Below are 195,159 nucleotides of genomic sequence, written 5' to 3' on the forward strand. Positions count from 1 at the left end.
TTGTGCGGAAGATTATCGTGGTCAGAGGACTTCCCCTGCGGGAAGTCCGGCTTGGGACTCGAAGCGATTCGCTTACAAGCGAATCGGCAGCCTACAGCATGTAGGCGAGTCCCGTCCGCTCCGCCAGCATCAAAGAAAAAGCCCCGCTTGTCGGGGCTTTTTCTTTGTGCGGAAGATTATCGTGGTCAGAGGACTTCCCCTGCGGGAAGTCCGGCTTGGGACTCGAAGCGATTCGCTTACAAGCGAATCGGCAGCCTACAGCATGTAGGCGAGTCCCGTCCGCTGCGCCAGCAGCTCAAAAAAGAAACAGCCCCGTTCGGGGCTTTTTCTTTTTTGCCAATCCAACCTTCCGGCACGGACCAATCAACGCTTGAAAAGTGCTTAAAACGCACCCCTAAACCTCACCCCCTCCTGCGCCCCATCCCCGCCAGCACCAGCAAGCCCCCCGCCAACAAGGCCAGCGAGCCCGGCTCCGGCACATTCACCGCGACCGCGTGCGCGCTATTGTTGGCGCTGGCACCGAGTTGCGTGAACAGCAAGCCGCCCGTCGCATCGTAGAACCGCACATCATAAATATCGCGGCCGCTGCAGCAGTCGGAGCGCCCGAAGATGGTGAGGCCACTCAGATCGAACGACGACGCAAAAGTAATCGTCAACATGTCGTTCACCCCGCCAGCCGAGTGAAAAATATTTGGAAACACGCCCGAAATGCTGCCATCGATGGCCGACGCGGCCGAACTGTTGGGGTGATTCGACGAACCCACGGCGGTCGCGCCCAGGCTGGCCAGCGCCACATCCAAACCGGTCCCCGCCTGTACCGCAATCACTTCAGCCACTTGCAGGTAGGGCTGGGAATATGCCGCTGCATTTTGTTTGATGATGATGGTTTTAACGCCAATGACATTGGCGCTGGCGGTGCCTGACAAGGCGGCTGACACTGCCAACACCGCGGCCAGCATGGAAACTTTAAACAGGTTCATGAATTGCTCCTAAGACGATACATTCGTAGAAGCAATTTACATGCCAATAATAAATATTCATTTCATTCAATAACTTAACAATAACCCTGACCAACATCGATACTGACTGTAAAGTATCCCGACAAATACTCAGCCACATACCACCTTCAATTGCCCCACCCCCACACTGACCCGATTCCGCCCGCCCGTCTTGGCGGCATACAAGGCATGATCGGCCCGTGCCAGCGCCGCATTGATATGTTCATGCGCATCAATCACCACCACGCCCACGCTGATGGTCATCGCGTACGCGCCCGCACTGGTGGGCAAGGGCGCCGCCGCCACCGTCATCCGCAAGCGTTCCGCCGCCAGGATCGCGCCCTCCAGGTCGGTCGCCGGCAGCACCAGGGCAAATTCCTCGCCGCCCAGCCGTCCCATGATGTCGTGGTCGCGCAACGCCGTCCCGGCCGTCGCAGCGAACAGCACCAGCGCCTCATCCCCCGTGGCATGGCCAAAACAATCGTTGATCCTTTTAAAATGATCGATATCGATCATCATCAAGGCAATCGGGCTGCACTGGCGCCGTGCCAGCATGCGGGCGCTGTCGGTGCGGTCAAAAAAGGCATGCCGGTTGATCAGGCCCGTGAGGCTGTCGATGGTGGCCAGTTGCACCATGCGGGCGTCATCTTTCTCCTTGCACAGCAATAGAAAGCCGAAGCCGTTGACGATCATCAAGATGTAGCCGGCGATGAAGGTGGCGTGGTGGGCGCCCGCGGCCGACAACAGCGAGGCGTGCGTGTGGCCCAGGCCATGCCAGGCGCGCACCGCCATCGCCACGGCAAACACCAGGTTGTTGACCCCGATCAGGCGCTGCAATACAGAGCCGTGCGCGCCCGGGCGCAGCAGCAGCCACGCCATCGCCAGACTGAACAGTCCCAGCGCCATCGACATCAGCACCATCCCTTGCACGGCATCGAGCCGCAGCGCCTGGGCGCCGTACAGCGCCAGCAAGGCCAGCGCCGTGAATGGCAGCAGCGCCACGGCCCAGCGCGGCAGAGCGAGAAACACGCAATACGCCGCCAGCTCGAGCGCCGTGCCGATCATCAACAAGGCATTGCCCGTCGCCACCAGGGCCGACCACGCCAGCTCCGGCTGCAGCCATCCCACCAGGTGCGCAGCGCCCTGCACCAGCCGCGCGCCCGCCCAGATGCGCATGGCCGGATGCGAGGCGGCACCGCGGGCATAGCCGGCCATCAATAGCGCGAAGCCAATGTTGCCGATACCAAGCACCAGCATGAAAGTACGAATATCGATCACGGATTTTCCTCGGCAATGCTGCCGGCGCCCTGCCCCTTGGGTGGCGCCGGCGGCGTGTCAGGGAGGCGCTGGCGGCCACCTGGACGCCCATACCAAAACAATCACAAACATTGCCCTGAGGAACTATAATAGCCTAAAATAGCTAGCCTGTCGTAAAAACAATCAGGCGCGTGCATGACGCCCGGACGAAAAAAAAGCAGGTTCAGCGAACCTGCTTTTACAACGTGATCAACACTGATGGTCAACGCTTATTTGCGCCCTGCCCGCGGCTTGGCGGCGACACTGGCTGGCTTCGGCCTCGATTTGATGGTCGACAGGATGGACGGGCGCACCTTGGACTCGGGCGCAATGAACGGCGTGGGCGCGATCGCCCGCGCGCTGGCGCGCTTCGGTGCGGCGGCGAACTTGTCGAGGGTGCCGGCGCCGGAAGTCTGGCGCTTGCGTTCGCCGGCGGCCAGGCCGCCGTCTTCCGAAGCTTGCCAGCTTGGCACCAGGTGGCGGTCGCTGTTGCCGATCAAGTCGCCACGGCCCATGGTGACCAGGGTTTCGCGCAGGATCGGCCAGTTGGCCGGGTCCTGGTAGCGCAGGAAGGCTTTGTGGGCGCGCCGCACCTTGCCGCTGCGCGCCGTTTCCACCACTTCCGAGTCGGCCGTGACCTTTTTGAGGGGATTTCTGCGCGAGTGGTACATCGTCGTGGCCATCGCCATCGGCGTGGGCATGAAGGTCTGCACCTGGTCGAGCTTGAAATTGTTCTTCTTGAGCCACAGGGCGAGGTTCAGCATGTCCTCGTCCGTGGTGCCGGGATGGGCAGCAATGAAATACGGGATCAGGTACTGCTTCTTGCCCGCTTCCAGCGAGAACTTGTCGAACATGGCCTTGAACTCGTCGTAGGCGCCGATGCCCGGCTTCATCATTTTCGACAGGGTGCCCTCTTCCGTGTGCTCGGGCGCGATTTTCAGCAGGCCGCCCACGTGGTGGGTCACCAGTTCCTTGACATATTCGGGCGAGCGCACGGCCAGGTCATAGCGCAGCCCCGAGCTGATCAATACCTTCTTGATGCCGGGAATGGCGCGCGCCTTGCGGTACAGGGAGATCAGCTTGCTGTGGTCGGTGCCCAGGTTGACGCAAATGGTCGGGAACACGCAGGACAGGCGGCGGCACGATTCCTCGATGGACTTTTCCTTGCAGGCCAGCCGGTACATATTCGCGGTGGGGCCGCCCAGGTCGGAAATGGTGCCCGTGAAACCCTTGGTTTTATCGCGGATGTGTTCGATTTCGCGCAGGATCGACGGCTCGCTGCGGCTCTGGATGATGCGCCCTTCGTGCTCGGTAATCGAACAGAAGGTACAACCGCCGAAGCAGCCGCGCATGATGTTCACGGAAAAGCGGATCATGTCCCAGGCGGGGATCTTTGCCTTGCCATAGCTGGGGTGCGGGGCGCGCGCGTAATTCATGTCGTAGACGCCATCCATCTCGTCCATCGCCAGCGGCAAAGGCGGCGGATTGAGCCAGACATCGCGCTCGCCGTGCGCCTGCACCATGGCGCGGGCATTGCCCGGGTTCGATTCGAGGTGGAACACGCGCGAGGCGTGGGCGTACATGACGGGATCGTCCTTGACGACATCGTAGGCGGGCAGGCGCACCACGGTTTTATCGTGCTGCTCCTTGGCCAGCGCCAGCCGCTCTTCGCGGCTCATGATGCGGATCGGCTTGATGACGTCGGGCGCGACGGCGTTGTTGTCGGTGGCGCAGGCGGTCTTGTCTTCCTGGGCCATGGCGTACGGGTTCGGGTGCACATCGACCTTGCCGGGCACGTCAACGCGGCTGGAATTGGCCACCGACCAGTCCTCGGCCGGCAACCAGCCGGACGGCACCATGAAGGCGGTGCCGCGCAAATCCTTGATGTCGCGGATCGCTTCGCCCGCCGCCAGGCGGTGGGTCAGGTCAACCAGGGCGCGCTCGGCATTGCCAAACAACAGCAGATCGGCCTTCGAATCGGGCAGCACGGAACGGCGCACCTTGTCGGACCAGTAATCGTAGTGGGCGATGCGGCGCAGCGACGCTTCGATCGAGCCGATGATGACGGGCACGTCCGGAAACGCTTCGCGGGCGCGCTGGGCGTACACGGTGACGGTGCGGTCGGGCCGTTTATTCGGCTCGCCGTTGGCGGTGTAGGCGTCGTCCGAGCGGATCTTGCGGTCGGCCGTGTAGCGGTTGACCATCGAATCCATATTGCCGGCGGTGACGCCGAAATACAGGGTCGGCTTGCCCAGGATGCGGAAGGCCTCGGCCGAGTGCCAGTCCGGCTGGCTGATGATGCCGACGCGAAAACCCTGCGCCTCCAGCAGGCGGCCGACCAGCGCCATGCCGAAGCTGGGGTGGTCGATATAGGCGTCGCCGGTGACGAGGATGACGTCGCACGCACCCCAGCCCAGCGCGTCCATTTCGGCACGCGACATTGGCAGGAAAGGCGCAACAGCAGCGCGGCTAGACCGCTTGGGGACGGTCGCAAACAGATTGATTGGGGAGCTCATTGGGCAGCATTGTACCGGAAAATGCGCCGCACAGCCGCCGACGGGCCCGACAAGGCGGGCCGGCGTGGCTGAAAAACCGCTTACATTTCAATAACTTGTGCTACTGCCGCCATCAAATGCCCATGCTCGAAAGCATATTGCCCAGTTCGCGCAGGGCCGGCTCCAGGTGCGGGTGCTTGACGGCGAACTTGGCCGACAATTCCTGGCTGCGCTCGGCCAGGCCGTAGGTGCTGCTTTCCGGGGTCTGGTCGACGGTCCCGGCGGCCAGGCGGCGCTCGAGCAGGGTCTTGATGTCGCCGTCGAGGCGGTGCAACAAGTCTTTCAGTTCGGGATCGACTTCGCCCGTGCTGGCGATATCGTTGTGCAGGGTTTGCAGGCGTTGTTGCAGCTGGGCTGCGTGGTCGTTCGACATGATGGTCTCGCTTGCGGTGTTTAGTCGGTGAATCGGGTGTCGAGATACAACTCTTCGACCTTGGTGCGTGCCCACGGCGTCTTGCGCAAAAACTTCAGGCTCGATTTCACGCTGGGCTCACTGATAAAACAGTTGATGTCGATGCGCTGGCCCAGTTGCTCCCAGCCGTAATGCTCGACCAGGCGCAGCAGGATCGCCTCCAGGGTGATGCCGTGTAAATCCTGGGTGCTCATGGGGCGGGTCCTCGGGTGTGTTCATAAAAAGTATATACCGCTTTGGGCGCGCCACGCGACACGTGCGGCGCGCCCGTGCTGATGCTTACTGCGCCGTCAGGCCACGCCGTTCCAGCAGCGGCGCGATGGTGGCATCGCGGCCGCGGAAACCGTGGAACATTTGCATCGCATCCATGGTGCCGCCCCGCGAGAGCAGCATCTTGCGGAAGGTGTCGCCATTCTTGCGCTGCAAGCCGCCGTTTTCCTTGAACCATTCGACGGTGTCGGCATCGAGTTTTTCGGCCCACAGGTAGCCGTAGTAGCCGGCCGAGTAGCCGTTCGAAAACACGTGCGAGAAATAGGTGCTGCGATAACGGGGCGGCACGGGGGCGAAATCGAGCCCCGCCTCTTTCAGCGCGGCCGACTCGAACGCGAGCACGTCGGTGGGGATTTGCGCCGGACTGAGCTGGTGCCAGCGCTGGTCGATCAGCGATGCCGCGATGTATTCCATGGTCACGAAGCCCTGATTAAATTTCTTGGCAGCGATGACCTTGTCCAACAAGGCCTTGGGAATCGGCGCGCCGGTCTTGTAGTGCTTGGCGTAATTGCCCAGCACCTCGGGCCAGACCGCCCACATTTCGTTGACCTGCGACGGAAATTCGACGAAGTCGCGCGGCACGCTGGTGCCGGAAAAACGGGGGTACTTGACGTTCGAGAACATGCCGTGCAGGGCGTGACCGAATTCGTGGAAGGCCGTCTTGACCTCATCGTAGGTCAGCAGGGTCGGCTCGCCGGCGGGTGGCTTGGGAATATTGAGGTGGTTGGCGACGACCGACCGGGTGCCCAGCAAGCCCGATTGCGAAACGTATTCGTTCATCCAGGCGCCGCCCCGTTTATTGCTGCGGGCGTACATATCGGCCAGGAAGATGGCCAGCGGCTTGCCGTTGGCGTCGTAGACATCGAACACGCGCACGTCCGGGTTGTACACGGGCAGATCCTTGCGCTCCTTGAAGGTGATGCCGTAGAGCTTGGTGGCGGCAAAAAACACGCCATTGGTGAGCACATTGTTCAGCTCGAAATACGGCTTGAGCTGGCTCTCGTCGAAATTGAACTGGGCCGCGCGTACCTGGCTGGCGTACAGGTCCCAATCGGCGGCGCCCACCTGGAAGCCGCCCTTGCCGGCGTCGATGATTTTCTGGATATCGGCCGCTTCCTTGCGCGCATTGGCGACGGCCGGCTTGCCCAGTTCGGCCAGCAGGCCGTTGACGGCGGCGGTGGTCTTGGCGGTCTGGTCGTCGAGCGAGTAGGCGGCGAAGTTCGGATAGCCCAGCAGCACGGCCTTGTCGGCGCGCAGCTTGGCCAGGCGCAGCACATTGTTGCGGTTGTCGAACTCGCCGCCGCGGCTGCCGCGCGCCAGCGACAGCGCCATCAGGCGTTCACGCACGGCGCGGTTGCTCAGTTCGGCCAGCGGGGCCTGGCCCGTGGTGTTGCCGACAGCGACGACGAATTTGCCGTCGAGACCGCGCTTTTTGCCTTCGGCGGCGGCGGCGTCGATGGCCGCTTCGCTCATGCCGGCCAGTTCGGCGCGGCTGTCGACCACCAGTGCCGAGGCGTTCTGCTCTTTCATGACGTTCTGGGTGAATGCCGACTGCAGGGCCGCGATTTCGCCATTCAAGGCTTTCAGGGTGTCCTTGTCGGCCGTCGACAGCCTGGCGCCGGCGCGCTCGAAGTCCTTGTTGTAGCGCTCGAGCAGGTACAGCGATTCGGCGTCCAGGCCCAGGCTGGCGCGCTTGTCGTACAGCGCTTTGATGCGCGCATACAGGGCGGGGTTCAAATAGATGGCGTCATTGTGCGCGGCCAGCTTGGGCGACATGGCCGTGTCGATGGCGTCGAGCTGGTCGTTGGTATTGGCCCCCTGCAAATTCGAGAAGACGGCCGACACGCGTGCCAGCAACTGCCCCGAGCGCTCCATGGCCACGACGGTGTTGTCGAAGGTGGCTGCCTTGCGCTGCCTGGCGATGCCGTCGATCTCGCGCAACTGCTCGCGCATGCCGGCCTCGAAAGCGGGCGCAAAGTCGGCGTCACGGATCTTGTCGAAGGCGGGGTACTGGAACGGCAAGGTGCTGACCTTGGCGAAGGGATTCGACGCCGGCAGGGGTGCCGCGACGGGGGCGGACACGGCGACGTGGGACATGGCAAGACTTGCGGCAGCGACGATCAGCAGGTGGGGACGGTTCATGGCATCTTTCACAGGCGGAGGAACGTTGCCGCCAGGTCAGCAGCAACGATTGAGCCGTCGATCATAGCAGCGCCCGTCCATTCCCGCTATTGGACGATGCGCCGTTCGATGCGGCGATCGGGCGCCAGCCAGATCAGCGCCACGATCACATACATGGCAAAGCCGGCCAGCGGCCAGGGCGTCGACAGGGCGATGCCGGCAATATAGAAGCCGATCGATAGCCAGCCCTTGCGGTCGATGCCGATGGCCTCGGCCAGCGCGCGGTTTTCCGGGTGATGGCGGGTGAGCACGCGCGCCAGGATGGAGTAGGCCACTGCGCACATCAGCAAGATGACGCCATACGCGGCCACGGGCGCCGCCTGAAAATGGTTTTCGCCCATCCAGGCGGTGACGAAGGGAATCAGGGACAGCCAGAACAGCAGGTGCAGGTTCGCCCACAAGGCGCCGCCGCTGATTTGTTGCACGATGTGCAGCATGTGGTGGTGGTTGTTCCAATAAATCCCCACGTAAATAAAGCTGAGGACGTAGCTGCCGAGGACGGGCAGCAGCGGCAGCAGGTCATTGAACGCGGCGCCGTGCGGGACCTTCAGTTCGAGGACCATGATGGTGATGATGATGGCGATGACGCCGTCGCTGAATGCCTCAAGCCTGCCTTTGCCCATCTCTGTGCTCCATGTTCTTTGGGGATTGCTTGTCACTACAATCGATTGTCAGAGATTAGCCGGTGCAGGCGTCGCATCGTCCTCGACGTTGGCGCTGTATATATCGAGGCCAAGTTCAATTCCCCGCTCCGCCAACAGCGCCATGACATCCGGCGCCAAGGACAGGCCATCGTTCAAGCCTTGCATGAACAGACCGCAATAAACATCGACTTCAAATTGATGCACGAGTGACTTCCAGACGGCGAGGTCAGATTCAACTTGCGATAACAGCCAACGAAGCTGTCCATTGACATCCTCTGGCGCTGTTTGCTCGGCGATCAATCGCCAATTGCCGCACTTTACGACGCGCTCACGCCCGGACTGGTAAGGAATCACCTCACCCGTTCTCTCTGCCACTGTCGGAGCACATCGCAGGATTCGGCTTACTTCTTCCGGGTCCAGATCCTCGCCGAAAAGACGCAGGCATGCTGCCGAATGATGTATTTGCGCCATCGCTCTTCCTGTCGAATTTTAAGTAAAAATCAAAGATTCCGCACCGTGAAGGCGATCAACCCGAGGCAAATTCTCAGCGAACGATTTCCCGCAATCGCCGATGAGCGTATTGCGCCAGATAATTCAAAAAAGATGCCGGTAGATTTTGCCCTATTTACAACGCGCATACATCAAGGAGGCGCGCGGCGTGGCAGCAAGGTTGGGCAGTACCATGTGCCGTTCGAGCCGGCCTTCTCTGGCGAAACCGGATTTTTCCAACACCCGCGCAGATGCGTGATTTTCCGTGTCGCACGTCGCCTGCACGCGAAAGCACGCGGGCAGCGCCAACGCCACGTCGGCAAAGGCGACCAGTGCCTCCGTCATCAGGCCCGTCCCCCAAGATGCGCGCTGCAGCACATACCCGATGTCGATCGTGCCTGCGAGGAGGCGCGCTTCCAGCATACCGATCGGGACAGCATCATCGTCGCGCCGCGTGAGGATATAAGGCCGCCGCTGCCCGCTGTCCCATTGCTGCTTGCAATACGCAATGAACGCTTCGGTTTCACCAATCGACTGATGGGGGCGCCACACCATGTATCGCGCGACCTCCGGGTCTTGCGTGTAAGCGTCAAAGAGGTGGCTGGCATCGGCATCACAGGGCGCACGTAAAGTGAGCCGGTCTGTCTGAATCAGGTTTGGAAGCAACATTGAGATTGGTGAAGTTCTGGTGGTTGAGGACGTGTCGTCAGTGTGCGCCCCCCTCTGGTCGGATCGCCACGCCGGAGCTCATTGTCGTACCACTGGCCGCCATGCCCGCGATAACATAAAAACCGCAAATACCAGCTCCAGCAATGCACCGACGCCGGCGGCAATGGCGGGTGCGAGGGCGGCGAAGCCGGCGCCGATGCCGGCGACGATCAGGCTTGCCCCCATCAGCCAGTACACCGGGCTGCCATACATGCTTGCGAAGACCAGGTAGCGGCTGCCGATGACGGCCATCATCGCGGGGAAAAATACGCCAGGGCTCGACAGGTACAGCCCATACGCCATGGCGCAGCACAGGATCAGCCAGATGGTCGAGGCCGCGCCGAGCTGGTTCAGGGCGTTGTCCTTGCCCGTCCTGGCGGGGCGTCCCAGCGCCTTCGTCAACAGGGCGCTCGCGGGATAAATGAGGGCGCCGCCAATGAGCAGCGTCCCTACCGCCGGCTTCAGGCCCAGCCGGTGGCACACCAGCGCGGCGGCCATCCACACCAGGGCCGATACCAACACGCCCGGCGCGCCGTCGTAGTGCGCATGGCGCATCTCGCGTTGCTGCTCTTCGGATATAGCTAGTTTCATCGTGCGCTTTCTGCGTGGAAGATGCCCGCTGGTGAAGTGTGGGACGGGCAGGACGCCCGTGTTCGCCCATGCCTTGAAAAAAATTATGCCTGGACAGTGTCAGCGCGCCCGGCCCGGCCAGGGCGCGCATCAATTCTCCATCATTCACGATCGCGCGCCGGCCCTTGCCTTGCCAAGCCCCTGGCAATACTTAACAGCGCTTCGCGCCCTGTGTCATCGACACGGGGGGCACGCAGTGTGTAACTGATGCCATGGGCGAACCACGCCACCGTGCTGACGGCCCGCGTGCCACTGCCCTGCTTGCTGACGAGCACGGCCGGCGCCCCATTGACGTCCGCGTTGATCATTTCTTTGGTAGAAATGACGCCGCCGCCAGATTTCGTCAGATCCATTTCTTCCAGCACCACATAGCCCAGCGTCGGGTGCGCGAACATCCGCTCCAGTCCCGTCCAGCCACGGCCGACATAGGTGCCGCAGGGCGCCGCCCCCACCGGGGACAGTCCCCGCAGCGAGGTCGCGTCGACATTGGCGGGCGCCATGTTCAGCCCGCCATTCGCCAGCAATTGCGCAAAATCTGGCGCGCGTGCACGGTATTGGGCTGCCAATGCGGCGAAGTCCGGTATCTGGTCGTCGCGCACGGGAATCACCTTGTGCTCCCTCATCAGGCGCACCTGTTCCAGCAAGGACTGCCTGATCGACGCTGGCAGATGCTGTTCGTCGATCGACTTCACTGAAAACTCACCCGCCGCCGGCCCCGACTTGGCCTCTTGCGCGCTGGCATATCCGGCAAGCGAAAGGGCAGCGACAAGGCCGAACATGCTTGCGACAGGCAGTGTTTGCATGGTCAATAAAAATTGGTTTTTAGTTAATTGAGTGTAGCGCAGATTGGCGAGGCCCGGAACATTTCTACCCGGGAAAAGGCAGCGCGCTCTTTCTCTCAATAATGTGGCGGCACCTCGTGCGGGCCAGCGCCCGGGGTGGTGTGCGAGGCATTGCGGATGTGCTCGGCCAGGGCATTGACCATCGCTTCGAGCTGGTCGATGCGGCGGGTTTGCTGGTAGACCACGTCGTTGAGCGAGTCGACCAGGTCTTCCTGGTGCGCCAGCTTGATTTCGATGGCGACAAAGCGCTCTTGCTCACTCATGTACTGCTCCCCCTGAAAAAACCGTCATTATGCGCGATGGCGCCGAATTGGCAGATCGACACGTCTTATGCGCGCTAGCGCACGGACTGGTTAATGTTTCCATTGCAAAATATACGCATGGAAACTATTTTGCCTTCTTCCGACGCCACGCCGCCGGATCCACAGGGACGGCCCGCGCCTGCCCCGCCGACGCCGGCTGGGCGGCCCGATCATTTAACGGCGCAAAAAGTCGAGGTCGGGATCATCCTGCAAGCGATGCTGGGCACCCAGGCCGCCATCGAATACATGCACAGCAATGCGATCAACCACCGGGTGGTGGCGCGCGTGCTCCATCAGCCCGAATTGCGGCGCGGGCGCCATGATGCGCACGGCATTCGCGTGTCAATGTGATTCAATTATGCGCGTTCGCGCATAATTGGCTTACTGGGGCGGCAGCGGCCGCGGCGTTGCCAGCAAGGCCTTCAGGCTGGCCAGCCTGTCCTTCGGCGAAATAATTTCCGTTTCCATGGGCGCGGCGTCGCCCACGTCGAGCGCCATTTCCTTGATGAAGCGCGACACGTCGCAGTGCACCTGCTCGCCGGCCCGCTTTCGCTGCTTGCACCAGGTAATGTGCAAGGTGCGCTGCGCCCGCGTGATGCCCACGTACATCAGGCGGCGCTCTTCCTGCACGCGCGCGCCGATGGTCTCGACGGAGGCGTCGGGGTCGCCCTTGTGCGGCAAGATGCCCTCTTCGACGCCGACCAGGAATACGTGGGGAAACTCGAGTCCCTTCGAGGCGTGCAAGGTCGACATGCGCACGGCGTCCGGCTCTTCGTCCTTGCCTTCCAACATCGTCATCAGGGCCACCATCTGGGTCAGTTCCAGCAGGTTTTTTTCTTCTCCCGACTTGTCCTTGCCGCCGCAACCGCGTTCCTTGAGCCAGTTGGTAAATTCGAGCACGTTCTGCCACTTGCTCTGGGCCGCGCGGTCGTCGAACATATCGTAGAGATAGGACTCGTAGCTGATTTCCTTCATCATGTCGTCGAGCACGGCCGCGGCATTTTCGCCGCTGCCGGACGGCCCCGGGCGGCTCGCGCGCGACTCCAGGTTGTTGATGAAATTGCAGAACTGGCGCAGCGGCAGCAGCTGGCGGTCGGCCAGTTTCGCCTCGATGCCGCCTTTTAAGGCCGCCTCGAACAGCGAACAGTTCCACTGCTTGGAAAACGCCCCCAGCACCTCCAGCGTCGCCATGCCCACGCCCCGCTTGGGGGTGGTGACGGCGCGAATGAAGGCCGGATCGTCGTTCTCGTTGGCGACCAGGCGCAAATAACTGATGATGTCCTTGATTTCGGCCTTGTCGAAAAAACTCTGGCCGCCCGAAATCGTGTACGGAATGCGCTCCTTGCGCAGCGACTGCTCGATCACGCGCGCCTGGTGGTTACCACGGTACAAAATGGCGTAATCGGACCACTTGTTCTTGCGCTGAAACCGGTCGGCCGAAATCATGATGGCGATCTGCTCGGCTTCCTGGTCGTCGTTCTGCATGCCCAGCACGCGGATCGGCTCGCCCAGGCCGTGCTCGGACCACAGCGATTTTTCAAAGATCTTCGGGTTATTCGAGATCACCGCATTGGCCGCCTGCAGGATCCGCGTCGTCGAGCGGTAATTTTGCTCGAGCTTGATCACTTTCAGATCGGGGAAATCGACGCTCAGCGTTTTCAGGTTTTCCACCGAGGCCCCGCGCCAGGCATAAATGGCCTGGTCGTCGTCGCCGACGGCGGTGAACATGGGCTTTTTATTGATGCCCGTGACGAGCAGCTTGACCAGTTCGTACTGGCAGGTATTGGTGTCCTGGTATTCGTCCATCAGCAGGTAGCGCAGGCGGCGCTGCCATTTGTCGCGGATCGGATCGTTATTACGGAACAGTTCGACGGGCAGGCGGATCAGGTCGTCGAAATCGACCGCCTGGTAGGCCGACAGGGTGGCGACATAGCTGCGAAACACCCGCGCCGCCTGCGCCTCGTCCTCGTCCTGCGCATCGCGGATGGCGTCTTCCGGATCGATCAGGCCGTTTTTCCACAGCGAGATGGTGTTCTGGATGCGCCGGATCAGCTGCTTGTCGGTGGTGATGGCCAGATCCTGCACCAGGCCGTAGCAGTCGTCGCTGTCCATGATGGAGAAGCGGTCCTTCAGGCCCACCCCGGCCGCCTCCTGGCGCAGGATTTTCACGCCCAGCGAGTGAAACGTCGACACCGTCAACTGCTTGGCCTGGCGCGGCTGCTTGAGCAGCTTGGCGATCCGCTCCTGCATCTCCAGCGCCGCCTTGTTGGTAAACGTCAGGGCGGCGATGGTGCGCGGGTCGTAGCCGCGGTCCTCGATCAGGTGGGCGATCTTTTGCGTGATCACGCGCGTCTTGCCCGAGCCGGCGCCGGCCAGCACCAGGCAGGGGCCGTCGAGATAGATCACGGCTTCGCTCTGGGGAGCGTTCAGGCCGAACTTGGGGGCGGAGGACATCGGGGGGCACTTTGCAGGAGATCAGCCAATCATTGTACAGCCAGCCCGGCGGTGCACCGGGCGACGGGCGGCGCAGGGGACGACAACGGCGCCCCACTTGCGCTACCATTTGCCCTTGGCGCAAAAGGCGCAGCAGAGGCTACCCATGAAATTTGAACACCTGATTGAAATTAACGACCCGCTCAACCCCCTGATCGATAGCCTCACCCGCGAGCAGCTGTGGCGCGGCCTGGTGCTGCACGCCGAGTCGCCCAAGCTGTTCGTGCCGCACCTGGACGAGTGCGCCATCAGCGCGCGCGATGCGGACGGTTTTACGCGCCTGCGCCGCTTCGGCCAGTTGCAGATCGAGGACCGGGTGTTCTTGACGCCCCTCGACGAGGTGCGCTACGAAGTGCACGCGCAGGGCGACATCAGCGCCTCGAGCCTGCGCGTGACGATCGAAGCGCCCGGTGACGCCGTGCTGTTCGTGCGCTTCAAGTACGACGACGGCCATGACGCCGCCACCGACCAGGCCAACGCCATGTACGACGAGTTCAAGAAATCGGCGTACCAGGAAGCCGACATCGACGCCATCCGCATCGTGCGCGAACTGGCGGCGGCGGGACGGCTCGACGCCAGCTACCTGAACTGAGCGCGCCGCCCCGCGGCAGGCTCAGACGCCGGGGGCGTCACCCGCCACGGCGATATCGGACGCATCCCTGACCAGTTCCTCGTGCAGGTGGCGCAGCGCCGTGCGCAGCCCCTCCTCCACCACCGGGTGATAGAAGGGCATCTCGAGCATCTGCTCGACCGTCATGCGCGCCTGGCAGGCCCAGGCCAGCAGGTGGCCGATGTGCTCGGCGCGGGGGCCCACCATTTCGGCACCTAAAAAACGCCCGGTGCCGTATTCGCCGTAGACGCGCAGCAGGCCGTGGTTTTGCAGCATGACGCGGCTGCGCCCCTGGTTCTCGAACGACACCATGCCCAGCGCGAACTTCGGCTTGCCGGCCGCGCACAGGGCGCGGTAGCTCTCGCCCACGGTGGCGATCTGCGGCTCCGTGAAGGCCACCGCCAGCGCCGTGCGGCGCAGGCCCGGGCGCACGTCGGGAAAGCGGCCCGCGTTGTCGCCGGCGATGCGGCCCTGGTCGGCCGCCTCGGCCAGCAGGGGGCGCTCGTCGTCGGCGTCGCCGGCGATAAAAATGTGGCTGCCACCGCACTGCATGGTGCAGCGGTCGAACAGGGGGATGCCGTTCCGGTCGAGGTCCAGGCCCGTGTGTTCGATGCCGATGTCGCCCACGTTGGGCGTGCGCCCCGCGGCCGCCAGCACGATCTCGAACTGGTCGGCGTGCGCGGCGCCGCTGGCGTCCTCGGTGTGCAGCACCACCCCGCCGCCCGCGGCCGGCTCGACCTTGACGATGCGCTGCTGAAAACGGATGTCGAGCTGAGCGCCGAACACGCGGGTGGCATTGTGCAGCACCTGGGGATCGCTGATCTGGGCGATGCTGCCGCCGCGCGCGAAAAAGCTCACGCGCACGCCCAGCCGCGCCATCGCCTGGCCCAGCTCGAGGCCGATCACGCCGGTGCCGATCACCGCCATCGATGCAGGCAGGTCGGGCAATTCAAAAATGTCGTCGCTGCTGATGATGGCGCCGCCGCCCGCCTCGAGCACGGGCAGCCGGGTGGGCGTCGAACCGGTGGCGATGACGAAGCGGCTGGCGTTGACGAGCGTGTGATCGTCCACCTGCAGCGTGCGCGGACCGGTAAAGCGGGCGTGGCCTTGCAGCTTGTCGCTGTCGGCGATGGCGTCGACGCTGTCGATGACGAAGCCGACGAAGCGGTCGCGCTCGGCCTGCACGCGCGCCATCACGGCCTTGCCGTCGATGCGCTTGTCGCCCGCGTGCACGCCGAAGGCCGCTGCGCGTTCGAGCATGTGGGCCGCTTCGGCTGCGGCGATGAGCAGCTTGCTGGGCATGCAGCCGACCCGCGCGCAGGTGGTGCCGTAGTGTCCCCGTTCGATCAGCAGGGCGCGCTTGCCCTGCGCCACGGCGGCGCGGTAGGCCGACAGGCCGGCGGTGCCGGTGCCGAGAATGGCGACATCGACGTCGAGAGTACGCATGGTCGTTCCTGGAATGAAGGCGGTGGTGCGCCATTCTAGCGCGTGCCCGTCAACGCGATCAGATATCGAGCGGATCGACTTCCAGCGACCACTTCACGCGGCTCTTCATCTCGCGCAGCAGGGCCAGCCACTGCTTGAGGAAGCCCTGCAGGGCGGGCCGCGAGGGCGATTCGATCAGCAGCTGGGCGCGGTCGACGTTGTGCACGCGCGTCATCGTCATCGGGATCGGGTCGTTGATGGTGATGGCCGGGTCGAGCAGGCAATCGCGCGCCTGCTGCAGGAAATCGATGGCGGTGGCCAGCTCGGGCGCCTCGGCGCGCAACAGCGCCTGGTACATATACGGCGGCAGCGCGGCCTGGCGGCGCTCGGCGAGCAGGCTGTCGGCGAAGCGGTCGTAGTCGTGGCCGACCACGGCCGCATACAGGGGATGGCTGGCGTAGCGGGTCTGGATCAGCACTTCGCTGGGGCTGCCGCCTTCCTGGCGCGCGGCGCGGCCGGCGCGCCCGGCCACCTGCATGAGCTGGGCGAACAGGCGCTCGCTGGCCCGGTAGTCCTGCGAGAACAGCGCGGTATCGGGATTGAGGATGCCCACCAGCGTGAGCTTTTTGAAGTCATGCCCCTTCGCCACCATCTGGGTGCCGATCAGGATATCGACGTCGCCCCGGTGGACGCTGTCGAATGCTTCCTGCGCGCTGCCCTTCTTGCGCGTCGAGTCGGCGTCGATGCGCAGGATGCGCGCCTGCGGGAACAGCTGCTGCAGCCCCTCTTCCACGCGCTGGGTGCCGCGCCCCAGCGGGGCGATGTCGACGTTGCCGCAGGTGGGGCAGTGGCGGGGAATGCGCAACTCCAGGCTGCAGTGGTGACAGCGCAGCCGGTGTTCGGGCTTGTGCAGCACCATGAAGGACGTGCAGCGCGTGCATTCGCTGATCCAGCCGCAGGCTTCGCAGCTGATCACGGGAGAATAGCCGCGCCGGTTCAGGAACAGCAGCGATTGTTCGCCCCGCTCGAGGCGCTGGCGCAGGGCCGCCACCAGGTGCGAGGTGAGGCCGTCTTTCGGCTTGTCGCGCTCCATGTCGAGCACTTTTACGCGCGGCAGCACGGCGTCGCGCACGGCCCGTTCGCGCAGTTCGAGCTTGCGGTAACGGCCCGAGCCGGCGTGATGCCAGCTCTCGAGCGAAGGCGTGGCCGAGCCCAGCACGATGGGAATGGCCAGCTGGCGCGCCCGCCACACGGCCAGGTCGCGCGCCGAGTAGCGCAAGCCTTCCTGCTGCTTGTAGGAGGGGTCGTGCTCTTCGTCGATGACGATCAGGCGCAGGCGCGGCAGCGACGCCAGGATCGCCAGCCGGGTGCCCAGGATGATGCGCGCGCGGCCCTCGTGCGCCGCCAGCCAGTGCAGCATGCGCTCGCCCTCGGCCAGGCTGCTGTGCAGGGTCGCCAGCAGCAGGCCGGGAAAGCGCGCGCGGATATTGCCTTCGAGCTGGGGGGTCAGGTTGATTTCCGGGACCAGGATCAAAATTTGCGCATCGGGCTCGCGCGCGAGCACTTGGGCGCAGGCCTGCAGGTACACCTCGGTCTTGCCGCTGCCCGTCACGCCGTACAGCAGCAGCGGGGTAAAACCCAGCGCGCCGCCGATGGCGTCGGCCGCCGCCTGCTGCTGCGGATTGAGGGGCGGCGCCGCAAACGGCGTCGTGTCGGCCACGTCGATGTTCCTGGCCAGCTTCTTGATGGCGCGGTCGAGCGCCACCGTGGTCGACAGGCGCAGGTTTTTCGGCAGGCCCGGCAAGGCCACCTCGCCCAGCGGGCGCTGGTAGTAATCGGCGGCGAAGGCGGCCAGCGCCAGCCAGGCCGGCGACAGGGGCGCCAATTGCGCGCGCACCGCCAGCGCATCCTTGAGTTTTTCCGCGGGCACCTCGGTGTGGTGGCCGACGCCGACGATCAGGCCGACCACCTCGCGGCGGCCGAAGCTCACCAGCACCAGCTGGCCCGCCTGCGGCTCGGCGCCCCGCGCGCACGGCCAGCGGTAGTCGAAACAGCTGGTGAGCGGCGTGTCGAGGGCGACGGTGAGGATGCAGGCGTCGTTCAGCATGGCCGCTGCGCCGCCCGTGCGCCGTCGCCAGCACCGGGCCCGGGTGTGGACAACTTTGTGGACAAGGCCGTTATGGTGCTGCGGGAAAGTTTGTTGTTAATCAAGACGGACCACCGGCAACCAAAAGTCAAATTAAATTTCATCAATAAAATCAAGGACTTGGAAAAACGCCCCCAGCGAAGACGTTCAGCGGCGCGCAGGTGCCGGTTTGTGCATAACTCGGCGGTACGGGGCGCCCGCCCGCGATTTCACACACTCTCAATATCATGCGGCGCAGCACGAAGTTAATGTATTACCTGAGCATCTGCGCTAAGTCCCAGTAAACCAAGGACTTTCGCCAATTATCCACATCGCCTGTGGATAACTTTGTGGACAATGCCGGCAAAACCCCGTTTTCCCTATGAGAGCGGACTGTCGAGCGATCAACGTTCTCGACAGCAAATTTTTATAAGACGTTTAAAATCAAGTACTTATAAAGCTCTGAAATTTTTCGATCTATCCACATGCGGAAAAACTGCTAGTCGGACAATTTGTGAATAAGTGTGATTGTCCGACCTGCCCACGCCGCTTAAACGGCGCCGCGCTGGGCCCGGCTGAAGCGGTGCACCGCCTCGACCATGGCGCTGACCGACTCGGTGGGCGTGAACTGGGAAATGCCGTGGCCCAGGTTAAATACATGGCCGTCGCCGGCCGCGGGCGTGCCGTACGAGGTGAGCGAGCGCTCGACCTCGGCGCGGATCTGTTCAGGCGACGCGAACAGGATGGCGGGGTCGAGGTTGCCCTGCAAGGCCACCTTGTGGCCCACCAGCGCGCGCGCCTGGCCCAGGTTGACGGTCCAGTCCAGCCCTACCGCATCTGCGCCGATATCGGCGATCTGGTCGAGCCACAGGCCGCCACCCTTGGTAAACACCACGGCGGGAATGCGCACGCCGTCCTTGTCGCGCTTGAGCTGGCCAATCACCTGGCGCATGTAATCGAGCGAAAAGGCCTGGTAGGCGCCGTCGGCCAGTGCCCCGCCCCACGAGTCGAAGATCATCACGGCCTGGGCGCCCGCGTCGATCTGCGCGTTCAGGTACTGCGCCACGGCGCTGGCGTTGATCGACAGGATGTGGTGCATCAGGTCGGGCCGGCTGTACGCCATTTTCTTGATGGTGTGCCACTCTTTCGAGCCGCTGCCTTCGACCATGTAACACGCCAGCGTCCACGGGCTGCCGGAAAAGCCGATCAGCGGCACCCGGCCGCCCAGCGCGTGGCGGATCTGGGTGACGGCCTTGAAGACGTAGTCGAGCGAGTCCATGTCGGGCGCGCGCAGTTTGAGCACGTCGTCCTCGGTGCGCAGGGGACGCTCGAACTTGGGGCCTTCGCCATCGGCAAAATACAGGCCCAGACCCATCGCGTCGGGCACGGTGAGGATGTCGGAGAACAGGATCGACGCGTCCAGCGGGTAGCGGTCGATCGGCTGCAGCGTCACTTCGGTGGCGTAGTCGGGGTTTTTCGCCAGGCCCAGGAAGGAGCCGGCGCGCGCGCGCGTGGCACGGTATTCGGGCAGGTAGCGGCCCGCCTGGCGCATCAGCCACACCGGCGTGTAGTCGGTCGGCTGGCGCAGCAGCGCGCGCAGGAAGGTGTCGTTCTGGAGCGGGGCAAATTGGGTCATGGCGGGCGGCGGGCGGCTGGGCGAAAGGCGCTATTATCGCATCCTCGCGGCGCCGCCCGCCGAAGCGTGCGCACCCGTGCGGCGCTGGCGAGGACGCCGTCAAACGTGGCATACTCGCCGTTTTCCCGCGCGCCGCCACCATGACCATTTCGCCCCTCAAGCACGATGCCCCCGCCGGCGCCTGGCCGTCCCCCATCAGCGCCGCCATCGTCGCCGCCGGCGCGGCCCCGCTGTCGCAAACGGCCATCGACGGCGCCGATGTGTACTGGCTGGCCGGCCGCGCCAGCGAAGGCGGTCGCAACACCCTGCTGCGCCAGCGCGGCGCCGACGTCACCGAGCTGACCCCGGCCGGCGCGGCGCCGTTCAATGTGCGCACCCGCGTCCATGAATACGGCGGCGGCGCCTTGCTGGTCGACGCCGGCACCGTCTATTTTTCCCATTTTGCCGACAACCGCCTGTATATGCTGCGCGACGGCCAGGCGGCAGTTCCGCTGAGCGAGGCCGGCAGCCGGCGCTACGCCGACCTGGTGGCCGACCGTGCCCGCGCGCGCCTGATCGCCGTCTGCGAAGACCACGCCAGCACGGGCTATCCGTACAACTGTATCGTCGCCATCGGCCTCGATGGCAGCCAGACCACGCTGGTGGCCGGCAGCGATTTTTATGCGGCGCCACGGCTCTCGCCCGATGGCAGCAAGCTCGCGTGGCTGAGCTGGATGCACCCGCGCATGCCGTGGCAGGGCACCGAGCTGTGGCTCGCCGAGGTGGACGCCGACGGCCTGCACAACGCGCGCCGGGTGGCGGGCGGCGCCGACGAGGCGATCTGCCAGCCGGAATGGTCGCCCGGCGGCGTGCTGCACTTTGTGTCGGACCGCAGCGGCTGGTGGAACCTGTACCGCTGCGCTGCCGAAGGCGATGGCGAAGCGACCGCCCTGTGTCCCCGCGCGGCCGAATTCGGCAGTCCCCACTGGACCTTCGGCAATGCCATGTACGGCTTTCGCAGCGAGCATGACATCGTCTGCACGTATATCGAAGAGGGCGTGAGCCACCTGGCGCGCCTGTCCGGCGTCGACGGCAGCCTCACGCCCATCGCCACCCCCTACCAGGAGATGCGCGAACTGCGCGTGGCCGGCGACGTCCTCGTGCTGCTCGGTGGCGCGCCCACGATTGCCACCGAACTGGCGCGCATCGACCTGGCGACCGGCGCACTGACCGTGCTGGCCCGCTCGATCGCCGCCCTGCCCGCGGCGATCGACAGCGCCGACCTGTCGGTCCCCGAGCGCATCGCTTACCCCAGCGCCAACGGTCGCACCGCCCACGCCTTTTATTATCCGCCGCAAAACGCCCGCTACCAGGCGCCGGCCGGCAGCCTGCCGCCGTTGATGGTGATCGGCCACGGCGGCCCCACCAGCATGGCCACCAATACCCTGAAACTGGCGACCCAGTACTGGACCAGCCGCGGCTTCGCCGTCCTCGACGTCAATTACGGCGGCAGCACCGGCTTCGGCCGCGCCTACCGCGACGCCCTCAAGGGCCAGTGGGGCGTCGTCGATGTCGACGACTGCGTCGCCGGCGCCCGTTACCTGGCCACGCGCGGCGTCGTCGACAGCGCCCGCCTGGTCATCCGCGGCGGCAGCGCCGGCGGCCTGACGGTGCTGTGCGCGCTGGCCTTTCACGATGTATTCAAGGCCGGCGCCAGCTATTACGGGGTGTCCGACCTGGCCGGCCTCGACGCCGACTCGCACAAGTTCGAATCGCACTACACCGATTACCTGATCGCGCCGCAGCCGCAGGCGCAGGCGTTGTACCGCCAACGCTCGCCCATCCACCATGCCGACAAGCTGCGTAGCCCCATGATCTTCTTCCAGGGCCTCGACGACAAGGTGGTGCCGCCGCCCCAGTCGGAAGTGATGGTCGAGGCGCTGCGCCGCGCCGGCGTGCCGGTGGCCTACATGACGCTCGAAGGCGAGGGGCACGGCTTCAGAAAACTCGACAGCATCGTCCGCACGCTCGAAGCGGAGCTGTATTTTTACCTGCGCATGTTTGGCGTGACCCCGGCCGAGAAGCTGGCGCCGGTGCACATCGACAATCTGCCACCGACCGCATGACGGCCAGCAGTGTGCAGCAGCAGTTCGCCGCCTTCTCGGACACCCAGAAGCTGATCGCCGCCCTGCTGGCGCTGGCGGGCGAACCGATGGGCAAGAGCCGCATCACCTTGCACCTGGCCGAAATCGGCGTCGTCATCCCCGCCACCACGCTTGAGAGCGACCTGGCCCTGCTCAAGGCCATGACGCTTGCCACCGAAGTGACGGGCCGCGGTTTTAGCCTGAGCGCGCCGGCAGTGTGGCCGGCCCTGCGCGTCGCGCTCGACGCCGGCATGGTCGAGCCGCTGCGCCATTCGTACCAGAAAATCATGCCACTGCGCGTGAACTGGGAGGGCAATGTGGTGCTGCGCAGTTACCGCCAGGGGGTGGCGATGCTGCGCATGGCGCTGCTGCTGGGCGACGACGCCAGCGTTGTCACGCCCCTGCTCGACGCCTGCCTGGCCTGCCATGAGGCGGGCTATTCGCACCCGCTGATCGACATCGCCGGCAGCCCCTTCGAGGCAGAACTGGTCGACCGGATCCACCCCGCGGTGCGCGACGACGTCGTCGCCGTGCTGCTGAACCATTGCCAGCACGCGCCCGCCGGCGCCCGTGCCATCGGCGCCTATGCCGAGGCGCTGGCGGCGCGGCCCGGCGCACGCATGCCGCTGCGGGTGGCCTTGACGGCCCACCTGATCCTGTGCGGGCGCCTCGACGACGCCGGCGCCCTGCTGGCCGAACTCGATGCCTCGTACGGCCACATGTTCGACGGCGCCATCGCCCTGCTGCGCGGCGACGACGCGCTGGCGCTGGCGCGCTTCGACGAGGGCCTCAAATTGCGCCGCCGCGAGACGGGCAAGCGCAAGGCGATTTTCAGCGGCTTCGCCGGCCACCTGTATGTGCTGGGATTGCTCAAGAGCGGCGAGCCGCGCCACCTCAAGCAGGCCGAGACCTACCTGGAGATCGCCACCAAGGGCGCGCACAGCGCCGACACCGCCGTCTACCAGCAACTGAGCATGCTGCGCCAGATCCGCGCCGGCACGGTCGACCCGGAGGTGCTGCCCACGCGCGCGTGGGAGACGCAGATGCAGCCGGTGCTGTTTCGCGCCCTGCTGCACTGGTGGCTGGGCAGCAGCGCCCTGGCCGGCCGCAAGGCGCTGCTCGAGCAGGCCTGCGAGGACGCGTCCGGCGCCGGCTTCGACCTGATCGCGGCCCAATTGGGCGCCGTGCTGGGGCAACTGGGCGCGCTGGGCCACGAGCAGCAGGCGATCGCCCTGCGCCAGCGCCAGCGCTACGCCGACATGACGATCTGGTTCGAACGCGAGGAAGCCTGGCAGCGCCAGCTCAATGCGCTGATCAACCTGCAGCCGGCCGTCAACGTCGAGACGGTGCGCGAATCGCGCCTGGTGTGGCTGATCGGCTACGCCCCCGACTGGGGCATCAACAGCATCGAGCCGCGCGAGCAGAAGCGCGACGCCCAGGGCGGCTGGAGCCGTGGCCGCGCGATGTCCCTCAAGCGCCTGGCCGACGACGCCGGGCAGATCGATTTCCTGACCAGCCAGGACCTGGCCGTGGTCGCCACCATCGAAGCGTTCAAGTATTACAGCCAGAGCGGCTCGCGCTATGAACTCGACACCGACAAGGCGGTGGCGGCCCTGATCGGCCACCCGCTGCTGTTCTGGATCGACGCGCCGGGCTCGCGCGTGGAGCTGCTGCCGGGCGAGCCGGAGCTGCTGGTCAAGGCCAGCGCCGGCCAGGTGACCATTACCATGCGCCCGTCCACCGTGGGCGCGGACGATGTCTGCATCAGCCGCGAAACTTCGAGCCGCCTGCGCGTGGTGCGCCTGAACGCCGAACACCGGCGTGTCGGCGCCATCATCGGCACCGGCCTGGTGGTGCCGCTGGCCGCCGAAAAACAGGTGCTCAAGGCGATCAGCGCCATTTCATCGATCGTCACGGTGCAGTCCGACATCGGCGGCAGCGACGGCGACATCGACCAGGTGGCGGCCGATCCCCGCCTGCACGTGCACCTGCTGCCCTACCAGCAGGGTTTGCGGATGCAACTGCTGGTGCGCCCGCTGCCGGGCGCCGGCGCCTATTACCCACCCGGCAGCGGCGCCGAAAGCGTGATCGCGGAACTGAACGGCGCGCGGGTGGAAGCGCGGCGCGACCTGAACGCCGAACGGGAGGCCGAGCGCCAGCTGATCGGCGCCTGCCACAGCCTCGAGTACGCCGAAGACGAGCATGGCGAATGGCTGCTGGGCCAACCGGTGCCGTGCCTCGAACTGCTGGCCGAGCTGCAGGAAGTCGACCCCGCCAAGGTGCTGGTGGCGTGGCCCGAGGGCGAGTCGTTCAAGGTGAGCAAGAAAGTCGAATCGAAGTCGATGCGCCTGTCGATCAAGCGCGACACCGACTGGTTCGCCGCCAACGGCGACGTGCAGATCGACGAGGACCGCATTGTCGACCTGCGCGCCCTGCTCGACATGCTGCGCAGCAGCCACGGGCGCTTTGTCGAACTGGGCGACAACCAGTTCGTGGCGCTGTCGACGGAGCTGCACCGGCGCCTGATGGAACTGGCCGCGTACGGCGAGCTCACGGCCGATGGCGTGCGGGTGCACCCGCTGGCCAGCTTCGCGCTGGAAGAACTGGCGCACGATGCGGGCGGCGTCAAGGCCGATAAAATGTGGAAGGAGCACCTGAAGCGGCTGGCGGCGACGACCGTGTTCACGCCGGCGCTGCCGTCGACCTTGCAGGCCGAGTTGCGCGACTACCAGCTCGACGGCTACCAGTGGCTGGCGCGGCTGGCCCACTGGGGCGTGGGCGCCTGCCTGGCCGATGACATGGGACTCGGTAAGACCGTGCAGGCGCTGGCGCTGCTGCTGCAGCGCGCGCCCGGCGGGCCAGCGCTGGTGGTGGCGCCCACTTCCGTGTGCATGAACTGGATGGCCGAGGCGGAAAAATTCGCGCCCACCCTGCGCATCAAACTGTTCGGCGCGGGCGACCGCGCCGCGCTGCTCGACGGCGTGGCGCCGTTCGACCTCGTCGTCGTCAGCTACGGCCTGCTGCAACTGGCGGCGGCGCAGTTCGCCCAGGTGCGCTGGCACACGGTGGTGCTCGACGAAGCGCAGGCGATCAAGAACAACGCCACCAAGCGCTCGCAGGCGGTGATGGCGCTGCAGGCCGACTTCAAGATGGTGGCCACCGGCACGCCGCTGGAGAACCACCTGGGCGAATTGTGGAACCTGTTCCGCTTCATCAATCCCGGCTTGCTGGGCAGCGCCGAGCAGTTCAACCTGCGCTTTGCGGGTCCCATCGAAAAAGCCCAGGACAAGCGCGCCGAACAGGGCGCCCGCACGCGCCTGCGACGCCTGATTCAACCGTTTATCTTGCGCCGCACGAAGGCGCAGGTGCTCACCGAACTGCCGCCGCGCACGGAGATCGTGCTGCCGGTCGATCTGACGGCGCCGGAAACGGCGCTGTACGAATCGCTGCGGCGCGACGCGCTGGCCAGGCTGGCCGCGCTCGAGCAGCCGCAACACCAGAAGTCGATCGAGATCCTGGCCGAGATGATGAAGCTGCGGCGCGCCTGCTGCAACCCGAACCTGGTGGCGCCGGAACTGCAGCTGGAAAGCTCGAAGCTGGGCGTGTTCGCCCGGCTGGTCGACGACCTGCTGGAAAACCGCCACAAGGTGCTGGTGTTCAGCCAGTTCGTCGACCACCTGAGCCTGATCCGCCGCCACCTCGACGCGCGCGGCATCGCCTACCAGTACCTCGACGGCGCCACCCCGATGGCCGAGCGCAAGAAGCGGGTCGACGCCTTCCAGGCCGGCATCGGCGACCTGTTCCTCATCAGCCTGAAAGCGGGCGGCGTCGGCATCAACCTGACGGCGGCCGATTACGTCATCCACATGGACCCGTGGTGGAACCCGGCGGTCGAAGACCAGGCCTCGGACCGCGCCCACCGCATGGGGCAGTTGCGGCCCGTGACGATCTACCGGCTGGTGGCGCGCCACACGATCGAAGAAGGCATCGTCGACCTGCACAAGCACAAGCGCGACCTGGCCGACAGCCTGCTCGAAGGGGCCGACCTGGCCGCCCGCATGTCGCCCACCGACATGCTGCGCATGCTCGAGGAGGGCCTGGCCAAGTGAGCGACCACGATGACAGCGATCACGCCGCCGTTACCGTCGTCGGCGTCAAGTCCTCGCTGGCGTACGGCGCCACCGCGGTGCTGGCGGCGCTGCTGTTTTTCGTCGTCTTGCCGTTCGCCTTTCGCTGGGGCGATCTGGTCGCCGGCACGGTGCTGGCGCTGTCGGCCGTGCTGGTGGCCGCGCGCCTGGCCAGCACCCGCAGCGTGGTGCTGTATTACGACGCCGTCGGGGTCTGGGTGGTCGCCGGCGTGCTGCCCTGGCGGCGCCGCGTGACGGGCCTGAAGTGGCGCGACATGGACGAAGCGGCCTATGACGGCGGCCTGTGGAGCTGGATGACGCGCTCGTGGACGCTGCGGGTGAGCCACCGCCACACGCGCGTGAACGCGATCCTGCTGACCCATATCGCCGGTGGCAAACAGGCGGTGGCATCGCTCAACGCCCGCCACCAGCAATGGCTGCAGGCGCACGGTGAAACCTGGCAAGGATAGCTGCGCAAGCTGCATCGAAATGTTACCGCGTCGCGCAAGCGGGGCAAATGATGTTAACCTGACGCCCGTCGCCCGGGTGGGCGGGGCGGCCGCGGCGCAGCGTGAGCACTGCGCGGCGTATTGACACATTCACGAGGCCACACATGATCAAAAAAAAAATTGCGCTCGCTGTCCTGATGACGGCGTTCGCCATGGCGCCCGTGGCGGCGGCCAAGCCCAAGAAGGCCACCACCCCATCCGGCGCCAGCGCCCACCACGGCGGCAAGGCGAACAAGGCGAGCAAGACGGGCAAGACGGGCAAGGCCGCCAGGGCGGGCAAGGCTGCGCCCGCGGCGGCGCCCGCGGCGGCGCCCGCGGCGGCGGCGGCAGCGGCGCCCGTGGTGATCACCACCACCCCGTCGGAAAAGCGCGCCGACCGCACACTCGACTACAACGCCCAGCAGTTCCTCAACGCCCAGTGGAAGCTCGATCCCGAGGCGGCCATCAGCGTGGGCAAATTCGACGGCGCCGCCGCCATGTCGATTCCGAACGCGGCCACCCGCGCGCAACAGCTCAGCTTCGCCGGCGAGTGGCTGGAAAAATTCGGCAAGATCGATCCGCGCCAGCTCTCGCCCAAGCAGCGCACCGACCTGGCGGTGCTGGTCAACAAGGTCAAGGCCGACCAGTTCGCGCTGACCACCCTCAAGCAATGGGAGTGGAATCCGGCCCTGTACAACATCGCCGAGCCGCTCGACCTGATCTTGTCGACCGACTACGCGGCCAAGCCGCAGCGCCTGCGCACGCTGTCAAAACGGCTCGCCAGCGCGCCCGCCTACTACCAGGCGGCGCAGGCGAGCATCGTCAACCCCACCCGCGAGCACACGGCGCTGGCCATTGCGCAGGCGCCCGGTACGCTGGTGGTGCTGGCCGACCTGGGCAAGGCGGCCCAGGAATCGATCCTGACGGCGCAGGAAAAGGCGATCTTCGCCCAGCGCGTGGCCAACGCAGGCAGCGCGCTGCTGGGCTACGTGGACTTCCTGGCCGCCCTCGACCGGCGCCAGCGCGCCAGCGGCGGCGCGCGCTCGTTCCGCCTCGGCAAAGCACTCTATGAAGCCAAGTTCGGCTACGACATCGGCTCGGCCAGCAGCGCCGAGCAGACGTATCAAAAAGCGCTGACGGCGAAGGAAGAACTGCTCACGCGGATGAGCGCCCTGGCCGACGAGCTGTGGCCGAAAGTGATGGGCAACGCGGTCAAGCCGGCCGACCGCTACGCCAGGATCGGCCAGGTGATCGACAAGCTGTCGAACAACCACGTCGCGCGCGAAAATTTCCTGCCCGAGATCCGCCGCCAGATCCCCCTGCTGCAGGACTGGGTGACGTCCCACAACCTGCTCACGCTCGATCCCCGCCGGCCGCTGGAAGTGCGCGAGACGCCGCTGTACAAGCGCGGCATCGCCGGCGCCAGCATCGATGCGCCGGGCCCGTACCGGCCGCAGGACCGCACCTGGTACAACGTCACGCCGATGACGGCGCTGACGGCGGCCGAGGCCGAGAGCAGCCTGCGCGAGTACAACACCTGGATGCTGCAGATCCTCAATATCCATGAAGCGGTGCCGGGCCACTACGCGCAACTCGTGTATGCGAACAAGTCGCCGTCGCTGGTCAAGTCCCTGTTCGGCAATGGCGCCATGGTCGAGGGCTGGGCCGTGTATGCCGAGCGCATGATGCTCGAATCGGGCTACGGCGACAACGCGCCCGAGATGTGGCTGATGTACTGCAAGTGGAACCTGCGCAGCGTCACCAACACCATCCTCGACTACAGCGTGCACGTGAACGGCATGAGCGAGGCGCAGGCGCTCGACCTGCTGGCGCGCCAGGCCTTCCAGACGCCGGCCGAGGCGCAGGAAAAATGGCGCCGCGTGCAGCTCTCGTCGGTGCAGCTGACGAGCTACTTCAGCGGCTACAGCGAGATCATGGAACTGCGCGAACAACGCAAGCAGGCGCTGGGCGCGGCGTTCAACCTCAAGCAGTTTCACGAGCAGTTTCTCGGCTACGGCAATGCGCCCGTGAAGACCATTCGCGAGCTGATGCAGTAAGCTGACGCCGCCAACGCGGGGGCCGGCCGGCCCTCGCCTGCGTAGTTTCCCTCACTGCAAAGCGCGGCCCCGGCTGCTAGAATCGTCCAGCCACAGGGGCGCAGTTCGCGCCCCGCAATTACCAGAAAGACCCGATGACCCAAGCCGTTCCCGTCAAGCCCAATTCACCGGGCACCGTCCTTTTCGCCAGCCTGATCGGCACCACCATCGAATTTTTCGATTTCTATATTTACGCCACCGCCGCCGTGCTGGTGTTCCCCAAGCTGTTCTTCCCCGCCTCGGACGCCGCCGCCGCCACCTTGCAGTCGCTGGCGACGTTTGCGCTGGCCTTCCTGGCGCGCCCCATCGGTTCGGCCGTGTTCGGCCACTTCGGCGACCGCGTGGGCCGCAAGGCGACGCTGGTGGCGGCCCTGCTGACGATGGGCGTGTCGACGGTGGTGATTGGCATGCTGCCCACCTACGCCACCATCGGCGCGCTGGCGCCACTGCTGCTGGCGCTGTGCCGCTTCGGCCAGGGCCTGGGCCTGGGCGGTGAATGGGGCGGCGCCGTGCTGCTGGCGACGGAAAACGCGCCGCCGGGCAAGCGCGCCTGGTATGGCATGTTCCCCCAACTGGGCGCGCCGATCGGCTTTTTTCTCTCGGGCGGCACCTTCCTGCTGCTCACCCAGGTATTGACGGAGGCCGAGTTTTTTGCCTACGGCTGGCGCATTCCCTTCCTGGCCAGCGCGCTGCTCGTCATCGTCGGCATGTACGTGCGCCTGAAGCTGACGGAAACGCCGGACTTCGCCCGCGTGCTGGCCAAGAACGAGCGCGTCAAGATCCCCGTCGTGGCGGTGCTGCGCGACCACACGCGCGCGCTGGTGCTGGGCACCCTGATCGCACTGGCCACCTTCGTGCTGTTCTACCTGATGACGGTGTTCACCCTCAGCTGGGGCACCAGCAAGCTGGGGTTTTCGCGCAAGGAGTTCCTCGAGCTGCAGCTGTTCGCCGTGCTGTTCTTCGGCCTCACGATTCCCTTCTCGGCCGTGCTGGCCGACAGGAAGGGGCGCCGCGAAACCATGATCTGGGTGTCGGGCGCGATTGCCGTCTTCGGCCTGGTGCTGGCGCCCCTGTTCGGCTCCGGCAGCACCGTGCAGGTGGCGCTGTTCCTGGCGCTGGGCCTGGGCCTGATGGGCATGACGTACGGCCCGCTGGGCACCCTGCTCTCCGAGCTGTTCCCGGCCGAGGTACGCTACACGGGCGCCTCGCTCACGTTCAACCTGGCCGGCATCCTGGGCGCGTCGCTGGCGCCGTATGCCGCCACCTGGCTGGCCACCAATTACGGCTTGCCGTATGTGGGCTACTACCTGTCGGTGGCCGCCGTCATCAGCCTGGTGGCCCTGCTGCTGACCAAGCGCACGGCGTAGGCGGCGTCGCCGCCCGCTACAACAAAGGCCAGGTGATGCACCTGGCCTTTTTTTTTGCCGCCGCTGGCGGATTACTTCGGCATCAGGACGCTGTCGACGACGTTGATCACGCCGTTCGACTGGTAGACGTCGTAGGTGCTGATGCTGGCGCGGCCGCCCATTTCATCGATGATGGCGATGTTGTGCATGCCATTCATCATGAAGCTGAGCTTGCCACCGGCGACGGTCGCCAGTTCGGCCTTGCCGCCCCCTTTCTTGATGGCGTTCGACAGGGCCATGAAGTCATAGCGGCCGGCCACCACGTGGTAGGTCAGGATCTTGCTCAGGGCCGCCTTGCTCTCGGGCTTGACCAGGGTGTCGACGGTGCCGGCCGGCAGCTTGCCGAAGGCGGCATTGGTGGGGGCGAACACGGTGAACGGGCCCTTGCCCTTGAGCGTGTCGACCAGGCCGGCGGCCTTGACGGCGGCCACCAGGGTGGTGTGATCGGCCGAGTTGACGGCATTGTCGACGATGTCGCGCGAGGCCATCATGGCCTGGCCGCCCACCATCACGTCAGCGGCAAAAGTGAATGGGGATGCAGCCAGCAGGGCGCCGGCGACAAGTGCTGCGGAGACGATACGTTTCATGATAATCCTTGGTCGTGTTGTTCGGTGGAGGTCGGTGTCACAGGAAGATATACGGCGGGCCCGGCCACGCGGATTCAACTATTTGTGAATGCAGCGGGGGCTCGGTGCAACACTGTGCATTCGCGCACAGCAAGGGTGCTTGCACGCACCTCGAATTGGCCGGGATCGTGAACTAGAATCAACTTGTTACTTTTCGTGATTTTCCTTGTTCCCCACCGCGCCCCCAGAGCGAAAAGCCAGCGGCGCTGATTCCCCCCCATTTCGGAGACACCGTCATGCCCTTTTCCAGCAAGCACTCTGGCCGGCACTGCGCCGGCGCATTCCTCCTCCTGTCCGCCCTCGCGCCCGCCCACGCCCAGGTACAAGCGGGCAGCGGCGCCTGGAGCGCCCAGCAGACCTGGGACGCCGACAGCGTCAACGGCGGCAGCCTGACGGGCTTTTTTTACTGGCCCAGCACGCAGCCGGTGCTGGGCGGCAAGCGCGCGCTGGTGCTGGCCTTGCATGGCTGCACGCAGACGGCCAGTGCCGACGTCATCGACACCGGCGGCGGCTTCAACTGGAAAGCCGCCGCCGACCAGTACGGCGCCGTGGTGCTGGCGCCCAATGCCACCGGCAATGTGTATTCGAACCACTGCTGGGACTACGCCAGCACCAGCCACAACCGCAGTAGCGGCCATGACGCCGTGTTGATCAAGCTCATCAACCGCTTCCTGGCCGACCCCAAATATGCGATCGACCCCAACCAGGTCTACGTGGCCGGCCTGTCCTCGGGCGGCGGCGAGACGATGGCGCTGGGCTGCCTGGCACCCGATATTTTCGCCGGCGTGGGCATCAACGCGGGCCCGCCGCCGGGCACCACCACGGCGCAAATCGGCTTCGTGCCGTCCGGCTTCACGGCCACCAGCGCCGCCAACAAGTGCAAGAGCCTGGCCGGCAGCCACCTGGCCAGCTTCGCCACCCAGATCGCCGGCGTGGTGTGGGGCAGCACCGACTACACGGTGGCCCAAGCCTACGGTCCGATGGACGCGGCCGCCATGCGCCTGGCCTACGGCGGCAGCTTTACCCAGCAGGCGGCGGTGCCGGTGGCCACCGGCGGCAGCGACATCCGCTACAAGGACGCCAACGGCAAGGTGCGCACCTCGGAGATGAGCATCAGCGGCATGGCCCACGCCTGGCCGGCCGGCGCGGGCGGGCAGAACACCAATTATGTCGATGCCAGCCACGTCAACTATCCGGCGTTCATCATGGATTTCTGGTTCAAGAACAATCTGCGGGTGGCCACGCTGGCGGCGCCCACCGTGACCGCCTGCAACGCCAGCGTGGCCGGCACCACGGCGACCATCAGCGCCAGTGGCACCGACAGCGCCGGCACCATCACCGGCTATGCCGTGGTGCTGAGCGGGCCCAGCGCCGTCAACGACCCCGCCGCCGGCGCCGGCGCCAGCTTCAGCAAGGGCTATGCGCTGGCCAACGGCTACTACACGGGCACGGTGACGGCCACCGACAGCGGCACCGCGCAGACCTCGGCGCCCTGCGCCATCGCCCAGTTCCTGGTCGGCACGGCGCCGGCGCTGCAGCCACCGGCGGGCCTGGCGGTGGGCGTGGTGAGCGCCAGCAGCATCGCCTTGAACTGGTCGGCCGCCGCCAATGCCAGCGGCTACAACGTCTACCGCAACGGCAGCAAGGTGACGGCGACACCGGTGGCCGCCACCGCGTACACGGCGGGCGCCCTGGCGGCGGCCACCAGCTACAATTTCCAGGTGTCGTCGGTGGGCGCCACGGGCGAGAGCGCCCTGTCGGCGGTGGTGACGGGCACCACCTCGAGCGGCTTCGTGTGCAGCGCCACCAGCGCCAGCAACTACGCCCACGTGCAGGCGGGGCGCGCCCACGACAGCGGCGGCTACGCGCTGGCCAATGGCTCGAACCAGAACATGGGGCTCGACAACACGTTTTATACGGCGACCCTGGCGCAGACGGCGGCCGGCTACTACATCGTCGGCAATTGCCCTTGATGTGAATCGGTCGATCAGGACGAAGGGCGCTGCGGCGCCCTTTTTTTGTCCCTGCCGCAAACTTTACTTGAGGCGAGACAAGTCGGTGCCAGGGGGTGTCGCTACGATCGATGGTTGGCAAAATTATTCAGTCTCCCCACCCACCAGGACGGTTTCCATGAAAATCCACGCCTTGCCCGTAGTGCTGCTCCCCCTGCTGTTAAGCGCCTGCGCCAATATGACGCCCACGCTGGGCGACCCCGGCGCCAAGACGGTCGCCACCGGTGCGGCCGGCGGCGCCAGCGCGCAGAATGTCAACACGCAACTGCAACGATGCGACAAGACGCTGGGCACCCTCTCCATCGTCGAGGAAGCCAATCAACCGTGGCTGTACCAGTTCACCCAGGAATACCGCCTGCAAAGCACGGTGCCCTTGCTGCGCATGATCGTGCAGCAATCGAACTGCTTTGTGGTGGTCGAGCGGGGCCGCGCCTTCAACAACATGCAGGGCGAGCGCGAACTGATGCAATCGGGCCAGTTGCGCAAGACCAGCAACATCGGCAAGGGCCAGATGGTGGCGGCCGACTACACCGTCACGCCATCGGTCAGCTTCAGCGCGCGCGGCACGGGCGGCGTGGGCGCGCTGGTGGGCGGCATGCTGGGCTCGGTCGGCTCGATCGTGGGCGGCTCGCTCAAGTCGAACGAGGCCTCGACCATGCTACTGCTGACCGACAACCGTTCCGGCATCCAGCTGGCCGCCGCCGAGGGCAGCGCCAAGAACTGGGATTACGGGGCGATGGGTGCGCTGTTCGGCGGCGCCGGCGGCGGCGCCAGCGGGTTCAGCAACACCCCGCAAGGCAAGGTGCTGACCGCTTCGTTCATGGATTCGTACAACCAGCTCGTCAAGGCGGTGCGCAACTACCAGGCGCAATCGGTCGAAGGGGGCCTGGGCAACGGCGGCACGCTCAAGACCAACTGAGCGAGCCCGGTGCGGGCAAGGGCCTAAGCGACCTCTTCTGGTGCCTTGGTGGCGCGCGCGAAAATCGGCGCCGCCAGCAAACCCAGTTCGTACAGGAGGCACATGGGAATGGCCAGCGACAGCTGGCTGACCACGTCCGGCGGCGTCACCACGGCGGCGATGACGAAAGCGCCCACCACGGCGTAGGGGCGGATCTCCTTGAGCTTTTCCACGCTGACGATGCCCATGCGCACCAGGATCACCACCACCACGGGCACCTCGAAGGTGGCGCCGAAGGCCAGGCACATCGACATGACGAAATCGAGGTAATTTTCGATGTCGGGCATGACGGCGATCGAACTGGGCGCGAAATCGCTGATGAAACTGAACACCCGGCCGAACACAAAGAAATAGCAGAACGCCACGCCGGCAATGAACAGCAACGACGAGGACACCACCAGCGGCAGCACCAGCCGTTTTTCGTGGGCATACAAGCCGGGCGCGACGAACGCCCACAACTGGTAAAACACCCACGGCAGCGCAATGATGAACGCCACCATCAAGGTCACCTTCATCGGCACCAGGAAGGGCGCGATGACACCGGTGGCGATCATTTTCGAGCCCACCGGCAGCGAGGCGATCATCGGGTGGGCGATGAAATCGTAGATGGCGGCGGGCCCCGGCCAGAAAAACAGGCCGGCACAGACGATCGCGATGCCGATGGTGGCCTTGATGAGCCGGTCGCGCAGTTCGAACAGGTGGGAGATGAAGGTTTCTTCGCCCTGGGCGTGGTCGGTCATTTAGAAGAAGCTGGAAGAGGTGGAGGCGCGGGGACGGTATTTTTTGACGCGCGCGGCGCCCGACATCAGGTGCAGCTTGCCGCCGTTGCGTTGCTTGTACCAGCCGGGAATGGCTGAATTGCGGGTCAGTTTCTTGCGGCGGAAGTCGCGCGCCTTGCGCTCGAGGTCGGCCACGCTGGCGGTCGGATTGCCGAACGTGGCCGGATGGCCGCGCCAGGCCGCTTCGACGTCGTCGACCGAACTGTGGATGGTGTTGTTGACCTCGGAGCGAATCGACTCGGCCGTGTCGACGACTTCCTTGCGCAGGTTGCGCAATTCGTCCAGTTCGATTTCACGGCTCACTTCCGACTTGATGTCGTGCAAATACCGTTGCGCGCGCCCATATAGCGTCCCGGCCATGCGCGCCACCTTGGGCAGCTTTTCGGGACCGATGACGATCAGCGCAACAACGCCGATGATGGCAATTTTGGAAAGACCGAGATCGATCATGGCGGGGCCGGTTCAGCCGAGCAGCCTGCGCGGGGCAGGCGGCGTCGCTCAGAACTTCGACTTTTCCTTCGCTTCGACGTCGATGGTGGACTTGTCAGCGACCACCTGGGTGGGCGGCACGGCGCTGGCCGACTTGTCTTCCTCGCCCTTGACGCCATCCTTGAAGCCCTTGACGGCCTTGCCCACGTCGGCGCCCATATTGCCCAGCTTTTTGGTACCGAACAGCAACACCACCACCAGCAGCACGATCACCCAGTGCCAGATACTCATTGAACCCATGTTGTTCTCCTTGCCGGCGCGAACGCCTTGAATTCGTGGAAATGTACACGCGCAGTATATGCGATACGCGCCGTTTGTGCCCTGTCAGCGTTGCCCGGCCCACGGTTTCGGACCGCCGATCACGTGCAGGTGCAGATGGTACACCTCCTGCCCGCCGTCCGGCCCACTGTTGATCAGCGTCTTGTAGCCCCCTTGCGGGCCGTCCTCGCCCTGCACCACCGCGCAGCCATGCGCGCGCGCCAGCTTCGGCGCCAGCGCCAGCAGGCGACCCAGCATGGCCGCGTGGGCGTCCGTGCAATCGGACAAACTCGCCACGTGCAACTTCGGAATGAGCAGCAGGTGCACGGGCGCGGCCGGGTTGATATCCTTGAACGCGAGCAACTCGTCGTCTTCGTAGACGATGGCGGCGGGGATTTTTTTGGCGGCGATCTTACAAAACAGGCAATTGTCCACGGGAAGTCCTGGGAAAGTGATCAGTCGAGACGCGATTGTTTTTCGGCGATGCCGGACACACCCTCGCGGCGCGCCAGTTCATCGAGTACCTGCTGCGGCGTCAAATCAAATTGCGCCAGCAGCACCATCGAGTGAAACCACAGGTCGGCCACTTCGTAGAGCAGCTTGGACGGGTCGGCGCCGGCGCGCACGTCCTTGGCCGCCATCACCGTCTCGGTGGCCTCTTCGCCGATTTTTTTCAGGATGGCGTCGTCGCCACGGGAAAACAGCTTGGCCACGTAGGAGGTGGCCGGATCGCCGCCATTGGCGCTCTTGCGCGACTCGATCACGGCCGCCACGCGTTGCAGGATGACGCTCATGGTTTCTTCTTTTTCGGATTGGTATAAATGGTATCGGGGTCGACCAGCACGGGCTCGGCGTTGTGCCAGTCGCCGACGGCGGCGTCGCCCTCGAATTTCTGGTAGAAGCACGAGTGGCGCCCCGTGTGGCAGGCGATGCCGCCGGTCTGCTCGATTTTCAGCAGGATCACGTCTTCATCGCAGTCGAGGCGGATCTCCAGCACTTTCTGGGTGTGGCCGGACTCTTCGCCCTTGTGCCACAGCTTCTTGCGCGAGCGCGACCAGTAGACCGCCTCGCCCAGCTCGACCGTACGGGACAGCGCCTCGCGGTTCATCCAGGCGAACATCAACACGTCGCCAGTGGCCGCTTCCTGGGCGATGACGGGCACCAGCCCGTGCTCGTCCCAGGCGACTTTCTTGAGCCACTTGGCGTTGGTGGTGGCGGCGAGGGGGGGAATAAGCGGTGTCGTCATGGTCAATCCAGGCGCATGGGAATGCCTTGCGCGGCCATGAAGCGCTTGGCTTCCTCGACCGTGTGCTGGCCGTAATGAAAAATGCTGGCGGCGAGGACGGCGTCGGCGCGGCCCAGCTTGATGCCATCGGCCAGGTCCTGCAGGCTGCCCACGCCGCCCGAGGCGATCACGGGAATGCCGACGGCGTCGGAGACGCCGCGCGTGAGGCCCAGGTCGAAGCCGGACTTGGTGCCGTCGCGGTCCATGCTGGTGAGCAGGATTTCGCCGGCGCCCAGCCGCTCCATGTTCTGCGCCCACTCGATGGCGTCCAGGCCCGTGGCCTTGCGCCCGCCGTGGGTAAACACTTCCCACTTGCCGGGCGCGACCCGCTTGGCGTCGATCGCCACCACGATGCACTGCGAGCCGTGCTTTTGCGAGGCCTCGAACACCAGTTGCGGGTTCGTCACGGCCGAGGTGTTCATGCTGACCTTGTCGGCGCCCGCATTGAGCAGGCGGCGCACGTCCTCGACGCGGCGCACGCCGCCGCCCACGGTGAGGGGAATGAACACGGTCGAGGCGACCGCTTCGATGATGTGCAGGATCAGGTCGCGGTCGTCGGACGAGGCGGTGATGTCGAGAAAAGTGATTTCGTCGGCGCCCTGGCCGTCGTAGCGGCGGGCGATTTCCACCGGGTCGCCGGCGTCGCGCAGCTCGGTGAAGTTGACGCCCTTGACGACGCGGCCATCGGTGACGTCGAGGCAGGGGATGATGCGTTTTGCGAGCATGATGGGGCCCGGCTTACGCCGCGCTGCCTTTGAAAGAGGCGACCGACAGTTCATCGGCGCGCAGCTGGGCCGAGCTCAGGTCGATGGTGCCTTCGTAAATCGAACGGCCGCAGATGACCCCTTCGATGCCCTCGTCCTGCACCGCGCACAGCGCTTCGACGTCGGCCAGGTTGTGCAGGCCGCCCGAGGCGATCACGGGGATTTTCACGGCTTGCGCCAGCTTGACGGTGGCATCGATGTTCACGCCGCCCATCATGCCGTCGCGGCCGATGTCGGTGTAGATGATCGATTCGACGCCGTAGGCTTCGAATTTCTTGGCCAGGTCGATCACTTCGTGGCCGCTCATCTTGCTCCAGCCATCGGTGGCCACCTTGCCGTCCTTGGCGTCGAGGCCGACGATGATGTGGCCGGGGAAGGCGCCGCAGGCGTCATGCAGGAAACCGGGGTTTTTCACCGCCGCGGTGCCGACGATGATGTAGCTGATGCCATCGTCGAGATAGCGCTCGATGGTGTCGAGGTCGCGGATGCCGCCGCCCAGTTGCACGGGGATGGCGTCAATGCCGTTGTCGTCGGCGTAGTTCTGCACCGCCTGCAGGATCGACTTGATGGCCGCGGCGTTTTTCGGCTTGCCGGCGAAGGCGCCGTTCAGGTCGACCAGGTGCAGGCGGCGCGCGCCGTTCTTGAGCCAGTGCAGCGCCATGGCGCCGGGGTCGTCGGAAAAGACGGTGGCAAGGTTCATGTCGCCTTGTTGGAGACGCACGCAGTGACCGTCTTTGAGGTCGATGGCAGGAATGAGCAGCATGATAGTGGGCTTTATTGAGAACGAAGTAAGAGGGTTGATCGATTAACCAGGAGCTTACGGATTCCAGTGAACGAAATTCTGATACAGGCGCAGGCCGGCGGTGGCGCTTTTCTCGGGGTGAAACTGGGTGGCGACGATGTTTTCACGCGCCACGGCGCAGCAGAAGGCCGAGCCGTAATCGGTCTCGCCGATGATTTCCTGCGGATCGATGGGCTGGGCGAAATAGCTGTGCACGAAATAAAAGTAGGCGTCTTCGCCGATGCCGTCCCAGATCGGGTGCGAGCGCACCTGGTGGACCCGGTTCCAGCCCATCTGCGGCACCTTGAAGCGCGAGCCGTCCTGCTGCAGCATGCCGTCGAGGCGGAACTTGACGACCCGGCCCGGCAGCAGGCCCAGGCCGGCCGTGTCGGCTTCCTCGCTGCGGTCGAACAGCATCTGCTCGCCCACGCACACGCCCAGCAAGGGCTTGTTCCTCGACGCCCGCAGCAGGGCCTCCTCGACGCCCGACTCGCGCAGGCTGCGCATGCAGTCGCGCATGGCGCCCTGCCCTGGCAGCACGATGCGGTCGGCGCTGTCGATATCGGCCGGATCACCGGAAATGAGGACATTGGCCTGCGGCGCGACGGCGCGCAGCGCTTGCGCCACCGAGCGCAGATTGCCCATCCCGTAGTCGACTACAACAATTTTATTCATGGTCGCCGTGGTCGCTTACAGACTGCCCTTGGTCGAGGGGATCACCCCGGCCGAGCGGGGATCGAGTTCGGTGGCCATGCGCAGTGCGCGGCCGAAGGCCTTGAACACGGTTTCGCACTGGTGGTGGGCGTTTTCGCCGCGCAGATTATCGATGTGCATCGACACCAGCGCGTGGTTGACGAAACCCTGGAAAAATTCGTGGGCCAGGTCGACGTCGAAGCTGCCGATCATCGCGCGCTTCCACGGCACGTGCATTTCCAGGCCGGGGCGGCCGGAGAAATCGATCACCACGCGCGAGAGCGCCTCGTCGAGCGGCACGTAGGCATGGCCGTAGCGGCGGATGCCCTTCTTGTCGCCGATCGCCTTGGCAAACGCCATGCCCAGCGTGATGCCGGTGTCTTCCACCGAGTGGTGGGCGTCGATATGCAGGTCGCCGATGCACTCGACGTCGAGGTCGATCAAGCCGTGGCGGGCGATCTGGTCGAGCATGTGGTCGAGAAACGGCACGCCGGTGTTGAGCTTTTGCTGGCCCGTGCCATCGAGATTGATGGCAACGCGGATCTTGGTCTCGTTGGTGTTGCGGATGATTTCGGCGGTGCGGTTCATGATGTCGTTGATTCTGTGAGGGCGGCGGCCAGGGCGGCCATGAAAGCGGCATTCTCGTCCGGGGTACTGACGGTCACGCGGATGCAGTTTGCCAGCAGTGGGTGCATTTTACCGAGATTTTTGACCAACACCTTCGCCGCCGCCAGTTTGTCCGTCACGGCGGCCGAATCGGCCACCCGGAACAACAGGAAATTGGCGCTCGATTCAAACACCGTGACGCCGGCCAGGGCGGCCAAATCGGCCGCCAGCACGGTGCGCGCGGCATTGATGCTGTCGGCCTGGGCGTCGAGGATATCGATGTGTTCGAGGGCGAATTCGGCCGCCACCTGGGTGAGCACATTGACGTTGTAGGGCGGGCGCACCTTGTCGAACTGGGCCAGTAGGGCGGGCGCGGCCGACATGTAGCCCAGGCGGATGCCGGCCAGGCCCAGTTTCGACAGCGTGCGCATGACGACCAGGTTGGGGAACTCGGGCAGGTGCTCCATGAAGCTGGTCTGGGCGAACGGCTCGTAGGCCTCGTCGATGACGGCGATGCCCTTCTCGCCCAGCAGGTCGATCAGCTCGGCCATGTCGGCGGCGTCGAACAGATTGCCGGTCGGGTTGTTGGGGTAAGCGAGGTACAGCACCGCCGGCTGGTGCTGGGCGATGGCCGCGCGCATGGCCGGCATGTCGAGGGCGAAGTCGGCCGTCAAAGGCACGCCCACGAAATCCATGCCGGCGAACTGCGCCGAGCGCTGGTACATGACGAAGGCGGGCACGGGCGCGAGCACGGTGGCGCGCTGGTCCTGGCGGGCGGTGGCGGTGTCGATGATGGCAATGAGCTCGTCGGAGCCGTTGCCGAGAATGACGTTGTAACCGTCCGGCACGCCCAGCTCCTCGCAGATGGCTTCTTTCAGGCTGGCGTAGCTGGCCACGGGATAGCGGTTGAGCGCCGCCGCGGCCAGGCGCCGGCCCAGTTCCTCGTGCAGCTCGGCGGGCAGCTGGTACGGGTTTTCCATGGCGTCGAGCTTGATGAAGCCGCTGGCGTCGGCGACGACGTAGCTGGCCACGGCGCGCACGTCGGCGCGGATGGTGTTGGCGATGAGGCGGTCGATGGAGGTCATGGGGTTTTCAGGAGAAGGTCGTCGGGAGTTTTTTTGGCGGCCCGCTTGACCGCCTTTTTTTGCGCGATGGTGTCGGCGATGGGGGTGACCAGGCGCTGCGCGATGATGGCGCAGTAATCCTCGTTCAGTTCGAAGCCGGCGAAGTGGCGGCCCGTGCGGCGCGCCGCCAGCGCCGTGGTGCCGCTGCCCATGAACGGGTCGAGCACCACGCCGCCGGGCGGACAGGAGGCCTTGATCATGCGCTCGATGATTTCCAGCGGCTTCTGGGTGGGGTGCTCGGCGCGCTCGGGATGCTCGCGGTGCAGGCGCGAGACGCTCCACAGGTCTTTCGGGTTGTAGCCCAGTTCGAGCCACTTCGAGCCGACGAAAATCGCCCGCGAGCGGGCCTTCTTGGTGACGGCGTCGTAGGGAATGCGCACCGCGTCGAGGTCAAAATAATAGTCCTTGCGGCGGACAAAAAAGCCGATGGTGTCGTGCACCGAGCTGTAACTGCGCACGCTGCCGCCCATCGACGGCACCCGGCGGTCCCAGATGATCTCGTTCATCATCGTCATGCGCTGCTTGAGCATGACGAAGATCTCCGGCGAATAGCGCCAGGTGGCGAAGATGTACAGGCTGCCGTTGTCCTTGAGCTTGGGGATGGCCAGGTCGATCCAGCGCGCCGTCCAGGCCAGGAAATCGGCCTCGCTCTGCTGGTCGGACGCGTTGCCGTAGTCCTTGCCCAGGTTGTACGGGGGATCGGTGAGGATCAGGTCGACCGCGCCGTCCGGAATGCGGGCCAGGCCGCTCAGGGCGTCCTCGCAAAACACCCGGTCGCGCCAGTCGGTCATTGGCGGCTCTTCATCCGCAGCTCGGCGCTGCGGGCGTGCGCCTGCAAACCTTCGCCATAGGCCAGTTCGGCGGCGACCGCGCCCAGCGTTTGCGCGCCCGCTTCCGACACGTACAGGACCGACGAGCGCTTTTGAAAGTCGTACACGCCCAGCGGCGAGGAAAAGCGCGCCGTGCGCGAGGTGGGCAGCACGTGGTTGGGGCCGCAGCAGTAGTCGCCCAGCGACTCCGACGAGAAGCGGCCCAGGAACATCGCGCCCGCATGGCGGATTTTATCGGCCCACTGCTGCGGCTCGAGGGCCGAGATTTCCAGGTGCTCGGCGGCGATGGCGTTGGCGATGGCGCACGCTTCGTCCATGTCGCGCACGCGGATCAGGGCGCCGCGGTCGCGCAGCGAGGTGCGGATGGTGGCATGGCGCGCCATGGTCGGCAGCAGGCGGTCGATGCTGGCCTGGACGCGGGCGATGTAGTCGGCGTCCGGGCACAGCAGGATGGCCTGGGCCAGTTCGTCGTGCTCGGCCTGCGAGAACAGGTCCATGGCGACCCAGTCGGGGTCGGTGCTGCCGTCGCACAGCACCAGGATTTCCGAGGGACCGGCGATCATGTCGATGCCGACGGTGCCGAACACGCGGCGCTTGGCGGCGGCGACATAGGCGTTGCCGGGGCCGACGATCTTGTCGACGGCGCCGATGGTCTCGGTGCCGTAGGCCAGCGCGGCGACGGCCTGGGCGCCGCCGATGGTGATCACGCGGGTGACGCCGGCGATGGCGGCGGCGGCCAGCACCATCTGGTTTTTGACGCCATCCGGGGTCGGCACCACCATGATGATCTCGGCCACCCCCGCCACCTTGGCGGGAATGGCGTTCATCAGCACCGACGAGGGATACGCGGCCTTGCCGCCGGGGACGTAGATGCCGACCCGGTCGAGCGGGGTGATGCGCTGGCCCAGCACGGTGCCGTCGGGCTCGGTGTAGCTGAACCCTTTGAGTTCATCGCGCTGGCGCTCGTGGAAGGCGCCGATGCGGGCGGCGGCCGTGTGCAGGGCGGCGCGCTGGGCCGCCGGCAGCGCTGCCAGGGCGGCGTCGAGTTCGGCCTGGCCGATGTCGAAGGCGGCCATGCTGGCGGCGCCGCCGGGGATGCGGTCGAAGCGGTTGGTGTAGTCGAGCACAGCGGCGTCGCCGCGCGCCTTGACGTCGGCCAGGATGGTGGCGACGGCCTGTTCGACGGCGTCGTCGGTCGATGCCTCGAACGCCAGCAGGGTCGTCAGGGTCGCTTGAAAATCGTCGGCGCGCGAATCGAGGGTACGGATCTGGACAGGCTGGGAAGTAGGCATAGTGAGAATAAAAGGGCAGCGTCAGGCTTGCAGGAGGGAGGCGCGTTCGAACGCGGCCAGGATCGGTTGCAGGCGCGCCCGCTTCAGTTTCAGGGCGGCCTGGTTGACCACCAGGCGCGACGAGATTTCCATGATCTGTTCGACTTCGACCAGGTTGTTGGCGCGCAGGGTGCTGCCGGTGGAGACGACGTCGACGATGGCGTCGGACAGGCCCACCAGCGGCGCCAGCTCCATCGAGCCGTACAGCTTGATCAGGTCGACGTGCACGCCCTTGCTGGCGAAGTGCTCGCGGGCCGTCTGCACGAACTTGGTGGCCACGCGAAGGCGCGCGCCCTGGCGCACTGCCTTCTCGTAGTCGAAGCCGGCGTGCACGGCCACCGACATGCGGCAGCGGGCGATGTTCAGGTCGATCGGCTGGTACAGCCCTTCGCCGCCATGCTCGAGCAGCACGTCCTTGCCGGCCACGCCGAAGTCGGCGGCGCCGTACTGCACGTAGGTGGGCACGTCGGAGGCGCGCACGATGATCACGCGCACGTCGGGGTCGTTGGTGGCCAGGATCAGCTTGCGCGAGGTTTCCGGGTTTTCCGTCACCTCGATGCCGGCCGCCCGCAGCAGCGGCAGGGTGTCGTCGAAAATGCGCCCCTTCGACAGCGCCAGGATCAGCTGGCCCGAGGCCGGGCTCGAGAAGGCGCTGGAGTTGAGCATGTCGTTCATGCCTTGATCCGCACGATGTCGGCGCCCACGCGCGAGAGCTTGTCTTCCATGCGGTCGTAACCGCGGTCGAGGTGGTAGATGCGGTCGATGATGGTGGTGCCTTCGGCCGCCATGGCGGCGATCACCAGCGAGGCCGAGGCGCGCAGGTCGGTCGCCATCACGGGGGCGCCGAGCAGGCGCGCCACGCCGGTGATGGTGGCGACGTTGCCGTCGGTACGGATGGCCGCGCCCAGGCGGTTCATCTCCTGCACGTGCATGAAGCGGTTTTCAAAGATGTTCTCGGCGACCCGGCTGGCGCCGTCGGCGATGGTGTTGACGGCCATGAACTGGGCCTGCATGTCGGTGGGGAAGCCCGGATACTCGGTGGTGGAAAAGCTCACCGGACGGGGGCGCGCGTTCATGACGGCGCGGATGCTGTCGCGGCCGATCGTCATTTGCAGGCCCAGCTCGCGCAGTTTCACCAGCGCCGCGTCGAGGATGTCGGTGCGGGTGTTGGTGAGCGTGATGTCGCCGCCCGTGGCCGCCACCGCGCACAGGAAGGTGGCCGCTTCGATGCGGTCCGAGATGACGGCGTGGCGGGCGCCGTGCAGCTGCGCCACGCCCTGGATCACCAGCCGGCCGGTGCCGATGCCGTCGATCTTCGCGCCCATCGCCACCAGCAGATTGGCCAGGTCCGTCACTTCCGGTTCCTGGGCGGCGTTTTCCAGCACCGTCTCGCCCTCGGCCAGCGTGGCCGCCATCAGCAGGTTCTCGGTGCCGGTGACGGTGATCATGTCGGTGCGGATGCTGGCGCCCTTGAGTTTCGGGCAGGTGGCGTAGATGTAGCCGCCTTCGATGTGGATGGTGGCGCCGAGCGCTTCGAGGCCCTTGATGTGCTGATCGACGGGACGCGAGCCGATCGCGCAGCCGCCCGGCAGCGACACCTTGGCCTGGCCGAAGCGGGCCAGCAGGGGGCCCAGCACGAGGATCGAGGCGCGCATGGTTTTGACCAGCTCGTAGGGCGCTTCGAGGCTGTCGATGGCACCGCCGTTGAGGGTGACGTTTTCGCCGTCCTGCTGCACCGCCAGGCCCGTCTTGGCCAGCAGTTTGAGCATGGTCTTGACGTCGTGCAGGCGCGGCACATTGCTCAGTTCGAGCGTGCCGCTGGTGAGCAGGCCCGCGCACAGGATGGGCAGGGCGGCGTTCTTGGCGCCGGAGATGACGATCTGGCCGGCCAGGCGCTTGCCGCCAACAATTTTGAGCTGGTCCATGGTCTTATCCTTGGTATTCGTCGGGGGTGAGCGTCTTCATCGACAGTGCGTGGATTTCTTCGCGCATGCGGTCGCCCAGCGCCGCATAGACGAGCTGGTGGCGCTGGATCAGGCGCTTGCCGACGAACGCGTCGGAGACGATCACGGCGGTGAAATGCTGGCCGTCGCCATCGACTTCCAGGTGGGTGCAGGCCAGGCCGGCGGTGATGTAGCTGTGAATGCGTTCAGGGGTGGTTGCCATGGTATGCGTCCTTATGGGTTTTTTATTTTTATATGAAAACAGGGGAAAAGCCAGCGCTCAATGGCGCAGATTGTAGCCGCGCCGCAGCAGGTTGACGGCGATGACCGAGAGCACGACAAAGAAGGCGCTGACCACGGCCAGGCTGGTCCACGGGGAAATGTCGGACTGGCCGAAGAAGCCGTGGCGAAAGCCATCGATCATGTAAAAGAAAGGATTGAAATGCGACACCGCCAGCCAGAACGGGGGCAAGGAGTGGATCGAATAAAACACCCCCGCCAGGAAGGTGGCCGGCATGATCAGGAAATTCTGGAACATCGCCAGCTGGTCGAATTTTTCCGCCCAGATACCGGCAATGACGCCCATGGTGCCCAGGATGGCGGCGCCCAGCACGGCGAACACGATGATCCACAGGGGCGCGACAAAACTGAGGTGGGCGAACCAGGCCGTGATGACGAACACGCCGGCGCCCACCACCAGGCCGCGCACGACGGAGGCGAGCACGTAGGCGGAGATGATTTCCCAGTGCGACAGGGGCGGCAACAGGATAAACACCAGGTTGCCCGTGATTTTCGACTGGATCAGCGAGGACGAGGCATTGGCGAAGGCGTTTTGCAGCACGCTCATCATCACCAGCCCGGGAATCAGGAAGGCGGTGTAGCTGACGCCCGGATAGACTTCCAGCTTGCCTTCGAGCACGTGGCCGAAGATGAGCAGGTACAGCATGGCCGTGAGGATGGGCGCGGCGACGGTTTGCGTGGCCACTTTCCAAAAGCGCAGGGTTTCTTTGTAAAACAGGGTCTGGAAGCCCACCGAAAACATGTTCACACCGAACCTCCGTCCATGATCTGCAGGAAGATATCTTCCAGATCGGCTTGTTGCAATTGCATTTCATCGATCACCACGCCCGCTTCACGCAGGCGGGCCAGGATCGGCTCGACCTCGGTGTAGTCGTTCACGCGCAGGCTGACCTTGTTGCCGGCACTGGCGCTGTCGGACACGAGGGGGCGCAGCTCGGCCGGCAGGCTGCCGCTGCCGATGTGGATGATCAACTGGGAGCCGGAAATGCGGCGGATCAGCGACTTCATGGTGTCGAGCGCCACCACCTTGCCGCCGCGCAGCATGGCGACCCGGTTGCACATCGCTTGCGCCTCTTCCAGGTAATGGGTGGTGAGCACCACCGTGTGACCCTCGCGGTTCAGGCGCGAGATGAATTTCCACAGGCCATGGCGCAGTTCGACGTCGACGCCGGCGGTCGGTTCATCGAGCACGATCACGGGCGGCTTGTGCACGAGGGCCTGGGCCACCAGCACGCGCCGCTTCATGCCACCCGACAGGGCGCGCATATTGGCGTCGGCCTTGCCCGTCAGGTCGAGGTTTTCCATCACCTCGTCGATCCACTTGTCATTGTTCTTCAGGCCAAAATAGCCCGATTGCAAACGCAGCGTTTCGCGCACCGTGAAAAACGGGTCGAACACCAGTTCCTGCGGCACCACGCCGAGCTTCCTGCGGGCGTTGCGAAAGTCGGTGACGACGTCGTGGCCGTGCACGGTGATGGTGCCCGCGTCCGGCCGGATCAGCCCGGCGATGGTGGAAATCAGGGTGGTCTTGCCGGCGCCGTTGGGGCCCAGCAAGCCGAAAAACTCGCCCTGTTCGATGGTCAGGGACACGCCACCCAAGGCTTGTAAGGCCTGGTAGCTTTTCTCGACCTGGGTGATCTGGATCGCTGCTGTCATGCGGTTTTTTCTGCTTGTGTTTGTGCGGGGGGAACTGGCAATTATAGGGGAAATTGGCAGTCGAGCTCGCAGCGGCCAGGCGCTGCTTCAGGATCGGGCCGTTTCATTTGCGAAACGGCCCCGTGTGGCGGGAATCAATGGTGATGCAGGTCGGCCGGGGAGGCCATTGGAGCGGAGGCGGCGCAGTCGGCCAGCAGGTGGTCGACGCCGTACAGGGTCAACAGGCTTTTCAGGCTGACCGGCAGATTCTGGAACGACAGCGGGGTACCGCGGGCGCGTCCTTCGCGCAGCATGGCCATCAACACCGCCACGCCGGACGAGTCGGACGACTTCAGGAAAGCCAGGTCGAACACCGTCTGGCCGCCGCGAATGGCCGCCAGGCCGCGCACCAGCGCCGCCGCCGCGGTGGCGAAGGTCAGGTACTCGAGTGCGGGTTGGGCAGTGTTGTCAGTCATGGGCTTACTTGCTTGGTGCTTTGAGGGGCTTGTTGGCCAGTTCCTTGTTGCGATCGGCCAGCTTCTTGATCAGGCCATCGATGCCGCCCTTGCTGATTTCGCTCGAGAAGGTGCCACGGTAGGTTTCCACCAGCCAGGCGCCCAGCACATTGATGTCGAAAATCTTCCAGCCCGACGGGCTCTTCGACAAGCGGTAGTTCAGCTGGATCGGCTCGCCGCGCTGGACGTTGACGACGGATTTGACTTCCACTTCGGTGTCGGCAGGATCGGCGCGCAGGGGCTTGAATTCCACCGTTTCGTTCTTGATCTGCGACAGGGCGCCCGAATAGGTGTGAATCAGCAACTGGCGAAATTCGTTCGACAGGGCGGTTTTCTGCTCGGGGGTGGCGTCGCGCCAGTAGCGCCCCGCGGCCAGGGCCGTCATGCGCTGGAAGTCGACGTACGGCAGGATTTTCGCATCGACCAGGGCGGTGACCTTGTTGATGTTACCGGCCTGGATGTCCTTGTCCGTCTTGGCTGTGTTGATGACGTCGTTGCTGATGCGCTTGACGAGGACGTCGGGCGCTTCCGTGCTGGCCGGGGCGGCCACGGCGAAGGCGGTGAAGGCCAGGGTGCTGACGGCGATTAGGTGTTTGATCAATTTCATAAGCCCTCTTTCATGGTTGCGGGGACAGTGTGTTCGGTTAACGATGTGGCCACTGCGGGCGATGACAAGCCCGGCACGTTATTTTTTCGGTTCCGGGGTCGGACCCGGATCATCCGGGTAGGCCGCGCTGATCGGCTTGGCCGCCGGGGTGACGGCCGCGCCGCCGGTCGGACCCGGATCATCGGGATAGGCCGACTTGATGCTGCCGCCAGCGGGCGCGGTGCCCGGGGCCGGTTCTTTGTTGAGCATTTGCATCAGCTTCGGCTTGCCGCCACCGCCTTCGCGGATGCGGCTTTCGCGCCGCTGCAGGAAGCCGTCACGGATGAACTCGTAGCGATCGAGCGCCGCTTCTTCCATCAGGTTCGAGGCGTCGAGCACGGCCGCACGCTGGTCGACCGCGCGCAGGGCGGTGCCGGTGTTGCGAATGTACACGGGCTCTTTGTAGCCCCAGGGATCAGCCTTGATGTCAAGCGGAATGGCCGCCGTGTCGCGCACCGTCGACGGACCGAACACGGGCAGCATCAGGTAGGGACCGGACTGCACGCCCCAGGCGCCCAGGGTCTGGCCGAAGTCCTCGTTGTGCTTTTGCAGGCCGACGTCGGAACCGATGTCCATCACGCCCAGCAGGCCCAGGGTGGAATTGAGGCCGAAGCGGGCGAAGTCGGTCAGGCCGTCCTTGCCTTTGCCTTGGAGCAGATTGTTGGCGCCGGTCCACAGGTCGGACAAGTTGCCAAAGAAATTGTTGACGCCCGTCTGTACCATTGACGGCAACACTTTTTTGTAGGCCGTCGCCGCCGGCTTCAGGGCGACCCGGTCGACCGTGTCATTGAAGGCGAACATCTTGCGGTTGAAGGGCTCGTACGGATCGCGCGGGTTGGGACCCGTGGCGCAACCCGACAGCAGCGCACTGGCGGCAACGGCCAGCACCAGCGCGCTGGCGCGCATGGTGGGAAAGCGGTGGGAAAACGTCATCATTTAGCGGTGTCCTTTCCGTCCGCGGCCTTGCTATAAATAAATTGGTTAATCAAGTCTTCCAGCACTGCGGCCGATTGCGTGCTGTTGATGCGGTCGCCCGGCGCCAGGTTGACGGTATCGCCGCCCGGGACGATGCCGATGTACTGCTCGCCCAGCAGGCCGGCGGTGAGGATTTTCAGCGAGCTGTCTTTCGGAAACTGGTGGCTGGCGTCCATGTCGAGGACGACCATGGCTTGAAAGGTTTTGTTGTCAAAAGTGATATCGCCCACCCGGCCCACCACCACGCCGGCGCTCTTGACGGGCGCCTGCGGTTTCAAGCCGCCGATGTTGTCGAATTTGCCCGTGATGGCGTAGGTTTTGCTCAGCGACAGTGTACTCATATTGCCCGCCTTGAGCGCGAGGAACAGCAAAGCTGCCAAACCGAGCAACACAAACACACCCACCCAGACGTCGATAATTTTACGATGCATAATTTTACTCACTCTAATTGTTTCGCTCAGGCGGTGTCGCCAGATTCATTTTTCGCTGTGCCGGCATGCAAGCCTGCAAGGCCAAGCTTCCACTTACTTGTTAAACATAATCGCCGTCATTACGAAGTCCAGGCCCCACACCATCAGCGAGGCGATCACCACCGTCCGGGTGGTGGCGCGCGAGACGTCTTCAGGCGTGGGGTCCGCGTGGTAGCCCTGGAACAGGGCGGTAAACGTCACGGCGATGCCAAACACCAGGCTCTTGATCACGCCGTTGAGCACGTCCGCGCGCACATCGACGTTGGCTTGCATTTGCGACCAGAACGCCCCTTCGTCGACGCCGATCAACTGCACGCCCACCAGGTAGCCGCCCAGCACGCCGACGGCGCTGAAAATGGTCGCCAGGATGGGCATGGCCACCACGCCGGCCCAGAAGCGGGGCGCCAGCACGCGCTGGATGGGGTTGATCGCCATCATTTCCATGGCCGACAACTGCTCACCGGCCTTCATCAGGCCGATCTGCGCCGTCAGCGAGGTGCCGGCGCGGCCGGCGAACAGCAGCGCCGTGACCACCGGCCCCAGTTCGCGTACCAGCGCCAGCGCGACCACCTGGCCCAGCTTTTGTTCCGCGCCGTAGGGTGTGAGGGTGATGTAGCCCTGCAGGCCCAGCACCATGCCCACGAACAGGCCGGAGACGACGATGATGACGAGCGAGTAGTTGCCAATAAAATGAATCTGTTCGGAAATCAGGGCGGGGCGTTTCATCGCGCCCGGCGACACCGCCAGCAGGCCGAAGAACGAGCGGGTGGCAAAGCCCACGCTGGTGACCGCTTCGCGCACATAGGCGCCGATCGCGCCAAAAAAGTTGCCCACGACGTTGCCGCTCATGCTGGCGCTCCCAGGCCCAGGTCGTCGTCGAGCGACTTGCCAGGGTAGTCGAACGGCACCGGACCATCGGCGGCGGCGTTGACGAACTGCTTGACGTAGGGATCGGTCGAGACGCGCATCTCGGCCGGGGTGCCGCGGGCGACAATTTTGCCGGCAGACATGAAGTACACGTAATCGGCGATGGCGAAGCACTCCTGGACATCGTGGGAGACCAGAATCGAGGTCGAACCGAGCGCATCGTTCAGTTTGCGGATCAGGTTGGCGGTGACGCCCATCGAGATCGGGTCGAGGCCGGCGAACGGCTCGTCGTACATGATCAGTTCGGGGTCGAGAGCGATGGCACGGGCCACGGCGACGCGCCGCGCCATGCCGCCGGAAATTTCAGACGGTTTCAGTTTGTGCGCATTGCGCAAGCCCACCGCGTTCAGTTTGAGCAACACCAGGTCGCGGATCAGTTCTTCCGGCAGGTCCGTGTGTTCGCGCAAGGGAAAGGCGACGTTGTCGAACACGTTCAAATCGGTAAACAAGGCGCCGAACTGGAACAGCATGCCCATCTTGCGGCGCAGGCGGTACAAGCCATCGGTGTCGAGCGTGTGCACCACTTCGCCACCGACGGCGACGCTGCCCTTGCGCGGGCGGATCTGGCCGCCGATCAGGCGCAGCACGGTCGTCTTGCCGCAACCGGAACCGCCCATGACGGCGACAACCTTCCCACGGGGAAAGTCCATGTGCAGGTCAGACAGGATGACACGCTCTCCGTAGGCAAATTGGAGATCGCGGATTTCGACGAGGTTGCTCACAGGCGTAGTCAGTATTTGGCAATGGCGTATTGTAGTGCAGAAAGGTCAATCCTTGCTGACGGGCGCTCATGGCAGCAACGCTCCAGTGGCGCAGAATACAACACTAATGAACCACGAGTCAGATATTTCTCATCGCAAGTAGTTGTTTTTATTCAGAATTTATTCATGCGCCCATCCCACTGCCCGGCCCGCCTAATGATACATGTATGTATGTAAATGCGCGAGCCGCGCCCTTCGGTAGCGCCAGATAAGACTTTACAAAATAGTCGGCGATATCGGCGTGTGCAGGGGCAGGTGTACGGTAAACACCACCTGCGGCGCCTCGTAGTGGTAGGCCAGGCGGCCACTGTGGCCAAGCACGATCTGGCGGGCAATATACAAACCGAGGCCGACGCCGCGCCGGTTGCGGCTGCCGTAGAGCGAGGTGTGCTTGAAGGGGTCGAACAATTTGTCGGCGATGGCCGCGCTGATGGGTGCGCCGTGATTGCGCACCGTCAGCACGGCGTGCCCGTCCGCCGTGTGCAGCCCCACCCGGATCGGTTTGCCCAGTTCGCCGTGATGGCGGGCATTGCTCAGCAGATTGGCCAGCACCTGGACAAAGCGGTCGGCGTCGACCAGCGCCGACACGGGGGCCGGCATATCGAGGGCGAAGCTGGCCCCCGGGTGGGCGGCGCGGACATCGTCGACGAGCTCGGCCACCACCTGGTCGAGCGCCACCGGGACCGGATGGATGCCCAGGCCGATGCCGCCGTTGATGCGGCTCAGGTCGAGCACATGGCCGATCAGGCGCTGCATGCGGTTGCTCGAGGACTGGATGCGGCGCCCCAGCGTGGCCGATTGGGCGCCCCGCTCGAGCAGGACGCCGGCCATGTTGATGGTGTGCAGGGGATCGCGCAAATCGTGCCCCAGCATGGCCATCAGCTCGGTACGGGCGCGGTCGATCTCGGCATTGCGGGCGGCCACCGAGCGGCTCAGCTTGGCCAACAGCTGGCCGGCGATGGTCAGGGCGGTGGCATCCCACGGCTCGGCCCGGCCGCGCACGGTTTCGCGCCACTCGTTGAACGAGCCGCGCGGGGTCAGGCGGGGGCCCAGCGGGCCATGCGCGATCACCTTGTCGGGCCTGCCGGCCCAGCGCACCTGCTCGACCTGCTCGTGGCGCAGCGCCACCATCACGCCCTGGGTGCCGGCGTCGAACGACATTGCCAGCATGCCCACCCACGTGCCCAGCTGGGCGCGCAAGGGCGCCGGCCAGTCGTCGCGCTGGGTGTATTGCAACAGCACCTCGTCCCTGGCCGGCAGCGCGTGCACGATGGCGGTGGCGAGGCCGACGTCGAGATCGCCATGGACGGTCAGCTCGCCCAGCTGCGACACGATCAGGGCGTCGGCGCCCAGCGTCTGGCGCAAGGGCTCGGCGTAGGCGTCGAGGGTGGCGACGACATTGTCTTGCTGGGCCATTGCCGCCAGCATGCGCGAGCTGAGCTCGGCGGCGCGCTCGATGCGCACCGCTTCGGCCTTCGCCTCGAGTGTTTGCACGCTCGAAGCGAGCACTTGCGCCAGCACATCGGTGGCCATGCGGATCGAATACGGCACCTGGCGCGGCGTCATGTGGTGGCAGGCCAGCATGCCCCACAGGCGGCCGTTGACCACGATCGACACGCTCATCGACGCCTGCACGCCCATGTTCTGCAGGTACTCGACGTGGATGGGCGAGACGCTGCGCAGCACGCTGTGGCTCATGTCGACGGGCGCGTCGCCGGCGCGGCCCAGCACGGGCACACTCTGGTAGCCCACGTCGGCGATCAGGCGCAAGGTGTTGATCAGATATAAACGGCGCGCCTGGGCGGGAATGTCGGTGGCAGGATAGCGCCGCCCCAGGTAGGCGTCGATGGCCTCGTCGCGCGCTTCGGCGACGACGTCGCCGCTGTCGTCGTGGCGAAAGTGGTAGGCCATCACCCGGTCGAAGCCGGTCAGCTGGCGCACCTGCCGCACCGCCATGTTGAGCAGGGCATCGATCGAACCCTGTCGCTTCAAGCGGTCGATGGCGCCGTGCGCCTTCAGGGCAAACGAGGCGACGACGTCCGAGCGCACTGCGCGGCGCTCGAACTCGAGCAGCAGGCGCGACTGGTAGCCGTGGACGATGCAATCGAATTGCTGCTCACCGATGCGCACTTCGCCCGCGTTCGGCAGCGCTTCGCCGTTGTCCAGTTCGGCCGCCGCCGCGTCCAGCACGGCCAGCGCCTCAGGGGGCAAGCCCAGCGCAGCGGCGGCGGCGCCCAGCACGGGATCGATACCGAGCACGGCGGCGGCATTCGCGCTCCAGGCCAGCAGCTGGCTATCGCGGTCGAACGCGAGCAGCACGCCATGCGGCTGGATGGAACCGGGGAGGTGAATGGCCTCATCGGCACAATTGGCCAGGTCGGGCGCCGCCACGGCCGTCATGCCCCCTCCCTGCGCCACGGCAGGGAGCACGGCACCATCGACATCCACAGTTTCAGCACTCGCTCCATTGATCCTCACCGCGGCGGCGGCAGGGTTGAAGGGGCTTCAACCGGACGCCGCTTGCCATGGGGAATCGTAGCATACGGGGCGGTTCGGGGTAGCGCGGCAGCCCCCGCCTTGCGCAGCGGAGCCGTGCCCGGGCCCCCTTCCCAGCGCTCAGCGGGGCAGCGTCGAACTGCCCATCAGGAACGCGTCGACCGCATGCGCGCACTGGCGCCCTTCGCGGATGGCCCACACTACCAGCGACTGGCCGCGCCGCACGTCGCCGGCGGCGAACACTTTGGGCACCGAGGTGGCATAGCTGCCTTCGCCGTCGGTGCTGGCGCGCACGTTGCCGCGGTTGTCCTTGTCGACCCCGAAAGCGTCCAGCACCTGTTGCACGGGCGATACAAATCCCATCGCCAGCAGCACCAGGTCGGCCTTCATCTCGAATTCGGAATCGGGCACTTCGCTCATCTTGCCGTCTTTCCACTCGACCTTGCAGGCAATTAGCTTGTCGACCTTGCCGTTCTTGCCCTCGAAGCGCTTGGTGGCCACCGCCCAGTCGCGCTCGCACCCTTCCTCGTGCGAGGACGAGGTGCGCAGCTTGGTGGGCCAGTACGGCCACACCATCGGCTTGTTTTCCTGTTCCGGCGGCTGCGGCAGCAGTTCGAACTGGGCCACCGAGGCGGCGCCATGGCGGTTGCTGGTGCCGACGCAGTCGGAACCCGTGTCGCCGCCGCCGATGACGACGACGTGCTTGCCGGTGGCCTTCAACTGGTCTTTGACCTTGTCGCCCGCGTTGACCTTGTTTTGCAGGGGCAGGAAATCCATGGCGAAGTGCACGCCTTTGAGTTCACGGCCCGGGACCGGCAGGTCGCGCGGCTGCTCGGCGCCGCCGGCGATGATGACGGCATCGAACTCTTTACTGAGGTCTTCCGGGAAAATGGTGTCCTTGGCCCAGTTGTTGACGCTGGCAGGGAAATCCTTGCCGATCAGGGTGCTGGTGCGGAACACCACGCCCTCCGCCTCCATTTGCTGGACGCGCCGGTCGATGTGGAATTTCTCCATCTTGAAGTCGGGAATGCCGTAGCGCAGCAAGCCACCGATGCGGTCGCTCTTCTCGAACACGGTGACGGCGTGGCCCACCCGCGCCAGTTGCTGGGCCGCGGCCAGGCCGGCGGGACCGGAGCCGACGATGGCCACTTTCTTGCCGCTCAGGCTGGCGGGCGGCTGCGGCAGCACCCAGCCGTGTTCCCAGCCCGTATCGATGATTTTATGCTCGATCGACTTGATGCCGACGGGGTCGTTGTTGATGCCCAGCGTGCAGGCGGACTCGCACGGCGCCGGGCAAATGCGGCCCGTAAATTCCGGAAAATTGTTCGTCGAGTGCAAGTTGTCCAGCGCCGCACGGTAATTGCCGTGGTAGACCAGGTCGTTCCAGTCGGGAATGACGTTGTTGACGGGGCAGCCCGTGTTGCAGAACGGGATACCGCAATCCATGCAGCGCGCCGCCTGCACTTTCGCTTCCGGGTCGGACAGGTGCAGCACGAACTCCTGGTAATTTTTGACCCGTTGCTGCGGCGGCAGATAGCCCTCGTCCTGGCGCTTGAATTCCATGAAACCGGTGATTTTTCCCACGATGCTTCCTTGTATTATTGTTGCGTACGCAAGTAATTAAGCGGCCACGGCGGCGGAACCCGCCTGTTCGGCGGCTTCCTCCATGCTGCTGTTGTGCATTTCTTCCAGCGCGCGCTTGTAGTCGGTCGGGAATACCTTGACGAACTTGCCGCGGGCATCGGCCCAGTTGTCGAGCAGGAAGCGGGCCCGGGTGCTGCCCGTGTGCTTGAAATGGCGCTCGATCAGGCGCTTAAGGATGACTTCGTCGGCTTCGCGGCCGCTGCCACGGCTCTGGCTGTGCCAGCCCGCCACATCGCCCTGCTCCTTGGCCGCGTGCACGCGCTCGAGGTTGACCATGGTCTGGTTGCAACGCTTGTCGAACGCGTTGTGCGGATCGTAGACGTAGGCGACGCCACCGGACATGCCGGCGGCAAAGTTGCGTCCCGTCTCGCCCAGCAGCACCACGGTGCCGCCGGTCATGTATTCGCAGCCATGGTCGCCGCAGCCTTCGACGACGGCAGTGGCGCCCGAGTTACGCACGGCAAAACGCTCGCCCGCCACGCCATTGAAAAACGCCTCGCCGGCAATGGCGCCGTACAGGACCGTGTTGCCGACGATGATGTTGTCGACCGCCCAACCGCGGAACTCCGTGTTCGGCCGCACGATGATGCGGCCGCCCGAGAGCCCCTTGCCCACGTAATCGTTGCCTTCACCGACCAGGTCGATGGTGATGCCGGCGGCCAGGAACGCGGCCGCCGACTGCCCCGCCGTACCCTGCAGCTGGATGTGGATGGTGTCGTCCGGCAAACCGGCGTGACCGTAGCGCTTGGCCACTTCCCCGGACAGCATGGTGCCCACGGTGCGGTTGACGTTGCGTACGGGCGAGATGAACGAGACGCGCTCGCCCTTTTCCAGCGCCGCCTTGGCCTGGGCGATCAGTTTATGGTCGAGCGCCTTGTCCAGGCCGTGTTCCTGCTCCTGCGTGTGGTAGATCGACTGGCCTTCCTGGACGGGGGGCTGGTAGAAAATATTCGAGAAATCCAGGCCCAGCGCCTTCCAGTGCGAAATCGCCTTCGACTTGTCGAGCAGGTCGGCGCGGCCGATCAGTTCGTCGTAGCTGCGGATGCCCAGTTGCGCCATCAGTTGGCGCGCTTCCTCGGCCACGAAGAAGAAATAATTGACGACGTGCTCAGGTTTACCGGAGAACTTGGCGCGCAACACGGGGTCTTGCGTGGCCACGCCCACCGGGCAGGTATTCAGGTGGCACTTTCGCATCATGATGCAGCCTTCGACCACCAGCGGCGCCGTGGCAAAACCGATCTCGTCGGCGCCCAGCATGGCGGCGATGACGACGTCGCGGCCGGTTTTCATCTGGCCGTCGGCCTGCACGCGGATGCGGCTGCGCAAACCGTTCAGGACCAGCGTCTGCTGGGTTTCGGCCAGGCCCAGTTCCCACGGCGTGCCTGCGTGCTTGACGGACGACAGGGGAGAGGCGCCCGTGCCGCCGTCATGGCCGGCCACCACCACGTGATCGGCCTTGGCCTTGGTCACGCCCGCGGCGACCGTGCCGATGCCCACTTCGGAGACCAGCTTGACGGAAATCGAGGCGCGCGGATTGGCGTTTTTCAGATCGTGGATCAGCTGCGCCAGGTCTTCGATGGAATAAATATCGTGGTGCGGCGGCGGCGAAATCAGCCCCACGCCCGGCACCGAAAAGCGCAGGCTGGCGATGTATTCCGACACTTTGTGGCCGGGCAACTGGCCGCCCTCGCCCGGTTTTGCGCCCTGCGCCATCTTGATCTGGATCTGGTCGGCGGAATTGAGGTACTCGGCCGTCACCCCGAAGCGGCCCGAGGCCACCTGCTTGATGCGCGAACGCAGCGAGTCGCCGTCCTGCAGGGGAATGTCGACGACGACATTGTGGGCGCCGATCACGGAGGCCATGGTCTGGCCCTGCTTGATGGGAATGCCCTTGAGTTCCTGCGTGTAGCGGGCCGGATCTTCGCCCCCTTCACCCGTGTTCGACTTGCCGCCGATGCGGTTCATGGCGATGGCCAGGGTGGCATGGGCTTCCGTCGAGATCGAGCCGAGCGACATGGCGCCGGTGACGAAGCGCTTGACGATCTCCTTGGCCGGCTCGACTTCCTCGAGGGCGATCGCCTTGGCCGGATCGAGCTTGAACTCGAACAGGCCGCGCAAGGTCAGGTGACGGCGGGTCTGGTCGTTGATCAGCTGGGCGTACTCTTTATAACTATTAAAATTGTTCGAGCGGGTCGAGTGCTGCAATTTGGCAATCGCGTCCGGCGTCCACATGTGGTCTTCGCCGCGCACCCGGAATGCGTATTCGCCGCCCGTGTCGAGCGCTTCGGCCAGCAGCGGGTCCTTGCCGAAGGCCAGATTGTGCAGGCGCAGCGCTTCCTCGGCCACCTCGAACACGCCGATCCCCTCGACGCCCGAGGCGGTGCCGCGGAAGTAGGTGTTTACGAGCGACTTGTTCAGGCCCACCGCTTCGAAAATCTGCGCGCCGCAATACGACATATAGGTCGAGATGCCCATCTTCGACATCACCTTCATCAAGCCCTTGCCGACCGCCTTGGTGTAGTTGTAGATCGCTTTCTCGGCCGACATGTCGGCGCCCAGGCCCTGGGCCAGCTCGGCCAGGGTTTCCATCGCCAGGTATGGATGGACCGCTTCGGCGCCGTAGCCGGCCAGCAGGGCGAAATGGTGGGTTTCACGGGCAGAACCGGTTTCCACCACCAGGCCCGTCGAGGCGCGCAGGCCGCGCCCGACCAGGTGCTGGTGAACGGCCGAGGTGGCCAACAGGGCGGGAATCGGCACCTGCGCGGCCGAGACGGCACGGTCGGAGATGATCAGGATGTTGTGGCCGGACTTGACGGCATCGACCGCCTCCGCGCACAGCGAAGCGAGCGACGCTTCGATGCCGTCCTTGCCCCAGGCGACGGGGTAGCAGATGTTCAATTCATAAGACTTGAACTTGCCGCCCGTGTGGGCGCTGATGTTACGCAGGCGCACCATGTCGTCAAACCCCAGCACGGGCTGCGACACTTCCAGGCGCATGGGCGGATTGACGTTGTTGGTATCCAACAAGTTCGGTTTCGGGCCGATGAAGGACACCAGCGACATCACCATCGCTTCGCGGATCGGGTCGATCGGCGGGTTGGTGACCTGGGCGAACAACTGCTTGAAATAGTTATACAGGGGCTTGAGCTTGTTCGACATCACCGCCAGCGGCGAATCGTTGCCCATCGAACCGGTCGCCTCTTCGCCCAGCAGGGCCATCGGCGCCATCAGGAACTTCAGGTCTTCCTGGGTGTAGCCGAACGCCTGCTGGCGGTCGAGCACCGTGGCGCCGGCCTGCTCGCCCTGGGCGGGCAGCGCACGCGCGCGGTTGTGCGCCAGCTGGCTCTCGGCCAGCTTCAGTTCGCCCAGCTTGATGCGCACCGAATTGATCCAGGCCTTGTACGGCTTGGCGTTGGCGTACATGTCCTTGAGTTCCTTGTCGTCGATGATGCGGCCCGCTTCCAGGTCGATCAGGAACATTTTGCCCGGCTGCAATCGCCACTTCTGGATGATCTTCGATTCGGCGATCGGCAGCACGCCCGACTCGGACGCCATCACCACCAGGTCGTCGTCGGTGACGATGTAGCGGGCCGGGCGCAGGCCGTTGCGGTCGAGCGTGCCGCCGATGTGGCGGCCGTCCGTGAAGGCCATCGCCGCCGGGCCGTCCCACGGCTCCATCATCGAAGCGTAGTACTCGTAAAAGGCCTTGCGGTTGTCGTCCATCAGGGTGTGGTTTTCCCACGCCTCGGGGATCATCATCATCATCGCCTGGGCGATCGGGTAGCCGGCCATGATCAGCAGCTCGAGCGCGTTGTCGAAACAGGCGGTGTCGGACTGGCCTTCATAGATCAAGGGGAACAGTTTCTGCAGATCCTCGCCCAGCACGGCCGACTTCATCACCCCTTCACGGGCGCGCATCCAGTTGAAGTTGCCCTTGACGGTGTTGATTTCGCCGTTGTGGGCGATCAGGCGGTACGGGTGCGCCAGCGGCCACTCGGGGAAGGTATTGGTGGAAAAGCGCTGGTGCACCAGCGCCAGCGCCGAGATGCAGCGGGGATCCTGCAAGTCCTGGTAGTACAGGCCCACCTGGTCGGCCAGCAGCAGGCCCTTGTAGACGATGGTGCGGGCCGACATGGACGGCACGAAAAATTCTTTGCCGTGGAGCAGCTTCAAGGCCTGGATGGCGTGGCCCGACGATTTGCGGATCACATACAGTTTGCGCTCGAGCGCGTCGGTGACCATGATGTCGGGACCGCGGCCAATGAAAATCTGGCGGATCACCGGTTCCTTGGCGCGCACGGTGGGCGACATCGGCATCGCTTCGTCGATGGGCACGTTTCTCCAGCCCAGCACCACCTGGCCTTCGATGCGGGCGGCCCGCTCGATTTCCTGTTCGCAGGCGATGCGCGAGGCGTGCTCTTTCGGCAGGAACACCATGCCCACCCCATATTCGCCGGGCGGGGGCAGCTCGACGCCCTGCTTGGCCATCTCGTCGCGGAAGAACTGGTCGGGAATCTGGATCAGGATGCCGGCGCCGTCGCCCATCAGTTTGTCGGCGCCAACGGCGCCCCGGTGGTCGAGATTTTTCAGGATCAACAGACCCTGCTCGATGATCGAATGCGATTTATTGCCCTTGATATGGGCAATGAAACCGACGCCACAGGCATCGTGCTCGTTGGACGGGTCGTACAAACCTTGGGCAATCATCGATCTCTCCACAGCATTTAACAAAATGAAGACCGACGATATCGCAACGCAGCAAAAAGTTCAAATGGAATAATTAGGGTCGGAGTCGAATTAACTTGGCGTGATTTGCGGAAAAATTTAATCAGGGACAGAGTCAACGACTGCCACCTTGGCGGGCCGTCCCCGCTTCGCCGGCAGCACCTGGCGCTGTGCCTTGCGCGCCAGCGCCGCCTTGAAGGCGGCCCCGCCGAGGGGCCAGCCCTTGAGGACGGCGCTTTCAATGACGGCGATTTGCGCAACAGTAAGCGCTTGCTCACAGACGGCCTTGTAGCGCGCTTCGCGTTGGAAGGGGGTGTTGCCGAGCGCCCAATACAGGGCGTGGTCGGTGATCAGGGGATCGGTGCGCAGGCCGATATGGTGGGCGTAACTGGACCAGGAATGGGCCAGCGGATCGGCGCTGTCGGCGCCGGTTACCCCCTCGATATATTGGCTGCATTGCAAAAAAAAGCCGTCCGCTTCGATCACCGAGGTCTTGAAGCGGCCGCTGAACAGGCTGCCCGAGCGGCCGTACTTGCGGTTGAACCAGGGCACATAGTAGCGGCCCGTGCGCTGCAGGGCGGCGCCCAGGCCGTCCTCGTCGGACGGGGTGGCGAGCAGCTGAAACTGGTCGGGCAGCAACTGGTAGGCATGCACCAGCACCTTGTAGTGGCGGGCACTGTCGCGCAGCCACACTAAAAATTGCTGGTAGTCTTCGGCGTCGCGGAAAATCGCCGCCTGGTCGTGGCCGTGCTGGACGATGTGGTGGGGCGCGTGGGGAATGATCAGTCGGGGCAGGCGGGCCATGGCGTCAGGGGCGCATTAAAAATCCCATTTTACGCCGCCCCGCCTGACTCTGTCCCCGATTAATTGACGGTCACGACAGGCTGAAGCCGGCCGACAGGCTGTAGCCTTCGCCGTAGGCGCTGCGCAGGGGCAGGTCCTGGCCCAGCCCGGTGCGGGCCTTCTTGCGCAGGCGGTACACGAGCATGTCGACCCGGCGGCTGGCATCGGCTTCGTCGCCGCCCATGCCGGCCACGATCACCTGGCGCGGCACGGCGCGGGTGTTGATGGTGAGCAGGTGCAGAAAATTGCATTCTTTTTCCGTCAGGTCGATGACGGCGCCCATCAGCTCGAGCTGGCGCGCGCTCACGCGCAGATTCCATTTGCTGGGCGGCAGCGAGGGCTCTTGCGGGCGCACGCGGCGGTCGAGCGCCTCGATGTGGGCGGCCAGCTCGGGAAACTTGATGGGCTTGCTCAGGTAATGGTCGGCGCCCAGCTGCAGGCCCAGGATGCGGTTGTCGAACGCCACCCGGCCCGTCAGCACCAGCAGGCCGATTTCCGGATACAGCTGGCGCATGCGGGGAATCACCGTGAAGCCGTCTTCATCGGGCAGGCCGAGGTCGAGCACGACCACGGCGGCAGGGCTCTTGGTCAGCGCCAGCCACATGTCGGCTGCGCTGGTGGCAAGGCTCACCTCGTGGCCTTGTTCGCGGAGAAACTCCGCCATGTCGTCTGCGTAGTCGCCGTTGTCTTCAACGATCAAAATCTGGGTCATCGGTGGGCCGGTAGTTCGTTAGGCATTAACCATCAGCATCAATGATGCTTCGTGCCAACTTAAAATTTGTTACCGGAATTATCACTGCTGTGCCCGACTGTGGCAACCTCTTTCCCCGTTACAGATCGAATTGGCAGGCAAATACGGAACTCCGTCGTGCCGGGCCCACCGTCCGCTGCGCGCCGCCGATGCTCGATCGTGCCGCCGTGCACTTCCACCACGGCGCGCGCCATGTACAGACCCAGGCCGGCGCCGGCGTGCTGGCCGACATTGCTGCCGCGCACGTGTTTGCCAAAAATGGCGTCCTGTTCGCCGTCCGGCACGCCCGCGCCGCTGTCGTGCACGGCCAGCACGAGGGCGCTGTCGCTGACGCTGCCGACGAGGGCGATGGGCTGGCCGGGCGGGCCGTATTGCAAGGCGTTGTCGACCAGCACCTTGAGCGCCAGCCGCAAGCCCTGCGGCTCGCCGCGCAGCGTGTCGGGCAGGTCGCCCAGCGCCAGCGTGGCGGGGCGGCCGCTGGCGCGCACCTGCTGCGCGCCCTCTTCCAGCAGCCGGCGCGGATTGACCCGGTCGGCACGCGCCACCGTGCCGCTGGCGGCGACGATGTCGGGCGACAGGTATTGCTCGAGCATGCCGATCATTTGGTCGACCGCCTTGGCAATCTTGCGGTAGCGGTCGCGGGTGGCCTGGTCGGCATCGATCCCCGTAACTTCCAGTCGCTGGATGGCGCCGTCGATGGTCGACAGGGGGGTGCGGAACTCGTGGTTGAGCATGCTGGCGAAGCGGCGCCGGCCCGCTTCGTGCTCGCGCCGCTGGGCGATGTCGCGGATCACCCCCACCAGCGCGTCGGGCACGCCGGCGGCGTCGACGGTAAAAGTGGAAATGATTTCCAGCGGCACCTTGTGGCCCTGGCGGTGCACGATGCCCGTTTCACGCACGAGCCGGGCGCGGCTGGCGTCGCCCGCGTCGAGCCGCGCCAGCCGCGCGGGCAAGCCCGCCATCAGGCCGGCCAGCACGGGCGCGGCGGCCGAGGCGGGGTCGCACCATTCGGCGGCCGTGTAGCCGCTGAACTGGGCAATGCCGGGGCTGACATAGCGCAGCACGGCGGCGGGCAAGTCGATGACCCAGGCGATGTCGCCACCGATTTCCGCGATGGTCAGAAATTGCCTGGCGGCGGGATCGGTGGCGTGGCGGTCCATGGTGCTCCTGGCTTAGTCTTCGAGGGGGGCGAAAATCGCCTGCAGATCTTCCTGGGTCAGCACCAGCTTATTTGCTTCGCCATCGGCCAGGATCGACTGCGCCAGGTCCTGCTTTTTCTGCTGCAGGAGCTGGATTTTTTCTTCCAGGGTGCCCTTGGCGATCAGTTTATAGACGAACACGGGCTTGTCCTGGCCGATCCGCCAGGCGCGGTCGGTGGCCTGGTTTTCGGCGGCCGGATTCCACCACGGGTCGTAGTGAATGACGGTGTCGGCCGCGGTCAGGTTCAGGCCCACCCCGCCCGCCTTCAGGCTGATCAGGAACATCGGCACGGCGCCCTGCTGGAACGCCGCCACCTGGGCCGCGCGGTCCTTGGTCTCGCCCGTGAGCAAGGCGTACGGGATGCGGCGCGCATCGAGCTCTTCCTGGATCAGTTCGAGCATGCTGGTAAATTGCGAGAACACCAGGATCTTGCGGCCTTCCTGCAACAGGTCGTCGACCATCTGCATCAGGTCGATCAGCTTGGCCGAGCCCGATTCCTTCTTCCTGGCCGGCAAAGCCTTGACGAGGCGGGGATCGCAGCACACCTGGCGCAATTTGAGCAGGGCTTCGAGGATCACGATCTGGCTGCGCGCCACGCCCTTCTTGTCGATCTCGTCGCGCACTTTCTTGTCCATCGCCAGCCGCACCGTTTCGTACAGGTCCCGCTGGGCGCCCGACAATTCGACCTTTCTCACCATTTCCGTCTTCGGCGGCAACTCCTTGGCCACATTGTCCTTCGTGCGGCGCAATAAAAACGGCCGGATGCGGCGGTTGAGCAGGGTGCGCCGCAGCGGGTCGTCCTGCCGCTCGATGGGGTGGCGGAACTGGCTGTTGAAGGTTTTTTCGTCGCCCAGCAGGCCCGGCAACAGGAAATGGAACTGCGACCACAGTTCGCCCAGGTGGTTCTCCAGCGGCGTGCCGGTCAGGCACAGGCGGTGGCGTGCATTGAGCAATCCGGCGCTCTGGGCGGCCTTCGAGCGGTTGTTCTTGATGTAGTGCGATTCGTCGAGAATGACCAGGTGATAACTGTGCTGGCGCAGTTTTTCCTCATCGCGCGGCAGCAGCGCGTAGGTGGTGAGGATGATGTCGCAGTCGTCGATACGGTCGAACAGGTCGAGCCGCTCCTTGCCCTGCAGCAGCAGCACGCGCAGGCCGGGCGCGAAGCGCGCCGCTTCCTCCTGCCAGTTGGTCATCAGGCTGGTGGGGGCGATCACCAGCGCCGGACTGGTCAGTCGGCCCGCTTCCTTTTCCACCAGGATGTGGGCCAGGGTCTGCACCGTCTTGCCCAGGCCCATGTCATCGGCGAGGATGCCGGCCAGGTCGTATTCGCGCAAGAACTGCATCCACGCCAGGCCATCGGCCTGGTAGTCGCGCAAGGTCGCCTGCAAGCCGGCCGGCGCCGGCACTTTTTGCACGGCGCCGAACAGGCTCAGCTTGCGGCCCGTCTCGCGCAACTGCTCGCCGCCGGACCAGGCCAGGTCGGTGCCCCGGGCCAGCTCTTCGAGCCGGGCCGCGTCGAGCGTCGACAGGCGCACCTTGTTCTTGATCTTGTCGCTGAAATACAGTTCGCCCAGCGTCGCCAGGATCGGTTTCAGGCGGCCCCACGGCAGCGCCACCCGCACGCCGTCCGGCAAGGGCGCCAGCATGTGATCGTCGTCCGCATGGGCGGCCAGCACGTCGGGATCGAAATCGCTGGGCGCGTTGCGGATCAGCTGCACCAGCACGGGCAGCAAGGGCACGCGCTGCTGATTGACGACGATGCCGAGCTCGAGCTCAAACCAGGCGTTGTGCGCTTCGGCGGGCTGGTCGATGTCGGCGTACCAGTGCTGCACCGGCACCACATCGTAGCGGTAATGCCGGGCCCGCTGCATGTGCCAGCCCGCCTGTTCGAGCGCGCCGATGCCGTCGGCGGCAAAGCGGATCCAGTGCGCCTGCGACTCGAGCTGGAGCGCGCCCGCCAGGCCGTTCAGGGGCGCCGTGGCAGGTTTGCGAAAGCCCAGCGCCTTCAGGGTGGCCAGCGCCGCCCCTTCGGCGGCGCCGTTGCGGGAAATCACCTCGGTGACGTCGCCCTGCTGGCGCACCACCCGTTGATCGGGATCAAAGGAGACGCGCTCGCCGTCGTAATCGAAGGAGAGAACGGCGACGTCGTGCCAGCGGGGGCTGGCGCCGTCGGCCAGTTGCACGCTGTCGAGTTGCAGCCACGGGGTGGGCGTGACGTCATCGCGCAGGCGCTGGATCAGGGGCTGGGGCAAGGGCATCAATTGCTGCAGGCCATGGGCCAGCAGCAGTTGCGACACGCGTTTTTTATCGGGCCCGGCCAGGGTCGGCGCCTGCGCCACCAGCGCTTGCAATTCCGCCAGCGAAATATCGACGCCGCCCCGGTTCAGTTCCAGCGCGCCGCACGACAGATTGTCGATGTACCACGGCGGATCGGTGGGCAGCATGTAGTCGATCTGGTCGGCGGCGCTGTGGGTGGCGCCCTTGACGGGCTCGACCTGCCAGCCCAGGCGCGCGCTGCGGCCCTCGTCGCGCCACACCAGGTTGGCCTTACGCACCTGGCCCGCCTGCAGGGGATAGACCAGGCCGTTCGACATGTCGGACCAGGAATTGGCCCACAATAATTTGTCTTGTTCTAACAACATTTGCAGCAAGATCGCGCCAATCTTGCCCTTCGGCTCGGTGGCCGTGCTCGTTTGCGAGGCGCCGCTGCGCATGGCGATAAAGAAGCGCACCAGGTCTTCGTCGTCGCCTTCGAGGTAGGCAGGCGGCGTCGACAGCAGGGAAAACACTTCGCTCACGGGGCTGGCCGCGGCCACTTCGCCGTTCGGCCGCAGGCGCGCCTTGCACAGGCACAGGGCCACGTGGCGCCCGCCGCTGGTGGGCGCGAGCACATAGACGAATTTGTACTGGACCAGTTTGGGGTCCTTGAGGTCGGCGCCCAAGCGGGGCCGGGGATGGGCGGCGGCATCGACCCGCTGCAACCAGCTGGCCACGGGCGGCGCCAGCGGGGTGCCGCCATGCAGGGCGGTGGGCATGAGCAGCGTGGCGGCGGGAGCCGCAGCAGGCGTGGAAGGCGTGGGAACACCGGCGCCTTCCGCGCGGGCGTCAAGGGCGTCGTCGCGCCGGCCATCCGAGGTGTGCATTGTTCTTTGCATTCTGTATCAAAAAAGACAAGACCCGATATTATGCGCCATCCCGCCCGCCCCTGCCTAGCTGCGGCTGGTACAGGACTGGTCGCCGCTCAAAAGATTGCCATGTGTATATTTAGCTGCGTCCGTCTGACATCATCGCCTGAAAGGGCCGCTAAAACAAGCCGCCGGGGTGGCCAGATTGACGGTGGGCGCCGCGCGCACAAAAGCGGGTGTTCACTTTGGTGTGCAGCCGCTATCATCCTGCCTCGACTTTGAGGATCCGCCCCATGCTCCCTACCATTGAACAACGCCTGGCCGTAGAACTGGCCGCCAAGCCGGTGCAGGTCGCCGCCGCCATTGCCCTGCTCGATGAAGGCGCCACCGTGCCCTTCATCGCCCGTTACCGCAAGGAAGCGACGGGCGGTCTCGACGATATCCAGTTGCGCCTGCTGGAAGAGCGCCTGCGCTACCTGCGCGAGCTGGAACTGCGCCGGGGCGCCATCATTGCCTCGATCACGGAGCAGAACAAGATGACCCCGGCCCTGCTCGAGGCGATCGCGCTGGCCGAGGACAAGACCCGGCTGGAAGACTTGTATTTGCCGTACAAGCAAAAACGCCGCACCAAGGCGCAGATTGCCATCGAGGCGGGCCTGGCGCCGCTGGCCGAGGCCTTGTTGGCCGATCCCATGCTGGCGCCCGAACAGGCCGCCGGCGCCTACCTGTGCGCGCCGTTCACCACCGACGACGGCAACAATGGCGGCGTGGCCGACGTCAAGGCGGCGCTCGACGGCGCGCGCCAGATCCTGATGGAACGCTTTGCCGAGGACGCCACCTTGCTGGCCGCCTTGCGCGAGTACGTGCGCGAGCACGGCGTGGTGCAGTCGAAGGTGGTCGAGGGCAAGCAGGACGAAGGCGAAAAATTCGCCGATTATTTCGATTACGCGGAAAACCTGGCCAGCGTGCCCTCGCACCGCGCGCTGGCGCTGCTGCGCGGGCGCCGCGAGGGCATGCTCGACGTCATCCTGCGGCTCGACACGGAAGTGGAAAAGCCGAAGTGGGATGCGCCCCTGAACCCCTGCGAAGGCCGCATCGCCGCCCGCTTCGGCATCAAGCAGCAGGGCCGCCCGGCCGACAAATGGCTGGCCGACACGGCCCGCTGGACCTGGCGGGTCAAAAGTTTCATGCACCTGGAAACCGAACTGATGGGCGCCCTGCGCGAAAAGGCCGAACTCGACGCCATCAATGTGTTCGCCCTGAACCTGAAAGCGCTGTTGCTGGCCGCGCCGGCCGGCCCGCGCGCCACCATGGGCCTCGATCCGGGCTTGCGCACGGGCGTGAAGGTGGCCGTGGTCGACGCCACCGGCAAGGTGGTCGACACCGCCGTCATCTACCCGCACCAGCCGAAGAACGACTGGGACGGCGCGCTGCACCTGCTGGGGCAACTGGCGGCCAGGCACGATGTGTCACTCATTTCGATCGGCAACGGCACCGCCTCGCGCGAGACCGATAAACTGGCGCAGGACCTGATCAAGCAGCGGCCGGAACTGAAACTGACGAAGATCGTCGTCTCCGAGGCGGGCGCGTCGGTGTATTCGGCGTCCGAGTTCGCCTCGCGCGAATTGCCCGACATGGACGTGTCGCTGCGCGGCGCGGTGTCGATCGCCCGCCGCCTGCAAGATCCGCTGGCCGAGCTGGTAAAAATCGATCCGAAATCGATCGGCGTGGGCCAGTACCAGCACGATGTGTCGCAGTCGCAACTGGCGCGCGCGCTCGACGCCGTCGTCGAAGATTGCGTCAACGCCGTCGGCGTCGACGTCAACACGGCCTCGGCGCCGCTGCTGGCGCGGGTGTCGGGCCTGTCGAGCGCGGTGGCACAAAGCATCGTCAGCTACCGCGACGCGAAAGGGGCGTTCGCCTCGCGCGCGGCCCTCAAAGCGGTGCCGCGGCTGGGCGAAAAAACCTTCGAGCAGGCGGCCGGCTTCCTGCGCGTGATGGGGTCGAGCAACCGGCTCGACGCCTCGGCGGTGCACCCGGAATCGTATCCGCTGGTGGAAAAAATCCTCGCCGACATCAAGAAGGACCTGAAGGCCGTGATCGGCGATGGCGCCCTGCTCAAAACGCTGCAGCCGGCCCGTTACGCCGACGAGCGCTTCGGCGTGCCCACCATTACCGACATTCTCAAGGAACTGGAAAAGCCGGGCCGCGATCCCCGCCCGGAATTTACCACCGCGACGTTCAAGGACGGCGTCGAAGCCATCCGCGACCTGCGCCCCGACATGATCCTCGAAGGCGTCGTCACCAACGTCGCCGCCTTCGGCGCCTTTGTCGACATCGGCGTGCACCAGGACGGCCTGGTGCACATTTCGGCGCTTTCCAACACCTTCGTCAAAGACCCCCATACCGTCGTCAAGGCGGGCCAGGTGGTCAAGGTGAAGGTGCTCGAAGTCGACGAAAAGCGCAAGCGCATTGCGCTGACCATGCGCCTGACGGACAGCGCGCCGCAGCCGGGCGCAAAAGTGGAGCAGCGGGGCGACCGCAACGATGCCAAGCGGCTGGCCCAGCACCCGGGGCAGGCGGCGCGCGCGCCGGAAGCGGCCGGCAGCATGGCGGCGGCGTTCGCCAAACTCAAGCGCTAAGAGACCGCGAACCGGCAAATCGGCGTGGCGCGAGCCCGCCCGGGCATTTTCTTATAAAATGCCCTTCATTCAACCAAAATTACCCGAGGCAGCCATGAGCGATGTACAAACCTGGATCAAAGAGACGGTCGGCAGCACCCCCGTGGTGTTGTTCATGAAGGGCACCGCCCAATTTCCCCAATGCGGCTTTTCCGGTCGCGCCATCCAGATCCTGAAAGCCTGCGGCGTGCAGAACATCGCCACCGTGAACGTGCTGGACGATCCGGAAGTGCGTCAGGGCATCAAGGATTTTTCCAACTGGCCCACCATTCCCCAGCTCTACGTCAAGGGTGAATTCATCGGCGGGTCCGACATCATGGATGAAATGTTCGCCTCCGGTGAACTCAAGACCCTGATCGATGCCTGAGCTGCGCCCGCGCCGGCTGGTCATTGCCATCACCGGCGCCACCGGCGCCGTCTACGGCGTGCGGCTGTTGCAGCATTTGCAGGCCGATGCGACCGTCGAAACCCACCTGGTGATCTCCGACGCCGCCAACCTGACCTTGCATGAAGAGGTCGGCATGCAGCGCCGCGACGTTGAAGCGCTGGCCGACGTGGTGCACCGCAACCGCGACGTCGGCGCCACCATCGCCAGCGGCTCGTTCCAGTCCGACGGCATGATCATCGCGCCCTGCTCCATGAAAACCCTGGCCGCGGTGGCGCTGGGGCTGTCGGACAACCTGATTGCGCGCGCCGCCGACGTGGTGCTCAAGGAACGGCGCCGCCTGGTGTTGATGGTGCGCGAAACACCGTTCAACCTGGCGCACCTGCGCAATATGACGATGGTGACGGAAATGGGCGGCATCGTGTTTCCGCCCCTGCCCAGTTTTTATCAGCACCCCGCCTCGATCGAGGAGATGGTCGATCACAGCATCGCCCGCGTGCTGGACCTGGTGGGCGTGGCCCATGCGCTGGCGCCCCGCTGGGCCGGCATGAAGCCCCCTGCGGCGCCGCTGACCAGCGTGGACGCCGCCGACCCGCTCTAGGGCCTGCCGGCGCGTGCCTGGCTCAGCGCTTCTCGGCGTGCCAGCTGTCGGCCTGTTTCAACTCTTTGGCTTCTTCCACCATCCGGCGGTGCTGGATGCGCTTGCGCATCACTTCGGCGTGCTGGGCGGCCGTCATGGGCGGCACGGTCATCAGATCTTTGAGCTGCGCGGTGTTGCTGTAGTTGCTTTTCATAGGGCGGATGGGTCCTCGGCGACGTGGCGAACAGGATGAGGCTGAAACAGCGTTCAGCTGATTATGGCCCGATTGCGCGCTTTGTGCCGCGCTTTTCATAAATTGCCATATAGAATTTTTGACATGCCCGGCGCAAGAGGCGTTGCCTCCTGCCTCCAATGACGCAGAGTCAAAAGCGGGACGGTCGACGAGTCGTGGTATTTTAACAACGAAATCGCATCGGCGGCGGCATGCCGCACGCGACGGACGTGGTGGAAGAGCGTTACAACGCCATGCAAGCGGCCCCGCTCGCCGCGCGTTCAAATGTGAACGGGGCGCCGGAAATGATGTTGTAAACAGTATTTTTTATTACTTTTGGTAGTTTATTCGCACGAGCATGCGAATAAATTCTCGGGCAATTTGGCGATGATGTTCGTCTAGGCGTTGCAAATCGGCAATTAACTTGACGTCGGCCGACTCGAAGCGCGACGCGCCATTGGTCGATTCGCCGTTCGGCGAGACGCCCTCGGTGCCGCCAAAGCGCAGCCACTCTGCGGGCACGCCGAGCCACTGGGCGATCATGCGCAGCTTTTCCTGTGTGGGAATGGCTTCGCCCACGAGCCACTTGCGTGCCGCGTGGACCGTAATGGGCCTGCCGTCGAAGCGAATGTTAAATTCGCGGGCCAGGCGGGTCGGGCTGTCTGGCGAGTAATGGGCGTTTTTCAGTGCTTGTTGCAGCCGCACACTGAAACTTTCCCGTTCGTTTGATGAATTCATGGTTGACACTATTTCATGCTAATGGATGAAAGTCAGTCTCTTGACTGCTGAGACCGATCGTGACAATCGTTTTCTTCCGATGTAACAATTATGTGAGTATATACCCTGGCGCGCCCCGGCTACGAGGAATGTCATACATATTATGACTTCTGCTGTCTTATTGCTTATGCATCAGACGGGCACGACCGGCCTATCCCTGGGCCGCCACCACAAATCGGATGATGCCATCGTCCCCCCGCTGGCGCAGCACGATACCCTGCGCCCATAATTTGTGCAGGTGGGCGAGCGCTTCACCGAGGGCAAAGCTGAGCTGGTGGGCGTCGAGCGGGCGGTGGAACATCAGCGGCACGATGTCCATCGCCGAGTGCGGCGTGGCACAGGCGGCCACCACCTCATCGAGGCGGGCGGCGTGGTGCGCGCGCAGTTGGGCGATGCGGGTGTGCAAGCCCCGAAACGGCCGCCCGTGCGAGGGCAGCACCAGGGTGTCGTCGGGCAAGTCGGCAAAGTTCCCCAGCGCATCGAGGTACAGCTGCAGGGGATTGCCTTCGGGCTCGACGGCAAACACGGACACATTGGTGGAAATGCGCGGCAGCACCATGTCGCCCGAAATCAAGACCTTCAGGGCCGCGCAATACAGGCTGGCGTGCTCGGGCGAGTGACCGGCACCGCCAATGACCCGCCATTCGTGGGCGCCGATGGTGAGCTGCTGGTCGTGCTGCAGGCGGGTATAGGCCAGCGGCACCGCCGGCACCAGCGACGGATAGTAATGCTTGCGGCTGGCCATCTGCGCCAGCAGGGCCGGGTCGACCAGGCCGTGGCGCTGGAAATGGGGCAGCGCCGCGGTGCCGTCGACCCCGGGCAGGCCGGCCGCCATCATGCGGCCAAAGCCGTATTCGCCCGTGGTGATCCAGAACGGCGCGTCGAAACGCCGGCACAGCCAGTCGGACAGGCCGATGTGGTCGGGATGGCAGTGGGTGGCCAGCACCCGCCGCAGGGGCCGCCCCGCCATGGCGCCGGCGAACACCTGCTCCCAGGCGGCGCGGGTGGCGTCGGTGGCGACGCCACAGTCGACGGCGGCGTAGCCGTCCTGGTCGGCCAGCAGCCACAGATTGATGTGGTCGAGGGCGAACGGCAGCGGCATGCGCAGCCACGACAGGCCGGCCACGATGGGCTCGGCCGTGCCGGCCGCGGGCAGGCGCTCGCCAAACGGATAACTGAGCTGCGCTTCGAGTGGGTTCATGCGGTTCTTTCGAAAAGAGGGGCGCGGCGCGCTACAATGGTCCCCACGTTGACGTTAACGGAAGGTGCGCGCAGGCGCCCCATTCTAAGCCATTGCGCTTTTCACAGAACTCCGCCACCCATGCCCACCTACTCCATCGCCGAACTGGCGCGCGAATTCGACATCACCGCCCGCGCCATCCGGTTCTACGAAGACCACGGCCTGCTCGCGCCCAGCCGCGAAGGCGCCGGCGGGCGCAGCCGTGTCTACACGGCGCGTGACCGCACCCGGCTCAAACTGACCCTGCGCGGCAAGCGGCTGGGCTTGACCCTGTCTGAAATCAAGAGCATCGTCGACATGTACGAGTCGCCCAAGGACACCGTGGCCCAGATGCACCGTTTCCTGGGCGTGCTGGCGCACCAGCGCGAAACGCTCGAGCAGCAGCGCGACGACATCGACATGGCGCTGGCCGAAGTGGCCGCCCACGAGGAACAGTGCCGCCGCATGCTGGCCGAGGCCACCACGCCGGCGGACGGCAGGGCGGCGCCCTGAGGGGCTTTACGTTTACGTTAACGTCACATCCGCGTATGATGGCTTTCTCTTTTAATTGCATTGCGTGAGGACGATATGTTGCATTTGCCAGGCTTGACCTTTGATCACGGCGAAGACATCGCCGCCTTGCGCGAAGCGGTGCAACAGTTCGCCGCCGCCGAAATCGCCCCGCGCGCGGCCGAGATCGACCGCAGCGACCAGTTCCCCATGGACCTGTGGAAAAAAATGGGCGAGCTGGGCGTGCTCGGTATCACCGTCGACGAGCAATACGGCGGCGCCGGCATGGGCTACCTGGCCCACATCGTCGCCATGGAAGAAATCTCGCGCGCCTCCGCCTCCGTCGGCCTGTCCTACGGCGCCCACTCGAACCTGTGCGTCAACCAGATCAACCGCAACGGCAGCGAAGAACAAAAACGCCGCTACCTGCCCAAGCTGATCTCGGGCGAGCACGTCGGCGCGCTCGCCATGTCCGAGCCGAACGCCGGCTCCGACGTCGTCAGCATGAAATTAACGGCGGAACTGAAGGGCGACCGCTGGGTGCTCAACGGCACCAAGATGTGGATCACCAACGGCCCCGACGCCGACGTGCTGGTGGTGTACGCCAAGAACGACCTGGCTGCGGGCTCCCGCGGCATGACCGCATTCATCGTCGAAAAGGGCTATCCCGGCTTTTCGGTCGCGCAAAAACTCGACAAGCTGGGCATGCGCGGTTCGCACACGGGCGAACTGGTGTTCCGCGATTGCGAAGTGCCGCTTGAAAACGTGCTGGGCGGCCTGGGCAAGGGCGTCAACGTGCTCATGTCGGGCCTCGATTTTGAACGCACCGTGCTCTCGGGCGGTCCGCTGGGCATCATGGCCGCCTGCATGGACGCGGTGGTGCCCTACGTGCACGAGCGCAAGCAGTTCGGCCAGGCCATCGGCGAATTTCAGCTCATGCAGGGCAAGCTGGCCGATATGTACTCGACCATGATGGCGTGCAAGGCCTATGTGTACGCGGTGGGCCAGGCCTGCGACCGCGCCAGCGCGCCCGAACAGGTGCGCGCCCTGCGCAAGGACGCCGCCGGCGCCATCTTGTACAGCGCCGAAAAAGCCACCTGGATGGCGGGCGAAGCGATCCAGACCCTGGGCGGCAACGGCTATATCAACGAGTACCCGGTGGGCCGCCTGTGGCGCGACGCCAAGCTCTACGAAATCGGCGCCGGCACCAGCGAAATTCGCCGCATGCTGATCGGCCGCGAGCTGTTTGGCGAAACCTGCTAACGGCCCCTGCCATTCGCGCTACCATCGACGGCGCCATGCACCCCGCTGCGTTTCCGAAGTTGCTGTCGTCCCAGATCGCGTTCGATATCGCGCGCGCGATCCTGGACGGCTTCGACAAGCATTACCGCCTGTTCCGCCAGAGCAGCCAGAGCGCCAAGCGGCATTTTGAAACGGCTGCCTGGCAGGCGCAGCAGCAGACGGCGCGCGCCCGCATCGATTTCTATGACCGCCGCGTGCGCGAATGCGTGCAGGCGCTGGAAGACGAGTACCTGGGCGAGGAACTGAGCGACGCCGTCTGGCGCGAAACCAAGCTGCACTACATCGGCATGCTGTCCGGCCACAAGCAGCCGGAGCTGGCAGAAACGTTCTTCAATTCCGTCTGCTGCAAGATCTTGCACCGCACCTATTTTCACAACGATTTCATTTTCGTGCGCCCCGTGGTGTCGACCGAGTACATCGACACGGACGAGCTGCTGCCCACCTTCCGCGTGTATTACCCGCACCAGGACGGCTTGACGGCCACCTTGCGGCGCATCGTGACCAATTTCCAGCTGGCGGGCGAGTTTGCCGACCTCGACGGCGACATCGCCCTCGTCGAGCAGCGCCTGGCGCTGCTGTTCGCGGCCGGGCCGCCGGAGCCGAACCACCAGTTCCAGGTGCTGTCGAACCTGTTTTACCGCAACAAGGGCGCCTACGTCGTGGGCAAGGCCATCAACGGCCACCGCGAATTCCCCTTCGTGCTGCCGATCCTGCACGACGGCCACGGCAAGCTGACCATCGACACCGTGCTGGTCGACGCGGAACACATCAATCTGCTGTTTTCGTTTACGCGCGCCTATTTCATGGTTGACATGGAAGTGCCGTCGGCCTACGTGCAGTTCTTGCGCAGCCTGATGCCGCGCAAGCCCCGCAGCGAGCTCTACACCATCCTCGGCCTGCAAAAACAGGGCAAGACCCTGTTTTACCGCGATTTTCTGCAACACTTGAAACACACGGCGGACTGCTTCGAGATCGCCCCCGGCATCCGCGGCCTGGTCATGCTGGTGTTCGCCCTGCCCTCGTTTCCCTACGTGTTCAAGGTCATCAAGGATGTCTATCCACCGCCGAAGGAGACCACGCGGGCGCAGATCCAGGAAAAATATTTGCTCGTCAAGCACCACGACCGCGTGGGGCGCATGGCCGACACGCTCGAGTATTCCAACGTGGCCTTTCCGCTGGCCCGCTTTTCCGAGGCGCTGCTGGCCGAACTGCGCCAGCATGCCCCGTCCCAGGTGGAAATCGACGGCAGCCAGATCGTGCTGCGCCACTTGTACATTGAAAGACGGATGGTGCCCCTCAATATGGTGCTGGCAAGCGCAGAAAAGGCGGGCGACGAGGCGCGCATCGAGCACGCGGTGCGCGAATACGGCAATGCCATCAAAGAATTGGTGGCGGCGAATATTTTTCCAGGCGATATGTTGTACAAAAATTTCGGCGTGACGCGCCAGAACCGCGTGGTGTTTTACGATTACGATGAAATCGAAGCGATCACCGATTGCCATTTCCGCGACATCCCGCCGGCCCGCAACGAGGAAGACGAGATGGCCGCCGAACCCTGGTACGCGGTGGGCAAGCACGACGTTTTTCCCGAACAGTTCGGCACTTTTTTGCTGGGCAACGCCAGCATTCGCCGCCATTTTCTGGCCCACCATGCCGATTTGCTCACCAGCGCATTTTGGCAGTCACGCAAGCAACGCATCCTCGATGGCCATGTCGACGATGTCTATCCGTATCCGCAGTCGATTCGCTTCAGCCAGGAGCGCCGCGCCCGGGTCCGGGCCGGCCCCGCAACCGATCACCCCGCTTTTGAAGTCCCCGCTGTCTTAACCACCTATTTGGAGAACCACCATGAATGATCCAGTCGTTATCGTCGGCGCAGCGCGCACCCCGATGGGCGCCTTCCAGGGCGATTTTTCTTCCAAGAGCGCCAATGAACTGGGCGCCGTGGCCATTGCCGCCGCCGTCGAACGCAGCGGCGTCGACAAGGCGCTGATCGAGCACGTTTATTTCGGCAATTGCCTGATGGCAGGCCAGGGCCAGGCGCCGGCGCGCCAGGCGGCGATCAAGGCGGGCTTGCCGCTGTCGACGGGCGCCCTGACCTTGTCGAAAATGTGCGGCTCGGCCATGCAGACGACCATGATGGCGGTCGACTCGCTGCTCGCCGGCAGCGCCGAGGTCATCGTCACGGGCGGCATGGAATCGATGACCAATGCGCCCTACCTGATCCCCAAGGCGCGCGGCGGCTACCGCATCGGCCACGGCATGATGTACGACCACATGATGCTCGACGGCCTGGAAGACGCCTACAGCAAGGATGAAAAAACCGGCGGCGGCCGCTCGATGGGCACCTTCGCCGAAGAGTGCGCCATGCAATACGCGTTCACCCGCGAAGCGCAGGATGCGTTCGCCATCGAATCGGTCAAGCGCGCCCAGGCCGCCAGCGCCGACGGCAGTTTTGCGTGGGAAATCGCCGCCGTCACCGTCAGCGGTCGCGGCGGCGACACCGTCATCGACAAGGACGAGGGACCGGCCAAGGCCCGCCTCGACAAGATCCCCACCTTGCGCGCGGCCTTCAAGAAAGACGGCACCATCACTGCCGCCTCGTCGTCGTCGATCAACGACGGCGCCGCCGCCCTGGTGCTGATGCGCGAATCGACCGCCACCCGGCTGGGACTGACGCCGATCGCCCGCATCGTCGCCCAGTCCTCGCACGCGCAGGAGCCGAACCTGTTTACCACGGCCCCCATCGGCGCCCTGCAAAAGCTGCTCAAGAAAACCGGCTGGAGCGCGCAGAGCGTGGACCTGTTTGAAATCAACGAAGCGTTCGCCGCCGTGCCGATGGCCGCCATGCACGACCTCGACATCCCCCACAGCAAGGTCAACATCCACGGCGGCGCCTGCGCGCTGGGCCACCCGATCGGCGCTTCGGGCGCGCGCATCATCGTCACCCTGCTGGGCGCCCTCAAGAAAACCGGCGGCAAGCGTGGCGTGGCCTCGCTGTGCATCGGTGGCGGCGAAGCGACGGCGATGGCGTTCGAGATGGTGTAAGCCATGCCCACCGTCCTCATCCTCGGTGCCTCGCGCGGCATCGGCCGCGAACTGGCGCGCCAGTACCTGGCCGACGGCTGGCGCGTCATCGCCACCGCCCGCGCCGAAGCGCAGCGCGCGGCGCTGGCGGCGATGGGCGCGGTCGGCTTGCTGGTCGACGTCACCAGCGCCGAGTCGCTTGCCGGCCTGGGCTGGCAGCTCGACGGTGAGCGGCTCGACGCCGCCTGGCTGGTGGCGGGCCTGTACGGCCCGCGCCACGACGGCGCGCCCACCGAGGCCGAGTTCGACGCGGTGATGCACACCAACGTGCTGGCGGCGCTGCGCGTGCTGCCGCTGGTGGCGCCGCGGCTGGCGCCGGCCGGCGGCAAGCTGGCGGTGCTGTCCTCGCGCATGGGATCGATCGGGGAACGCAGCGCCGCCAATGGCAGCCTGTACCGCGCCAGCAAGGCGGCCCTGAACTCGGTCCTCAAGGACATCAGCCTCGTCTACGGCGCGCAGGGCGTCACCTGCGCCGCCTTTCATCCGGGCTGGGTGCAGACCGACATGGGCGGCGACGGCGCCGCCCTGGCCGTCGCCGACAGCGTGGCCGACCTGCGCCGCACCCTGGCCCGCCTGCGCGCGGCCGACAATGGCGGATTTTTCAATCACGACGGCAGCCCCATCGCCTGGTGACCTCAAGGAAGCAATGAACCTCAACGAAGAACATTTGATGATCCGCGACGCCCTGCGCAGTTTTGCGCAGGAGCGCCTGGCCCCGCAAGCGGCGCGCTGGGACCGGGAAGCGCATTTTCCCAAGGAAGAACTGGCCGAACTGGCCGCGCTGGGCGCCTTTGGCGTGGCGGTGCCGGAAGCGCTGGGCGGGGCCGGCCTCGATTATCTCGCGCTGGCGCTGGTGCTGGAAGAAATCGCCGCCGGCGACGGCGGCACCTCGACCATCATTTCCGTCAACAACTGCCCCGTTTGCAGCATCGCCATGATGTACGCCAACGATGCCCAGAAAGAACAATGGCTGCGCCCGCTGGCGCAGGGGACCATGCTGGGCGCGTTCGCCCTGACGGAGCCGCACACGGGCAGCGACGCGGCGGCCCTGCGCACCACCGCCACCCGCGACGGCGACGCCTATGTGCTCAACGGCACGAAGCAATTCATCACCAGCGGCAAGCACGGCGACGTCGCCATCGTCATGGCCGTCACCGACAAGGCAGCTGGCAAGCGGGGCATCAGCGCCTTCTGGGTGCCCACCAATACGCCCGGCTACATCGTCGCCGGCCTCGAACACAAGATGGGGCAGCACTCGTCGGACACGGCGCAGATCCTGCTGGAGAACTGCCGCGTCCCCCTTGAAAACCTGATTGGCCAGGAGGGACAGGGCTACAAGATCGCCCTGTCGGGCCTGGAGGGGGGCCGCATCGGCATCGCCTCGCAGGCGGTCGGCATGGCGCGCGCGGCCTTCGAGGCGGCACTGGCCTATGCCCGCGAACGGGAGAGCTTCGGCAAGCCCATTTATGAGCACCAGGCCGTGCAATTCCGGCTGGCCGACATGGCCACCCGCATCGAAGCGGCGCGCCAGCTGATCTGGCATGCGGCCAGCATGAAAGACGCCGGCCTGCCCTGTCTGAAGGAAGCGGCGATGGCCAAGCTGTTCGCCTCGGAAATGGCCGAGCGGGTGGTGTCGGAGGCGATGCAGATTTTCGGCGGCTATGGCTACGTCAGCGATTTTCCCATTGAGCGGATTTACCGCGATGTGCGGGTCTGCCAGATTTACGAGGGCACCAGCGACATCCAGAAAATCCTGATTGCGCGGGCTCTCTAGGCCACTTTGCGCTCTCAGCGCTTGCTGGCGTGGACATCCTCGAACGCCAGCATCGCCAGCAAGGCCTCCTCTTTGTCCGCGTCGAAGCCGCACTGGTGTTCCCAGTCACGGGGATTGTCGTAGGTGCCAAACAGCATGTCCCACCAGACGATATCGCCATAGTTATTCTTGTGGTGGCCGTGCCGGTGGTGAATGCGGTGCATTTCCGGGCGCTGGAACACCAGCCCCACCCAGCGGGGCGTCTTGACGTTGGTGTGATAAAAAAACTCGCCGATGGCCGTAAAGAACGTATAGATTGCCGCCCCCTCGAGCGACAGGCCGAGAATGCTGAACACCAGCGCGCTGCCGATGACAGAATTGACGATCATTTCCACCGGATGTTTATAGAACGAGGTGATCACTTCGAGCCGTCGCGGGCTATGGTGGATCTGGTGAAACCCCCGCCACAGAAACGCATTTTCGTGGCGCAGCCGGTGCCACCAGTAAAACACGAACGTGGCGATAAAATACGCGAGCGCGCCGCAGGCCCAGGGCGACCATCGCGTGCCAAGGTGCAGCAGCGAATACGGCGCCAGCCAGCGCTCCCAGCTGATCCCCGCAAGCAGCACCACGCCCAGTTGAACGGCATTGATCGCCAGCACCCGCAGCGGCCACGAGCGCACCGCCGGCAAGGGCCAGCCGGGCACGGCGCGTTCGAGCAGGAAGCAGGCGGCAAAGATGCACAGTATGGTGACAAGCATGACATTCTCCTTTTCAATGGATGGAGCCGCCAGCTTGGTCGAGAAGTTATATCAATGCTACCATTGGCGAAATCGTCTTACGCGATTCACAACTTCGTAGCGCTTTCCGATACTCCAGGCCATGACTGAAATTACCCAACTGGTGGCGACCCTCAAGCGCCAGCTCAAATTGCAGGGCAAGACCTACGCCCAGGTGGCCGTCGCGCTGGGCTTGTCCGAGGCCAGCGTCAAGCGCCTGTTCAGCGGTGGTCAGTTCACCATCGAGCGCATCGTCATCCTGTGCAATCTGCTGGGCCTGACCCTGGCCGAGCTGGCGCAGGCGGCCGAAGCCGGTGGCGCGCGCCTGCGCACCCTCAGCGCCGTGCAGGAGAAGGAACTGGTATCGGACACGCGCCTGTTGCTGGTGGCGGTGTGCGCGCTCAATCACTGGAGCATGGCCGACATGCTGGCGACCTACCGCATGAGCGAAGCGCAGTGCCTGCAAGGCCTGTTGCGGCTGGACCGCCTGGGCGTCATCACCCTGCTGCCCGGCAACCGCATTCGCCTGACAGTGGCGCGCGATTTCGACTGGCTGCCGGACGGCCCGATCCGGCATTTTTTCGACACCGAGGGCATGGCCGATTTCCTCGACAGCCGCTTCGCCGCCAGCGGCGACACGCTGGCGTTCTCGCACGCCATGCTCACCGACGCCGCGCTCGACAAGCTGCACGGCGAATTGCGCAAACTGCGCGCCGTCTTCGCCGAGCTGCACGAAGCGAGCCTGGCCTCGCCCCTGCCGAAACGCCGCGGCAGCGCCCTGCTGCTGGCCTTGCGCGAATGGGAACCGGCGCGGTTTACGGCATTGCGGCGCTGACGGGGCCACCGTAAACGCTAGCGCTCGATCAAGGGCAATATCTTCTCCGCCAACATCTTGTACTGCGCATCAATCACATCCTGATTCGGATCGTGCCCCGCCCGCGGCAGCACCACGATGGCCTTGGCGGGCGCCTCGATGCTGTCGAAGTAGCGCTGGGCGACATCGGGCGTGGCCAGCAGGTCTTGCGCGCCTTCGACGAAGAACACGGGGATGGCGAACTGCGTGCCCAGGCTGGGCAAATCCACCGTGGAAAACATGCCGTCGCCGCGCAGGCCGACAAACTGGAGAAAGGCGTAGTCTTCGCCCCCCTCGTAATCGGCCTGGGCCTGCGCGGTGGCGTACAGGGGCGCCGGCGTCCACCAGGCGGCCGGCGCCGCGGTGGTGACCTTCGCTTCGTAGCGGCGGATGATTTTGCGGACCTTGCCAAAGCTGCGCGGGTCGGTCCAGGGCGGCGCGCCGACGCCGTCGAGGATGGCCAGCGCGGGGACGTCGCCCGCCTCATGCACCAGCTGGCGCAGCTTCGGATAGCTGACCGCCTGGTTGGCCCGGTAGCCCACCACCTGCGCCGTGCCAAGGTAGGCGTAAAACAGCGCCGGGCGCTGCAGGGCCATGTGGACGGCCAGGATCGAGCCCCAGGAACTGCCCCATAAAATCACCTTGCGCTGGCCGTAACGCTGGCCCAGCCAGGCCGCCACCTCGAGGCCGTCGTCGCGCAATTGCGCGATGCTCAAGGGCGTCGCTTCAGACGGCTTGTTGCGGCCATAGGTCATGCCGGCGCCCCGCTGGTCCCAGTGGACCAGGGTAAATTGCTTGCTCCAGGCGCCGTACAGCGCATCCGAATACGGGCTCAGGGGATTGCCGGGACCGCCGTGGACGAACAGGATGATGGGGTTGGCGCAATCGTCCCCTTTGACGGTGACCCATTGTTCGATGCCGCCAATCGGCACGAAACCGTGCTGGTCGAGCCGCTGGTGGGGGGTGGCGCAGCCAAAGCCGGCAGCCGGCGCAGGTCCGGGCCCGGCCGGGGCGGCAAGGCAGGCGGACGCCATCGAAGTGAGCAACAGCGCAAGCGCGCCAGCAGGCAAGTTGAACAAGGGATCTCCCGTCGGTAAGGCTGGATCATAGTGAAATGCTGTTTTTTGATCAAGCAATAAAAAGGCCGGCGCGGACGCCGGCCTGCATGCTGGGCAAGAGCGGCGCGGCGGCCGCCCGCTGCGCTTATTGCGTGACGACGCTGACCTTGTCGAGCACGAACGAGGTTTGCAAGGAGGCGTCCTCGGTCATGGCAAACGACACGGTGACGCTCTGGCCCTTGTACGGCAGCAGGCTGAACGTGCGCAGCTGGTAGCCGGTCGCCTTGTTGACGTTGCTGTAGGTGGCCAGCGTGCCCAGCACCGTGCCGCTGCTGTTCTTTACGGTGACGACGAGCCTGTCATACACGGTGCTCCCCGTTTCGGCCGTATCGATATGCAGCGCGAATGACAGGGTGGCGCTGGTCGCCGTCGATGGAATCGCCACCGCCTGGGTCAGGGTTTCCGTCGACGTCACGCCGTTGCCGCCCAGCCAGGCGAAACGGCTGCCATCGTAGGCGCTCTGGCCGCTGAAGGCGCCGATTGCCGCCGTGGTGCCGGCCCAGCCCGTGGTGCCGGACTCGAAGCTGCCGTTGGTGACGCGCTCGACACTGCCGCCGCTGGCAGCCACCGTCAAGGTCGCCGCCGCGCTGGTGGCGGTGGTGGGCGTGGCGGCCGAGTCGGTGACCTTGACGCTGAAGGCGGCGCCGTTATCGGCCGTCTGCGCCGTCAGGCTGTAGGTGGCGGCGGTGGCGCCGCTGATGGTGGCGCCGTTGCGCAGCCACTGGTATTTGTAGGGCGCCGTGCCACCGCTGGCGGTGACGGCGAAACTGGCGGTGGCGCCCGCGGCCACCGTCACGCTGGCCGGGTTCGTGCTGATCGACACGCCGGTGCCGCCGCTTTCGGCGACGTCGGTGCCGACGTTGATCGCCGCGTAGGCGCGCTGCACGGCAATGGCTTCTTTCGAGCCCACCCCATACAGTTCCTGCGCCGCCGCCAGCACCTTGCTGCGCGCGTCGGCGTAGTTGGTCGAGGCGGTGAACTTGGTGGTGGCCGCCTTGAACCAGATCCGGTACGCCTTGTCGTTGCCGATCCCCGTCATCGCCAGCGGCGCCTTGTTCAGGTAAGCGCTGTAGTAATCGCTGCTGGTGGTGGCGCTGGACCCTTGCGACAGAAAATAAAACATGCGGTTGTTCGGACCGGACGAGTAATGCACGTCCAGGTTCTTGACGGTGCTGCTCCAGGCGTTCGGGCTCGAGCCATCCTTGCTGGGCTTGTACATCCAGCGCAACGGCGTGGCCGTCTTGGAAATTTCCTTGCCCATCATCCAGTCGTTGCCGGCCGGGACCACGGTACCCGTGCCGCCGTTGCGGGCGTAGGCTTCCACCATCTCGCCGTTGATGTCGGAGCTCGATTCGTTCAGGCCGCCCGACTCGCCCGAGTAGGTCAGATTGGAGGTGGCGGCGGTGACGCCGTGGCCCATTTCATGGCCGATGACGTCGATCGCGCCCAGGCTGTTGAACGAGGCGCCGTCGCCCACGTACATGCAGCGGCAGGTGTCGTCGTAATAGGCGTTGTCGTAGGCGGTGTTGACGTGGGCGGCGATGTAGGTGGCCGTGTTGTTGCCGTCGAGCGACTGCCAGCCCAGCGTGTTCTTCATCATGTCATAGGTGTTCATCAAGCCCCACAGGGCGTTGACGGCGGCGGTCTGGCCGTTGGCGTTGGTGGTGGAACCGCCGGCGATGTACTGCTGGCCGTCGCCCCAGGTGTTGCTGCTGTTGGTGTAGATGGCGCCGGCGGTGATGCCATGGTTGGCGTTGGTGATGGCCATGCCGCCGTAGGTGCCGCCGGTGCCGCGGGTGGTGTCTTTCATGATGTAGCTGCTGCCCGACAGGGTCGTGCTGATCGGCACGGTGCCGTTGTACTGGCTATAGCCGGTGCCCACCACCGTATGCAGGGCCGACCATTGCTTGAGCACGCGGCCGTCGTTGGCGCTGATGATGGTGTCGTGGAAGACGGGGCGGTGGTTGGCCGCGATCAGGCGCGTCTTGACCAGGTAGGCCAGTTCGTAGCCCGTCACTTCATCGACCAGGTCGAGCGCATTGAGCTGCGCTTCGGGCTTGTTGGCGGCAGCGGCCACGCGCACCTGCGTGACGACGGGATAGACGATCAGTTCGGCGTGGGTCTTGGCCGCTTCGCCGCTGTAGGGACCGATGGCGCTGGTGACGCGGGTGACGGCGTCGGCCGCCGACAGGGCGGCACGGGTACTGAAACTGGAGAAGCGCCCACCCGTCCTGGCGGCGGCGGCGCCGTAGCCCAGGCCGGCGCGGCGCTCGGACACCGATTCGCTGACGATCTTGCCGGCGTCGTTGGTGACCACCACCGATTCCGACTGAAACACCCGCACGCCCTTGTAGGTATGGGCCAGCCGGCTCACGCTCGAGCCCCGCACACCGGGATGGAAGGCTTCCAGGGCGTAACCGTGATCGCTGTCGAGGCCCCGCTTGGCGTGCGCGGCGCTCAGCCTGGCAGCGACGTCGGCGCGGGCGCCGGCGCGGGCGGCCGCCAGCGGATCGGCAGCGGCCGGATCGCCCGACTCGGCGCCGCGCGCGGCGGCGACGGGACCGCCCATTAATTGCGGACCGGCAAAAACAGGAGCGCCCACCAGCATCGGCAGGCAGGCCAGGGCGGTGGCCAACAGGGTTGTGCGTCGTTTCATTGCGTCTCCATCGGGGTGAGGTGGCATGGACCGTGGCGACGCGCCGCAAGCGCGGTCGCGTCGAGGAATGTGACCATAGGCGCGAAAAAAGTCCAAGTCAAAAATCTCGTCAATTTGGACGCCTTGCCGCTAAATGTTCAGTTCTGGACATGCCGCACCGTCGTTGTTGAAGCAAGGACAAGGCCCTGCGGTCGCGCACACCGTGGACGTGCTCGACTGTGGTCAAACTGCGACGACTTGTCAGAATGAATAGGTCGTTCATTACAATTGTTTAATCAAGATTTTGGCTTGATACCGATCAAAAAACCAGTAAAAGCCGTATTTCTCAGAATATTGTTTTGCCATCCCCAGAGAAATAGTTTCTCGATCGAACTATATGCATGCCACATCCGACCGCGCAGGAAATTTACAAATTGCGCAATCGTTTTCACACATAGCGGTGCCCCGATTCGATTGCATTTTTGCGCGGGCGCGGTCTACACTCAGTAAAAGTTTCCGGCAGAAGTGCCAGGAAACATCGATATCAAGCGCGCGCAGTCCGCTTAGCCACAGCGCACATACCGGGAAAAAATCATGTCCTGTCCATTCTGTTTGCCCACCGTCGATGGCGCCCCCTTGATCACCTGAGCGCCGCACGCTGGCGCCCCTGCCGCATCGTCGGCTGCGGCGGTGCCATGCGGGGACTTGTCGTTTTAACGTTCGTTGTACATTGAACCCGGCCGCGCCCGGGAAATGGGATGCGCATGCAATCGATCGCCACCAAAGTGGAGCAGTACGTGTCGGAGTCGCCGTTCTTGACGGAAGGGATCGCCACGGGCTTGCTCAACCTGTCCGAACTGGCGCGCCAGATACGCCCCCATCTCGAATCGGACCTGTGGAAGCCGGTGGGCCAGGCTGCCGTCGTGATGGCGCTGCGCCGCATCTCCGGGCGCCGGCCGCAGCACGATTTGGCGCAGCCGGTCCTGCTGGCGCCCCGCCTGGGCGAACTGACCACGCGCGCCGATTTAACCGTTTCCACCTACCGGCTGGCCGACGCCAGCAGCGCGTGCCAGCGCCACCTGCTGGCGCTGGCCGAGCCGCACGACGGCGCCTTTGTCTGCGTTACCCGGGGCGTCCATGAAATGCTGGTGGTGTGCAGCGGGCCCCTGCTGCACCTGGTCGAACAGGCGTTCGGCCAGCAACGCCTGCTGGCGCGGGTGGAAAATCTGACGGCGCTGACCTTGCGCCTGCATCCGGAAACGCGCAAGACGCCCGGCGTGTATCACGCGGTGCTGAAAAAACTGGCGTGGGACAAGATCGCCGTGGTCCACATGATGTGCACGTTTTCCGAGATGACCATCTTGCTGGAACCGTCGCAGACGGGGGCCGCCTTCGCGGTGCTGTCGCAGATCGTCGGGCAGGCCCTTAACGCACCGCCGCCTCCAGCAAAGTGATGGTCTGGCGCGCGGTGTCGAGGGTGGCGCGCACGCCCACGGGCAAGGTCAGCTGGTTGCGGATGTGGCCGATCGAGTAGCCCGTCACGGCGGGAATGCGCAGCGGCTGCAGGTGCAGGTCGAGCGTTTCGTCGAGCGTGAGCGAGACGTCCTCGTGGCCGGGGCCGCAGTTCTCGCAAATGCCGATGATCACCGCGGCGGCCCGCTGCAAGCCGCCCGCCAGGTCCAGCTGGGTCAGCCAGCGGTCGATGCGATAGGGCGCTTCGTTGACTTCTTCCAGATACAGCAGGCTGTCGGTGAAATCGGCGCCATACGGCGTGCCGGCGAGGGCGGCGACCATGCTCAGATTGCCGCCGATCAGGCGGCCGGTGGCGCTGCCGGCGTGCACGGTGCGGATGCCGAAATGGGGCTCGGCGGCGGCGCGGCGGGCGTTTTCCATCGCCATCGGCATGCAGTAGCGGGGCGCCGGGTCCATCAGCACGGCCAGCATGTGCTCGGTGGAATAGCTCGACAGGGTCGAGCCGGCCACGGGCCCGTGAAAGCTGACCAGGCCGGCGCGCCGCAGCAGGGCCAGCTGCAGCACGGTGATGTCGGAGTAGCCGAGCAGGATTTTCGGGTGGGCGCGGATCAGCGCGTAGTCGAGCCCGGCCAGCAGGGAGATGGCGCCGGAGCCGCCGCGGATGCACCACAGGGCCTTGACGTCCGGGTTGGCGAACATGGCGTGCAGGTCGGCCAGGCGGTGCGCGACGGCGCCGGCGTAGTTGCCGTGGACTTCGCGCAAGTGGCTGCCCAGCGCCACCCGAAACCCCAGCCCTTCGATATTGGCCACCGCCTTGGCGATGGCGTCGTCGCTGGTGTGGCCGGCCGGCGCGATCAGGCCGATCAGGTCGCCTTCGCGCAGGCGCGGTGGTTTGATCAAGGTCATGGGAGAGGGACGGCGCCGCGAGCCGCCGGCCGCATGCGCGGGCAAGGCGGCCGCCAGGCTGGCCGCGGCAAGCGCGCCACCGAAGCGGCGCCGGCTGGAAATCGAATCGGACATGCGTCTGCGCTAAAAAGGAACAGCAAAAAAAATCGGCGGTGCCGAAGCAGCCGCCGATCGCTTGTACGTGGGCGCTTGACCGTTGCCGGTCAAGCGCACCCCATCAGAACGTGTACTTGCCCAGCACCGTCAAGGTGCGGCCACGGGGGTCGGCCACCCGTGGGTCCCAACCGGCGCCGACGACTTCGTCGACGTTGTGGGCGGTGAACGGCGGATCGGTGTTGAGCAGGTTGATCAGGCTGCCAGTGAGCGTGAAGTTCTTGAAGCCCGTGTAGCTGGCCGACAGATTGTACGTGATATAGCTGTCGACTTTCGGCTTGAAGCCGGCCGGCGGGGTCGCCTTGCCGCCGTCAGGCAACTGGTCCTTGTAGCCGGACGAGAAGTTCTGCGACAGCACGCCGCTCCAGTCGCCCTTGGCCACGGTCAGGCTCGAGCGGGTTTTCCAGCGCAGGTACAGGTCGCGCGTGAAGAACTGGCCCACGTACTCCTTGTACGGCTGGCCGGCGATCTCGGCAAACTTGAAGCTCTGGGTGTAGGTGCCGTCGAGGGCGGCGGTCCACTTGTAGCTGTCGAGGCTGCCATTGCCGCGCAGGCCGATGTCGGCGCCCCGCGTCTTGCTGCCGGCCGCGTTGATCCAGCCCGCCGTCACGTAGGCGATGGTGTTGTCCGGATTGCGCACGATGTTATTGCTCAGCAAAGCGGCGTTTTGCAGGATCACTTGCGGGGTGCGGTTGAGGATCTTGTCTTTCGAATTGATCGCCCAGTAATCGATCGAGGCGGAGAAGTTGCGGGTCGGCTCGATGACCACGCCCAGGCTGCCCTGCTTCGAGGTTTCCGGCTTCAGGTTCGGATTGCCGCCGGAGAAATATGGCAGGCGCGGGATCGCGCAGAACAGGGGATTGCCGGGATTGGCGGGGCAGCCGATGGGATCGGTCACGCCATTTGGCAGTTCCTGGGACAGCTGGGCCGAATACAACTGGGTAAAACTAGGCGCCAGGAAACCCTTGTTGGCCGAACCGCGGAACAGCAGGAAGCTCGCCGGCTCGAAGCGGAACGACACTTTCGGGTTGGTGGTGGCGCCGATCACGCTGTACAGGTCGCGGCGCACGGCCAGCTGCACTTCGAGCGACTTGACGACCGGCACGATCAACTCGGCATAGAAGGCCTTGATGTCGCGCGAGGCCGTGTTCAGGGCGGCATTGCCGGGCGAGAGCAGGATGGTGGCGGCATCGACGTCCTGGGCAAAACCGTAGCCTTCGCGGCGCAGGTCCATGCCGATGGCGGCCGAGGCGGCGCCGGCCGGCAGGTTGAACACTTCGCCGGAAATGTTGGCGTCCAACTGGGTCAAGGTGGTGCGGCCGTGCTGGAAGTGACCGCGGAACTTGGTCGCCTCGGTGGCGGCGATGGCCGCCGGGGTCTGTTTGCCGTCGACCGAGAACGGGTTGACGATGCCGGAACCGAGCACTTTATAGAACGGCAGCGTGTAGACGTAGCCGTCGGTGAGGTCGGTGACGGTCTTGCTGTAGGCGCGCGACAGGCCGGCGCGGTAATCCCACTTGCCGACCGTGCCTTCCACGCCCAGCAGCACGCGCGCGTTGTCGGTGGTGTTTTCCTGGGTGCGGTTGCCGGCGATGTTGGCGCGCCACTTGTAGATGATGGGCTTGGTCTTGTCGAAGGTCGAGATGTACGGGCTCAAGTCCTGGTAATACGCGCCGCCCACGGGATAGGCATTGCCATTGGCCAGAGAAGTGGAAATCTGCACGGGCGTCAGCTCGGCCGTCACGCGCGCGCGCGACGCGAGCACTTCCACGTAGCCGCGGGTGTCCTTGTTGAACTGGAAGGTGGTGCGGCTGAGGGCGTTGATGCGCTCGACCGGGGGCGCGATCACGTAGTCGCCGCCGTAGTCGTAGGCACACGAATAGGTGGTGCGCAGGGGCGAAGTGGTGTTGCGCCACAGGTTCGTGTTGTACTGCGACATGCCGGCCACGGTGTCGCACTTGCCCTGGAAGCTCAGGGGATTGGCTTGCAGGTACAGGTTGGCGTCGCCAGGGACCTTGAAATTGGTGCCCAGCGCCGTGCCGGCGCCGCTCAACTGGTTGGCGTACGGGGTGCCGGTGGTGTCGGGCGAGAGGCCGCGCGAGGGCTGGTAGCCGTTGGCGAAATCACGCTGGCTGGACGCCAGTTTTTCATTCTTGTCGACGGTAACGCTCAGCAGCGTGTTGTAGCTGTCGGTGTCGAGGTTGCCGCGGCCCACCAGCAGGGACGCGCGCTTCTGGGCGCCGCCGCCGTCCTGGGTGAACGAACCGGTGCCGGAAATTTCATTGCCCACGTAATTGGTGCGCAAAATGAAGTTGATGACGCCACCGATGGCGTCGGTGCCGTAGATGGCCGAGGCGCCGTCCTTCAAAATTTCGACGCGGGCAATCGCGCCCAGCGGAATCGAATTCAGGTCGACCGCCTTGCCGCTGCCGCCGTGGGTGGCGATGCGGCGGCCATTGAGCAGCACCAGGGTGCTGTTGGGGCCCAGGCCGCGCAGCGACGCGAACGAGGCGCCGCCGCTGACGCGGTCGGCGTCGGCGCCGAACACGTTGTTGCCCGAGGTGGCATTGTCAGCCCCCGTGCCATTGGCCGAAATGGTGCGGATGAGTTGCTCGGCACTGGTGATGCCCTGCTTTTCCATGTCTTCAAACGTGATGACCTGGATCGGCAACGCGCCTTCCTTGGCGATGCGCTTGATGCTCGAACCGGTGATTTCCACGCGCTGCATGGTTTGCGGCGCGGGCGCCTGCTGGGCGACGGCGGGGCCGACGACACCGATCAGGGCGATCAATTGGGCGAGTTTCTTTAACTTCACGGGGGTCTCTCCTAGAGTGCTGGTGCGTTGCCTTCCCAAGTGGGGAAAACATGTAATTTTGAGTAATGTCTTTGCATTACATTAACGTGACATTTTGAGAGTAAGCGCAGCCGCTTTCGCCCTGCCAATGAAATAACCGGGGCGGTCCATAACTTTTTGGAATGCAGCGTGCACCAACTTGGGTAAATCGTTTGCGCGCCCTAGCGGGCGGGGGCAATTGCCTGGTCGCGGGCGGCGCCGTCGACGTCGAGATAACGCCAGTTGGTGAACTCGACGGGGTGTCGCTTGTAGTTTTTAAGCCACGCTTGGGTCAGGTCGGCCGAGATCACGTGGGTCAGCGGCACCCACGGATTGTAGGCGTGAATGAGCTGGTTCATCTCCAGGTAGAGCTGCTGGCGGGCGGGAGAATGGGTGAGCATGCGCGCTTGTTCGTAACGAATATTGTAGGCCGGAAGGTTAAAACGGGCGTAGTTGGCGCGCCCGCTGTTGGGGCCGTACAGCAGTTGGTAAAAATTGTCGCCGTCGGGAAAATCGGCAATCCAATTGCTCTCGAACATCATCACCTTGCCCAAGCGCGAGGCCTTGATGATCTCGGTTTTTTTGTCCGTGATGAATTGCACGCGCAAGCCCACCGCATTGAGGTTCTTGCGCCACAGTTCGTCGCGCAGGCGCCCGCCGGCCGTCGCCTCGCTGTGCATGCGCAAGGTCAGCGGCGTGTTGGCGGGGCTGCGGCGAAAGCTGTCCGGGTCGCGCTGGCGGTAGCCGTAGCGCTCGAGCAGGGCGTTGGCCAGGCCCGGGTCGTAGGGCACGGGGCTGCGGTAGCTGGCATCGTAGCCCAGCACGTTCGGCGGCAAGGGCGACTGCGCCTTGATGGCAAAGCCCTTCTTGAGCAGGGCGATGTCTTCGGCACTGTCGTAGGCCAGAGAAATGGCGCGCCGCAGCGCCAGCTTGTCCTTGCCGTAGCCGCCCAGCACGGGGTCGTCCATGTTCATCCACAAATAATATGTCTGCATCACGGGAAAGCGGTACAGCGTGATGCCGCGCGCGGCCAGCGCCGGCTTGAGGGCGCCGTCGCTGATGACCATCTCCGTCATCGACTCGGGCACCTGCTCGAGATAATCGTACTGGCCGCCCAAAAAGCCCAGCATGCGGCCCTGGAATTCCTCGGCGATTTTCACTTCCACCCGGTCGACCAGGGGCAGCTTGCGGCCCGCCAGCGACCGGGCGATGGCCTGGTCTTCGGGCGTGCCGCTGCTGCTGCCGCTGCTACTGCCGATGCTGCTGCCGAAGCGGGCGGTGGAGGCGGGGTTGGCCAGCAGGGTGATCTTGTCGCTGCGTTTCCACTCGCCCACCATGAACGGGCCCGTGCCCACCGGGTGGTTGCCCACCTGGTTCGGATAGGCCTCGACGACCTCGCGGGCGACCACGCTGGCGGCCGGGGTGGCCAGATAAAACAGGAAATTGTTGTCGGGCGCGGCCAGCCGGATGCGCAGGGTGTAGCGGTCCGGCGCCTGCAGGCCGGCGATCGGGGTGGCGTAGCTAAATTTTTCCAGCAACAGGCGGTCGCCGGCCAGCTTGCCCTCAAACAGACTGAGCCAGGGGGACTTGATGGCGGGGTCGTACAGGCGCGTCAGGCTGTAGACGTAGTCGGCGGCCGTCACTTCGCGCGCCTGCCCCTTGAAGGCGGGATCGGCCGTAAAAAAGATGCCGGGACGGATCGTGAACGAGTAGGTGAGGCCGTCCGCGCTGATGGCCGGCATGGCGCTGGCCGTGTTCTGGCGCAGCTGCACGGGGCGCGCCAGGTAGTCGTAGCGCAACAAGGGATCGAACAGGTTTTCCAGCAGGCTCAGCGAGGCGGCGTCCGAGGCGACGGCGGGGTCGAGCGCCGTTTCGCTGGTCGACAGGAACAGGTGCAAGGTCTTGCGCTCGGCGGCGTGGGCCGAGCCGGCCAGCAGGACGATCGCGGCGAGGTGTTTCAGGTTCATGAGGTTTCCCGGGGTTCGGCGCCATCATAAGCGAAGCCCTGCGGCGTGGCCAGCATGGTCCCCCGTGAATAACTTTTTAGCATGGCCTGCCGGCATACTTTCATCGTGTTCACTTGCACTGCGCATATACTCTCGCTGCACAATCGTGCCCATCCTTCACGCAAGCTCGACTTCGACATGGCTCTCAATTACATCTGGTGCGGCTTTTTTATCGTCGCCTTCATCGCCGCCGTGGCCCAATGGCTGTTCCTGGGCGACACGGATATTTTCAAGCGCATCATCGACGGCACGTTCGAATCGGCCAGGACGGGCGTGATGGACATCGCCCTGCCGCTGGCGGGGGTGATGACCTTGTGGCTGGGGATCATGAATATCGGCGAGAAGGCGGGCGCCGTGGGCTGGCTGGCGAAAGTGATCGCGCCGTTCTTCTCGCGTATTTTCCCCGACGTGCCGCGCGACCACCCGGCCACGGGCCACATGGTGATGAATTTTTCCGCCAACCTGCTCGGGCTCGACAACGCCGCCACCCCGTTCGGCCTGAAGGCGATGGAAAGCCTGCAGACGCTGAACCCGGAAAAAGAGACGGCCAGCAACGCCCAGATCATGTTCCTCGTGCTGCACACCTCGGGCCTGACCTTGATTCCCCTGGCCATCATGGCGCAGCGCTCGATCCTGGGCGCGCGCGATCCGTCCGATATTTTCATTCCCTGCCTGATCGCCACCTACGTCGCCACCGTCACCGGCATCATCGCCGTGTCGATCCGCCAGCGCATCAACCTGCTCAACGGCGTGGTGCTGTCGTGGCTGGGTGGCATGACGGGCGCCATCGCCCTGATGATCTGGTACTTCACCAATTTCCTCAGCAAGCAGGACATCGAGCTGTTCTCGAAAGTGTTCAGCAACCTGGTGCTGTTTTCGATCATCATCGTCTTCATCGTCGGCGCCCTGCGCAAGAACGTCAACGTCTACGACGCCTTCATCGAGGGCGCCAAGGGTGGCATCCAGACCTCGCTGACCATCATTCCCTACCTGGTGGGCATGCTGGTGGCCATCAGCGTGTTTCGCAACGCGGGCGTGCTCGGCTACATCGTCAATGGCCTGACCTGGATTTTCACGCAGATGGGTTTCAATACAGACTTCACCCCCGCCCTGCCCACCGCCCTGATGAAGCCGCTGTCGGGCAGCGGCTCGAAGGCGATGATGATCGACGCCATGAAAACCTACGGCGTCGACTCCTTCGTCGGCCGCCTGGCCTGCGTGTTCCAGGGCTCGGCCGACACCACGTTTTATATCGTCGCCCTGTATTTCGGCTCGGTCGGCATCCGCAAGACGCGCTACGCCATCTCGTGTGGCCTGATCGCCGACCTGGCCGGCATCATCGCCGCCATTTTTGTCGCTTACCTGTTCTTTCACTAAGGAGCCGCCATGGTTCGCTGCCTCGCCACCGCCGTCCTGCTGGCCTGCCTGCCGCTGGCCCAGGCCCAGTTGCCGGAACCCGTCGCCAGCAAGATGGCGGCCAACAACATCGCGCCCGAGGCCATCAGCGTGCTGGTGCTGCGCGGCGAGGCGCCCTTGCTGGCCCACCTGGCCGAGCGCCCCATGCAGCCGGCCTCGACCATGAAACTGCTCACCACCCTGGTGGCGCTCGAGACGCTCGGTCCCGTGTTTCGGGGCCGCACGGAGTTGCGCTCGAGCGCCCCCGTGGTGGGCGGCACCCTGCGCGGCGACCTGGTCCTGCGCGGCGGCGCCGACGCCGATTTCAGCGGCGAGGTGCTGCTCACCATGCTGCAGGCGCTGCGCAACCAGGGCATCGAGACGATTGCCGGCAACCTGGTGCTGGACCGCTCGCTGTTCAGTCCGGCGCGCACGGACCGGGGCCTGCCGCCCTTCGACGAGGCGCCGGACGCGTATTACAACGTCATCCCCGACGCGCTATTGATCAACAAGAACATGGTCCAGCTCGACATGCGCTCGCGCGGCGGCAAGCTGCGCCTGACGATGCAGCCGGCCCTGGCCAAGGTGGTGGTCGACGCCGACATGCGCCTGGTCGACGTCCCCTGCGCCCGCTGGGAAGACGGCTGGCAGACGCCGGACGTGCGCAGCGCGGCGGACGGCACGATCAAGCTGATGCTGCACGGCACGTTTCCGAACGAGTGCGCGAAAACCTACAGCGTCAACGTGCTCGACCGCCAGGATTACCTGGACCGCCTGTTTCGCGCCAGCTGGCGCCAGGTGGGCGGGCGCTTCAAGGGCGCCGTGGTCGACGGCGTGATGGCGCCCGAAGCGATGCTGCTGGCCGAGCACGCCGCCCGCGCCTTGCCGGAAATCGTGCGCGACATCAACAAGCCGTCCGACAACGCCCTCGCCCGCACCATCTTCCTCAGCCTGGGCGCGCTGGAAGCGGACGCGCTGCTGGGCAGCCGCCCGCTGGCCGCCTCGACCGACAGCACCTACACGCGCGCCGACGCCGCCGTGCGCCGCTGGATGCGCGAGCGCGGCATCGACGACACCGGCATGGTGCTGGAGAACGGCTCCGGCCTGTCGCGGCTGGAGCGCATCAGCCCCGTGCAACTGGGCCGCTTGCTGCAAGCGGGCCTGCGCAGCGACTGGGCGCCCGAATTTTTGGCCAGCATGCCCATCGTCGGCGTCGACGGCACCATGCGCCGGCGCCTCAAGGACAGCGCCGCGGCCGGCCACGCGCGCATGAAAACCGGCACCCTGTCGAACGTGGCGGCGATCGCCGGCTACGTGCGCGACGCCAGCGGCCAGCAGTGCGTGGTGGTGGCGATGATCAATAGCGACCAGGTCAAGGACGGCAAGGGCCGCGCCGTGCTCGACGCGCTGGTCGATTGGGTGGCGCGGCAGGGCCTGCCAGTGAGCGGCGACAGCGCCGCCTACAACACCCGCCAGTAGCGCTCGCGCACCACATCGCGGTCGCCGCAATCGTAGTGCCACCACTCGGTGCTGATGCCGTGAAAGCCGGCCTGCGCCATGGCATCGCGCAGCAGCTGGCGGTTGGCCACCTGTTGCACGGTGAGGGCGCCGCGCGCCAGCAGGGCCGGCTCGAGCGCCGGGTGCGAGCGCTCGGTCAGATCGTCGAAGCCGGTTCCCATGTCCAGTTCGGCGCCGTGCGCGTCGACGATGGTCAGGTCCAGCGCCATGCCGAACGAGTGGATCGAACCGCGCTGCGGGTGCGCCAGGTACATCTGCAGGTCGGTGCCGTCGAGGGCGTCCCACAATTGCTGCTGCACGCGCTGGGGCCGCAGCGCGTCGAGCACCAGGATGCCATACGTGGGCTGGCGCGACGCCAGCGAGGCGACGACGCGCTCGAGGGCGGCGGCGGCATCATTGTGCAGCCAGGCGCAGTCGTGCGGCGAGTACAGGTCGCGGCCCACAAAATTGTCCGCGCTGGCGTAACGCAGGTCGACGGCGATGCCGGCGATGGTCGACAGGTGGCGGAACTGGCCGCTGGCGGCGATGTCTTCGCTGGCCATCGTGTGCTTCATGGGCTAACTCGTTTCGATGCAGGCGCGGGCGACCGCGCCGATGCTGTTGGCCAGTTCGCGCGCGCCGTGCGAGAGCGGCGAATGGCTGGCGGTGAGTAAAAATAATTGCACGGGAATTTCCGGCGTCCACACGCGCCGCTCGACCTTGTCGGCGCCCGAGGCGGCCGTGAACGGATCGACCACGGCCATGCCGGCGCCCGCTTCCACCAGCGAGCGGGCGATCTGGTACGTCTGCACCACCGTGTGGAAGACGGGCGTGACGCCCTCTTCTTCGCAGGCATTGACGACCAGTTCGCCCAGCGGGTCGTTGTCGGCATGGCCGATCAGTTCGCCCGTCAGCTGGGCCGGCGTGAACGGCCGGGCGCGCTCGGCGGCGCTCCAGCTGCCGCGCTTGGCGATGACGGTCATCAAGCCCTGGGCGATGGGCTCGGCGACGATGCCGGGATGGCGCGGGTCTTGCAGCGACAGGGCCAGGTCCGCTTCACCGAGGCGCAGGGCGTTGACGATTTCGCTCGTGTGAAACGTGGCCAGCTCGCAGCGGGTGCTGGGAAAGGTGCGCCGCCAGGCCGACATCGCCGCCGGCAGCACGCTGATGGCAATGGTGGGCGTGGCCACCAGGCGGATGGTTTCCACGGCGCGCCCCTTGAGGCTGGCGGCAAGGCGGCGGATGCCCTGCAGGTCGCGGTGCAGTTTTTCCGTTTCAACAAACAGGCGGTGCGCTTCCGGCTTCGGATAGAGCTTGCCCCGCACCCGCTCGAACAGGGGCATACCCAGCTGCAGCTCGGCATGCTGCAACACCTTCGTCACCGCCGGCTGCGAGATGTGCAGGACCTGGGCGGCGCCACTGATGGTGCCGACCTGCATGATGGCGTGAAACACTTCGATGTGACGCAGGCGCATGGCGGGACTCTCGACGTTGATGGACCGCGGCGGGCCTTGATTCACGCAGCATAGCGGAAAAGGGGCCCGCCGCGCACCATCAGGGCGCTTTGGCCAGTGCCGGCGCGGGCGTGGTGAGCACCTCGAGCAAGGCGGCCGTCTCGGCGTCGGGGGTGCCGTCGATGAAGGCGGGCCGGTATTTCATCTGGAACGAGATGAGCACGTCGCGGGTGGCCGGATCGAACTGCCCCGTCTGCGGGGTGGCGTAGCCGAACTGCGCCAGTTTCTTCTGGAACCACACGGCGTCCGGCAACTGCGCCAGGTACACGGGCTTGAGGGCGGTCACGCGCGCGCCATCGGGCCACCCAATCAGGCCCGCCTGGGCCAGCTGAAACCACGGAAACATGGGACCCGGATCCTGCTTGCGGCCGGGGGCGATGTCGCTGTGGCCCAGGATGTTTTCCGGGGCGATGTTGTGGCGGGCGACGATGTCCTTGAGCAGCACGATCAGCGCATCGATCTGCTTTTGCGGGAACGGGTACCAGGTGCGCACGCCGTTGGCGTCGACCGTAAAGCCGGGATTGACGATCTCGATGCCGATCGAGCTGCCATTAAGTAAAGTGAAATTTTTCCAGTTCGACACGCCCGCGTGGTTGGCCTGGCGCGTTTCGTCGACCAGGCGGTACGTCACGGGCTCGGCCTCGTTGGTGAGCAGGTAGTGGCTGCTCACGCCCTGCTGGGTAAGGGCGCGGATGGAGCCGGGCAAGTCGGTCACCGTGTAGTGGACGATGATGAACTTGGCGCGGCTGCTTTGCGCCTTGGCCGACAGCGAGGTGTCGATGCGGGGGCCGGGCGGGGTGGTGGCGCAACCGGCGAGGGCGGCGAGGGTCAGCAAAGTAAGGGCGGGTTTGAGCAGGATTTTCATGGGGTCAAGGGTCGATGGCGGCAAGTCTGGCGGCAGCCTGGTGGGCCTGCCCGTGGGTGTGGGTCAATTGTAGGGTGTCCGGCAAGGCCGCGCGCATGGCCTGTTCGATGGCCGGGTGCAAGTGGGAAGCGCGGCCGCTGAGCACAACGGGGCGCACGCCGAAGCGGGCCGTCAGCGCGCGCGCCAGCCGGGCCAGTTCGACGCCCGCCCCTTGCAGGATGGCCAGGGCGGCGCCGTCGTGCGCGGCGCTGGCGGCAACAGCGAGCGCCAGCCGGCCCACCGCCCCCCGTTCCTGGCCGTAGATGAACTGGCGCGACAGGTCCCAGTCGGACCCGCCGATGTGGGCGAACACGGCGCGCGCCATGGCCGAGTGCTGCCAGGCGCCGGGCGCTTCGTCTTCGTGGCGCCAGATCTGGCGCAGCGCTTCGCGGGCGATCCAGAAGCCGCCGCCGCCGTCGTCGAGCACGACGCCGCGCCCGCCGGCCCGGTGAAAGGCGTGGTCGGCGTCGATGTAGGCGCCGATCGAGCCGGTGCCCGCGTAGACGAGGTAGCCCTGGCCCGGGGCGAAACTGTCGAGGCAGGCGATTTCAATGTCGCTGCACAGGAGAACGGCGTCCGGCGACAGGCCCAGCAGCCGCGCCAGCCAGTCCTGCAAGGTGGCGCCGTCGCCGCCCAGGCCAGTCAGGCCGGCCCGCACGCGCCGGGGCGCACCATGCTGCAGCACCGCCTGCGCCAGCGCGGCGAAACTGGCGTGGACGCTGGCGCGGCCGGCCGCGCTGCCCATCTGCAGGGCCGACAGGCCGGCCACCTCCCCTTCGGCGACAAGGGCGCCGTCGGCGCCGGCCAGCGCCCAGCGCGTGCGGGTGCCGCCGGCGTCGATGCCCAGGCCGGCCATGCCAGCGGCGCGCGCTGCGGGGGGACGGGTGGTCGGCGCCATTATTTGCCCAGCACCGCCACCGGCGCACTCTCCCGGCCCAGCCGGTCGACCGCGTTGACGAACACGGCGCCAGGCGCACCGAGTTGCGGATCGTCCGTCAGCAGCAGGTAGTCGGTGGCCGCCGGGACCACGGCAAAGCGCCACTGCTGGCCGTAGCGGGTCCAGATGGCGTAGGCGGTGGTGCCGCTGGCGGGCGCCAGTTTCAGGCTCACGCCCGCCCCTTCGCGCCTGGCGCGCACCTGCGGCGCGCCCGGCAGCGTAGGTAAACCTGCGCCCAGCCACGGCGAAGCGGGCACCAGCGCGGGGCCGGCGTAGTGGCCCGCCTTGAGCTGCTCGCTGATGCCCTTGCGGTTGTCCATCAGCGGGGCCATGCTGAAATGGACGTGGCCGCCCGCGCCCGGGCGGCTGCGGGTGACGCCGATCTGCTGGACGATTTCGGCCGGCGGATAGTCCTTGGTGGGCGCGCCGATGCGGCTGGTGAACAGGCCCGGCCAGATATGCCGCTGCTGGCGGTTCTGGCCGATCCAGTAGTCGAGCAGCACATCATAGGCCTGGCCCTTTTGCTCGATGGCCCAGTACAGCTGGGGCGAGAGGTAATCGAGCCAGCCGTTTTGCAGCCACAGTTCGGCGTCCGCGTAGAGCTTGTCGTACTGGCTGAAGCCGACGATGCCTTTCGGACGCAGGGCCGGCTTGCCCAGGCCAAACGGGCTGATGCCGAACAGCACCCACGATTTTTCGTGGTGGATGCCCGTGTACAGGCGCTCGATGAGCGCGTTGACGTTCTGGCGGCGCCAGGCGGCGCGCTCGAGCTTGCCGCCGCTGGCAAGGTATTTTTGCCACGACGGCCCGTCGGGAAAGTCGACTTCGTTCTTGCCCGTGGTGCTCTCGAGGGCCAGCGTTTCGCCGGCGGCGCCGGTCGGCTCGATCGGGTAAGGATAAAAATAATCGTCGATGTGCACGCCGTCGATGTCGTAGCGGCGCACCACGTCGAGCACCACGTCGAGCGTCTGCTTCGACGCGGCCGGCTCGCCCGGGTCCATCCACAGGTATTTGCCGTAGCTTTTGACGGCGCCCGGGTTGGTGCGCGATATATGGTTCGCCGCCACCGGCGAGCGCGCCGCCGTCTGGCGCGCCCGGTAGGGATTGAACCAGGCGTGCAGCTGCAAGCCGCGCGCATGCGCCTGCGCCACCCAGAACGCCAGCGGGTCGTACAGGGGCTTGGGCGGCGTGCCCTGCACGCCCGTCAGGTATTCGCTCCACGGCTCGATGGCCGACGGATAGATCGCGTCCGCGCTGGGGCGCACCTGCAGCACGATGGCGTTCAGGTTCATCGCCCGGGCCCGGTCGAGGATGGCGATGGCTTCGCGCTGCTGCTCGGCGGCGTTCAGGTTCGACTTGCTGGGCCAGTCGATATTGGCCACCGTCGAGACCCAGACGGCGCGAAACTCGCGCGGCGCCGACGGCGGCGCCAGCAAGGCGGTGCCGGGCGCCACGGGCGGGCGCAGCACGCCTGGCGGGGACGCTCCCGGCAGGGACGCTCCCGGCACGGGCGCGCTGGACAACGGTGGTTTGACGGTGGTGCTGCAACTGGCGAGCATGGCGCAAGCGGCCCATAAGGCCAGCGCCAGCGCGCGTCGGTGAAGGTTCAACTGCACTGCGACTCCTGACAATTCATACTTTGACAAACCATTTTTTGCGCCACAAGCCGTAGGCGATGCAAAACATGAAGGCATTAAACAGCAGAGCATAAAGCAAGGACGTGTTGACCGGCGCCAGTTCGAGCGCCTTGACGGGCGCGTACAGGGCCTTGCCCAGGCTAAGCTGGCTGCCGTCGGCCGCCGTCAACTTGATGAACCCCAGCATTTTCGCGATCAGGCCGGACAGGGCGAAAATGAACAGGGCGTTCATGCCGTAAATCACCAACGGGGTGCTCCAGCGGGTGGCGATGGCGCGCACGCGGGGATTGGTGGCGCCGTCGAGCAGCCAGTAAAACGCCCCAAAGGCGAGCAGGGCCCAGCCGCTCATCCACAGGCAGAACGAGGGCGTCCACAGGCTCTTGTTGATCGGCATGAGGATGGCGTCGAAGGTCGAGCCCAGCGCCAGCAGCAGCAGACCGGTCAGCAGCATCGCGATGGTTTTTTCGGCGGGCGCGGCGGGGCCCAGCAGGGCGCGCCCGCACAGCACGCCAATAAGGGTGCTGGCCAGCGCCGGCAGCGTGCTCAACAGGCCTTCCGGGTCCCAGGTTTTCGCCTGCACCCACAGGTGCGGCCCCAGCAGCGCGCGATCGAGACAGGCGCCCAGGTCCTTGCCCGGCTCGAGCACGCCGGCGCCAATGCCGGGCACATCGACGCCCAGCATCAGCGCGGCGTAGCCGGCCAGCAGGACAACGATCGCCAGCAACTGCAGGCGCACCCCGCCATAGACGACGAGGGGCGCGGCCAGCACCGTGCACAGGGCGATCCGTTGCAGCACGCCGGGAATGCGCACGGCGGCCCAATTAAAATGGGGGACCAGGTTGAGCAGGAAGCCGATGCCAAAAATGAGCAGGGCGCGCAGCGCCAGCTTGCGCAGCAGCATCGGCTTGTCGACCCCGGCCGCCGCCAGTCGGCCCAGCGACAGGGCCATCGCCACCCCGCCGATGAACAGGAAGAAGGGAAAGATGGTGTCCGTAAACGTCCAGCCGTGCCACTTCGCGTGCGCCAGTTGCGGGTACAGATTGCCCCAGTCGCCGGGATTGTTCACCAGCACCATGGCGGCGATGGTGAAGCCGCGGAAGGCGTCGAGCGAGCGCAGGCGGTGGTTCACTTCTTGCCAAACCCGGGGTCGATCTTCACCAGCGCCGCCATGATGAAGGCGGGAATCGTCATCAGGCAGACGTACATGAAAAAGTGCTGGTAGCCCAGCAGCGCCTGCACCTTGCCGCTGATCATGCCCGGCACCATCATGCCCAGCGCCATCAGGCCCGTGCAGATGGCGTAGTGGGCGGTTTTGTGGATGCCGTCCGAGACCATGATCATGTAGAGCATCATGGCCGTGAAGCCGAAGCCGTAGCCGAACTGTTCCAGCGCCAGCGCGGCGCTGACGAACACCAGGCTGGCCGGCTGCACGCTGGCCAGGTAGACAAACACCAGGTCGGGAATGTGCACGGAAAACACCATCAGCCACAGGCAGCGCTTCAGGCCCAGCCGCGAGATCAGGTAGCCGCCGGCCAGCCCGCCCAGGGTCAGTGCGATCACGCCGACGGTGCTGTAGGCGATGCCCACCTGGGCGGTGGTCATGCCCAGGCCGCCCGCGGCGACGGGGTCTTTCAGAAACGGCACGGCCAGTTTGAGCAACTGCGCTTCGCCCAGGCGGAAGGTGAGAATAAAACCGAGGATGAGGGCGATGTCGGGTTTTTTGAAGAAGCTGGCGAAGGTGGCGAAAAACTCGTGCAGGGGGGCGACGTCGGCGCCCGCCACGGTCGAGACATCCGCAGCCGGGCGCGGCAACATCACGCGGTGGTACAGCGACAGCGCCACGAACATCAGCGCCAGCACGCCGAACACCACCGACCAGGCGAAGCGAATGTCGCCCGTGCGCTCGCTGAGCTTGCCGGCCAAAAACACCAGCCCGCCCTGCCCGGCCAGCATGCCCAGCCGGTAAAACGTGCTGCGCACGCCGACGAAGGCCGCTTGCTGCTGCTGGCGCAGGCCCAGCATGTAAAAGCCGTCGGCGGCGATGTCGTGGGTGGCCGAACTGAAGGCCATCAGCCACAGCACGGCCAGGCTCATCTGGAAGAAGCTGGACAGTTGCATGGTCAGCGCCACCATCGCCAGCGCGGCGCCGATCAGCAGCTGCAGGCTGACGATCCACCAGCGCTTGGTGCGCAGCATGTCGACCAGGGGCGACCACAGGGGCTTGATCACCCACGGCAGGTACAGCCAGCTGGTGTAGAGGGCAATGTCGGTGTTCGACACCCCCATGTCCTTGTACATGACGACCGACAGCAGCATCACCACCACGTAGGGCAGCGCCTGGCCGAAATACAGCGAGGGCACCCATGCCCAGGGATTGCTGATTGGCGTGCTCATTGGCGGGCTCACTGGCTGGTTTTGCATGGGACTTTCGCGGTCAAGGTGGGCAGCGCAACATGATACGGTTTACAGCCGCAATTACCCAGCTTGTATCACGTCTCAGGGCCCGCCAGCGCCTGGCGCACGCTGCCGCCGCAGGCGTCGAGCAGGGCGCGCGACTGGGCCACGCTGGTCTGTTTTTTCAGGGCGACGATGGCCACCTTGACGTGGAACTCGCACTGTTCCAGCATGGCCCGCGCGGTGCCGTCGTCGGCGCCCGTGGCGAGCATGGTCAGCTGCACGGCGCGCTTGACGAGCTTGACGTTGGTGGGTTTGAGGTCGACCATCAGGTTGCCGTAGACCTTGTTCAGGCGCACCATCAGCGCGCTCGAAAACGTGTTCAGGGCCAGTTTTTGCGAGGTGCCCGCCTTCAAGCGGGTGCTGCCGGAAATGACTTCGGCGCCCGTGTCGAGCGTGACGCCGATCTCTGCTTCGAGCGCCACGGGGGCGTCGACATTGTTGGCGAAGCCGACCGTGAGCGCACCGGCGGCGCGCGCGGCGCGCAGGGCGCCCAGCACGTAAGGGGTGGCGCCGGAAGCGGCCAGCAGCAGCACGATGTCATTGGCGGTCGGGGCGAGCGCGAGCAGGTCGGCGGCGCCCTGGTCGAGATCGTCCTCGGCCCCTTCGACGGCGGCAAACATGGCCTGGTGGCCACCGGCGAGCAGGGCGATGGCGCGCTCGGCCGGCCAGGAAAAGGTGGGATACAGCTCCACGCTGTCGAGCACACCCAGGCGGCCCGAGGTGCCCGCCCCCACATAAATGAGGCGGCCGCCCGCTTCGATGCGGGGCAGGGCGCCGGTGACGGCGGCGGCGATGCGGGGCGCGGCCAGGCGCACGGCGCGCACGGCCGTCATCTGGTCGTCGATCAGGGTGGTCACCAGTGCAGAGGTGGAATACTGGTCCAGGTCGGCATGATCGGCGGACGGGGTTTCGGTTTTGAGCATGGCGTTCTGACGGGTCCGGCGGTGCGGCAAGGGAGCCAGTGTAATGCGAACACGCGGGCGTTTCCCATGAAAGGGTGGGGCGTGGGCATTCCGAAAGGTTATGAAAGCGTCCTTACGCGCGCCGCATCTCGGCCACGAAATCGTAATAATCGTTGCGGCAATACGAGTGCGTGAGCTCGACCGCCTGGCCCGATTCGAGGTAGCCGATGCGGGTAATGAACAGCACCGCCTGCCCTTCCGGGATGCCAAGCTGGCCTGCCAGCAGCGCCGGCGCGTTCATCGCGCGGATGTGCTGCAGGGCGCGCACGGGCAGGTGGCCGCTCTGGGCCAGGTGTTCGTACAGCGAGCCGCCCACCGCCTCGGGGCGCGGCAGCATGCTGGCGGGGATCACGCTGACCTCGTAGGCCATGACGACGTCGTCGGCCAGGCGCAGGCGTTCGAGCCGCGCCACCCGCGCATGCGGCGACAGGCCCAGGGTGAGCTGCTCGTCGGTGGCGGCGCTGACGATGGCGCGCTTGAGCCACTGGGAGCGGGGCCGGTAGCCCCGCTGCAGCAGCTGCTCGGAAAAGCTCGACAGGTTCGACAGGGGCTGCTCGATGCGGGGGGCGATGTAATTGCCGGAGCCGCGCCGGCGCACCACCAGGCCCTGCCCCACCAGCTGGTCGATGGCCTTGCGCGCGGTCACCCGCGACACGTCGAGCTGCTCCGACAGCAGGCGCTCGGACGGCAAGGCCTGGTCGACCTGGTAGCGGCCGGCGCGGACGTCGTCGATGAGCAGGCGCGCCACCTGCATGTACAGGGGCGAATTGTCGTTCGAGTCGGCCTTGAACTGGCCTCTGGGGTGGGACATGGGACGCTTTCGGAACGCTGGCGGTGGGGCGCGGCCACCGGCCCGGGAAGCAGGCGGCAGCGCACCTGCCAAGCATAGCAAAAAGTTATGCGGCATTCACGTCAATTCATTGGCTGGCCCTGCAATGTGTCCGTATCCTGCCAAGGACCGTCCCCATTCCGGGCCGACGGCACCCTCACAGGACACCATGCGCGCTTCGAGGCGAACCATGCTGGGACTGGCCCTGCTGGGCGCGGCCCACCCGCTGCTGCGCGCCGCGCCCCGTGCGCCTGACGGCGCCACCGACCGCGCGCTGGCCGCCATCGTCGCCGATCCCGCCTGCCAGCTGGCCAGCCTGTCGGTGCTGGCACTGCGCGCCGGCCGCCCCGTCTACCAGGCGCAGTTCGGCCAGCGCGACATCGGCGCCGCCCTGCCCGCCAACGGCGCCACCCTGTACCGCATCGCCTCCGTGTCCAAGCTGATGACCACGCTGGGCCTGATGCGCCTGGTCGAAGGGGGCCAGCTGGCGCTCGACGCCGACGTCTCGACCTATCTCGGTTTCACGCTGCGCAATCCCCATTTCGCCGATCGCCCCATCAGCCTGCGCGCGCTGCTGTGCCACACGTCCTCGCTGCGCGACGACGCCGGCTATTCGTGGCCCCTGAGCACGGCCCTGTCGAGCATCCTGGTGGCGGGCGCGCCCGGCTTCGGCACGGGCGCCATGTGGTCGGCCGACGCTGCCCCCGGCGCGTTTTTCACCTACTGCAACCTGGGCTGGGGTGTCCTCGGCACCATCATGGAGCGGGTGACGGGCGAACGCTTCGACCGCCTGATGGCGCGCCTGCTGCTCGACCCGCTGGGCATCGACGGCGGCTACAACCCGTCGACCCTGCGCGCGGCCAGCGTGGCGAACATCGCCACCATCTACCGCAAGCGCGCCGTCGACAGCGAACGCTGGGACAGCGCCGGCCCGTGGATCGCCCAGGTCGACGACGTGCGCCGGCAGGCGCCGCGGCCGCCGGCCGCCATCGACGCCTACACGCCGGGCCAGAACGCCACCCCGTTCAGCCCCACCGGCGGGCTGCGCATCTCGGCATCAAGCCTGGGCGTGGTGATGCAAATGCTGATGGCGGGCGGCCGCCACGGCAAGCTGCGCCTGCTGCAGGCGGCCACCCTCGAGACCATGTTCGCCCGCCAGTGGACCTATGACGGCGCGCGCCCCAACGGCGCCACCAATAACGGCCTGTTCCAGGCCTGGGGGCTGGGCAACCAGCAGTTCCCCGACGCACCCGGCCAGCGCCTGATTGAAGGCGGCGGCTTCAACGCCGTCGGCCACCTGGGCGACGCCTACGGCTTGCGCGCCATGTTCGTGTTCGACCGCGCCGCCGGCACGGGTTTTATCGTGCTGTGCGGCGGCACCGCCAGCGACCCGGACACGCGCACGGGGGCGCACTCGGCGCTGGCGCCGTTCGAAGAGCGCATCCTCGCCGCCCTGTGGCAGCACGGTATGCCGGAACGGACGGGCCATGCATGAAGCGCGCCGACCATGAACCGCGGTTATGACAGCGCGCGCAGGATTCATTGGCCGCCCCGCCGGCCAGCGCCTAAGCTGGCCGACTCTCCCCTCACAGTGACAAACGACGCATGCAGGAAGCAATCGTAATCGGCGGTGGTGTCATCGGCCTGACCTCGGCCTGGTGGCTGCTCGAAGCAGGGTTCAAGGTGACCCTGCTCGAACGCGATGCCGTCGGCATGGCCGCCAGCTACCGCAATGGCGGCCAGCTCAGCTACCGCTACGTCGCCCCGCTGGCCGACGCCGGCGTGCCGTTCAAGGCCATGCAGTGGCTGTTCCAGGAAAACGGGCCGTTGCGCTTCCGGCCCGAGGCCGACTTGCGCCAGTGGCGCTGGCTGGCCCGCTTCGTGGCCAACTGCAACAGCGCCGACAACGCCCGCACCACCGCCAAGCTGCTCGAACTGGGAGAACTGTCGCGCCGCGCCATGGCCGAACTGGCGCCGGTGCTGCCGCTCGACGCCTTCGACTGGCGCGACGCCGGCAAGATGGTGGTGTACCGCTCGCAGTCCGCCTTCAAGGCCGCCGTCGCCCGCCCCGATGCGGACGGCACGCGCCAGGTGCTCTCGGGCGCCGAATGCGCAGTGCGGGAGCCGGCCCTGGCCGCCGTCGCGCCGCTGCTGGCCGGCGGCATTTTTAACCAGGGCGAGGCGGTGGCCGACTGCTACGCCTTCTGCGCGGCGCTGGCCGCCCGGCTGGCCGCGCACCCCCGCTTCCAGGGCAGCGTGCGCGCCGACGTGCACCGCATCGTCGAAGACGGCGGCGCCATCACCGGCGTCGACACCAGCGCGGGACGGTTCAAGGCCGACCACTACGTGCTCGCCGCCGGCATCGACAGCCGCGACCTGGCCGCCGCCGTCGGCATCTACCTGCCCCTGTACCCCTTGAAAGGCTACAGCCTGACGGCGCCGATCCGCCCGGGCGACTGCGCCCCCGCCATTTCCATCACCGATTTCGAGAGAAAGGTGCTGTACGCACGCATCGGCGACGCGCTGCGGGTGGCGGCCATGGTCGACATGGTCGGCGCCGACACCACGCTCGACCCGAAACGGGTGGCCAACCTGACCCGGCAGGTGCGCGCGACCATGCCGCACGCGGCCGACTACGAGCGCATTTCCGCCTGGGCCGGCCTGCGCCCCGCCACCCCCGACAGCGCCCCCATCATCGGCGCCACCGGCTACCCGAACCTGTGGCTCAATGTGGGCCAGGGGCCGCTGGGCTTCACCTTCGCCTGCGGCTCGGCCAAGCTGCTGGCCGGCGCCGTCAAGGGCGATGCGCCGCCGTTCAAGCTCGACGGCCTGACCCTGCGCTAAGAACCTATCCCGGTAGGTAGGAGGAAGCGGATTGCGATGCATGGTAGCCGAGGGCAAGGCGCGAGGATGACGCATGGCGAGCCATGCGAAGACGAGCAACGCCGCCATCGGTTGCCAGGCGCGCAAGCAGCGACTCCGACCTACCGGGATAGGTTCTAGCCCCGCGGGCGCATGCGGTCCGTTTTGGCGGATAATGCGGCCTTCACCTGCCGCCAATCGCCATGCCTGCCCCCCTCACTCCTTCCAGCGCCTGTCCCTGCGGCGGCGCCGCTTATGCCAGCTGCTGCGGCCCCTTCATCGACGGCGCCGCCGTGCCGCACACGGCCGAGCAGCTGATGCGCTCGCGCTACAGCGCCTACACGCTGGGCCTGGAGGACTATCTGCGCGCCACCTGGCATGCCGACACCGTCCCGGACGGCCCCATCATTGACCGCATCGCGCCGCCCCAGTGGCTGGGACTTGAGGTAAAATCTGCTTTACGTTTACGTCAACGTAAAGCAAACTTGCCAGAGATGCCAGACCACGATACCGTAGAATTTGTCGCCCGCTACAAGATTGGTGGGCGCGCCCACCGCCTGCACGAAGTGAGCCGCTTCGTGCGCGAGGCGGACGCGGACGCGGTGGCGCGCTGGTTCTATGTCGACGGCAGTTTTCCGTCCAAGCCGCCGCGCTGACGCCGCCGCACCCGATCCGCCCACAGAAGGACAGCAATGCCCCACATCGACAGCAAGCTCAATCCCCGCAGCGACGACTTCAAGGCCAACGCGGCCGCCATGCAGGCGGTGGTGGACGACCTGCACGCCAAGGTGACGCAGATCGCCGCCGGCGGTGGCGCGGTGGCCTCGGCCAGGCACGTCGCCCGCGGCAAACTGCTGCCGCGCGAGCGGGTGCAGATGCTGCTCGATCCGGGCACGCCGTTTCTCGAACTGTCGCAGATGGCCGCCTACGCCATGTATGACGACGCCGCGCCCAGCGCCGGCATCATCACCGGCATCGGCCGCGTGGCCGGCCAGGAGTGCGTCATCGTCTGCAACGACGCCACCGTCAAGGGCGGCACCTACTACCCGATGACGGTCAAGAAGCACCTGCGGGCGCAGGAAATCGCCGATCAGAACCACCTGCCCTGCATTTATCTGGTCGACTCGGGCGGCGCCAACCTGCCCAACCAGGACGACGTGTTCCCCGACCGCGACCACTTCGGCCGCATCTTCTTCAACCAGGCCAACCTGTCGGCCAAGGGCATCGCCCAGATCGCCGTGGTGATGGGGTCCTGCACCGCCGGCGGCGCCTACGTGCCGGCCATGAGCGACGAATCGATCATCGTCAAGGACCAGGGCACGATTTTCCTGGGCGGCCCGCCGCTGGTCAAGGCGGCCACCGGTGAAGTGGTCAGCGCCGAGGACCTCGGCGGCGGCGACGTCCACACGCGCCTGTCCGGCGTGGTCGACCACCTGGCCCAGAACGACCTGCACGCGCTGTCGCTGGCGCGCACCATCGTGGCCAACCTGAACCGCCAGAAGCCGCGCCAGGCGCCCCTGCGCGAGGTCGTCGAGCCGAAGTATCCGGCCAAGGAACTGTATGGCGTCATTCCGGTCGACACGCGCAAGCCCTTCGACGTGCGCGAAGTGATCGCGCGGGTGGTCGACGGCAGCGAATTCGACGAATTCAAGGCCCGCTACGGCACCACCCTGATCTGCGGCTTTGCCCATATTTACGGCATCAAGGTGGGCATCATCGCCAACAACGGCATCCTGTTTTCCGAGTCGGCCCTGAAGGGCACGCACTTTATCGAGCTGTGCTGCCAGCGCAAGATTCCCCTCGTGTTCCTGCAAAATATCACCGGCTTCATGGTGGGGCGCAAGTACGAAAACGAGGGCATCGCCCGCAACGGCGCCAAGATGGTCACGGCGGTCGCCACCGCCGCCGTGCCGAAATTTACCGTCATCATCGGCGGCAGTTTCGGCGCCGGCAACTACGGCATGTGCGGGCGCGCCTTTTCTCCCCGCTTCCTGTGGATGTGGCCGAACGCGCGCATCTCCGTGATGGGTGGCGACCAGGCCGCCAGCGTGCTCGCCACCGTCAAGCGCGACGGCATCGAGGGCAAGGGCGGCGCCTGGACGACCGCCGAAGAAGCGGCCTTCAAGCAGCCCATCAAGGAGCAGTACGAGTTGCAAGGCCACCCGTACTACGCCACCGCGCGCCTGTGGGACGACGGCGTGATCGACCCGGCCGACACCCGCATGGTGCTGGGCCTGGGCCTGTCGGCGGCCATGAGCGCCGAGATCGGCGAAACCAGATTCGGCCTTTTCCGGATGTAAGGAGCAATCATGAACTGGCAATCCGTCGACATCACCATGCACGAGCGCGTCGCCACCGTCACGCTCGACCGTCCCGACGTGCGCAACGCCTTCAACGACGCCACCATCGCCGAACTGGCGCTGGCCTTCGATGAACTGGGCCGCGACGAAGACGTGCGCGCCATCATCCTCGCCGCCAATGGCCCCGCCTTCTGCGCCGGCGGCGACCTGCACTGGATGAAGGCCATGGCCGGCTATTCCGACAGCGAAAACTACGACGACGCCCTGAAGCTGGCCGACATGCTGCGCACGATCTACACCTGCCCGAAACCGGTGCTGGCGAAAATCCAGGGCGACTGCTATGCCGGCGGCATGGGCCTGGTGGCCGCCTGCGACATCGCCATTGCCGTCGACAGCGCCCATTTCTGCCTGTCCGAAGTCAAGCTGGGGCTGATCCCCGCCACCATTTCCCCCTACGTCATCAAGGCGATGGGCGAAAACGCCGCGCGCCGCTACTGCCTGACGGCCGAACGGTTCACGGCGGCCGAAGCGCACCGCATCGGTTTTATCCATGAACTGGTCGCGCCCGCCGAGCTCGACGCGCGCGTGGCCGCCATCATCAAAGCGCTCGTCAGCAACAGCCCCAACGCCGTGCGCCAGGCGAAGGTGCTGGTGCGCGAAGTGGCCGGCAAGGCGCTCGACGACGCCCTCGTCACCGACAGCGCGCGCCGCATCGCCGCCATCCGCGCCTCCGACGAGGGCCGCGAAGGGGTCGCGTCCTTCCTCGAAAAACGCAAGCCGTCGTGGCTGGACTGAGCCGATGAGCGCCGCCCCCACCTCGGCCGACTGGGTCGCGCGCAGCCTGCGCAGCGTCTGGCATCCATGCACCCAGATGCAGCACCACGAGACGGTGCCGCTGGTGGCCGTCAGCCACGGCCGCGGCGCCTGGCTGTACGACCATGACGGCAAGCGCTATCTCGACGCCATCAGTTCGTGGTGGGTCAACCTGTTCGGCCACGCCAATCCCGCCATCAACGCGGCCCTGCGCGCGCAGCTCGACAGCCTCGAACACGCCATGCTGGCCGGCTTTACCCACCAGCCCGTGATCGAACTGTCCGAACGCCTGTCAGGCATGACGGGCGGCGTGCTCGGTCACGCCTTCTACGCCTCGGATGGCGCTTCGGCGGTGGAAATCGCCCTTAAAATGAGTTTTCATGCGTGGCGCAACCGCGGCCTGCCCGACAAGCAGGAATTCGTCTGCCTGGCCGGCAGCTACCACGGCGAGACCATCGGCGCGCTGGCGGTGACGGACGTGGCCCTGTTCAAGGATGCTTACGGCCCCCTGCTGCGCCCGGCCCGGGTGGTGCTGTCGCCCGACGCGCGCGGCGCCGTCGACGGCGAGAGCGCGCAGGACGTGGCGCGCCGCGCCGCCGCCGATGTCGAAGCCCTGTTCGCCGAACGCGCCGCGCACATCGCCGCCATCATCATCGAGCCGCTGGTGCAGTGCGCCACCGGCATGGCGATGCACGACCGGCTGTACCTGCAGCTGATCCGCGCGCTGTGCGAACGCTACCAGGTACACATGATCGTCGATGAAATCGCCGTCGGCTGCGGCCGCACCGGCACCTTTTTCGCCTGCGAGCAGGCCGCCATCTGGCCCGATTTCCTGTGCCTGTCGAAAGGCATCAGCGGCGGCTACCTGCCGCTGTCGCTGGTGCTCTCGCGCGAAGAAATCTACCAGTCGTTCTACAGCAGCGACGTCACCCGCGGTTTCCTGCACTCGCACTCGTACACGGGCAATCCGCTGGCCTGCCGCGCCGCGCTGGCCACCCTCGATATTTTCGCGCAGGACGACGTGCTGGCGACCAACCGCGTGCGCGCATCGCGCATGACGGCGGCGCTGGCGCCCTTGCGGGACGACCCCAGGGTGGCCCACTTCCGCCAGCAGGGCATGATCTGGGCGTTCGACGCGATCGAAGCCGATCCGGCGCGCGCGGCCACGTTTTCGCGCCGCTTTTTCAGCGCGGCGCTCGAGCACGAACTGCTGCTGCGCCCGATCGGCAAGACGGTCTACCTGATGCCGCCGTATATCCTGGCCGACGACGAGATCGACCTGCTGGCAAGCCGTACCCGCGCCGTGTTCGACCAGGTCATGCAGGGCAGCGCGCCATGAAGCTGATCGCCGACCTCGAGCAGCGCCTGCGCGGCCTGGACGCCGCCAGCCTGACGCGCCGGCGCCGCACCGTCGCCACCGCCTGCGCGCCGCGCCTGGAGATCGACGGGCGCCCCCTGCTGGCCTTTTGCAGCAACGATTACCTGGGCCTGGCCGCGCACCCGGCGGTGGTGGCAGCGCTGCGCGAGGGGGCCACGCTGTACGGCGCCGGCAGCGGCGCCTCGCACCTGATCAGCGGCCACGGGCGCGCCCACGCGCTGCTCGAAGAGCGCCTGGCGGCCACCCAGGCAGCGAGCATCCCGGACGCGCGCGCGCTCACCTTCAGCACCGGCTACATGGCCAACCTGGCCATTCTGACGGCGCTGGGTGGCGACGCCGATTGCGCCATGTTCTGCGAATCGCTCAACCACGCCTCGCTGATCGACGGCGCCCGCCTGGCGCGCGCGGCGGTGTCGGTGTATCCGCACGCCGACACCGCCGCGCTGGCCGTGCAGCTGGCCGCCAGCACGGCCGGCACCAAGATCGTCGTCACCGACAGCGTCTTCAGCATGGATGGCGACCTGGCGCCGCTGGCGGCGCTGCTGGCCCTGTGCGAGCGCCACCACGCCTGGCTGGTGGTCGACGATGCCCACGGCTTCGGCACGCTCGGGAAGCACGGCCACGGCGCCCTCGCCCAGGCCGGCCTGCATTCGCCCAACCTGGTCTACATGGGCACCCTGGGCAAGGCGGCCGGCGTGGCCGGCGCCTTCGTCGCCGCCCATGCCAGCGTGATCGAATGGCTGATCCAGCGCGCCCGGCCCTACATCTACACGACGGCGGCGCCGCCGGCGCTGGCGCACGCGCTGCTGGCCAGCCTCGACATCATCGAGGGGCCCGAAGGGGCCAGCCGGCGCGCCCACCTGGACGCGCTGATCGGGCGCTTCCGCCGCGACGTCAAGGTGGCGCCGTGGACGCTGGGGCTGTCTGCCACGGCGATCCAGCCCATCATTATCGGCGACAATGACGCCGCCCTGCGCGCCGGCGCCGGCTTGTACGGTCGCGGCCTGTGGGTGCCGGCGATCCGCCCGCCCACGGTGGCGGCGGGCACGGCGCGCCTGCGCGTGACCTTGTCGGCGGCGCATACTGACGACGACCTGGCGCAGCTGATTGGCGCGCTCAACGATCTGGAAAGGTGTGCACCATGAGTTTGAATGATCCGATCGACGCGATTGCGCCCGTCCTTGCTCCCGTCGGCGCGTCCGACACCGCCCCGGCGCCCGAGACGGCGCCCATGATCCAGGCGGTCGGCTCGCTGCCGTGGCGCTTTTCCTGCTTCGTCACCGGCACCGACACGGAAATCGGCAAGACCATGATCTCGGCGGCGATCCTGCACCAGCTGGTTGTCAAGGGCGTGCGCGCCTGCGGCATGAAGCCGATCGCCGCCGGCGCCACCGTGCGCGACGGCGAACTGCACAACGACGACGCCGACCTGCTGCGCGCGGCCGGCAATGTGCACCTGCCCGTCAACCTGACCACCCCGTTCATGCTGCGCACGCCGGCCGCGCCGCACATCGCCGCCGCCCTCGACGGCGTGACCATCGCGCCGGTGCCGATCATCGCAGCCTACGCGGAAATCGCCGCCGCCTCGGACGCGGTGGTGGTCGAAGGGGTGGGCGGCTTCCGGGTGCCGCTCACGCGCGACTTCGACACCGCCGACCTGGCCGCGCAACTGAATTTACCGGTGGTGCTGGTGGTGGGCATGCGCCTGGGCTGCATCAGCCACGCCTTGCTCACGGTCGAGGCGATCGTCGCCCGCAACCTGGTGCTGGCAGGCTGGGTGGCCAACCACATCGACCCCGACATGCAGTACGCCGACGAGAACGTCGCCGCGCTGAGCGAAGCCATCCCGGCCCCCTTGCTGGGCCGGGTGCCGTTCATGCATACCCCCGACTACCAGCTGGCCGCCGGCTACATCGCGCTGGCCGGCCTGCCCGGCTGGCCGCACGCCAGCGAATAAATTACACCGTCAAGACAACAAGGAACACCCATGAATGCGATCACCGAGAACATCACCGAACTGGCCTTTCACAAGCCTGCCGCCGCCATCACCACCGCGCCCACGGCGACCTGGCCGGTGGCCGACGTGATGGCGCTGTTTGACCTGCCGTTCAACGACCTGATGTTCCAGGCGCAAACCGCGCACCGCGCCAACTTCCCCGACGGCGACGTCGAACTGGCCACGCTGCTGTCGATCAAGACCGGCGGCTGCGAGGAAGACTGCGGCTACTGCCCGCAGGCGGCCCGCTACGACACCGGCGTCGAAGCGAAAAAAATCCTCGACATCGACACCGTGCTCGACGCCGCGCGCCAGGCCAAGGCCAACGGCGCCACCCGCTTTTGCATGGGCGCCGCCTGGCGCGGCCCGAAAGATCGCGACATGGACAAGGTCGAGGAGATGGTGCGCGAAGTGAAGGCGCTGGGCATGGAAACCTGCGCCACCCTGGGCATGCTGGAAGAAGGCCAGGCCGACCGCCTGAAAAACGCCGGCCTCGATTACTACAACCACAACCTCGACACGGCGCCCGAGTTCTACAACAACGTCATCTCCACGCGCGAATACCAGGACCGCCTCGACACGCTGGGAAAAGTGCGCAACGCGGGCCTCAAAGTGTGCTGCGGCGGCATCGTCGGCATGGGCGAATCGCGCCTGCAGCGCGCCGGCCTGATCGCCCAGCTGGCCAACCTGAACCCCTACCCCGAGTCGGTGCCCGTCAATCACCTGGTGCAGGTCGAAGGCACGCCCCTGCACGGCATCGACCGGCTCGATCCGCTCGAATTCGTGCGCACCATCGCGGTGGCCCGCATCACCATGCCGCAGGCGCGCGTGCGCCTGTCGGCGGGGCGCCGCGAGATGGGCGAGGCGGTGCAGGCGATGTGCTTCCTGGCCGGCGCCAATTCGATTTTTTACGGCGACAAGCTGCTCACCACCGACAACCCGGAAGCCAATGACGACCGCGCCATGCTCGACAAGCTGGGCCTGAAAACCCGCGCCGCCACGCTCGACGCCGCGCCCAAGGAGCGCTGCGGCTGCTAAAGCCTGCCCGCCCGCCCTTTTTCAACCCTCGCTTCGGAAGTGCCGCATGTTCAAGAAAATCCTGATCGCCAACCGTGGTGAAATCGCCTGCCGCGTCGCCGCCACCGCCCGTCGCATGGGCATCAAGACGGTCGCCGTCTACTCGGAGGCCGACGCCGGCGCCCGCCACGTGGCGGTGTGCGACGAAGCGGTCTTGATCGGCCCGGCCGCCGCCAGGGAGAGCTACCTGTGCGGCGACAAGATCATCGCCGTGGCGCTGGCCACGGGCGCCCAGGCGATCCACCCCGGCTACGGCTTCCTGTCCGAGAATGCCGACTTCGCCGACGCCTGCGCGCTGGCCGGCCTGGTGTTCATCGGCCCGCCGGCGGCGTCGATGCGGGCGATGGGCTCGAAGTCGGCCGCCAAGACGCTCATGGAGCAGGCCGACGTGCCGCTGGTGCCCGGCTACCACGGCGAGAACCAGGATGCGGACTTCTTGCATGCCGAGGGCGACCGCATCGGCTACCCGGTGCTGCTCAAGGCCTCGGCCGGCGGCGGCGGCAAGGGCATGCGCGTGATCGAGCGCTCGGAAGATTTTAAAGCGGCGCTGGCCTCGTGCAAGCGCGAGGCGATCAGCTCCTTCGGCGACGACAAGGTGCTGGCCGAAAAATACCTGAGCCGGCCCCGCCACATCGAAATCCAGGTGTTCGCCGACACGCTGGGCAACTGCGTCTACCTGCACGAGCGCGACTGCTCGGTGCAGCGGCGCCACCAGAAGGTGCTGGAAGAAGCGCCGGCACCGGGCATGCCGGCCGAACGGCGCGCCGCCATGGGCGAAGCGGCCGTCGCCGCCGCCCGCGCGGTCGGCTACGTGGGCGCCGGCACCGTCGAATTCATCGCCAACCAGGACGGCTCGTTCTATTTCATGGAGATGAACACGCGCCTGCAAGTGGAGCACCCGGTCACGGAAATGATCACCGGCACCGACCTGGTCGAGTGGCAGCTGCGCATCGCCTTTGGCGAAGCGCTGCCGAAGAGCCAGGACCAGCTGACCATCCACGGCCACGCCATCGAGGCGCGCATCTACGCGGAAAATCCGGAGAAGGGTTTCCTGCCCTCGATCGGCACCCTGCGCCACATGGACACGCCGCGCGCGGTCAGCTTCGTGGTGGGCGACGGCGGCCATGGCCAGCCGGCCCCCGTGCGGATCGACTCGGGCGTGCGCGAAGGCGACGCCATCTCGCCGTTCTACGACCCGATGATCGCCAAGCTGATCGTCTGGGGCGTCGACCGCACGCAGGCGCTGGCGCGCATGGCGCAGGCGCTGGCCGAGTTCCGCATCGTCGGCCTGGCCACCAACATCGCCTTTCTCAAACGCCTGGTCGAAGGCGCCGCGTTTTCCAGCGCCGACCTCGACACGGGCCTGATCGAGCGCAACAGCGAGAGCCTGTTCCCGCCCGCGCGCGCGGTGCCGGCGGCGGCGCTGGCGCTGGCCACGGCGGCGCTGCTGGGCGCCGAGCAGACACAGGCGGCGGCGGCATCGACCTTTGCCGCCGACCCGTTCGGCAGCGCGCACGGCTGGCGCCTGAACGGCGCCTGGCAACGCACGATCGCCTTCGCCGACGAGTTCAGCGCCACCACCGAACAAAAAACCTACCGGGTGGGCGTGACGTACCAGCGGCACGGCTGGCTGCTCGAGCTGGGCGGCATGCAGCTGCCGCTGACGGTGTCGCACGCCGACGGCGCCGAGCTGTCGGTGACGCTGGGCGAGGCGGCGCTGCGCGGCGCGGTGCGCCGTGACGGCGACAGCTTTCACGTCTTTAGCGGCGGGCGTCACTTCGTACTGCAGTATGCCGATCCGCTGGCGCACGCCGGCGAAGCGGAAGCGGCCGGCGGCCGCCTGACGGCGCCGATGCCGGGCAAGGTCGTCGCCGTGCTGGTGCAGAACGGTCAGACGGTCAGCAAGGGCGACCCCCTGGTGATCATGGAGGCGATGAAGATGGAACACACGATTGCCGCGCCGGCCGACGGCACAGTCGAAGAGCTGCTCTACCAGGTGGGCGACCAGGTCGCCGACGGCGCCCCCTTGCTGGCCTTCACACCTGCTGCGGCGGCCTGAGTCGATGCAAGCGCAAACCATCCGACTGCTGCTGTACCGCGCCGACGGCAACACGGCGCCGTGGGTACGCGATTTGACGGCGCTGATGCCGGCGCTCGAGGTGCTGGCGTGGGACGGCGGCGCCGTCCCCGCCTGCGACTACGCGCTGGTGTGGGGCGCGCCGGCCGAGCTGCTGGTGCAACTGGCGTCGGTCAAGGCGCTGTTTCTGGCCGGCGCCGGCGTCGATGCCGTGCTCAAGCTCGGCGACGCCCTGCCCGAGGTGCCCATCGTGCGCCTGGGCGACGCCGGCATGGGCGTGCAGATGGCCGAGTACGTGGTGCACGCGGTGCTGCGCTATTTCCGCCGCTTCGACGACTACGAGAGCCAGGCCCGCGACGGCGTGTGGGCGCCCTTGCCGCTGGCCGACAAGAGCGACTTTTCCGTCGGCGTGATGGGCATGGGCGCGCTCGGCACGCCCGTGCTGGACGCCCTCGCCCACTTCGGCTTTCCCCTGCGCGGCTGGAGCCGCGGCGCCAGGCAGCGCGACGGCGTGGCCTGCTTCGCCGGCACCGCCGGGCTGGGCGAGTTCCTGGCCGGCACCCGCGTGCTCGTGTGCATGCTGCCGCTCACGCCGGCCACCCACCACCTGCTCGACCGCGCCATGCTCGAACAGCTGCCGCGCGGCGCCTACCTGATCAACGTCGCCCGCGGCGCGCTGGTGGCCGAACCGGATCTGCTCGCGCTGATCCGCAGCGGCCACCTGGCCGGCGCCACCCTCGACGTGTTTCGCAACGAGCCGCTGCCCTCGCCCCACCCGTTCTGGGGCGAGCCGCGCATTGCGATCACGCCGCACATTTCGGCGCTGACCGTGCGCGCCGACAGCGTGCGCCAGATCGTCCATAAAATCAGCGCGCTCGAACGGGGCGAGCCCATCGCCGACGTCGTCGACCGCACCCGAGGATATTGATATGCCCATCCAGCCGCAATTGCCACAATCCGTCAAGATCGTCGAAGTGGGGCCGCGCGACGGCCTGCAGAACGAACAACAGTTCGTCGGCGCCGACGTCAAGATCGAACTGGTCGAACGCCTCGCGCGCGCCGGCTTCAAGAATGTCGAGGCGGCCTCCTTCGTCTCGCCCAAGTGGGTGCCGCAGATGGCCACCAGCGCCGAGGTGATGGCCAGGATCGAGCGTCGCCCCGGCACGCTCTATTCGGCGCTGACGCCGAACCTGCAGGGTTTCGAGGCGGCGCTGGCCGCGCGCGCGGACGAAGTGGTCATTTTCGGCTCCGCCTCGGAAGCGTTCTCGCAAAAGAACATCAACTGCTCGATCGCCGAATCGATCGCCCGCTTCGAACCGGTGGCAAAAGCGGCCAAGGCCAACGGCCTGCGCCTGCGCGCCAGCGTCAGCTGCGCCTTCGGCTGCCCCTACCAGGGCGAGGTGCCGCTCGACGCCGTGGCCGACGTGGTGGGCCGCATGCGCGACCTGGGCTGCGACGAGATCGACATCGCCGACACCATCGGCGTGGCCACGCCACGCCAGACCCAGGCGGTGATGCAGCGCGCGGCCGCCACGTTCCGCCTGGACGGCATCGCCGGCCACTTCCACGATACCTACGGGCAGGCGCTGGCGAACATCTACGCCAGCCTGGAAGTGGGCGTGCAGATCTTTCATGCGTCCGTCTCCGGCCTGGGCGGCTGCCCGTACGCCAAGGGCGCCACCGGCAATGTCGCCACGGAAGACGTGATCTATATGCTCAATGGACTGGGCATCGAAACGGGCATTGACCTGGACTTGCTGGTCGATGCGGGCGCCTTCATTTCGGCGCAGCTGGGCCGCAAGAGCGCCAGCCGGGCCGGCAACGCGCTGGCGGCGAAGCGGGCATAAGATTTCAAGCGGCGGCGCAAGCAGCCCGCCGCAACACTAACAAGCCGAACAACAAACAAGCCGACAAACAAAAAAGCCGACACATCGCTGTGTCGGCTTTCTTGTTTTTTCTTTTTTTTTACTGCTAATACTGGTCGGAGTACAAGGATTCGAACCTTGGACCCCCTGGTCCCAAACCAGGTGCGCTACCGGACTGCGCCACACTCCGAGGAGCAGAACTATAACGGCTGGCGGCCAAACGGTCAAGGGCGCAGGCAAATTTTATGCGTCGCCCCGGATTGCCAGCGCCCGTTCGTACAGGGCGTTCTTCTTGCGGCCCGTGATTTGCGCTGCCAGGTGGGCCGCCTGCTTGACGGAACACTCGGCCAACAGGATCTGCAGGATGCGCTCGGCCTCGAGGTCGGCGGCATCGCCCGCTTCGGATGCGCCTTCGACCAGCACGACAAATTCGCCCTTCTCGCGGTGGGCGTCGGCGCGCAGCCAGGCGTCGGCGTCGGCCAGCGGGCAGCGGTGGATTTCCTCGAACAGCTTGGTCAGCTCGCGCGCGAACACGATCTGGCGCGTGGGGCCAAACGCGGCCAGCAAGGCCGCGACGCTGTCGACGATGCGGTGGGGCGCCTCGTAGAACACCAGGATGGCCGGCACCGTCAGCAGCGCTTGCAGGGCGCTCTCGCGCTGCCTGGCCTTGGCCGGCAGGAAGCCGACAAAATAAAACTGGTCGTTGACCAGGCCACTGGCCGACAGCGCGGTGATGGCCGCCGAGGCGCCCGGCAGCGGCAGCACGCGGATGCCGGCGGCGCGCACGGCGTCGACGATGCGAGCGCCCGGATCGGACACGCCGGGGGTGCCGGCGTCCGACACCAGGGCGATGCGCTGGCCCTGCTGCAGGCGGGCGATGAGCTTGTCGGCCACTTCCCGCTCGTTGTGCTGGTGGGCGGCGATGAGGGGCTTGTTCAGGCCGAAGCGGGTCAGCAGGTGGCCCGTGTTGCGGGTGTCTTCGCAGGCGACGGCGTCGGCCAGCGCCAGCAGTTGCAGGGCGCGCAGGCTGATGTCGGTGACGTTGCCGATCGGAGTGGCGACAATATACAAGGTTGCGGTAGGATAGGACTGCTGGGCCGCTTCGCCTATGACGGGGAGTTGCGCGATCTGGCTGGACTGGATGTCTGTCATGGGGAATGTGATGCCGAAGAATGGTCTTGGTCTGGGTCGTGCCGTAAAAGGCCTGGTCGCCGCAATGGCCGGCGCGGCGCTGTTGTCGCTGACGGCGTGCAGCACGCCCTGCGACGTGCGATTGTGCGCGCCCGTGGAATCAAACACAAGTGCGGCGCCCCCACGCTACGCGCCGCCGGCGCCGCCGCCAGCGACGCAAGCGGCCGACACCAACGCCATCCGCACCCAGCCCGTCGACGGCCCCGACCTCGGCGAGCGCCAGGCCGCGCCCACGCCTCCGCCAGCGGCGGGCGCGCGCGCCGTGCGCATCGGCCTGATGCTGCCGCTGCGCTCGGCGGCACTGGCGGCGCCGGCCGACGCGCTGCGCGCCGGCTTCATGGCCGCTTTCGAGCGCGACCAGGCCGGCTTCGAAGTCCATCTCATCGAAACGGGCGACAGTCCGCAAGAGACGCTGAGCGCCTATCGGCAGGCGGTCGACGGCAACGACATCATCGTCGGTCCGCTGGCCCGTTCGGCCGTCAGCGCGCTGGCCGCGAGCGACCTGGTGAGCAAACCGACCATCGCCCTGAACCACCCGGAAGTGCGGGGGCGCGCGCTGCCCGCCAACATGCTCATCATCGGCCTGTCGATCGAAGACGAGGCCAGGCAGGTGGCCGACTGGGCCGCCGCCGAACAGACGGGCGGCGCGGCGATGATCATCACCGGCGCCAGCGCCTGGCAGCGCCGCATCGCCAACAGCTTCGCCGCCCGCTGGAAGCAGCTCGGTTACGCCTCGCAGCAACTGGTGCTGGCCGATACCAACGGCTACCTGAGCGAAGCGGCGCTGGCCCAGTTGCGCGGCCAGATCGAGACGGCCGCACCAGTGCTGCTCTTCGCCGCGCTCGACCCCAGCCAGGCCGGCCAGGTGCGCGCCGCCGCCGGCACCACGCTGCCCTTCTACGCCACCTCGTCGGTCAATCCGGGCGCCGATCCGGCCAACATGATTGCCGACCTGGTGGGCGTGCGCCTGCTCGACCTGCCGTGGGAAGTCCAGCCCGGCCACGCCGCGGCGATGGTCTACCCGCGCTGGAGCGGCGCCGCCACCGCGCTCGACCTGGACCGCCTGTACGCGCTGGGCATCGACAGTTTTCGGGTGGCCCGCGAAATGAGCACCAATCCCGGCCGCAGCTTCACCCTCGACGGCGTCACCGGCGCCTTGACGATCGACTTCGGCAAGGGGCCGGCGCGCTTTCAGCGGGTCCAGCGCGCCGCCATCTACCAGGGCGGCGGCTTTTCGCTGATCGGGCCGGCCACCCCTTGAGCCATGTGGGGCAAACGACTCAGTGCGCGCCAGCAGCAGGGCCGTGCCGGCGAGCAGGCGGCGTTGACGTTCCTGCAGCGGCGCGGCCTGGTGCTGGTGGAAGCGAACTTCGCCTGCAAGGGCGGCGAGATCGATTTGATCGTGCGCGATGGCGCCACGCTGGTGTTTGTCGAAGTGCGCGAGCGCGCCGATGAAGGCCATGGCGGCGCCGCGGCCAGCATCGGGCCGGCCAAGATCCGGCGCATCATCCACGCCGCCGAAACGTATTTGCAGCGCTTCGACGACCTGCCCGCATGCCGCATCGACGTCGTCGCCATCGACGCCGGCCACATCGAATGGCTGCAAAACGCCATCGAGGTATAAAAGCGCCTGCATTTTGTAAGCAAGCTTAACAGCACTTGTGCTGTCCCTTCACCGCCTGCACTATAATCCGACCCTATGAATACTCAACGCATCCTCGCCCATTTCCAGGAAAGCGCCGACCTGAAGCTTCGGGCCGCGCCGCTTCTGACCCAGCCCATTTCCGAAGCGATCGACCTGATGTTCGGCGCCTTGTCGAATGGCAATAAGATCCTCGCCTGCGGCAACGGCGGCTCGGCGGCCGACTGCCAGCACTTCGCCGCCGAGCTGGTGGGCCGCTTCGAGCGCGAGCGTTTTCCCCTGCCCGCGCTGGCGCTGACGACCGACACCTCGATCCTGACGGCGGTGGGCAACGACTACAGCTACCGCGAGATTTTTTCCAAGCAGGTGCAGGCCTTCGGCCAGGCTGGCGACATCCTGCTGGCGCTGTCGACCTCGGGCAATTCGGCCAATGTGCTGGCGGCCGTCGAAGCGGCGCTCGAGCGCGAGATGCGCGTCGTCGCCCTGACCGGCAAGGACGGCGGGGAACTGGGCAAGATGCTCACCGACGCCGACGTGCACATCTGCGTGCCGCACAGCCGCACCGCGCGCATCCAGGAAGTGCACCTGGTGGCGATTCACTGTATTTGCGACGGTATCGATGTCGCCCTGTTTGGAGGAGATGAACAATGAAGCAATCCGTTCCAGCCGTCCTGCTGTCCAAGGCCATCGTCTGCGCCGCCCTGCTGGCGAGCCTGTCCGGCTGCGTCGAGATGGTGGTGGGCGGCGCCGTCATGGGCGCCGTCGCCACCGCCGACCGCCGCACCCTGGGCGCGCAGACGGAAGACAAGTCGATCACCGTCAAGGCCGAATTGCGGGTGCCGAAAATCGCCGGCCTGGATGCGCACGTCAACATCGCCGCCTTCAATCGCCGCGTGCTGCTCACCGGTGAAGTGCCCGACAACGCCGCCAAGGCCACCGTCGAGCGCGAAGTGCGCGCCATCGAAGGGGTGCTGAGCGTCGAGAACGAGCTCGAAGTGGCCGGTCCGTCGAGCTACACCTCGCGTTCGAGCGACGCCCTGATCACCACCAAGGTCAAGGCCAGCCTGGTCGACATGAAGACCATTTCGGCCACCTCGTTCAAGGTCGTCACCGAGCGCGGCACGGTCTACCTGATGGGCCGCGTCACCCAGCGCGAAGCGCAGCTGGCCACCGACATCACCCGTGGCGTCTCCGGCGTGCAAAAAGTGGTCAAGATCTTCGAGTACATCAGCGAAGACGAACTGCGCGCCATGCAGCCGGGCAAAACCGCTCTCTAAAAAGGTCGGCGGCGATTAGGATAGAATCGGGAGCAGAAGTCTCCCGATTTTTTTTGCCATTTTTATTCACCGAGCCGCCATGACCGCCACCGTCCCTGCTGTGTCTCCCCGCCCCTGGCTCAAGCCCGCCATCGTCGCCGCCGTGTTGCTGGCGGCGGTCGGTTTTGCGTATTTGACCTTCGCCACCCGGGTCAAGGCGCCCGAAGTCACCTTCATCACCCTCGACGGCCACAAGGTCAGTACCAGCAGCCTGCGCGGCAAGGTCGTCATGGTCAATTTCTGGGCGACGTCCTGCGTCACCTGCGTCAAGGAAATGCCGCAGATGGTCGAGACCTACAATAAATTCAAGGGAAACGGCCTCGAGTTCGTGGCCGTGGCGATGAAGTACGACCCGCCGAATTACGTGCTCAATTACACCCAGACGCGCCAGCTGCCCTTCAAGGTGGCGCTCGACACCAGCGGCGAGATCGCGCGGTCCTTCGGCGACGTCGCCCTCACGCCCACCACCTTTGTCATCGGCAAGGACGGCGCCATTCTCAAGCGCTACGTGGGCGAGCCCGAGTTCGGCGAGCTGCACCTGTTGCTGCAAAAGGCGCTGGCGGCGGGATAAGCCATCTAAAAGCCGGCCTGGACGGACAGGTAGGCGCCCTTCTGGTTCTTCGGGTTGAACACGGTGATGTCGCCCAGCACCGCATAGGCCGCCGTCACCGACACGTGCTTGGTGGGGAACCAGGCGACGAAGGCGTCATAAAAGGCCTTTTCGTGGTCGACGCCCAGGTTCCGCGGTTTCATGCGGTACTCGGCGCCGGCCACCAGCTTGCGGTTGATCATGTAGGCGGCCGACACTTCCAGCCGGGCCTGGTAGCGCTGGTGCTGGTCGCCGCCGAAGCCCAACAAACCCAGTTGATTGGCCCGCGTGGCGCGCACGGTGGCATTGAGCAGCACGCTCTGCTCGAGCAGCAGCTTGGTTGCGGCGAGGTAGTAATCGACCCCGTGCTCCTCCCTGGCGCCCAGTTGCCTGACGCTGGTGACGGCCAGTGCGCCCAGGCCCGCCACGCCCTTGGTGCGCTTGGCCATGGCGCCGACGGCGATCTGCGGCAGCAGGCGGTCCTGGTCGTAGACGGCGTCGCCGGCGAGCTTGATTTTCAGGCCGACGATGTCCTGGTTCAAGCGCAAGGCGTCGAGCGGCGCCAGGCTGCCCCGCAATTGCTGCGTCGCCAGCGACAGCTCGACGCGGTCGGCGATGCCGACGGCGACGCCGTAGCTGTCGAGCGAATAATCCTGCGTTCTGACCATCGTGTAATGGGCGTTGGCGCCCCAGCTGTCGCGGCTGCCATAGCCGCTGATCAGCGCCCACGGCACCAGCCCGCCACCACCGGCGCCCTCGACCGTGCTGACGCCGCCCGTGGCGGTCAGCTTGCCCAGGTCGGGCGTGCCTTGCAACTGGGCATGGGCGCTGGCGCAGCAGAACAGCAGCGCCGCCAGCACGCCCCCCGCGCGCGACGATAATATGTGTCTAAATTGCATGTATTTCTCCGGAGACCAATTGAAATTCTATCCAAAGCCAACGTTGCCCTCCAGCATTCTTTTGGCAATGTATAAAAGAACGGGGAAATTTGCATCGATCCGGTAACTTTTTGGTATCGTGCGTGTTGTATTTGCGTATTTGATGCGCCAGCCCCGCATGCCTCGATGCCATCCCCTTTTTAAAGGCCCGTTTGTGCCCACCGATTTCGCTGCCCTCGATCCCCAGCAATTAAAACTATGGCTGCAAGCGGCCGGCAAGCGCGACAGCGCCGCCTTTCGCGCGCTCTACGACGCCAGTTCGGCGAAACTGTTTGGCTTCGCGCTGCGTATATTGCATAAGCGCGAACTTGCGGAAGAGGTGTTGCAAGAGAGTTTCGTGGCGATCTGGAACAATGCCGCCAACTACCAGAGCCATCTCGCCGCACCGATGACCTGGATGGCCACCATCGTCCGGAACAAGGCCTTCGACCAGTTGCGGCGCAGCAGCGCCGGGGTCGAAATCGATGCGGAACCGTTTGATCCGGAAGTTATCAATGCGCTACAAGACCCCCAACGCACGCCCATCGAGGCCTTGCAGATGAGCGGCGACGCCAAGGCCCTGGCCTGGTGCATGTCGGCGCTCGAAGGCGCGCACCGCCAGGTGGTGGCGCTGGCCTACTATCACGACCTGTCGCACAGCGAAGTGGCAACGCAGATGAAGCTCCCGATCGGCACCGTGAAAACCTGGATACGGCGCAGCCTGGAAAAATTGCGCGTGTGCCTGGCCAAGGGGGCCGCATGAATATCCGCAACAATCCCATCCTGCGCCAGAAACTGGCCGCCGAATACGTGCTGGGCACCCTGCGCGGGGGCGCCCGCCGGCGCTTCGAGGCCTGGTTGTACCAGGACGCCGACCTGCGCAATCTGTGCGCCGCGTGGCAGCAGCGGCTCGCGCCCATGGCCGAATTTGCCGGCGACGTGGCGCCACCCAAGCGGGTGTGGACGGCCATCGACCGCCGCCTGCGCTTGACGACGACGCCAGCCGGGCGCATCGCCCAATTCTGGCGCCAGGACCACCTGGCCTTCTGGCGCAGCCTGGGCATGGTATCGACGGCCTTGACGGCGATGCTGCTGGTGGTCGTGCTGAGCAATCGCGCGCCGAACGCCGTCGCCTACGTTGCCGCGCTGGCCGACGATCAGACCCACACGACCATGCTCGTCACGGCCGACAGCAGCCGGCGCGACATGGAAATTCGCATGGTCTCGAACCTGCACGTCGAGGCCGGCAAGTCGCTGCACCTGTGGGCGGTGCCGAAAAGCGGCCATCCCCGCTCGCTCGGCCTGATCACCGCCGGGCGCACCGTGCTGCCCCTGCCGGCCAGCGCGGTGGGCGACGACGTCGCCGTGCTGGCGGTGTCGCTCGAGCCGCCCGGCGGCTCGCCGGACCCGAACGGGCCGACCGGTCCCGTGATCTACAAGGGCGCGTGGGTGCGGCTGTAAGCGATACGGCAAAAAAAGGGGCCGGTGCGACAGACTGCGACGGGGACGCTTACTTCGTCACAATCTCGCGCTGCATCGGCGCCAGCTTCGCCACCAGCTTGTTCGCCACCGACGGCGCCACGCCGTTGTTCTCCATGGCGATCTGCAGATCCTCCGTCAGCGCATTGAACTGCGCATTGGTGATCTTCAGGCCGGCGTGCACTTCCTTCATCGGTTCTCCCCCATAGGTGCAAGGGCCACCAGCGAGCGCACAGAACTGCTCCGACAGGGCCGCGTGGATCTGCTTCGCGTCCGAATCGGCAAAGCTTTCCTTGATGCGTGGGTCGGACAGCAACAAGGGAACGAAGTCGTCAACGATTTTCTTGATGCCCGCCTTGCCGCCCAGGCCCCGGTAGACGGCATCGTCGGCCGCGCTGGCCGGTGCGAACGCACCGAGCCCGAGGACGGTGATGGCGACCAGCGGCGCAATGGTAGAAGTGAGTTTTTTCATGGTGCTTATTTGGGATACAGGATCATCTGCGTGCAGCGGAAAATGGCGATCGTCTTGCCCGTCTCGGCGTTGCTGACGACGGCATCCCAGACCTGGGTGGTGCGCCCCAGGTGGGCCGGCTTGGCCACGCAGGCGATGACGCCATCGCGCAGCGTGCCCAGGTGGTTCGATTTGAGTTCGATGGTGGTGAAATTGCTCGCCCCTTCCGGCAGGTGCAGCCGGCAGGCATAGCCGCAGCAGGTGTCGGCCAGCGTGACCACGCTGCCCGCATGCAGAAAACCGTTGGGCGCCAGGTGATGGGGCTGCACCGCCATGCGGGCGGCCACTTCGCCGTTGTCGACGCTGGTGATTTCCATGCCCAGGTAGCCGGGAAATTTGCCCTGGCCGATGGCATTGAGGGCTTCGACGGAGAGGGCGGCGTGGCTCATGGGGGTCCTGTATGCGGCGTGGGAATCCGCCATCTTAAGAGAATTTTCGACAGCACGTAACAACTTTGCCTCCCCATCTCGATAGTTCTTGCCAAACATTGAGTTTGAGATAATTATTCTCGGGTAACAATCGCCCTCGATTCCCGCTGCCCCGCACCTTCACCGCGTTTTGTCTGGACCGCCCATGGATGCCTCCCGCTCGCCGTCGCCCCTTGTAAAACTGCGTGCGCTGTGGGAGCGCCTGGTGTGGCGGCCGCTGGCCTGGCTGTGCCTGCAGCTATTTGGCCGCCTCGACTGGCAGGCACCCCGCTGGGGCCAGGCGCTGGCGCGGGGCGGCCTTCGCGTCGGGGCAACAATGCGCGCCCGCCCCGCCGCTGCCGCCGTCACCGTCGTGCTGCTGGCGGCGGCAGCGGCCGGCCTGTGGCACGGCTACCGCTGGTGGCAGGCGCAGCCCAAGCCGGTGGCCGTGACGTTCAAGGTGGTCGCGCCCGCGCGCACCGCCATCGAGCAGGAAGACGCCGAGGCGAGAAAGCCGCAGCCCGTGGTGATCAGTTTCAGCGAGGCCGTCGCGCCCCTGTCGCAGGTCGACAAGGACGTCACCGGCATCGGCCTGTCGCCCGCGCTGGCGGGCAGCTGGCACTGGCTCAGCGACCGGCAGTTGCGCTTCCTGCCGAAGGACGACTGGCCGGCCGGCGCCGCGTTCACGGTGGCCTTGCCGAAGGGCGCGTTCAAGCCCGAGGTGCGCCTGCACGAGCGTGCAGCGCATTTTGCCACCGCCCCCTTCGTCGCCAAAATCGTCAGTGCGCGGTTCTACCAGGACCCGCTCAACCCGGCCGCCAAGAAGGTCATCGTCGACTTCAATTTCAGCTATCCGGTGACGCCGGCCGAACTGGAAAAGCGCCTCGAGATGCGCCAGGACGAGCAATCGGCGGGCCTGCTGGGCATCGGCAAGCAAACCACCCGGTTCACCGTCAGCTACGACAAATTCAAGCTCAACGCGTCGGTGGTGTCGGACAATCTGCCCATGCCGAAAGACGACGGCACCTTGCATGTCACGCTGGCGAAAGGTTTGCGCGCCGCCCGCGGCTCGCCCGACTTGCAGGACGAGATCAGCCGCACCGTCGCCATTCCCGGGCTGTACAGCCTCGCCGTCGGCGCCATCGATGCGCGGGTGGTCAGCAACGACAAGAACGAACCGGAGCAGGTGCTGGTGCTGGGCACCTCGATGGCGGTGCACGAGAAGGTGATGCAGCAGGCGCTGAGCGTGTGGCTGCTGCCGGAAAAAAACCTGAAGGCAGACCTCAATCCCCGCGACGGCACGCCGTTCGACTGGAGCGGCGTCGACATCGACGAGCCGAACCTGCAGCGGGGCGCCCGCCTGGCGCTCGAGGCGATTCCCGCCGAGCGCGAATTCACCGAGCTGCACAGCTACAAGTACAAGGCGCCTGTGGGCCGCTACCTGTACGTGAAGGTGGCGCCGGACATCAAGTCGTTCGGCGGCTACGTGCTGGCCAAGGCGGTGGGCCGCGTGCTGGCGGTGCCGCCGTATCCGTCCGAGCTGAAAATTCTCAGCCAGGGCGCCCTGCTGGCGCTGTCGGGCGAAAAGAAGATCGCCGTGCTGGTGCGCGACCTGCCGGGCGTAAAAATCGAGATCGGGCGGGTGCTGCCGGCGCAGTTGCAGCACCTGGTGTCGCAGGCCAGCGGCAGCTTCGCCAGCCCGGAATTTTATAACGGCTTCGGCCCCGACAACCTGGTCGAACGGTTCGAACGCAAGGTGCCGCTGGCCGGCCTGGCGCCCGGCCAGGCCCACTATGAAGCGGTCGACCTGGCCGACTACCTCAAGGGCGACGGCGCCGAGCGGCGCGGGGTATTCCTGCTGACCATGAGCAGCTACGATCCGAAGGCGGACGAGCGCGCCGCCAGGGCGGCCCAGGCGGCCCGGCGCCAGCCGGGCGAACCGGCGCCGCCCGAAGCGAGCGAAGGCGAAGGCGACGGCGACGGCGAGCAGCGCGAGCGCGCCGACGACGTCAAGACCGACAAGCGGCTGGTGCTGGTGACGGACCTGGGCATCGTCGTCAAGAAGTCGCTCGATGGCTCGCAGGACGTGTTCATCCAGTCGATCTACACGGGCAAGCCGGTCGCCGGCGCCAGCGTCGACATCGTCGGCGTCAACGGCCAGGTGCTGTTCACCCAGAGCACCGATGACGCCGGCCACGCGCGCTTTGCCCGCATCACCAACCTGGCGCGCGAAAAAGCGCCGTTGATGATCCTGGCGAGAAAAGACGGCGACTTGAGCTTCCTGCCGCTCAACCGCGCCGAGCGCGGCCTGGATATGTCGCGCTTCGATATCGGCGGCGCCCGCAATGCCGCCGTGGCCGACCAGCTGAGCGCTTACCTGTTCAGCGACCGCGGCATCTACCGCCCGGGCGACACCTTCCACGTCGCCATGATCGCCAAGTCGGCCAGGTGGGGCAGCGCCACCACCGGCCTGCCGCTGCAGGTCGATATCCTCGACCCGCGCGGACTGGTCGTCAAACGCGAGACCGTCAAGCTGCCCGCCGACGGCCTGCTCGAGACGCGCTACACCACCGAGGACAGCGCGCCCACCGGCAGCTACACGGTCAACCTGCACCTGGTGCGCGACGGCCAGGCCGGCGCGCAGATCGGCAGCACCACCGTCAAGGTGCAGGAATTCCAGCCGGACCGCCTGAAAGTGTCGACGCGCCTGTCGGGCGGCCCCACCGAAGGCTGGCTCAACCCCGCCGAGCTCAAAGCGCAGGTCGAGGCGCGCAACCTGTTCGGTACCCCCGCGCAGGGCCGCCGCGTGACGGCCGAACTGACCCTCAGTCCCGCCTTCCCCGCCTTTGCCCGCTACCCCGACTACAAGTTCTACGACCCGCTGCGCGCCAAGGAAGGCTACACGGCCAAGCTGGCCGACCAAACCACCGACGACGCCGGCCAGGCCACGTTCGAGCTGGGCCTGTCGCGTTACGCCCGCGCCACCTACCGGGTCGGCGTCGTCACCCGCGTGTTCGAGGCGCAGGGCGGCCGGGGTGTGGCGGCAGAAACGGCGGCGCTGGTGTCGGAGCTGCCCTACCTGGTCGGCTTCAAGGCCGACGGCGCGCTCGACTACGTGGGGCGCGCATCGCGCCGCAGCGTGTCGCTGATCGCCATCGACCCCAAGGCGCAGAAAGCGGCCGTGAGCGGGCTCACCTTGCAACTGGTGGAAAACAGGTTCGTCTCGGTGCTGACCCGGCAGGGCAACGACACCTTCAAGTACGAGTCGCGCAAAAAAGAGGTGACGCTGCGCGAAGTGCCGCTGGCGCTGGCGGCGGCCGGCAACACCGTGCAGCTCGACACCGCCACGGCCGGCAATTTCGCCTACGTGATCCGCGATGCGCAAGGCCTCGAGCTCAATCGCATCGACTACGCCGTGGCCGGGCGCGGCAACGTCACCCGCAGCCTGGAACGCAACGCCGAGCTGCAGCTGACCTTGAACAAGAAGGACTACGTGCCGGGCGAAGAGATCGAGGTGAGCATCAAGGCGCCGTACGCGGGCGCCGGCCTGATCACCATCGAACGGGACCAGGTGTTCGTGCACCAGTGGTTCAAGACCGACACGCTGGCCTCGGTGCAGAAAATCCGCCTGCCCAAACAGTTCGAAGGCAACGGCTACGTCAGCGTGCAGTTCATCCGCGATCCCGGCTCCGACGAGATTTTCATGAGCCCCATGAGCTACGGCGCCGTGCCGTTCGCCACCAGCCTGGCCGCGCGCAGCAACGCGCTCAGTCTGACCGTGCCCGAACTGGTCAAGCCGGGCCAGCGCCTGACCATCAAGCTGGTCGCCGCCAAGCCGGCGCGGGTACTGGTGTTCGCCGTCGACGAGGGCATCCTGCAGGTGGCGAACTACAAGGCACCCGATCCGCTGGCGCTGTTCTTCCAGAAGAAAATGCTGGAAGTGCGCACCTCGCAAATCCTCGACCTGATCCTGCCCGAGTTCAAGAAGCTGATGGCCGCCAGCGCCCCCGGCGGCGACGGCGAGGGGGCGCTGGGGCGCCACCTGAACCCCTTCAAACGCAAGCACGACAAGCCGGCCGTGTACTGGTCCGGCATCGTCGAGGTCGACGGCAGCCGCGAATTTGCCTACGACGTGCCGGACACCTTCAACGGCGCCATGAAAGTGTTCGCGGTGGCCGTCAACGAGGGCGCGATCGGCACCGCGCAGGCGCGCACCACCGTGCGCGGCGATTTCGTGCTCTCGCCCAACCTGCCGCTGGCGGTGGCGCCGGGCGACCAGTTCGACGTCAGCGTGGGCGTGGCCAACAATGTGGCCGGCGCCGGCAAGGACGCGCCCGTGACGGTGACACTCAAAGCCCCGCCGCAGCTCGAAGTGGTGGGCGCCTCCAGCGTGGTGGTCAAGATCGGCGAAATGCGCGAATCGGTGGCCGCCTTCCGCCTGCGCGCGCTCGATGGCGCCCGCGCCCAGCTGGGCGCCGGCCCGCTGGTGTTCAGCGCCAGCCTGGGCAGCAAAAGCGCGTCCCTGGCCGCCGACGTCTCGGTGCGCCCGGCCACCCAGCGCACCACCAGCACCAGCATCGGCAGTTTTACGGCATCGACCGAGGTGGCCGTCAAGCGCGACCTGTTCAGCCAGTACCGCGTCACGGAAGCGGCGCTGTCGACCGTGCCGCTGGTGATGGCCAGCGCCCTGTCGAACTACCTGGCCAACTTCGAGCACCTGTGCACCGAGCAGCTCATCAGCCAGGCCATGCCCGGCATCGTGCTGGCCAAACGGCCCGAATTTGCCGCCGGCGCCGGCACCGGCGCGACCAGGCTGGCGCAGGCGCGCAATTTCGAACGCGCCGTGGCGGTGCTGCGCACGCGCCAGAACGCCGAGGGCGGCTTCGGCATGTGGAATGCCGCCGCCGAGGCCGACGAATTCGCCTCCGTCTACGCCGCCCACCTGCTGCTCGAGGCGCGCGAGCACGGCGAGAACGTGCCGACCGATATGCTGCAAGGGGCGATGGGCTACGTGCGCACGCTGGCGGCCAGTCCCGCCTCGACCCTGCCCGCCCTGCGCGTGCGCGCCTACGCCGCCTACCTGCTGACGCGCCAGATGAACGTGACCTCGCCGATGCTCGCGTCGATCCGCGAAAGCCTCGACAAGCGTTACCCGAAGGCCTGGCAAGGCGATCCGGCGGCGGCCTACCTGGCGGCGGCGTATCAGCTGCAAAAGCAGGAGCGCATGGCGCAGGAGCTGATCGACGTCCAGGTGGCGCGCCTGGTGCGCCCGCCCTCCCGCAAGGGGGCCGGCGACGATGCGCTGTACTTCGTCGATCCGCTGGTGGAAGACGCGCAGACCCTGTACATCCTGGCGCGCCATTTCCCCGCGCGCGCCAAGGCGCTGCCGCCGGAGGCGATGGCCGCGATGGTCAAGGCGCTGGCGGAACACCGCTACAACACCCTGTCGGCGGCCTACCTGACGCTGGCGTTCGACGCCTACGCCGTCGCCGTCGGCCCGCAGGCGGCCGGTAAACTGGGCATCGTCGAAATCGACGCCAAGGGCGCCAGGCGGACGTTGACGCTGCCTTCGAACGTGCTGCCGCGCGTGCCATTTTCGGCTGGCACCAGCAAGCTGCGCTTGTCCAACGACAGCGGCTTGACCGCTTATTACGCCATCACCGAGACGGGCTTTGACCGCCAGCCGCCCACCACCGAGATCAAGAGCGGCATGGAAGTGGTGCGCGAATTCGTCGACAGCGCCGGCAAGGCCGTCACCAGCGTCGTCGTCGGCGACGAAGTGACGGTGCGCCTGCGCTTTCGGGCGATCGGGCGCAATGTGTACAACGTCGCGCTGGTCGACCTGATGCCGGGCGGCTTCGAGCCGGTGCTGGACACGACGGCGGCGCCGACGCCGGACGATGCCGCCGCCGCGGGCGCCACGGCCGGCGCCGCGCCCGCGCCGCCCGGCCTGCCGGGGCTGGCCGGCAGCAAGTCGAGCTGGCAGGTGCGCTATGCCGACGTGCGCGAGGACCGCGTGGTGTTATATGGCGCCGTCACCACCGATGCCCACGAAGTGAGCTACCGCATCAAGGCCACCAACAGCGGCCGCTTCAGCGTGCCGCCGGCGTACGCCGAATCGCTGTACGAGCGCGGCGTGCGGGCGCGCTCGGCGGGCGGGCAGTTCATCACCGTGCAAGCGCCCGGCAAGCCTTGATGGGATGGCGCATGCGGCGGACCGCGCTGACACCGACACTGGCACTGGCACTGGCGCTGCTGGTGGTGCTGGCGGCGCTGCGCCTGTGGCCGCACGCGCCACTGCGCGAGGCGGCCGGCCTGTCGAGCGCCGTGTACGCGCGCGACGGCCAGTTGCTGCGCCTGACACTGGCGCCCGACGAGCAGTACCGCCTGTGGGTGCCGCTGGCCGACATCGACCCGCGCCTGGCGCAGGCGGTGCTGCTGTACGAAGACCGCTGGTTTTACTGGCACGCGGGGGTCAACCCGGTCGCCCTGCTGCGCGCGGCGCTGGCCAGCTACAGCGGCGCGGGCCGCAGAGGCGCCTCCACCATCAGCATGCAGCTGGCGCGCCGCCTGTACCGCATCGACAGCCAGAGCCCGGCCGGCAAGCTGCGCCAGGCGGGCGCGGCGCTGTGGCTGGAAGCGCGCTACAGCAAGCGCGCGCTGCTCGAGGCCTACCTGAACCTGGCGCCGTACGGTGGCAACATCGAAGGGGTGGGCGCGGCCAGCCTGATTTATTTTCACAAGCGGGCGGCCCAGCTGACCCTGGCCGAGACGCTCAGCCTTGCCGTGATTCCGCAAAACCCCCGCAAGCGGGGCGGCGCGCGGCCGCGCGACTTGCCGGCGGCGCGCGCGCGGCTGGCGCGGCTGTGGGCGGCCCGCCACGGCGAGGCCAGCGCCGGCGCCAGCGCCGCGCCCGCGCTGGCGACTGCCGCCGCGCTGCCGTTCCTGGCGCCGCACCTGACCGACCGCCTGCTGCGCGAGCAGCACGGCGGCGAAATCTGGTCGGCGCTGGACCTGCGCGCGCAAGCTTCGCTCGAGCGCATCATGGCGCAGTTCATCGACAACCGCCGCGGTGTCGGCATCGCCAACGCCAGCGCCATCCTGCTCGAGCGCGACAGCGGCGAAGTGCGCGCGCTGGTGGGATCGAACGGCTACTTCGACACCGCCATCGCCGGCCAGGTCAACGGCACCGAAGCGAAGCGCTCGCCCGGCTCGACCCTCAAGCCCTTCATCTATGGCCTGGCGCTCGACCAGGGGCTGCTGCACCCGGCCACCATCCTCAAGGACATGCCGACCGCGTTCGGGCCGTTCAGTCCCGAGAATTTCGACGGCCGCTTCGTCGGCCCGATCAGCGCCCAGGATGCCCTCATACGCAGCCGTAACGTGCCGGCCGTGGCGGTGGCGTCGACGCTGCGCCATCAGACCCTGTACGAATTCCTCAAAAGCGCCGGCGTGACGCGGCTGGCCAGCGAGCAGCATTACGGCCTGGCGCTGGCGCTGGGCGGCGGCGAAGTGACGATGGAAGAGCTGGCGCGGATGTACCTGATGCTGGCCCAGCGCGGCGCCCTGATCCCCGTGCGCCACCGGCGCGCCAGCGCTGCCGAACGGGCCGGCCAGGACGCCCCCCGCCTGCTGTCGGAAGAAGCGGCCTTTATTACGCTGCAGATGCTGCGCGCCAATCAGCGGCCCGACACGCGCGAGGTGGCCACGCCGCCGGTGGCGTGGAAGACGGGCACGTCCTGGGGCTTTCGCGACGCCTGGACGGCGGGCGTGTTCGGCCGCTACGTGCTGGTGGTCTGGATCGGCAATTTTGACGGCAGCGGCAACCCTGCCTTTGTCGGCATCGACGCCGCCGCCCCGCTGTTTTTCCGCATCGTCGACAGCCTGCGCGCGCTGGGGCTCGATGCGCCCGCGCCGGAGCCGGCGCCGCCCGCCGGCGTGATCCGCGCCGAGGTGTGCAGCGCCAGCGGCGAGCTGCCCAACGCGCTCTGCCCGCAACGCGCGAGCACCTGGTTCATTCCCGGCAAATCGCCGATCCGCGTGAGCACCCTGCACCGCGCCGTGATCGTCGATGCCATTACCGGCGCGCCCACCTGCGCGCGCGGCGCCGGCACCCGCAGCGAGGTGTACGAATTCTGGCCCACCGACCTGCAGCGGCTGTTTCGCGAGGCGGGCATGCCGCGCCGCCAGCCACCGCCGCTACCGGACTGCGGCGCGCCCGCCGACAGCCTCGCCGATGGTCCCGCCATCGTCGCGCCGAACACATCGACGACCTACACGGTGCGCCTGTCGCGGCCGGCGCCGCTGGCGCTGCGCGCCAATGCGCCCAGCGCCCACGACACCCTGTTCTGGTTCGCCAACGGCGGCCTGATCGGCAAGGGCGCCGCCGGCACGGCGCTGGCGTGGACGCCGGCGGCGCCGGGCCGGGTGCAGCTGCGCGTCGTCGACCAGCAGGGGCGGTCGGACGCGCGCGAGATCGAGGTGGAGTTTGTGCCGTGAAGGCGGCAAAGCTGGGGGAGCGCGGCCGTTTGATGGTATTCTTTTTAGCAACACTCAATTTTTGACAACACCATGAACCTGGACCTTGAGGGCGGTGGCGCCCTCGTCACCGCGACGCTGGTGGCCAAGCAGATCGACCCGCCCGCTGCCGCCGTCGATCATGCGGATCGCGCCCACGACAGCGCCTGCGCCAACTGCGGCGCGCAGTTGACGGGCCCGTATTGCCATCGCTGCGGCCAGGGCGCCCATGTCCACCGCTCGCTGCTGCACCTCGGTGAGGAGTTCCTGCATGGCCTGCTGCACTTCGACGCCAAGGCCTGGCGCACCCTGCCCCTGCTGGTGCTCCAGCCGGGCCGGCTGACCCGCAATTCCATCGACGGCAAGCGCACCCGCTATGTGTCGCCGCTGGCGCTGTTCCTGTTCATGGTGTTCCTGATGTTCTTTGTCGTCTCCAGCGTCAGCCGCACGGACCATCCGTTCGGCACGCCGGCCTCGACGGCGGCGACGACGGCGACGGACGACGGCGACGAGGGAAAACTCGACAAGGTGGTCGACAAGCTGCGCCTGAAGCAAGCGAACATCGACTCCGGCTCGGCCGCCGTCGACCGCGCCCTGCGCGGCGCGCTCGACAATCCCCAGCTCACCTTGTACAAGCTGAAAAGCTCGGCGTCGAAGTTGTCCTTCATGCTCGTGCCGATGTCGCTGCCCTTGCTGTGGCTGATGTTCTTCTGGAAGCGTGGCGTTACCATGTACGACCACGCCGTCTTTTCGCTGTACGCGCTGTCGTTCATGGCGCTGCTGGTGAGCGGCGTGTCCCTGCTGGGCAGGGCCGGGCTGACGATGGCGACCCAGCTGCTGTGGATCGCGCCGCCCATCCACATGTTCCTCCAGCTGCGCGGCGCCTACCAGTTGCGCGTGCGTGGCGCCTTGTGGCGCACGGTGGCGCTGCTGTTCGCCTCGCTTGGCGTGTTCGTGCTGTACCTGCTGCTGATCCTGACGGTCAGCGTGGCGCTGTAACTACCTGCGCTTGACGCGCCCGCTGCCGCCGCCGCCGCCGCCGCTGCTGCCGCCGCCAGCGCCACCGCCACGCTGGCGCGCGGCCGCGTTCTGCTGCTGCAGGATCGCATCGACCCGCTCCGAGGCGGTGCGCGACAATTCCTGCGCCAGCGCGATGCTGGGAAAAATTTCCGGTTCGCGGTAGGCCACCCAGGCGTAGGCCGAGTAACGGCGGCAGGCGTCTTCGACTTCCTGCAAATTGAGCCAGCGCAGCGCAGCCCCTTCGGCGTCGAGCTTGCACACCTTCTGCTTCGACAGGCACAGCGCCCAGTATTCCCAGGCCGTTTGCAGCGACGGCACCTTGCTCGAAATGGGCACCAGCGACAACATGAATTTTTGCGCCACGGTCAGGTTCTCGATCGTATCGAGCCAGAGGGCGCGGGTCGACTGGTCTTCCGTGATCTTTGGATAAAAGAAGCCGTCGGGGACGTCGATGTTGTGCACAAAACGCTTGAGCAGCTTGACCAGCGAGCGCTCGTTGGTGACGGCGGCAATGCGATGCAGCTGTTCGATCGACGGCGCCACCGCGAAGCCGCTGGCGGCGATCGCGCCCGGCTTTTCCTTGAGCAGCGCGCGCATCACCTCGTGGGTTTCGTCGTCGTAGCCGGCCACGAAGCCTTCTTCGTGCACGCCGTAGCGGCCGGCGCGGCCGGCGATCTGGCGCGCCAGCGCGGCCGGGATTTCTTCTTCCTCGTAACCGTTGTACTTGACGGCGGTGGTCATGACGATGCGGGCAATCGGCATGTTCAGGCCCATCGCCAGGGCGTCGGTGCCGACGACGATGTCGGCGCTGCCGTCGCGGAAGCGCTCGGCCTGGGCGCGCCGCACTTCCGGCGACAGGTTGCCGTAGACGGTTGCCACCGACAGGCCGATCTCGGTGATCATGTCGCGCCATTTGAGCACTTCGCGGCGCGAAAAGGCGATCACGGCGTCGCCGCGGCGCAGGTTGCGCAGCTTGCGCACGGCGCCCGGCTCCATTGCCAGCGGCGCCATGCGCTTGAGGATGTGCACTTCGAGCGGACACTCGAGCCGTTCGGCCAGCGCCTCGATGGCGCGGCGCGCCTCGGGCGCGCCCACCAGGTAGACCACCGAGGCGGGCGCGCCGCACACGGCCGCGGTCCAGGCGGCGCCGCGGTCGCGGTCGGCCAGCATCTGGATTTCGTCGATCACGGCGACGTCGACGCGGTTGCGCGAATCGAGCATCTCGACGGTGCTGGCGATGTGGGTGGCACCGGCCGTCAGGCGGCGCTCTTCTCCCGTCACCAGGCTCACCTTGAGCGGCTTGCCGTGCACGCTGACGGCCTGCATGCGCTCGAAGTTTTCCAGCGCCAGCAGGCGCAGCGGCGCCAGGTAGACGCCGCTGGGCGCTTTCACCAGCGCTTCCATGGCGCGGTGGGTTTTACCGGAATTGGTGGGGCCCAGCAGCGCGATGAACTTGCGCGGCATGCGGCTGGCCACCTCGAACGATTGCGGGTATTCGGCCAGGTTGATGCTCTGCTTGGTGCGTTCCGCGTACTGCGCTTCCTGCTCGCGTTCGACGGCGTGGATGATGCGCTGGCGGATGCGCTCGAACACATACTCGGCCGGCTCGGCCGTCTCGAGGTCGGCCAGCGGCGCCAGGAAGGTCATGGCGTCGAAGTCGCAGTCGTCGGCCAGCGCGGCGATCTCCCGCACAAACGCCTCGACGCTGGCGTGCAGGTCGGCGATGGCCGGCGCATTGGCCCGTTCCAGCACCAGCGCGGCCTGCGCCTCGGGGTCCATTTTTCTCCACTTGCTGGGCTTGGCCAGCACGCCCTGCGGCGGCACCAGCTGCCACGGCACGCGCAAGTGCTCGAAGCGCACCACGCCGTTAAAGCGCACGAACACCCGGCCCTCGGCCTTGACCAGGGCGGCGCCGGCCGGCATCGCCTGCGTCAGCTGCGGGTTCGGGTTCAGGGCGCCGTCGTCGGCATCGACGGGTTCGGGTTTTACAGTGGGAATCGAAGGCATGGGAAGGCGTGGGCGCACAGTGGAGTCCCCGGTACTATAACGCGCCCCGCCCCATTCCAATAGCGCACCCGGATCAGCGCGCGGGATCGCCCTGGAACAGCGTGTGCATGTCGAGGCGGGCGCCGCACAGCGCGCCGTCATAGCCGGGCAGCGCCGCCAGCACCTGCTTGAACGGCGCGCTGGCCATCGCCGTCTGCGCCGCCAGCAGCATCGGCGTGTCGACGGCACTGGCATCGCAGGCCAGGAAGTACTGTTCGCGGATCACGGGGATGAAATCGAGGTCGAAGCGGCGCGCCGCCGTTTCGACCCCAAAACTGACATCGGCCATGCCGCTGGCGACATACGCGGCCACCGCCGCGTGGGTGAATTCGGCGGTGCCGAAGCCGCTGATGGCGGCCGGATCGATGCCGCCGTGGTGCAGCAGCAGTTCGAGCAGCACGCGCGTGCCCGACCCCTTCTGGCGGTTGACGAAGCGCAGGCCCGGGCGGCCCAGGTCGGCCAGCCCCGTCACATGGTGCGGATTGCCCTTGGCGACGAAGATGCCTTGCATGCGGTAGGCCAGGTGGATCAGCGCGTGGCGCTGCGGGTCCAGCCACGGCCGGTACTTGGCCGCCGCCGCCTGCTCGAATTCGCCCACCGGCAGGTGAAAGCCGGCCAGCTCGCACTCGCCGCGCGCGAGCGCCGCCACCGCCTCGCTGCTGCCACGGTACTTGATGTCGACGGTGATGCCCTGCTCGTTCAACTGGGTCACCAGCGCGGCCACGGCGAAGCCGTGCGAGGCCGTCATGCGCAGCACCTGGGCGTCGTCGGCCAGCACGCGCGCCAGTTCCTGCTGCAGCTCCGAGGCCAGGCTGTCGAGCATGGGGGTCAGGCGGGCGTGGATGCGGCGGTCGGCCCACATCAGCTTTTCAGCCAGCGGCGAGAGCACCGTGCCCTGGCCGCGCACCTTGTAGACCAGATCAAAGCCGAACTGCTGGGAGAACTGCTGCAGCAAGCCCCACGCGTGGCGGTACGACATGCCGCGCGCGGCGGCGGCCTTGCTGATGCTGCCCAACTGGCTCACCGCCAGCAGCAGTTCGAGCAGCGCCGGCAAGGCCGTCGCCACCCCGCTGGCATCGCGCAAGATCCAGTCGGGGCGTATCTCCACCTTCATCATATGCAAAATCCTTCATATTGAACGACATCGAAACCCCTGCTACTCTCAATGCATCATCATAAATACCGCCTTTATATATGTTCTGCCGAACATATGCAATGCGGACAAACGAGACACTATGAACCCACCTGATCCCCACGCCGCGTTCGGCGACATTCTCGACCTGCATGCCCGCCATGGCCACCTTGGCCAGGATGCGCTGCTGCCCGTGCTGCACGCGATCCAGGATCGCCTCGGCTTCATTCCGCCCGACGCCGTCGAGTACCTGGCGCAGAGCTTCAACGTCTCGCGCGCCGAGGTGCACGGCGTGATCACGTTTTACCATTACTTCAAGACAGCCGCGCCGGCGCGCTGCACGGTGCAGATCTGCCGCGCCGAAGCGTGCCAGAGCATGGGCGGCGACGCCCTGCTGGCCCACGCCGAGCGCAACCTGGGCTGCGGCCTGCACGCCCACACGGCCGACGGCGCCTTCGCGCTCGAGCCAGTGTACTGCCTGGGCCAGTGCGCCACCGCGCCGGCCATCATGATCAACGACGCTGTCCATGCGCGCGTGACGCCGGCCCGCTTCGACAAACTGATCGGCAAAATCAAGGAGGTCGCATGAGCGTGCGCATCTTCGTTCCCGCCGATTCGGCGGCGCTGGCGCTGGGCGCCGACGACGTCGCCGCGGCGATCACCCATGAAGCGGCGCGCCGCGGCATCGCCATCGAACTGGTACGCAACGGCACCCGCGGCCTGCTGTACCTGGAACCGCTGGTCGAAGTCGACACGCCCGCCGGCCGGGTCGGGTTCGGCAATGTCGACGACGCCGCCGTGGCCGCCCTGTTCGACGCCGGCTTTCACCTGGGCCAGGCCGACCACCCGCTGGCGCTGGGCCTGGTCGAACAGATCCCCTACCTGGCGCGCCAGACCCGCCTGACCTTCGCCCGCAGCGGCATCACCGATCCCCTGTCGCTGGCCGACTACGAGGCGCACGGCGGCTACCGCGGCCTGCGCCACGCCGTCACGCTCAGCCAGGCCGACATCGTCGCCACCGTCACCGCCTCGGGCCTGCGCGGGCGCGGCGGCGCCGCCTTCCCCACCGGGATCAAGTGGAACACCGTGCTGCGCGCCCAGGCGGCGCAAAAATACATCGTCTGCAACGCCGACGAAGGCGACTCGGGCACCTTTGCCGACCGCATCGTGATGGAAAGCGATCCGTTTGTCCTCATTGAAGGGATGACCATCGCCGGCCTGGCGGTGGGCGCCACCGAGGGCTATATCTATGTGCGCAGCGAGTATCCGCACTCGATCGCGGCCTTGAACCACGCCATCGGCAGCGCCACCCGGGCCGGCCTGCTGGGCGCCGACGTGGCCGGCAGCGGGCGCGCCTTCACGCTGGAAGTGCGCAAGGGTGCGGGCGCCTATATCTGCGGCGAAGAGACGGCCCTGCTCGAGAGTATCGAAGGCAAGCGCGGCGTGGTGCGCGCCAAGCCGCCGCTGCCCGCCCTGGCCGGCCTGTTCGGCCAGCCCACCGTGATCAACAACGTGCTGTCGCTGGCGTCGGTGCCGATCATCCTCGACAAGGGCGCGCAGTTCTACCAGGACTTCGGCATGGGCCGCTCGCGCGGCACCCTGCCCGTGCAATTGGCCGGCAATATCAAGCAGGGCGGCCTGATCGAACTGGCCTTCGGCGCCACCTTGCGCGAGATCCTCTACGACTACGGCGGCGGCAGCGCCAGCGGGCGCCCCATCAAGGCGGTGCAGGTGGGCGGCCCGCTGGGCGCCTACCTGCCCGAGTCGCAGTGGGACACCCCGCTCGACTACGAAGCGTTCGCCGCGCTGTGGGCCGTGCTGGGCCACGGCGGCATCGTGGTGCACGACGACGGCGCCGACATGGCCAGGCTGGCCCGCTACGCGATGGAATTCTGCGCCGTCGAATCGTGCGGCAAGTGCACGCCCTGCCGCATCGGCTCGACCCGCGGGGTCGAAGTGATCGACAAAATCCGCGCCGGCAACGAGCGCCCCCAACAAGTGATCTTATTGCGCTCGCTGTGCGACACCATGCTCAACGGCTCGCTGTGCGCGATGGGTGGCATGACGCCGTACCCGGTGCTGTCGGCATTGAATCACTTCCCTGAAGACTTCGGCCAGACGGCCGGCGACGTCCGCGCCGCATAGGAGACCCATACCATGATCGAAACCATCATCACCCGCGATTTCGGCACCCCGGCCAAGGACATCAACGCGTCCACCGAGATGATCACCCTCACCATCGACGGCTACGCAGTGCGCGTCCCGGTCGGCACCTCGGTCATGCGCGCGGCCGCCGAGAACAGCATCAATATCCCCAAGCTGTGCGCCACCGACAGCCTCGAGCCGTTCGGCTCGTGCCGCCTGTGCCTGGTCGAGATTGAAGGCCGGCGCGGCTATCCGGCCTCGTGCACCACGCCGGCCGAAGCGGGCATGGTGGTGCGCACCCAGTCGGCCAAGCTGCAGGAAGTGCGCAAGGGCGTCATGGAGCTGTACATCTCCGACCATCCGCTCGACTGCCTCACCTGTCCCGCCAACGGCAACTGTGAGCTGCAGGACATGGCCGGCGTCACCGGGCTGCGCGAAGTGCGCTACGGTTACGAGGGCGCCAATCACCTGGCACTGAAGAAGGACGAGAGCAACCCCTACTTCACCTTCGACTCCTCCAAGTGCATCGTCTGCAACCGCTGCGTGCGCGCCTGCGAGGAAACCCAGGGCACCTTTGCCCTGACCATCTCGGGGCGGGGCTTTGAATCGCGCGTCTCGGCCGGCCAGAGCGAATCGTTCATGGAATCGGAATGCGTCTCCTGCGGCGCCTGCGTGGAAGCCTGCCCGACGGCGACGCTGACGGAAAAATCGGTGATCTGGCTGGGCCAGGCCGAGCACAGCATCACCACCACCTGCGCCTATTGCGGCGTGGGCTGCTCGCTCAAGGCCGAAATGAAGGGCAACGAGGTGGTGCGCATGGTGCCGGCCAAGGACGGCAAGGCCAATGAGGGCCACGCCTGCGTCAAGGGCCGCTTCGCCTGGGGCTACGCCACCCACAAGGACCGCATCCTCAAACCGATGATCCGCTCGAAGATCACCGACCCGTGGAAGGAAGTGTCGTGGGACGAGGCGCTCGATTACGCCGCCTCCGAATTCAAGCGCATTCAGGCCAAGCACGGCGTCGATTCGATCGGCGGCATCGTCTCCTCGCGCTGCACCAACGAAGAGGGTTACCTGGTGCAGAAGCTGGTGCGCGCCGCCTTCGGCAACAACAACGTCGACAGCTGCGCGCGCGTGTGCCACTCGCCCACCGGCTACGGCCTGAAAACCACGCTGGGCGAATCGGCCGGCACCCAGACGTTCAAGTCGGTCGAAAAATCCGACGTCATCCTGGTGATCGGCGCCAACCCCACCGACGGCCACCCGGTGTTCGCCTCGCGCATGAAAAAACGCTTGCGCCAGGGCGCGCGCCTGATCGTCATCGATCCGCGCGGCATCGACCTGGTCAAGTCGCCGCACATCCGCGCCCAGCACCACTTGCAGCTGCGCCCCGGCACCAACGTCGCCATGGTCAGCGCGCTGGCCCACGTCATCGTCACCGAAGGCCTGATGGCCGACGAGTTCATCGCCGAGCGCTGCGACCTGCGCGCCTTCGAGCAGTGGCGCGAATTCGTCGCCCGTCCTGAAAATTCGCCGGAAGCGTCGGCCGAGATCACCGGCGTGCCGGCCGAGCAGGTGCGCGAAGCGGCCCGCCTGTTCGCCACCGGCGGCAACGGCGCCATCTTCTATGGCCTGGGCGTGACCGAGCATGCGCAGGGTTCGACCGCCGTGATGGGCATCGCCAACCTGGCCATGGCCACCGGCAATGTCGGCCGCGAAGGGGTCGGCGTCAATCCCCTGCGCGGCCAGAACAATGTGCAGGGCTCGTGCGACATCGGCTCGTTCCCGCACGAGCTGCCCGGCTACCGCCACGTCTCCGACACCACCGTGCGCACCCTGTTCGAGCAGGCCTGGGGCGTGCCCCTGCAAGCCGAGCCGGGCCTGCGCATTCCGAACATGTTCGAAGCAGCCCTCGACGGCAGCTTCATGGGCCTGTACTGCCAGGGCGAAGACATCGTCCAGTCCGACCCCAACACCCAGCACGTCACCTCGGCGCTCGAGGCGATGGAATGCATCGTGGTGCAGGACATCTTCCTCAACGAGACGGCCAAGTACGCCCACGTGCTGCTGCCGGGCTCCTCGTTCCTGGAAAAGGACGGCACCTTCACCAATGCCGAGCGGCGCATTTCGCGCGTGCGCAAGGTGATGCCGCCGAAGGCCGGCTACGCCGACTGGGAAGTGACGGTGGCGCTGTCGAACCGGCTGGGCTACCCGATGGCGTATCGTCATCCATCCGAGATCATGGATGAAATCGCCCGCCTCACCCCCACCTTCTCGGGCGTGAGCTACCAGCGCCTGGACCAGCTGGGCAGCATCCAGTGGCCCTGCAACGAGGACGCGCCCGAGGGCACGCCGACCATGCACATCGACCAGTTCGTGCGCGGCAAGGGACGCTTCATCATTACCCAGTATGTCGCCACCGACGAGAAGGTCACGCGCAAATTTCCGCTCATTCTCACCACCGGCCGCATCCTGTCGCAGTACAACGTGGGCGCGCAGACGCGCCGCACCGAGAACGTGCGCTGGCACGCCGAAGACCGCCTCGAGATCCACCCGCACGACGCGCAGGAACGGGGCATCGAGGACGGCCAGTGGGTCGGCATCCACAGCCGCTCGGGCGAAACCGTGCTGCGGGCGATGGTCACCGAGCGCATGCAGCCGGGGGTGGTCTACACCACCTTCCACTTCCCCGAATCGGGCGCCAACGTGATCACCACCGATAACTCGGACTGGGCCACCAACTGCCCCGAGTACAAGGTGACGGCGGTGCAGGTGATGCACGTGCAGCAGCAGTCCGACTGGCAGCTCGAGTACGCGCGCTTCAACCAGGAGCAGCTGGGCCTGGCCGAGAGCGTCGTATGATCTGCGCCGTGGACGAACCCGTGCGCCATGCGCCGAACGTGCGCATGGCCGTCGCGCGCATGCGCGGCGGCGCCTGGAGCGGCGCGCACGACGAACTGGCCGAGGAAGTGCCGGTGGCGCTCGAATACAACGGCGTCTCGCACGCGGTAATGCTGGCCACGCCGGCCGACATCGCCGAATTCGCCCTCGGCTTTTCGCTCAGCGAAGGCATCATCGAGTCGCCGCGCCAGTTCTACGGCGTCGAGGTCGAGCACGCCGCCGCCGGCATCACCGCCCACATCGACATTGCCGCCGGCGCCTTCATGCGCCTGAAAGACCGGCGCCGCAACCTGTCGGGCCGCACCGGCTGCGGCTTGTGCGGCGTCGACAGCCTGGCGCAGGTGATCCGTCCGCTGGCCTGGCTGGCGCCCACGCGCGCCCTGTCGGCGCCGGCGATCCGCCGCGCGCTGGCCGAAGTCAAACAGCAGCAGCCCTTGAACCGCCTCACCGGCGCCACCCACGCGGCCCTGTGGTGCGGGCGCGACGGCGTGCCGCGCCTGGCGTACGAGGACGTCGGCCGCCACAACGCGCTCGACAAGCTGATCGGCGCCCTGCACCAGGGCGAGTTTGACCCCACCGACGGCTTTGTACTCATCACCAGCCGCGCCAGCGTGGAAATGGTGCAGAAGGCGGCCACCGTCGGCATCGCCGCCATGGTCGCCATTTCCGCCCCCACCGCCCTCGCCGCCCGTACCGCGCAAGACTGCGGACTGACCCTGGTCGCCTTTGCCCGCGGCGACGACTTCGTCGCCTACGCACACGGCGTCAACATCGTAATGGAAGCAGCATGAACATCGACAACCTGGTCACCATGGCCAACCAGATCGGCACTTTTTTTGAATCCTACCCGGACGCGCGCGAAGGCCGCACCGAGATCGCCAACCACCTGCAGCGCTTCTGGGCGCCGCGCATGCGCAGCCAGTTGTTCAGCCATATCGACGCTGACAGGGGCGCCGGCCTCAATCCCATCGTGCTCGAAGCCCTGATCGAGCACCGGCGCGACCACATGGCGCCGCCGCCACCGGGCGGCGACGCCGGCTGATGGCGTCCATGCGGTGAAACGGATCGGCGAGCGACGCCGTCACAAAAAAAACAGGCGCCAATGGCGCCTGCTTTTTTGTGACGAAAATACGACCAGCCGGGATTATTCGGCGATCGCCACGCCGGCGCCGTGCGCCTGCTCATCGGCGTGATAGGAACTGCGCACCATGGCGCCCACGGCCGCGTGCACGAAGCCCATTTTATAGGCCTCCGCCTCGAACATTTTAAACACGTCCGGGTGCACATAGCGGCGCACCGGCAAGTGCGAGTTCGACGGCGCCAGGTACTGGCCGATGGTGAGCATTTCGACGTTGTGCTCGCGCATGTCGCGCATCACCTGCAGGATTTCCTCGTCCGTCTCGCCCAGGCCCACCATGATGCCCGACTTCGTCACCGCTTCCGGGTAGAGCGCCTTGAAGTCGCGCAGCAGTTCGAGCGAGTGCTTGTAGTCGGCGCCGGGGCGGGCTTCCTTGTACAGGCGCGGCACCGTTTCCAGGTTGTGGTTCATGACGTCGGGCAGGCCGTCCTTGAAGATGGCGAGCGCCTTGGCCAGGCGGCCGCGGAAGTCGGGCACCAGCACTTCGATGCGGGTGCGCGGCGACAGCGCGCGGGTTTGCTGGATGCACTCGACGAAGTGGCCGGCGCCGCCGTCGCGCAGGTCGTCGCGGTCGACCGAGGTGATGACGACATACGACAGGCGCAGCTCGGCGATCGTCTTCGACAGATTGGCCGGCTCGTCGACGTCGAGCGGGTCAGGGCGGCCGTGGCCGACGTCGCAGAACGGGCAGCGGCGCGTGCACTTGTCGCCCATGATCATGAAGGTGGCGGTGCCCTTGCCGAAGCACTCGCCGATGTTCGGGCAGCTCGCTTCTTCGCACACCGTCACGAGCTTGTTGGCGCGCAGGATGTCCTTGATTTCGTAGAAGCGGGTCGAGGCCGACGCCGCTTTCACGCGGATCCAGTCCGGCTTTTTCAGGCGCTCGATCTGCTCGATCGGCACGATTTTAATGGGGATGCGGGACGTCTTGCTGGCGCCTTTTTGCTTGTCGAGGGCGTTGTAGGCGGGGGCGGAAACGAGGGTGTCGGTGGTGTCGCTCATATGGCTGCAGGCCCCTGCGGGCTCGGTTGGTGTTGTTCGGTCGGGGCCGTGGTCACGGCCGGGTTCATGGTGGCCAGCTGCTTCACCAGCGCGCGCGCCAGGGCGCTCTGCACGTCGGCGAGCGGCACGTCGACGCCCAGGCTGCGCATGTCGACCGTCTCCAGCCCCGCGTAACCGCACGGGTTAATCCAGGAAAACGGCGACAGGTCCATCGCCACATTGAGCGATACGCCGTGATAGGTGCAGCCGTTGCCGCGCACTTTCAAGCCCAGCGCGGCGATCTTGGCGCCTTGCCTGGGGCCGTCGGCCACATAAATGCCGGGCGCGCCGTCGATCCGTACGCCGGCCAGATTATACGCCGCCAGCACATCGATGATCGCCTGCTCGATCCTGGTGACGAACTGGCGCGCATAGAGCTTGCCGCCCGGCTTGTTGCGGCGCAGGTCGATGAGCAGATAAATGACCACCTGGCCGGGACCGTGGAAGGTCACTTCGCCGCCGCGGTCGGTCTGCACCACGGCGATACCGTGGGCGGCGAGCACGTGGGCCGGATCGGCGCCCAGGCCCAGCGTGAACACGGGCGGGTGCTCGACGATCCACAGTTCGTCAGGCGTGCCGGGTTCGCGCGCATCGGTGAAGGCGCGCATGGCGGCGAAGACGGTTTCGTAGTCAGCGCGGCCGAGATCGCGGACGATCGCCGGCGCGGGGCGGGTGGCGGACATGGACGGGCCTGAGGTTGGGAGCCCCGCCATTATAAGGCAGCGGCCGGCGCGGCGCTTGCCACGGCGGCAAAGCTGGCCTGCCCGGGCCCGCTCTTACATGACGATTTTGACCATCTTGTGGCCCGACAGCGCCTCGTACAGGGCGTCGAGCTGGGCGCGGCTGGTGGCGCGCACCGTCACCGTCAGGCCCGTGAAATTGCCCTTGGCGGACGGGCGCACTTCCAGCCGGCCCACGTGAAAGGTGGGATCGTGCTCGAGCACGACGTCGACGATGGTGGTGGCGAAGTCGTCGTGGGTCGGTCCCATCACCTTGATGGGGAAATCGCTCGGGTATTCGATTAGCGATTCGGCGGGAGGTATATCTTGCATGGCAATCCAGTCAAAAATAGGGTCAAACGGTCGATACCGCCATTTTAACGCTCGACGGGCTCGGCACCGCGCCTGCGCTCGGCGCCGCCCCGATTGCGCGGGTTGTCGGCGGCGGCGGCGGCGGCGGGCGGCGCGGCCGGCCCGGGCGCGGCAGCAGGGGCGGGCGCTTGCGCTGGCGGGGCGGGGCGGGGCGCCGCACCCTCCGGGTCGCGCCCGCGCCGCTCGTCACCACGCACAGGGGCCGGGCGCTGCTCGGCGGCGGGTGCGCTCTGGGCTGGTGCTTGCGGCGGCACCGGCGCGGCCGCCGGCGCTGACGGCCGTTGCACCCGGCCACGCTCGTCATCGGGACGAACGTCGCGGCGCAGGCCGGGGCCATCGCGGCTGTCACCGCGGCCATTCAAACCGTCCCGGCCCAAGCGCTGCTGCTGCTGCAGTTGCTGCTGCTGCAGTTGCTGCTGTTGTTGCAGTTGCTGCTGCAGTTGCTGCTGCTGTAATTGCTGCTGTTGCTGCCGTTGTTGCAATTGCTGCTGCTGCTGCTGCTGCTGCTCCTGCAGTTGCACCTGCGGCGGTTGCCCCTGCTGCACCTGCTGCGGGCGCTGCGGCTGCGGCTGAACTTGTTGCTGCGGCGCTGGCGCCGGCAGCTGCATCACCGGCATGCGCGGCCGCTCATCGCGCCGGTTCGGCATCACCGGCGCCAGCGGCGACGGCAGCGGCCCGCCCGCCTGCGGCGCGCCTGGTGTCGGTAGATTGCGCAACTCGGGGCGGTGCGGACGGTTGCGCTCCCAGGCGTCGCGGTCCATCCGCTCGCGCTGCACGACGACGCCGGGGGGCGCCGCCGGCGCGGTGGCGCCGCCCGCGGGCAGGCTGGCCAGCGGGCCGCTGGCGCGCGGCGCGTTGCGCACGGCCACCGTGCCACGCTGGCCGAACTGCGCTTGCGGCACCACCGTCAGGCCCAGCCGCTGATGGTCGGCGCGCTCATCGCGGCCATCACGGCCGTCACGGCCGTCGCGGCGGCCATCATGGCCCCGGTTGATGCGCTGCAGGTGGTCGGGCGAGACCCGGTAATGGGGCACGAAGGCGTCGCGCGGCGACAGCGGATACCAGCCGGTGGCCGGCAAGGGGCGCCGGCCACCACCACTAAAATTGAGGTTCCAGTTGGCGCCACCAACCCAGCCCACCAGTGCCGGTGCCCACACGGGACGGGCATCGCGCCGTCCGGGCGCCCACGCCCAGCGCTGCTTGACCTGTACCCAGCGGCCGTAGTGAAACGGCGCATAGCCCCAGGGCGCGTTGTCGACCCAGGTCCAGCCCCATGGCGCGATCCAGGCCCAGCTGCCGTCGCGGTAGGGCGCCCAGTCGCTCGCCACCGTGGTCGGCAGCCACAGGGGGCCGTATTCGGCATCGTCGCGCCAGACGCCGTGACGGTCGAGATCTTCGTAGCCCGTCATGTCGGTGCCGACGTAGCGCGCCGACACGGAGCGGTCCTCGTACTGGTCGCGCTGGGCCGACCAGTCGTCGAAATCGTCGCGCAGCGCGGCGCCGGTGCGGATATCGTCGCCCACGTCGAGCCGCTTGCCGGGGCGGACGATCAGCTGGCCGCCCCGATCGTTCACCAGCGCGGTGCCCAGCAGGGCGGTGACGGCGGTGACGCCCGGCACCCGCTCGCTGTCGACGCGCACGGCGCCGGCGTCCTGCAGGCGCACGACGCCATTGGGCGTGACCAGTTCGAAACCGCGCGCCAGGGCGGGGTCGCGCACGTGGATATTGACGCTGCCGTAGATCAGGCGCAGGCGCAGACTGTCGTCGTCGAGCTCCGTCATTTCCAGCGAGGTGTCGCCGTCGAGCCGCACCGAGGTCGAGCCGATGCGAATTTCCGTGCGGGCGCCGCGCGCCGTCGTCACCAGGTTGTGCGAGGTGACGGGCCAGTTGACCTGGGCGCCGGCCGCGTCGTCGCCCACCTCGCCGGTGATGCGCACCTGGCCTTCGGCGATGGCGATGCGGCCCACGCTCGACGGCGGATCGGCCGCCAGTGCCAGGGTGGAGCAAACGGCGGCGGCCAGCACAGTGGCGGCGCGGAGCAGGCGGAGGGTCATGACGGCCTTTCGAAAATGACGACGAGTGGAAAACTGCTGTAAGACTCTATAACGGACCAGCGGGCGGCGCGCCGACAGGCTTTACATTCGGTTGCAATTCAGGGGGCGCGCTTGACGAAAAACAGGGCCGCACCCACCAGCACCAGCACGCCGCCAAAAAAATGGTTTTGCTTGCGCACGGCGCGCGGGTCGCGAAAGTAGCGCTGCATCGATGCGGCCAGGCCCGCATAGCCGTGCATGACGATGCTGTCGATGACGACCATGGTGATGCCGAGGATGGCCAGTTGCGGCAGCAGCGGCGCCTGCTTGGCGATAAATTGCGGCAGCACGGCGACCATGAAGATGATGCCCTTGGGGTTGGTGGCATTGGTCAGAAATCCCGTCGCCACGCGGCGGCCGAACGAGGGCAGCGCCGGCGCGCCGGCGGCGCCGCCGGCCATGGCGGCAGGCGCAGCGCGCCATTGGCTCACGCCGCAGTAGATCAGGTACAGCGCGCCGATGGTCTTGGCCAGGCCGAATGCGATCTCGGAAGCCATCACCAGCGAGCCGACCCCGGCGCCGGCGATGACGAACATCAGCAGCAGTCCAAGTTGCAGGCCCAGCACGGTGGCGCTGGCGCGGCGCAGGCCGAAGGCCAGGCCGTGCGACATGGCCATGATGGCGCCGGAGCCGGGCGAGATGGCGATGACGGTGGCGGCGAGGACGAACGCGATCCAGGTAGTAAACAGCATGGGCAACAGCTCAAGAAGGGAAGGGCATGGCGGCGCCATGAAACACAACGGGCGCGCCGCGGCTGCTGCCGCCGGCGCGCCCGTCTCAGCAACGATGGCTTATTTTCGCTTCGGGTTCAGGGCGGCCTTGAGGGTGGCGCCGGCCGAAAACTTGGGCGACTTCGAGGCGGCGATCTTGATCGCTTCGCCGGTTGACGGGTTGCGGCCCTTGCGCGCGGCGCGCTTGGTGACGGAGAAGGTGCCAAAGCCGGTGATGCCGACCGTGTCGCCTTTTTTCAGGCGCTCGGTGATGATCGCGATGACCGTGTTGATGGCGGCGTTGGCAGCGGTGCCGGTCATGGCGGTGCGCTTCGCAAATTCAGCAATCAGTTCGCCTTTTTTCATGACTATCCTCCGGAGTGATAAAGAGCGGGAAGAGTAGCATAATTATTACTGCGAACAGAATTCGGCGGGCACCGCGCACGCAAGTAAGCCCGGCCACTGCTGGCGCGCGGTGGTCGATGGCCGGCCGGCCACGGCCCGTCGGCGCCGGCGAATCAGGCCGCCAGCGGATCGCTGTGCAGGCGCATGCGCAGGGCCGCATTGATCAGCGTCTGGTAGCCCTGGCCGCTTTTTTCCGACAGCGAGCGAAATTGCGACAGCACTTCGTCGTCGAGATAGATGGTGATGCGGGTCTTGCGCTTGACAGGACGGGCACTGCGTGGCGCCATGGTGGTCAGGTCGAGATTGGTGTTCATCGTGGTTCCCCTAAATAAGGCGGCTGGCGCTGTGCAGCCGGTCAGTCATTGCACTATACGCAGCGGCGCCTGGGGCGTCGGCAAAAAGCGACGAAGTGCCGTATTCGGTGGCTGAAACGCAAATTGCGGGGCTGATCCGTGCGCGCGGTCGGCTCGGGTAAGATGGCGGCGGATGCAACAAGGTCAATACAATCACGGGAGCAGGGCATGGCAAGCAGTCTATTGGCACTGATCGACGATATCGCCTCGATCCTCGACGACGTCGCCGTCATGAGCAAGGTGGCGGCAAAAAAAACCGCCGGCGTGCTGGGCGACGACCTGGCCCTGAACGCCCAGCAGGTCTCGGGCGTCAACGCCGACCGCGAGTTGCCGGTGGTGTGGGCGGTGGCGGTGGGCTCGCTGAAAAACAAGGCGATCCTGGTGCCGGCGGCGCTGGCCATCAGTGCCTTCGTGCCGTGGGCGATCACCCCGCTGCTGATGGTGGGCGGCGCCTACCTGTGCTACGAGGGCTTTGAAAAGCTCGCGCACAAGTTCATGCACAGCAAGGACGAAGTCGCCGCCCATCACGACGAGCTCAGCCGCGCAGTGGCCGATCCTGCGGTCGACCTGGTGGCGCTGGAGCAGGACAAGATCAAGGGCGCCGTGCGCACCGATTTTATCTTGTCGGCCGAGATCATCGTGATCGCGCTGGGCACCGTCGAGAATGCGCCGTTCTCCCAGCAGGTGGCCGTGCTGGTCGCCATCGCGCTGGTGATGACGGTGGGCGTGTACGGCCTGGTCGCCGGCATCGTCAAGATCGATGACGCCGGCCTGCACCTGAGCAAACGGGCCTCGGGCGCCGCCCGCGCAGTGGGCCGGCTGCTGCTGGCGGGCGCCCCCTTGCTGATGAAAGCCCTGTCGGTGGTGGGCACGGCCGCCATGTTCATGGTGGGTGGCAGCATCCTCATGCACGGCGTGCCCGCCCTGCACCACCTGGTCGACAGCGCGGCCCTGGCCGCCGGCAGCGTGGACACCGTCGGCCCCGTGCTCAAGGCGGTCACGCCCACCGTGATCGACGCCCTTGCCGGGGTGATTGCGGGCGCCATCGTGCTGCTGGCCGTTACGGTCGGCAAGAAGCTATTCAAGGGGAAAACGGCGCCCGCATAAGGGGCGCGGCGACGCCCTGAAACGGATCCGACGCCCAAAAAACGAGCAAAACTGTTGTTATTACGACCTGTTGCGGGTCACGCGAATTGACTTATGTAAATGCGTGCACCAGTATGGAACGGATAAGTTTCGCTATGAAATCAGGTTTTTTCATAGTGCGACCACGTCCAACCATTACCAGGGAAAATAACGATGCATAGCAAGTTTGTTCCACAGAAACAGATCATGGCCCTCGCCATCGCCGCCGTGTTTGCCCACGGCGCCGCCGTGGCGCAGAGCGCACCGGCCGCCGCTGACAGCGCCAGCGCCACCGTCGTCGTCACCGGCACCCGCGTGGCCAACCGCACCGCGCTCGACACGGCAGCGCCCATCGACATCATCTCGGCCGAGTCGCTGAAAAACTCCGGCAGCACCGAAGTGGGGCAGGCGCTGTCGGTGGCCTTGCCATCGCTGAACTTTCCCCGCCCGGGCCTGACCGACGGCACCGACACGGTGCGCCCGGCCACCCTGCGCGGCCTGGCGCCGGACCAGACGCTGGTGCTGGTGAACTCGAAGCGCCGCCACAGTTCGGCGCTGGTGAACGTCAACGGCACCATCGGCCGCGGCTCGTCGGCCGTCGACATGAACTCGATTCCCACCGCCATCATCCGCAACATCGAAGTGCTGCGTGACGGCGCCTCGGCCCAGTATGGCTCCGACGCCATCGCCGGCGTCGTCAACATCCGCCTGCGCTCGGACCGCACGGGCGGCGAAGCGGCCGTCACCTACGGCGCCCGCATCACCGAATACGACATCGTCGGCGACGCCGCTCCGGCCGGCGCCAACTACCCCGGCGCGCCCGCCTCGCGCAAGCGCACCGACGGCCAGACCACCACCGTCTCCGGCTGGAAAGGCCTGCCATGGGGCGAGAGCGGTTTCGTCACCATCGCCGCCGAGTACAAGGACCAGGCCCACACCGAGCGCAGCGGCTACGACGTGCGCGCCGCCTACGCCAAGGTCAATGGCGCCTTCGATCCCCGCGAGGCCACCTTCAACCGCTTCGACACCTGGTACGGCGAGCCGGAAATGAAGCAGACGACCCTGTTCGCGAATGCCGCCAATCCGCTCGGCGGCGGCCTGAAACTGTACGGCTGGGCCAGTTTCCAGAACCGTGACGCCAAGTCGGCCGCCAACATCCGCCGCGCCGTGCAGGACCAGAACATCACGTCGATCTACCCGAATGGCTTCGTGCCCTACATCGAGCCGCGCGTGCGCGACTACGCGTTCACGGGCGGCTTTACCATGCCGCTGGGCGACTGGGACTTCGACGCCTCGCTCGGCTACGGCAAGAACGACATGCAGTTCGATATCACCAACACCCTCAACCGCTCGATCGGCCCCACCAGCAAGACCGCCTTCTATGCCGGTGGCTTCGCCTACGACCAGCTGGTGCTGAACGTGTCGGCCGTGCGCGGCTATCCGGTGGCCGGCCTGTCCTCGCCGCTGAACGTGGCGATCGGCGCCGAAGTGCGTCGCGAAGGCTACAAGCTCGAAGCAGGCGAGCCCGATTCCTACCGCGACGGCAAGGCGCTGCTGGCCAACGGCCAGCCGACCGCGCCGGGCACCCAGGGCTTCCCCGGCTTCCGCCCGGCCGACGCCAGCGACACCAGCCGCCACGCCAGCAGCGTGTTTGCCGATTTCGAGGCAAACATCACGCCGGCGCTGCTGACCTCGTTCGCCGTGCGCGGCGAGAAGTACTCCGACTTCGGCAACAGCCTGGCCGGCAAGCTGGCCGCCCGCTACGATTTTGCGCCCTCGTTCAGCCTGCGCGGTTCGGTGCAGAACGGCTTTCGCGCGCCCTCGCCCCAGCAGCAGAATTTCTCGGCCACCTCGACCATTTTCATCAATGGGGTGCCGTTCGACCTGACCACGTTCCGCCCGAACGATCCGATCGCCGTGGCGCTGGGCGCCAAGCCGCTCGACGCCGAAAAATCGGTGAACATGTCGCTGGGCGCAGTAATGCGCTTCGACAAAATGAGCCTGACGGTGGACGCCTACCGCATCAAGATGCGTGACCGCATCGTGCTGTCGGAAAACCTGATCGAGTCGAGCGTGCCGGGCATCGGCGCCTACCTGAAGGCGCAGGGTTTCCCCACCTCCGGTGGCGGGCGCTTCTTCATTAACGGCGTCAACACCACCACCGACGGCGTCGACGTCGTCTTCAACGCGCCGTTCGCGGCCGCTGAAGCGGGCCGTTTCGACCTGACCCTGGCAGCCAACTTCAACCGCACCGAAGTGACCAAGCTGCCGTCGTCGGGCACCCTGACCGGCTTCAATCCGGCGCCGGTGCTGTTCGGCCGCGTCAACACCATCACGTTTGAAAAAGGCACGCCGAAAAACAAGCTCAGCGCCAACCTGGGCTGGAAACTGGGCCAGTTCGGCGCCACCTTGCGCGCCACCCGCTACGGCGAAGTGGTCAGCCCTGGCACCACGCCGGCGCTCGACCTGACGCTGGCAGCGAAAACCCTGGTCGACCTGGAAGGTCGCTACGCGCTCACGCCAAAAACCACCATCGCGCTGGGCGCCGACAACCTGTTCGACGTCTATCCGACGGCCAACCCGCTGGCGCTCAACACCACCGGCGCGGCGCTGTTTTCGAACTATGCGCCGTTCGGCCGCTCGGGCCGCTTCGTGTACGCCCGCCTGAACCAGGCATTTTAATTAGATAAATCGTTATTATCGTTTATATAGTTTTTATGGTTTATCCTATTTAAATCATATAAACGATTTAACTTTATCTGAAATCCGGATGCAAAAAGGCCACCCTCGGGTGGCCTTTTTTTGCCTGAAAGTCGTGCTTATCGGGGCAGCGCGTGCAAGTCTTTCGGCTCTTGCTGGGCCACGCCGCTGCGCTCGAAGCGGAACGCCGACGACATCGCATAGGCCGCCTTGCGCACCCGCATGATCGAACCGATCGGGCGGTGCGCCGCCAGCGCATGCCAGGGATTAAAGCGCATGCCATCGTCGACCAGGGTCGACAGCGCCTCGCTCCAGCCCGCCTGCGGCGCCATGCTCAAGCGCGCCACCGCCACGTAGGGACTGTCCTGCTGCGACCACTCGACGGACGAATCCTCGATCGGCATGGTGGCCAGATCGGTGCACAGTTGCACCCGCAGTTCCCATTGCCCGCCGTGGCTGGCGAAGTGGGCCACGATGGCGTCGCGCAAGCCGTTTTCCGTGTGCGCCAGTTCGACCGGGGCGTCCGTCAGGGCCAGCAACTCGGGCGAGACGGGCACCAGCGAGAACTTGGCCATGTAGGGGCCGTACAGCACCGGCGCCTGCGTGAAATACGTCTCGCCCAGGGGATGGGTGGCCGGATGGCCGCCCAGGCTCTTGAGCAGGCCGCTCTCGCCGCCCACCGCTTCGAGCGCCTTTTCGGCGCCGCGCAGCACCGTCGCCAGGGCCACCTTCAGGCCGGGGACCTTGTCGGTGGTGGGCGCGAGCAATTTCAGGCTGCCGCTGAATTTCTTGGCGGTGGGGGCGGCGAACACGGGACCGTTGACCATGACGAAATCCTGCGTCGTGTCCTGCTCGCTGCCTTCGACGCGCGCACCGGCCACCCCCACCAGTTTGAGCGCCAGGCCGCGCGGCGTCGACACCTTGTCGTCGAGCAGGTCGCCCGGCGTGGTCGACACGCGCGCCACCGCCTCGTAACTGGCCGGCGTGGCGAACAGGCCCTGCGCATAGGGCTGCGGCAAGCCGTCCAGCACCGTCAGGGTGCCGCGCAGGATGCCGTGCGACTTCGCATGCACGCTGCGCAGCGCGTGGCCGCCATCGGCATAGGTGACGGTCGATATGTGCTTGAGCGAGTCGAGCAGGTCGGCGACGGTCTGGGCCTCGTCCTCTTCCGGAACTTCAAATACGCTCTGGTACATCAGCGGCGTTACCGGGGCGGCGGGGCGCATGGTCATGGCACATCCTCTTGAATGGATTAAACGCCAATCCTGCGCCCCGCACGCCCCCCTGTCCGTTTTACAGCGCACATATAAGGTCAGGAAAACGCCCGGCGCCGCCCCATCAAAACTTGCTTCTCCTCAAGGATAGTCGCCAGAACTTGGTCAAACTTACAGCATCGTTTCCACAAGGCAACATCACGAGGCCCCCCATGACGCCACCGAATCCCAAACGCCGCAGCTTCCACGCCGGCGCCCTCGCCCTGCTGCTGGGCGCAGCCGCCCCCGCCGTCCAGGCCACGCCCGCGCACGCGCCGCGGCCGAAAACCTATGTACTCGTGCACGGCGCCTGGTACGGCGGCTGGTGCTGGGAAAAAGTCGCCAGCCAGTTGCGCGCCCAGGGCCACACGGTATCGACCCCCACCTGCCCGGGCCTGGGCGAGCAGGCCCACCTGCTGTCGAAGGATATTTCGCTGACCACCTTTATTACCAGCATCACCAACCACATCCTGTACCAGGGCATCAGCGACGTGATCCTGGTCGGCAGCGGCTTTGCCGGCGTCGTCATCAGCGGCGTGGCCGACCGCATTGCCCACCTGATCAACAGCCTCGTGTATGTCGACGCCATGGTGCTCACCAGCGGCCTGTCCGTGTTCGAAGCGCAACCGGCGGCCATCACCCGCAAGCGCCAGGAGCAGGTCCTGGCGCAAGGCCAGGGCGTGGCCATTCCAGTGCCCTCGGTCAACGACTACGCCAATCTCGACAGCGAAGCGATCGCCTGGGTCAGCCAGCGCCTGACACCGCACCCGGTGGGCACCTACCAGGAGAAACTGGTGTTGACCCATCCGCTGGGCAATGGCCGGCCCCGCATCTACATCGATTGCACGGCGTCGCCGTTCGAGCCGCTGGTCGACATCAAGAAGCAGTTGCGCAGCCAGGCAGGCTGGACCTGGGTCGAACTCGATACCCACCACGATCCCATGATCACCGATCCGCAGGCGCTGTCGGCCTGCCTGGCAACGGTCTGACGGGCCGGCCGCCGGCGAGGCAGCCAAACAGCGAAACAGGTATGATCGCCCCATCACACACAGGAGAACATACATGGGTATCAAGAGCGAATGGATTGAACTGGACGGGGCCGATGGCAAATTCGGCGCCTACCTCGTCACCCCCCACACGGGCAGCGGCCCCGGCATCGTCCTGATCCAGGAGATTTTCGGCGTCAACGAACACATCCGCACGGTGGCCGAACAATACGCCCATGACGGCTTCGTCGTCATCGTGCCCGACCTGTTCTGGCGCAGCGCGCCCCGCGTCGAGCTCGGTTACGACGAAGCGGGCTGGAAGCGTGCTGTCGAGCTGATGAATGCCACCGACCACCAGAAGGCCCAGGCCGACATCGGCGTGGCCATCGAAGCCCTCAAGGCGCACGAGGGCATGACGGGACCGGTCGCGTCGCTCGGTTACTGCTTTGGCGGCTTGCTGTCCTACCACACGGCCGCCAACGGCCTGGTCGATGCGGCCATCTGCTACTACGGCGGCGGCATCCAGAACAATCTCGATCGCGCCGCCGAGATCGAAGTCCCCGTGCTGATGCTGTTCGGTGAAGAAGACAGCCATATCCCGATGGAGGCCGTGCACCAGATCGCCGAAGCGTTCGTCGACAACGAGCTGGTCGACATCGTCAGCTTCACCGACGCCCAGCACGGTTTTAATTGTGCGCACCGCGACTCCTACAACCAGCGCGCCGCCGTCGAAGCGCACGGCGAATCGCTGATTTTCTTGAGCGAAATGCTGCCCGACTAAGCAAGAAGGGGCCGGCGGCGCCGCCGAGTGCGTCCGCCGTCGGCGATAATGGGACCTCGTTCGATTCCCTGCCGGCGCCCCCATGCATCTCACCATTGACGACCTGGGCGGTCAATTCGATCCCGCCACGTTTACGCGGGGAGACAGCTATGCGCGCCAGGGCATGGTGCTCGACGTGCGCGAGCACGGCAGCACCCTCGCCGGCACCGTGCGCGGCAGCGGCGCCCAGGTCTACCGGCAGCACATTATCGTGCGCGAACGGCGCCATGGCGTGTCCATCGATGGCGAATGCAGCTGTCCCATGTTCCACAACTGTAAGCACGTGCTGGCGGTCCTGCTGGTCCACTTGCAGCAGTCGGCCCACACGCCAGCCGGCGCCGCCCGGCGCGCACAGCAATGGCTGGACCAGCTGGCGCAGGCGCTCGCGCCAGCCAGCGCCGCCCCGGCCGGGGCCACCTACCGCCTCGCGTATGCCTTGACGCCCGATGCCCACAGCGGCACGCCGTGCCTGAACCTGTGCAAGGCGCGCCTGCGCAAGGACGGCAGCGTGGCCAGCGCCACCGTGATCAGCGATCTGTACGACTTGCTGGCGGCGCCGCCCAATTACGTCAAGCCGGCCGACGAAGAGGCGATCCGGCTGGTGGCCGCCTTGCGCGCCGGCCGCATGTTTTCCGACGACATTCCCGTCACGGGCCGGCTGGGTGCGCGCCTGCTGCAACAGTTGTGCGCCGACGGCCTGCTGATCTGGGCCGCCACCCGTGCCGACCTGAATCGGGGCGCGGCGCTGCTGATCGGGCCGGGCGCGCCCCGCCAGGGGCTGCTGGACTGGCAGGCCGACGGCGATGCCGCCGCCGCGCTCGCCCTCCAATGGCGCTTCGACGACGGCGCGCCCGTCGGCCACGTGTTGGCCACCACGCCCATGCTCTACCTGGACGGGCAACTGCTGGGCGAACTGCAGCTGCCTTCGGCGCTGGCGGCGCTGGCGCCGGCCACCTTGCTGCGGCTGGTCGAACAGGCGCCGCCCTTGCCGCCCGGGCAAGGGGCGGCGATGGCCACGCGCCTGCTCGAGCAGGGCTTCGACCGTATCGTGCCGCTGCCGCAAGCGCTCAAGGTGCGCCGGCGCAAGGGCATCGCGCCCGTCCCCCATTTGCTGTTGAGCAGCGTCGCCACGCCGTCCCGCACCGGCTTACAGTGGCACGATTATGCGCAGCTGTCGTTTCACTACGACGGCATCGAAGCCCCCGCCGATGGCAGCACCATCACGCGCAGGGCCGGCACCACGGTCGAGATCATCGCCCGCGCGCCCGGCGCCGAGGCGGCGCTGGTAGCGCGGCTGGCCGCGCTGGGTTTTACGGGCGCCGGGCCAGCAGGCCCGCTGGCGAGCCTGGGCACTGCCATCGCGCTGCCCGACGGCGCGGCCTGGCTGGCCTTTGCCCGCCACCAGCTGCCGCAGTTGCGGGCGGACGGCTGGCACATCGTCGTCGGCGGCGACTACCGCTACGAGGTGCTCGAGGTCGACGACTGGTACGCCGAGCTGGACGAAGATGACGACCAGGACGGTGGCGTCGACAACGCCTGGTTCTCGCTGGAACTGGGCATCGTGGTCGAGGGCGAGCGCCACGCCCTGTTGCCGCTGCTGTTGCAAATGATGCGCCATGCGCCGGCCGATTTCGATGCCGCCGCCCTGGCCGCGCGCGATGACGACGACGCCCTGGTCGTCGCGCTGCCCGACGCGCGCCGGGTCGCCCTGCCGTGGCAGCGCATCAAGCCCATCCTGGCCACCCTGATCGAGCTGCACCTGGGCGAACGCAGCGGCAAGGGCGTACGCCTGCCCCTGATCGACGCGGCGCGCCTGGCCGAACTGGAGGCGGCGGCGCAGTTGCGCTGGGTGGGCGGCGAACGCCTGCGCGCGCTGGCGCGCAAGATGCACGCCTTCGACGGCATCTTGCCGGTCGCCGTGCCGGCCGGCTTGCAGGCGCAACTGCGGCCCTACCAGCACGCGGGCCTGTCGTGGATGCAGTTTTTGCGCGAGTACGGCTTCGGCGGCATCCTCGCCGACGACATGGGATTGGGAAAGACCGTGCAAACCCTGGCCCATATCCTGGCCGAAAAAGAAGCGGGCCGACTGGACCGGCCCGCACTGGTGGTCGCCCCCACCAGCCTGATGGGCAACTGGCAAAGCGAAGCGGCCCGCTTCACCCCCGGTTTGCGGGTGCTGCTGCTGCACGGCAAGGAGCGGGCGGCGCTGTTCGCGCAGATCGCCGAGGCCGACCTGGTGCTCACCACCTACCCCCTGCTGGGACGCGACGAAGCGCTGCTGCGCCAGCACCGTTTTCACCTGTTGATCCTCGACGAAGCGCAAACCATCAAGAACAGCCGCGCCAAGGCGTCGCAGGCGGCGCGCCTGCTTGAGGCGCGCCACCGCCTGTGCCTGACGGGCACGCCCGTGCAAAACCACCTGGGCGAGCTGTGGTCGCAGTTTCATTTCCTGATGCCGGGCCTGCTGGGCGACGAACGAAGCTTCAATGCGCAGTTGCGCAAACCGATCGAGCTGCACGGCGACAGCCACGCCCAGCAAGCGCTGGCGCGCCGCATCAAGCCCTTCATGCTGCGCCGCACCAAGGACAAGGTGGCCACCGAACTGCCGCCGAAGACGGAGATCATGTTGCCCGTCGAATTTGGCGCGGCCCAGCGCGACCTGTACGAAACGGTGCGGGTGGCGATGGACCGCAAGGTGCGCGACGAAATCGACCGGCGCGGCCTGGCGCGCAGCCAGATCGTCATCCTCGACGCCCTGCTCAAGCTGCGCCAGGTCTGCTGCGATCCCCGCCTGCTGAAAAACCAGGCAAGCACGGCCGGCTCGGCCAAGCTCGACACCTTGATGGACCTGCTCGACACCTTGCTCAGCGAAGGGCGCAAGGTGCTGGTGTTTTCCCAATTTACCAGCATGCTGGCGCTGATCGGGGCGCAGTTGCGCGAGCGCGCCGTCGACTTCGCCCTGCTCACGGGCGACACGCAAGACCGCGCCGCGCCCGTGGCGGCCTTCCAGGGCGGCCAGGTGGCGGTGTTCCTGATCAGTCTGAAAGCGGGCGGGGTGGGGCTGAACCTGACGGCGGCCGACACCGTCATCCATTACGACCCGTGGTGGAACCCGGCCAGCGAGAACCAGGCCACCGACCGCGCCTGGCGGATCGGGCAGACGCAACCGGTGTTCGTCTACAAATTGATTGCGCGGGGCACGCTGGAAGAAAAAATCCAGGAGATGCAGCGGCGCAAGGCCGACCTGGCCAACGCGGTGCTCGACCCCGCCAGCGGCCTGGCCGGGCGGATCGACGCGGCCGATTTACAGGCGATTTTTTCGCTCAGCGCCGCCTAGGCGTTGCACGCGGCACGCGACACGCCGCATCGGGCACGGGAACGCTCAACTGCACTCGTAACGACCCGGCTTGTGCCAGGTCATCATCATGGCCGACAGGGCCACCCCGCTCAGGGCCGACCAGCCCACCAGCGTGGGCGAGACCACCGTCAGCGACATCAATAAAATCACGCAATCGATGGCCAGTTGCGAGCGGCCCGGATTGATGCCGAAGCGTTTCGACAGCCACATGGTGACGATGCCGGTGCCGCCCAGGCCGGCGCCATGGCGGGCGAACGCCAGCACGCCCATGCCGCACAAGGTGCCGCCGATCAGGGCGGCGAAGGCGGGATGGACATAGTTGAGGATGAAGGCGTGGGGAATCAGTTGCAGCAAGGCCATGATCATCACGCTGCCCAGCACCGACTTGACGGCAAAGCGCCAGCCCATGAACAGGTAGGCGAACAGGAAGAAGGGCAGGTTGATGGCCATGAACAGGGTGCCCACGGGCAGCGCCACCACGTAGGACATCAGCAGGGCGATGCCGGCGACGCCGCCCGTGACCAGGCCGGCCGCCTTGAGCATGGCGATGCCGATGGCGGCGAACAGCACGCCGGCGGTCAGGCCGTAGGCGTCTTCGAGCACGGTGTGGGGCATGCCGGCGGACACGCGCACGCTGGCCGGCGCCGTCGAGGCGGGCGTCACGCGCCCGTTCCGCTGGAAGGGACGCATGGAACACAGAGCCCGGGCGACGAGACCGCGCGGCAAGCGAATGGCGAGGGCGCCACGACCGATGCTGAAAGCATAAATGTAAATCCGAGCAAAATGAAAACGCGAACGCAAGCGCGGCGCGATGGCGGGCTTGCTCTGTGACCGGTATTCGAAGCGCTGTCTCGGCCCGTCTTTCCTGGTGGAAGTGGGGGAGCGCTTGCTGGGTGGCTGGCGTTCGGCGTGGAACGGCATGTCCGTGGCAAGTCGCGCCAGGCTCAAAAGCCCGCAGCGCGCTGCAGTCGACATTGTAGCGCAAGGACGCTGGCAATTCGAGGGGGTGTGGCGGCGGCCGGGGGCGATCGTTGTTATTTCGATCCCGGCCGCCGCGCGCTGGTGACGCTTGGCTTATTTGGCTTGTTTGGCTTGCTTAGCTGCCCAGGCGCAGTTGCAGGCCCGTTTCCGTGTAGCTTGGCGTGACACTGAAACCGTCGACGGTGATGGTGTCGAATTTGCCCTTCAGGCTGGCCGCGCTGATGACCACCAGGGTGTCGCCCACGGCCGGCTTGACGCCGTCCTGGAAGCTGATGCGCAAGCTGCCGCCGCCGATGGTGACGGCGCCGGCCACGCTCAGGCGTCCCTGCTGGGCCGCGCCCAGGCGCAAGGTCAGCGCCGCGCCGCTGAGCTGGGTGTACTTGCCGCCCACCACCAGCACGCCCGCTGCATTGCTGATCACGCTGGCGCCACCGGCCACGTACAGGTCGCCCTTGCCGAACGCCGTCGTCGACAGCGCTTCGAGCGTGCCGGCATCGATCTGGGTGCCGCCCGTCCAGCTGTTCTTGCCCTCGAGTTTCAGGCTGCCGCTGCCCTGCTTGACCAGTTTGCCGCTGCCGTCGATGTTATTGCGCCAGCGGTCGGCCGCGTGCACGCCGCCCTTGCTGGCGTCCATCGACAGCACGACGTTGCCGGTGAAGCGGCCATAGCCGTCGCCGGCCGCGAACAGATTCAGACGGCCCCAGCCCTCGGCATCGTCGAGCACGGGGTAGCCGGCGGCGATGGCCGTGGTTTTGAGCACCACGCGGCGCTGGGCATCGTCCAGGTAAGGCAGGCGGCTCTCGAGCAGCACTTCGGCGCCCTTCGGCACCGTCGCCGGCGAGGCGGCCACCGTGGCGCTCTGCGGCAAGCCATAGGTCAGGCGGCGCAGGTAATTGGCGCGCGCGCTGGCGTAGTCGGCAAAGCGGTCGGTGGGGGCGCTGCCGGAGACGGCGTAGGCGGGAAAGGTGGCGACGGTCGTGTTGGTCAGCTTGATCAGGGTGGTGTGGGCCTGGGCCAGCGCGGCGGCGCGGGTGCTGGCGCCGGCGGCGATCAGGTTGGCGGCAGCCACCGCCTGCGCCTGCACGCGCCCGCTGATGACGTCGAGCGGCGAATGCATGCCGGCCAGGATGCGGCTCTCGCCCAGTTCCAGGCCCCGTCCCAGCAGTTCCTGGTAGCGCTCGGGCAGCACGTAGGCCATGGCGACGGCGTTGCGGGTCGCTTCGGCCGCATGGCCGCTGGTAAAGCCGCCGTCGGTGGCCGGGGTGGCGCTCACGGCCGGAATAAGCTGCGGCACGATCTGCACCGCGCTGCTCCAGCGAAATGGCCGCGCATATTTATAGAAGCGCTTGGCCGGTTCGGTGGAGCCGTTGTTGCCCATCGCATTGACCAGGTCGATCACTTTGCCGAACTCGGCGTTGGTGTCGCCGCCGACGCCGTTGTTGTTGCCGCCGTCGTCATACTTGACGGTGAGGGCGTCGGCCGGCATGCCGTTGATGGTGGTGCTCTGGCGCGCCGCGCTGCGCCAGGCGGCCGTCAACGGCCCCATGCCCTCGGTGACGCTGTAGCCCTTGCCGCGGCGGTCGTCCAGGTAAGCCTGCAGGGCCTGCTCGGCGCTGCGGCTGGCGGTGGCCTTGACGACGTAATCGATGTTGGCGTTGTGCACGGCGGCGTTGACGATGGTGCCGCCATTGCTGCCATCGTTGGGCACGCCCGTCCAGCTCGACGCGACGACAGCAGGAAAACCATCGACGGCGGGCGCGCTGTTGCCCGCATCGACGATTTCCGTCAACGGTTTCCAGATCGCCAGCATGCCTCCCAGCACGCGCACGCCGGCATTGGTGGCCAGCGTGGCGTAGCGGGCATCGCCGCGCTGGTTGCTGGCCACGTTGTCGACAAAGGCCGGTGCGGCCGGCAGCGGCGCGCTGTCGGCGACGCCCTGGTCGGCCGGCGGGGCCGGCAGGACGAGGGCGGCGTCGGCCGGGTTGCCGCTGTTGGAGCCGCCGCAGGCGCTCAAGGCGAGCAGGGCACTGATGGCGATGGCGAGCGGCAGGCGACGCAGGGAACTGGCGTGGTGCATGGAAAATCCTTCGATGGACGGTAACGCATGGTGGGAAAAATCGAAGGCAATGGTACGAAGCAGGTGTGACGGCTTGATGACGGCAGCGCACCTGCCCTGTATGCTGCGAACGCGATTCCAGACAACCACCACGAAAGCACACCATGAAACAACTGTTATCTTCCTGCGTCCTCGGCCTGACCCTCACGCTGGCGCTGACCGGCTGCGAGCGCGCCGCGGCACCCGCGGCAACGCCAGCGGCCACTACGGCCCCGGCCGCTGCGGTGGCATTTCAAAAGATCGATACGCTGGCCGGCACCGGCAAGGAAGCGGTGGCGGGCGCCACCGCCGTGGTGCACTACACGGGATGGTTGTACGTGCCAGAGGCGCCCGCCCGGCACGGCGCCCAGTTCGACTCATCGAGCGGGCGCGCACCGTTCAGCTTTTCGCTGGGCGCCGGCCAGGTCATCAAGGGATGGGATGAGGGCGTGCAAGGGATGAAAGTGGGCGGCAAGCGCACCCTGATCATCCCTGCCAGCATGGGCTACGGCGACAGCGGCGCGGGGCCGATTCCGCCGAACGCCAGCCTGATTTTTGACGTCGAGCTGCTCGAGCTGCGCTAACGGCACCGGCGCGCCGGCGCCTTCAATCCTTGCTGCCCGTCTTCCAGCGCAGGCCGAAGCCATACTTGGTGTCGAGCAGCTGGTGCACGCTGGTGCTGCCCTGCTGGGAAAAATAATCGACCAGCTTCGTCACCTGCAGGGTACCGCCGTGGTTTTCGATCATGGCGATGGCGCACAGGGGCTGATTGCCGCCCTGGTCCAGGCGCACTTCCACGGGCGCCTGGTCGGCGATCTCGATGGTGACGACGCCATCGGTGGCGCTCCAGTCGGGCGCGCCTTCGTAAATAAACGCGAACACGAGGGCGCGCTTGATCTGGTCGAAGTGATCGCCATTGATGAACAGGTTTTCGCCGGTACTGACGCTGCCGGTGCGGTCATCGCCCTCGAGTGCAATGTAGGGGCGCTGATCGTAACTGCCCCACTGTTTACCGAGCGCCTGCACCAGGCCGGGCGTGCCATCGGCCAGCTCGAACAGGCACGCCAGGTCCAGGTCGATGCCCTTGTCCGGCTTGTTCATGAGCTTTTCGAAGAAGCCCGTTTTTTGCGCCACCCCGCTGGGCCGCTGGTTCCAGTTCAGGTTGACCTTGATGCGGCCGTAGCTCTTGCTGCCCCGCTTGTCGAGCGAGACCCGGTCGCCGCGCTTGTCGAGCGTGACTTTCGACAGCGAGATTTTCTTCGCTTCCACGGGCGCGGCGGCGGCAGGCGCGGCCGATGCCGATGCCGATGAAGCCGCTTCGCTGCCGCCGAAGTGGCTCAACAGCGCCGACAGGCCACCATTAAACCCCTGGCCGACGGCGCCGAAGCGCCACTGGCCGTCGCGCCGGTACAGCTCGGCGATGATGATCGCCTTTTCGTCGTTGAAGTCGGCGCCGCTGTACGGGAAGCTGACGGTGCTGTTGACCGTGAGTGCGCCGGCGCCGATGCTGCGCATGCTGGCGGCGCCGTCGATCGCCGCCGTAAACACCAGCTTGGCAATGCTGGCGGGCAGGGCGTCGAGATTGACGGCAAAGCGCGCCTGGTTGCCCTGGACGGCCAGGGTGACGGCATTGGCGGGACTGGCCAGCTGATTAAAAAACACCATGTAGCGGTCGTCGGACAAAGTGTCGCTGGCGTCGAGACCGAAGCAGGACACGTCAATGGACGCGCCGGGCGCGGCGATGTCGACGACGACGGTCAAGGGAGAGGTGCAGCCGAGATCGCTCAGTTTGCCTTTTTGGCCGCGCGAAAAAATATTCATGGTCAATGGATCCGTTTTAGAAAAAAGAAAGTGCATCGTAGGGACGACGATAGCAGAATTGGCACGCCCCACGCGGGTGCATTTCATGCGCGCGACATAAGGCCTGCTTAAGCTGGGAGGGTGGTTTCGTACTATCATAGATATCGATCCTGCAATCCGGCTTCGCCCCAGGCGAACCCGGCGCGACCATCAACCCCATACGGAGACAACACCATGGCAATCAGCTTGCAAAAAGGCGGCAACGTCAACCTCAGCAAAGAAGCACCGAACCTGACCACCATCGTGATCGGCCTGGGCTGGGATCCCCGCTCGTCCGATGGCGCCGCCTTCGACCTCGACGGCAGCGCCTTCCTGCTCAAGACCGATGGCAAGGCCCGCAGCGACAGCGATTTTATTTTCTATAACAACCTCAAATCGGTCGACGGTTCCGTGGTCCACGCGGGCGACAACCTGACCGGCGGCGGCGATGGCGATGACGAAAAAATCACCATCAACCTGAAAAGCGTGCCTGCCGACATCGACAAGATCGCCATCGGCGTGACCATCCACGATGCGGACGCCCGCCGGCAAAACTTCGGCATGGTCGCCAAGGCGTACATCCGTTGCCTGAACGGCGACGGCAATGCGGAAATCGCCCGCTTCGACCTGTCCGAAGACAGCTCGAGCGAAACGGCGATGATTTTTGGCGAAGTCTATCGCAACGGCGCCGACTGGAAATTCCGCGCCATCGGCCAGGGTTTCAAGGGCGGCCTGGGCCCGCTGGCACGCTCGTTCGGCATCAACGCTTAAGCTACTACGGCATCGTCCGGGCCTGCACTGCGCCCGGACAGTTTCACGTTTGCACCGACCATCGTCGCCTGACTGGGAGAACACCGTGGAAACTCTGTCCAAGGGGCAGCGCCTGCTGCTCGACAAGCAAGCCAGCACCGCCACCTTGCGCGCCGAGGCCGGTGCCGACGGCATCGCACTCGACTACGCCTGTTTCGGCCTCGACGCCAACGGCAAGCTCGTCAGCGAAGCCTACATGACGTTTTTTAATCAGCCACGCAGCCCCTGCGGCGGCGTCACGGCCACCACCCCCCACACGTTTTCGTTTGCGCTAGCGCGCTTGCCGGCACAGGTCGACCGCCTCGTGATCACCGCCAGCATCGACGGCGCCGGCACCCTGCGCCAATTACGCGGCGGCCACCTGGACCTGTTCGACGCGAGCGGCCAGCTGGCCCGCTTTGCCTTCACGGGTACCGACTTTGCCGACGAGAAGGCGCTCATGCTGGGCGAGCTGTACCGGAAAGATGGCGACTGGCGTTTCAAGGCCGTGGGCCAGGGTTTTAATGGTGGGCTCGACGCCCTGGTCCGCCATTTCGGCGGCGAGGTGGCGGCACCGTCGTCGGCGCCACCGCCGCCATCTACCATCAATTTTGAAAAACGGGTGGCGCAGCAGGCGCCCCAGCTGGTCAGCCTGGTCAAGTCGGCCGGCGTGTCGCTGGCCAAGGTGGGACTCGACAGGCACCGCGCCAAAGTGTGCCTGGTGCTCGATATTTCCGGCTCGATGGGCAGCTTGTACAAGAGCGGCCAGGTGCAACGATTTGCCGAGCGGGTGCTCGCGCTGGGCGGCACCTTCGACGACGACGGCGAAATCGATGTCTTCCTGTTCGGCCGCCACGTGCACCAAGGTGAGCCGATGGGCTTGTCGAACTGGTCCAGTTACATCAAGCGCATCATCGAGCGCCATCCGCTCGAAGGCGACACCCGCTATGGCGCGGCGATCGAAGCGGTGCGCCGCCACTATTTTCCCGACGCGGGCGGCGGCGCCCGCAGCGCGCCCCACCACGCCGACGTGCCCGTGTACGTGATGTTCGTCACCGATGGCACCACCTCGGACCAGGCCATGACGGAGCGCCAGTTGCGCTGGGCCAGCCACGAGCCCATCTTTTGGCAGTTCATGGGCATTGGCAAGGGCAAAAAATCGAAGAACAAGAAGCTGGCCCAGTTCGCCGATTCCGACTTTCCCTTCCTGGAAAAGCTCGACGATCTCGACGGCCGGCTGATCGACAACGCCAACTATTTTTCGGTGGCTTCGCCGGACGAACATGGCGATGCAGACCTGTACGACCTGCTGATGGGCGAGTATCCGGCGTGGCTGAAGCTGGCAAGGGGGCAGGGCATGCTGGGGTAAGTGGGCGCGCGGCGCCCTGATATTGCAACCATTTATGGGGGATGCGATGGAACATCGTCGAGGGCGTTCGCGGTGGGTGCTGGTGTTTTCCAGCCTGGCGACAATGGCCTTGCTGGGCGGCGCGCCACGGGCGCTGGGCGGGCAGGCCAACCAGGCCAAAGAGTCCAACGAGGCGCAGGCGCCCTGGCCCGCCTTGCAACAGGCGTATTTCGCCGGCCGCCGGCTGGAGCCGGCGCCGTTTATTCACCTGACGGCGCCCGCGCGCGCGGCCAGCGGCGAGCAGGTGCCGTTCGCGTTCAGCATCGACCATCCGATGACGGCCGATCGCTTCATCAAGTCCGTCACCGTGCTGGTCGACGCCAATCCCGTGCCCTTGACGGCGGTGTTCCACTTCACGCCCGACAGCGGCAAGGCGGCAATTTCAACGCGCATCCGCTTTGAATCCGATTCGCCCATTCACGTCGTCGCCGAGGCGAGCGATGGCAAGTTGTATGTCAATAGCATCGCCGTGAAGGCCTCCGGCGGTTGCGGCGGCACCACCACGGGCGACGATCCGGCCGCGCTGGCGGCGGCGGGCACCATGAAACTGGCGCTGGACGGGCCCTTCCAACGGGGCGCCCTCCACCATGCCAGGCTGTTGATCCGCCATCCCATGTACACGGGCTTGCAGCGCAATTTGCACACCAATGGATTCCGGCCCGCATTTTTCATCAACAAGATCGAAGTCAGCTACGGCGGCAAACCCGTGCTGACGGCCGACACCTCGATCGGCATCAGCGAAAACCCCGCGCTCGCCTTCAGCTTTATCGCCGCGCAGGCAGGCGCCCTGCAAGTTGTCATCCACGACAATGAGGGCGCCACCTTCCGCCAGTCCATCGATGTGGGAAGCTAGATGGGGCGCCCCGTGCAATGGGTCTGGCTGCTGGCGCTCGCCCTTGCCGCCCAGGTGGCGGCGGCGCCCCTGCGCGTTCAACAGGTCGCGCCAGGCGTGTATGTGCATGTCGGCCAGCACAAGGATGTCGAGGATGGCTACGATGGCGACATCGCCAACATCGGCTTTATCGTTGGCCGCGACGCCGTCGCCGTGATCGACACGGGCGGCTCGTACAAGGTCGGCATGGCCTTAAAACAGGCGCTGCGCGCGATCACGGCGTTGCCGATCCGCTACGTCATCAATACCCATGGCCATCCCGACCATGTGTTTGGCAACGCCGCTTTTATTGATGGCGCTGACACGCCGGGGCAGGCGCCACCGCGCCTGATCGGCCACGCCATGCTGCCGCAGGCACTGGCGGTGCGCGGTGACGCCTATGTGCGCAATCTGAACAAGCAATTGGGCAGCCAGGCTGCGCACAGCACGCTGGTGTCTCCCACCGCGCCCACCGATACCGTGCACGACCGCCTGCGTCTCGATCTGGGCGATCGCCCCCTGGAACTGCGCGCCTGGCCGCGCGCCCACACCAACCAGGACCTCACCGTGTTCGACGTGGGCACGGGCACGCTGTGGACGGGCGATCTGCTGTTTGTCGAGCGCACGCCGGCCGTCGATGGCGATGGCGATGTGACAGGCTGGCTGGCCGCCATCGAGACACTACAAACCGTGCCCACGACGACCGCCATTCCCGGCCACGGCCCCGTGCTCCGCAACAAAAGCGGCGCACTCGAGCGCCAGCGCGATTACCTGGCCACCTTGTTGCGCGACGTACGGGCGAGCATTCGGCAGGGCCGCAGCCTGGACGAGACGATGACGACGGCGGCCGCGTCCCAGCGCAAAAAATGGCAACTGTTCGAGGTCGTCAACGGGCGCAACGTCAACGTGGTCTATCCCGTCCTGGAATGGGAGTGAGGCCATGAAAAGGCGCCATTTTCTGGGACTGGCGCTGGGCGGACCGGCCTGGTCTGCCATGGCGGCGGCGGCGGCGGCGGGCCAGGGCAGCGCCTGCCAGGCCAGCCTGGGGCGGGTGGTGGTGGTGGGCGCCGGCTTTGGCGGCGCCACCGCGGCCAAGTATGTGCGCCTGCTGAGCGGCGGGCGCATCGAGGTCATCCTGGTTGATCAACAGGCCCAATTGATTTCCTGCCCGGTCAGCAACCGCGTGTTGGGCGGCCAGCTAACGCTGGAACAACTGACCTTTGGCTACGATCATTTGCGCCACGAGCACGGCGTCCAGTTCCTGCGCGGCAGCGTCACGGCGATCGACGGCGAGACCTCGCGCATCGTGGTGGCGGGCAAAAAGCTGTCGTATGACCGGCTCATCGTCGCGCCCGGCATCGACTTCCTGTTCGACGCCTTTCCCGCGCTGGCCGCCAGCGGGCAGCAGATTCCCCATGCGTGGAAGGCGGGCCCGCAAACGCGCAATTTGCGCCAGCAGTTGCTGGCCATGCCCGACGGCGGCGTGTTCACGATCGTGGTGCCCGCGCAGCCCTACCGCTGCCCGCCGGCGCCCTACGAGCGCGCCTGCCAGGTGGCGTTCTACCTCAAAACGCACAAGCCCCGCGCCAAACTGATCGTGCTCGACGCCAACCCCGTCATCACCTCGAAGCGCGCCCTGTTCGAGCGCGCCTGGCGCGAGCTGTACCCGGGCCTGATCGAGTACGTCCCCAGCAGCGAGGTGCAGCAGCTCGAGGTGGCCAGCAAGACGGTCAGAACGGCGTTCGACACCGTCAAGTCCGACGTGCTGAACTTCATCCCCCCGCAGTGCGCGGGGCGCATTGCGCAGGTGTGCGGTCTGGCCAATGTGGGGCAGCGCTGGTGCGAGGTCGACTTGGTGACGTATGGCTCGGCGGTGCTGCCGCGGGTGCACGTGATTGGCGACGCCATCGACGCCGGCTTGCCCAAATCGGCGCACATGGCCAATGCCCAGGCCAAAGTCTGCGCCCGCGCCGTGGTGGCGCTGATGCAGGGAGAAGCGCCCGATCCGCTACCGGCTTTCAGCAACACCTGCTTCAGCTTCATCGACGACCGCCAGGCGATGCACATTTCGACGCGCTATCGCTATGATCTGGTAACAAGAAGCATGGTGGTGGCCGGGGAGGCCATGTTGTCGGAGCGGCCGTCGGCGCAAGAGGGTGTCGATGCGGGGGTGTGGGCGCAGCAGATCTGGGCGGATGTGCTCAGTTAGTGGAGAAATAAAAAAGGGAATCCGTTCCGGACTACGCCGTCCACGGATTCCCTTCTTTATTTACTTCACTTGCCGACGGCTGCGACGCAAGTCTGCAGCGTTGCGTCATGGGTCAATCTGGCCTCGACCCCGATCCGCTTACTCCACCGTCACCGACTTGGCCAAATTACGCGGCTTGTCCACATCCGTCCCCCGCGCCAGCGCCGTGTGATACGCCAGCAATTGCAGCGCCGCCACGTGCAGGATCGGTGAGAGCAGGCCGTAGTTTTCCGGCAGGCGGATCACGTGGACGCCATCGCCCGAGGTGATGCGCGAGTCGACGTCGGCGAAGACGTAGAGCTGGCCGCCGCGGGCGCGTACTTCCTGCATGTTCGATTTCAATTTTTCCAGCAGGGCGTCGTTGGGGGCGATGGTGACGACGGGCATTTCTTCCGTCACCAGCGCCAGCGGGCCGTGCTTGAGTTCGCCGGCGGGGTAGGCCTCGGCGTGGATGTAGGAAATCTCCTTGAGCTTCAAGGCGCCTTCCAGCGCGATCGGGTAGTGCATGCCGCGGCCCAGGAAGAGGGCGTTTTCCTTGCGGGCGAAATCTTCCGCCCAGGCGATGACCTGCGGCTCGAGCGCCAGCACGGCCGACAAGGCCACCGGCAAGTGCCGCATCTGCTTCAAATACAGCGCTTCGTCCGCTTCAGGGAGGCGGCCGTTGACCTTGGCCAGCGTCAAGGTCAGCAGGAACAGGGCGGCCAGCTGCGTGGTGAACGCCTTGGTCGAGGCGACCCCCACTTCCACGCCCGCGCGCGTGATGTAAGCGAGCGCGCACTCGCGCACCATGGCGCTGGTGGAGACGTTGCAGATGGTCAGCGTGTGGCGCATGCCCAGGCTGCGCGCATGCTTGAGCGCGGCCAGGGTGTCGGCCGTTTCGCCCGATTGGGTGATCGTCACGACCAGGGTGTTCGGGTGCGGCACGCTGTCGCGATACCGGTATTCGCTGGCGATTTCCACCGCGACGGGCACCTTGGCCACCGATTCGATCCAGTACTTGGCCGTCAGGCCCGCATAGTAACTGGTGCCGCAGGCGAGGATCAGCACGCGGTCGATGTCGGCAAATACCAGCGCGGCGTTGTCGCCGAACAGGTCCGGGGTGATGCCGGCCACGCCCTCGAGGGTGTCGCCGATCACGCGCGGCTGCTCGAAGATTTCCTTTTGCATGTAGTGGCGGTACGGGCCCAGCTCGGCAGCGCCCGTGTGGGCGTGCACGGTCTTGACTTCGCGCTCGGCCGGGCGGCCGTCGACGTCGACGATCCAGTAACGGCTCAGTTGCAGGTCGACGACGTCGCCTTCTTCCAGGTAAACGATCTGGTCGGTGGTGCCGGCCAGCGCCATGGCGTCGGAGGCGACGAAATTTTCGCCCTGGCCCACGCCCAGGATCAGGGGCGAACCCTGGCGCGCAGCGACCACCCGGTGCGGCTCTTCGCGGCAAAACACGGCGATCGCATAGGCGCCCTGCAGGCGCTTGACGGCCTGCTGGACGGTGTCGAACAGGTCGCCGTTGTACATCTGGTCGACCAGGTGGGCAATGACTTCGGTGTCGGTCTGGCTCTGGAACACATAGCCCTGGGCCGTCAGCTCGGCACGCAGTTCGTCGTGGTTTTCAATGATGCCGTTGTGGACCAGGGCGATGCGGGCCGATTCCTCGGTGGGGGAAAAGTGCGGGTGCGCATTGTGCGACGCCGGCGCGCCATGGGTGGCCCAGCGCGTGTGGGCGATGCCCGTGAAACCTTCCATGCCGATCTCGGCCATCTGGGTTTCCAGCTCGGCCACGCGGGCCGTGCTGCGCGAACGCTGCAGGCGGCCATCGACGTGCAAGGCGACGCCGCAGGAATCGTAGCCGCGGTATTCAAGCCGTTTCAAACCCTCGAGCAGGATGGGGGTGATGTTGCGTTGCGCTACTGCGCCGACGATACCGCACATGGTTGCCTCAATGAAATAAGATGAATGAAGAGTATCCTAGATGAAACTGAATGAAATATGCTAACAAGTTAAGCCAATTTATGAAATATCCTTTCATGCAGATCACTGCGTGAAATATAATTTCATCTTAGACGCTTAATTGTTTGATTTAATGAGATACCGCAATGACCGACCATGATTTCGACGAGCTCGATCGTCTCATTTTGAACACATTGCAGCACGATGCTTCGCTCAACAATGCGGAACTGGCGGAACGGGTCAAGGTATCGGCGCCCACCTGCTTGCGCCGCGTCAAGCAGTTGACGGCCTCGGGGGTGATTGCGCGCCAGGTGGTGCTGGTCGATCCGGCCAGGGTGGGAGCCCAGTTGTGCGCCATCGTCGAGATTGCGCTCGATGTGAATGCGGCGGAAAAGATGGCGCAGTTCGAAGCGCTGGTGGCCGCCGAGGCGGCCGTGCTGCAATGCTACCGGGTGGCGCCGGGGCCCGATTTCGTGCTGATCGTGCAAGTGGCCGACATGCCGGCCTACCACGCGCTGGCGCATCGGCTGTTTGCCACCCACGCCAATGTGCGCAACGTCAAAACTTATTTTTCCACGTTCCGCAGCAAGTTCGAAACGCGCATCGCCGTGTAAATCACGGACGCCTCACTTCTTGATTTTCACGGGCCGCTGCCAGTGGTCGACGGTCACTTGCCGCGCGCGCGAAATGGTCAGCTTGCCAGCCGGCGCGTTTTTCGTCAGCGTGGTGCCGGCCCCCAGCGTGGCGCCCGCGCCCACCGTGACCGGCGCCACCAGTTGGGTGTCGCTGCCAATAAAACAGTCATCTTCGATCACCGTGCGGAATTTGTTGACGCCATCGTAGTTGCAGGTGATGGTGCCGGCGCCGATGTTCACCCGCGCGCCCACGGTGGCGTCGCCCACGTAGGCCAGGTGATTGGCCTTGCTGTGGGCGGCGATGGTGCTGTTCTTGACTTCGACGAAGTTGCCGATGTGGACGTCCTGGCCCAGTTCGGCGCCGGGGCGCAGGCGGGCATACGGGCCGATCTGCGATTGCGGGCCCACCTGGGCGCCGTCGATATGGCAAAACGGCTTGATCTGCACGCCCGCACCCACGTTCGAATTGACCAGCACGCTATGGGCGCCCACCGTCACGCCATCGGCCAGCACCACCGTTCCCTCGAACACGCAACCGACATCGATCGTCACGTCGCGCCCGCACGTCAGGGTGCCGCGGATGTCGATGCGGGCCGGGTCCATCAGCGTCACGCCCTGTTCCAGCAGGGCATGGGCCAGCTTGCCCTGGTGGCGGCGCTCGAGCTCGGCCAGTTGCACCTTACTGTTCACGCCCGCCACTTCCCACTCGGCCGCGGGCTGGGCCGACACCACCGTCATGTGTTCCGCCACCGCCTTGGCGACGATGTCGGTGAGGTAATACTCGCCCTGCGCATTGTTGTTCGACAGCGAACTCAACCATTCTTTCAGGCGGCGGGTGGGGGCGACCATGATGCCGCTGTTGATCTCGCGAATCTTGCGCTCTTCGTCGGTGGCGTCCTTCTCTTCGACGATGCGGACGATCTCGCCGTGTTCGCGCACCATGCGGCCCAGGCCGAAAGGATTGCTTTGCTCGACCGTCAGGATGCCCAGCTTGTCGCTGCCGGCCGCCAGCACCAGCCGGCGCAACGAGTCGGCCGTGGTCAACGGCACGTCGCCGTACAGGATCAGGGTGGGCACCGAATCATCCAGCTGGGGCAGGGCTTGCATGACCGCATGGCCCGTGCCAAGTTGCGGTTCTTGCAAGGCCGTGTCGATGGCCGCATGCTCGCCATTGTTTTGTGCTTCGATCATCTTCGGCACCGCTGCGCCGCCATGCCCGTAAATCACGCATAATTTGCTCGGTGAAAGTTCACGCGCAGTATCAATGACGTGTTGCAACAGCGGCTTGCCCGCCAGCGGGTGCAGGACTTTCGGCAACGCCGATTGCATGCGCTTGCCCATACCGGCGGCGAGAATGACAACGTTCATGAGCAGCACTTTGAAAGAGTTATATAGATGAAAAATTTTAACACGACCACCAGCGCCGCAAGCCGGCTTCGCCTGCTGTTCCTGATCGCACTGATGGCCATGCTGGCCGCCTGCAGCAGCATCCGGTTTACCTATAACCACGGCGACACCGTGCTGTATTGGTGGCTCAACAACTACCTGGACTTCGACAGCGACCAGTCCGGCTTCGTCAAGCGCGACATCGACAACCTGTTCCAGTGGCACCGCAAGACCCAATTGAAAGATTATGTGCAACTGTTGCAGACAGGCCAGCGCCAGCTGGCCGGCAACCTGACAGCCGCCGATCTGCACGCCAATTACGACCAGGTCCGTGCGCGCACCGAGTTGCTTGCCTTCAAAGCCCTGCCGGAACTGGCTGACCTGGCGCGCACCGTCAAGCCGGAGCAGATCACCCAGATGGAAAAGAAGTTCGCCAAGAACAACGACGACTTCCGCAAAAAATTCATGAAAGGCGACCTCGAGGAGCAGCAAAAGGCCCGCTTCAAGAAATCGATGGAGCAGTTCGACCTGTGGTTTGGCCGCTTCAGCAGCGAGCAGGAAGCCCAGCTGCGCAAGGCCTCCGACGCGCGCGCCTTGAACAACGAGATCTGGCTCGATGAGCGGGTGCGCCGCCAGAAACGCATCGTCGCCGTGCTGCGCAAGGTGCAGCAGGAAAAACTGGCCAAGGACGCCACCATCACCCAGCTGCACGGCCTGGTGCGCGAATTGTTCGACCGCATGGATGCGCCCGAGCGCAAGGCGTTTTTCGACGCCTACGAAGAGCAGACCATCCAGATGATCCTCACCGCCGTCAAGATCGCCACGCCGGTACAGAAGGCCAATGCGCAAAAACGCATGGCCGGCTGGATCGACGATTTCAATGTGCTGGCGACCCAGCCGCAGACTTGAACGGCGCTTGACGCCACAGGGCAGTGATATAGTGACGGCCATGCAAAAAAAGCCCGCCAAAGTCCCCGTCCACCGCCCCCCGCCGCCGAAGCACGTTCGCATCATCGGCGGCGCCTGGAAACGCAGCCAGTTGCCCGTGCTCGACGCACTGGGCCTGCGCCCCACCCCCGACCGCGTCCGCGAGACCGTCTACAACTGGATCAGCCATCTGTGGGACCACCAGTGGCAAACGGCCCGCGTGCTCGACCTGTTCGCCGGCAGCGGTGCGCTGGGCCTGGAGGCGGCCAGCCGTGGCGCCGCGGCGGTGACGCTGATCGATTCGCACCCGCAAGTGGTGCGCCAGCTCGGTGAGATCAAGGACAAGCTGCACGCCGACAACGTCACCGTCCAGCGCGCCGATGCGCTGGCCGCCGCCGCCACCCTGGCCGCCCGTGGCGCCCGCTACGACCTGGTGTTTCTCGATCCCCCCTACCAGCAGGACCTGTTGTCGAAAAGCTTGCCCTTGTGCCTGGACTTGCTGGACGAAGACGGCCTCGTGTATGTCGAATCGGGCACCCCCTTGCCGTTTCCCCAGCCGGAAACGGTCGATGCGCCGCCCACGCCGGCCTGGCTGGCGCCGTGGAGGGCCGTGCGCGAAGACAAGGCGGGCATCGTGTTTTATTATCTGCTGCAACGGCGCACCGTCGACTGATGGTCCGCCCGCGCGGGGCGCCATGGCCCTGTTATGGGGCAGAAGCCCGATTTTCGGGCATAATGCGCGTTCTATATGAGTGCATCTCCAGGGAGCCGCAATGGTTGTAGCCGTATATCCGGGAACCTTCGATCCCTTAACCCGAGGCCATGAAGACCTGGTGCGCCGGGCCTCCGGACTGTTCGACACCCTGGTTGTCGGCGTTGCCGACAGCAAGAACAAGCGTCCCTTCTTTTCGCTGGAAGAACGGCTGGAAATTGCCAATGAAGTGCTCGGCCATTATCCGAACGTCAAGGTGGAAAGCTTTTCCGGGCTGCTCAAGGATTTCGTGCGCAAGCACGACGCCCGCGTCATCGTGCGCGGCCTGCGCGCCGTCTCCGACTTCGAATACGAATTCCAGATGGCCGGCATGAACCGCTACCTGCTGCCCGACGTCGAAACGCTGTTCCTGACGCCGTCGGACCAGTACCAGTTCATCTCCGGCACCATCGTGCGCGAGATCGCCATCCTGGGCGGCGATGTGTCCAAGTTCGTCTTCCCCTCGGTCGACCGCTGGCTGCAAAAGAAAATCGTGGCGATGGCCGAAGCGGCCGAGCTGGCAGCGCAAACCGGCACCCCTTAAGAGCTGCGACCATGGCCTTGATGATTACCGACGATTGCATCAACTGCGACGTGTGCGAGCCCGAATGCCCGAATGAGGCCATTTATATGGGCGCGGAGATCTACGAGATCGACGCCAGCAAGTGCACCGAATGCGTCGGCCATTTCGACGAGCCCCAGTGCCAGCAAGTGTGCCCCGTCAGCTGCATTCCCTTCGATCCGGCCTGGCGCGAATCGCCCGAACAGCTGCTGTTCAAATACACGCAACTGACGGCCGCCAAGACCGCCTGAACGGTCCCGGCAGGAATACACCGGCCGCGCTTGCCGCGGCCGCGCACGCTCGTGCTATATTCAGGCGCACTTCCTCAATTCCAACAATAATGGAGACACCATGGTCGCGACACGATTTGTTCTGAAACACTGGTTTGCCGGCGCCTTGATGGCATGCGCCGTGGCGCAAGGCAGCTTCGCCGCCGAAGTGGCCGGCGTCAAACTCGACGACACCGCCAAGGTGGCCGGCAAGGACCTGGTCCTCAATGGCGCCGGTATCCGCACCAAGGTCATTTTCAAGGTGTATGCGGCCGGCTTGTACCTGGCAGAAAAAAAGAATAACGTCGCCGACATCCTCAAGCAGGAAGGTCCCCGCCGCATGACCATCGTGATGATGCGCGACGTCAGCTCGGCCGACTTCGGCGATGCCTTCATGAAGGGCATCAACGACAATATCGACGCCACCGAAAAGGCCAAATATGCGGGCCAGATCGCCAAGTTCGGCGAATTGTTCGGCGCCATCCCCGGCGTCAAGAAGGGTGATGTACTGCACCTGGACCTGATCCCCGGCGCCGGCACCGTGGCCGAACTGAACGGCAAAAAAGTGGGCGAGACCATTGCCGATCCCGGCTTTTATAATGCCGTGCTGCGCATCTGGCTGGGTGACAAACCCGTCGACAGCGGCTTGAAGCCGGCACTGCTGGGCGCAGCCCGCTAAGGTTTCGCGCGCACACAAAAAAAGCGGCGCCCCGGTTTTCCCGGGCGCCGCTTTTTTACGAAGTCGTCGAACGACCTGGAAATCAGCGCGCTACGGCGCGGGCGGCGCGCTGCTCGCGCGTCAGGCGGGGACGCACCATCAGGACGGCGGCCTTGGCCATGCCGCTGAGCAGCGGCTTGAAAAACACGCCGATGCCGGCAAGGGCGGAGACGGCCAGCATCACACTGACGATGGGCATCACGGGGACGCCGGCTACAGATTGAAACATACTTGAGGTGAACGACACGGGATTTCCAATGAATTTAGCTTACTATGAGCAAACTATAGTGCAACGCAACATATAAATCTAATTCCAATTACCAATACCGATTATACGAATGCTGAATGGATGATGTATATTGACATCAACATGTTGGCTGCATGAACCTACCCCACCAGACCCCGCCATGAGCTTTCTCACCCTCGACCTGAACCTGCTGCGCGTCTTTGACGCCGTCATGACGGAACAGAACCTGACACGCGCCGCCGGCCACCTGGCCATGACCCAGCCGGCGGTGTCGAACGCCATCAAGCGCTTGCGCGAAAGTCTCGGCGACGATTTATTGATCCGCACGGCGTATGGCGTCAAGCCGACTCCGCGCGCCGAACAGTTGTGGCCGGCCGTGCGGCAAGCGCTGGCGGGGCTGGAAGCGGCGGTCGCGCCCGGTACCTTCGATGTGTCGAAAGCGAACACGACGTTTCGGATGGCGATGGCCGACGCCACCGCCGCCTTCTGGCTGCCCTCGCTGATGCGCGCCATCGAAAGCGAGGCGCCCGGCGTCACCGTGCGCATGGTGCCCCTGACCACGCGCGAACCGCGGCCCATGTTGCTGCGCGGCGACATCGACCTGGCCGTCGGCTTTTTTCCCGGGGTGGCGGCACAATTGTCGTCCGACACCAGCTCGCCCATCCGCCACGAACGCCTGTACTCGGGCCGCTACGTGTGTGTGATGCGCAAGCACCATCCGCTGGCCAGGCAGGAACTGACGCTGGACCGCTACGTGGCCGCCAACCATTTATTGGTCAGCTTTTCCGGCCGCGCCCACGGTTTGACGGACGAGGCGCTGGCCCAGCTGGGCCGCGAACGGCGCATCCTGTTAACAGTGAACCAGTTTTTCACGGCCGGCCGCGTCGTCGCCAATTCCGACCTGATCACCGTCCTGCCCAAGCACCTGATCGCCTCGACGGGCACGGCCGACGCACTGGTCTGGCGTGAACTGCCGTTCACCCTGCCGGCAGTGCATATCGACATGCTGTGGCACGAGCGCGACGCCCGCAGCCCCGCGCACACCTGGCTGCGCAAGCATTTCGAGACGATGGATTTGATGATGTCGCCGGCCCACAAGAGCCACAGCACGGTCGAATAGACGCTAGCGTATCGGCAATTTGGTGGTGTTTTTGACTTCTTCCATCACCGCATAGGTGTGCGTCTCGCGCACGCCTTTCTGCAGCAAGGTTTTGCCCAGAAACTCGCGGTAGGCCGCCATGTCCTTCACGCGCGCCTTGACCAGGTAGTCGAAACCGCCCGCCACCATGTGGCACTCGAGCACCTCGGGAATGAGTTGCACGCTGTTTTTAAAGGCGTCGAACACTTCCGGGGTGGTGCGGTCCAACACCACTTCGATGAACACCAGCAAGGACACGTCCAGCAATTGGGGATTGAGCTGGGCCGTGTAACCCATGATGTAACCGGACTCGTGCAACTTGCGCACCCGCTCGAGGCAGGCGGCCGGCGACAGGTTGACCCGCGCGGCCAGTTCGACGTTGCTGATGCGCCCGTCATTTTGCAGTTCGGCCAGGATTTTCTTGCTGATCTTGTCAAGCATGACTTCGTCCCCCAGAATAAATTTTATTTGGTCAAATTGTCTCACCAAAAACTATCTATTGCTAGTATTCCCTAATACCACAATTAATCCAGAAGAAATCCCACTACAATCGAATCAATCTTTTGGGCGCCCAACTCCGCGCATTTGCCATCAGCAGATGGTCCGATGGGGGCCGTGCGGGCGCCGCGTCGCCTGCTGCCGCCGGCCATCGACAGCCTATTTCCTCCCTTGCACATAAAGAGTCCTCCATGAATATTGCCGCATCCTCCGACCTGTCGCAGTTGCCGTTTGCCGCCCTGCTCGCTGAAATCAAGCCGCCCCAGTCGATGCTGCGGGCCGCCATCACCGCCGCTTACCGCCGCGACGAGGCGAGCGCCGTGCAATGGCTGCTGGCCCAGGGCGCGCGCGCCAATGCCGACGCCGCGTCACTGGCGCGCCGCCTGGTCGAGCAAGTGCGGGCCAAGCGCACGCGGGCATCCGGTGTGGACGCGCTCATGCATGAATTTTCCCTGTCGTCGGAAGAAGGGGTCGCCCTGATGTGCCTGGCCGAAGCCTTACTGCGCATTCCCGACAGCGCCACCGCCGACCGCTTGATTGCCGACAAAATCAGCAAGGGCGACTGGCGCAAGCACCTAGGCGAGTCGCCGTCCCTGTTCGTCAATGCCGCCACCTGGGGCCTGTTGATCACCGGTAAGCTGGTGGGCACCAGCAGCGAGCAGGGCCTGGGTTCGGCCTTAACCAAGCTGATCGGCAAGGGCGGCGAACCGCTGATCCGCAAGGGCGTCGACCTGGCCATGCGCATGCTGGGCAACCAGTTCGTCACCGGCCAGACGATCGACGAAGCGCTGAAAAACAGCCGCCCCAACGAGGCGCGCGGCTACCGCTATTCCTACGACATGCTGGGCGAAGCGGCGCTGACGGAAGCGGACGCGCAAGCCTATTACCAGTCCTACGAAACGGCCATCCACGCCATCGGCCGCGCCTCGAACGGCCGCGGCATCAACGACGGCCCCGGCATTTCCATCAAGCTCTCGGCCCTGCACCCCCGCTACAGCCGCGCCCAGCACGCGCGCGTGATGAACGAATTGTTGCCCCGTGTGCGAGCGCTGGTGCTGCTGGCCAAGCAATACAATATCGGCATCAATATCGACGCGGAAGAAGCGGAACGGCTGGAAATATCGCTCGACATGATGGAAGCGATGGCCTTCGATCCCGCGCTGGCCGGCTTCGACGGCATCGGCTTCGTGGTGCAAGCCTATCAAAAACGCTGCCCCTTCGTGATCGATTTCCTGGTCGACCTGGCCCAGCGCAGCGGCCGCAAATTCATGGTGCGCCTGGTCAAGGGGGCCTATTGGGATGCTGAAATCAAGCGCGCCCAGGTCGATGGCATGCTCGGTTTCCCCGTCTACACGCGCAAAGTCTATACCGACGTCAGCTATCTGACCTGCGCCCGCAAACTGTTGTCGGCCGCCGATTGCCTGTACCCGCAATTTGCCACCCACAATGCCCATTCGCTGGCCGTCATCTATAGCTGGGCGAAGGCGGACGGCATCAGCAATTACGAATTCCAGTGCCTGCACGGCATGGGGGAAACCCTGTACGACCAGGTGGTGGGCGTCGAACACCTCGACAAGGCCTGCCGCATTTATGCGCCGGTGGGCTCGCATGAAACCCTGCTGGCCTACCTGGTGCGGCGCCTGCTGGAAAACGGCGCCAATTCCTCGTTCGTCAACCAGATCGTCGATCCGCAAGTGTCGATCGCCACGCTGATCGCCGATCCGCTCGAGACCGCCGCCGCCCTGCAAGGCAGAGCGCACCCGGGCATCGCCCTGCCGCGCCAGCTGTTCGGCGCCGAACGGCGCAATTCGGCCGGCCTCGATCTGACGGACGAAAACGTGCTCACGTCGCTGGCGAGCGCCTTGAGTACACCGCGCAGCTATGCGGCGGCGCCCTTGATCGGTGCCGGCGCGGCGCCCACCGGTGCGCCGCCGCGCGCCGTGTGCAATCCCGCTTTCCACGCCGACGTGGTCGGCACCGTGGAGGACGCCAGCGCCGAGCAGGTCGAGGCCGCCCTGGCCGCCGCCGCCGCCGCCGCCGCCGCCTGGCAGGCGCACAGCCCGGCGACGCGCGCGGCGATGCTGGCGCGGGTGGCCGACCTGTTCGAAAGCCATTGCCCGGAACTGATGGCGCTGGCCGTGCGCGAGGCGGGAAAATCGCTGCCCAATGCCATCGCCGAGGTGCGCGAAGCGGTCGATTTCCTCCGTTATTACGCCCAGCAGGCGGCCACCAGCGCGCCGGCGACGGCGCTGGGGCCGGTGGTGTGCATCAGCCCATGGAATTTCCCGCTGGCGATTTTTACGGGCCAGGTGGCGGCCGCGCTGGTGGCCGGCAACGTGGTGCTGGCCAAGCCGGCCGAGCAGACCCCCCTGATCGCCCACCGGGCCGTGCAATTGTTCCATGAAGGCGGCGTGCCGCTGGCGGCGCTGCAACTGCTACCCGGCCGCGGCGACGTGGTGGGCGCCGCCCTGACGGCCGACGCGCGCATCAAGGGGGTGATTTTTACCGGTTCCACGGAAGTGGCGCAACTGATCAACCGCACCCTGGCGGCGCGCGCGATCGCCGAACACGGAGAAATCGCCCTGATTGCCGAGACGGGCGGCCAGAATGCCCTGATCGTCGATTCCTCGGCCCTGCCGGAACAGGTGGTGCAGGACGCCCTCAGTTCCGCGTTCGACAGCGCCGGCCAGCGCTGTTCGGCGCTGCGCGTGCTGTTCTTGCAGGAAGAAATCGCCGACAAGACCTTGCGCATGCTCAAGGGCGCCATGCAGGAATTGCGCGTGGGCGTGCCGGACCGGCTGGCCATCGATATCGGCCCCGTCATCGACGCCGAAGCGCGCGACAATTTATTGGCCCACATCGCGCGCCTGACAGCGACGGCAAAATCGCATTATTCGCTCGAGCTGCCCGCCAGCCTGACGCAGAACGGCACCTTCGTGGCGCCCACCGTGCTGGAAATCGGCTCGCTGGCCGAATTGACGAAGGAAGTGTTCGGTCCCGTGCTGCACGTGATCCGCTACCGCCGCGCCGACCTGGCGCAACTGGTCGAGGCCATCAATACCAGCGGTTTCGGCCTGACCCTGGGGGTCCATTCCCGGATCGATGAAACCATCGACTTTATTACCCAGCGGGCCCACGTGGGCAATATCTACGTCAATCGCAACATCGTCGGCGCCGTGGTGGGGGTGCAGCCGTTTGGCGGCGAAGGCAAATCGGGCACCGGTCCCAAGGCGGGCGGTCCGCTCTACCTGAAGCGCCTGCAAGTGGCGGCGCCCGAACCGGAACTGGACGTCCCCCGTGCGCCTTCGGCGTCGCTGGGCCTGATGACGGTGCTGGGCGACTGGGCGCGGAGCAATCAGCATGGGGGCCTGGACGCGTTGATTGCGCAATATCAAAGCGCAAGCCTGCAGGGCGTCACGCTCACCTTGCCCGGTCCGACGGGCGAACGCAATACGCTCGCCTTTGCCCAGCGCGGTTTGGTGCTGTGTGCGGCCAGCGATGTGGCGGTGCTGCTCAACCAGCTCGCTGCTGTGTTTGCCACGGGCAACCGCGCGCTGGTGCTCGATGCGCGCTTGCTGGCCGGCTTGCCGGCGGCCGTGCTCGCGCACATCGATGTCGTCGACCGGCTGGCCAGGGCGCCCGCACCGTGCCAGATCGCGCTGGTGGACGAAGGGACCAGCGCCGCCGTCACGGTTGAAGCGGCAGCCGCCGAAGGCGCCCTGATCAGCCTGATCGCCACCAGCGCCAGCGCCGCCATTCCCCTGTGGCGCCTGGTGGCCGAGCGGGCTCTGTGCGTCAACACCACGGCCGCGGGCGGCAATGCCAGCCTGATGACGCTGGGACTATAGTGAAAGCGCGCCCGTTCAGTCGTCGTTGACGGGCGCCGCCAATTGTTCGCACAAGCGTTTGATACTATAAAACGCATATTGGGCGGCCACCGCTTGCACGAAGTGCAAGAAATCGGTGGCCGCTTTTTCATTGGCGTTGTCGGAAATGGTGCGCATGACGGCAAACGGCACGTTCAATTCAAAACACACCTGGGCCACCGCCGCCCCTTCCATTTCCACCGCCAGCAGACCCGGATGGGCGTGGGCCAGGCCGGCGATGCGCTCGGCGCTGTGGATAAACTGGTCGCCGCTGGCCACCAGCCCCCGGTGCACTTTTACGTCGTGCAAACCAAACAGCTTTTTTTCCCCATCGTCGATGGCGCTGGGCAGCTGCAGGGCCACGAAATACGCAACGGCCTGTGCCAGCCGCGTTGACAGGTCCGTGTCGGCCGCAAAGTAGACCATTCCCGTCAACGGCACTTCACAGGGCGGGAACAGGGGACTGGCATCCATGTCGTGCTGGACCAGGTAATCGGCCACGACGATGTCGCCTACCCGTACCCCCGGTCCGCCCGAGCCGGCAACGCCGGTGAACACCAGGTGGCTTACGCCGAACTTTTCCACAAGCAAAGTTGCCGTCATGGCAGCGGCGACCTTGCCAATGCGCGAGAGCACGCACACAGCATCGATGCCCCACAGGGTGCCGGTGGTGTAGTCGCGCCTGCCGTGGATGTGCGTGGCGGCCCCTTGCATGGCTTCTACCAGCCCTTGTTGCTCTTCCTGTAGAGCGCTGATGATGCCGAGACGGTACATCGAAGAGGCAGCCATGTTCTGTAGACGGGGTTGAATTTAAAAAAAAACGGCACATCACCGACTTGTCCACCGGCCTGCGTTGTTTACTGTTTTATACAAAGATAGGTATACAAAGGTAGTAGTAATAGTAGGCATCCAGGGGTTCTGTGGATAACTCACTATTTATCAACAGGCTCAATGGTTTACGGCGATGACAAGCGGTCTCGTAAACATTGTATCGAACGGGGAAGGTTGTTGGACAATTTTCCCGCTACGCGACTTTTACGGGGTTTTGCACAAATGACCCTGTGGATATCCAATAGCTTATCCACAAGCGGTTTGCCAGTGTGGCCAGGCAGCTGGCCTCGTTCTTTTGTTGGCGTCCCATTTTTTTTTGGAAATTCAACAAAATTCAAAATCGGCAACACCGTTTTCCGGGGCGGTTTTTCGGGGTCGGGGTGGCCTTTTTTTTTTATCTGTTTACTTAACAAGATAGGTATACAAGTTTAGTAGTAGTTGTTAACAGGCCCTGTTTTCTGTGGATAAGCCCTTATTTTTGAATAAAATCAAGCGCTTGCGCGCTGTACAAGGCTGTTAACGATTCTGTATGATGGCAGAACCAATTCTGGACAAAAAAAAGCCTGTGCATAAAATGGGGTTTATCCACAATCGGTGCCTGTGGATATCCAGACACTTATCCACAGGAGGCCTCATGAACGCCAAAAAACTGCTTGAATCGTTGCGCTGCCCCATCATCCAGGGGCCCATGGCGGGTGGTTTCTGTACGCCGGCCCTGATCGCGGCCGTGTCCCATGCGGGCGGCGTGGGCAGCCTGGCCGGCTCCTTGTTGTCGCCCCAGGCCCTGCGGGAGCAGGCGGCGCAGGTGCAAGCGCTCACATCCGGGCCGTGGCTGCTCAATTTGTTTGTCCAGCACACGCCTGCCCCCACCGAGGCGGAGATTGCCGCCGCCAGCGCGCTGCTCGAGCCCGTCTGGAAGCCGCTGGGCTGGAGTGCTCTGCCGCGACCGGCCCAGTGGTGCCAGGATTTCGCGGCCCAGTTCGACACGCTGCTGGCAGTGCGCCCGCCGCTGGCCAGTTTTACCTTCGATATTTTGACGGCGGACCAGGTCGAGCGCCTGCATGGGGCCGGCATCGGCGTGATCGGCACCGTCACCAGCGTGGCCGAGGCGCTGGCCTGGCAAGCCGTGGGCGCCGATGCCGTGATTGCCTCCGGCATCGAAGCGGGCGGCCACCGGGGCACCTTTCTCGGCCGCCAGGAGGACGCCACCCTGGCTGCCCGCTCACTGTGGCCGCAGGTGGCGCAAGCCGTGTCGATTCCCGTGATTGCCGCCGGCGCCATCATGGACGGCGCCGACATCCGCGCCGCGCTCGACCTGGGGGCCAGTGCCGTGCAGATGGGAACGGCGTTCCTGGTGACGGACGAAGCGGCGTTGCATCCGGCCTACAAGCAGCGCCTGCTGGCCGGCAACGCCCACACCCGGCTCACGCGCGCGTTTTCCGGCCGCTATGCGAGAGGGATCGAAAATGGCTTCATGCGTCAAATGGCTGGTGTGGAAGAGCAGGTTCCAGCGTATCCTGTTCAAAATGCGTTGACGGCCAGCATCCGCGCCGCCGCCGCCGCCGCCAACGACAGCGAATCGATGTCGCTGTGGGCCGGCACGGGCGTGAACCGGGCACGCGCCATGCCGGCGGCCCGCCTGATGGCGACCTTGGCGGCCGAGCTGGCGCAGCAGCAAGCAAGCAGAGATTAAAAAAACATTCGAGGAGACGTGCTTGGAATCGGCAGGACAATACGACTACATCATCGTGGGTGCAGGCACGGCCGGCTGCTTGCTGGCCAACCGCCTGACCCGCAACAAACATCACAATGTGCTGCTCATCGAGGCGGGCGGCAAGGACGACTACCTGTGGATCCACATTCCCGTCGGCTACCTGCACTGCATCGGCAACCCGCGCACGGACTGGCTGTATAAAACCGAGCCGGACGTGGGCCTGGGCGGGCGCTCGCTGATGTATCCGCGCGGTAAGGTGCTGGGCGGCTCCTCGTCCATCAACGGCATGATCTACATGCGCGGCCAGCGGGGCGATTACGATCACTGGGCCGCTCTGACGGACGATCCCTCGTGGCGCTGGGACCAGGTGCTGCCCCTGTTCATGCAAACGGAGAACCACCACGGCGGCGCCAGCGCCCTGCACGGCGCCGGTGGCGAGTGGCGGGTGGAAAAGCAGCGCCTGTCCTGGCAGATCCTCGACGCCTTCCGCGACGCCGCCGACCAGGTCGGCATTCCCAAGATCGACGATTTCAACGGCGGCGACAACCAGGGCAGTGCCTATTTTGAAGTCAACCAGAAGCGCGGCATCCGCTGGAACACCGCCAAGGCCTTCCTGCGCCCCGCCGCCGGGCGGCCGAACCTGACCATCATGACGGGCTGCCACGTTGAGCGCCTGCTCATCGAGAAGGACGCCAGCGGCGCCGCCATCTGCCGTGGCGTCGAATTTACGGGGGGCGGGCGGCGCTTTCGCGCCGACGCCGAGCGCGAAACGCTGCTGGCGGCAGGCGCCATCGGCTCGCCCGCCATCTTGCAACTGTCCGGTGTGGGGCCGGCGCCGGCCCTGCACGCGCTGGGCATCGTGCCGCTGGTCGACCGCGCCGGCGTGGGCGAGAACTTGCAGGATCACTTGCAGCTGCGCATGGTCTATAAAGTGAGCAAGGCAAAAACCCTCAACACCACCTCGGCAAGCTGGTTCGGCAAGATGAAAATCGGCCTCGAATATACCTTGCGCCAGAGCGGGCCCATGTCGATGGCGCCGTCGCAACTGGGCGCCTTCGCCCGGTCCGATCCGGCGCAGGCCTCGGCCAATTTGCAATACCACGTGCAACCATTGTCTCTGGAGAAATTCGGCGACCCCCTGCACCCGTTTCCCGCGTTCACCGCCAGCGTCTGCAATCTGCGCCCCACCTCGCGCGGCCATGTGCGCCTGGCCAGCGCCGACAGCCACGCGGCGCCGAAAATCGTGCCCAATTACCTGAGCACGGCCGAAGACCGCAAGGTGGCCGCCGCCGCGCTGGCGCTGACGCGGCGCATCGTCGCCGCGCCCGCGCTGGCGCAATACGGCCCCGTCGAGTACAAGCCGGGCCTGGCCTACAGCACCGAAGAACAGCTGGCCGAAGCGGCCGGCCTGATCGGCACGACCATCTTCCACCCCGTCGGCACCTGCAAGATGGGCCTGGTGGCCGATCCGCTGGCCGTCGTCGGCAGCGATCTGAAAGTGATCGGGGTGGCCGGTTTGCGGGTGATCGATGCGTCCGTGATGCCGACTATTACCTCGGGCAACACCAACTCGCCCACCCTGATGATTGCCGAAAAAGCGGCCCAGCTGATCATGGGGGAGGCGCAGCGGTCCGTGCTTGGTGCGACCGCTTAGCGCGCCGGCAAGGCCCCAAAACAGGGCGCGTGCGGGGGGCGGATCACCGTATTTATACCGTATTGTGAGCGTGTGATGATCTGTGTATTATCGTGAGCAAATAAGATAGCAGTAACATAAAAATATTTCGGAGATACAATGGACGTCATCTTGGAAACCCGCAACTTGACCAAAGAGTTCAAGGGTTTTACGGCGGTGAGTGACGTGAATTTGAGCGTCGAGCGCGGCCATATCCACGCCTTGATCGGCCCGAACGGGGCCGGCAAGACCACCTGTTTCAATTTGCTCACCAAGTTCCTGGTGCCCACCTCGGGCCAGATCTTGTTCAATGGCAAAGACATCACGGCGGAAGCGCCCGCCCAGATTGCCCGCAAGGGCATCATCCGGTCGTTCCAGATTTCGGCGGTGTTTCCCCACCTGTCCGTGCTGCAGAACGTGCGCATCGGCTTGCAGCGCCAGCTCGGTACCTCGTACCACTTCTGGAAGAGCGAGCGCTCATTGTCGAGTCTGAACGACCGCGCCATGCAATTGCTGGCCGAAGTCGACCTGACCGAATTTGCCGACACCATCACCGTCGACATGCCCTACGGCCGTAAGCGGGCGCTGGAAATTGCCACCACCCTGGCGATGCAGCCGGAACTGATGCTGCTGGACGAACCGACCCAGGGCATGGGCCACGAAGACGTCCACCGCGTGACCGAGTTGATCAAAAAAGTGTCAAGCGGACGCACCATCCTGATGGTTGAACATAATATGAGCGTGGTCTCCGGTATTTGTGACAAGATTTCCGTCCTGCAGCGCGGCGCCATGCTGGCCGAGGGCAGTTACGCCGAGGTATCGAAAAATCCGCAAGTGATGGAAGCGTACATGGGCACGGTCGATGTCGCGCTGGAAGGAGCCCACTGATGGCGGCCGCACTCGAGATCAGCAATCTGCACGCCTGGTACGGCGAATCGCACATCTTGCATGACGTGAACCTGTCGGTGAACCAGGGCGAAGTGGTGACCTTACTCGGTCGCAACGGCGCCGGGCGCACCACCACCATGCGCGCCATCATGGGCCTGACGGGCAAGCGCACAGGCTCCATCAAGATCAACGGCACCGAATCGATCGGCATGCCGACCCACCGCATCGCCCACCTGGGCGTGGGTTACTGCCCGGAAGAACGGGGCATTTTTTCCTCCCTGTCGACGGAAGAAAACCTGATGCTGCCGCCGGCCCTGGCTGGCACGGACAAGGGCATGTCGGTGCAAGAGATTTACCAGATGTTCCCGAATCTGTACGAGCGCCGCAACAGCCAGGGCACGCGCCTGTCGGGCGGCGAGCAGCAAATGCTGGCGGTGGCGCGCATCTTGCGCACGGGCGCCCGTTTGCTGTTGTTGGACGAAATTTCCGAAGGCCTGGCGCCCGTGATCGTGCAGGGCCTGGCCCGCATGATACTCACGCTCAAGTCGAAGGGCTACACCATCGTCATGGTGGAACAGAATTTCCGCTTCGCTGCACCGCTGGCGGACCGGTTTTACGTGATGGAGCACGGTCAGATCGTCGAGACCTTCGCTTCGTCTGAATTGAACGCCAAGATGCCGGTGCTGACCGAGCTGCTGGGCGTTTAAATGGTGTTGGCTTAATCTAAATAATATCCTCACGGAGACAAAATGAAACGTAACGTTATTGCCACCGCAGCCGGTGCCCTGTGCGCCATGAGCATGTCCATGTCGGCCCAGGCGCAAATCTCGGGCGACACCATCAAAATCGGCATGATCACCGACCTGTCGGGCACCTATTCGGATGTCGACGGCAACGGCGGCGCCGAAGCGGTCAAAATGGCGATCGCCGACATGGGCGGCATGATCAACGGCAAAAAAATTGAATTCGTCGTCGCTGACCACCAGAACAAGGCCGATATCGCCGCCAGCAAGGCGCGCGAATGGTTTGACCGCGAGGGCGTCGACATGCTCATCGGCGGCACCAATTCGGGCACCAGCCTGGCCATGGCGAAAATCGCCGCGGAAAAGAAAAAAGTGTTCATTTCGATCGGCGCCGGTTCGGCCCGCCTGACGAATGAAGAATGCACCCCGTTCACCGTGCACTACGCCTACGACACCATCGCCCTGGCGCGCGGCACCGGCTCGACCATCGTCAAGCAGGGCGGCAAATCGTGGTACTTCCTGACGGCTGACTACGCGTTCGGCCAGTCGCTCGAGAAAGACACGGCCGAAGTGGTCAAAGCCAACGGCGGCACCGTGCTGGGCAGCGCCAAGCATCCGCTGGCGGCGTCGGACTTCTCGTCCTTCCTGCTGCAGGCGCAAGGGTCGAAAGCGCAAATCCTGGGCCTGGCCAATGCGGGCGGCGACACCATCAATGCCATCAAGGCGGCCAACGAGTTCGGCATCACCAAGACCATGAAGCTGGCCGGCTTGCTGATGTTCATCAACGATGTGCACTCGCTGGGCTTGAAAATGACCCAGGGCATGTACCTGACGGACGGTTGGTACTGGGACCAGAATGACCAGAGCCGCGCCTGGTCGAAGCGCTATTTCGCCAAGATGAAGAAAGAGCCGTCGATGCTGCAAGCGGCCGATTACTCGGCCGCGTCGAACTACCTGGCCGCCGTCAAGGCCATCGGTAGCGACGATCCGGAAAAAATCATGGCGCACATGAAAAAGACTCCCATCAACGACATGTTCGCCAAGGGCGGCGTGATCCGTCCGGACGGCCGCATGGTCCACGACATGTTCCTGATGCAAGTCAAAACCCCGGCCGAGTCGAAGTACCCGTGGGATTACTATAAAGTCGTCGCCACCATCCCTGGCGCCCAGGCTTACGCCACCAAGGCCGAAAGCAAGTGCGCACTCTGGAAATAATCAAGGTGTGATGGCAGGGCCCGGCGCGATGCCGGGCTGCATTTCAAGAAGCGGGTCGCGTACCCGCTTCTTTCGTGATTGCCCTGTATTTTTGTTTCTGTTGTAAAACGCGCTTGCGCCGTGCCGCGTTTCGCGGTGCGGCGTGTTCTTTAGTCCACGCCGGTCCCCCCGGTGTTTTTGTACTGTGATGCCATGGAAATCTTCGGCGTTCCGCTTCCTGCCTTGATGAGCCAGCTTTTGCTGGGACTCGTCAACGGCTCCTTCTATGCCATGTTGTCGCTGGGTCTGGCCGTGATTTTCGGCTTGCTCAACGTAATTAACTTTTCGCACGGTGCGCTCTACATGGTGGGCGCGTTTCTCGCGTTCATCGGCGTCACCACGCTGGGCCTCAATTACTGGGTGATGTTGCTCGTCGCCCCCCTGATCGTCGCCGTCTTCGGCATCCTGGTCGAAAAATCGATGCTGCGCTGGCTGTATAAACTCGACCATTTGTATGGCTTGTTGCTCACCTTCGGCATCACCTTGCTGCTCGAAGGGGTGTTCCGTTCCTTCTTCGGCGTCTCCGGCCAGTCCATCGACGTGCCGGAACTGCTGCAGGGCGCCACCAACCTGGGCTTCATGGTCATGCCGAACTACCGCGCCTGGGTCGTCGTCGCCTCGCTCAGCGTGTGCCTGGCCACCTGGTTCGTCATCGAAAAAACCAAGCTGGGCTCCTACCTGCGCGCCGGCACGGAGAACCCGAAACTGGTCGAAGCGTTCGGCATCAACGTGCCCCTGATGGTCACGCTCACCTACGGCTTCGGCGTCGCCCTGGCCGGCTTCGCCGGCGTGCTGGCGGCCCCCATCATCAACGTCACCCCGCTGATGGGCTCGCACCTGATCATCGTCGTGTTCGCCGTGGTGGTCATCGGCGGCATGGGTTCCATCATGGGTTCGATCCTGACGGGCCTGGGCCTGGGCATCATCGAAGGATTTACCCGCGTGTTCTACCCGGAAGGGTCCGAAGTGGTGGTGTTTGTCGTCATGGTCATCGTCCTGTTGATCCGTCCTGCCGGGCTGTTCGGCAAAGAGAAATAAGGAGTCACCATGTATCGTAAAATCGGCTTCGCCATCGCCCTCGCGGTGGCCCTGATCGCCCCCTTCGTCGGCTACCCCGTGTTCCTGATGAAGCTGCTGTGCTTCGGCCTGTTCGCCTGCGCGTTCAATTTGCTGATCGGCTACACCGGTCTGCTCTCGTTCGGCCACGCCGCCTTCTTCGGCGCCGCCGGCTATTTCACCGGCTATGCGCTGACCACCTTGGGCCTGCCCACCGAACTGGGCATCCTGGTCGGCGTGGTGGTGGCGGCCCTGATCGGCCTGGTGATGGGCTGGCTGGCGATCCGTCGCCAGGGCATTTATTTCACCATGATCACTTTGGCGCTGGCGCAGATGGTGTACTTCGGCATGCTGCGGGCCCCCTTCACCCACGGTGAAGATGGCTTGCAGGGCATTCCCCGCGGCAAGCTGCTGGGCATGGTCGACCTGGCCAACGACACCACCATGTACTACGTGGTGCTGGCCATTGCCATTGCCGGCTTCGCCTTGATCGTGCGCATCGTCCACTCGCCGTTCGGCCAGGTGCTCAAGGCGATCAAGGAAAACGAGCCCCGTGCCATTTCTCTGGGTTACGACGTCGACCGCTACAAGCTGACCGCCTTCGTGCTGTCGGCCGCGCTGGCGGGCCTGGCAGGGTCCACCAAGGCCGTCGTGCTCGGTTTCGAGACCCTCACCGACGTCCACTGGAGCATGTCCGGCCTGGTCGTCCTGATGACCCTGGTGGGCGGCATGGGCACCCTGGTCGGCCCCATCCTGGGCGCCTTCATCATCATCGCGCTGGAAAACAAGCTGGGCGACGTCGGCAATTTCATTGCCCGCACCACGGGCCTGGAGTGGTTCACCACGCTGGGCGAATCGGTGGGCATGGTCACTGGCCTGATTTTCATCGTCTGCGTGCTGCTGTTCCGCCGCGGTATTGTCGGTGAAATCGGCGCGGCGATTGCCGCGGCGACCCGCAGGAAGCGCGCTGCCTGAGTGGTTTGATCCTTGAAGGCAAAAAAGACTGGCAACGCCAGTAATGCCGTTCAGTGAAGACTGAGCGGCATTTTTATTTTGGGGCGTGTAAACGCCGGGGTCTGCTGTTAACCTGCGTGGCGTGACCTTGACCGCGTTATCCACGCATCTTGTTCATAGCGCGGCGTTTGGCCAGTACGGCACCAACGAAATGCTGTATGCCAAACAGCTGATTGACGCGATACCCAACGATTCGCTGACGGTGTTCGATCGCGGCTTCCTCTCGGCTGAAATTCTGTGTGCGCTCACCCGAGGCGGCAGCGAGCGTCACTTCATCATCCCGACAAAGTCGAACACGCGCTGGGAAGTCATTGAGGGCGATGAAAATGGCGATGACTTCACCGCGCATGCGCGTGCCAGTACGGCTGTCGATGCGCAGGCCCGCAAGCGTATCTTGCTCACGTCGCTACGCGATCGATGGCGCTACAAACCCGCCGATATCGCGCATTGCTACACGCGTCGCTGGGGCATCGAAACAAGTTACCGTGAACTCAAGCAGACCATCTATGAGGAACCTTGATTGCCTACAAGCTGATCCGGCTGGAGATCGCCAAAGCTGCCTTGGTCGTCAAATGCGAACCGACCGAAGTGAGCTTCATCCGCGCCCTCCACCTGATCCAGTTTGAGCTTCACTGGGCAGCCGTCACCAGGTCGTACTGCAGGCTGCCCGATGCGATGAAACATGTGCGTGAAAGGCTGCTTAGCCTCCTGAATGACGAACGGCCCGATCGAAAATTCGACCGGGCCGTCAAGGCGGGACCACCGCGCTATGCCACACGCGTTCTACGAAAACCAGCTTAACTGAACAGCATCAGGCGCGCCGGCCGGGTTTTTTTAGAGGCAGAACAGTTACACGGCAGCGGCAGCGCGGCGACGGCGGCTGGTGTAACCGAGCGCAGCCAGGCCAGCGCAGAGCAGCAAACCGGTGGCTGGCTCAGGCACGTCGGTGCTTGGCGGCACGGTGTCTTCAGCGAACGTGATAGTGATGAAACCGGAGTCCCAGATGCCGTTTGGCGAAATATCATCCACGTAATCTTCATAGAATTCCAGCCGCAAGAGTCCGTCGGCGCCGACATTGAAGGACAAGCCTTCCGCGATCAGATCGAGCGTCTCCGCAAACAATGCGGTACCCGGCTCGTCAACGCCGAAGCCGAAATTGAACAAGATGCCCTCGTTCACGCCGGAATCAGAAATGACAAACCCCATCTCTGACAAATAGCTGGGATCGAAGGCAGTCATGGTCACCGAGTAGCTGATCCCGATGACGCTTGCATTGGCGCCCACCTGGTAGTTAAACGTCGGATTGGCTGGGTCGAACAGTTCGCCATTACTTTGAATTCCACTGACATTGATCACCAAAGGTGCGGCGAACACCGAGGCACAAGCGAACAAGGACAGACTTGCGAGAAATTTACTAAAAGCGCGAACTGACATGGATATTCTCCGGTGGCGGGGTTAGGTGATGCTGCCATTTATCTGAGCAAAAAGCATGCCGGACGCTACGCACGTTTGTAAACATTTGAATAATATAAATAAATTATTTGATTGATATATCGACATTTACAGAGTTGTAAAGTTTCCCGACAGATAATTAGCGCATTCATTGCATCCATCTGTACATTGTTGATTCTAAAGAGAAATTTAAAATATTAGTATGCCAATGAAACGGGCGAAAAAAGAGCCGGCATATAAGTCGGCTTCATTTTTGAGACTTTAGTCTTGCGTAAAAAACTACAGCGCAGCACCCTCGCACAGTTTCAGGCTGGCGCCATGGGCGCCAGCCTGCTGCGACATCGCGCGCAGCGCCGCGATCAGCGAGCGGTGCGCCGCCACCCCGGCCATGGCGCCATCGGCGACGGCAAAGGCGACGTTGCCGGCCGCCCTTGCCATATCGCCGCAGCACAACACCCCGTCCACCGTGCTCGCTTGTTGCCCGTCCGTTTGCACGAATTGTCCCAGCGGTCCTTCTTCCATCGCGCATCCCAGCTGCGCCGCCAGCGTATTGCCGACGCTGGTGCGGGGGACCACGAACAGGCCTGCCATGACGCGCCGCCGGCCGTCGGCCAGCGCCGCCAGTTGCGCCGCACTGGGGTCGAAGGCGCGATTGAGAAAGAAGGTGACCTGGCCCCAGTCGCGCGCCAACGCGGCCAGCACGCGACGCTGCGCGCGCGCCAGTTGCAGGGCGGCGGACAGGCCGGCGTAGCTGCCGCCGATGACGATGGCGTCGAAATCACTTTGCTGCCGCGGTACTGGCATGGTGGTGTGCTCCGTGGTTGGCGTATTGGGCATTGAAACGCGCCGACAGGTCGGCCAGGGTGACTTCGGCAAAGCGCGCGATCAGCAGCGCTTTGGCGTCGTCGAACGCGCTGGTGAGCGATTGATTGACCACCCGCTCGACCAGGCACTGCGGTTGCTCGAGCCGGTTGCCCATGGCGAACACGGTCGGTGAGCCGACGCCGATATAAATGTCGCACAAGGTCACCTGGCGCAGATCGACCGTGATGAGCCAGCCGCCACCATGGCCCTTCTAGGAGCCGACGTAGCCGCGTTCGCGCAAGCCGGCGAGGGTGCGCCGCACCAGGGTGGCATTGGTTTGAAGAAAACCAGCAAGTTCGTCCGACGTCAGCGGTCGATCGCTGTGCGCCATGTGCAACAGCAGGTGAAGGATGGAAGATAGGGCAGCCTCTAAAACCAAGTGCAACACCCTTTGCTGTAAGGTGCTGCCATGCCGAAAATCTATACCCATCTGACGACACAGGAGCGCGCCGTCGTGATGACCATGCGGGACGACCAGTG

165 protein-coding genes, 1 tRNA gene and 3 pseudogenes are annotated in these 195,159 nt (G+C 65.7%); 76 read left to right on the forward strand and 93 right to left on the reverse strand.

What is annotated here, in order from left to right; all coding sequences use genetic code 11:
• Positions 1–401: 401 nt before the first annotated feature.
• From ACP7EY_RS08035 to ACP7EY_RS08090, 12 genes are all read right to left on the reverse strand, one after another.
• Positions 402–980, reverse strand: coding sequence for a PEP-CTERM sorting domain-containing protein (locus tag ACP7EY_RS08035; protein WP_426192223.1), 579 nt, complete (start codon positions 978–980; stop codon positions 402–404).
• Positions 981–1,109: 129 nt separating this feature from the next.
• A complete protein-coding gene (locus ACP7EY_RS08040) occupies positions 1,110–2,276 on the reverse strand; it encodes a diguanylate cyclase (protein WP_426192225.1) in 1,167 nt (388 codons plus the stop codon).
• A gap of 248 nt (positions 2,277–2,524) precedes the next feature.
• On the reverse strand, positions 2,525–4,735 hold the full coding sequence (locus ACP7EY_RS08045; protein WP_426192227.1) for a YgiQ family radical SAM protein: 2,211 nt from the start codon (positions 4,733–4,735) through the stop codon (positions 2,525–2,527).
• Between the two features lie 187 nt (positions 4,736–4,922).
• Positions 4,923–5,222 (reverse strand): DUF4404 family protein, encoded by a 300-nt coding sequence (locus ACP7EY_RS08050; protein ID WP_426192229.1) that lies wholly within the window; start codon positions 5,220–5,222, stop codon positions 4,923–4,925.
• Positions 5,223–5,242: 20 nt separating this feature from the next.
• Positions 5,243–5,455 (reverse strand): VF530 family DNA-binding protein, encoded by a 213-nt coding sequence (locus tag ACP7EY_RS08055; protein ID WP_426192231.1) that lies wholly within the window; start codon positions 5,453–5,455, stop codon positions 5,243–5,245.
• Positions 5,456–5,540: 85 nt separating this feature from the next.
• A complete protein-coding gene (locus ACP7EY_RS08060; protein WP_426192233.1) occupies positions 5,541–7,673 on the reverse strand; it encodes a M3 family metallopeptidase in 2,133 nt (710 codons plus the stop codon).
• A gap of 86 nt (positions 7,674–7,759) precedes the next feature.
• Positions 7,760–8,335: a TMEM175 family protein gene (locus ACP7EY_RS08065; RefSeq protein WP_426192235.1), complete on the reverse strand. Its 576-nt coding sequence runs from the start codon at positions 8,333–8,335 to the stop codon at positions 7,760–7,762.
• A gap of 48 nt (positions 8,336–8,383) precedes the next feature.
• The gene (locus ACP7EY_RS08070) at positions 8,384–8,827 is read right to left on the reverse strand and encodes a DUF4279 domain-containing protein (protein ID WP_426192237.1); all 444 of its coding nucleotides are present in this window, start codon (positions 8,825–8,827) and stop codon (positions 8,384–8,386) included.
• 150 nt (positions 8,828–8,977) lie between these two features.
• Entirely contained in the window at positions 8,978–9,514 is a 537-nt protein-coding gene (locus ACP7EY_RS08075) for a GNAT family N-acetyltransferase (protein ID WP_426192239.1), read from the reverse strand.
• Between the two features lie 78 nt (positions 9,515–9,592).
• Positions 9,593–10,144 carry a DUF7010 family protein gene (locus tag ACP7EY_RS08080; protein ID WP_426192241.1) on the reverse strand — a complete coding sequence of 184 codons (552 nt, stop codon included), beginning with the start codon at positions 10,142–10,144 and terminating at the stop codon, positions 9,593–9,595.
• A gap of 140 nt (positions 10,145–10,284) precedes the next feature.
• Positions 10,285–10,962 (reverse strand): hypothetical protein, encoded by a 678-nt coding sequence (locus ACP7EY_RS08085; RefSeq protein WP_426192243.1) that lies wholly within the window; start codon positions 10,960–10,962, stop codon positions 10,285–10,287.
• Positions 10,963–11,081: 119 nt separating this feature from the next.
• Positions 11,082–11,288, reverse strand: a complete 207-nt coding sequence (locus ACP7EY_RS08090) for a SlyX family protein (RefSeq protein ID WP_426192245.1) — start codon at positions 11,286–11,288, stop codon at positions 11,082–11,084.
• Between the two features lie 117 nt (positions 11,289–11,405).
• Here ACP7EY_RS08090 and ACP7EY_RS08095 point away from each other — a divergent pair, with 117 nt between their 5' ends.
• Entirely contained in the window at positions 11,406–11,678 is a 273-nt protein-coding gene (locus ACP7EY_RS08095; protein WP_426192247.1) for a hypothetical protein, read from the forward strand.
• Positions 11,679–11,708: 30 nt separating this feature from the next.
• Here the strand turns inward: ACP7EY_RS08095 and ACP7EY_RS08100 are convergent, their stop codons facing one another.
• Positions 11,709–13,781: a UvrD-helicase domain-containing protein gene (locus tag ACP7EY_RS08100; protein ID WP_426192249.1), complete on the reverse strand. Its 2,073-nt coding sequence runs from the start codon at positions 13,779–13,781 to the stop codon at positions 11,709–11,711.
• Between the two features lie 145 nt (positions 13,782–13,926).
• Here ACP7EY_RS08100 and ACP7EY_RS08105 point away from each other — a divergent pair, with 145 nt between their 5' ends.
• Entirely contained in the window at positions 13,927–14,412 is a 486-nt protein-coding gene (locus tag ACP7EY_RS08105) for an SRPBCC family protein (protein ID WP_426192251.1), read from the forward strand.
• A gap of 21 nt (positions 14,413–14,433) precedes the next feature.
• On the opposite strand, the gene ACP7EY_RS08110 is transcribed toward ACP7EY_RS08105, so the two are convergent.
• The 3 genes from ACP7EY_RS08110 to hemE all read right to left on the reverse strand — a co-directional run bounded on the left by ACP7EY_RS08110 (position 14,434) and on the right by hemE (position 19,616).
• Positions 14,434–15,876 carry a dihydrolipoyl dehydrogenase gene (locus ACP7EY_RS08110; RefSeq protein ID WP_426192253.1) on the reverse strand — a complete coding sequence of 481 codons (1,443 nt, stop codon included), beginning with the start codon at positions 15,874–15,876 and terminating at the stop codon, positions 14,434–14,436.
• A 58-nt stretch (positions 15,877–15,934) separates the two neighbouring features.
• Complete coding sequence (locus ACP7EY_RS08115; protein WP_426192255.1) at positions 15,935–17,962, reverse strand: primosomal protein N'; 2,028 nt, start codon at positions 17,960–17,962, stop codon at positions 15,935–15,937.
• Positions 17,963–18,530: 568 nt separating this feature from the next.
• Complete coding sequence (gene hemE / locus ACP7EY_RS08120; protein WP_426192257.1) at positions 18,531–19,616, reverse strand: uroporphyrinogen decarboxylase; 1,086 nt, start codon at positions 19,614–19,616, stop codon at positions 18,531–18,533.
• A gap of 140 nt (positions 19,617–19,756) precedes the next feature.
• Between hemE and ACP7EY_RS08125 the strand changes: the two genes are divergently transcribed.
• From ACP7EY_RS08125 to ACP7EY_RS08145, 5 genes are all read left to right on the forward strand, one after another.
• Positions 19,757–21,721 (forward strand): prolyl oligopeptidase family serine peptidase, encoded by a 1,965-nt coding sequence (locus tag ACP7EY_RS08125; RefSeq protein ID WP_426192259.1) that lies wholly within the window; start codon positions 19,757–19,759, stop codon positions 21,719–21,721.
• Positions 21,718–25,848, forward strand: a complete 4,131-nt coding sequence (locus tag ACP7EY_RS08130) for a DEAD/DEAH box helicase (RefSeq protein ID WP_426192262.1) — start codon at positions 21,718–21,720, stop codon at positions 25,846–25,848. Before ACP7EY_RS08125 ends, ACP7EY_RS08130 begins: the two co-directional genes overlap by 4 nt.
• Positions 25,845–26,336 carry a hypothetical protein gene (locus ACP7EY_RS08135; RefSeq protein WP_426192264.1) on the forward strand — a complete coding sequence of 164 codons (492 nt, stop codon included), beginning with the start codon at positions 25,845–25,847 and terminating at the stop codon, positions 26,334–26,336. The genes ACP7EY_RS08130 and ACP7EY_RS08135 overlap by 4 nt, the downstream gene beginning before the upstream one ends.
• Positions 26,337–26,479: 143 nt before the next feature.
• On the forward strand, positions 26,480–28,411 hold the full coding sequence (locus tag ACP7EY_RS08140; RefSeq protein WP_426192266.1) for a DUF885 domain-containing protein: 1,932 nt from the start codon (positions 26,480–26,482) through the stop codon (positions 28,409–28,411).
• Positions 28,412–28,545: 134 nt separating this feature from the next.
• Positions 28,546–29,817, forward strand: coding sequence for an MFS transporter (locus ACP7EY_RS08145; protein ID WP_426192268.1), 1,272 nt, complete (start codon positions 28,546–28,548; stop codon positions 29,815–29,817).
• A 71-nt stretch (positions 29,818–29,888) separates the two neighbouring features.
• On the opposite strand, the gene ACP7EY_RS08150 is transcribed toward ACP7EY_RS08145, so the two are convergent.
• Positions 29,889–30,443 (reverse strand): fasciclin domain-containing protein, encoded by a 555-nt coding sequence (locus ACP7EY_RS08150; protein WP_426192270.1) that lies wholly within the window; start codon positions 30,441–30,443, stop codon positions 29,889–29,891.
• 275 nt (positions 30,444–30,718) lie between these two features.
• On the opposite strand from ACP7EY_RS08150, the gene ACP7EY_RS08155 reads away from it, so the two are divergent.
• Together ACP7EY_RS08155 and ACP7EY_RS08160 are read left to right on the forward strand one after the other, a co-directional pair.
• Positions 30,719–32,455 (forward strand): extracellular catalytic domain type 1 short-chain-length polyhydroxyalkanoate depolymerase, encoded by a 1,737-nt coding sequence (locus ACP7EY_RS08155; protein WP_426192272.1) that lies wholly within the window; start codon positions 30,719–30,721, stop codon positions 32,453–32,455.
• A 157-nt stretch (positions 32,456–32,612) separates the two neighbouring features.
• Complete coding sequence (locus tag ACP7EY_RS08160) at positions 32,613–33,413, forward strand: CsgG/HfaB family protein (protein WP_426192274.1); 801 nt, start codon at positions 32,613–32,615, stop codon at positions 33,411–33,413.
• Between the two features lie 23 nt (positions 33,414–33,436).
• Here the strand turns inward: ACP7EY_RS08160 and tatC are convergent, their stop codons facing one another.
• From tatC to ACP7EY_RS08315, 31 genes are all read right to left on the reverse strand, one after another.
• Entirely contained in the window at positions 33,437–34,192 is a 756-nt protein-coding gene (gene tatC, locus ACP7EY_RS08165; protein ID WP_426192276.1) for a twin-arginine translocase subunit TatC, read from the reverse strand.
• On the reverse strand, positions 34,193–34,681 hold the full coding sequence (tatB, locus tag ACP7EY_RS08170; RefSeq protein WP_426192278.1) for a Sec-independent protein translocase protein TatB: 489 nt from the start codon (positions 34,679–34,681) through the stop codon (positions 34,193–34,195).
• Between the two features lie 48 nt (positions 34,682–34,729).
• Positions 34,730–34,960 carry a Sec-independent protein translocase subunit TatA gene (gene tatA / locus ACP7EY_RS08175; RefSeq protein ID WP_426192280.1) on the reverse strand — a complete coding sequence of 77 codons (231 nt, stop codon included), beginning with the start codon at positions 34,958–34,960 and terminating at the stop codon, positions 34,730–34,732.
• Between the two features lie 84 nt (positions 34,961–35,044).
• Positions 35,045–35,413, reverse strand: a complete 369-nt coding sequence (locus tag ACP7EY_RS08180) for a histidine triad nucleotide-binding protein (protein WP_426192282.1) — start codon at positions 35,411–35,413, stop codon at positions 35,045–35,047.
• A 20-nt stretch (positions 35,414–35,433) separates the two neighbouring features.
• Positions 35,434–35,772: a phosphoribosyl-ATP diphosphatase gene (locus ACP7EY_RS08185; protein ID WP_426192284.1), complete on the reverse strand. Its 339-nt coding sequence runs from the start codon at positions 35,770–35,772 to the stop codon at positions 35,434–35,436.
• Complete coding sequence (hisI, locus tag ACP7EY_RS08190; RefSeq protein WP_426192286.1) at positions 35,769–36,224, reverse strand: phosphoribosyl-AMP cyclohydrolase; 456 nt, start codon at positions 36,222–36,224, stop codon at positions 35,769–35,771. Before hisI ends, ACP7EY_RS08185 begins: the two co-directional genes overlap by 4 nt.
• 2 nt (positions 36,225–36,226) lie before the next feature.
• Positions 36,227–36,988, reverse strand: a complete 762-nt coding sequence (hisF, locus tag ACP7EY_RS08195; protein WP_426192288.1) for an imidazole glycerol phosphate synthase subunit HisF — start codon at positions 36,986–36,988, stop codon at positions 36,227–36,229.
• Between the two features lie 13 nt (positions 36,989–37,001).
• Positions 37,002–37,790: a 1-(5-phosphoribosyl)-5-[(5-phosphoribosylamino)methylideneamino]imidazole-4-carboxamide isomerase gene (gene hisA, locus ACP7EY_RS08200; RefSeq protein WP_426192290.1), complete on the reverse strand. Its 789-nt coding sequence runs from the start codon at positions 37,788–37,790 to the stop codon at positions 37,002–37,004.
• 54 nt (positions 37,791–37,844) lie between these two features.
• Positions 37,845–38,483 carry an imidazole glycerol phosphate synthase subunit HisH gene (gene hisH, locus ACP7EY_RS08205; protein WP_426192292.1) on the reverse strand — a complete coding sequence of 213 codons (639 nt, stop codon included), beginning with the start codon at positions 38,481–38,483 and terminating at the stop codon, positions 37,845–37,847.
• 15 nt (positions 38,484–38,498) lie between these two features.
• Entirely contained in the window at positions 38,499–39,089 is a 591-nt protein-coding gene (gene hisB / locus ACP7EY_RS08210) for an imidazoleglycerol-phosphate dehydratase HisB (protein ID WP_426192294.1), read from the reverse strand.
• Positions 39,086–40,192, reverse strand: coding sequence for a histidinol-phosphate transaminase (gene hisC, locus ACP7EY_RS08215; RefSeq protein ID WP_426192296.1), 1,107 nt, complete (start codon positions 40,190–40,192; stop codon positions 39,086–39,088). The genes hisB and hisC overlap by 4 nt, the downstream gene beginning before the upstream one ends.
• The gene (locus ACP7EY_RS08220; protein WP_426192298.1) at positions 40,189–41,022 is read right to left on the reverse strand and encodes a DNA-methyltransferase; all 834 of its coding nucleotides are present in this window, start codon (positions 41,020–41,022) and stop codon (positions 40,189–40,191) included. The genes hisC and ACP7EY_RS08220 overlap by 4 nt, the downstream gene beginning before the upstream one ends.
• A complete protein-coding gene (hisD, locus tag ACP7EY_RS08225; RefSeq protein WP_426192300.1) occupies positions 41,019–42,353 on the reverse strand; it encodes a histidinol dehydrogenase in 1,335 nt (444 codons plus the stop codon). The genes ACP7EY_RS08220 and hisD overlap by 4 nt, the downstream gene beginning before the upstream one ends.
• A 21-nt stretch (positions 42,354–42,374) precedes the next feature.
• The gene (gene hisG, locus ACP7EY_RS08230; protein WP_426192550.1) at positions 42,375–43,058 is read right to left on the reverse strand and encodes an ATP phosphoribosyltransferase; all 684 of its coding nucleotides are present in this window, start codon (positions 43,056–43,058) and stop codon (positions 42,375–42,377) included.
• Between the two features lie 5 nt (positions 43,059–43,063).
• A complete protein-coding gene (gene murA, locus ACP7EY_RS08235) occupies positions 43,064–44,317 on the reverse strand; it encodes a UDP-N-acetylglucosamine 1-carboxyvinyltransferase (RefSeq protein WP_426192302.1) in 1,254 nt (417 codons plus the stop codon).
• A 4-nt stretch (positions 44,318–44,321) separates the two neighbouring features.
• Positions 44,322–44,558: a BolA family protein gene (locus tag ACP7EY_RS08240; protein ID WP_426192304.1), complete on the reverse strand. Its 237-nt coding sequence runs from the start codon at positions 44,556–44,558 to the stop codon at positions 44,322–44,324.
• A gap of 57 nt (positions 44,559–44,615) precedes the next feature.
• Positions 44,616–45,377: an ABC transporter permease gene (locus ACP7EY_RS08245; protein ID WP_426192552.1), complete on the reverse strand. Its 762-nt coding sequence runs from the start codon at positions 45,375–45,377 to the stop codon at positions 44,616–44,618.
• 2 nt (positions 45,378–45,379) lie between these two features.
• Positions 45,380–46,291: an ABC transporter ATP-binding protein gene (locus ACP7EY_RS08250; protein ID WP_426192306.1), complete on the reverse strand. Its 912-nt coding sequence runs from the start codon at positions 46,289–46,291 to the stop codon at positions 45,380–45,382.
• A 134-nt stretch (positions 46,292–46,425) separates the two neighbouring features.
• Positions 46,426–46,746 (reverse strand): STAS domain-containing protein, encoded by a 321-nt coding sequence (locus ACP7EY_RS08255; protein WP_426192308.1) that lies wholly within the window; start codon positions 46,744–46,746, stop codon positions 46,426–46,428.
• A 4-nt stretch (positions 46,747–46,750) separates the two neighbouring features.
• Positions 46,751–47,392 carry an MlaC/ttg2D family ABC transporter substrate-binding protein gene (locus ACP7EY_RS08260; RefSeq protein WP_426192310.1) on the reverse strand — a complete coding sequence of 214 codons (642 nt, stop codon included), beginning with the start codon at positions 47,390–47,392 and terminating at the stop codon, positions 46,751–46,753.
• Positions 47,393–47,470: 78 nt separating this feature from the next.
• A complete protein-coding gene (locus tag ACP7EY_RS08265) occupies positions 47,471–48,367 on the reverse strand; it encodes an MlaA family lipoprotein (protein WP_426192312.1) in 897 nt (298 codons plus the stop codon).
• Positions 48,364–48,837, reverse strand: coding sequence for an outer membrane lipid asymmetry maintenance protein MlaD (gene mlaD / locus ACP7EY_RS08270; protein WP_426192314.1), 474 nt, complete (start codon positions 48,835–48,837; stop codon positions 48,364–48,366). The genes ACP7EY_RS08265 and mlaD overlap by 4 nt, the downstream gene beginning before the upstream one ends.
• A gap of 93 nt (positions 48,838–48,930) precedes the next feature.
• A complete protein-coding gene (mlaE, locus tag ACP7EY_RS08275) occupies positions 48,931–49,725 on the reverse strand; it encodes a lipid asymmetry maintenance ABC transporter permease subunit MlaE (protein WP_426192316.1) in 795 nt (264 codons plus the stop codon).
• Positions 49,722–50,525, reverse strand: coding sequence for an ABC transporter ATP-binding protein (locus ACP7EY_RS08280; protein ID WP_426192318.1), 804 nt, complete (start codon positions 50,523–50,525; stop codon positions 49,722–49,724). Before ACP7EY_RS08280 ends, mlaE begins: the two co-directional genes overlap by 4 nt.
• A gap of 255 nt (positions 50,526–50,780) precedes the next feature.
• The gene (locus tag ACP7EY_RS08285; protein WP_426192320.1) at positions 50,781–52,964 is read right to left on the reverse strand and encodes an ATP-binding protein; all 2,184 of its coding nucleotides are present in this window, start codon (positions 52,962–52,964) and stop codon (positions 50,781–50,783) included.
• 216 nt (positions 52,965–53,180) lie between these two features.
• Positions 53,181–54,644, reverse strand: a complete 1,464-nt coding sequence (locus ACP7EY_RS08290) for a glutamate synthase subunit beta (RefSeq protein WP_426192322.1) — start codon at positions 54,642–54,644, stop codon at positions 53,181–53,183.
• Positions 54,645–54,680: 36 nt separating this feature from the next.
• The gene (locus ACP7EY_RS08295; RefSeq protein ID WP_426192324.1) at positions 54,681–59,411 is read right to left on the reverse strand and encodes a glutamate synthase-related protein; all 4,731 of its coding nucleotides are present in this window, start codon (positions 59,409–59,411) and stop codon (positions 54,681–54,683) included.
• Between the two features lie 117 nt (positions 59,412–59,528).
• Positions 59,529–60,233 (reverse strand): transposase, encoded by a 705-nt coding sequence (locus tag ACP7EY_RS08300; RefSeq protein ID WP_426192326.1) that lies wholly within the window; start codon positions 60,231–60,233, stop codon positions 59,529–59,531.
• 70 nt (positions 60,234–60,303) lie between these two features.
• A complete protein-coding gene (locus ACP7EY_RS08305) occupies positions 60,304–60,984 on the reverse strand; it encodes a response regulator transcription factor (RefSeq protein WP_426192328.1) in 681 nt (226 codons plus the stop codon).
• A 59-nt stretch (positions 60,985–61,043) separates the two neighbouring features.
• Complete coding sequence (locus ACP7EY_RS08310; protein ID WP_426192330.1) at positions 61,044–62,183, reverse strand: ATP-binding protein; 1,140 nt, start codon at positions 62,181–62,183, stop codon at positions 61,044–61,046.
• Positions 62,184–62,195: 12 nt separating this feature from the next.
• On the reverse strand, positions 62,196–65,366 hold the full coding sequence (locus ACP7EY_RS08315; RefSeq protein ID WP_426192332.1) for a DEAD/DEAH box helicase: 3,171 nt from the start codon (positions 65,364–65,366) through the stop codon (positions 62,196–62,198).
• 275 nt (positions 65,367–65,641) lie between these two features.
• Here ACP7EY_RS08315 and ACP7EY_RS08320 point away from each other — a divergent pair, with 275 nt between their 5' ends.
• The 3 genes from ACP7EY_RS08320 (at position 65,642) to ACP7EY_RS08330 (ending at position 69,015) form a co-directional block, all read left to right on the forward strand.
• Positions 65,642–67,990, forward strand: coding sequence for a Tex family protein (locus ACP7EY_RS08320; protein WP_426192334.1), 2,349 nt, complete (start codon positions 65,642–65,644; stop codon positions 67,988–67,990).
• Between the two features lie 94 nt (positions 67,991–68,084).
• A complete protein-coding gene (gene grxD / locus ACP7EY_RS08325) occupies positions 68,085–68,396 on the forward strand; it encodes a Grx4 family monothiol glutaredoxin (protein WP_426192336.1) in 312 nt (103 codons plus the stop codon).
• Positions 68,389–69,015, forward strand: coding sequence for a UbiX family flavin prenyltransferase (locus ACP7EY_RS08330; RefSeq protein ID WP_426192338.1), 627 nt, complete (start codon positions 68,389–68,391; stop codon positions 69,013–69,015). Before grxD ends, ACP7EY_RS08330 begins: the two co-directional genes overlap by 8 nt.
• Before the next feature lie 22 nt (positions 69,016–69,037).
• Here ACP7EY_RS08330 and ACP7EY_RS08335 read toward each other — a convergent pair whose 3' ends face one another.
• The 3 genes from ACP7EY_RS08335 to ACP7EY_RS08345 form a co-directional block, all read right to left on the reverse strand.
• Positions 69,038–69,208: a hypothetical protein gene (locus ACP7EY_RS08335; protein ID WP_426192340.1), complete on the reverse strand. Its 171-nt coding sequence runs from the start codon at positions 69,206–69,208 to the stop codon at positions 69,038–69,040.
• A 348-nt stretch (positions 69,209–69,556) separates the two neighbouring features.
• Positions 69,557–69,964, reverse strand: a complete 408-nt coding sequence (locus ACP7EY_RS08340) for a hypothetical protein (protein ID WP_426192342.1) — start codon at positions 69,962–69,964, stop codon at positions 69,557–69,559.
• A 190-nt stretch (positions 69,965–70,154) separates the two neighbouring features.
• Entirely contained in the window at positions 70,155–71,204 is a 1,050-nt protein-coding gene (locus tag ACP7EY_RS08345; RefSeq protein ID WP_426192344.1) for an MBL fold metallo-hydrolase, read from the reverse strand.
• 120 nt (positions 71,205–71,324) lie between these two features.
• On the opposite strand from ACP7EY_RS08345, the gene ACP7EY_RS08350 reads away from it, so the two are divergent.
• From ACP7EY_RS08350 to ACP7EY_RS08375, 6 genes are all read left to right on the forward strand, one after another.
• A complete protein-coding gene (locus tag ACP7EY_RS08350) occupies positions 71,325–71,735 on the forward strand; it encodes a MerR family transcriptional regulator (RefSeq protein WP_426192346.1) in 411 nt (136 codons plus the stop codon).
• A gap of 75 nt (positions 71,736–71,810) precedes the next feature.
• Positions 71,811–72,995 carry an isovaleryl-CoA dehydrogenase gene (locus ACP7EY_RS08355; protein WP_426192348.1) on the forward strand — a complete coding sequence of 395 codons (1,185 nt, stop codon included), beginning with the start codon at positions 71,811–71,813 and terminating at the stop codon, positions 72,993–72,995.
• A 35-nt stretch (positions 72,996–73,030) separates the two neighbouring features.
• Positions 73,031–74,890 carry a bifunctional isocitrate dehydrogenase kinase/phosphatase gene (gene aceK, locus ACP7EY_RS08360; RefSeq protein WP_426192350.1) on the forward strand — a complete coding sequence of 620 codons (1,860 nt, stop codon included), beginning with the start codon at positions 73,031–73,033 and terminating at the stop codon, positions 74,888–74,890.
• Positions 74,883–76,082, forward strand: coding sequence for an acetyl-CoA C-acyltransferase (locus tag ACP7EY_RS08365; protein WP_426192352.1), 1,200 nt, complete (start codon positions 74,883–74,885; stop codon positions 76,080–76,082). Before aceK ends, ACP7EY_RS08365 begins: the two co-directional genes overlap by 8 nt.
• A 3-nt stretch (positions 76,083–76,085) precedes the next feature.
• Positions 76,086–76,754, forward strand: coding sequence for an SDR family oxidoreductase (locus ACP7EY_RS08370; RefSeq protein WP_426192354.1), 669 nt, complete (start codon positions 76,086–76,088; stop codon positions 76,752–76,754).
• 13 nt (positions 76,755–76,767) lie between these two features.
• Positions 76,768–77,895, forward strand: a complete 1,128-nt coding sequence (locus ACP7EY_RS08375; RefSeq protein WP_426192356.1) for an acyl-CoA dehydrogenase family protein — start codon at positions 76,768–76,770, stop codon at positions 77,893–77,895.
• Positions 77,896–77,909: 14 nt separating this feature from the next.
• On the opposite strand, the gene ACP7EY_RS08380 is transcribed toward ACP7EY_RS08375, so the two are convergent.
• Entirely contained in the window at positions 77,910–78,635 is a 726-nt protein-coding gene (locus ACP7EY_RS08380) for a sterol desaturase family protein (RefSeq protein ID WP_426192358.1), read from the reverse strand.
• A gap of 121 nt (positions 78,636–78,756) precedes the next feature.
• Between ACP7EY_RS08380 and ACP7EY_RS08385 the strand changes: the two genes are divergently transcribed.
• Positions 78,757–79,488: a helix-turn-helix domain-containing protein gene (locus ACP7EY_RS08385; RefSeq protein WP_426192360.1), complete on the forward strand. Its 732-nt coding sequence runs from the start codon at positions 78,757–78,759 to the stop codon at positions 79,486–79,488.
• 17 nt (positions 79,489–79,505) lie between these two features.
• Here the strand turns inward: ACP7EY_RS08385 and ACP7EY_RS08390 are convergent, their stop codons facing one another.
• Both ACP7EY_RS08390 and ACP7EY_RS08395 read right to left on the reverse strand, forming a co-directional pair.
• The gene (locus ACP7EY_RS08390) at positions 79,506–80,585 is read right to left on the reverse strand and encodes an alpha/beta fold hydrolase (protein WP_426192362.1); all 1,080 of its coding nucleotides are present in this window, start codon (positions 80,583–80,585) and stop codon (positions 79,506–79,508) included.
• A 124-nt stretch (positions 80,586–80,709) separates the two neighbouring features.
• On the reverse strand, positions 80,710–83,280 hold the full coding sequence (locus tag ACP7EY_RS08395; RefSeq protein WP_426192364.1) for a M4 family metallopeptidase: 2,571 nt from the start codon (positions 83,278–83,280) through the stop codon (positions 80,710–80,712).
• 743 nt (positions 83,281–84,023) lie between these two features.
• Here ACP7EY_RS08395 and ACP7EY_RS08400 point away from each other — a divergent pair.
• Positions 84,024–84,713, forward strand: coding sequence for a hypothetical protein (locus ACP7EY_RS08400; protein WP_426192366.1), 690 nt, complete (start codon positions 84,024–84,026; stop codon positions 84,711–84,713).
• Here ACP7EY_RS08400 and ACP7EY_RS08405 read toward each other — a convergent pair.
• From ACP7EY_RS08405 to ACP7EY_RS08415, 3 genes are all read right to left on the reverse strand, one after another.
• Complete coding sequence (locus tag ACP7EY_RS08405) at positions 84,685–85,752, reverse strand: S66 peptidase family protein (RefSeq protein ID WP_426192368.1); 1,068 nt, start codon at positions 85,750–85,752, stop codon at positions 84,685–84,687. The genes ACP7EY_RS08400 and ACP7EY_RS08405 overlap by 29 nt on opposite strands.
• A gap of 103 nt (positions 85,753–85,855) precedes the next feature.
• Positions 85,856–88,606 (reverse strand): TonB-dependent receptor domain-containing protein, encoded by a 2,751-nt coding sequence (locus ACP7EY_RS08410; protein WP_426192370.1) that lies wholly within the window; start codon positions 88,604–88,606, stop codon positions 85,856–85,858.
• Positions 88,607–88,806: 200 nt separating this feature from the next.
• Positions 88,807–90,591 (reverse strand): ABC transporter substrate-binding protein, encoded by a 1,785-nt coding sequence (locus ACP7EY_RS08415; protein WP_426192372.1) that lies wholly within the window; start codon positions 90,589–90,591, stop codon positions 88,807–88,809.
• A gap of 177 nt (positions 90,592–90,768) precedes the next feature.
• Between ACP7EY_RS08415 and ACP7EY_RS08420 the strand changes: the two genes are divergently transcribed.
• On the forward strand, positions 90,769–92,007 hold the full coding sequence (locus ACP7EY_RS08420; protein ID WP_426192374.1) for a nucleoside recognition domain-containing protein: 1,239 nt from the start codon (positions 90,769–90,771) through the stop codon (positions 92,005–92,007).
• Positions 92,008–92,016: 9 nt separating this feature from the next.
• Positions 92,017–93,504 carry a D-alanyl-D-alanine carboxypeptidase/D-alanyl-D-alanine endopeptidase gene (gene dacB, locus ACP7EY_RS08425; RefSeq protein ID WP_426192376.1) on the forward strand — a complete coding sequence of 496 codons (1,488 nt, stop codon included), beginning with the start codon at positions 92,017–92,019 and terminating at the stop codon, positions 93,502–93,504.
• Here dacB and ACP7EY_RS08430 read toward each other — a convergent pair.
• The 9 genes from ACP7EY_RS08430 to ACP7EY_RS08470 form a co-directional block, all read right to left on the reverse strand.
• Positions 93,486–94,097: a M15 family metallopeptidase gene (locus ACP7EY_RS08430; protein WP_426192378.1), complete on the reverse strand. Its 612-nt coding sequence runs from the start codon at positions 94,095–94,097 to the stop codon at positions 93,486–93,488. The genes dacB and ACP7EY_RS08430 overlap by 19 nt on opposite strands.
• Before the next feature lie 3 nt (positions 94,098–94,100).
• Entirely contained in the window at positions 94,101–94,997 is an 897-nt protein-coding gene (locus tag ACP7EY_RS08435; protein WP_426192380.1) for a LysR family transcriptional regulator, read from the reverse strand.
• Between the two features lie 79 nt (positions 94,998–95,076).
• A complete protein-coding gene (locus ACP7EY_RS08440; protein WP_426192382.1) occupies positions 95,077–95,901 on the reverse strand; it encodes an N-acetylmuramoyl-L-alanine amidase in 825 nt (274 codons plus the stop codon).
• A 4-nt stretch (positions 95,902–95,905) separates the two neighbouring features.
• Positions 95,906–96,838 carry a BadF/BadG/BcrA/BcrD ATPase family protein gene (locus tag ACP7EY_RS08445; RefSeq protein WP_426192384.1) on the reverse strand — a complete coding sequence of 311 codons (933 nt, stop codon included), beginning with the start codon at positions 96,836–96,838 and terminating at the stop codon, positions 95,906–95,908.
• The gene (locus ACP7EY_RS08450) at positions 96,838–98,493 is read right to left on the reverse strand and encodes a glycoside hydrolase family 10 protein (RefSeq protein WP_426192386.1); all 1,656 of its coding nucleotides are present in this window, start codon (positions 98,491–98,493) and stop codon (positions 96,838–96,840) included. The genes ACP7EY_RS08445 and ACP7EY_RS08450 overlap by 1 nt, the downstream gene beginning before the upstream one ends.
• Before the next feature lie 16 nt (positions 98,494–98,509).
• Positions 98,510–99,643, reverse strand: coding sequence for an acyltransferase family protein (locus ACP7EY_RS08455; protein WP_426192388.1), 1,134 nt, complete (start codon positions 99,641–99,643; stop codon positions 98,510–98,512).
• Entirely contained in the window at positions 99,640–100,908 is a 1,269-nt protein-coding gene (locus tag ACP7EY_RS08460) for an MFS transporter (protein ID WP_426192390.1), read from the reverse strand. Before ACP7EY_RS08460 ends, ACP7EY_RS08455 begins: the two co-directional genes overlap by 4 nt.
• A gap of 95 nt (positions 100,909–101,003) precedes the next feature.
• Positions 101,004–101,894 (reverse strand): N-acetylmuramic acid 6-phosphate etherase, encoded by an 891-nt coding sequence (locus ACP7EY_RS08465; RefSeq protein WP_426192392.1) that lies wholly within the window; start codon positions 101,892–101,894, stop codon positions 101,004–101,006.
• Positions 101,895–102,006: 112 nt separating this feature from the next.
• The gene (locus ACP7EY_RS08470; protein ID WP_426192394.1) at positions 102,007–102,744 is read right to left on the reverse strand and encodes a GntR family transcriptional regulator; all 738 of its coding nucleotides are present in this window, start codon (positions 102,742–102,744) and stop codon (positions 102,007–102,009) included.
• A gap of 208 nt (positions 102,745–102,952) precedes the next feature.
• On the opposite strand from ACP7EY_RS08470, the gene ACP7EY_RS08475 reads away from it, so the two are divergent.
• The 12 genes from ACP7EY_RS08475 (at position 102,953) to ACP7EY_RS08530 (ending at position 117,112) form a co-directional block, all read left to right on the forward strand.
• The gene (locus ACP7EY_RS08475; protein ID WP_426192396.1) at positions 102,953–104,257 is read left to right on the forward strand and encodes a serine hydrolase domain-containing protein; all 1,305 of its coding nucleotides are present in this window, start codon (positions 102,953–102,955) and stop codon (positions 104,255–104,257) included.
• Between the two features lie 110 nt (positions 104,258–104,367).
• A complete protein-coding gene (locus tag ACP7EY_RS08480; protein ID WP_426192398.1) occupies positions 104,368–105,606 on the forward strand; it encodes a D-amino acid dehydrogenase in 1,239 nt (412 codons plus the stop codon).
• Positions 105,607–105,827: 221 nt separating this feature from the next.
• A complete protein-coding gene (locus tag ACP7EY_RS08485; protein WP_426192400.1) occupies positions 105,828–106,280 on the forward strand; it encodes a YchJ family protein in 453 nt (150 codons plus the stop codon).
• 36 nt (positions 106,281–106,316) lie between these two features.
• Positions 106,317–107,924, forward strand: a complete 1,608-nt coding sequence (locus ACP7EY_RS08490; protein WP_426192402.1) for a carboxyl transferase domain-containing protein — start codon at positions 106,317–106,319, stop codon at positions 107,922–107,924.
• 9 nt (positions 107,925–107,933) lie between these two features.
• Entirely contained in the window at positions 107,934–108,719 is a 786-nt protein-coding gene (locus ACP7EY_RS08495) for an enoyl-CoA hydratase/isomerase family protein (RefSeq protein WP_426192404.1), read from the forward strand.
• A 4-nt stretch (positions 108,720–108,723) separates the two neighbouring features.
• Complete coding sequence (gene bioA / locus ACP7EY_RS08500) at positions 108,724–110,076, forward strand: adenosylmethionine--8-amino-7-oxononanoate transaminase (RefSeq protein WP_426192406.1); 1,353 nt, start codon at positions 108,724–108,726, stop codon at positions 110,074–110,076.
• Entirely contained in the window at positions 110,073–111,260 is a 1,188-nt protein-coding gene (bioF, locus tag ACP7EY_RS08505) for an 8-amino-7-oxononanoate synthase (protein ID WP_426192408.1), read from the forward strand. The genes bioA and bioF overlap by 4 nt, the downstream gene beginning before the upstream one ends.
• On the forward strand, positions 111,257–112,072 hold the full coding sequence (bioD, locus tag ACP7EY_RS08510) for a dethiobiotin synthase (RefSeq protein WP_426192410.1): 816 nt from the start codon (positions 111,257–111,259) through the stop codon (positions 112,070–112,072). Before bioF ends, bioD begins: the two co-directional genes overlap by 4 nt.
• Before the next feature lie 30 nt (positions 112,073–112,102).
• On the forward strand, positions 112,103–113,149 hold the full coding sequence (gene bioB, locus ACP7EY_RS08515) for a biotin synthase BioB (RefSeq protein ID WP_426192412.1): 1,047 nt from the start codon (positions 112,103–112,105) through the stop codon (positions 113,147–113,149).
• 46 nt (positions 113,150–113,195) lie between these two features.
• Positions 113,196–115,247, forward strand: a complete 2,052-nt coding sequence (locus tag ACP7EY_RS08520; RefSeq protein WP_426192414.1) for an acetyl/propionyl/methylcrotonyl-CoA carboxylase subunit alpha — start codon at positions 113,196–113,198, stop codon at positions 115,245–115,247.
• A gap of 19 nt (positions 115,248–115,266) precedes the next feature.
• Positions 115,267–116,193: a 2-hydroxyacid dehydrogenase gene (locus tag ACP7EY_RS08525; RefSeq protein WP_426192554.1), complete on the forward strand. Its 927-nt coding sequence runs from the start codon at positions 115,267–115,269 to the stop codon at positions 116,191–116,193.
• A gap of 1 nt (position 116,194) precedes the next feature.
• On the forward strand, positions 116,195–117,112 hold the full coding sequence (locus ACP7EY_RS08530) for a hydroxymethylglutaryl-CoA lyase (RefSeq protein ID WP_426192416.1): 918 nt from the start codon (positions 116,195–116,197) through the stop codon (positions 117,110–117,112).
• A 131-nt stretch (positions 117,113–117,243) separates the two neighbouring features.
• On the opposite strand, the gene ACP7EY_RS08535 is transcribed toward ACP7EY_RS08530, so the two are convergent.
• Both ACP7EY_RS08535 and rsmI read right to left on the reverse strand, forming a co-directional pair.
• Positions 117,244–117,320 (reverse strand) — tRNA-Pro (locus ACP7EY_RS08535).
• Between the two features lie 53 nt (positions 117,321–117,373).
• Positions 117,374–118,282, reverse strand: coding sequence for a 16S rRNA (cytidine(1402)-2'-O)-methyltransferase (gene rsmI / locus ACP7EY_RS08540; protein WP_426192418.1), 909 nt, complete (start codon positions 118,280–118,282; stop codon positions 117,374–117,376).
• A gap of 133 nt (positions 118,283–118,415) precedes the next feature.
• Here rsmI and ACP7EY_RS08545 point away from each other — a divergent pair, with 133 nt between their 5' ends.
• The 5 genes from ACP7EY_RS08545 to ACP7EY_RS08565 all read left to right on the forward strand — a co-directional run bounded on the left by ACP7EY_RS08545 (position 118,416) and on the right by ACP7EY_RS08565 (position 121,850).
• Entirely contained in the window at positions 118,416–119,582 is a 1,167-nt protein-coding gene (locus tag ACP7EY_RS08545; protein ID WP_426192420.1) for a penicillin-binding protein activator, read from the forward strand.
• Positions 119,583–119,585: 3 nt separating this feature from the next.
• Positions 119,586–119,945, forward strand: a complete 360-nt coding sequence (locus ACP7EY_RS08550) for a YraN family protein (protein WP_426192422.1) — start codon at positions 119,586–119,588, stop codon at positions 119,943–119,945.
• A 75-nt stretch (positions 119,946–120,020) separates the two neighbouring features.
• A complete protein-coding gene (locus ACP7EY_RS08555) occupies positions 120,021–120,614 on the forward strand; it encodes a phosphoheptose isomerase (RefSeq protein WP_426192424.1) in 594 nt (197 codons plus the stop codon).
• The gene (locus ACP7EY_RS08560; protein ID WP_426192426.1) at positions 120,611–121,240 is read left to right on the forward strand and encodes a BON domain-containing protein; all 630 of its coding nucleotides are present in this window, start codon (positions 120,611–120,613) and stop codon (positions 121,238–121,240) included. The genes ACP7EY_RS08555 and ACP7EY_RS08560 overlap by 4 nt, the downstream gene beginning before the upstream one ends.
• Positions 121,241–121,319: 79 nt before the next feature.
• Complete coding sequence (locus ACP7EY_RS08565; protein WP_426192427.1) at positions 121,320–121,850, forward strand: TlpA disulfide reductase family protein; 531 nt, start codon at positions 121,320–121,322, stop codon at positions 121,848–121,850.
• Between the two features lie 5 nt (positions 121,851–121,855).
• On the opposite strand, the gene ACP7EY_RS08570 is transcribed toward ACP7EY_RS08565, so the two are convergent.
• Positions 121,856–122,767, reverse strand: coding sequence for a DUF3034 family protein (locus ACP7EY_RS08570; RefSeq protein ID WP_426192429.1), 912 nt, complete (start codon positions 122,765–122,767; stop codon positions 121,856–121,858).
• 193 nt (positions 122,768–122,960) lie between these two features.
• Here ACP7EY_RS08570 and ACP7EY_RS08575 point away from each other — a divergent pair, with 193 nt between their 5' ends.
• Together ACP7EY_RS08575 and ACP7EY_RS08580 are read left to right on the forward strand one after the other, a co-directional pair.
• The gene (locus ACP7EY_RS08575) at positions 122,961–123,548 is read left to right on the forward strand and encodes a sigma-70 family RNA polymerase sigma factor (RefSeq protein WP_426192431.1); all 588 of its coding nucleotides are present in this window, start codon (positions 122,961–122,963) and stop codon (positions 123,546–123,548) included.
• Positions 123,545–124,246 (forward strand): anti-sigma factor, encoded by a 702-nt coding sequence (locus ACP7EY_RS08580; protein ID WP_426192433.1) that lies wholly within the window; start codon positions 123,545–123,547, stop codon positions 124,244–124,246. Before ACP7EY_RS08575 ends, ACP7EY_RS08580 begins: the two co-directional genes overlap by 4 nt.
• Positions 124,247–124,295: 49 nt before the next feature.
• Here ACP7EY_RS08580 and ACP7EY_RS08585 read toward each other — a convergent pair whose 3' ends face one another.
• Both ACP7EY_RS08585 and ACP7EY_RS08590 read right to left on the reverse strand, forming a co-directional pair.
• A complete protein-coding gene (locus ACP7EY_RS08585; RefSeq protein WP_426192435.1) occupies positions 124,296–124,736 on the reverse strand; it encodes a group I truncated hemoglobin in 441 nt (146 codons plus the stop codon).
• 5 nt (positions 124,737–124,741) lie between these two features.
• Positions 124,742–125,164, reverse strand: a complete 423-nt coding sequence (locus tag ACP7EY_RS08590; protein ID WP_426192437.1) for a PaaI family thioesterase — start codon at positions 125,162–125,164, stop codon at positions 124,742–124,744.
• Between the two features lie 184 nt (positions 125,165–125,348).
• Between ACP7EY_RS08590 and ACP7EY_RS08595 the strand changes: the two genes are divergently transcribed.
• From ACP7EY_RS08595 to ACP7EY_RS08605, 3 genes are all read left to right on the forward strand, one after another.
• On the forward strand, positions 125,349–131,378 hold the full coding sequence (locus ACP7EY_RS08595) for an alpha-2-macroglobulin (RefSeq protein WP_426192439.1): 6,030 nt from the start codon (positions 125,349–125,351) through the stop codon (positions 131,376–131,378).
• Between the two features lie 11 nt (positions 131,379–131,389).
• The gene (gene pbpC / locus ACP7EY_RS08600; protein WP_426192441.1) at positions 131,390–133,681 is read left to right on the forward strand and encodes a penicillin-binding protein 1C; all 2,292 of its coding nucleotides are present in this window, start codon (positions 131,390–131,392) and stop codon (positions 133,679–133,681) included.
• Between the two features lie 72 nt (positions 133,682–133,753).
• Positions 133,754–134,698 carry a DUF3667 domain-containing protein gene (locus ACP7EY_RS08605; RefSeq protein WP_426192443.1) on the forward strand — a complete coding sequence of 315 codons (945 nt, stop codon included), beginning with the start codon at positions 133,754–133,756 and terminating at the stop codon, positions 134,696–134,698.
• On the opposite strand, the gene ACP7EY_RS08610 is transcribed toward ACP7EY_RS08605, so the two are convergent.
• A complete protein-coding gene (locus ACP7EY_RS08610; protein WP_426192445.1) occupies positions 134,699–136,726 on the reverse strand; it encodes a helicase-related protein in 2,028 nt (675 codons plus the stop codon).
• A gap of 73 nt (positions 136,727–136,799) precedes the next feature.
• Complete coding sequence (locus ACP7EY_RS08615) at positions 136,800–137,882, reverse strand: substrate-binding domain-containing protein (RefSeq protein WP_426192447.1); 1,083 nt, start codon at positions 137,880–137,882, stop codon at positions 136,800–136,802.
• Between the two features lie 118 nt (positions 137,883–138,000).
• On the opposite strand from ACP7EY_RS08615, the gene ACP7EY_RS08620 reads away from it, so the two are divergent.
• The 5 genes from ACP7EY_RS08620 to ACP7EY_RS08640 all read left to right on the forward strand — a co-directional run bounded on the left by ACP7EY_RS08620 (position 138,001) and on the right by ACP7EY_RS08640 (position 143,985).
• The gene (locus ACP7EY_RS08620) at positions 138,001–138,486 is read left to right on the forward strand and encodes a formate dehydrogenase subunit gamma (RefSeq protein ID WP_426192449.1); all 486 of its coding nucleotides are present in this window, start codon (positions 138,001–138,003) and stop codon (positions 138,484–138,486) included.
• On the forward strand, positions 138,483–140,042 hold the full coding sequence (locus ACP7EY_RS08625) for a formate dehydrogenase beta subunit (RefSeq protein ID WP_426192451.1): 1,560 nt from the start codon (positions 138,483–138,485) through the stop codon (positions 140,040–140,042). The genes ACP7EY_RS08620 and ACP7EY_RS08625 overlap by 4 nt, the downstream gene beginning before the upstream one ends.
• 78 nt (positions 140,043–140,120) lie before the next feature.
• Positions 140,121–142,904, forward strand: coding sequence for a formate dehydrogenase subunit alpha (gene fdhF / locus ACP7EY_RS08630; protein ID WP_426192556.1), 2,784 nt, complete (start codon positions 140,121–140,123; stop codon positions 142,902–142,904).
• Entirely contained in the window at positions 142,901–143,734 is an 834-nt protein-coding gene (gene fdhD / locus ACP7EY_RS08635) for a formate dehydrogenase accessory sulfurtransferase FdhD (protein WP_426192453.1), read from the forward strand. Before fdhF ends, fdhD begins: the two co-directional genes overlap by 4 nt.
• Positions 143,731–143,985 carry a formate dehydrogenase subunit delta gene (locus ACP7EY_RS08640; protein ID WP_426192455.1) on the forward strand — a complete coding sequence of 85 codons (255 nt, stop codon included), beginning with the start codon at positions 143,731–143,733 and terminating at the stop codon, positions 143,983–143,985. Before fdhD ends, ACP7EY_RS08640 begins: the two co-directional genes overlap by 4 nt.
• A gap of 102 nt (positions 143,986–144,087) precedes the next feature.
• Here the strand turns inward: ACP7EY_RS08640 and lipA are convergent, their stop codons facing one another.
• The 7 genes from lipA to ACP7EY_RS08675 all read right to left on the reverse strand — a co-directional run bounded on the left by lipA (position 144,088) and on the right by ACP7EY_RS08675 (position 149,735).
• A complete protein-coding gene (gene lipA, locus ACP7EY_RS08645) occupies positions 144,088–145,083 on the reverse strand; it encodes a lipoyl synthase (RefSeq protein WP_426192457.1) in 996 nt (331 codons plus the stop codon).
• Entirely contained in the window at positions 145,080–145,805 is a 726-nt protein-coding gene (gene lipB, locus ACP7EY_RS08650; RefSeq protein WP_426192459.1) for a lipoyl(octanoyl) transferase LipB, read from the reverse strand. Before lipB ends, lipA begins: the two co-directional genes overlap by 4 nt.
• 93 nt (positions 145,806–145,898) lie before the next feature.
• Positions 145,899–146,174 (reverse strand): DUF493 family protein, encoded by a 276-nt coding sequence (locus ACP7EY_RS08655; RefSeq protein ID WP_426192461.1) that lies wholly within the window; start codon positions 146,172–146,174, stop codon positions 145,899–145,901.
• Positions 146,175–146,218: 44 nt separating this feature from the next.
• The gene (locus tag ACP7EY_RS08660) at positions 146,219–148,267 is read right to left on the reverse strand and encodes a DUF6600 domain-containing protein (RefSeq protein WP_426192463.1); all 2,049 of its coding nucleotides are present in this window, start codon (positions 148,265–148,267) and stop codon (positions 146,219–146,221) included.
• Positions 148,268–148,365: 98 nt separating this feature from the next.
• Entirely contained in the window at positions 148,366–148,998 is a 633-nt protein-coding gene (locus ACP7EY_RS08665; RefSeq protein ID WP_426192465.1) for a LysE family transporter, read from the reverse strand.
• A gap of 99 nt (positions 148,999–149,097) precedes the next feature.
• On the reverse strand, positions 149,098–149,382 hold the full coding sequence (locus ACP7EY_RS08670) for an HU family DNA-binding protein (protein ID WP_426192467.1): 285 nt from the start codon (positions 149,380–149,382) through the stop codon (positions 149,098–149,100).
• Between the two features lie 152 nt (positions 149,383–149,534).
• On the reverse strand, positions 149,535–149,735 hold the full coding sequence (locus tag ACP7EY_RS08675) for a BrnA antitoxin family protein (RefSeq protein ID WP_426192469.1): 201 nt from the start codon (positions 149,733–149,735) through the stop codon (positions 149,535–149,537).
• Positions 149,736–149,942: 207 nt separating this feature from the next.
• Here ACP7EY_RS08675 and ACP7EY_RS08680 point away from each other — a divergent pair, with 207 nt between their 5' ends.
• Together ACP7EY_RS08680 and ACP7EY_RS08685 are read left to right on the forward strand one after the other, a co-directional pair.
• Positions 149,943–150,881 carry a DUF808 domain-containing protein gene (locus ACP7EY_RS08680; RefSeq protein ID WP_426192471.1) on the forward strand — a complete coding sequence of 313 codons (939 nt, stop codon included), beginning with the start codon at positions 149,943–149,945 and terminating at the stop codon, positions 150,879–150,881.
• A gap of 225 nt (positions 150,882–151,106) precedes the next feature.
• Positions 151,107–153,581 (forward strand): TonB-dependent receptor plug domain-containing protein, encoded by a 2,475-nt coding sequence (locus ACP7EY_RS08685; RefSeq protein ID WP_426192473.1) that lies wholly within the window; start codon positions 151,107–151,109, stop codon positions 153,579–153,581.
• Between the two features lie 137 nt (positions 153,582–153,718).
• Here the strand turns inward: ACP7EY_RS08685 and ACP7EY_RS08690 are convergent, their stop codons facing one another.
• Positions 153,719–154,831: a catalase family protein gene (locus tag ACP7EY_RS08690; RefSeq protein ID WP_426192475.1), complete on the reverse strand. Its 1,113-nt coding sequence runs from the start codon at positions 154,829–154,831 to the stop codon at positions 153,719–153,721.
• Between the two features lie 194 nt (positions 154,832–155,025).
• On the opposite strand from ACP7EY_RS08690, the gene ACP7EY_RS08695 reads away from it, so the two are divergent.
• The 3 genes from ACP7EY_RS08695 (at position 155,026) to ACP7EY_RS08705 (ending at position 159,995) form a co-directional block, all read left to right on the forward strand.
• Positions 155,026–155,841 (forward strand): alpha/beta fold hydrolase, encoded by an 816-nt coding sequence (locus ACP7EY_RS08695; protein WP_426192477.1) that lies wholly within the window; start codon positions 155,026–155,028, stop codon positions 155,839–155,841.
• 73 nt (positions 155,842–155,914) lie between these two features.
• The gene (locus ACP7EY_RS08700; RefSeq protein ID WP_426192479.1) at positions 155,915–156,619 is read left to right on the forward strand and encodes a dienelactone hydrolase family protein; all 705 of its coding nucleotides are present in this window, start codon (positions 155,915–155,917) and stop codon (positions 156,617–156,619) included.
• Positions 156,620–156,701: 82 nt separating this feature from the next.
• Positions 156,702–159,995: an SNF2-related protein gene (locus ACP7EY_RS08705; RefSeq protein WP_426192481.1), complete on the forward strand. Its 3,294-nt coding sequence runs from the start codon at positions 156,702–156,704 to the stop codon at positions 159,993–159,995.
• Positions 159,996–160,040: 45 nt separating this feature from the next.
• On the opposite strand, the gene ACP7EY_RS08710 is transcribed toward ACP7EY_RS08705, so the two are convergent.
• Both ACP7EY_RS08710 and ACP7EY_RS08715 read right to left on the reverse strand, forming a co-directional pair.
• The gene (locus ACP7EY_RS08710; RefSeq protein WP_426192483.1) at positions 160,041–160,706 is read right to left on the reverse strand and encodes a YitT family protein; all 666 of its coding nucleotides are present in this window, start codon (positions 160,704–160,706) and stop codon (positions 160,041–160,043) included.
• Positions 160,707–161,112: 406 nt separating this feature from the next.
• Complete coding sequence (locus ACP7EY_RS08715) at positions 161,113–163,074, reverse strand: phosphatase PAP2 family protein (RefSeq protein ID WP_426192485.1); 1,962 nt, start codon at positions 163,072–163,074, stop codon at positions 161,113–161,115.
• 143 nt (positions 163,075–163,217) lie between these two features.
• Here ACP7EY_RS08715 and ACP7EY_RS08720 point away from each other — a divergent pair, with 143 nt between their 5' ends.
• Positions 163,218–163,676, forward strand: coding sequence for an FKBP-type peptidyl-prolyl cis-trans isomerase (locus tag ACP7EY_RS08720; RefSeq protein WP_426192487.1), 459 nt, complete (start codon positions 163,218–163,220; stop codon positions 163,674–163,676).
• A gap of 22 nt (positions 163,677–163,698) precedes the next feature.
• Here the strand turns inward: ACP7EY_RS08720 and ACP7EY_RS08725 are convergent, their stop codons facing one another.
• Positions 163,699–164,913 carry a TerD family protein gene (locus ACP7EY_RS08725; protein ID WP_426192489.1) on the reverse strand — a complete coding sequence of 405 codons (1,215 nt, stop codon included), beginning with the start codon at positions 164,911–164,913 and terminating at the stop codon, positions 163,699–163,701.
• 213 nt (positions 164,914–165,126) lie between these two features.
• Here ACP7EY_RS08725 and ACP7EY_RS08730 point away from each other — a divergent pair, with 213 nt between their 5' ends.
• The 5 genes from ACP7EY_RS08730 (at position 165,127) to ACP7EY_RS08750 (ending at position 170,208) form a co-directional block, all read left to right on the forward strand.
• Positions 165,127–165,702, forward strand: a complete 576-nt coding sequence (locus ACP7EY_RS08730) for a TerD family protein (protein WP_426192491.1) — start codon at positions 165,127–165,129, stop codon at positions 165,700–165,702.
• An 85-nt stretch (positions 165,703–165,787) separates the two neighbouring features.
• Complete coding sequence (locus ACP7EY_RS08735; RefSeq protein WP_426192493.1) at positions 165,788–167,089, forward strand: VWA domain-containing protein; 1,302 nt, start codon at positions 165,788–165,790, stop codon at positions 167,087–167,089.
• A 46-nt stretch (positions 167,090–167,135) separates the two neighbouring features.
• Positions 167,136–167,981, forward strand: a complete 846-nt coding sequence (locus ACP7EY_RS08740) for a quinoprotein dehydrogenase-associated SoxYZ-like carrier (RefSeq protein ID WP_426192495.1) — start codon at positions 167,136–167,138, stop codon at positions 167,979–167,981.
• 12 nt (positions 167,982–167,993) lie between these two features.
• Positions 167,994–168,935, forward strand: a complete 942-nt coding sequence (locus tag ACP7EY_RS08745; protein WP_426192497.1) for a quinoprotein relay system zinc metallohydrolase 2 — start codon at positions 167,994–167,996, stop codon at positions 168,933–168,935.
• A gap of 4 nt (positions 168,936–168,939) precedes the next feature.
• A complete protein-coding gene (locus ACP7EY_RS08750) occupies positions 168,940–170,208 on the forward strand; it encodes an FCSD flavin-binding domain-containing protein (protein ID WP_426192499.1) in 1,269 nt (422 codons plus the stop codon).
• A 138-nt stretch (positions 170,209–170,346) separates the two neighbouring features.
• Here ACP7EY_RS08750 and glmS read toward each other — a convergent pair whose 3' ends face one another.
• Positions 170,347–172,176 carry a glutamine--fructose-6-phosphate transaminase (isomerizing) gene (glmS, locus tag ACP7EY_RS08755; RefSeq protein ID WP_426192501.1) on the reverse strand — a complete coding sequence of 610 codons (1,830 nt, stop codon included), beginning with the start codon at positions 172,174–172,176 and terminating at the stop codon, positions 170,347–170,349.
• Between the two features lie 164 nt (positions 172,177–172,340).
• On the opposite strand from glmS, the gene ACP7EY_RS08760 reads away from it, so the two are divergent.
• The gene (locus ACP7EY_RS08760) at positions 172,341–172,808 is read left to right on the forward strand and encodes an Lrp/AsnC family transcriptional regulator (protein WP_426192503.1); all 468 of its coding nucleotides are present in this window, start codon (positions 172,341–172,343) and stop codon (positions 172,806–172,808) included.
• A gap of 12 nt (positions 172,809–172,820) precedes the next feature.
• Here ACP7EY_RS08760 and glmU read toward each other — a convergent pair whose 3' ends face one another.
• Positions 172,821–174,197 (reverse strand): bifunctional UDP-N-acetylglucosamine diphosphorylase/glucosamine-1-phosphate N-acetyltransferase GlmU, encoded by a 1,377-nt coding sequence (gene glmU / locus ACP7EY_RS08765; protein WP_426192505.1) that lies wholly within the window; start codon positions 174,195–174,197, stop codon positions 172,821–172,823.
• Between the two features lie 27 nt (positions 174,198–174,224).
• On the opposite strand from glmU, the gene ACP7EY_RS08770 reads away from it, so the two are divergent.
• From ACP7EY_RS08770 to ACP7EY_RS08790, 5 genes are all read left to right on the forward strand, one after another.
• Positions 174,225–175,124 (forward strand): DUF6279 family lipoprotein, encoded by a 900-nt coding sequence (locus ACP7EY_RS08770; protein WP_426192507.1) that lies wholly within the window; start codon positions 174,225–174,227, stop codon positions 175,122–175,124.
• 40 nt (positions 175,125–175,164) lie between these two features.
• Entirely contained in the window at positions 175,165–175,815 is a 651-nt protein-coding gene (gene rsmD / locus ACP7EY_RS08775) for a 16S rRNA (guanine(966)-N(2))-methyltransferase RsmD (RefSeq protein ID WP_426192509.1), read from the forward strand.
• 100 nt (positions 175,816–175,915) lie between these two features.
• On the forward strand, positions 175,916–176,437 hold the full coding sequence (gene coaD, locus ACP7EY_RS08780; protein WP_426192511.1) for a pantetheine-phosphate adenylyltransferase: 522 nt from the start codon (positions 175,916–175,918) through the stop codon (positions 176,435–176,437).
• Between the two features lie 11 nt (positions 176,438–176,448).
• A complete protein-coding gene (locus tag ACP7EY_RS08785; RefSeq protein WP_426192513.1) occupies positions 176,449–176,706 on the forward strand; it encodes a YfhL family 4Fe-4S dicluster ferredoxin in 258 nt (85 codons plus the stop codon).
• 100 nt (positions 176,707–176,806) lie between these two features.
• The gene (locus tag ACP7EY_RS08790; RefSeq protein ID WP_426192515.1) at positions 176,807–177,403 is read left to right on the forward strand and encodes a chalcone isomerase family protein; all 597 of its coding nucleotides are present in this window, start codon (positions 176,807–176,809) and stop codon (positions 177,401–177,403) included.
• Between the two features lie 82 nt (positions 177,404–177,485).
• Here the strand turns inward: ACP7EY_RS08790 and ACP7EY_RS08795 are convergent, their stop codons facing one another.
• A complete protein-coding gene (locus tag ACP7EY_RS08795; RefSeq protein WP_426192517.1) occupies positions 177,486–177,641 on the reverse strand; it encodes a hypothetical protein in 156 nt (51 codons plus the stop codon).
• A gap of 208 nt (positions 177,642–177,849) precedes the next feature.
• Here ACP7EY_RS08795 and ACP7EY_RS08800 point away from each other — a divergent pair, with 208 nt between their 5' ends.
• Positions 177,850–178,809: a LysR family transcriptional regulator gene (locus tag ACP7EY_RS08800; RefSeq protein WP_426192519.1), complete on the forward strand. Its 960-nt coding sequence runs from the start codon at positions 177,850–177,852 to the stop codon at positions 178,807–178,809.
• Positions 178,810–178,812: 3 nt separating this feature from the next.
• Here the strand turns inward: ACP7EY_RS08800 and ACP7EY_RS08805 are convergent, their stop codons facing one another.
• Entirely contained in the window at positions 178,813–179,268 is a 456-nt protein-coding gene (locus tag ACP7EY_RS08805; protein WP_305507256.1) for an Lrp/AsnC ligand binding domain-containing protein, read from the reverse strand.
• 248 nt (positions 179,269–179,516) lie between these two features.
• On the opposite strand from ACP7EY_RS08805, the gene putA reads away from it, so the two are divergent.
• Positions 179,517–183,173, forward strand: a complete 3,657-nt coding sequence (putA, locus tag ACP7EY_RS08810) for a trifunctional transcriptional regulator/proline dehydrogenase/L-glutamate gamma-semialdehyde dehydrogenase (protein WP_426192521.1) — start codon at positions 179,517–179,519, stop codon at positions 183,171–183,173.
• Positions 183,174–183,188: 15 nt separating this feature from the next.
• Here putA and ACP7EY_RS08815 read toward each other — a convergent pair whose 3' ends face one another.
• A complete protein-coding gene (locus tag ACP7EY_RS08815; protein WP_426192523.1) occupies positions 183,189–183,980 on the reverse strand; it encodes a 5'-methylthioadenosine/adenosylhomocysteine nucleosidase in 792 nt (263 codons plus the stop codon).
• Positions 183,981–184,656: 676 nt separating this feature from the next.
• Here ACP7EY_RS08815 and ACP7EY_RS08820 point away from each other — a divergent pair.
• From ACP7EY_RS08820 to ACP7EY_RS08855, 8 genes and pseudogenes are all read left to right on the forward strand, one after another.
• Complete coding sequence (locus ACP7EY_RS08820; protein WP_426192525.1) at positions 184,657–185,715, forward strand: NAD(P)H-dependent flavin oxidoreductase; 1,059 nt, start codon at positions 184,657–184,659, stop codon at positions 185,713–185,715.
• Between the two features lie 22 nt (positions 185,716–185,737).
• The gene (locus tag ACP7EY_RS08825; protein WP_426192527.1) at positions 185,738–187,390 is read left to right on the forward strand and encodes a GMC family oxidoreductase; all 1,653 of its coding nucleotides are present in this window, start codon (positions 185,738–185,740) and stop codon (positions 187,388–187,390) included.
• Between the two features lie 138 nt (positions 187,391–187,528).
• On the forward strand, positions 187,529–188,296 hold the full coding sequence (locus ACP7EY_RS08830; RefSeq protein ID WP_426192528.1) for an ABC transporter ATP-binding protein: 768 nt from the start codon (positions 187,529–187,531) through the stop codon (positions 188,294–188,296).
• Positions 188,296–189,003 carry an ABC transporter ATP-binding protein gene (locus ACP7EY_RS08835; protein WP_426192530.1) on the forward strand — a complete coding sequence of 236 codons (708 nt, stop codon included), beginning with the start codon at positions 188,296–188,298 and terminating at the stop codon, positions 189,001–189,003. Before ACP7EY_RS08830 ends, ACP7EY_RS08835 begins: the two co-directional genes overlap by 1 nt.
• A gap of 42 nt (positions 189,004–189,045) precedes the next feature.
• Positions 189,046–190,254 (forward strand): ABC transporter substrate-binding protein, encoded by a 1,209-nt coding sequence (locus ACP7EY_RS08840; RefSeq protein WP_426192532.1) that lies wholly within the window; start codon positions 189,046–189,048, stop codon positions 190,252–190,254.
• A 192-nt stretch (positions 190,255–190,446) separates the two neighbouring features.
• Positions 190,447–191,331 (forward strand): branched-chain amino acid ABC transporter permease, encoded by an 885-nt coding sequence (locus ACP7EY_RS08845; RefSeq protein WP_426192534.1) that lies wholly within the window; start codon positions 190,447–190,449, stop codon positions 191,329–191,331.
• A 9-nt stretch (positions 191,332–191,340) separates the two neighbouring features.
• On the forward strand, positions 191,341–192,324 hold the full coding sequence (locus ACP7EY_RS08850; protein WP_426192536.1) for a branched-chain amino acid ABC transporter permease: 984 nt from the start codon (positions 191,341–191,343) through the stop codon (positions 192,322–192,324).
• Between the two features lie 112 nt (positions 192,325–192,436).
• Positions 192,437–193,164, forward strand: a pseudogene (locus ACP7EY_RS08855) (transposase); the annotation flags it as partial.
• A gap of 48 nt (positions 193,165–193,212) precedes the next feature.
• Here ACP7EY_RS08855 and ACP7EY_RS08860 read toward each other — a convergent pair.
• The 4 genes and pseudogenes from ACP7EY_RS08860 to ACP7EY_RS08875 all read right to left on the reverse strand — a co-directional run.
• On the reverse strand, positions 193,213–193,797 hold the full coding sequence (locus tag ACP7EY_RS08860; RefSeq protein WP_426192538.1) for a PEP-CTERM sorting domain-containing protein: 585 nt from the start codon (positions 193,795–193,797) through the stop codon (positions 193,213–193,215).
• 297 nt (positions 193,798–194,094) lie between these two features.
• Positions 194,095–194,619, reverse strand: coding sequence for a hypothetical protein (locus tag ACP7EY_RS08865; RefSeq protein ID WP_426192540.1), 525 nt, complete (start codon positions 194,617–194,619; stop codon positions 194,095–194,097).
• Positions 194,594–194,878, reverse strand: a pseudogene (locus tag ACP7EY_RS08870) (Rrf2 family transcriptional regulator); the annotation flags it as partial. The pseudogene ACP7EY_RS08870 and the gene ACP7EY_RS08865, both read right to left, overlap by 26 nt.
• A 12-nt stretch (positions 194,879–194,890) precedes the next feature.
• A pseudogene (locus ACP7EY_RS08875) lies at positions 194,891–195,159 on the reverse strand (hypothetical protein); the annotation flags it as partial.

The organism is Massilia sp. DWR3-1-1 (assembly GCF_049898325.1).
In the GTDB taxonomy this organism is placed as follows: domain Bacteria; phylum Pseudomonadota; class Gammaproteobacteria; order Burkholderiales; family Burkholderiaceae_D; genus JAFCUW01.

What these genes read in the sequence shown, in the direction of transcription:
- ACP7EY_RS08520 (WP_426192414.1), top strand. Translation starts at nt 113,196, where the DNA reads ATGTTCAAGAAAATCCTGATCGCCAACCGTGGTGAAATCGCCTGCCGC.
- ACP7EY_RS08550 (WP_426192422.1), top strand. Translation starts at nt 119,586, where the DNA reads ATGTGGGGCAAACGACTCAGTGCGCGCCAGCAGCAGGGCCGTGCCGGC.
- ACP7EY_RS08610 (WP_426192445.1), bottom strand. Translation starts at nt 136,726, where the DNA reads ATGCCTTCGATTCCCACTGTAAAACCCGAACCCGTCGATGCCGACGAC.
- tatC (WP_426192276.1), bottom strand. Translation starts at nt 34,192, where the DNA reads ATGACCGACCACGCCCAGGGCGAAGAAACCTTCATCTCCCACCTGTTC.
- ACP7EY_RS08770 (WP_426192507.1), top strand. Translation starts at nt 174,225, where the DNA reads ATGAAAAATTTTAACACGACCACCAGCGCCGCAAGCCGGCTTCGCCTG.
- ACP7EY_RS08675 (WP_426192469.1), bottom strand. Translation starts at nt 149,735, where the DNA reads ATGAACACCAATCTCGACCTGACCACCATGGCGCCACGCAGTGCCCGT.
- ACP7EY_RS08445 (WP_426192384.1), bottom strand. Translation starts at nt 96,838, where the DNA reads ATGGCGCCGACCACCCGTCCCCCCGCAGCGCGCGCCGCTGGCATGGCC.
- ACP7EY_RS08665 (WP_426192465.1), bottom strand. Translation starts at nt 148,998, where the DNA reads ATGCTGTTTACTACCTGGATCGCGTTCGTCCTCGCCGCCACCGTCATC.
- bioB (WP_426192412.1), top strand. Translation starts at nt 112,103, where the DNA reads ATGAATGCGATCACCGAGAACATCACCGAACTGGCCTTTCACAAGCCT.
- dacB (WP_426192376.1), top strand. Translation starts at nt 92,017, where the DNA reads ATGGTTCGCTGCCTCGCCACCGCCGTCCTGCTGGCCTGCCTGCCGCTG.
- ACP7EY_RS08720 (WP_426192487.1), top strand. Translation starts at nt 163,218, where the DNA reads ATGAAACAACTGTTATCTTCCTGCGTCCTCGGCCTGACCCTCACGCTG.
- ACP7EY_RS08150 (WP_426192270.1), bottom strand. Translation starts at nt 30,443, where the DNA reads ATGAAACGTATCGTCTCCGCAGCACTTGTCGCCGGCGCCCTGCTGGCT.
- ACP7EY_RS08045 (WP_426192227.1), bottom strand. Translation starts at nt 4,735, where the DNA reads ATGTCGCGTGCCGAAATGGACGCGCTGGGCTGGGGTGCGTGCGACGTC.
- ACP7EY_RS08085 (WP_426192243.1), bottom strand. Translation starts at nt 10,962, where the DNA reads ATGTTCGGCCTTGTCGCTGCCCTTTCGCTTGCCGGATATGCCAGCGCG.
- ACP7EY_RS08090 (WP_426192245.1), bottom strand. Translation starts at nt 11,288, where the DNA reads ATGAGTGAGCAAGAGCGCTTTGTCGCCATCGAAATCAAGCTGGCGCAC.
- grxD (WP_426192336.1), top strand. Translation starts at nt 68,085, where the DNA reads ATGAGCGATGTACAAACCTGGATCAAAGAGACGGTCGGCAGCACCCCC.
- ACP7EY_RS08355 (WP_426192348.1), top strand. Translation starts at nt 71,811, where the DNA reads ATGTTGCATTTGCCAGGCTTGACCTTTGATCACGGCGAAGACATCGCC.
- ACP7EY_RS08580 (WP_426192433.1), top strand. Translation starts at nt 123,545, where the DNA reads ATGAATATCCGCAACAATCCCATCCTGCGCCAGAAACTGGCCGCCGAA.
- ACP7EY_RS08265 (WP_426192312.1), bottom strand. Translation starts at nt 48,367, where the DNA reads ATGATGACGTTTTCCCACCGCTTTCCCACCATGCGCGCCAGCGCGCTG.
- pbpC (WP_426192441.1), top strand. Translation starts at nt 131,390, where the DNA reads ATGCGGCGGACCGCGCTGACACCGACACTGGCACTGGCACTGGCGCTG.
- glmS (WP_426192501.1), bottom strand. Translation starts at nt 172,176, where the DNA reads ATGTGCGGTATCGTCGGCGCAGTAGCGCAACGCAACATCACCCCCATC.
- ACP7EY_RS08070 (WP_426192237.1), bottom strand. Translation starts at nt 8,827, where the DNA reads ATGGCGCAAATACATCATTCGGCAGCATGCCTGCGTCTTTTCGGCGAG.
- ACP7EY_RS08385 (WP_426192360.1), top strand. Translation starts at nt 78,757, where the DNA reads ATGACTGAAATTACCCAACTGGTGGCGACCCTCAAGCGCCAGCTCAAA.
- ACP7EY_RS08605 (WP_426192443.1), top strand. Translation starts at nt 133,754, where the DNA reads ATGAACCTGGACCTTGAGGGCGGTGGCGCCCTCGTCACCGCGACGCTG.
- ACP7EY_RS08065 (WP_426192235.1), bottom strand. Translation starts at nt 8,335, where the DNA reads ATGGGCAAAGGCAGGCTTGAGGCATTCAGCGACGGCGTCATCGCCATC.
- rsmI (WP_426192418.1), bottom strand. Translation starts at nt 118,282, where the DNA reads ATGACAGACATCCAGTCCAGCCAGATCGCGCAACTCCCCGTCATAGGC.
- ACP7EY_RS08805 (WP_305507256.1), bottom strand. Translation starts at nt 179,268, where the DNA reads ATGCTTGACAAGATCAGCAAGAAAATCCTGGCCGAACTGCAAAATGAC.
- mlaD (WP_426192314.1), bottom strand. Translation starts at nt 48,837, where the DNA reads ATGCATCGTAAAATTATCGACGTCTGGGTGGGTGTGTTTGTGTTGCTC.
- ACP7EY_RS08485 (WP_426192400.1), top strand. Translation starts at nt 105,828, where the DNA reads ATGCCTGCCCCCCTCACTCCTTCCAGCGCCTGTCCCTGCGGCGGCGCC.
- fdhD (WP_426192453.1), top strand. Translation starts at nt 142,901, where the DNA reads ATGATCTGCGCCGTGGACGAACCCGTGCGCCATGCGCCGAACGTGCGC.
- hisA (WP_426192290.1), bottom strand. Translation starts at nt 37,790, where the DNA reads ATGCTGCTCATTCCTGCCATCGACCTCAAAGACGGTCACTGCGTGCGT.
- ACP7EY_RS08470 (WP_426192394.1), bottom strand. Translation starts at nt 102,744, where the DNA reads ATGTCCCACCCCAGAGGCCAGTTCAAGGCCGACTCGAACGACAATTCG.
- aceK (WP_426192350.1), top strand. Translation starts at nt 73,031, where the DNA reads ATGCACCCCGCTGCGTTTCCGAAGTTGCTGTCGTCCCAGATCGCGTTC.
- ACP7EY_RS08110 (WP_426192253.1), bottom strand. Translation starts at nt 15,876, where the DNA reads ATGCGTACTCTCGACGTCGATGTCGCCATTCTCGGCACCGGCACCGCC.
- ACP7EY_RS08670 (WP_426192467.1), bottom strand. Translation starts at nt 149,382, where the DNA reads ATGAAAAAAGGCGAACTGATTGCTGAATTTGCGAAGCGCACCGCCATG.
- ACP7EY_RS08820 (WP_426192525.1), top strand. Translation starts at nt 184,657, where the DNA reads ATGAACGCCAAAAAACTGCTTGAATCGTTGCGCTGCCCCATCATCCAG.
- ACP7EY_RS08465 (WP_426192392.1), bottom strand. Translation starts at nt 101,894, where the DNA reads ATGCTCAAAACCGAAACCCCGTCCGCCGATCATGCCGACCTGGACCAG.
- ACP7EY_RS08060 (WP_426192233.1), bottom strand. Translation starts at nt 7,673, where the DNA reads ATGAACCGTCCCCACCTGCTGATCGTCGCTGCCGCAAGTCTTGCCATG.
- ACP7EY_RS08285 (WP_426192320.1), bottom strand. Translation starts at nt 52,964, where the DNA reads ATGACGGCCGTGGCGGCGCCCGACCTGGCCAATTGTGCCGATGAGGCC.
- ACP7EY_RS08095 (WP_426192247.1), top strand. Translation starts at nt 11,406, where the DNA reads ATGGAAACTATTTTGCCTTCTTCCGACGCCACGCCGCCGGATCCACAG.
- hisC (WP_426192296.1), bottom strand. Translation starts at nt 40,192, where the DNA reads ATGACCTCCATCGACCGCCTCATCGCCAACACCATCCGCGCCGACGTG.
- ACP7EY_RS08640 (WP_426192455.1), top strand. Translation starts at nt 143,731, where the DNA reads ATGAACATCGACAACCTGGTCACCATGGCCAACCAGATCGGCACTTTT.
- fdhF (WP_426192556.1), top strand. Translation starts at nt 140,121, where the DNA reads ATGATCACCCTCACCATCGACGGCTACGCAGTGCGCGTCCCGGTCGGC.
- ACP7EY_RS08345 (WP_426192344.1), bottom strand. Translation starts at nt 71,204, where the DNA reads ATGAACCCACTCGAAGCGCAGCTCAGTTATCCGTTTGGCGAGCGCCTG.
- ACP7EY_RS08840 (WP_426192532.1), top strand. Translation starts at nt 189,046, where the DNA reads ATGAAACGTAACGTTATTGCCACCGCAGCCGGTGCCCTGTGCGCCATG.
- ACP7EY_RS08800 (WP_426192519.1), top strand. Translation starts at nt 177,850, where the DNA reads ATGAGCTTTCTCACCCTCGACCTGAACCTGCTGCGCGTCTTTGACGCC.
- ACP7EY_RS08305 (WP_426192328.1), bottom strand. Translation starts at nt 60,984, where the DNA reads ATGACCCAGATTTTGATCGTTGAAGACAACGGCGACTACGCAGACGAC.
- ACP7EY_RS08440 (WP_426192382.1), bottom strand. Translation starts at nt 95,901, where the DNA reads ATGAAAATCCTGCTCAAACCCGCCCTTACTTTGCTGACCCTCGCCGCC.
- ACP7EY_RS08705 (WP_426192481.1), top strand. Translation starts at nt 156,702, where the DNA reads ATGCATCTCACCATTGACGACCTGGGCGGTCAATTCGATCCCGCCACG.
- ACP7EY_RS08055 (WP_426192231.1), bottom strand. Translation starts at nt 5,455, where the DNA reads ATGAGCACCCAGGATTTACACGGCATCACCCTGGAGGCGATCCTGCTG.
- ACP7EY_RS08845 (WP_426192534.1), top strand. Translation starts at nt 190,447, where the DNA reads ATGGAAATCTTCGGCGTTCCGCTTCCTGCCTTGATGAGCCAGCTTTTG.
- ACP7EY_RS08430 (WP_426192378.1), bottom strand. Translation starts at nt 94,097, where the DNA reads ATGAAGCACACGATGGCCAGCGAAGACATCGCCGCCAGCGGCCAGTTC.
- ACP7EY_RS08700 (WP_426192479.1), top strand. Translation starts at nt 155,915, where the DNA reads ATGGGTATCAAGAGCGAATGGATTGAACTGGACGGGGCCGATGGCAAA.
- ACP7EY_RS08115 (WP_426192255.1), bottom strand. Translation starts at nt 17,962, where the DNA reads ATGCTGAACGACGCCTGCATCCTCACCGTCGCCCTCGACACGCCGCTC.
- ACP7EY_RS08785 (WP_426192513.1), top strand. Translation starts at nt 176,449, where the DNA reads ATGGCCTTGATGATTACCGACGATTGCATCAACTGCGACGTGTGCGAG.
- ACP7EY_RS08595 (WP_426192439.1), top strand. Translation starts at nt 125,349, where the DNA reads ATGGATGCCTCCCGCTCGCCGTCGCCCCTTGTAAAACTGCGTGCGCTG.
- ACP7EY_RS08480 (WP_426192398.1), top strand. Translation starts at nt 104,368, where the DNA reads ATGCAGGAAGCAATCGTAATCGGCGGTGGTGTCATCGGCCTGACCTCG.
- hisF (WP_426192288.1), bottom strand. Translation starts at nt 36,988, where the DNA reads ATGCTCGCAAAACGCATCATCCCCTGCCTCGACGTCACCGATGGCCGC.
- ACP7EY_RS08240 (WP_426192304.1), bottom strand. Translation starts at nt 44,558, where the DNA reads ATGGCAACCACCCCTGAACGCATTCACAGCTACATCACCGCCGGCCTG.
- ACP7EY_RS08830 (WP_426192528.1), top strand. Translation starts at nt 187,529, where the DNA reads ATGGACGTCATCTTGGAAACCCGCAACTTGACCAAAGAGTTCAAGGGT.
- ACP7EY_RS08400 (WP_426192366.1), top strand. Translation starts at nt 84,024, where the DNA reads ATGCAATCGATCGCCACCAAAGTGGAGCAGTACGTGTCGGAGTCGCCG.
- ACP7EY_RS08565 (WP_426192427.1), top strand. Translation starts at nt 121,320, where the DNA reads ATGACCGCCACCGTCCCTGCTGTGTCTCCCCGCCCCTGGCTCAAGCCC.
- ACP7EY_RS08555 (WP_426192424.1), top strand. Translation starts at nt 120,021, where the DNA reads ATGAATACTCAACGCATCCTCGCCCATTTCCAGGAAAGCGCCGACCTG.
- ACP7EY_RS08570 (WP_426192429.1), bottom strand. Translation starts at nt 122,767, where the DNA reads ATGCAATTTAGACACATATTATCGTCGCGCGCGGGGGGCGTGCTGGCG.
- ACP7EY_RS08730 (WP_426192491.1), top strand. Translation starts at nt 165,127, where the DNA reads ATGGCAATCAGCTTGCAAAAAGGCGGCAACGTCAACCTCAGCAAAGAA.
- ACP7EY_RS08315 (WP_426192332.1), bottom strand. Translation starts at nt 65,366, where the DNA reads ATGCACACCTCGGATGGCCGGCGCGACGACGCCCTTGACGCCCGCGCG.
- ACP7EY_RS08615 (WP_426192447.1), bottom strand. Translation starts at nt 137,882, where the DNA reads ATGATGAAGGTGGAGATACGCCCCGACTGGATCTTGCGCGATGCCAGC.
- ACP7EY_RS08330 (WP_426192338.1), top strand. Translation starts at nt 68,389, where the DNA reads ATGCCTGAGCTGCGCCCGCGCCGGCTGGTCATTGCCATCACCGGCGCC.
- ACP7EY_RS08320 (WP_426192334.1), top strand. Translation starts at nt 65,642, where the DNA reads ATGCTCCCTACCATTGAACAACGCCTGGCCGTAGAACTGGCCGCCAAG.
- hisB (WP_426192294.1), bottom strand. Translation starts at nt 39,089, where the DNA reads ATGAACCGCACCGCCGAAATCATCCGCAACACCAACGAGACCAAGATC.
- ACP7EY_RS08245 (WP_426192552.1), bottom strand. Translation starts at nt 45,377, where the DNA reads ATGTTTTCGGTGGGCTTCCAGACCCTGTTTTACAAAGAAACCCTGCGC.
- ACP7EY_RS08080 (WP_426192241.1), bottom strand. Translation starts at nt 10,144, where the DNA reads ATGAAACTAGCTATATCCGAAGAGCAGCAACGCGAGATGCGCCATGCG.
- ACP7EY_RS08105 (WP_426192251.1), top strand. Translation starts at nt 13,927, where the DNA reads ATGAAATTTGAACACCTGATTGAAATTAACGACCCGCTCAACCCCCTG.
- ACP7EY_RS08560 (WP_426192426.1), top strand. Translation starts at nt 120,611, where the DNA reads ATGAAGCAATCCGTTCCAGCCGTCCTGCTGTCCAAGGCCATCGTCTGC.
- ACP7EY_RS08490 (WP_426192402.1), top strand. Translation starts at nt 106,317, where the DNA reads ATGCCCCACATCGACAGCAAGCTCAATCCCCGCAGCGACGACTTCAAG.
- ACP7EY_RS08405 (WP_426192368.1), bottom strand. Translation starts at nt 85,752, where the DNA reads ATGTCCGATTCGATTTCCAGCCGGCGCCGCTTCGGTGGCGCGCTTGCC.
- ACP7EY_RS08760 (WP_426192503.1), top strand. Translation starts at nt 172,341, where the DNA reads ATGACCGACCATGATTTCGACGAGCTCGATCGTCTCATTTTGAACACA.
- ACP7EY_RS08335 (WP_426192340.1), bottom strand. Translation starts at nt 69,208, where the DNA reads ATGAAAAGCAACTACAGCAACACCGCGCAGCTCAAAGATCTGATGACC.
- ACP7EY_RS08295 (WP_426192324.1), bottom strand. Translation starts at nt 59,411, where the DNA reads ATGATTGCCCAAGGTTTGTACGACCCGTCCAACGAGCACGATGCCTGT.
- ACP7EY_RS08160 (WP_426192274.1), top strand. Translation starts at nt 32,613, where the DNA reads ATGAAAATCCACGCCTTGCCCGTAGTGCTGCTCCCCCTGCTGTTAAGC.
- mlaE (WP_426192316.1), bottom strand. Translation starts at nt 49,725, where the DNA reads ATGAGCGGCAACGTCGTGGGCAACTTTTTTGGCGCGATCGGCGCCTAT.
- ACP7EY_RS08475 (WP_426192396.1), top strand. Translation starts at nt 102,953, where the DNA reads ATGCTGGGACTGGCCCTGCTGGGCGCGGCCCACCCGCTGCTGCGCGCC.
- ACP7EY_RS08350 (WP_426192346.1), top strand. Translation starts at nt 71,325, where the DNA reads ATGCCCACCTACTCCATCGCCGAACTGGCGCGCGAATTCGACATCACC.
- ACP7EY_RS08860 (WP_426192538.1), bottom strand. Translation starts at nt 193,797, where the DNA reads ATGTCAGTTCGCGCTTTTAGTAAATTTCTCGCAAGTCTGTCCTTGTTC.
- bioD (WP_426192410.1), top strand. Translation starts at nt 111,257, where the DNA reads ATGAGTTTGAATGATCCGATCGACGCGATTGCGCCCGTCCTTGCTCCC.
- tatA (WP_426192280.1), bottom strand. Translation starts at nt 34,960, where the DNA reads ATGGGTTCAATGAGTATCTGGCACTGGGTGATCGTGCTGCTGGTGGTG.
- ACP7EY_RS08750 (WP_426192499.1), top strand. Translation starts at nt 168,940, where the DNA reads ATGAAAAGGCGCCATTTTCTGGGACTGGCGCTGGGCGGACCGGCCTGG.
- ACP7EY_RS08100 (WP_426192249.1), bottom strand. Translation starts at nt 13,781, where the DNA reads ATGTCCTCCGCCCCCAAGTTCGGCCTGAACGCTCCCCAGAGCGAAGCC.
- tatB (WP_426192278.1), bottom strand. Translation starts at nt 34,681, where the DNA reads ATGATCGATCTCGGTCTTTCCAAAATTGCCATCATCGGCGTTGTTGCG.
- ACP7EY_RS08680 (WP_426192471.1), top strand. Translation starts at nt 149,943, where the DNA reads ATGGCAAGCAGTCTATTGGCACTGATCGACGATATCGCCTCGATCCTC.
- hemE (WP_426192257.1), bottom strand. Translation starts at nt 19,616, where the DNA reads ATGACCCAATTTGCCCCGCTCCAGAACGACACCTTCCTGCGCGCGCTG.
- ACP7EY_RS08145 (WP_426192268.1), top strand. Translation starts at nt 28,546, where the DNA reads ATGACCCAAGCCGTTCCCGTCAAGCCCAATTCACCGGGCACCGTCCTT.
- bioA (WP_426192406.1), top strand. Translation starts at nt 108,724, where the DNA reads ATGAGCGCCGCCCCCACCTCGGCCGACTGGGTCGCGCGCAGCCTGCGC.
- ACP7EY_RS08340 (WP_426192342.1), bottom strand. Translation starts at nt 69,964, where the DNA reads ATGAATTCATCAAACGAACGGGAAAGTTTCAGTGTGCGGCTGCAACAA.
- ACP7EY_RS08815 (WP_426192523.1), bottom strand. Translation starts at nt 183,980, where the DNA reads ATGGCTGCCTCTTCGATGTACCGTCTCGGCATCATCAGCGCTCTACAG.
- ACP7EY_RS08865 (WP_426192540.1), bottom strand. Translation starts at nt 194,619, where the DNA reads ATGCCAGTACCGCGGCAGCAAAGTGATTTCGACGCCATCGTCATCGGC.
- bioF (WP_426192408.1), top strand. Translation starts at nt 110,073, where the DNA reads ATGAAGCTGATCGCCGACCTCGAGCAGCGCCTGCGCGGCCTGGACGCC.
- hisH (WP_426192292.1), bottom strand. Translation starts at nt 38,483, where the DNA reads ATGAATAAAATTGTTGTAGTCGACTACGGGATGGGCAATCTGCGCTCG.
- ACP7EY_RS08365 (WP_426192352.1), top strand. Translation starts at nt 74,883, where the DNA reads ATGAATGATCCAGTCGTTATCGTCGGCGCAGCGCGCACCCCGATGGGC.
- ACP7EY_RS08460 (WP_426192390.1), bottom strand. Translation starts at nt 100,908, where the DNA reads ATGAGCACGCCAATCAGCAATCCCTGGGCATGGGTGCCCTCGCTGTAT.
- ACP7EY_RS08435 (WP_426192380.1), bottom strand. Translation starts at nt 94,997, where the DNA reads ATGCGCCTGCGTCACATCGAAGTGTTTCACGCCATCATGCAGGTCGGC.
- ACP7EY_RS08790 (WP_426192515.1), top strand. Translation starts at nt 176,807, where the DNA reads ATGGTCGCGACACGATTTGTTCTGAAACACTGGTTTGCCGGCGCCTTG.
- putA (WP_426192521.1), top strand. Translation starts at nt 179,517, where the DNA reads ATGAATATTGCCGCATCCTCCGACCTGTCGCAGTTGCCGTTTGCCGCC.
- ACP7EY_RS08260 (WP_426192310.1), bottom strand. Translation starts at nt 47,392, where the DNA reads ATGAAATTGATCAAACACCTAATCGCCGTCAGCACCCTGGCCTTCACC.
- ACP7EY_RS08155 (WP_426192272.1), top strand. Translation starts at nt 30,719, where the DNA reads ATGCCCTTTTCCAGCAAGCACTCTGGCCGGCACTGCGCCGGCGCATTC.
- ACP7EY_RS08495 (WP_426192404.1), top strand. Translation starts at nt 107,934, where the DNA reads ATGAACTGGCAATCCGTCGACATCACCATGCACGAGCGCGTCGCCACC.
- ACP7EY_RS08740 (WP_426192495.1), top strand. Translation starts at nt 167,136, where the DNA reads ATGGAACATCGTCGAGGGCGTTCGCGGTGGGTGCTGGTGTTTTCCAGC.
- ACP7EY_RS08715 (WP_426192485.1), bottom strand. Translation starts at nt 163,074, where the DNA reads ATGCACCACGCCAGTTCCCTGCGTCGCCTGCCGCTCGCCATCGCCATC.
- ACP7EY_RS08035 (WP_426192223.1), bottom strand. Translation starts at nt 980, where the DNA reads ATGAACCTGTTTAAAGTTTCCATGCTGGCCGCGGTGTTGGCAGTGTCA.
- ACP7EY_RS08620 (WP_426192449.1), top strand. Translation starts at nt 138,001, where the DNA reads ATGAACCCACCTGATCCCCACGCCGCGTTCGGCGACATTCTCGACCTG.
- ACP7EY_RS08685 (WP_426192473.1), top strand. Translation starts at nt 151,107, where the DNA reads ATGGCCCTCGCCATCGCCGCCGTGTTTGCCCACGGCGCCGCCGTGGCG.
- ACP7EY_RS08660 (WP_426192463.1), bottom strand. Translation starts at nt 148,267, where the DNA reads ATGACCCTCCGCCTGCTCCGCGCCGCCACTGTGCTGGCCGCCGCCGTT.
- ACP7EY_RS08795 (WP_426192517.1), bottom strand. Translation starts at nt 177,641, where the DNA reads ATGCCCATCGTCAGTGTGATGCTGGCCGTCTCCGCCCTTGCCGGCATC.
- ACP7EY_RS08370 (WP_426192354.1), top strand. Translation starts at nt 76,086, where the DNA reads ATGCCCACCGTCCTCATCCTCGGTGCCTCGCGCGGCATCGGCCGCGAA.
- ACP7EY_RS08220 (WP_426192298.1), bottom strand. Translation starts at nt 41,022, where the DNA reads ATGACCGACTGGCGCGACCGGGTGTTTTGCGAGGACGCCCTGAGCGGC.
- ACP7EY_RS08375 (WP_426192356.1), top strand. Translation starts at nt 76,768, where the DNA reads ATGAACCTCAACGAAGAACATTTGATGATCCGCGACGCCCTGCGCAGT.
- ACP7EY_RS08130 (WP_426192262.1), top strand. Translation starts at nt 21,718, where the DNA reads ATGACGGCCAGCAGTGTGCAGCAGCAGTTCGCCGCCTTCTCGGACACC.
- ACP7EY_RS08655 (WP_426192461.1), bottom strand. Translation starts at nt 146,174, where the DNA reads ATGCAAGATATACCTCCCGCCGAATCGCTAATCGAATACCCGAGCGAT.
- ACP7EY_RS08850 (WP_426192536.1), top strand. Translation starts at nt 191,341, where the DNA reads ATGTATCGTAAAATCGGCTTCGCCATCGCCCTCGCGGTGGCCCTGATC.
- ACP7EY_RS08625 (WP_426192451.1), top strand. Translation starts at nt 138,483, where the DNA reads ATGAGCGTGCGCATCTTCGTTCCCGCCGATTCGGCGGCGCTGGCGCTG.
- ACP7EY_RS08395 (WP_426192364.1), bottom strand. Translation starts at nt 83,280, where the DNA reads ATGAAACGACGCACAACCCTGTTGGCCACCGCCCTGGCCTGCCTGCCG.
- lipA (WP_426192457.1), bottom strand. Translation starts at nt 145,083, where the DNA reads ATGAGCGACACCACCGACACCCTCGTTTCCGCCCCCGCCTACAACGCC.
- ACP7EY_RS08250 (WP_426192306.1), bottom strand. Translation starts at nt 46,291, where the DNA reads ATGACAGCAGCGATCCAGATCACCCAGGTCGAGAAAAGCTACCAGGCC.
- ACP7EY_RS08590 (WP_426192437.1), bottom strand. Translation starts at nt 125,164, where the DNA reads ATGAGCCACGCCGCCCTCTCCGTCGAAGCCCTCAATGCCATCGGCCAG.
- ACP7EY_RS08185 (WP_426192284.1), bottom strand. Translation starts at nt 35,772, where the DNA reads ATGAGCGTCATCCTGCAACGCGTGGCGGCCGTGATCGAGTCGCGCAAG.
- ACP7EY_RS08710 (WP_426192483.1), bottom strand. Translation starts at nt 160,706, where the DNA reads ATGCGTCCCTTCCAGCGGAACGGGCGCGTGACGCCCGCCTCGACGGCG.
- hisD (WP_426192300.1), bottom strand. Translation starts at nt 42,353, where the DNA reads ATGCCTACTTCCCAGCCTGTCCAGATCCGTACCCTCGATTCGCGCGCC.
- lipB (WP_426192459.1), bottom strand. Translation starts at nt 145,805, where the DNA reads ATGTCCGCCACCCGCCCCGCGCCGGCGATCGTCCGCGATCTCGGCCGC.
- ACP7EY_RS08835 (WP_426192530.1), top strand. Translation starts at nt 188,296, where the DNA reads ATGGCGGCCGCACTCGAGATCAGCAATCTGCACGCCTGGTACGGCGAA.
- glmU (WP_426192505.1), bottom strand. Translation starts at nt 174,197, where the DNA reads ATGAACGTTGTCATTCTCGCCGCCGGTATGGGCAAGCGCATGCAATCG.
- ACP7EY_RS08140 (WP_426192266.1), top strand. Translation starts at nt 26,480, where the DNA reads ATGATCAAAAAAAAAATTGCGCTCGCTGTCCTGATGACGGCGTTCGCC.
- coaD (WP_426192511.1), top strand. Translation starts at nt 175,916, where the DNA reads ATGGTTGTAGCCGTATATCCGGGAACCTTCGATCCCTTAACCCGAGGC.
- ACP7EY_RS08050 (WP_426192229.1), bottom strand. Translation starts at nt 5,222, where the DNA reads ATGTCGAACGACCACGCAGCCCAGCTGCAACAACGCCTGCAAACCCTG.
- ACP7EY_RS08530 (WP_426192416.1), top strand. Translation starts at nt 116,195, where the DNA reads ATGCCCATCCAGCCGCAATTGCCACAATCCGTCAAGATCGTCGAAGTG.
- murA (WP_426192302.1), bottom strand. Translation starts at nt 44,317, where the DNA reads ATGGACCAGCTCAAAATTGTTGGCGGCAAGCGCCTGGCCGGCCAGATC.
- ACP7EY_RS08075 (WP_426192239.1), bottom strand. Translation starts at nt 9,514, where the DNA reads ATGTTGCTTCCAAACCTGATTCAGACAGACCGGCTCACTTTACGTGCG.
- hisI (WP_426192286.1), bottom strand. Translation starts at nt 36,224, where the DNA reads ATGACGACACCGCTTATTCCCCCCCTCGCCGCCACCACCAACGCCAAG.
- ACP7EY_RS08300 (WP_426192326.1), bottom strand. Translation starts at nt 60,233, where the DNA reads ATGGCCCGCCTGCCCCGACTGATCATTCCCCACGCGCCCCACCACATC.
- ACP7EY_RS08125 (WP_426192259.1), top strand. Translation starts at nt 19,757, where the DNA reads ATGACCATTTCGCCCCTCAAGCACGATGCCCCCGCCGGCGCCTGGCCG.
- ACP7EY_RS08695 (WP_426192477.1), top strand. Translation starts at nt 155,026, where the DNA reads ATGACGCCACCGAATCCCAAACGCCGCAGCTTCCACGCCGGCGCCCTC.
- ACP7EY_RS08690 (WP_426192475.1), bottom strand. Translation starts at nt 154,831, where the DNA reads ATGACCATGCGCCCCGCCGCCCCGGTAACGCCGCTGATGTACCAGAGC.
- hisG (WP_426192550.1), bottom strand. Translation starts at nt 43,058, where the DNA reads ATGCTCAACTCCAGCGCCTTCTCGAGCCCGGCCTCGGGCCAGCTGATC.
- ACP7EY_RS08415 (WP_426192372.1), bottom strand. Translation starts at nt 90,591, where the DNA reads ATGAACCTGAAACACCTCGCCGCGATCGTCCTGCTGGCCGGCTCGGCC.
- ACP7EY_RS08420 (WP_426192374.1), top strand. Translation starts at nt 90,769, where the DNA reads ATGGCTCTCAATTACATCTGGTGCGGCTTTTTTATCGTCGCCTTCATC.
- ACP7EY_RS08380 (WP_426192358.1), bottom strand. Translation starts at nt 78,635, where the DNA reads ATGCTTGTCACCATACTGTGCATCTTTGCCGCCTGCTTCCTGCTCGAA.
- ACP7EY_RS08310 (WP_426192330.1), bottom strand. Translation starts at nt 62,183, where the DNA reads ATGGACCGCCACGCCACCGATCCCGCCGCCAGGCAATTTCTGACCATC.
- ACP7EY_RS08255 (WP_426192308.1), bottom strand. Translation starts at nt 46,746, where the DNA reads ATGACTGACAACACTGCCCAACCCGCACTCGAGTACCTGACCTTCGCC.
- ACP7EY_RS08725 (WP_426192489.1), bottom strand. Translation starts at nt 164,913, where the DNA reads ATGAATATTTTTTCGCGCGGCCAAAAAGGCAAACTGAGCGATCTCGGC.
- rsmD (WP_426192509.1), top strand. Translation starts at nt 175,165, where the DNA reads ATGCAAAAAAAGCCCGCCAAAGTCCCCGTCCACCGCCCCCCGCCGCCG.
- ACP7EY_RS08585 (WP_426192435.1), bottom strand. Translation starts at nt 124,736, where the DNA reads ATGAAAAAACTCACTTCTACCATTGCGCCGCTGGTCGCCATCACCGTC.